The sequence below is a fragment of the Pseudarthrobacter sp. NPDC092424 genome (genome assembly GCF_044754925.1).
Lineage (GTDB): Bacteria > Actinomycetota > Actinomycetes > Actinomycetales > Micrococcaceae > Arthrobacter.
In genome coordinates this window covers 228,451-458,129 of the sequence record NZ_JBIVQC010000002.1, presented here as the reverse complement: position 1 = coordinate 458,129, position 229,679 = coordinate 228,451, and the positions used below count along the sequence as shown (strand labels likewise).

207 protein-coding genes, 1 tRNA gene and 3 pseudogenes (2 of these 211 only partly in view) are annotated in these 229,679 nt (G+C 66.3%); 102 read left to right on the top strand and 109 right to left on the bottom strand.

What is annotated here, in order from left to right; genetic code table 11:
• The first annotated feature begins 114 nt into the window (after positions 1-114).
• From ACIQCN_RS05110 to holA, 8 genes are all read left to right on the top strand, one after another.
• A complete protein-coding gene (locus tag ACIQCN_RS05110; protein WP_400609718.1) occupies positions 115-1,926 on the top strand; it encodes a glycerol-3-phosphate dehydrogenase/oxidase in 1,812 nt (603 codons plus the stop codon).
• Positions 1,927-2,014: 88 nt separating this feature from the next.
• A complete protein-coding gene (locus tag ACIQCN_RS05105; protein ID WP_400603667.1) occupies positions 2,015-2,764 on the top strand; it encodes an MIP/aquaporin family protein in 750 nt (249 codons plus the stop codon).
• 55 nt (positions 2,765-2,819) lie between these two features.
• Positions 2,820-4,334 (top strand): glycerol kinase GlpK, encoded by a 1,515-nt coding sequence (gene glpK, locus ACIQCN_RS05100; RefSeq protein WP_400603669.1) that lies wholly within the window; start codon positions 2,820-2,822, stop codon positions 4,332-4,334.
• A 438-nt stretch (positions 4,335-4,772) separates the two neighbouring features.
• Complete coding sequence (gene leuS, locus ACIQCN_RS05095) at positions 4,773-7,301, top strand: leucine--tRNA ligase (protein ID WP_400609716.1); 2,529 nt, start codon at positions 4,773-4,775, stop codon at positions 7,299-7,301.
• Between the two features lie 31 nt (positions 7,302-7,332).
• Entirely contained in the window at positions 7,333-8,295 is a 963-nt protein-coding gene (locus ACIQCN_RS05090) for a DegV family protein (RefSeq protein WP_400609714.1), read from the top strand.
• A gap of 126 nt (positions 8,296-8,421) precedes the next feature.
• Positions 8,422-9,351: a ComEA family DNA-binding protein gene (locus tag ACIQCN_RS05085; RefSeq protein ID WP_400609712.1), complete on the top strand. Its 930-nt coding sequence runs from the start codon at positions 8,422-8,424 to the stop codon at positions 9,349-9,351.
• Between the two features lie 162 nt (positions 9,352-9,513).
• Positions 9,514-11,469 (top strand): ComEC/Rec2 family competence protein, encoded by a 1,956-nt coding sequence (locus ACIQCN_RS05080; protein WP_400609710.1) that lies wholly within the window; start codon positions 9,514-9,516, stop codon positions 11,467-11,469.
• The gene (holA, locus tag ACIQCN_RS05075; protein WP_400609708.1) at positions 11,418-12,311 is read left to right on the top strand and encodes a DNA polymerase III subunit delta; all 894 of its coding nucleotides are present in this window, start codon (positions 11,418-11,420) and stop codon (positions 12,309-12,311) included. The genes ACIQCN_RS05080 and holA overlap by 52 nt, the downstream gene beginning before the upstream one ends.
• An 86-nt stretch (positions 12,312-12,397) precedes the next feature.
• Here the strand turns inward: holA and rpsT are convergent, their stop codons facing one another.
• Positions 12,398-12,658, bottom strand: coding sequence for a 30S ribosomal protein S20 (gene rpsT / locus ACIQCN_RS05070; RefSeq protein WP_056739236.1), 261 nt, complete (start codon positions 12,656-12,658; stop codon positions 12,398-12,400).
• Positions 12,659-13,083: 425 nt separating this feature from the next.
• On the opposite strand from rpsT, the gene lepA reads away from it, so the two are divergent.
• Both lepA and hemW read left to right on the top strand, forming a co-directional pair.
• A complete protein-coding gene (lepA, locus tag ACIQCN_RS05065; RefSeq protein ID WP_400603680.1) occupies positions 13,084-14,937 on the top strand; it encodes a translation elongation factor 4 in 1,854 nt (617 codons plus the stop codon).
• Positions 14,938-14,973: 36 nt separating this feature from the next.
• Entirely contained in the window at positions 14,974-16,203 is a 1,230-nt protein-coding gene (gene hemW, locus ACIQCN_RS05060; RefSeq protein WP_400609706.1) for a radical SAM family heme chaperone HemW, read from the top strand.
• 82 nt (positions 16,204-16,285) lie between these two features.
• On the opposite strand, the gene ACIQCN_RS05055 is transcribed toward hemW, so the two are convergent.
• Positions 16,286-16,705, bottom strand: coding sequence for a DUF4870 domain-containing protein (locus ACIQCN_RS05055; protein WP_377216159.1), 420 nt, complete (start codon positions 16,703-16,705; stop codon positions 16,286-16,288).
• A 124-nt stretch (positions 16,706-16,829) separates the two neighbouring features.
• Positions 16,830-17,684 carry a DUF3097 domain-containing protein gene (locus ACIQCN_RS05050; RefSeq protein WP_400603684.1) on the bottom strand — a complete coding sequence of 285 codons (855 nt, stop codon included), beginning with the start codon at positions 17,682-17,684 and terminating at the stop codon, positions 16,830-16,832.
• 175 nt (positions 17,685-17,859) lie between these two features.
• Here ACIQCN_RS05050 and hrcA point away from each other — a divergent pair, with 175 nt between their 5' ends.
• The 3 genes from hrcA to ACIQCN_RS05035 are packed head-to-tail and all read left to right on the top strand — an operon-like array spanning position 17,860 to position 20,810.
• A complete protein-coding gene (hrcA, locus tag ACIQCN_RS05045; RefSeq protein WP_400603686.1) occupies positions 17,860-18,873 on the top strand; it encodes a heat-inducible transcriptional repressor HrcA in 1,014 nt (337 codons plus the stop codon).
• A 27-nt stretch (positions 18,874-18,900) separates the two neighbouring features.
• A complete protein-coding gene (gene dnaJ, locus ACIQCN_RS05040; protein WP_400603688.1) occupies positions 18,901-20,028 on the top strand; it encodes a molecular chaperone DnaJ in 1,128 nt (375 codons plus the stop codon).
• Between the two features lie 2 nt (positions 20,029-20,030).
• Positions 20,031-20,810, top strand: coding sequence for a 16S rRNA (uracil(1498)-N(3))-methyltransferase (locus tag ACIQCN_RS05035; RefSeq protein ID WP_400603689.1), 780 nt, complete (start codon positions 20,031-20,033; stop codon positions 20,808-20,810).
• Here ACIQCN_RS05035 and ACIQCN_RS05030 read toward each other — a convergent pair.
• Positions 20,797-21,705, bottom strand: coding sequence for a GerMN domain-containing protein (locus tag ACIQCN_RS05030; RefSeq protein WP_400609704.1), 909 nt, complete (start codon positions 21,703-21,705; stop codon positions 20,797-20,799). The two genes, ACIQCN_RS05035 and ACIQCN_RS05030, sit on opposite strands and share 14 nt — an antisense overlap.
• 405 nt (positions 21,706-22,110) lie before the next feature.
• Between ACIQCN_RS05030 and ACIQCN_RS05025 the strand changes: the two genes are divergently transcribed.
• From ACIQCN_RS05025 to ACIQCN_RS05005, 5 genes are all read left to right on the top strand, one after another.
• Positions 22,111-23,196, top strand: coding sequence for a PhoH family protein (locus tag ACIQCN_RS05025; RefSeq protein ID WP_400603693.1), 1,086 nt, complete (start codon positions 22,111-22,113; stop codon positions 23,194-23,196).
• The gene (ybeY, locus tag ACIQCN_RS05020; RefSeq protein ID WP_400603698.1) at positions 23,193-23,666 is read left to right on the top strand and encodes an rRNA maturation RNase YbeY; all 474 of its coding nucleotides are present in this window, start codon (positions 23,193-23,195) and stop codon (positions 23,664-23,666) included. Before ACIQCN_RS05025 ends, ybeY begins: the two co-directional genes overlap by 4 nt.
• Positions 23,663-24,994, top strand: coding sequence for a hemolysin family protein (locus ACIQCN_RS05015; protein WP_400603701.1), 1,332 nt, complete (start codon positions 23,663-23,665; stop codon positions 24,992-24,994). Before ybeY ends, ACIQCN_RS05015 begins: the two co-directional genes overlap by 4 nt.
• Positions 24,978-25,937 carry a GTPase Era gene (gene era, locus ACIQCN_RS05010; protein WP_400609702.1) on the top strand — a complete coding sequence of 320 codons (960 nt, stop codon included), beginning with the start codon at positions 24,978-24,980 and terminating at the stop codon, positions 25,935-25,937. Before ACIQCN_RS05015 ends, era begins: the two co-directional genes overlap by 17 nt.
• Positions 25,938-26,172: 235 nt before the next feature.
• Entirely contained in the window at positions 26,173-27,618 is a 1,446-nt protein-coding gene (locus ACIQCN_RS05005) for an LCP family protein (RefSeq protein WP_400609700.1), read from the top strand.
• 24 nt (positions 27,619-27,642) lie between these two features.
• Here the strand turns inward: ACIQCN_RS05005 and ACIQCN_RS05000 are convergent, their stop codons facing one another.
• Entirely contained in the window at positions 27,643-29,595 is a 1,953-nt protein-coding gene (locus ACIQCN_RS05000; RefSeq protein WP_400609699.1) for a M13 family metallopeptidase, read from the bottom strand.
• 252 nt (positions 29,596-29,847) lie between these two features.
• Here ACIQCN_RS05000 and leuA point away from each other — a divergent pair, with 252 nt between their 5' ends.
• The 3 genes from leuA (at position 29,848) to ACIQCN_RS04985 (ending at position 33,283) form a co-directional block, all read left to right on the top strand.
• A complete protein-coding gene (leuA, locus tag ACIQCN_RS04995) occupies positions 29,848-31,587 on the top strand; it encodes a 2-isopropylmalate synthase (protein WP_400609697.1) in 1,740 nt (579 codons plus the stop codon).
• A 107-nt stretch (positions 31,588-31,694) separates the two neighbouring features.
• Complete coding sequence (gene recO, locus ACIQCN_RS04990) at positions 31,695-32,447, top strand: DNA repair protein RecO (protein ID WP_400603709.1); 753 nt, start codon at positions 31,695-31,697, stop codon at positions 32,445-32,447.
• A gap of 2 nt (positions 32,448-32,449) precedes the next feature.
• A complete protein-coding gene (locus tag ACIQCN_RS04985) occupies positions 32,450-33,283 on the top strand; it encodes an isoprenyl transferase (RefSeq protein ID WP_400609695.1) in 834 nt (277 codons plus the stop codon).
• Here the strand turns inward: ACIQCN_RS04985 and ACIQCN_RS04980 are convergent.
• Complete coding sequence (locus ACIQCN_RS04980) at positions 33,232-34,254, bottom strand: alpha/beta hydrolase (RefSeq protein ID WP_400609694.1); 1,023 nt, start codon at positions 34,252-34,254, stop codon at positions 33,232-33,234. The two genes, ACIQCN_RS04985 and ACIQCN_RS04980, sit on opposite strands and share 52 nt — an antisense overlap.
• 107 nt (positions 34,255-34,361) lie before the next feature.
• Here ACIQCN_RS04980 and ACIQCN_RS04975 point away from each other — a divergent pair, with 107 nt between their 5' ends.
• The gene (locus tag ACIQCN_RS04975; RefSeq protein ID WP_400603715.1) at positions 34,362-35,465 is read left to right on the top strand and encodes a quinone-dependent dihydroorotate dehydrogenase; all 1,104 of its coding nucleotides are present in this window, start codon (positions 34,362-34,364) and stop codon (positions 35,463-35,465) included.
• Between the two features lie 74 nt (positions 35,466-35,539).
• Here ACIQCN_RS04975 and ACIQCN_RS04970 read toward each other — a convergent pair whose 3' ends face one another.
• Positions 35,540-36,142 (bottom strand): DUF3043 domain-containing protein, encoded by a 603-nt coding sequence (locus ACIQCN_RS04970; RefSeq protein WP_400603717.1) that lies wholly within the window; start codon positions 36,140-36,142, stop codon positions 35,540-35,542.
• Between the two features lie 89 nt (positions 36,143-36,231).
• Here ACIQCN_RS04970 and ACIQCN_RS04965 point away from each other — a divergent pair, with 89 nt between their 5' ends.
• From ACIQCN_RS04965 to ACIQCN_RS04945, 5 genes are all read left to right on the top strand, one after another.
• Positions 36,232-37,668 carry a dipeptidase gene (locus tag ACIQCN_RS04965; protein WP_400609692.1) on the top strand — a complete coding sequence of 479 codons (1,437 nt, stop codon included), beginning with the start codon at positions 36,232-36,234 and terminating at the stop codon, positions 37,666-37,668.
• 108 nt (positions 37,669-37,776) lie between these two features.
• Positions 37,777-38,166: a HesB/IscA family protein gene (locus ACIQCN_RS04960; protein WP_400603720.1), complete on the top strand. Its 390-nt coding sequence runs from the start codon at positions 37,777-37,779 to the stop codon at positions 38,164-38,166.
• A 185-nt stretch (positions 38,167-38,351) separates the two neighbouring features.
• The gene (gene coxB / locus ACIQCN_RS04955; RefSeq protein WP_400609690.1) at positions 38,352-39,224 is read left to right on the top strand and encodes a cytochrome c oxidase subunit II; all 873 of its coding nucleotides are present in this window, start codon (positions 38,352-38,354) and stop codon (positions 39,222-39,224) included.
• A gap of 10 nt (positions 39,225-39,234) precedes the next feature.
• Complete coding sequence (ctaD, locus tag ACIQCN_RS04950) at positions 39,235-40,962, top strand: cytochrome c oxidase subunit I (RefSeq protein ID WP_377216180.1); 1,728 nt, start codon at positions 39,235-39,237, stop codon at positions 40,960-40,962.
• Positions 40,959-41,360, top strand: coding sequence for a cytochrome c oxidase subunit 4 (locus tag ACIQCN_RS04945; RefSeq protein WP_377216181.1), 402 nt, complete (start codon positions 40,959-40,961; stop codon positions 41,358-41,360). Before ctaD ends, ACIQCN_RS04945 begins: the two co-directional genes overlap by 4 nt.
• Before the next feature lie 88 nt (positions 41,361-41,448).
• On the opposite strand, the gene ACIQCN_RS04940 is transcribed toward ACIQCN_RS04945, so the two are convergent.
• On the bottom strand, positions 41,449-41,712 hold the full coding sequence (locus ACIQCN_RS04940) for an HPr family phosphocarrier protein (protein WP_400609850.1): 264 nt from the start codon (positions 41,710-41,712) through the stop codon (positions 41,449-41,451).
• A gap of 204 nt (positions 41,713-41,916) precedes the next feature.
• On the opposite strand from ACIQCN_RS04940, the gene ACIQCN_RS04935 reads away from it, so the two are divergent.
• Positions 41,917-42,687 (top strand): GntR family transcriptional regulator, encoded by a 771-nt coding sequence (locus ACIQCN_RS04935; RefSeq protein WP_400609688.1) that lies wholly within the window; start codon positions 41,917-41,919, stop codon positions 42,685-42,687.
• A 94-nt stretch (positions 42,688-42,781) separates the two neighbouring features.
• Here ACIQCN_RS04935 and ACIQCN_RS04930 read toward each other — a convergent pair whose 3' ends face one another.
• From ACIQCN_RS04930 to ACIQCN_RS04915, 4 genes are all read right to left on the bottom strand, one after another.
• Positions 42,782-44,452, bottom strand: coding sequence for a cytochrome bc complex cytochrome b subunit (locus ACIQCN_RS04930; RefSeq protein ID WP_400609687.1), 1,671 nt, complete (start codon positions 44,450-44,452; stop codon positions 42,782-42,784).
• Positions 44,430-45,500, bottom strand: a complete 1,071-nt coding sequence (locus tag ACIQCN_RS04925; RefSeq protein ID WP_400603730.1) for a Rieske 2Fe-2S domain-containing protein — start codon at positions 45,498-45,500, stop codon at positions 44,430-44,432. Before ACIQCN_RS04925 ends, ACIQCN_RS04930 begins: the two co-directional genes overlap by 23 nt.
• A gap of 100 nt (positions 45,501-45,600) precedes the next feature.
• Complete coding sequence (locus ACIQCN_RS04920; protein ID WP_400603732.1) at positions 45,601-46,389, bottom strand: c-type cytochrome; 789 nt, start codon at positions 46,387-46,389, stop codon at positions 45,601-45,603.
• An 86-nt stretch (positions 46,390-46,475) separates the two neighbouring features.
• The gene (locus ACIQCN_RS04915; protein ID WP_400603733.1) at positions 46,476-47,150 is read right to left on the bottom strand and encodes a heme-copper oxidase subunit III; all 675 of its coding nucleotides are present in this window, start codon (positions 47,148-47,150) and stop codon (positions 46,476-46,478) included.
• A gap of 112 nt (positions 47,151-47,262) precedes the next feature.
• On the opposite strand from ACIQCN_RS04915, the gene trpD reads away from it, so the two are divergent.
• Positions 47,263-48,318 carry an anthranilate phosphoribosyltransferase gene (gene trpD / locus ACIQCN_RS04910; protein ID WP_400609685.1) on the top strand — a complete coding sequence of 352 codons (1,056 nt, stop codon included), beginning with the start codon at positions 47,263-47,265 and terminating at the stop codon, positions 48,316-48,318.
• A gap of 10 nt (positions 48,319-48,328) precedes the next feature.
• On the opposite strand, the gene ACIQCN_RS04905 is transcribed toward trpD, so the two are convergent.
• Both ACIQCN_RS04905 and ACIQCN_RS04900 read right to left on the bottom strand, forming a co-directional pair.
• Positions 48,329-48,610 (bottom strand): Lrp/AsnC family transcriptional regulator, encoded by a 282-nt coding sequence (locus ACIQCN_RS04905; RefSeq protein WP_400609683.1) that lies wholly within the window; start codon positions 48,608-48,610, stop codon positions 48,329-48,331.
• A gap of 71 nt (positions 48,611-48,681) precedes the next feature.
• A complete protein-coding gene (locus tag ACIQCN_RS04900; protein WP_400603737.1) occupies positions 48,682-49,092 on the bottom strand; it encodes a DUF3054 domain-containing protein in 411 nt (136 codons plus the stop codon).
• A gap of 86 nt (positions 49,093-49,178) precedes the next feature.
• Between ACIQCN_RS04900 and ACIQCN_RS04895 the strand changes: the two genes are divergently transcribed.
• From ACIQCN_RS04895 to ACIQCN_RS04885, 3 genes are all read left to right on the top strand, one after another.
• Positions 49,179-49,652 carry a VOC family protein gene (locus tag ACIQCN_RS04895; protein WP_400603739.1) on the top strand — a complete coding sequence of 158 codons (474 nt, stop codon included), beginning with the start codon at positions 49,179-49,181 and terminating at the stop codon, positions 49,650-49,652.
• Between the two features lie 701 nt (positions 49,653-50,353).
• Positions 50,354-52,750: a hypothetical protein gene (locus ACIQCN_RS04890; RefSeq protein ID WP_400609681.1), complete on the top strand. Its 2,397-nt coding sequence runs from the start codon at positions 50,354-50,356 to the stop codon at positions 52,748-52,750.
• A gap of 170 nt (positions 52,751-52,920) precedes the next feature.
• Complete coding sequence (locus ACIQCN_RS04885; RefSeq protein WP_400603743.1) at positions 52,921-53,259, top strand: hypothetical protein; 339 nt, start codon at positions 52,921-52,923, stop codon at positions 53,257-53,259.
• Positions 53,260-53,428: 169 nt separating this feature from the next.
• Here the strand turns inward: ACIQCN_RS04885 and ACIQCN_RS04880 are convergent, their stop codons facing one another.
• A complete protein-coding gene (locus ACIQCN_RS04880) occupies positions 53,429-53,620 on the bottom strand; it encodes a hypothetical protein (protein ID WP_400603744.1) in 192 nt (63 codons plus the stop codon).
• Between the two features lie 391 nt (positions 53,621-54,011).
• Positions 54,012-54,263 (bottom strand): helix-turn-helix domain-containing protein, encoded by a 252-nt coding sequence (locus ACIQCN_RS04875; protein ID WP_400603747.1) that lies wholly within the window; start codon positions 54,261-54,263, stop codon positions 54,012-54,014.
• A 243-nt stretch (positions 54,264-54,506) separates the two neighbouring features.
• On the opposite strand from ACIQCN_RS04875, the gene ACIQCN_RS04870 reads away from it, so the two are divergent.
• The 8 genes from ACIQCN_RS04870 (at position 54,507) to ACIQCN_RS04835 (ending at position 61,422) form a co-directional block, all read left to right on the top strand.
• A complete protein-coding gene (locus ACIQCN_RS04870) occupies positions 54,507-55,733 on the top strand; it encodes a type III polyketide synthase (RefSeq protein WP_400609679.1) in 1,227 nt (408 codons plus the stop codon).
• A gap of 14 nt (positions 55,734-55,747) precedes the next feature.
• Positions 55,748-56,425 (top strand): class I SAM-dependent methyltransferase, encoded by a 678-nt coding sequence (locus ACIQCN_RS04865; protein ID WP_400609677.1) that lies wholly within the window; start codon positions 55,748-55,750, stop codon positions 56,423-56,425.
• Positions 56,418-57,572, top strand: a complete 1,155-nt coding sequence (locus tag ACIQCN_RS04860; RefSeq protein ID WP_400609676.1) for an FAD-dependent oxidoreductase — start codon at positions 56,418-56,420, stop codon at positions 57,570-57,572. The genes ACIQCN_RS04865 and ACIQCN_RS04860 overlap by 8 nt, the downstream gene beginning before the upstream one ends.
• A 55-nt stretch (positions 57,573-57,627) precedes the next feature.
• A complete protein-coding gene (locus ACIQCN_RS04855; RefSeq protein ID WP_400603755.1) occupies positions 57,628-58,326 on the top strand; it encodes a peptide deformylase in 699 nt (232 codons plus the stop codon).
• Complete coding sequence (locus ACIQCN_RS04850; RefSeq protein WP_400609674.1) at positions 58,319-59,179, top strand: putative RNA methyltransferase; 861 nt, start codon at positions 58,319-58,321, stop codon at positions 59,177-59,179. The genes ACIQCN_RS04855 and ACIQCN_RS04850 overlap by 8 nt, the downstream gene beginning before the upstream one ends.
• 159 nt (positions 59,180-59,338) lie before the next feature.
• Entirely contained in the window at positions 59,339-59,806 is a 468-nt protein-coding gene (locus ACIQCN_RS04845; RefSeq protein WP_400603759.1) for an NfeD family protein, read from the top strand.
• Positions 59,807-59,862: 56 nt separating this feature from the next.
• The gene (locus ACIQCN_RS04840) at positions 59,863-60,825 is read left to right on the top strand and encodes an SPFH domain-containing protein (RefSeq protein WP_400609672.1); all 963 of its coding nucleotides are present in this window, start codon (positions 59,863-59,865) and stop codon (positions 60,823-60,825) included.
• Positions 60,826-61,074: 249 nt separating this feature from the next.
• A complete protein-coding gene (locus tag ACIQCN_RS04835; RefSeq protein WP_013600997.1) occupies positions 61,075-61,422 on the top strand; it encodes an RNA polymerase-binding protein RbpA in 348 nt (115 codons plus the stop codon).
• A gap of 92 nt (positions 61,423-61,514) precedes the next feature.
• Here the strand turns inward: ACIQCN_RS04835 and ACIQCN_RS04830 are convergent, their stop codons facing one another.
• The 18 genes from ACIQCN_RS04830 to ACIQCN_RS04745 form a co-directional block, all read right to left on the bottom strand.
• Complete coding sequence (locus tag ACIQCN_RS04830; RefSeq protein ID WP_400609670.1) at positions 61,515-62,255, bottom strand: polyprenol monophosphomannose synthase; 741 nt, start codon at positions 62,253-62,255, stop codon at positions 61,515-61,517.
• 101 nt (positions 62,256-62,356) lie between these two features.
• The gene (locus tag ACIQCN_RS04825) at positions 62,357-64,012 is read right to left on the bottom strand and encodes an amidohydrolase (protein WP_400609668.1); all 1,656 of its coding nucleotides are present in this window, start codon (positions 64,010-64,012) and stop codon (positions 62,357-62,359) included.
• Between the two features lie 43 nt (positions 64,013-64,055).
• Positions 64,056-66,977, bottom strand: coding sequence for a DEAD/DEAH box helicase (locus ACIQCN_RS04820; protein WP_400609666.1), 2,922 nt, complete (start codon positions 66,975-66,977; stop codon positions 64,056-64,058).
• Between the two features lie 20 nt (positions 66,978-66,997).
• Complete coding sequence (tatC, locus tag ACIQCN_RS04815) at positions 66,998-67,792, bottom strand: twin-arginine translocase subunit TatC (protein ID WP_400604287.1); 795 nt, start codon at positions 67,790-67,792, stop codon at positions 66,998-67,000.
• 48 nt (positions 67,793-67,840) lie between these two features.
• The gene (tatA, locus tag ACIQCN_RS04810; protein ID WP_400603768.1) at positions 67,841-68,113 is read right to left on the bottom strand and encodes a Sec-independent protein translocase subunit TatA; all 273 of its coding nucleotides are present in this window, start codon (positions 68,111-68,113) and stop codon (positions 67,841-67,843) included.
• 33 nt (positions 68,114-68,146) lie between these two features.
• A complete protein-coding gene (locus tag ACIQCN_RS04805; RefSeq protein WP_400609665.1) occupies positions 68,147-68,494 on the bottom strand; it encodes a hypothetical protein in 348 nt (115 codons plus the stop codon).
• Positions 68,495-68,504: 10 nt separating this feature from the next.
• On the bottom strand, positions 68,505-70,514 hold the full coding sequence (locus ACIQCN_RS04800; protein ID WP_400609663.1) for a helix-turn-helix transcriptional regulator: 2,010 nt from the start codon (positions 70,512-70,514) through the stop codon (positions 68,505-68,507).
• A 101-nt stretch (positions 70,515-70,615) separates the two neighbouring features.
• A complete protein-coding gene (locus ACIQCN_RS04795) occupies positions 70,616-71,011 on the bottom strand; it encodes an FKBP-type peptidyl-prolyl cis-trans isomerase (protein ID WP_066275847.1) in 396 nt (131 codons plus the stop codon).
• An 89-nt stretch (positions 71,012-71,100) separates the two neighbouring features.
• Positions 71,101-72,027 (bottom strand): FKBP-type peptidyl-prolyl cis-trans isomerase, encoded by a 927-nt coding sequence (locus ACIQCN_RS04790; protein ID WP_400609661.1) that lies wholly within the window; start codon positions 72,025-72,027, stop codon positions 71,101-71,103.
• A gap of 112 nt (positions 72,028-72,139) precedes the next feature.
• Positions 72,140-73,504 carry a Pup--protein ligase gene (gene pafA / locus ACIQCN_RS04785; protein ID WP_400603775.1) on the bottom strand — a complete coding sequence of 455 codons (1,365 nt, stop codon included), beginning with the start codon at positions 73,502-73,504 and terminating at the stop codon, positions 72,140-72,142.
• Complete coding sequence (gene prcA / locus ACIQCN_RS04780; protein WP_400603777.1) at positions 73,504-74,223, bottom strand: proteasome subunit alpha; 720 nt, start codon at positions 74,221-74,223, stop codon at positions 73,504-73,506. The genes pafA and prcA overlap by 1 nt, the downstream gene beginning before the upstream one ends.
• A 1-nt stretch (position 74,224) precedes the next feature.
• Positions 74,225-75,043, bottom strand: a complete 819-nt coding sequence (prcB, locus tag ACIQCN_RS04775) for a proteasome subunit beta (protein ID WP_400603779.1) — start codon at positions 75,041-75,043, stop codon at positions 74,225-74,227.
• Positions 75,044-75,129: 86 nt separating this feature from the next.
• Complete coding sequence (locus ACIQCN_RS04770) at positions 75,130-75,333, bottom strand: ubiquitin-like protein Pup (RefSeq protein ID WP_400603781.1); 204 nt, start codon at positions 75,331-75,333, stop codon at positions 75,130-75,132.
• Between the two features lie 83 nt (positions 75,334-75,416).
• Positions 75,417-77,036, bottom strand: a complete 1,620-nt coding sequence (gene dop, locus ACIQCN_RS04765; RefSeq protein WP_400609848.1) for a depupylase/deamidase Dop — start codon at positions 77,034-77,036, stop codon at positions 75,417-75,419.
• A gap of 50 nt (positions 77,037-77,086) precedes the next feature.
• Entirely contained in the window at positions 77,087-78,838 is a 1,752-nt protein-coding gene (gene arc / locus ACIQCN_RS04760) for a proteasome ATPase (RefSeq protein WP_400603783.1), read from the bottom strand.
• A gap of 84 nt (positions 78,839-78,922) precedes the next feature.
• On the bottom strand, positions 78,923-79,987 hold the full coding sequence (locus tag ACIQCN_RS04755) for a tRNA (adenine-N1)-methyltransferase (RefSeq protein ID WP_400609659.1): 1,065 nt from the start codon (positions 79,985-79,987) through the stop codon (positions 78,923-78,925).
• Positions 79,988-80,086: 99 nt separating this feature from the next.
• A complete protein-coding gene (locus ACIQCN_RS04750; protein ID WP_400609657.1) occupies positions 80,087-81,250 on the bottom strand; it encodes a site-2 protease family protein in 1,164 nt (387 codons plus the stop codon).
• Positions 81,243-81,980, bottom strand: a complete 738-nt coding sequence (locus tag ACIQCN_RS04745) for an HAD family hydrolase (protein WP_400609655.1) — start codon at positions 81,978-81,980, stop codon at positions 81,243-81,245. The genes ACIQCN_RS04750 and ACIQCN_RS04745 overlap by 8 nt, the downstream gene beginning before the upstream one ends.
• 142 nt (positions 81,981-82,122) lie before the next feature.
• On the opposite strand from ACIQCN_RS04745, the gene ACIQCN_RS04740 reads away from it, so the two are divergent.
• Positions 82,123-83,028, top strand: coding sequence for a PAC2 family protein (locus ACIQCN_RS04740; protein WP_400603791.1), 906 nt, complete (start codon positions 82,123-82,125; stop codon positions 83,026-83,028).
• 16 nt (positions 83,029-83,044) lie between these two features.
• On the opposite strand, the gene mshC is transcribed toward ACIQCN_RS04740, so the two are convergent.
• Both mshC and ACIQCN_RS04730 read right to left on the bottom strand, forming a co-directional pair.
• Positions 83,045-84,322, bottom strand: coding sequence for a cysteine--1-D-myo-inosityl 2-amino-2-deoxy-alpha-D-glucopyranoside ligase (mshC, locus tag ACIQCN_RS04735; protein ID WP_400603793.1), 1,278 nt, complete (start codon positions 84,320-84,322; stop codon positions 83,045-83,047).
• Positions 84,323-84,337: 15 nt separating this feature from the next.
• A complete protein-coding gene (locus ACIQCN_RS04730; protein WP_400603795.1) occupies positions 84,338-85,171 on the bottom strand; it encodes an undecaprenyl-diphosphate phosphatase in 834 nt (277 codons plus the stop codon).
• A 52-nt stretch (positions 85,172-85,223) separates the two neighbouring features.
• Here ACIQCN_RS04730 and ACIQCN_RS04725 point away from each other — a divergent pair, with 52 nt between their 5' ends.
• Positions 85,224-86,156: an aldo/keto reductase gene (locus ACIQCN_RS04725; RefSeq protein WP_400603796.1), complete on the top strand. Its 933-nt coding sequence runs from the start codon at positions 85,224-85,226 to the stop codon at positions 86,154-86,156.
• A gap of 15 nt (positions 86,157-86,171) precedes the next feature.
• Here the strand turns inward: ACIQCN_RS04725 and ACIQCN_RS04720 are convergent, their stop codons facing one another.
• Positions 86,172-86,432: a hypothetical protein gene (locus ACIQCN_RS04720; RefSeq protein ID WP_400603798.1), complete on the bottom strand. Its 261-nt coding sequence runs from the start codon at positions 86,430-86,432 to the stop codon at positions 86,172-86,174.
• Between the two features lie 39 nt (positions 86,433-86,471).
• Between ACIQCN_RS04720 and ACIQCN_RS04715 the strand changes: the two genes are divergently transcribed.
• Complete coding sequence (locus ACIQCN_RS04715) at positions 86,472-86,705, top strand: DUF5703 family protein (RefSeq protein WP_400603800.1); 234 nt, start codon at positions 86,472-86,474, stop codon at positions 86,703-86,705.
• A 15-nt stretch (positions 86,706-86,720) separates the two neighbouring features.
• On the opposite strand, the gene ACIQCN_RS04710 is transcribed toward ACIQCN_RS04715, so the two are convergent.
• Positions 86,721-88,025 carry a M20/M25/M40 family metallo-hydrolase gene (locus ACIQCN_RS04710; protein ID WP_400603801.1) on the bottom strand — a complete coding sequence of 435 codons (1,305 nt, stop codon included), beginning with the start codon at positions 88,023-88,025 and terminating at the stop codon, positions 86,721-86,723.
• 163 nt (positions 88,026-88,188) lie between these two features.
• On the opposite strand from ACIQCN_RS04710, the gene ACIQCN_RS04705 reads away from it, so the two are divergent.
• Positions 88,189-88,271 (top strand) — tRNA-Leu (locus ACIQCN_RS04705).
• Between the two features lie 75 nt (positions 88,272-88,346).
• On the opposite strand, the gene ACIQCN_RS04700 is transcribed toward ACIQCN_RS04705, so the two are convergent.
• Positions 88,347-89,321, bottom strand: coding sequence for a glycosyltransferase family 9 protein (locus ACIQCN_RS04700; protein ID WP_400609846.1), 975 nt, complete (start codon positions 89,319-89,321; stop codon positions 88,347-88,349).
• A complete protein-coding gene (locus ACIQCN_RS04695; RefSeq protein WP_400609653.1) occupies positions 89,318-90,460 on the bottom strand; it encodes a glycosyltransferase family 9 protein in 1,143 nt (380 codons plus the stop codon). Before ACIQCN_RS04695 ends, ACIQCN_RS04700 begins: the two co-directional genes overlap by 4 nt.
• A gap of 208 nt (positions 90,461-90,668) precedes the next feature.
• On the opposite strand from ACIQCN_RS04695, the gene ACIQCN_RS04690 reads away from it, so the two are divergent.
• The 4 genes from ACIQCN_RS04690 (at position 90,669) to ACIQCN_RS04675 (ending at position 94,070) form a co-directional block, all read left to right on the top strand.
• Positions 90,669-90,971: a DUF4193 domain-containing protein gene (locus tag ACIQCN_RS04690; RefSeq protein ID WP_377215857.1), complete on the top strand. Its 303-nt coding sequence runs from the start codon at positions 90,669-90,671 to the stop codon at positions 90,969-90,971.
• A gap of 143 nt (positions 90,972-91,114) precedes the next feature.
• Positions 91,115-91,855, top strand: coding sequence for a M50 family metallopeptidase (locus tag ACIQCN_RS04685; RefSeq protein ID WP_400609651.1), 741 nt, complete (start codon positions 91,115-91,117; stop codon positions 91,853-91,855).
• Between the two features lie 9 nt (positions 91,856-91,864).
• Positions 91,865-92,956: a glutathione S-transferase family protein gene (locus ACIQCN_RS04680; RefSeq protein ID WP_400609649.1), complete on the top strand. Its 1,092-nt coding sequence runs from the start codon at positions 91,865-91,867 to the stop codon at positions 92,954-92,956.
• Between the two features lie 43 nt (positions 92,957-92,999).
• Entirely contained in the window at positions 93,000-94,070 is a 1,071-nt protein-coding gene (locus tag ACIQCN_RS04675) for an aromatic acid exporter family protein (RefSeq protein WP_400609844.1), read from the top strand.
• Here the strand turns inward: ACIQCN_RS04675 and ACIQCN_RS04670 are convergent.
• The 3 genes from ACIQCN_RS04670 to ACIQCN_RS04660 are packed head-to-tail and all read right to left on the bottom strand — an operon-like array spanning position 94,067 to position 97,684.
• A complete protein-coding gene (locus ACIQCN_RS04670) occupies positions 94,067-94,978 on the bottom strand; it encodes a MaoC family dehydratase (RefSeq protein ID WP_400609647.1) in 912 nt (303 codons plus the stop codon). The two genes, ACIQCN_RS04675 and ACIQCN_RS04670, sit on opposite strands and share 4 nt — an antisense overlap.
• The gene (locus tag ACIQCN_RS04665; protein WP_400609645.1) at positions 94,975-96,315 is read right to left on the bottom strand and encodes a 3-oxoacyl-ACP reductase; all 1,341 of its coding nucleotides are present in this window, start codon (positions 96,313-96,315) and stop codon (positions 94,975-94,977) included. The genes ACIQCN_RS04670 and ACIQCN_RS04665 overlap by 4 nt, the downstream gene beginning before the upstream one ends.
• A gap of 10 nt (positions 96,316-96,325) precedes the next feature.
• Positions 96,326-97,684: an acetyl-CoA C-acetyltransferase gene (locus tag ACIQCN_RS04660; protein WP_400609643.1), complete on the bottom strand. Its 1,359-nt coding sequence runs from the start codon at positions 97,682-97,684 to the stop codon at positions 96,326-96,328.
• 102 nt (positions 97,685-97,786) lie between these two features.
• Between ACIQCN_RS04660 and ACIQCN_RS04655 the strand changes: the two genes are divergently transcribed.
• Both ACIQCN_RS04655 and ACIQCN_RS04650 read left to right on the top strand, forming a co-directional pair.
• Positions 97,787-98,485 (top strand): TetR family transcriptional regulator, encoded by a 699-nt coding sequence (locus ACIQCN_RS04655; RefSeq protein ID WP_400604295.1) that lies wholly within the window; start codon positions 97,787-97,789, stop codon positions 98,483-98,485.
• Complete coding sequence (locus tag ACIQCN_RS04650) at positions 98,478-100,598, top strand: acyl-CoA dehydrogenase (RefSeq protein WP_400609641.1); 2,121 nt, start codon at positions 98,478-98,480, stop codon at positions 100,596-100,598. The genes ACIQCN_RS04655 and ACIQCN_RS04650 overlap by 8 nt, the downstream gene beginning before the upstream one ends.
• Before the next feature lie 88 nt (positions 100,599-100,686).
• Here the strand turns inward: ACIQCN_RS04650 and glgA are convergent, their stop codons facing one another.
• Complete coding sequence (glgA, locus tag ACIQCN_RS04645; RefSeq protein WP_400603814.1) at positions 100,687-101,886, bottom strand: glycogen synthase; 1,200 nt, start codon at positions 101,884-101,886, stop codon at positions 100,687-100,689.
• Between the two features lie 100 nt (positions 101,887-101,986).
• Here glgA and glgC point away from each other — a divergent pair, with 100 nt between their 5' ends.
• The 3 genes from glgC to ACIQCN_RS04630 all read left to right on the top strand — a co-directional run bounded on the left by glgC (position 101,987) and on the right by ACIQCN_RS04630 (position 105,405).
• A complete protein-coding gene (gene glgC, locus ACIQCN_RS04640) occupies positions 101,987-103,396 on the top strand; it encodes a glucose-1-phosphate adenylyltransferase (RefSeq protein ID WP_400609639.1) in 1,410 nt (469 codons plus the stop codon).
• 71 nt (positions 103,397-103,467) lie between these two features.
• Positions 103,468-104,919: an SDR family NAD(P)-dependent oxidoreductase gene (locus tag ACIQCN_RS04635; RefSeq protein ID WP_400603819.1), complete on the top strand. Its 1,452-nt coding sequence runs from the start codon at positions 103,468-103,470 to the stop codon at positions 104,917-104,919.
• An 18-nt stretch (positions 104,920-104,937) separates the two neighbouring features.
• Positions 104,938-105,405, top strand: a complete 468-nt coding sequence (locus tag ACIQCN_RS04630; protein ID WP_400603821.1) for a pyridoxamine 5'-phosphate oxidase family protein — start codon at positions 104,938-104,940, stop codon at positions 105,403-105,405.
• Positions 105,406-105,411: 6 nt separating this feature from the next.
• Here ACIQCN_RS04630 and ACIQCN_RS04625 read toward each other — a convergent pair whose 3' ends face one another.
• The 3 genes from ACIQCN_RS04625 to ACIQCN_RS04615 all read right to left on the bottom strand — a co-directional run bounded on the left by ACIQCN_RS04625 (position 105,412) and on the right by ACIQCN_RS04615 (position 108,824).
• Positions 105,412-106,263, bottom strand: coding sequence for a transglutaminase N-terminal domain-containing protein (locus ACIQCN_RS04625; RefSeq protein WP_400603823.1), 852 nt, complete (start codon positions 106,261-106,263; stop codon positions 105,412-105,414).
• Positions 106,260-107,186, bottom strand: coding sequence for an alpha-E domain-containing protein (locus ACIQCN_RS04620; RefSeq protein WP_400603825.1), 927 nt, complete (start codon positions 107,184-107,186; stop codon positions 106,260-106,262). The genes ACIQCN_RS04625 and ACIQCN_RS04620 overlap by 4 nt, the downstream gene beginning before the upstream one ends.
• Positions 107,187-107,267: 81 nt before the next feature.
• Positions 107,268-108,824: a circularly permuted type 2 ATP-grasp protein gene (locus ACIQCN_RS04615; RefSeq protein WP_400603827.1), complete on the bottom strand. Its 1,557-nt coding sequence runs from the start codon at positions 108,822-108,824 to the stop codon at positions 107,268-107,270.
• 112 nt (positions 108,825-108,936) lie between these two features.
• Between ACIQCN_RS04615 and ACIQCN_RS04610 the strand changes: the two genes are divergently transcribed.
• Together ACIQCN_RS04610 and pepN are read left to right on the top strand one after the other, a co-directional pair.
• Positions 108,937-109,962: a YeiH family protein gene (locus tag ACIQCN_RS04610; RefSeq protein ID WP_400609637.1), complete on the top strand. Its 1,026-nt coding sequence runs from the start codon at positions 108,937-108,939 to the stop codon at positions 109,960-109,962.
• 19 nt (positions 109,963-109,981) lie between these two features.
• Complete coding sequence (pepN, locus tag ACIQCN_RS04605) at positions 109,982-112,615, top strand: aminopeptidase N (RefSeq protein WP_400609635.1); 2,634 nt, start codon at positions 109,982-109,984, stop codon at positions 112,613-112,615.
• Between the two features lie 165 nt (positions 112,616-112,780).
• Here the strand turns inward: pepN and ACIQCN_RS04600 are convergent, their stop codons facing one another.
• From ACIQCN_RS04600 to ACIQCN_RS04585, 4 genes are all read right to left on the bottom strand, one after another.
• Positions 112,781-113,038 (bottom strand): type B 50S ribosomal protein L31, encoded by a 258-nt coding sequence (locus ACIQCN_RS04600; protein ID WP_159825646.1) that lies wholly within the window; start codon positions 113,036-113,038, stop codon positions 112,781-112,783.
• A gap of 138 nt (positions 113,039-113,176) precedes the next feature.
• Positions 113,177-113,986 (bottom strand): TrmH family RNA methyltransferase, encoded by an 810-nt coding sequence (locus ACIQCN_RS04595; RefSeq protein ID WP_400603834.1) that lies wholly within the window; start codon positions 113,984-113,986, stop codon positions 113,177-113,179.
• 7 nt (positions 113,987-113,993) lie between these two features.
• The gene (locus ACIQCN_RS04590) at positions 113,994-114,779 is read right to left on the bottom strand and encodes a sulfite exporter TauE/SafE family protein (RefSeq protein WP_400609634.1); all 786 of its coding nucleotides are present in this window, start codon (positions 114,777-114,779) and stop codon (positions 113,994-113,996) included.
• 11 nt (positions 114,780-114,790) lie between these two features.
• Entirely contained in the window at positions 114,791-115,576 is a 786-nt protein-coding gene (locus ACIQCN_RS04585) for an ABC transporter ATP-binding protein (protein WP_400603838.1), read from the bottom strand.
• A gap of 155 nt (positions 115,577-115,731) precedes the next feature.
• On the opposite strand from ACIQCN_RS04585, the gene serB reads away from it, so the two are divergent.
• Positions 115,732-116,625, top strand: coding sequence for a phosphoserine phosphatase SerB (serB, locus tag ACIQCN_RS04580; RefSeq protein ID WP_400609632.1), 894 nt, complete (start codon positions 115,732-115,734; stop codon positions 116,623-116,625).
• Between the two features lie 92 nt (positions 116,626-116,717).
• Here the strand turns inward: serB and ACIQCN_RS04575 are convergent, their stop codons facing one another.
• Both ACIQCN_RS04575 and ACIQCN_RS04570 read right to left on the bottom strand, forming a co-directional pair.
• Positions 116,718-117,470: an SDR family oxidoreductase gene (locus ACIQCN_RS04575; RefSeq protein WP_400603843.1), complete on the bottom strand. Its 753-nt coding sequence runs from the start codon at positions 117,468-117,470 to the stop codon at positions 116,718-116,720.
• 129 nt (positions 117,471-117,599) lie between these two features.
• Positions 117,600-118,325, bottom strand: coding sequence for a beta-ketoacyl-ACP reductase (locus ACIQCN_RS04570; RefSeq protein ID WP_400609630.1), 726 nt, complete (start codon positions 118,323-118,325; stop codon positions 117,600-117,602).
• A 154-nt stretch (positions 118,326-118,479) separates the two neighbouring features.
• Here ACIQCN_RS04570 and ACIQCN_RS04565 point away from each other — a divergent pair, with 154 nt between their 5' ends.
• Genes ACIQCN_RS04565 through ACIQCN_RS04550 form a run of 4 tightly spaced genes read left to right on the top strand, consistent with a single transcriptional unit; the run spans position 118,480 to position 120,542 of the window.
• Positions 118,480-118,932 carry a DUF3099 domain-containing protein gene (locus ACIQCN_RS04565; protein ID WP_400603849.1) on the top strand — a complete coding sequence of 151 codons (453 nt, stop codon included), beginning with the start codon at positions 118,480-118,482 and terminating at the stop codon, positions 118,930-118,932.
• The gene (locus ACIQCN_RS04560; RefSeq protein WP_400609628.1) at positions 118,929-119,192 is read left to right on the top strand and encodes a hypothetical protein; all 264 of its coding nucleotides are present in this window, start codon (positions 118,929-118,931) and stop codon (positions 119,190-119,192) included. The genes ACIQCN_RS04565 and ACIQCN_RS04560 overlap by 4 nt, the downstream gene beginning before the upstream one ends.
• Positions 119,193-120,068, top strand: a complete 876-nt coding sequence (locus ACIQCN_RS04555) for an SURF1 family protein (protein ID WP_400609626.1) — start codon at positions 119,193-119,195, stop codon at positions 120,066-120,068.
• A gap of 3 nt (positions 120,069-120,071) precedes the next feature.
• Positions 120,072-120,542: a YbaK/EbsC family protein gene (locus ACIQCN_RS04550; protein WP_400609624.1), complete on the top strand. Its 471-nt coding sequence runs from the start codon at positions 120,072-120,074 to the stop codon at positions 120,540-120,542.
• A 48-nt stretch (positions 120,543-120,590) separates the two neighbouring features.
• On the opposite strand, the gene abc-f is transcribed toward ACIQCN_RS04550, so the two are convergent.
• Positions 120,591-122,189, bottom strand: a complete 1,599-nt coding sequence (gene abc-f / locus ACIQCN_RS04545; RefSeq protein ID WP_400603856.1) for a ribosomal protection-like ABC-F family protein — start codon at positions 122,187-122,189, stop codon at positions 120,591-120,593.
• 608 nt (positions 122,190-122,797) lie between these two features.
• Here abc-f and merA point away from each other — a divergent pair.
• Positions 122,798-124,243 (top strand): mercury(II) reductase, encoded by a 1,446-nt coding sequence (gene merA, locus ACIQCN_RS04540; RefSeq protein ID WP_400609622.1) that lies wholly within the window; start codon positions 122,798-122,800, stop codon positions 124,241-124,243.
• A gap of 145 nt (positions 124,244-124,388) precedes the next feature.
• A complete protein-coding gene (locus ACIQCN_RS04535) occupies positions 124,389-125,063 on the top strand; it encodes a haloacid dehalogenase type II (RefSeq protein WP_400609620.1) in 675 nt (224 codons plus the stop codon).
• A gap of 63 nt (positions 125,064-125,126) precedes the next feature.
• Here ACIQCN_RS04535 and ACIQCN_RS04530 read toward each other — a convergent pair whose 3' ends face one another.
• From ACIQCN_RS04530 to ACIQCN_RS04520, 3 genes are all read right to left on the bottom strand, one after another.
• Positions 125,127-125,789, bottom strand: a complete 663-nt coding sequence (locus ACIQCN_RS04530) for a Crp/Fnr family transcriptional regulator (RefSeq protein ID WP_400609619.1) — start codon at positions 125,787-125,789, stop codon at positions 125,127-125,129.
• Positions 125,790-125,914: 125 nt separating this feature from the next.
• Positions 125,915-126,367 (bottom strand): hypothetical protein, encoded by a 453-nt coding sequence (locus tag ACIQCN_RS04525; RefSeq protein WP_400609617.1) that lies wholly within the window; start codon positions 126,365-126,367, stop codon positions 125,915-125,917.
• A gap of 89 nt (positions 126,368-126,456) precedes the next feature.
• On the bottom strand, positions 126,457-126,741 hold the full coding sequence (locus ACIQCN_RS04520; RefSeq protein WP_400609616.1) for a DUF427 domain-containing protein: 285 nt from the start codon (positions 126,739-126,741) through the stop codon (positions 126,457-126,459).
• A gap of 247 nt (positions 126,742-126,988) precedes the next feature.
• Here ACIQCN_RS04520 and ACIQCN_RS04515 point away from each other — a divergent pair, with 247 nt between their 5' ends.
• The 3 genes from ACIQCN_RS04515 to ACIQCN_RS04505 are packed head-to-tail and all read left to right on the top strand — an operon-like array spanning position 126,989 to position 129,009.
• Positions 126,989-127,630: a biotin transporter BioY gene (locus ACIQCN_RS04515; protein ID WP_400609614.1), complete on the top strand. Its 642-nt coding sequence runs from the start codon at positions 126,989-126,991 to the stop codon at positions 127,628-127,630.
• A 9-nt stretch (positions 127,631-127,639) separates the two neighbouring features.
• Positions 127,640-128,371: an energy-coupling factor ABC transporter ATP-binding protein gene (locus tag ACIQCN_RS04510; protein ID WP_400609612.1), complete on the top strand. Its 732-nt coding sequence runs from the start codon at positions 127,640-127,642 to the stop codon at positions 128,369-128,371.
• A complete protein-coding gene (locus ACIQCN_RS04505) occupies positions 128,368-129,009 on the top strand; it encodes an energy-coupling factor transporter transmembrane component T family protein (protein WP_400609610.1) in 642 nt (213 codons plus the stop codon). The genes ACIQCN_RS04510 and ACIQCN_RS04505 overlap by 4 nt, the downstream gene beginning before the upstream one ends.
• On the opposite strand, the gene ACIQCN_RS04500 is transcribed toward ACIQCN_RS04505, so the two are convergent.
• Complete coding sequence (locus ACIQCN_RS04500) at positions 128,999-130,183, bottom strand: thiolase family protein (protein WP_400609609.1); 1,185 nt, start codon at positions 130,181-130,183, stop codon at positions 128,999-129,001. The genes ACIQCN_RS04505 and ACIQCN_RS04500 overlap by 11 nt on opposite strands.
• Positions 130,173-131,579: a class I adenylate-forming enzyme family protein gene (locus ACIQCN_RS04495; RefSeq protein ID WP_400609607.1), complete on the bottom strand. Its 1,407-nt coding sequence runs from the start codon at positions 131,577-131,579 to the stop codon at positions 130,173-130,175. The genes ACIQCN_RS04500 and ACIQCN_RS04495 overlap by 11 nt, the downstream gene beginning before the upstream one ends.
• Before the next feature lie 60 nt (positions 131,580-131,639).
• Between ACIQCN_RS04495 and ACIQCN_RS04490 the strand changes: the two genes are divergently transcribed.
• Positions 131,640-132,527: a neutral zinc metallopeptidase gene (locus tag ACIQCN_RS04490; RefSeq protein ID WP_400603878.1), complete on the top strand. Its 888-nt coding sequence runs from the start codon at positions 131,640-131,642 to the stop codon at positions 132,525-132,527.
• A 70-nt stretch (positions 132,528-132,597) separates the two neighbouring features.
• Here ACIQCN_RS04490 and ACIQCN_RS04485 read toward each other — a convergent pair whose 3' ends face one another.
• From ACIQCN_RS04485 to ACIQCN_RS04460, 6 genes are all read right to left on the bottom strand, one after another.
• Complete coding sequence (locus ACIQCN_RS04485) at positions 132,598-132,930, bottom strand: metal-sulfur cluster assembly factor (RefSeq protein WP_377215824.1); 333 nt, start codon at positions 132,928-132,930, stop codon at positions 132,598-132,600.
• 9 nt (positions 132,931-132,939) lie between these two features.
• Entirely contained in the window at positions 132,940-133,731 is a 792-nt protein-coding gene (sufC, locus tag ACIQCN_RS04480) for a Fe-S cluster assembly ATPase SufC (protein ID WP_400603879.1), read from the bottom strand.
• A gap of 79 nt (positions 133,732-133,810) precedes the next feature.
• Positions 133,811-134,164, bottom strand: a complete 354-nt coding sequence (locus tag ACIQCN_RS04475) for a non-heme iron oxygenase ferredoxin subunit (protein ID WP_400603881.1) — start codon at positions 134,162-134,164, stop codon at positions 133,811-133,813.
• Between the two features lie 11 nt (positions 134,165-134,175).
• Positions 134,176-135,462, bottom strand: a complete 1,287-nt coding sequence (gene sufD / locus ACIQCN_RS04470; RefSeq protein ID WP_400609605.1) for a Fe-S cluster assembly protein SufD — start codon at positions 135,460-135,462, stop codon at positions 134,176-134,178.
• A gap of 2 nt (positions 135,463-135,464) precedes the next feature.
• A complete protein-coding gene (sufB, locus tag ACIQCN_RS04465) occupies positions 135,465-136,925 on the bottom strand; it encodes a Fe-S cluster assembly protein SufB (protein WP_400603886.1) in 1,461 nt (486 codons plus the stop codon).
• An 11-nt stretch (positions 136,926-136,936) separates the two neighbouring features.
• Positions 136,937-137,710, bottom strand: coding sequence for a helix-turn-helix transcriptional regulator (locus ACIQCN_RS04460; RefSeq protein WP_400609603.1), 774 nt, complete (start codon positions 137,708-137,710; stop codon positions 136,937-136,939).
• A gap of 125 nt (positions 137,711-137,835) precedes the next feature.
• Between ACIQCN_RS04460 and ACIQCN_RS04455 the strand changes: the two genes are divergently transcribed.
• The 3 genes from ACIQCN_RS04455 to ACIQCN_RS04445 are packed head-to-tail and all read left to right on the top strand — an operon-like array spanning position 137,836 to position 140,520.
• Positions 137,836-138,804, top strand: a complete 969-nt coding sequence (locus ACIQCN_RS04455) for an ABC transporter ATP-binding protein (RefSeq protein ID WP_400609602.1) — start codon at positions 137,836-137,838, stop codon at positions 138,802-138,804.
• On the top strand, positions 138,801-139,568 hold the full coding sequence (locus tag ACIQCN_RS04450; RefSeq protein WP_400609600.1) for an ABC transporter permease: 768 nt from the start codon (positions 138,801-138,803) through the stop codon (positions 139,566-139,568). Before ACIQCN_RS04455 ends, ACIQCN_RS04450 begins: the two co-directional genes overlap by 4 nt.
• A gap of 7 nt (positions 139,569-139,575) precedes the next feature.
• Positions 139,576-140,520: a heme A synthase gene (locus ACIQCN_RS04445; RefSeq protein WP_400609598.1), complete on the top strand. Its 945-nt coding sequence runs from the start codon at positions 139,576-139,578 to the stop codon at positions 140,518-140,520.
• 560 nt (positions 140,521-141,080) lie between these two features.
• On the opposite strand, the gene ACIQCN_RS04440 is transcribed toward ACIQCN_RS04445, so the two are convergent.
• Entirely contained in the window at positions 141,081-142,040 is a 960-nt protein-coding gene (locus ACIQCN_RS04440) for a heme o synthase (RefSeq protein ID WP_400603897.1), read from the bottom strand.
• 448 nt (positions 142,041-142,488) lie between these two features.
• Between ACIQCN_RS04440 and tkt the strand changes: the two genes are divergently transcribed.
• From tkt to pgl, 6 genes are read left to right on the top strand one after another with little or no spacing between them, the layout of a single operon-like run.
• A complete protein-coding gene (gene tkt / locus ACIQCN_RS04435) occupies positions 142,489-144,606 on the top strand; it encodes a transketolase (protein ID WP_400609842.1) in 2,118 nt (705 codons plus the stop codon).
• 23 nt (positions 144,607-144,629) lie between these two features.
• Complete coding sequence (tal, locus tag ACIQCN_RS04430) at positions 144,630-145,745, top strand: transaldolase (protein WP_400609596.1); 1,116 nt, start codon at positions 144,630-144,632, stop codon at positions 145,743-145,745.
• Between the two features lie 5 nt (positions 145,746-145,750).
• Positions 145,751-147,382, top strand: coding sequence for a glucose-6-phosphate isomerase (locus tag ACIQCN_RS04425; RefSeq protein WP_400609594.1), 1,632 nt, complete (start codon positions 145,751-145,753; stop codon positions 147,380-147,382).
• A 15-nt stretch (positions 147,383-147,397) separates the two neighbouring features.
• Positions 147,398-148,969, top strand: a complete 1,572-nt coding sequence (gene zwf / locus ACIQCN_RS04420) for a glucose-6-phosphate dehydrogenase (RefSeq protein WP_400603903.1) — start codon at positions 147,398-147,400, stop codon at positions 148,967-148,969.
• A complete protein-coding gene (locus tag ACIQCN_RS04415; protein WP_400603906.1) occupies positions 148,966-149,907 on the top strand; it encodes a glucose-6-phosphate dehydrogenase assembly protein OpcA in 942 nt (313 codons plus the stop codon). The genes zwf and ACIQCN_RS04415 overlap by 4 nt, the downstream gene beginning before the upstream one ends.
• Entirely contained in the window at positions 149,897-150,715 is an 819-nt protein-coding gene (gene pgl / locus ACIQCN_RS04410; RefSeq protein ID WP_400603908.1) for a 6-phosphogluconolactonase, read from the top strand. The genes ACIQCN_RS04415 and pgl overlap by 11 nt, the downstream gene beginning before the upstream one ends.
• Here pgl and ACIQCN_RS04405 read toward each other — a convergent pair.
• The 17 genes from ACIQCN_RS04405 to ACIQCN_RS04325 all read right to left on the bottom strand — a co-directional run bounded on the left by ACIQCN_RS04405 (position 150,668) and on the right by ACIQCN_RS04325 (position 170,074).
• Complete coding sequence (locus ACIQCN_RS04405) at positions 150,668-151,060, bottom strand: RNA polymerase-binding protein RbpA (RefSeq protein WP_400603910.1); 393 nt, start codon at positions 151,058-151,060, stop codon at positions 150,668-150,670. The genes pgl and ACIQCN_RS04405 overlap by 48 nt on opposite strands.
• A 117-nt stretch (positions 151,061-151,177) precedes the next feature.
• The gene (secG, locus tag ACIQCN_RS04400) at positions 151,178-151,435 is read right to left on the bottom strand and encodes a preprotein translocase subunit SecG (RefSeq protein WP_377215808.1); all 258 of its coding nucleotides are present in this window, start codon (positions 151,433-151,435) and stop codon (positions 151,178-151,180) included.
• A gap of 47 nt (positions 151,436-151,482) precedes the next feature.
• Positions 151,483-152,298, bottom strand: coding sequence for a triose-phosphate isomerase (gene tpiA, locus ACIQCN_RS04395; RefSeq protein ID WP_400609592.1), 816 nt, complete (start codon positions 152,296-152,298; stop codon positions 151,483-151,485).
• A 119-nt stretch (positions 152,299-152,417) separates the two neighbouring features.
• A complete protein-coding gene (locus tag ACIQCN_RS04390; protein ID WP_400609590.1) occupies positions 152,418-153,644 on the bottom strand; it encodes a phosphoglycerate kinase in 1,227 nt (408 codons plus the stop codon).
• A 10-nt stretch (positions 153,645-153,654) separates the two neighbouring features.
• Entirely contained in the window at positions 153,655-154,665 is a 1,011-nt protein-coding gene (gap, locus tag ACIQCN_RS04385) for a type I glyceraldehyde-3-phosphate dehydrogenase (RefSeq protein ID WP_400603916.1), read from the bottom strand.
• A gap of 263 nt (positions 154,666-154,928) precedes the next feature.
• Positions 154,929-155,555 (bottom strand): superoxide dismutase, encoded by a 627-nt coding sequence (locus ACIQCN_RS04380; protein ID WP_400603918.1) that lies wholly within the window; start codon positions 155,553-155,555, stop codon positions 154,929-154,931.
• A 100-nt stretch (positions 155,556-155,655) separates the two neighbouring features.
• The gene (gene whiA, locus ACIQCN_RS04375) at positions 155,656-156,636 is read right to left on the bottom strand and encodes a DNA-binding protein WhiA (protein WP_058267256.1); all 981 of its coding nucleotides are present in this window, start codon (positions 156,634-156,636) and stop codon (positions 155,656-155,658) included.
• 9 nt (positions 156,637-156,645) lie between these two features.
• Positions 156,646-157,665, bottom strand: coding sequence for a uridine diphosphate-N-acetylglucosamine-binding protein YvcK (gene yvcK, locus ACIQCN_RS04370; protein ID WP_400609588.1), 1,020 nt, complete (start codon positions 157,663-157,665; stop codon positions 156,646-156,648).
• The gene (rapZ, locus tag ACIQCN_RS04365) at positions 157,665-158,588 is read right to left on the bottom strand and encodes an RNase adapter RapZ (RefSeq protein ID WP_400603922.1); all 924 of its coding nucleotides are present in this window, start codon (positions 158,586-158,588) and stop codon (positions 157,665-157,667) included. The genes yvcK and rapZ overlap by 1 nt, the downstream gene beginning before the upstream one ends.
• 66 nt (positions 158,589-158,654) lie before the next feature.
• Entirely contained in the window at positions 158,655-160,682 is a 2,028-nt protein-coding gene (gene uvrC / locus ACIQCN_RS04360; protein WP_400609587.1) for an excinuclease ABC subunit UvrC, read from the bottom strand.
• 53 nt (positions 160,683-160,735) lie between these two features.
• Positions 160,736-161,404, bottom strand: a complete 669-nt coding sequence (locus ACIQCN_RS04355) for a lysophospholipid acyltransferase family protein (protein ID WP_400609585.1) — start codon at positions 161,402-161,404, stop codon at positions 160,736-160,738.
• The gene (locus ACIQCN_RS04350) at positions 161,391-162,107 is read right to left on the bottom strand and encodes an HAD hydrolase-like protein (RefSeq protein ID WP_400603928.1); all 717 of its coding nucleotides are present in this window, start codon (positions 162,105-162,107) and stop codon (positions 161,391-161,393) included. The genes ACIQCN_RS04355 and ACIQCN_RS04350 overlap by 14 nt, the downstream gene beginning before the upstream one ends.
• 80 nt (positions 162,108-162,187) lie before the next feature.
• The gene (gene uvrA, locus ACIQCN_RS04345) at positions 162,188-165,109 is read right to left on the bottom strand and encodes an excinuclease ABC subunit UvrA (RefSeq protein WP_400609583.1); all 2,922 of its coding nucleotides are present in this window, start codon (positions 165,107-165,109) and stop codon (positions 162,188-162,190) included.
• Positions 165,110-165,183: 74 nt separating this feature from the next.
• A complete protein-coding gene (locus ACIQCN_RS04340; protein ID WP_400609581.1) occupies positions 165,184-165,582 on the bottom strand; it encodes a GntR family transcriptional regulator in 399 nt (132 codons plus the stop codon).
• Positions 165,579-167,297 carry an ABC transporter ATP-binding protein gene (locus tag ACIQCN_RS04335; RefSeq protein WP_400609841.1) on the bottom strand — a complete coding sequence of 573 codons (1,719 nt, stop codon included), beginning with the start codon at positions 167,295-167,297 and terminating at the stop codon, positions 165,579-165,581. Before ACIQCN_RS04335 ends, ACIQCN_RS04340 begins: the two co-directional genes overlap by 4 nt.
• A 101-nt stretch (positions 167,298-167,398) precedes the next feature.
• Complete coding sequence (locus ACIQCN_RS04330) at positions 167,399-169,153, bottom strand: ABC transporter ATP-binding protein (protein WP_400609579.1); 1,755 nt, start codon at positions 169,151-169,153, stop codon at positions 167,399-167,401.
• Positions 169,154-169,249: 96 nt separating this feature from the next.
• Positions 169,250-170,074: a trans-aconitate 2-methyltransferase gene (locus ACIQCN_RS04325; RefSeq protein ID WP_400609577.1), complete on the bottom strand. Its 825-nt coding sequence runs from the start codon at positions 170,072-170,074 to the stop codon at positions 169,250-169,252.
• Positions 170,075-170,170: 96 nt separating this feature from the next.
• Here ACIQCN_RS04325 and ACIQCN_RS04320 point away from each other — a divergent pair, with 96 nt between their 5' ends.
• From ACIQCN_RS04320 to ACIQCN_RS04310, 3 genes are read left to right on the top strand one after another with little or no spacing between them, the layout of a single operon-like run.
• The gene (locus ACIQCN_RS04320; RefSeq protein ID WP_400603937.1) at positions 170,171-172,714 is read left to right on the top strand and encodes a DEAD/DEAH box helicase; all 2,544 of its coding nucleotides are present in this window, start codon (positions 170,171-170,173) and stop codon (positions 172,712-172,714) included.
• Positions 172,715-172,743: 29 nt separating this feature from the next.
• Positions 172,744-173,244, top strand: a complete 501-nt coding sequence (locus ACIQCN_RS04315) for a GNAT family N-acetyltransferase (RefSeq protein WP_400603939.1) — start codon at positions 172,744-172,746, stop codon at positions 173,242-173,244.
• Entirely contained in the window at positions 173,237-174,559 is a 1,323-nt protein-coding gene (locus ACIQCN_RS04310) for an alpha/beta fold hydrolase (RefSeq protein ID WP_400609575.1), read from the top strand. Before ACIQCN_RS04315 ends, ACIQCN_RS04310 begins: the two co-directional genes overlap by 8 nt.
• Here the strand turns inward: ACIQCN_RS04310 and ACIQCN_RS04305 are convergent.
• The 4 genes from ACIQCN_RS04305 to coaE all read right to left on the bottom strand — a co-directional run bounded on the left by ACIQCN_RS04305 (position 174,545) and on the right by coaE (position 180,414).
• Positions 174,545-175,867, bottom strand: coding sequence for an MFS transporter (locus ACIQCN_RS04305; protein WP_400609573.1), 1,323 nt, complete (start codon positions 175,865-175,867; stop codon positions 174,545-174,547). The two genes, ACIQCN_RS04310 and ACIQCN_RS04305, sit on opposite strands and share 15 nt — an antisense overlap.
• Positions 175,868-175,888: 21 nt before the next feature.
• Positions 175,889-176,917: a TerC family protein gene (locus tag ACIQCN_RS04300; RefSeq protein WP_400603943.1), complete on the bottom strand. Its 1,029-nt coding sequence runs from the start codon at positions 176,915-176,917 to the stop codon at positions 175,889-175,891.
• 164 nt (positions 176,918-177,081) lie between these two features.
• Positions 177,082-179,181 carry an excinuclease ABC subunit UvrB gene (gene uvrB, locus ACIQCN_RS04295; protein ID WP_400603945.1) on the bottom strand — a complete coding sequence of 700 codons (2,100 nt, stop codon included), beginning with the start codon at positions 179,179-179,181 and terminating at the stop codon, positions 177,082-177,084.
• Positions 179,182-179,190: 9 nt separating this feature from the next.
• Positions 179,191-180,414 (bottom strand): dephospho-CoA kinase, encoded by a 1,224-nt coding sequence (gene coaE, locus ACIQCN_RS04290; protein WP_400609572.1) that lies wholly within the window; start codon positions 180,412-180,414, stop codon positions 179,191-179,193.
• A gap of 80 nt (positions 180,415-180,494) precedes the next feature.
• Between coaE and ACIQCN_RS04285 the strand changes: the two genes are divergently transcribed.
• Positions 180,495-181,184: an IMPACT family protein gene (locus ACIQCN_RS04285; protein WP_400609570.1), complete on the top strand. Its 690-nt coding sequence runs from the start codon at positions 180,495-180,497 to the stop codon at positions 181,182-181,184.
• Positions 181,168-181,671, top strand: a complete 504-nt coding sequence (locus tag ACIQCN_RS04280) for a GNAT family N-acetyltransferase (protein WP_400609568.1) — start codon at positions 181,168-181,170, stop codon at positions 181,669-181,671. Before ACIQCN_RS04285 ends, ACIQCN_RS04280 begins: the two co-directional genes overlap by 17 nt.
• An 82-nt stretch (positions 181,672-181,753) precedes the next feature.
• Here the strand turns inward: ACIQCN_RS04280 and rpsA are convergent, their stop codons facing one another.
• From rpsA to polA, 3 genes are all read right to left on the bottom strand, one after another.
• A complete protein-coding gene (gene rpsA, locus ACIQCN_RS04275) occupies positions 181,754-183,232 on the bottom strand; it encodes a 30S ribosomal protein S1 (protein ID WP_400603952.1) in 1,479 nt (492 codons plus the stop codon).
• Between the two features lie 198 nt (positions 183,233-183,430).
• Positions 183,431-184,732: a GNAT family N-acetyltransferase gene (locus ACIQCN_RS04270; RefSeq protein ID WP_400609567.1), complete on the bottom strand. Its 1,302-nt coding sequence runs from the start codon at positions 184,730-184,732 to the stop codon at positions 183,431-183,433.
• 43 nt (positions 184,733-184,775) lie between these two features.
• A complete protein-coding gene (gene polA, locus ACIQCN_RS04265; protein ID WP_400609839.1) occupies positions 184,776-187,418 on the bottom strand; it encodes a DNA polymerase I in 2,643 nt (880 codons plus the stop codon).
• Between the two features lie 166 nt (positions 187,419-187,584).
• Between polA and ACIQCN_RS04260 the strand changes: the two genes are divergently transcribed.
• Positions 187,585-188,085, top strand: coding sequence for a hotdog fold thioesterase (locus ACIQCN_RS04260; RefSeq protein WP_400603956.1), 501 nt, complete (start codon positions 187,585-187,587; stop codon positions 188,083-188,085).
• On the opposite strand, the gene ACIQCN_RS04255 is transcribed toward ACIQCN_RS04260, so the two are convergent.
• Together ACIQCN_RS04255 and ACIQCN_RS04250 are read right to left on the bottom strand one after the other, a co-directional pair.
• Entirely contained in the window at positions 188,082-188,627 is a 546-nt protein-coding gene (locus ACIQCN_RS04255; protein WP_400609565.1) for a dihydrofolate reductase family protein, read from the bottom strand. The genes ACIQCN_RS04260 and ACIQCN_RS04255 overlap by 4 nt on opposite strands.
• A 5-nt stretch (positions 188,628-188,632) precedes the next feature.
• Positions 188,633-189,067: a VOC family protein gene (locus tag ACIQCN_RS04250; protein ID WP_400609563.1), complete on the bottom strand. Its 435-nt coding sequence runs from the start codon at positions 189,065-189,067 to the stop codon at positions 188,633-188,635.
• 124 nt (positions 189,068-189,191) lie between these two features.
• Here ACIQCN_RS04250 and ACIQCN_RS04245 point away from each other — a divergent pair, with 124 nt between their 5' ends.
• Positions 189,192-189,812, top strand: a complete 621-nt coding sequence (locus ACIQCN_RS04245; protein WP_400609561.1) for an L-threonylcarbamoyladenylate synthase — start codon at positions 189,192-189,194, stop codon at positions 189,810-189,812.
• A gap of 7 nt (positions 189,813-189,819) precedes the next feature.
• Here the strand turns inward: ACIQCN_RS04245 and ligD are convergent, their stop codons facing one another.
• Positions 189,820-190,842: a non-homologous end-joining DNA ligase gene (ligD, locus tag ACIQCN_RS04240; RefSeq protein ID WP_400603963.1), complete on the bottom strand. Its 1,023-nt coding sequence runs from the start codon at positions 190,840-190,842 to the stop codon at positions 189,820-189,822.
• A 41-nt stretch (positions 190,843-190,883) separates the two neighbouring features.
• Here ligD and ACIQCN_RS04235 point away from each other — a divergent pair, with 41 nt between their 5' ends.
• Positions 190,884-191,561 (top strand): alpha/beta family hydrolase, encoded by a 678-nt coding sequence (locus tag ACIQCN_RS04235; protein ID WP_400603965.1) that lies wholly within the window; start codon positions 190,884-190,886, stop codon positions 191,559-191,561.
• 22 nt (positions 191,562-191,583) lie between these two features.
• Here ACIQCN_RS04235 and ACIQCN_RS04230 read toward each other — a convergent pair whose 3' ends face one another.
• From ACIQCN_RS04230 to ACIQCN_RS04215, 4 genes are all read right to left on the bottom strand, one after another.
• Positions 191,584-191,730, bottom strand: a complete 147-nt coding sequence (locus ACIQCN_RS04230) for a hypothetical protein (RefSeq protein WP_400609559.1) — start codon at positions 191,728-191,730, stop codon at positions 191,584-191,586.
• A 167-nt stretch (positions 191,731-191,897) separates the two neighbouring features.
• Complete coding sequence (gene hrpB / locus ACIQCN_RS04225; protein ID WP_400609557.1) at positions 191,898-194,522, bottom strand: ATP-dependent helicase HrpB; 2,625 nt, start codon at positions 194,520-194,522, stop codon at positions 191,898-191,900.
• Between the two features lie 28 nt (positions 194,523-194,550).
• A complete protein-coding gene (locus ACIQCN_RS04220; protein WP_400609555.1) occupies positions 194,551-195,123 on the bottom strand; it encodes a hypothetical protein in 573 nt (190 codons plus the stop codon).
• A gap of 76 nt (positions 195,124-195,199) precedes the next feature.
• Positions 195,200-196,141 carry a 5'-3' exonuclease H3TH domain-containing protein gene (locus tag ACIQCN_RS04215; protein ID WP_400609553.1) on the bottom strand — a complete coding sequence of 314 codons (942 nt, stop codon included), beginning with the start codon at positions 196,139-196,141 and terminating at the stop codon, positions 195,200-195,202.
• 260 nt (positions 196,142-196,401) lie between these two features.
• Here ACIQCN_RS04215 and ACIQCN_RS04210 point away from each other — a divergent pair, with 260 nt between their 5' ends.
• Positions 196,402-197,016, top strand: coding sequence for a response regulator (locus ACIQCN_RS04210; RefSeq protein WP_400604303.1), 615 nt, complete (start codon positions 196,402-196,404; stop codon positions 197,014-197,016).
• Between the two features lie 19 nt (positions 197,017-197,035).
• On the opposite strand, the gene ACIQCN_RS04205 is transcribed toward ACIQCN_RS04210, so the two are convergent.
• Positions 197,036-198,691, bottom strand: a complete 1,656-nt coding sequence (locus ACIQCN_RS04205) for a GAF domain-containing sensor histidine kinase (RefSeq protein WP_400609551.1) — start codon at positions 198,689-198,691, stop codon at positions 197,036-197,038.
• Between the two features lie 171 nt (positions 198,692-198,862).
• Here ACIQCN_RS04205 and ACIQCN_RS04200 point away from each other — a divergent pair, with 171 nt between their 5' ends.
• The 6 genes from ACIQCN_RS04200 (at position 198,863) to ACIQCN_RS04175 (ending at position 206,015) form a co-directional block, all read left to right on the top strand.
• Complete coding sequence (locus tag ACIQCN_RS04200; RefSeq protein ID WP_400603974.1) at positions 198,863-199,333, top strand: pyridoxamine 5'-phosphate oxidase family protein; 471 nt, start codon at positions 198,863-198,865, stop codon at positions 199,331-199,333.
• A 6-nt stretch (positions 199,334-199,339) separates the two neighbouring features.
• Positions 199,340-199,792, top strand: coding sequence for a universal stress protein (locus ACIQCN_RS04195; RefSeq protein ID WP_400609549.1), 453 nt, complete (start codon positions 199,340-199,342; stop codon positions 199,790-199,792).
• A gap of 66 nt (positions 199,793-199,858) precedes the next feature.
• Positions 199,859-202,579, top strand: coding sequence for an HAD-IC family P-type ATPase (locus ACIQCN_RS04190; RefSeq protein ID WP_400609547.1), 2,721 nt, complete (start codon positions 199,859-199,861; stop codon positions 202,577-202,579).
• 152 nt (positions 202,580-202,731) lie between these two features.
• Entirely contained in the window at positions 202,732-202,983 is a 252-nt protein-coding gene (locus ACIQCN_RS04185; protein ID WP_400603980.1) for an SHOCT domain-containing protein, read from the top strand.
• Positions 202,984-203,408: 425 nt separating this feature from the next.
• Positions 203,409-204,779 (top strand): prealbumin-like fold domain-containing protein, encoded by a 1,371-nt coding sequence (locus ACIQCN_RS04180; protein WP_400603981.1) that lies wholly within the window; start codon positions 203,409-203,411, stop codon positions 204,777-204,779.
• Between the two features lie 138 nt (positions 204,780-204,917).
• A complete protein-coding gene (locus ACIQCN_RS04175; protein ID WP_400609545.1) occupies positions 204,918-206,015 on the top strand; it encodes an alanine racemase in 1,098 nt (365 codons plus the stop codon).
• A gap of 33 nt (positions 206,016-206,048) precedes the next feature.
• Here the strand turns inward: ACIQCN_RS04175 and ACIQCN_RS04170 are convergent, their stop codons facing one another.
• From ACIQCN_RS04170 to ACIQCN_RS04150, 5 genes are all read right to left on the bottom strand, one after another.
• The gene (locus ACIQCN_RS04170; protein ID WP_400603985.1) at positions 206,049-206,516 is read right to left on the bottom strand and encodes a phage tail protein; all 468 of its coding nucleotides are present in this window, start codon (positions 206,514-206,516) and stop codon (positions 206,049-206,051) included.
• A gap of 27 nt (positions 206,517-206,543) precedes the next feature.
• A complete protein-coding gene (locus tag ACIQCN_RS04165; RefSeq protein WP_400609543.1) occupies positions 206,544-208,649 on the bottom strand; it encodes a bifunctional polysaccharide deacetylase/glycosyltransferase family 2 protein in 2,106 nt (701 codons plus the stop codon).
• Between the two features lie 71 nt (positions 208,650-208,720).
• Complete coding sequence (locus ACIQCN_RS04160) at positions 208,721-209,206, bottom strand: hypothetical protein (protein WP_400609541.1); 486 nt, start codon at positions 209,204-209,206, stop codon at positions 208,721-208,723.
• A gap of 80 nt (positions 209,207-209,286) precedes the next feature.
• Positions 209,287-210,078: a TIM barrel protein gene (locus ACIQCN_RS04155; protein ID WP_400603990.1), complete on the bottom strand. Its 792-nt coding sequence runs from the start codon at positions 210,076-210,078 to the stop codon at positions 209,287-209,289.
• Positions 210,075-211,226 carry a Gfo/Idh/MocA family oxidoreductase gene (locus ACIQCN_RS04150; protein WP_400609539.1) on the bottom strand — a complete coding sequence of 384 codons (1,152 nt, stop codon included), beginning with the start codon at positions 211,224-211,226 and terminating at the stop codon, positions 210,075-210,077. Before ACIQCN_RS04150 ends, ACIQCN_RS04155 begins: the two co-directional genes overlap by 4 nt.
• Positions 211,227-211,332: 106 nt before the next feature.
• Between ACIQCN_RS04150 and ACIQCN_RS04145 the strand changes: the two genes are divergently transcribed.
• The 3 genes and pseudogenes from ACIQCN_RS04145 to ACIQCN_RS04135 all read left to right on the top strand — a co-directional run.
• On the top strand, positions 211,333-212,337 hold the full coding sequence (locus tag ACIQCN_RS04145; protein WP_400609537.1) for a LacI family DNA-binding transcriptional regulator: 1,005 nt from the start codon (positions 211,333-211,335) through the stop codon (positions 212,335-212,337).
• Between the two features lie 19 nt (positions 212,338-212,356).
• Positions 212,357-212,602, top strand: a pseudogene (locus tag ACIQCN_RS04140) (PhoD-like phosphatase N-terminal domain-containing protein); the annotation flags it as partial.
• Positions 212,541-213,614, top strand: a pseudogene (locus ACIQCN_RS04135) (alkaline phosphatase D family protein); the annotation flags it as partial. The pseudogenes ACIQCN_RS04140 and ACIQCN_RS04135, both read left to right, overlap by 62 nt.
• Positions 213,615-213,639: 25 nt before the next feature.
• Here the strand turns inward: ACIQCN_RS04135 and ACIQCN_RS04130 are convergent.
• The gene (locus tag ACIQCN_RS04130) at positions 213,640-214,488 is read right to left on the bottom strand and encodes a GntR family transcriptional regulator (RefSeq protein WP_400609535.1); all 849 of its coding nucleotides are present in this window, start codon (positions 214,486-214,488) and stop codon (positions 213,640-213,642) included.
• A gap of 150 nt (positions 214,489-214,638) precedes the next feature.
• On the opposite strand from ACIQCN_RS04130, the gene ACIQCN_RS04125 reads away from it, so the two are divergent.
• The 5 genes from ACIQCN_RS04125 (at position 214,639) to ACIQCN_RS04105 (ending at position 220,549) form a co-directional block, all read left to right on the top strand.
• Entirely contained in the window at positions 214,639-215,649 is a 1,011-nt protein-coding gene (locus ACIQCN_RS04125) for a 2-keto-3-deoxygluconate permease (protein ID WP_400603997.1), read from the top strand.
• A gap of 38 nt (positions 215,650-215,687) precedes the next feature.
• Positions 215,688-216,953 carry a RuBisCO large subunit C-terminal-like domain-containing protein gene (locus tag ACIQCN_RS04120; protein WP_400603999.1) on the top strand — a complete coding sequence of 422 codons (1,266 nt, stop codon included), beginning with the start codon at positions 215,688-215,690 and terminating at the stop codon, positions 216,951-216,953.
• Position 216,954: 1 nt separating this feature from the next.
• Entirely contained in the window at positions 216,955-218,253 is a 1,299-nt protein-coding gene (locus tag ACIQCN_RS04115; protein ID WP_400609533.1) for a four-carbon acid sugar kinase family protein, read from the top strand.
• Between the two features lie 53 nt (positions 218,254-218,306).
• A complete protein-coding gene (locus tag ACIQCN_RS04110; protein ID WP_400609531.1) occupies positions 218,307-219,350 on the top strand; it encodes an alcohol dehydrogenase catalytic domain-containing protein in 1,044 nt (347 codons plus the stop codon).
• A 233-nt stretch (positions 219,351-219,583) separates the two neighbouring features.
• Entirely contained in the window at positions 219,584-220,549 is a 966-nt protein-coding gene (locus ACIQCN_RS04105) for a sugar phosphate isomerase/epimerase family protein (protein ID WP_400609529.1), read from the top strand.
• 345 nt (positions 220,550-220,894) lie between these two features.
• On the opposite strand, the gene ACIQCN_RS04100 is transcribed toward ACIQCN_RS04105, so the two are convergent.
• The 5 genes and pseudogenes from ACIQCN_RS04100 to opgC form a co-directional block, all read right to left on the bottom strand.
• Complete coding sequence (locus ACIQCN_RS04100; RefSeq protein WP_400609527.1) at positions 220,895-222,571, bottom strand: DUF4389 domain-containing protein; 1,677 nt, start codon at positions 222,569-222,571, stop codon at positions 220,895-220,897.
• Between the two features lie 8 nt (positions 222,572-222,579).
• On the bottom strand, positions 222,580-222,900 hold the full coding sequence (locus tag ACIQCN_RS04095) for a hypothetical protein (RefSeq protein ID WP_400609861.1): 321 nt from the start codon (positions 222,898-222,900) through the stop codon (positions 222,580-222,582).
• A gap of 36 nt (positions 222,901-222,936) precedes the next feature.
• Positions 222,937-223,197 (bottom strand): annotated as a pseudogene (locus tag ACIQCN_RS04090) (flavodoxin family protein); the annotation flags it as partial.
• A 196-nt stretch (positions 223,198-223,393) separates the two neighbouring features.
• A complete protein-coding gene (locus ACIQCN_RS04085; RefSeq protein WP_400609525.1) occupies positions 223,394-223,558 on the bottom strand; it encodes a hypothetical protein in 165 nt (54 codons plus the stop codon).
• A gap of 96 nt (positions 223,559-223,654) precedes the next feature.
• Complete coding sequence (opgC, locus tag ACIQCN_RS04080) at positions 223,655-226,138, bottom strand: OpgC domain-containing protein (RefSeq protein ID WP_400609523.1); 2,484 nt, start codon at positions 226,136-226,138, stop codon at positions 223,655-223,657.
• Between the two features lie 145 nt (positions 226,139-226,283).
• Here opgC and ACIQCN_RS04075 point away from each other — a divergent pair, with 145 nt between their 5' ends.
• Complete coding sequence (locus ACIQCN_RS04075; protein ID WP_400609521.1) at positions 226,284-227,399, top strand: PP2C family protein-serine/threonine phosphatase; 1,116 nt, start codon at positions 226,284-226,286, stop codon at positions 227,397-227,399.
• Positions 227,396-229,360: a glycosyltransferase family 2 protein gene (locus ACIQCN_RS04070; RefSeq protein ID WP_400609519.1), complete on the top strand. Its 1,965-nt coding sequence runs from the start codon at positions 227,396-227,398 to the stop codon at positions 229,358-229,360. Before ACIQCN_RS04075 ends, ACIQCN_RS04070 begins: the two co-directional genes overlap by 4 nt.
• Positions 229,350-229,679, top strand: the 5' portion of a protein-coding gene (locus ACIQCN_RS04065; protein WP_400609518.1) for an STAS domain-containing protein. The gene runs 3 nt beyond the window's last position; only the first 330 of its 333 coding nucleotides appear in the window; the start codon lies at positions 229,350-229,352; its stop codon lies off the right edge, out of view. Before ACIQCN_RS04070 ends, ACIQCN_RS04065 begins: the two co-directional genes overlap by 11 nt.
• Positions 229,675-229,679: the start of an ATP-binding protein gene (locus ACIQCN_RS04060; RefSeq protein ID WP_400609516.1), read on the top strand. Its footprint extends 415 nt past the window's final position; 5 of the gene's 420 nt are visible here — the first part of the coding sequence; its start codon is at positions 229,675-229,677; the stop codon falls past the right edge of the window. The genes ACIQCN_RS04065 and ACIQCN_RS04060 overlap by 8 nt, the downstream gene beginning before the upstream one ends.

The window sequence follows — 229,679 nt, the reverse complement described above, 5'->3', positions numbered from 1 at the left end:
AATCTGCACGTTTGTGCATAGTGCTTGACGCCATTTTCCATCGATTCAAAGAATAGTAGGGAACGGCGGCGCACCCAAGGTGGCCGCACCACACCAAAGCCCAAGGGAGTAGTTTTGGGACGCAAGGAATCAGCCGGCTCCGCCGGTGACGCACTGTTCACGCCGGGTGCCGGACGGCCCTCGGTACGCCGGCTTCGCCAGCGCCCCCATGCCCGGGTCCTGGTGGTGGGCGGCGGCATCAACGGCGTGGGAACCTTCCGTGACCTGGCTCTCCAGGGAGTCGACGTGGCGCTCGTCGAGCGCGGCGACTACTGCCAGGGTGCCAGCGGAGCGTCGTCCCATATGATCCACGGCGGCATCCGCTACCTGGAGAACGGGGAGTTCCGGCTGGTCCGGGAATCCGTGGTGGAGCGCAACCGGCTCCTGCGGATAGCTCCGCATTACGTCAAGCCGCTGCAGACCACCATTCCGATCTTCAGCACATTCTCCGGGGTCCTCGCTGCACCGCTGCGGTTCCTGACGCACAAGCAGCAGGGAAGGCCCAAGGAACGCGGCGCCTTCCTGATCAAGCTGGGGCTCAGCATGTACGACTCGTTCTCACGGGACGGAGGCGCTGTTCCCCGGCACCAGTTCCGAGGCCGCAAACGCGCCCTGGCCGAACTGCCGGAGCTCAGGCACGACGTAAAGTACACGGCCACCTACTTTGACGCGTCCGTGCACAATCCCGAGCGGCTCACCCTGGACGTCCTTCAGGACGGCGAAAAGGCCGGGGCAGCGCCTTCCGGCAGACCCGGCACGTCGGCACGCGCCAGCAACTACGTCTCGCTCGTGTCCATGTCCGGCACGCCGAATCCCGGCACCGGCCGCGGCGGAACCGTGCGGCTGCGTGATGAACTGTCCGGCGAAGAGTTCGACTTCACGGCGGATGTCATCGTGAACACCACCGGCGCCTGGGTGGACCTGACCAACGGGGCCATGGGTGCTGCCTCCTCCTTCATGGGAGGCACCAAGGGCTCCCACATCGTCCTGGACCACCCCGGGCTGCTGACTGCCTGCCGCGGCAGGGAAATTTTCTTCGAACACACGGACGGACGCATCGTCCTGATCTACCCGATGGGGGACCGGGTGCTTGTGGGCACCACGGACGTGGATGCGGACATGTCCCAGGATGCGGTCTGCACCGATGCGGAAATCGACTACTTCTTCGACCTGATCGGCCACGTGTTCCCGGACATCGCGGTCACCCGGGATCAGATCGTCTACACCTTCTCTGGCGTCCGTCCGCTGCCACGCCACGATGCCACCCAGCCGGGATTCGTCTCCCGCGACTACCGGATCGAACGGCGTGCCCCCGAAGCCGGCGGCAGCGGCGCCGTCGTGCTCAGCCTGGTGGGCGGCAAGTGGACCACTTTCCGCGCGCTGGCCGAGCACCTGGCCGACGACGTCCTCACTGAACTGGGTATGACGCGGAAGGTCTCCACGGCGCAGCTGCCCATCGGCGGCGGCGCAGGTTTCCCGTCGGACGATGCCGGTATCCAGCGATGGATCAAGGCGCACATGGGTACCGGGCGCGATGCCGACCGGACCGCACTCCTGCTGACCAGGTACGGCACCCGGGCCGAGGCCGTGATGGAGTACCTCGATGCCGGTCCCGACCGCCTCCTGCATTCCACGAGGGAACTGAGCGTCCGCGAACTGGAATTCATGGCTTCCCACGAACAGGTGGGCCACCTGGTGGACGTGCTTATCCGGCGCACCTCCCTGGCTTTTCGCGGCCTGGTCACCGGTGAGCTCCTCAATGAGGCGGCGGACATCCTGTCCCGCAGCCTCGGCTGGGACACCGCACAACGCTCGGCTGAGATCGCCCATGCACACGATGTGCTGCGGCGGTTCCACCGCGTGGAAACACCCAGCCTGGTCTCCTAGGACCCGCTGCCGGCCGGGCCAGCGTGCCCGGCCACCACCCGGCCTGCCAACCCGCCGCGGGCCGGCAACCTCTACAAAGGAGTCAAAGATGTCTCTTGGAATTGTTTTCCTCTCCGAAGTATTCGGAACGGCGATGCTCACCCTGCTGGGTTGCGGCGTGGTTGCCAATGTCGCCCTACGGGGGACCAAGGGCAACAGCGGCGGGTTCCTGATGGTCACCTGGGGCTGGGGCATTGCCGTGTTCTCCGGTGTGTTCGTCGCCGCCAAATCCGGCGCCCACCTGAACCCGGCCGTGACGCTCGGGCTGCTGGTCAACGGCAAGGGCGAGTATGCGCCGGAAGTCCCGGTGACCCTCGCGTCCACCCTCACCTACTTCGGCGGCGAACTCCTCGGCGCCGCACTCGGGGCAGCGTTCTGCTGGCTCGCCTACAAGCAGCACTTCGATGAGGAGCCGGAGGCAGCCAGCAAACTCGCAGTGTTCTCCACGGGTCCGGCAATCCGTTCCACCCCCTGGAACCTCGTGACGGAAATCATCGGCACGTTCGTCCTGGTGTTCGTCATCCTCACCTTTGGCGGAACGCCCTCGGGTCTTGGTCCCTTGGCCGTCGCGCTGCTCGTGGTGGGCATCGGCGTCTCCCTCGGCGGACCGACGGGCTATGCCATCAACCCTGCCCGCGACCTTGGACCCCGCATCGCCCACGCACTCCTGCCCATCAAGGGGAAGGGCTCCAGCGACTGGGGTTATTCCTGGATTCCGGTGGTGGGACCCCTTGTGGGCGGATCCCTGGGCGGTATCGTCGCCAAGATAGCGCCCATCATTATCATCGCAGCCGCCTGACCCGCAGGACCCGGCTTCGACAGTTTCAAACCTTCACACAGACAAGGACGTCACCATGAACCAGTACGTAATCGCCATCGACCAGGGAACCACCAGCACCCGTGCCATCGTTTTCGACCACAGCGGCAGTATCGTTTCCAGCGGCCAGATGGAGCACGAACAGATCTTTCCGCAGGCCGGATGGGTGGAGCATGACCCCGCCGAAATCTGGAACAACACCCGGGAGGTCATCGGTTCGGCGCTCTCGAAGGCGAACCTCACGCGGCACGATATAGCCGCCGTCGGCATCACCAACCAGCGCGAAACCGCCGTCGTGTGGGACAAAACAACCGGTGAGCCGGTGTACAACGCAATCGTGTGGCAGGACACGCGCACGCAGGCGATCGTGGACGAACTGGCGGCGGACGGCGGCCCCGACCGGTTCAAACAGAAGGTGGGCCTGCCGCTGGCCACCTACTTCTCCGGCACCAAGATCAAGTGGATCCTGGACAACGTCGAAGGCGCGCGCGCAAAGGCCGAAGCCGGCGACCTGGTCTTCGGCAACACCGATTCGTGGGTCCTGTGGAACCTGACCGGCGGCGTTGACGGCGGCGTCCACGTCACCGACGTCACCAACGCATCCCGGACGCTGTTCATGGACCTGGAAACGCTCCAGTGGGACGACGGGATCCTGGGGATCTTTGGGGTTCCGCGGAGCATGATGCCCGAAATCCGGTCCTCCTCCGAAACCTACGGCACCGTGCACACCTCTCAGCTCCTGCGGGAAGTTCCCGTTGCCGGCATCCTGGGCGACCAGCAGGCGGCCACGTTCGGCCAGGCAGCCTTCGAGGCCGGCGAGGCGAAGAACACGTACGGCACGGGCTGCTTCCTGATCTTCAACACCGGCGAGGAGATCGTCCATTCCAAGAACGGGCTGCTGACGACTGTCGGCTACAAGCTCGGCGATGCTGCCCCGCATTACGCCCTGGAAGGCTCCATCGCCGTCACCGGCTCGCTCATCCAGTGGCTGCGGGACAACCTGGGAATGATCAGCAGCGCCCCGGAAGTGGAAACGCTCGCCGCATCGGTGAAGGACAACGGCGGCGTCTACATCGTGCCCGCTTTCTCCGGCCTCTTCGCGCCTTACTGGCGCTCCGATGCCCGTGGCGCGATTGTCGGGCTGACCCGGTTCGTGAACAGGAACCACATCGCCCGTGCTGCGCTGGAGGCCACCGCCTTCCAGACCCGCGAGGTGCTGGACGCCGTGAACGCAGACTCGGGCGTTCCGCTCAGCGAGCTGAAGGTCGACGGCGGCATGGTGGCCAATGATGCACTGATGCAGTTCCAGGCGGACATCCTGGGCGTTCCCGTCATCCGGCCGAAGGTCGTCGAAACCACCGCCCTTGGTGCGGCCTACGCGGCCGGCCTCGCCGTTGGCTTCTGGAAGGACCTGGGGGAGTGCTCTGCCAACTGGTCCGAGGACAAGCGCTGGGAACCGCAGATGGACCAGGCCGAGCAGGAACGGCAGATGCGGCTCTGGAAGAAGGCCGTCACGAAGTCCATGGACTGGGTCGACGAGGACGTGAAGTAGGAGACTCGGCACGAACTTCCGGTGTGGCGGGACAGCCGCCTCACCACGCAAGGAAGGCGGCCGTTGCCCCGTCCGTCCCCTGCTGCTCCCTCCGCTCGCAAGCCCGCGGTGGGGCCTTCGCAGCAGGGGGCCCATCGCGGTGCACGGCACACCCGGGCGGGCGGCCGCCTTCCTTGCTTGCGCTCCCGGTCCGACCGCCTGCATTTTCTGTCCCATCAGCCGGTCGTTTGCGACTGGGGCTGGTTGGGTGCGCTAAAGTGGGTGTATGCGTGCGATCCTTCTGCTTAGTTAGCCGCCGGCTTCCGGATAGCGGACAGCCGAGCGGCAGCCCCTCCATGGTGAGGGGCTTTTGTGTGTCCGGGAGCATTTCCGGTGGCAGCAGGAGGATCAGGCCGTTATGGCAGCACAGATGCCGTAACAGAACAGAAGAGGGCAGCAGTGGGCGTTCAGCCGGAGACAGAGACCGGAACAGCAGCAACAGTGTCAGCGGACGTGCCCGAGGAGGGCACCTACAGCTTCACGGCGATGGAGGCCAAATGGCCGCAGGTGTGGGAGGACCTCAAGGTCTTCACACCCGTCGACGATGGGTCGCGGGAGCGCCGCTACGTGCTGGACATGTTCCCGTACCCCTCCGGTGACCTGCACATGGGCCACGCGGAAGCGTTCGCCATGGGCGACGTGGTGGCCCGCTACCTGCGCCAGAAGGGCTATGACGTCCTGCACCCGATCGGCTGGGACTCCTTTGGCCTGCCCGCCGAAAACGCCGCCATCAAGCGCAACGCCCATCCCAGCGAGTGGACCTACGCCAACATCGACACCCAGGCGGCGTCCTTCAAGCGGTATGCCATCTCCGCGGACTGGTCCCGGCGGCTGCACACCTCGGACCCGGAGTACTACCGCTGGACCCAGTGGCTGTTCAAGCGCTTCTACGAGCGCGGCCTGGCGTACCGGAAGAATTCGCCCGTCAACTGGTGCCCCAAGGACCAGACCGTCCTGGCCAACGAACAGGTTGTCAACGGCGCCTGCGAGCGCTGCGGCACCACTGTCACCAAGAAGTCCCTGAACCAGTGGTACTTCAAGATCACCGAGTACGCGGACCGGCTGCTCGATGACATGGAGCAGCTGCGCGGCCATTGGCCCGAGCGCGTACTGGCCATGCAGAAGAACTGGATCGGCAGATCCGAGGGTGCGCACGTCAACTTCGTGATCGAGGCCGACGGCGGCAGGCCCGCCAGGGAGGTCACGGTCTTCACCACCCGCCCGGACACTTTGTACGGCGCAACGTTCTTTGTGGTGGCCGCAGACGCTCCGCTCGCCGTCGAACTCGTTACGGACGAGCACGCCGCCGCCCTGGACGACTACCGCGAACAGGTCAAGGCGCTTTCCGAGATTGAGCGCCAGTCCACCGAACGCGAAAAGACCGGCGTCTTCACGGGCCGGTACGCCATCAACCCGCTGAACGGCGAGAAGCTGCCGGTATGGGCGGCCGACTACGTCCTGGCCGACTACGGCACCGGAGCCATCATGGCCGTGCCCGCCCACGACCAGCGCGACCTGGATTTCGCCCGCACCTTCGACCTTCCCGTGCGCGCGGTCCTGGACACCGGAGAGGAAGACCCTTCCGTGTCCGGAACCGCAACTGCGGGCGAAGGAACGCTGATCAACTCCGGCGAACTCAACGGGCTGCCCAAGGCGGAGGCCATCCCTGCCGCCATTGCCATCCTGGAACGCCAGGGCACCGGCGAGAAGTTTGTGAACTTCCGGCTGCGGGACTGGCTGCTGAGCCGCCAGCGGTTCTGGGGTACTCCCATCCCGATCATCCATTGCCCGTCCTGCGGCGAAGTTCCGGTGCCGGATGAGCAGCTGCCCGTTACGCTGCCCTCCGACCTGCGCGGCGAGGACCTGTCACCGAAGGGCACCTCGCCCCTGGCTGCGGCCGAGGCCTGGGTGAACGTCGAGTGCCCCACCTGCCATGGGCCGGCCAAGCGGGACACGGACACGATGGACACGTTCGTTGACTCCTCCTGGTACTTCCTGCGCTTCGTCTCGCCGCAGTACACCGAGGGCCCGTTCGACCCGAAGAAGATCAACGACTGGATGCCGGTGGGGCAGTACGTCGGCGGTGTGGAGCACGCGATCCTGCACCTGCTGTACGCCCGGTTCTTCACCAAGGTCATCAACGACCTCGGCCTGATCAAAGCCAACGAGCCCTTCACCGCACTGCTCAACCAGGGCCAGGTCCTCAACGGCGGCAAGGCGATGAGCAAGTCGCTGGGCAACGGTGTGGACCTCGGGGAGCAGCTGGACAAGTACGGCGTGGACGCGGTGCGCCTGACCATGATCTTCGCCTCCCCACCGGAGGACGACGTGGACTGGGCGGACGTCTCCCCGTCCGGCTCCGCCAAGTTCCTGGCCCGCGCCTGGCGCCTGGCGCAGGACGTGGCCAGCGAGCCCGGTGTCGACGTGACCAGCGGTGACCGCGCCCTGCGTTCCGTCACGCACCGGACCATCGCAGATGCCGCCGAACTCCTGGACGCCAACAAGTTCAACGTCGTGGTGGCCAAGCTGATGGAACTGGTCAACGCAACCAGGAAGGCCATCGATTCAGGCGCGGGCGGTACTGACCCGGCAGTCCGTGAGGCGGCCGAGGCGGTTGCCGTGATCCTGAGCCTGTTCGCCCCGTACACGGCTGAGGACATGTGGAACGTGCTGGGGCACCCTGCCTCGGTGGCCAATGCGGGCTGGCCGGCGCACGACGAGTCCCTGCTGGTGCAGGACACCGTCACCGCCGTGGTGCAGGTGCAGGGTAAGGTCCGGGACCGGCTTGAGGTTTCGCCGGATGTCTCCGAGGACACCCTGCGCGAGCTCGCGCTGGCATCGGAGAACGTGCAGCGTGCCCTGGACGGCCGCGGTATCCGTACCGTGATTGTCAGGGCCCCTAAACTGGTGAACATCGTCCCGGCCTAGCCGGAGGACACCTACACCGGGGGAGGCCCGCTTGCCGGACCGAAATGCTGCTGCCTGGCCGTGGCTGAGGGCACGCCTTGCCGGGCTGCGCGCGGCACCCGCGCCGGGGCCAGGCGGAACCCGGCCCGCCGCCGTCGTACGCACTGCCGTGGTGACCGATTCCGCGGCCGCCCTTCCGGCGGAGTGGGCGGCGGGGCAAGGCAGCCTGGACGTGGTTCCCATGCCCGTCATGGTGGGCGATGAGATTTACGGCGAAGGCGAAGACGACATCCTGGAGACCGTTGCCCTTGCCCTGGCCGCGGGCACGCCGGTCAAAACGTCGCGGCCATCGCCCGGGCAGTTTGAACTGGCCTACCGGTCGGCCAGGGACCGCGGTTTTGAGTCCGTAGTGTCCGTGCATATTTCAGGTGAGCTGTCCGGCACCGCGGACGCGGCCCGGCTGGCTGCCTCACGGGTCGACATTCCGGTTGAAGTGGTGGACTCCAGGACCGCGGGCATGGCACAGGGCATGGCCGTCCAGGCGGCCATGGAGGCCGCCGCGCAAGGCCTTCCAGCGAACGAAGTAGCCCAGGCCGCTGCCCGCCAGGCCGGGCGCACCCGGGTCTATTTCTACGTACCCAGCCTTGAGCAGCTCCGCCGGGGCGGCCGGATCGGGGCCGCGGCCTCGTTTCTCGGTACCATGCTGGCCATCAAGCCCATCCTTGCCATGGAAGACGGACGGATTGTTCCGCTCGAGAAAGTCCGCTCGGCCGCGCGCGCCGTGGCGCGCCTTGAGGAGATTGTCGTTGAGGACGCCGCTGCGCGGTCCGGGGAGGTCCGGCTGGCGGTCCACCACTTCGGCAACCGGGAGGAAGCCGGGACCCTCGCCGTCCGGTTGGGAGCTGCCCTGCCTGACTGCCCGCCCGCGCAGATCAGCTCGCTGCCGGCGGTCCTGGCAGCGCATGCCGGCCTGGGCGTGCTGGCGGTCATCGTGGGGGAGGGCAGCCCGGGTTAGCTTCTGGTCGGGACCGGCGGGTTCCACACACAGAAGGTGACACCGAGCAGGTAGCTGCACACGGCGCTATCCACATACGGCGCCGCCCCGTTGTTCCGGTTCATGGCCGGACCATAGGTTGGAGCCATGTCACGCCGGGAGCAAGGAGCATGCCGCCAGGGGCGCCATGCCCGGGACCGGCTGCAGGCCACCCTCGGCGGCCAGCAGGGCGCCTCCCTCCTGCACGGAGGGGAGGGTGCAGAAGCGTTCCAGTACCACGGGGCGGCAGGCGATTCCGGCAGTCGCGGGACCAAGGCGGCCACAACGGGGGAAGTCCGGTCCCGCGGGCTGGCCGAACCGCCGGCGGGCGCAGGTCCACGGCCTGTCCGGCTGCGCTGGCGGATGGGGCTGCGCGTGGCACTTCTCGTGGCCATCCTCGCCCTCTGCGCCGCTGCCGGCTTTTGGTGGCAGGCGGCGGCGGAGCGGCCGGAAGTGTTGCCGCTCAGTGACGTCGTGTCCGAAGAGCCGCCGGGTGACAACTCCGGCACGGCCGGGGGGCCGCCTGACCACGCCGGTGCTGCGGAGGTTACGGCCGAAGAGCCGGCAGGCAGGGTAGTTGTCCATGTGGCCGGGGCGGTGGCAAAGCCCGGGGTTGTCCAGCTTCCGGCCGGCAGCCGTGTGCACCAGGCCATAGCAGCGGCCGGAGGCGCCGGACGCGGCGCGGACCTCAACCGTCTGAACCTCGCCCTTGTGCTTGCCGACGGCTCCAAGATCCAGGTCCCGCGAAAGGGTGAAGTCCTGCACTCCGGCGATGCACCCGGGGACTCCGCAGCAACGGGCACGGCGGGAGAAGATAACGGAAGCGGTGCCGGCGGGACGGACGGCCCCAAGGTCAACCTGAACACGGCCACCCTCGAAGAGCTGGACGCCTTACCCAAGGTAGGCCCTGTCCTTGCGCAGCGCATCCTGGACTGGAGGAAGGACCACGGATCCTTCAAGAGCGCGGAAGACCTGGACGCCGTGGACGGGGTGGGCCCCAGGATGCTTGAAACACTGCTGCCGCTGGTGACTGTATGAGGCGGTTGGATGACGACGAGCCGTAGAAACCCCGCAGTCCGGCATGCCAGCCCGTGGAGCAGGTTTGTGGACTCCGCTGTCCGGGGCGGGAATCCGGGTCCGCCGGCGGGCCAGAGGACATGCGCCACGGCCACACTTCCGTCGGAACAGGCACGCCCGTCGGTGCGTGCCACCGACGCTGTCCGCCGGTGGACACGGAAAGACTCCTCCGGGAGAACGTCCGATGGCGCCCCCAGGGCTCCCCGCCGGCGCACCGACGTGCGGCTCGCCGTTCCCGCTGTGACGGTCTGGTGCGCGTCCGTCGCCGGGCTGTGGCTGATACCTGCTGCACTGGCGGTACTCTGCGCCTTGCTGGCCGGAGCCGCGGCCTGCATGCTCTGCTTCCTGCGCGGACGTGGACCACGCGGCCGGAGCTTCCTTGCCACGGGTGCCGTGGCGCTGCTCCTCGCGGTGGCGGCCGCCGCACATTCGTCTGCAGCGGCCGGGCAGCGTTTCGACGGTCCGGTTGCCGACGCGGTGGCAGCCAAGCGCACGGCCGTGGCCCTGGTCGAAATCGCCGGGCCGCCCAGGGCACTGGTCAATCCGGGAGCGGCCGCGGACCGGGCCGGGGAAGCAGCGGCTGAAGCCGGCCCGGCCGCGTATTCGGAGACCGTGACGCCTGGCCGTTGGGCCGTGCCGGTGTGGACCCGGGAACTGACCGCCGGCAGCACCCTGATCAGGACGCGTGCCCGGCTCGTCGTGATCGGCGGGGGAGGGTGGGGTGCCGTGGTTCCCGGACAGGTCTTCCGGGTGGCCGGTACGCTGCGGCCGGCGGAACCCGGACAGGTGGAAGCGGGCATCCTGGCCGCGTCCGCCGTGATGCCCCCGGCAGGTGCGGGGACGGGGCTTCAGGGCGCGGCCAGGGACCTGAGGACCCGCTTCGTCGCGGCCGCGGCTTTTCTTGCGCCGGACCCCCGGGGACTGCTGCCGGGTATGGTCACAGGCGACACCACAGCGCTGGACAGCGGACTCGAAAGCGCCATGCAAATGGTGGGCATGACCCATCTGACCGCTGTCAGCGGTGCCAACTGCAGCCTGGTCCTGGGCGCGCTCCTCTTCGCCTGCAGGGGGGCGAGGCTGCCGCGGGTTCCGGCCGCGGCGGGCGCCCTGGCGGGGCTTGGACTGTTCGTGGTCCTGGTGGGGCCTGACGCAAGCGTGCTGCGGGCGGCATTGATGGGAGCTGTGGCGGTGGCGGCACTTGCCGGCGGACGGACCGGCCGCGGCCTGAGTTTCCTCTGCGTGGCGGTTATCGGCCTGCTTCTGTCCGACCCCGCCCTGGGCAGCAGCGTCGGCTTCCTCCTGTCCGTCCTGGCAACCTTGGGCATCATCGTGCTCGGCCGCAGGATCATCGAGGCCACGCCACACTGGGTTCCGCGGTGGGCAGCGGCCCTGGTGGCGGTTCCCCTGTCCGCGCAACTTCTTTGCGGGCCCGTGATCGTCCTGCTTGAGCCACAGTTCGCCACCTACTCGCTGCCCGCCAACGTGGTGGCGGCGCCGCTGGTGGCTCCCGTCACGCTCCTCGGGACTGCTGCGGTACCGCTCGTTGCCCTGGCCCCTTGGCTTGCGGCCGCGCTCATTGGGGTGTCGGGAACTTTTTGCGGCGGGGTTGCCGCAGTGGCCAGGGGCGCCGCACGGCTTCCCGGTGCCGCACTGCCGTGGCCGGAGGGACCTGCAGGAATGGCGACCATGGTCCTGCTGTCGGCGCTCACCTACAGCCTCCTGGCCGCCGCATTCCGACCCGCTGCTGCGGCGAGGCTCGTGGTGCGGGCGCACCGGAGGACTGAACGCCTGCTCGAAAACCTGGAGCACACTGTTGCCTCCATAGGCGGTCCGCGCGGCTTGGACGCGGCGCGCGGACATGGCAGGCTTGACTACTCAACAGCACTTTCCGGAAGGAACCCCCGATGGCCGCTGCGCAAAAGCGTGCAACCCGTCCGCCGGCGTCGAACGCGTCTGCCTGGCGGGACGCTGCCCCGGCCGCCGTCGTCCTGGTCAGCGGCCCGGAAGACTACCTGGCCGCCAGGGCGGTGGACAGCATCCGCGCCCAAGTCAGGGCCGCGGACCCGGAGGTGGAGGTAACCCGCATCAACGCTTCCGGCTACGAGGCCGGCACGCTTGCCATGCAGGTCAGTCCCTCCCTTTTTGGCGAAAGCAAGCTCATCGAGGTTGAGGCCGTTGAGGCCATGAATGACGCGTTCCTGACGGACGCCCTGGCGTATCTGGGCCACCCCGGTGATGACGCCGTCCTGGTGCTGCGCCATGCGGGCGGCAACCGGGGGAAGAAGCTGCTGGACGCCATTAAGAAGGCCGGCTGGCCAGTGGTGGACTGCCAGCCGCTCAAGAAGGACGCGGACAAGGCAGCCTTCGTGGCCACCGAGTTCAAAGCCGCTGGCCGCCGGATCGACCAGGAAGCCGTACATGCGCTGGTCAATGCGGTGGGAGCCAATTTGTCCGAGCTCGCCGCGGCCTGCAGCCAACTGATCGCGGACGCGGCCTCGGCGGTGACGGTGGAAGTAGTGGACCGCTATTACGGCGGCCGGATCGAAGCCACCGCCTTCAAAGTGGCTGATGCCGCAATGGCCGGCAACGGCCCTTTGGCGTTGTCCACCCTGCGGCACGCGTTGGCTACCGGCGCCGACCCGGTGCCCCTTGTGGCGGCACTCGCGGCGAAGCTGCGGACTGTTGCCCGGGTTGCCGGCGCCTCCGGATCGGCGGCGCAGGTCGCCGCGGAACTCGGGATGCAGCCATGGCTGGTGGAGCAGGCGCAGCGTGATGTCCGCCGCTGGACCCCGGATGGATTGGTCCGCTCGATCCAGGCCACCGCCGAGGCTGACGCTCAGGTGAAGGGGCTCTCGCGCGACCCCGTTTATGCGGTGGAACATGCCGTCCGTATCATCGCCACGTCGGTCAAGGGCAGGTAGCTCCGCTGAAGCATGCGGCTTAAAGAGGTGTGGCCGGTACCCGAGGGGTACCGGCCACAGCCATCAGTTCAAACGAACTGGAAACCTTACAGTGCGTTGACCTTCTTGGAGATCGCCGACTTGCGGTTCGCTGCGTTGTTCTTGTGCAGAACACCCTTGCTGACAGCCTTGTCCAGCTTGCGGCTGGCAGTAACCAGGGCAGCAGCAGCTGCATCCTTGTCCGTGGACTCAACGGCGGTGTTGACGGCGCGGATGGCCGTCTTCAGCTCGGACTTGACTGCGTTGTTGCGCAGACGGGCCTTCTCGTTGGTGAGGATGCGCTTCTTCTGGGACTTGATATTCGCCACGTGTGAACTCTCTTTTTAATGCGGAAATGGTCTAGAGGGCTTTCAGATTGGCCATTGACTGAGCGGCGTGGGGATACCTATGGCGGCCAACCATCAGTGGCCGTCGACCTGCACGGACACACAGCTATAAAGAATAGCAGGTCAGCGCCCGGGCTGGCCATTTTCAGAACGACCGTGTCCGCTGCGGGACGGCCTCCTCGCCCGCCCGCCAGCGCGGAGCACCGAACCGGCCGGGCTTTGCCACGGCCACGGTCCTGCCCTCCCGGCCCCGGCGGGCCGTGCAGCGGCGGCGGCAATCCGCGCCGGAATGCGGCGGCACGCCCCGGGACGTGGGACACTGGAGGCTGAAGATGTGCGGCCCTCCGAAGGTAACGGTGAACGTTCCTGCCGGCCGGCCGCGGAAAAGCCAACAGTAAGGACCCTGCGTGTCTCCCATGGCCCGCACCGCCCCGGTGCCCGCCGCGACAGATCCGGCCATCATTCGGAACTTCTGCATCATCGCGCACATTGACCACGGCAAGTCCACCCTGGCAGACCGCATGCTGCAGTCCACGGGCGTGGTGCAGGCACGCGACATGAAGGCACAGTACCTGGACCGGATGGACATCGAGCGCGAGCGCGGCATCACCATCAAGTCCCAGGCGGTCCGCATGCCATGGGAAGTCGATGGCGTCAGCTATGCCCTGAACATGATCGACACCCCCGGCCACGTGGACTTTACCTACGAGGTCTCCCGGTCCCTCGCAGCATGCGAAGGCGCTGTGCTGCTGGTTGACGCCGCCCAGGGCATCGAAGCCCAGACCCTGGCCAACCTGTACCTGGCGATGGAAAATAACCTCACCATCATCCCGGTGCTGAACAAGATCGACCTCCCTGCCGCCCAGCCCGAGAAGTACGCCGCCGAACTGGCGAGCCTGATCGGCGGCGAGCCCGAAGATGTGCTGCGGGTGTCGGGCAAAACGGGCGTGGGCGTGGAAGCACTGCTGGACAAGATCGTCATGGACCTGCCCGCCCCCGTAGGGAACGCGGACGCTCCGGCCCGTGCCATGATCTTTGACTCCGTTTACGACACCTACCGTGGCGTGGTCACGTACGTGCGGGTGGTCGATGGCATGCTGCACCCCCGTGAGCGCATCCAGATGATGTCCACCAAGGCCTCGCACGAGCTGCTCGAGATCGGCGTCAGCTCCCCGGAGCCCACACCTTCCAAGGGCCTGGGCGTCGGCGAGGTGGGCTACCTGATCACCGGTGTGAAGGACGTCCGCCAATCCAAGGTCGGTGACACTGTCACAAACCTGGCCAAACCGGCGTCGGAATCCCTCAGCGGTTACGCCGACCCCAAGCCGATGGTGTTCTCCGGCCTTTACCCCCTGGACGGCACCGACTACCCGGTATTGCGCGATGCCCTGGACAAGCTCAAGCTCAACGACGCCGCCCTGATCTACGAACCGGAAACGTCCGCGGCCCTTGGCTTCGGCTTCCGCGTGGGTTTCCTGGGCCTGCTCCATCTGGAGATTGTGCGCGAACGCCTGGAGCGGGAGTTCAACCTGGACCTCATTTCCACCGCACCCAACGTGGTTTACGAAGTGACGATGGAGGACAAGAGCGTCCTCACCGTGACCAACCCCAGCGAGTTCCCCTCCGGCAAGATCCGCGAGGTCCGCGAGCCCATGGTCGCCGCCACCATCCTGGCGCCCAATGAGTTCGTGGGGGCCATCATGGAGCTGTGCCAGGGACGCCGCGGCCAGATGAAGGGCATGGACTACCTCTCCGAGGACCGGGTGGAGCTGCGTTACTGGATTCCGCTGGCCGAGATCGTCTTCGATTTCTTCGACATCCTGAAGTCCAAGACGCGCGGCTACGCATCGTTGGACTGGAAGGCCGACGGCGAGCAGGTCGCCGACCTGGTCAAGGTGGACATCCTGCTCCAGGGCGAACAGGTGGACGCCTTCAGTGCCATCACCCACAAGGACAAGGCTTATGCCTACGGCGTGATGATGACCGGCAAGCTCCGTGAACTCATTCCCAGGCAGCAGTTCGAGGTGCCCATCCAGGCTGCCATCGGATCCCGGATCATCGCCCGCGAAAGCATCCGGGCCATCCGCAAGGACGTCCTGGCCAAGTGCTACGGCGGTGACATCTCCCGAAAGCGCAAGCTCCTCGAAAAGCAGAAAGAGGGCAAGAAGCGCATGAAGATGGTCGGCCGCGTGGAGGTTCCGCAGGAAGCCTTCATTGCCGCGCTGACCACCGACGAGTCCAAGGACAAGGCGAAGAAGTAGTGGTTACCGTGGCCGGACTTTCCCAGGGCCGCAGCAATGCCTAGCGTTCTTCCCCTGGGCGACCCCGCGCCGTCGGACGGCCTCCTGCCTGGCCAGGCAGCGGAAGGCGCGGCGGGTCGCGGCTTCGGGCTGTACATCCATATTCCGTTTTGCGCCGTGCGCTGCGGCTACTGCGACTTCAACACCTACACGGCCACCGAGCTGGGCGGCGGGGCATCGCAGGACGCCTACGCCGGCACCGCCGCTACCGAGGTGGAGTTCGCGGGCCGGGTGCTGTCCGCGTCCGGCGTGCCGGAACGTCCGCTCAGCACCGTGTTCTTCGGTGGCGGCACGCCCACGCTCCTGCCTGCCGCGGACCTTGCCCTGGTCCTGCGCGCCGCCGTTGACCGGTGGGGAATCGAGGACGGCGCCGAGGTCACCACTGAGGCCAACCCGGATTCCGTCACGCCGGAATCGCTTGCCGTCCTGAAGGAGGCGGGGTTCACCCGGGTTTCCTTCGGCATGCAGTCCGCGGTCCCGCACGTGCTCAAGGTCCTGGACCGGACGCATTCGCCGGCACGGGTGCCGCAGGTGGTCCGGTGGGCCCGCGAGGCCGGCCTGGACGTGAGCCTGGACCTGATCTACGGGACACCGGGGGAGTCGCTGGATGACTGGCGCTTCTCGCTCGAAACGGCGCTGTCCTACGGCCCGGACCACATCAGCGCCTACGCGCTGATCGTTGAGGACGGAACCAAGCTTGCGGGGCAGATCCGCAGGGGCCAGGTACCGGAAATTGACGACGACGATCACGCCACCAAGTATGAACTCGCCGACCAGCTCATCACCGAAGCAGGGCTCGGCTGGTACGAGGTCAGCAACTGGGCCCGGACGCCGCGCCACGCCTGCCGACACAACCTCGCCTATTGGCGCGGGGATGACTGGTGGGGCATCGGTCCGGGCGCGCATTCCCACGTGGGCGGCGTGCGCTGGTGGAACGTCAAGCACCCCACCGCCTATGCCGGCCGGCTGGGCCAGGGGCTCTCACCGGCAGCCGGCAGGGAAACCCTGGACCTGGAGACCCGTGCCGTGGAGCACGTGATGCTGGAGACCCGACTCTCCACGGGGCTGGACGTTGCCTCGCTGAAACCGGCGGGCCGCCACGAAGTGGCCGGACTCATAGCCGACGGCCTGGTGGAACCGGCCGCCGCCTTCCGCGGCCGCCTGGTCCTGACCCTCAAAGGCCGGCTCCTGGCTGACGCCGTGGTCCGCCGCCTGCTGCCGGACTAGTTGCGTGAACTGAACGCGGGGTCACTCCGGTCCCCATAACGTGCCGATATGAGGCGAAAAGTGACCCCGCGTTGCAGTGGGCTTACTTGATCCAGCGCAGGTTGTACTGGTAACGGTGCGGCTGGCCCTTGTTCACGTGGATACCGGCGGAGACCGAGAAGCACGTGAGGGCGATCCAGATGAGGGTCGCGATCACGGCGAAGATGTTGCCCACCACCGGGACGAACACCAGGATATTGGCGATGACGGCCGCGATGGTGGGTGGCAGGCTGAAGTTCAGTGCTTCCTTGGACTCCTGCGCGGTAAACGGCCCGCGGTCCCGGAAGATCAGGTAGATCAGGAGAGACGGCACACAGCCAAGGATGCCGCCAAAGTGCGCCAGCGTGGCCCACTGCCGGTCCTCGCTGGCCGTCAGCGGCAGCGCATTCGCCGGAACGCCGTGGTATTCGGAGCGGCCCGGGCCGTCCTGGCGGTTCCTGTGATCACGTGCGTTTTCTGCCACGGTCTGATTCCTTCTGGAGTGCTATTGGTGCCGGCGGGTACATGGTGCCCTGTGCTGCCGGTCCGCCGGGAATTGGCGAACCTGCACTAATAAGAATACTGTCTGCCAGGCATGGCTCCGCCTTTTAGGGGACGGTGAGGAAATCGATCACTTCTTCCACGCGTCCCAGCAGCGACGCCTCCAGGTCTGCGTAGGTCCGGACGGCGCCCAGCAGTTTCTGCCAGCCCAGGCCGATGTCCTCCTTCGTTTCATGCGGCCAGCCGAAGGCGGCCAGTATGCCGGTCTTCCAGTCCTGCCCGCGGGGCACCACCGGCCACTGTTCGATGCCCAGCACGGACGGGCGGATTGCCTGCCACACGTCCACGTACGGGTGACCGACAATAAGGACGTTGCCGGCCGCGCCCGGTGAGGACATCACGGCCTCCGCAATGCGGGATTCCTTGGAGTCGGGAACGAGGTGGTCCACCAGGACACCAAGCCGCCGTCCGGGGCCGGGGCGGAATTCCGCCACCGCCGCGGCGAGGTCGTCAATGCCGTGGAGGGGTTCGACGACGATGCCCTCCACCCGGAGGTCGTCTCCCCATACCTTCTCCACCAGTTCGGCGTCGTGCTTGCCTTCCACCCAGATGCGGCTCGCCTTGGCCACCTGTGCGCGCTGGCCGGGGACCCGCACGGAACCAGACGCGGTACGGCCAGGTCCGCCTGCCTGTCCTGCGGCGGTGCGTGGGGCCGGCGGCAGCAGCCGGATCGGCCGGCCCTCGAGGAGGAAGCCGAAGCCCAGTTTGAAGGAGCGGGACTTTCCGCGCCGGTCCTCCAGCGCGACCACATGCATGCCGCCGGACTTCTCTACCCGGGTGACCGCACCCACCCATCCCGACTGGACGTCCTCAAGGACCATGCCGCGCTCCACCGGCACCTCGGGCAGCGCGGTCCTGGCAGGAGCCGACATATCCCGGGGGCCCCAGTTCTGGTAATCCATGGATTCATTCCGCCTAGTGATAGATCAGTTGCCCCGTTCCCCCGGAGCGGTACCAATGCTAACAACGGGGCGAGTCATAATAGACTGTTAGCACTAAGGCATGTCGAGTGCTAACAGTCATGGTGGCGCTGACCGGGCCGGCGAGGCCGCCCCGGACCCTGGATGGAGGTGGAGTGTGAGCGAACCGCGCAAGCTGGAAGTGCTGCGGGCCATCGTTGAGGACTATGTCCACTCCCGCGAGCCGGTCGGTTCCAAGGCCCTCGTGGAGCGGCACCATCTCGGCGTCTCCAGTGCGACCATCCGCAATGACATGGCGGCGCTGGAGGATGAGGGGCTCATTACCGCGCCCCATACCAGTGCGGGCCGGATTCCCACGGACAAGGGCTACCGCCTGTTCGTGGACCAGATCTCGGCTGTGAAGCCCCTTTCCCAGGCGGAGCGCCGCGCCATCCAGTCGCTGCTGGAGGGCGCGGACGATCTCGACGACGTCCTGGACCGGACCGTGCGCCTGCTGTCGCAGCTCACCAACCAGGTTGCCGTGGTGCAGTATCCACACCTCAGCCGGGCGCTGGTCCGCCACATCGAATTCGTCCTGCTTGCCCCGCGCAAGGTGTTGGTGGTGCTGATCGCCAACAGCGGCAAGGTGGACCAGCGGGTGGTCGACGTCGGGCAGGACCTGGGAGACGACGCACTTGCCGCGCTGCGGACCCGGTTCCTGGGATCGCTGGGCGGTACGGCGCTCAGCCAGTTGGCCCAGTCCCTGCCGGCGGTGGTTTCCGCGGTGGGCCCCGGCCAGCGGCAGGCGGCCCAGGCTCTGGCGCATGGCCTGGAAGGACTGGCGCACACCAGCCGGGAAGACCGCATGGTCATGGCCGGCACCGCCAACCTGGCCCGTTCCAACGTGGACTTTCCACTCAGCATCGGGCCGGTCCTGGAAGCACTGGAGGAGCAAGTGGTCATGCTGCGGCTCCTGGGCGAAATGGCGCAGGACCACCGCGGCGTGGCCGTGAGCATCGGACGGGAAAACCCGTACGACGGCCTGGCGGAAGCTTCCGTGGTGGCTACGGGCTACGGTCCGGACAGTGCAGCGAAAATCGGAGTACTCGGACCCACGCGGATGGACTACCCCACCACCATGGCCGCCGTGCGCGCCGTGGCACGGTACCTGTCCCGGATCCTGGGACCCTGACGTTACAACAAGGAAGAGAAACCAACTTTGAGCAGCCACTATGACGTCCTTGGAGTCTCGCCGGAGGCTACGGGGGAAGAGATCAAGAAGGCCTACCGCAAGCTGGCCCGCACGCTCCACCCCGACGTCAACCCCGGCCAGGATGCCTCGGACCGCTTTAAGGCAGTGACCCACGCCTACGAGGTCCTCTCGGATCCGCAGAAGCGCCGCGTCTACGACACCACGGGCAACGAGAACGGCACGGACAACGGGTTCGGCGGCGGTGGATATGCCGGCCAGGGCTTCGCCTTCCAGGACATCTTCGACACATTCTTCGGAGCCGGAGGCACCACCGGCCCGGCGTCGCGTGTCCGCCGCGGGCAGGACGCCCTGATCAGCGTGCGCATTGAACTGCGCGACGCCGTCTTTGGCGTCAACAAGAAGCTTGAGGTCGATACCGCCGTCACCTGCCCCACATGCGAGGGCTCCTGCTGCCAGCCGGGATCGCACCCTGAGCGCTGTGACATCTGCGGCGGCAGCGGCCAGGTCCAGCGGGCAGTCCGTTCCATTCTTGGACAGGTCATGACCGCCGCACCCTGCGGTACGTGTGAGGGCTTCGGCACCGTCATCAAGGATCCGTGCAACGAGTGCAGCGGCCAGGGCCGCATCCGCAGCCGCCGGTCACTCACCATCAAGGTTCCTGCCGGCGTTGCCACCGGAACCCGGATCCAGCTCTCGGGACAGGGGGAGGCCGGTCCCGCGGGCGGGCCGTCAGGCGACCTCTACGTGGAAATCCGGGTCAACAACGATCCCACGTACGTCCGTGACGGCGATGACCTGCACGCCACCTTGAACATCCCCATGACGGCGGCAGCGCTGGGCACGGATGTCAGCCTGGAAACCTTCGACGGCGTCCAGGAAATCGACGTCAAGCCCGGCACCCAGTCGGGCGAAATCATCACCCTCCGCGGACTGGGCGTGACCCACCTGCGCGGATACGGCCGGGGGGACCTGAAGGTCCACCTCCAGGTGGAAACCCCCGCCCGGCTGGACGCTGCGCAGGAAGACCTCCTGCGGCAGTTGGCCAAGCTCCGCGGCGAACAGATCACCGAGGGCAAGCTCGCCGCCAGCGGCGGCATGTTCGCAAAGCTTCGGGACCGGCTGGGTAACCTGTAGCGGTGAGCAACCCCGTCTTTTTCACCTCTGCCGGCGGCCTCGACGGGACCGGTCCTGGTGACACGTTTGTCCTGGAAGGACCCGAAGCCCGGCATGCGGTCGCGGTCAAACGCCTCGCGCAGGGTGAACCCGTGGACATCGTCGACGGTGCCGGCCGGCGCCTGACCGGAACGGTGGCGTCGGCCGGCCCGTCCGGCCTGGAAGTCGAGTGCCTCTCCCTTACTGACGAGGCCCGGCCGGACGTCCGGCTGGTGCTGGTCCAGGCCCTCGCCAAGGGCGACCGCGACGAACTGGCCATCGAGACGGCGACGGAACTCGGAATCGATGCGGTGGTCCCATGGCAGTCGGAACGTTCCATCGTGCGCTGGAAGGGTGACCGGGCCGCAAAAGCGCACGCCAAGTGGCAGTCCGTCGTTGCAGCTGCGGCAAAGCAGGCGCGGCGCGCCTGGGTGCCGGAGGTGCGTCCCGCCGTCGACACCTCCGCCCTTGCCGCGGCCGTCGAAGCCGCGGACCTGGCAGTGATCCTCCATGAGGACGCCGTCCGCCCGCTGCGGAGCGTTCTTGAATCATGGCAGGGACGCGATGGGGCGGGCGTTCGGGAGGTGCTGCTGATCGTGGGGCCGGAAGGCGGCATCAGCCCGCGCGAGGTGACGCGGCTCTGCGATAAGGGGGCGGTGACCGCGTTGCTCGGCAGCCACGTCCTGCGCTCCTCCACGGCCGGGCCGGCCGCCGTCGTCCTCGCCAGCGATGTGCTGGGACGCTGGGGCACTACCGGACGCTGAACGTCCTGGTGTCCGCATTCAGGTCCGGGCCGTCGCCGGTTCCCGCCTGGGCAACCTTCAGCTCGTAGTCCCCGGCGGGAAGCTTGGGGGCCAGCGTGAAGATGCCCGACTGTCCGGCCTCTGCGGCGGCGGTGGTTTCGCCCGTGAGGTACGGCATCTTCACGGCGCCCTCCGTGCCTTTCAGGATCTGCCAGCGCAGCCTGCTTCCGGCCTTGGTGCTGCGCCCGGTGATCTTGACGCTGCCGGCACCCATCTCCACGCCCTCCTGCGGGTCGATAATCCACACCGGGGCCACCATGCCCGGGGCGCGGGACATCAGGTCGCCCAGCCGGATGTGTTTGAAGGCAGGGTAGTCAGTATGGCCGTCCACCAGGATCCGTACCCTGATCTGCTGGCCGGAGTCGATCAGGCCTGAACTCGCAGCGGCGGCCGTTGCCGTGTACACGAGCTGCTGGACGGCACGGGCAGCCATGTCCGCGTCCAGGTTGCTGTTGAATGCGTCCTCGGAGACGTCCACGTTGATGACATCCTTGCCCGAGATGGACGTGGCAAGGCTGCTGGGATTCTGCCATGGCGTGAAGAAATCAGGATCCAGCGGTTGCTCGGACATCATGGCCCGCAGTGCCCGGGTGACCGGATTTTCCTGCTCCGGCACATCGCGGAACTCGCGGTAAAGAAAGACGTTCTGGCCGCTGCGGCCAATCCAATACACCGGGGCCTTGTTGGAGGACTGCGTCGTTTCAAGCGGGGCGCTGGTGGCAGGGACCCCGGGGGTTCCTCCCCCGGCAGTGGTGCCCGGCCCAAGCGGTCCGGAAGGCGCCGGGACAGGTTCGACGACGCAGCCGGTCAGCAGCAGGGGCACAGCCAGGAAACCCGCCACGACCGCGGCACGCACACGGCGGCCCGTCCGTGCACCCCTAGGGGGAGCGGTGGTTTCCGGCACGATAATGGCCCTGTCCTTTCTGGGTGGTGGGCCGGTCCCCGGACGGCTCCTTCCAACGGAAGCTGGATTTCAAGCATGGCACAGCAAGGGGCTCTGGAAACCCGGATCAGGCCCTCCCGCGCGAACTGCAACGGGAACGATATCCGGCTGATATGAACTTGAGACATAACCGCCCGGCGCCGGCGGCCGGCTCTCCTCCGGGCGCGCTTCCCGGAGCGGACAGGCGCCGCCGCAGGGGCCTCCTGGCGTAAGATGTAAGGACCCGTTGGGAAAAACGACGCCGGCACCGGCCTTGCGCTTCCCGGCGGCAAACGTTTCTCAGACTTGAAGGGGATCACGGGCCCGCGGGCCAGCACTATGACTGAATCAGCGAACGGAAAGCGCCGGCTCACCGGAGAGGGCGCCGCAGCAGAGTTCCCCCATTCCCTTCCGGGAGTCCGGACGGAGGTGGTCCTCTTCGATAACTCCGACCAGATGGTTCAGTCCCTGGGCAGCCATGATGAAGCGCTGCGCTTTATCGAAGAGCAGTTCCCCAACGTCAGTTTCCACGTCCGCGGCAACGAGCTGACCATCAGCGGGCCGCCCGCCGAGGTGCCGCGGATCATGCGCCTCCTCGACGAGGTCCGTGGGCTCGTGTCGAAAGGGACCGTCATCACCCCGGCAGTGCTCCAGCAGCTTGCCGTCCTCCTGCGCAGCCAGTCCCTGCAGAATCCCGTAGACGTCCTTACCCACGACATCCTCTCCAGCCGGGGCCGCACCATCCGGCCCAAAACGCTGAACCAGAAAAACTACGTTGACGCCATCGACGACAACACGGTGATCTTCGGCATCGGCCCTGCGGGTACCGGAAAGACCTACCTCGCGATGGCCAAGGCCGTCCAGGCGCTCCAGCAAAAGGAAGTCAGCCGGATCATTCTCACCCGTCCTGCGGTTGAAGCGGGCGAGCGGCTGGGTTTCCTGCCAGGCACACTCAGCGACAAGATCGACCCCTACCTGCGCCCGCTTTACGATGCGCTGCACGACATGATGGACCCCGAGTCCATTCCCCGCCTGATGGCTGCCGGGACCATCGAGGTGGCACCGCTGGCGTACATGCGCGGCCGCACCCTCAACGACGCGTTCATCATCCTGGACGAGGCCCAGAATACGACTCCGGAGCAGATGAAGATGTTCCTGACCAGGCTTGGTTTCGGTTCCAAGATGGTGGTGACCGGCGACGTAACCCAGGTGGACCTGCCGTTCGGCACGCGCTCCGGGCTCCGCATCGTGGAGGAGATCCTGCGCGGCATCGAGGGCGTCAACTTCTCTGTCCTGGACGCAGCGGATGTAGTGCGGCACCGGCTGGTAGGCGACATCGTCAACGCCTACAGCATCTGGGACGACGCGCAGCGCAGCCGCGTGAAACATTCGGCCGTACGGGAAAAGCGGGGGGAACACGCGTGAGCATCGAGGTCAACAACGAATCCGGCGTCCAGGTGGACGAAGCCGCGCTTGTGGCACTGGCGAGGTACATCTTCGGACAGCTCTTTATCCATCCGCAGGCTGAACTTTCCATCATGCTGGTCGATGAGCCGGCAATGGAAAAGCTGCACATCGAGCTGATGGACGAGCCCGGGGCCACGGACGTGCTGTCCGTTCCCATGGACGAGCTGACTCCGGGGACGCCGGACCGCCCCACGCCGCAGGGCATGCTGGGCGACATTGCCATCTGCCCCCAGGTCGCCGAAATCCAGGCCCGGAACGCCGGGCATGGCCTCGAGGACGAGATGCTGCTCCTTACTACCCACGGAATCCTGCACCTGCTGGGCTATGACCACGCAGAACCCGAGGAGAAAGCCGAGATGTTTGGGCTCCAGCGGGAACTCCTTTCCGGGTTCACCGGCAAAGAAGCGCCTGCCGAGACCACCCAGTGACCGAATCGCTCCTGGTCGTCATGTCCCTGGTGTTCCTGGGCACGGCGGCTGTACTGACGGCGGCCGAGGCCGCATTCAACTTCCTTCCCCGGCACGAGGCAGAAGACGCCCTGGACCGGAACCCCGCGGGCGCCATGCGCAAAATCCTGGCCCATCCCGTAGCCCACATCCGGGCCCTGCGGTTCTGGCGCATCTGGTTCGAGATGGCCTCGGCGGTGGCAGTCGCGGTGCTGCTCTACAGCCTGCTCGATAACGTCTGGCTGGCCGGCCTCGCTGCCACCGGCATCATGGCAATTCTCGGTTTCGTCATTGTCGGCGTATCGCCCCGCCAGTTCGGCCGGCTGCACTCAACCGCCGTGGTCCGGTTCACTGCGCCCATGATCCGCTTCCTGACCTGGGTCCTTGGACCGATCCCCGGCTGGCTTGTGGCACTCGGCAGCTCAGCAGCCCCTGGCGCGCCTGTCGGTGACGAGGCGTTCTTCAGCGAACAGGAGTTCCGCGAGCTGGTGGAGCGGGCCAGCGAATCGGACATGATCGAGGACACCGAAGCGGAAATGATCCAGTCAGTCTTCGACTTCGGGGACACGTTGGTGCGCGCCGTGATGGTCCCGCGGACGGACATCCTGAGCATAGACGCCGGTTCCACCCTCCGGCAGGCCATGTCACTCTTCCTGCGCTCCGGCTACTCCCGGGTGCCGGTGATCCGCGAGGACGCGGACCACATCCTCGGAATCGTCTATCTCAAGGACGTCGCCGCCGTCCTGCACGGGCTGGCCCCGGGCGAGGAGCCGCCGCCGGTGGAAACACTGGCCCGGGAAGTGCGCTACGTGCCCGAGTCCAAGCCGGTCAGCGACCTGCTCCGCGAGCTCCAGAAGGAATCCACGCATGTGGCGATCGTGATCGACGAATACGGGGGCACGGCCGGGCTGGTCACACTCGAAGACCTTATTGAGGAAATTGTCGGCGAAATCGTCGACGAATACGACACCGAAAGCGCCGAGGCCGTCGAACTGGGGGACGGTTCCTACCGGGTCAGCGCGCGGATGAGCATCGACGATCTCGGCGAACTTTTTGACATTGAGCTCGACGACGACGAGGTGGACACCGTGGGCGGGCTCCTCGCCAAAGCGCTGGGCCGCGTCCCCATCGTGGGCAGCGCCGTGCACGTGCACGGGTTGGCTTTACGAGCCGACCGCCTCGAAGGCCGCCGCAACCGTGTCAGCCACATCATTGCGGCACGGGTGACAAAAGAAGACACTGACCTTGAAGACCTCCTCGACGAGGCGGAAGCAACCCAGCAGGGAGTTCCACGTGAGCAAGAAAAATAAGGCAGCCGGCGAGGAAGAATTCGGTGGTTTCAGGGCAGGGTTTTCGGTGCTGGTGGGCCGGCCCAATGCCGGTAAGTCCACTCTCACCAATGCGCTGGTGGGCAAGAAGGTGGCCATCACCTCCGCGAAACCGCAAACGACCCGGCACACCATCCGTGGAATCGTGCACCGCGGGGATGCGCAGCTGATCCTGGTGGACACCCCGGGTCTGCACCGGCCCCGCACTCTCCTGGGCAAGCGCCTGAACGACCTTGTGGCGGACACGTTGGCCGAGGTCGATGCGATCGGTTTCTGCCTTCCGGCCAATGAGAAAATCGGCCCCGGCGACAAGTTCATCGCAGCCCAATTGGCCGCGGTGGGACGGAAGCCGGTCATCGCGATAGTGACCAAGGCGGACCTGGTGGACCGCCAGGCACTGACGGAGCAGCTGCTCGCGGTTGCTGCGCTGGGCCGGGAGGTTCTCGGGGCGGAAGGCTGGAAGGACATCGTGCCCGTTTCCGCCAGCGACGGCTTCCAGGTGGACACCGTGGCTGACGTACTGATCAGCCACATGCCGCCGTCGCCTCCGCTGTATCCGGACGGTGAGCTCACGGACGAACCCGAAGCCGTTATGGTGGCCGAGCTCATCCGCGAGGCCGCCCTCGAGGGCGTCCGCGACGAACTGCCGCACTCACTGGCTGTCGTCGTGGAGGAGATCGTTCCGCGGGAGGACCGGCCAGAGGACAACCCGTTGCTGGACGTACGCGTGAACCTTTACGTCGAGCGGCCCTCGCAGAAGGCCATCATCATCGGCAAGGGTGGAAGCAGGCTGCGCGAAGTGGGCACGAACGCCCGCAAGGGGATTGAAGCGCTGCTCGGAACCAGGATCTACCTGGACCTCCATGTGAAGGTGGCCAAGGACTGGCAGCGTGACCCGAAGCAGTTGGTTAAACTCGGGTTCTGACCGGCCAACGCCCGGGCCTAGCCCGGGCAGTCCGGCGCGCTGCCCGGCAAGTTCCCAGACTGGACCACTAAAATGGACCGGATTTTGATTTTTTTAGAGGAAGGTTCAGGACGTGGGTCGAGGCCGTGACATGCGCGGGAACGGAGCGGATGCCTCCGGAGGGCCGGCGCCGGTATCCCGCCACGCCGGCACCGGTCCTGCCGGAGCCGCGCGCCATATGGGCCCTCCGCACGGCATGCCCCTTTGGCTAAAGATCGTCACAGGAATCCTCGCGGTGGCCCTGGCAGGAGCCCTCGCCTTTGCCGGTTTCTGGTTCCTGCGGCTGCAGAACAACATCTCCAAGGCGCCCCTGAATGCCGGCGGCGGCGGAAGCGAAGTCCCCGACGACGCCAAAGGGCGGCTGCAGATCCTGATTCTGGGCTCGGACACGCGGGACGGCAAGAACTCAAAATACGGTGCCGCGGAGGATTCGACCGGCTACGGCAACTCGGACGTCATGATGCTGATGGACATTTCCGAGGACAACAAGCGTGTCAGCGTGATCAGCTTCCCCCGCGACCTGCTGGTGGACATTCCTGAGTGCCGGGACCCCGGCTCGGGCCGGACGTTCCCGGCCCGGTCCGGCGTCATGATCAATGAGGCCATGGCGGAGGCCGGCATCGGCTGCGCCGTCGATACGGTCAACGAAATCACCGGCCTTGAGGTGGACCACTTCATGATGGCCGATTTCAACGCCGTCAAAGAGCTTTCCAACGCGGTGGGCGGCGTGGAGGTGTGCATCAGCGACGCTGTCTACGATCCCGATTCGCGGTTGCGCCTCCCCGCCGGAACCTCTTCCGTCCAAGGCGAGATGGCACTGGCGTTCCTCCGCACCCGCCACGCTTTTGCCGACGGCGGCGACCTGGGCCGGATCAAGGCCCAGCAGGGCTTCCTTTCCTCCCTCACCCGCAAAATCAAGGACGAAGGCACCCTGTCCGATCCGCCCCGAATGCTCAAGATCGCGGACGTGGTCACGCAGAACCTGACCGTAGATGAGGGCCTGGCCTCCGTGCCCACCCTGCTGACCATCGGCACCAGGCTCAAGGACATCGACGTCAGCAAGGTCGCCTTCGTCGCGGTGCCCACCAGGCCCGCCGAAAGCGACCCCAACCGGCTGGAGATCGCAGAACCGGCAGGGTCACAGCTCTTCGCCGCCATGCGCAAGGACGTGGACCTTACCGACCCTTCGGCCCCGGCCACGCCGTCGCCCGGCGCCACGCCCAAGCCAACCGCCCCCAAGCCCACCACTCCGCCTGCGTCGCCGTATGACAAGAGCCTGCAGCCCGTGGCGGTAGCCAACGGAACCGGAGAGCCCGGCCGCGCGCAGGAGATCGTCGAAGCCGTGATCGCGGCAGGGTTTACCCAGGCCAGCCAGTACGAGGCTCCTGCGGTGGAACAGTCTGTGGTGTACTACGGCCCCGACTTCGCGGACGTGGCACCGGACGTGGCTAAGATTTTCGGAATTCCGGCGGCGCAGATCCTCCCCGCGGACGGCGTGTACGGCGTCCAGGTCTACCTGGGAACCGATTTCCCTTCAGGGGTGAAGTATGGCGGGGTCGCGCTGCCGAAGGACATTGTCAACCAGACCGCCAAGGACAGCACCTGCCAGCAGGCCAATCCTGCCCTGATCGTGCAGGAGTAGCGCAGGCCGGCAGGTGCGGAACGGCTACCAGATACTGACGCGTTCCTCCGGAGCCATCCACATGGCGTCCTGGTCGGTGACGGCAAAGGCGTCATGGAAAGCGTCCAGGTTCCGGGCGATTGCGTTGGTGCGGAATTCGTTGGGGGAGTGCGGGTCCGTGGCCAGCCGCCGGATTGCTTCCTCCTGCCTGATCACCTGGCGCCAGCCGGCGGCCCATGAGGCAAAGAACCTCTGCCGGCCGGTCAAGCCGTCCAGGACTTCCGGCTCCTTGCCGTCCAGGCTGATCAGGTAGGCCTTATACGCAATGGCCAGGCCGGCCAGGTCCCCGATGTTCTCGCCCAGGGTGAGCCGCCCGTTGACGTTGTGGCCGGGTGCCGCATACGGCGAGAGTGCATCGTACTGGGCAATGAGCCTGGCGGTCAGGGATTCGAACGCCTTGCGGTCCTCCTCGGTCCACCAGTTCCGCAGCGCGCCGCCGCCGTCGAACTGGGATCCCTGGTCGTCGAAGCCGTGCCCGATTTCGTGGCCAATAACGGCGCCGATGCCCCCGTAGTTGACGGCATCGTCAGCGTCTGCCGTGAAGAACGGCGGCTGCAGGATAGCGGCGGGGAACACGATCTCGTTCATCATCGGGTGGTAGTAGGCGTTGACCGTCTGCGGCGTCATCAGCCACTTGTCCCGGTCCACCGGCTTGCCCACCTCGTCGAGATGGCGTTCGACGTCGGCATTGTGGGCACGCTCCACGTTGCCAAGGAGGTCCTGCGGGTCGATCTCCACGGCTGAGTAGTCGATCCACTTTTCCGGGTAGCCGATCTTTGCGCGGAAGGCTTCCAGCTTGCGCAGCGCTTCGGCGATGGTTGTCCCGCCCATCCAGCTCACCGAGGTGATGCTCCGGCGGTACGCCTCGATGAGGTTGTCCACCAGTGCCTGCATGCGGGCTTTATGGGCTTCCGGGAAGTGCCGCTGCACATATATCTGCCCTACGGCTTCACCGAGGGCAGCCTCCACGACGGCGACGCCCCGCTTCCAGCGGGCCTTGTTCTGCGGCGTGCCGCTCAGGGCCGTGCCGTAGAAGTCGAAGTTGGCGTCCACGAACGCGGAAGGCAAATAGGGGGCGGCAGCACTGATGACCCGCATGGCCAGCCACTCCTGCCAGGTGGAGAGCGGCACCTCGTCCAGAAGTCCTGCCGCGCCCTCGAAGAATCCCGGGGTGCTGACGACCAGTTCGGCGCGCTTGTCCGCGTCGATGCCGGCCGCCTCGCACCACGCGGTGAGGTGGGGGAAGAGCGCGGCGGCCTCGCCGGCGGTCTTCAGGTTGTACGTCTTCCGGGGGTCGCGGAGCGTGACGTTGTCCCAGTGGTGTGCAGCAAGCCGGGTTTCGAGCTCCACCACCCGCGCGGCGGCCGCTGCAGGGTCCGGCAGTCCAGCCAGGGCGAACATGCGTTCCACGTGGCCGGTGTATTCGGCCACCAGCGGTGCGAACTTGTCTTCGCGGTAATACGACTCGTCCGGAAGACCCAGGCCGCCCTGGCCGATGTAGAGCAGGATCCGGTCAGGGTTCCCGGCATCCGGAGCCGGGTAGATGTAGAAGAGTCCGCCCACGTCGGCCCGGAACAGGCGGCCCGTGAGGGAGACCAGGTCGGCCGCCGACGCCGTGGCGTGGACATCCGCCAGCCGCTGCCTTATGGGCTCCATGCCTTTGGCCTCCACTCCGGCCTCATCCATGAAGCTGTTGTAAAGGTCGCCGATCTTCCGCTCGATGCCGTTCGCTGCGGCCCCCTTGCCGGCGGCCTCTTCGATGATGGCCCGCACTGCCAGCTCGGAACCGTCGCGCAGGGCAGTGAACGTACCTTCCAGCGGCCGGTCCTCAGGGATCTGCGTGGCTTTCAGCCATGCCCCGTTAACGTGCCGGTACAGGTCATCCTGCGGCCTGACGGTGTGGTCGAAGGTGGACAGGTCGATGCCGGAATTGGGCACTGAAACTCCTTTTGCCGCGGGCCCGGTTCCGGTGTCGAACGGCCAGGCGTCTGCATGGTGGACTTTACGGACGGTAGCGCCCTTTCATCTTACGCACCCGTGTTACCCTCAAATGGTGCGTGCAGAACTGCTCCTTCTTAGCTGCCGCGGCGAGGTCTCAGACGCGATCTAGCGCAAGGCCCACCCTCGCTGCGGAGTTTGTGTTGCCCGGCCACCTTTCAACGAAGAACCCCAGAAAAGGCCCCGATAGTAATGCGAAACGCACAGAAGCCCTCAGGAATGCCTGCCCACCGCTACACCCCGTTCCAGGACGTTATCAAGGTGGAGCTGCCTGACCGCACCTGGCCGGACAAGGTCATCACCAAGGCTCCGCGCTGGTGCGCGGTCGACCTGCGGGACGGCAACCAGGCGCTGATCGACCCCATGAGCCCCGCCCGCAAGATGAAGATGTTCGACCTGCTGGTGCGCATGGGCTACAAGGAGATCGAGGTCGGGTTCCCGTCGGCGTCACAGACGGACTTCGATTTTGTCCGCCAGCTCATCGAGGGCAACCACATTCCGGATGACGTCACCATCCAGGTCCTCACCCAGGCCCGCGAGCACCTGATCGAACGGACCTACGAATCCCTGGTCGGCGCCAAGCAGGCCATCGTCCACCTGTACAACTCCACCTCGGTGCTTCAGCGCCGGGTGGTTTTCAACCAGGATGAAGACGGTATCCTCGACATCGCCCTGCAGGGTGCGCGGCTGTGCAAGAAGTACGAGGAAACCCTCGTGGACACGCACGTCACCTACGAATACTCCCCGGAGTCCTTTACCGGCACCGAACTGGAGTACGCAGCCCGGGTGTGCAACGCCGTTGCCGATGTGTTCGAAGCTTCTGCGGACCGCCAGGTGATCATCAACCTGCCCGCGACTGTGGAGATGGCCACGCCCAACGTCTACGCCGATTCGATCGAGTGGATGAGCCGGCACCTGCACCCCCGTGAGGGCATCATCCTCTCGCTGCACCCGCATAATGACCGGGGAACCGGCGTGGCTGCTGCCGAGCTGGGCTACATGGCCGGGGCGGACCGCATCGAAGGCTGCCTCTTCGGCAACGGTGAACGCACGGGCAACGTGGACCTGGTCACGCTGGGCCTGAACATGTTCGTGCAGGGCATTGACCCGATGATCGATTTCTCCAACATCGACGACGTCCGCCGGACCGTCGAATACTGCAACCAGCTGCCGGTTCCCGAGCGTTCCCCGTACGGCGGCGATCTTGTGTTCACGGCCTTCTCCGGCTCGCATCAGGACGCCATCAAAAAGGGCCTGGAAGCGCTCGAGCGTGATGCCGCCACAGCCGGCCAGGAGATTGCGGACTTCAAGTGGGAGGTGCCTTACCTGCCCGTGGATCCCAAAGACCTGGGCCGCAGCTACGAGGCCGTGATTCGGGTGAACTCCCAGTCCGGCAAGGGCGGGGTTGCCTACCTGCTTAAGAACGAGCACAGCCTGGACCTTCCCCGCCGCGCGCAGATCGAGTTCTCCGGCGTGATCCAGCGCCGCACGGACACCGTTGGCGGGGAAGTCAGCGGCGCTCAGCTGTGGCAGATCTTCCAGGACGAATACCTGCCCTCGGGCGAGGAAGTCGGCCAGTGGGGCCGTTACTCCCTGGGTGCGGTGAAGACGGAAACGGACGACGACGGCGGCATGACGCTGCATGCAGCGCTCACCGTTGACGGAGTACAGGTGAGCCGCACAGGCACCGGGAACGGCCCCATCGCCGCACTGCTGAGCATCCTGCGCGAAGACGGCGTGGACGTGCGGGTGCTGGACTACAGCGAGCACGCCCTCTCCGAGGGCGGCAACGCCATGGCCGCCGCGTACGTGGAATGCGCGGTGGGGGAGCGGGTCCTGTGGGGTGTCGGCATCGATGCCAACACCAGCATGTCCTCCCTGAAGGCCGTCATCTCGGCCGTCAACCGGGCCATCCGGGACGCGCAGGCCTGACCCTTCGTCCAAAGTGCCGCCGGAGGTTCCGGCGGCACTTTGTCGTTTTTCGAACTGCGCGGTGCGGCAGCGGAGCATTGCCGCCGCCGGGGATGGGAAGATAAAGCGTGGCCCAACAGTCTTTCGCTTCCCGCGCGTACCGGGACGACGCCGTCGTGCTCCGTACCCACAAACTCGGCGAAGCGGACCGTATCATCACCCTGCTCACCAAGCACCACGGCCAGGTCAGGGCGGTGGCGAAGGGCGTGCGCCGCACCAGCAGCCGCTTCGGCGCCCGCCTGGAACCCTTCATGGTGGCCGACCTGCAGCTCGTTTCGGGGCGGACCCTCGACATCGTCACGCAGGCCGTGGCCAAGGGCGCCTATGGCGGCAGCATCGCCGCGGACTACGGCAGGTACACCGTTGCGGCGGCAATGACGGAGACCGCGGAGAAGCTGACAGACGTGGACGGTGAAGCCGGCACCGCCCAGTACAACCTGCTGGTGGGCGCCCTCGCGGCGCTTAGCCGGGATGACCATGCAGCCGGGCTGATCCTGGACTCCTACCTGCTGCGTGCCCTGGCAACCGGTGGATGGGCGCCCAGCTTCACGGACTGCGCCCGATGCGGCCGCACCGGCCCCCACTCGGCCTTCGCGGCTCCCCTCGGCGGCATGGTGTGCGGGGACTGCCGGCCACCGGGTTCACCCGCGCCGGCAGCGGAGACCGTGGTGCTGCTGGCCGCACTGCTGACGGGGGACTGGGCCACCGCCGATGCTTCCCTGCCCGTCCACCGCAAGGAAGCCGCGGGCCTGGTGGCGGCCTACCTCCAGTGGCACCTGGAACGAGTACTGAAATCCCTCAAGCATGTGGAGCGTAGCTGACTGTGGCCCTCGGAAAAAAGAAGAACCCCGCCCGGCGCACCCGCCCGGTCACTGCACCGTACCCGCACCCCTCAGGAGCGGTGGCACCATCCATCCCGCAGGAGTTCATCCCCCGGCACGTGGCCATCGTGATGGACGGCAACGGTCGGTGGGCCAACCAACGGGGCCTTCCGCGCATCGAAGGACACAAGGCCGGGGAACCGGCGCTCTTGGATGTCATGGCCGGTGCCATTGAACTGGGCATCGAGTACGTGAGCGTGTATGCATTTTCCACGGAAAACTGGCGCCGCTCCCCGGAGGAAGTCCGCTTCCTGATGGGATTTAACAAGGACGTGCTACGCCGCCAGAGGAACCAGCTGGACGAATGGGGCGTCCGGGTCCGCTGGGCCGGCCGCAGGCCGCGGCTCTGGGGATCGGTGATCCGGGAACTGGAGGAGGCGGAAGACTTCACGGCCGGGAACAGCACCTGCACGTTGACCATGTGCGTCAATTACGGCGGCCGGGCGGAGATTACTGACGCGGTCTCCGCCATTGCCGGGGATGTCGCTGCCGGCAGGCTCAAGCCCGGCGCCATCACCGAGCGCACCATCCAGAAGTACCTGGACGAACCGGACCTGCCGGACGTGGACCTGTTCCTGCGCAGTTCCGGCGAGCAGCGCCTTTCCAATTTCCTGCTCTGGCAGTCGGCCTACGCCGAGTTCGTGTTCATGGACACTCTTTGGCCGGACGTGGACCGCAGAACGTTGTGGGCTGCCGTGGAAGAGTACGCACGGCGTGACCGGCGTTATGGCGGTGCCGTGGATGCAGCTCCTCCGGCGCGCCCTTCAGCTCCATAGGCGGTTAGCCAGCGGCCAAGCCGGGCATACGCGTCGCGCCGGACTTCCGGAGGTGAGAGGAAAACGTCATGGAGCCCGCCCTCGATCCTTTCCACTGTCACCGTCCGGCCCAGCGTCAGGGCCCGGGCTGCGATGATGCCCACGTCAAGGACTGCATCAGCCCGCCGCATCTCGTCTGACCATGAGAGTCCCGTGGCGCTGGCCCGGGAGAGCAGCACCAGAACCGGAATGTCCAGGCCGAGCCCCCGGGCCACCCGCGCGTGGCCTGCCAGCACGGCGTTCAGCCAGCCCGCGCGGACGGGAAAGGCCATGGGCGGCCGGTACCGGTCGTCCAGGTCCCATTCGCCTTCCGCTGCGCTGCTGATGGTCCGCCAGTAGTAGCCACGCTCCGGCAGGCGGAGCACCGCTTCAGGGCGGAAGCGTGCGACGGGGCCAACCACCCCCGCCGCTGCCCGACGGACCAGTGCGCTGCCGTGCATTTCCAGCCAAGGGCTGTTGAGTACCAGTGCGGCGAGGCCTTCGGGGTGCCGGCTGGCCCAGAGGGCAGCGACCAAGCCGCCCGTGGAGTGTCCCATTAACGTCAAGGGCGCGCCGGCCTCGTTGCGGATCAGGCTGATGGCCACGGCCAGTTCGGCGTCATAGTCGGCGAGGTCTGCCACGAAGCCGCCCGGCAGCCCGGGGCGGATGCTGCGCCCGTGGTTATGCATGTCCAGGGCGTAGAACGCGTAACCGCGGTTTGTCCAGAAGCGGGCAAGGTCGGTGTTGAAGAAGTAATCGCTCCATCCGTGCAGGAACAGTACGGCACCCCCTGGCGCCCTGCCCGCAGGGGATTTCCTTGGCGGTTGATCCGCGGTCCCCGGCCCCGGGCGGAGCCGCACCAGGGTGGCGGTGCGTTCCACGCCGTCCACCCCGGAGGCAACGAACGCCAATGACTGGAACCCGCCGCCCAGGATGTCCTGCTGCCACTGCATGGGCCCATGTTAACCGCCCGGCCAGGAACTGCCACCCGGCTAACCGATCTGCGGGGCACGGCAGGGCGCGGTTTGGTCTGGGCCTCGGAAGACGGAAAACTAGAGGCATGCGCGTTTACCCCACTTTCTTCAGGCTGGCCTTTTCATGGATGGACGCCGAGCGCGCCCACACCCTCGGATTCAAGGGGATCCGGCTGGCGCACCGGACGGGCGCCGGGAAGGTCCTGCAGAAGCTGACAGCCCCGGCCGCATCGCTCCGGACCCCGGCGTTCGGCCTGACATTTCCCTCTCCTTTCGGGCTCGCCGCGGGGTTTGACAAGGAGGGCCACGGTATCGAGGCGCTGACCGAGCTCGGCTTTGGCCATGTGGAGGTGGGTACCATCACCGGACAGGCCCAGCCGGGCAATGAAAAGCCCCGGCTTTTCCGGCTGGTCCAGGACCGCGCGGTCATAAACCGCATGGGGTTCAATAACGACGGCGCCGCGGCAGTTGCGCCCCGCCTGAAGGCTGCGCGGGCTGCCCTCCAGCGCAGGCACCCGGCGGTCCGGCCCATCATCGGCGTGAACATTGGCAAGACCAAGGCCGTTGAGCTCGGGGATGCCGTGGCGGACTACCTTGTCAGTGCCAGGAGCCTCGCCCCGGCGGCCGACTACCTGGTGGTCAATGTCAGTTCTCCCAACACCCCCGGCCTTCGGCTGCTGCAGGACGTCGAAACGCTGCGTCCGCTCCTCCTGGCGGTGGGGGAGGAGGCGGACCGGGCGGCCGGGCGGCACGTTCCCCTTCTCGTCAAAATCGCGCCGGACCTCAGCGACGAGGATATCGACGACGTTGCCCGGCTTGCGCTGGAGCTGAAGCTTGACGGCATCATCGCCACGAACACCACCATCGGGCGGAGCGGCCTGGCCACACCTGCCGACCAAGTGGAGCGCTGCGGCGCCGGCGGGCTCTCCGGCGCACCGCTTAAGCAGCGGTCCCTTGAAGTCCTGCGGCGGCTCAAGGACGCCGTCGGTGACCAGCTCACCCTCGTTGCAGTGGGAGGCGTGGAGACGGCCCGGGACGTGCAGGACCGGCTGGATGCGGGTGCCACCCTGGTGCAGGGGTATACGGCCTTCCTCTATGAGGGTCCGTTCTGGGCGGCCCGCATTAACAAGGGGCTGGCGCGGAACCGCCGCCAGGCAGGCCAGCCGCCCGAAGCAGTTCCATTTTCTTAAAGAACGAACCCCGGCGGACTGCTCCGCCGGGGTTCTGTGCTGCCGTCCTAAACGGCGATGCGATGATGATGCCGTCAGGCCGGGTACTGCCCGCGCTTGACCTGCGGCTTGGGAAGCCGAAGCTTACGGAACTGGAGTGAACGCATGGAGCCGTACCAGACGGTGCCGCGTTCCACCTCGCCGAACTTGGCGGTGAGCGCCTTGCGGAGCTTGCGTGACAGGATGAACACGTCCACGAAGACGGCCAGGAACATCAGCCAGAAGCCGCCCAGCACGTAGACCATCAGGTCGCTGGAAGCAGGAACCACCAGGGAAACCAGCACGAAGACCAGTGCGCCGAACATCAAGTACTCGCCCAGGCTGAACCGTGCGTCCACGAAGTCACGGGCAAAGCGCTTCTGCGGGCCCTTGTCGCGCAGGGGCAGGAACCTCTCGTCCCCGGTGTCCAGGGCCTGCCGCATTTTCAGGCGCTGCTCCTGCACTGCCTGGCGTTCGGCTGCCTTGGATGCCTTGCGGTCCTCCGGCACCAACGGCCGCTTGCGGGCCGCTTCCTGGGCCTTGCGGGTAGGGGTGGGGGCGCCCTTGCCGGACACTCCGCCCTGGCGCGCCGCGGCTTCTGCCGCCTGCTGGTCTACTGTTTCCTGCGCCGAGGGCGCTTCCTTTTTACGTCCGAACACCCGTACAGAATACCTTGCGCGGGGGCTGCCGGTTCCTTCCCGGCCGGGGCGTGGAAAGCGGCGGATGTGACGGCGGTAATGTTTTCTGCATGACCTCCACCCCTGCCGAAAGCAGCCTGACGGAAGACCTCCGCGCAGCAATCGATAACAGTTTCCACGACACCCTTGCCAGGCTTAAGGAACTGGTGGCCATCCCGGGGATCGCGTGGCCCAGTTTCGACCGCGCCCCGCTGGACCGGAGCGCGGACGCCACCGCCGCCCTGCTGCGGGCCGCCGGCCTGGCCGAGGTCAGCGTGCTGGGCTGCGACAAGGAGGACGGAACGCCAGGGGGACCGGCCGTCGTCGCCCGCCGTCCTGCAAGAGAAGGCAAGCCGACCATCCTGCTCTACGCCCACCATGACGTCCAGCCGGCCGGTGATGAGGCCCTGTGGGAGACCCGGCCGTTCGTCGCCGTCGAAAAGGAAGGCAGGCTCTACGGCCGCGGCGCGGCGGACGACAAAGCCGGAATCATGGCCCACATTGCCGCCTACGCCGCGGCGGCGGAGGTTCTGGGCGATTCCTTCGGCCTGGGCGTGACGTTCTTCTTCGAGGGCGAGGAGGAAGCCGGGTCGCCGACTTTCCGCAGGTTCCTGGAAACGCACCGGGAGCTGCTCCGGGCTGATGTCATCGTGGTTGCCGACTCCAGCAACTGGAAGGTGGGCACGCCGGCGCTGACCACCAGCCTGCGCGGCCTTGTAGACGGCACCATCGAGGTCCAGGTCCTCAGCCATGCGGTGCACTCGGGCATGTTCGGCGGTCCGGTGCTGGATGCTCCCACGCTGCTGTCCCGCCTGATTGCGACGCTCCATGACGATGACGGGAATGTGGCGGTGCGCGGGCTCGTGGCCACGGACACGGCGGTAGTTGACCTGCCGGAGGCGGACTACAGGGCGGATGCGTCCGTGCTTGACGGGGTGCGCCTGGCCGGGACGGGAAGTATCGCCTCGCGCCTCTGGACCAAGCCTGCGCTGTCGATCATCGGTATTGATGCGCCGGCAGTGGATGTCGCGTCGAATACGCTGCTGCCCCGCGCCCGGGCAAAGTTCAGCCTGCGCCTGGCCCCGGGGCAGGACCCCGCCGAGGCCATGGCGGCCATGCGCCGGCATGTCGAAGAGAACGCACCCTTCGGCGCCAAAGTCATTTTCACCCCGGGCGAGAGCGGCAACCCCTTTTCCACCGATACGTCCTCGCCCGCGGCCGCGCTGGCCATGTGGGCGTTGGGCGAAGCATGGGGAGTGCCGGCCGTCGAGACGGGCATAGGCGGCTCCATCCCCTTCATCGCGGACCTCACCGAGATGTATCCCGACGTGCAGATCCTGGTGACCGGGGTGGAGGACCCGGACTCACGGGCGCACAGCGCCAACGAGTCACTGCACCTTGGCGATTTCCGCAACGCGGTCCTGGCCGAAGCGCTCATGCTGGTCCGGCTGAATAATGATGGCCTCGGGGAACAAGGGCAGGCCGGGCATGGTTACGCAGGGAGTTAGAGCTACACGCCTGTCCGACGTAGCATGTAGCTATAGCCCATACCGAATCCGTAAGGGCAGGCACTGCCACGGCAGTGCCGCCAGGACCGCTCAAAGAAGGTAGGCCACATGAGCACCGCAACCAATGAGAACAGCACTGAAACCACCGCCGCGGCCAGTGACGAACTGCCCGTCCACGAGGTTAACCTCACCGACGTCGCCGCAGGCAAGGTGCGCAGCCTTCTCGAACAGGAAGGCCGCACGGACCTGCGCCTTCGGGTTGCCGTGCAGCCCGGCGGCTGCTCAGGGCTGATCTACCAGCTCTACTTCGACGAAAGGCTGCTGGACGGGGACGCCGTCCGTGACTTCGACGGCGTGGAAGTTGTCGTAGACAAGATGAGCGTTCCGTACCTCACCGGCGCCAGCATTGACTTCGAGGACACCATCTCCAAGCAGGGCTTCACCATCGACAACCCCAACGCCGGTGGCTCCTGCGCCTGTGGAGATTCCTTCCACTAGCCCGGTCCTTTCGCCCGATGCCGGCGCCGGACGCCCCGCGAGCAGAACAGTGGGGAGCCACGGCGCCGACATGTGGGCGAAACGCCCGGCGGAGCGGTAAGCTCTACACCGAGTAGTAAAACTTTTAGTGTGCCCGGAGCGCCAATGGCTGCCCGGGCAACAGCATCAAGTAGGAAGGGCCGTCTGTGAGTTCGCAGAACCGAACCGGCAGCCGACGCAAAACGATCACCACGATCACAGGCTTGGCAGTTGCCGGCGCGTTGGTTTTGACCGGATGTTCGCCAGAGGTAGAGAAGGGGTGGCTGCCCACCGAGCGTGGCACCACCAGCAACACCGACCGCATCATGGACCTCTGGGTCAACTCATGGATTGCTGCCCTCGTGGTGGGTGTCATTACCTGGGGCCTGATCATCTGGTGCCTGGTGGCCTACCGCCGGCGCAAGGGGACCGTGGGTTTCCCGCGGCAGACCAGCTTCAACCTGCCGCTGGAAGTCTTCTACCTGACCATCCCCATCTTCATGGTCCTGGTGTTCTTCTACTTCACCGACCGCGACCAGCAGGCCATTGACGACCGGTCGCAGCCTGCGGACGTCGTTGTGGATGTCCGCGGCAAGCAGTGGGCCTGGGACTTCAACTACAAGGCCGGGGACGTCATTGAAGAAGACGTCCACGAGGCCGGCGTCCAGGCGCACCTGACAGGCAACACAATCAACAAGGAACTGCTGCCCACGCTGTACCTGCCGGTGAACAAGTCTGTTGACCTCGAGCTTAACGCCCGCGACGTTATCCACTCTTTCTGGGTTCCTGCCTTCCTGCAGAAGCGCGACATGATCCCCGGCAAGACCAACTACATCCGGTTCACTCCCACCAAGGAGGGAACCTATGACGGCAAGTGCGCCGAACTCTGCGGTGAGTACCACTCCGAAATGCTGTTCCGAGTCAAGGTGGTGTCCGAAGCTGAATTCCAGGCACACCTGGATGAACTGAAGGCGGCCGGAAACACGGGCCTCATCGGCAACGAGTACGACCGCAACCCGAACGTGAACGAAATCAAGTAAGGGCAGCGACGTGGCTACATACACCCAACCCGCACCCACCGGAGCCCTGGCTGCTCCCGTGGTCCCCAAATCCAAGGGACGCATCGTCGTCAACTGGATCACCTCCACCGACCACAAGACCATCGGGTACATGTACCTGATCGCGTCCTTCGTGTTCTTCTGCTTCGGCGGCGTCATGGCGCTGCTTATCCGTGCCGAACTCTTCGAGCCGGGCATGCAGATCCTGCAGACCAAGGAACAGTACAACCAGCTGTTCACCATGCACGGCACGGTCATGCTGCTCATGTTCGCGACTCCGCTTTTCGCCGGGTTCGCGAACGTCATCATGCCGCTCCAGATCGGGGCGCCTGACGTTGCCTTCCCGCGGCTGAACGCCCTGGCGTTCTGGTTCTTCCTGTTCGGCTCCACGATTGCTGTGTCCGGCTTCATCACCCCGCAGGGCGCGGCCTCCTTCGGCTGGTTCGCTTACGCGCCGCTGTCCAACACCACGTTCAGCCCGGGCGTCGGCGGTGACCTGTGGGTCTTCGGCCTGGCGCTGTCCGGCTTCGGTACGATCCTCGGTGCGGTCAACTTCATCACCACCATCATCTGCATGCGCGCCCCGGGCATGACCATGTGGCGCATGCCGATCTTCACCTGGAACACGCTTATCACCGCGATCCTGGTACTGATGGCCTTCCCGCCGCTGGCAGCAGCCCTGTTTGCGCTCGGCGCGGACCGCCGCTTCGGTGCTCACATCTTCGACCCGGAAAACGGCGGCGCAGTCCTCTGGCAGCACCTGTTCTGGTTCTTCGGCCATCCCGAGGTGTACATTATCGCCCTGCCCTTCTTCGGCATCGTTTCCGAGATCTTCCCGGTGTTCAGCCGCAAGCCGATCTTTGGTTACAAGGGTCTTGTCTACGCGACGATTGCGATCGCTGCCCTTTCCGTTACGGTCTGGGCCCACCACATGTACGTCACCGGCTCTGTTCTGCTGCCGTTCTTCGCGTTCATGACCATGCTCATCGCGGTGCCCACCGGCGTGAAGTTCTTCAACTGGATCGGCACCATGTGGCGGGGGTCGCTGACCTTCGAGACCCCCATGCTGTGGAGCATCGGCTTCATCATTACGTTCCTCTTCGGTGGCCTGACCGGCATCATCCTGGCCTCACCCCCGCTTGACTTCCACGTTTCGGACTCCTACTTCGTGGTGGCGCACTTCCACTACGTGGTCTTCGGCACGGTTGTCTTCGCCATGTTCGCAGGCTTCTACTTCTGGTGGCCCAAGTGGACCGGCAAGATGCTGAACGAGCGCCTGGGCAAGATCCACTTCTGGCTGCTGTTCCTCGGCTTCCACGGCACGTTCCTCATCCAGCACTGGCTGGGTGTTGAGGGCATGCCGCGCCGTTACGCCGACTACCTGGTGGAGGACAACTTCACCTGGATGAACCAATTCTCCACCGTGGCTTCATTCGTCCTGGGCGCCTCGCTGATCCCGTTCTTCTGGAACGTTTACATCACCTGGCGCAGCAACGACCGCGTCACCGTGGACGACCCGTGGGGCTTCGGTGCGTCGCTGGAGTGGGCAACCTCCTGCCCGCCGCCGCGCCACAACTTCACGTCCCTGCCCCGGATCCGTTCGGAGCGTCCCGCCCTGGACCTGCACCACCCCGAGCTTCGCCAGGTGCACACCGTTGAGTCGCCCGCTCCCGTTGCACAGGCACTAGGCAACGCTGACCAGAAGGACACCGCCCAGTGAAAATCGAATCTTGGATCTTTGGAGCCGGAGTCTTCTTCTTCGTTCCCGTTTCGATCGTTTATGGGTTCCTGACCGACTGGAGCGAATGGGTCGGCATCCTGGGGGTCCTCCTGGTCGGCGGACTCGCAGGCATGATTGGTGCTTACCTGGGCTTCACCGCGAAGCGCGTGGGCCTGCGCCCCGAGGACCGCAGCGACGCCGAAATCCACGAAGGCGCCGGCGAGCAGGGACACTTCAGCCCCTGGAGCTGGTGGCCGCTGGTACTCGGCCTCGCCTGCGCGGGCGGATTCCTGGGCCTGGCCGTGGGCTGGTGGATTGTCTTCGTAGCTGCCGGCCTGGCGGTAGTAGCCCTGGTCGGCTGGGTCTACGAGTACAGCCGCGGAGATCACGCGCACTAGCGCAGACTACATAAGTAACGACGACGGGCCCCACCACCGGTGGGGCCCGTCGTCGTTTTGTGTCCCGCAAGTAGGCCGCCCTTCCGCGTCAGTGGACGCTTCCCTGGGACTCGAGGAGGGCCGCAAGGGATGCAAGAATCCGTTCGGTGTCCCCGGCGCCGTGCGCTTCCGGTACCGCACCTGCGTCGACCTCCAGGCGAACTTCGCAGCCGTGCTGGAAGTCCGCTGCCATAACCTGCAGCAACGAGCGGGCATCGGCGCCGGCCGTTCCGTCCTTCCTGATCACGACAGGAAGCCCGGACTCATTAACGGCACGGACGAATTCAGCGGCGGGTCGGGCGTGCAGGCCCACTAGGGCCCTGACTACGGCCTTGCGTGATGGCAAAAGTACTCCTCGGTTCGGCTCCTCCGGGAAGCCGCTGTGCAATTTCCCATCAAATATATCCGCATCGTCTGCGTGCCCGGGGCACGTACTTGCCACATTGCGTCAGGCGATACGGCGGTCTAGACCTGTCATAAAATGGATGCTGCACCCAACGGCAGGGAGAACAAAACCATGGCAGGCAGCGCTGCGGCCGTCACAGGAACCATTGACCGCGAAAGCGGCATCGCCATTTACGTCCAGCTCCGGGAAATTTTGCGGACCTACATCTCGGAGTCGTGTCCTCCAGGCTCTGCCCTGCCGTCCGAGCGGGATCTCGCCGAGCGTTTCGGCCTGGCCCGGATGACCGTACGGCAGGCGATCGATGCTCTGGTAGGGGAGGAGGTCATCGAACGCGTGGTGGGGCTGGGGACCTTCGTGCGCAAGCCGAAAGTGGACCTGCAGGTGAAACTGACATCGTACAGCGAAGAGATGCAGCGACGCGGCATGGTACCCGCCGCGAAGGTCCTGAGCTTTGAACAGATCGGCGCCAGTGCCTTCCTTGCCCGCGAGCTGCAGGTGGAGGAGGGGACACCCCTGATCCGCTTCCGGCGCCTCCTGCTGGCCGATGGGGAGCCGATGAGCGTCGATGAGAACTTCATCCCGGCCCACCGTGTGCCCGGCCTGCTGGACCAGGAGCCGCCCACGTCGCTCTACAACGTCCTCAGTGAGCAGTTCGGGCTTGTGATGGAGTGGGGCGAGGACATGATCGAAGCGACCGCCGCCTCACCGTCCACGGCGAGGCTGCTGAATGTGGAAGTGGGTTCGCCCCTGCTGAAGATCCAGAGGCATGCCTTCGTGGCCCGCGCCATGGTGGATTACTCCGTCTCCTATTACCGGGCCGACCGCTATAAACTGTGGGTTCCGCTGCAGCGGCCCGGGGCGCGGCGGGCACGAAACCACTGAGTCCGCGTGCCCTGCCTTGGTCGCCATGGAAGTCAGGCAGATACAAGAAGGCCCGGTCCGCACGGACCGGGCCTTCTTGTATAACGAGCGGAGCCTAGTGGCTCAGGCTCCTGGACTCGTCGGCTGCTTCAACGGCCGCGTGTCCGTGGCCGTGGGCGGCCTCGAGCTCCGCAGGGGTCGCCGGGGCAACGCGGTCTTCGAAGAACCACTGTGAGAGGAACGCGCGGCGCTTCTCCTTGCGCGTGACGACGCCGTGTGCGTTCGGCTGGGCCGGAATCACCGTGGGTGACTCGAAGCCCACGAGCTTGTAGCGCTTGTACTCATCCAGCGGTGCGTGAACTTCAATGAACTCGCCATGCGGCAGGCGCACGATACGGCCGGTCTCCCGGCCATGGAGCGCGATTTCACGGTCTTTGCGCTGGAGGGCAAGTGCCACGCGCTTGGTGACGATGAAGGCGATGACCGGACCGATGAAGAACAGCGCCCTCAGCCAGTAGGTCACGTCGTTCAGGGAAACGTGGAAATGCGTGGCGATGAGGTCGGAACCTGCAGCAGCCCACATCACGCAATACCAGACAAAGCCTGCCATGCCGATCGCGGTACGGGTGGGAGCGTTGCGTGGACGGTCCAGGACGTGGTGCTCGCGGGTGTCCTTGGTGATCCAGCTTTCGATCCACGGGTACATGAACATGACCGTGAAGAGGATGCCCGCCGGCACCAAAGCCGGGAGCAGCACGTTCAGGGTGAGTGTGTAACCGAAGATCACGTACTCGAAGTGGAAGTCCCCGATAACGCCCGGCATGAGCCGCAGCGCGCCGTCAACGAAACCGATGTACCAGTCCGGCTGGGTGCCGGCCGAAACAGGGGAGGGGTCGTACGGGCCGTAGTTCCAAATCGGGTTGATGGTAAAGAACGCTGCCATCAGCGCCAGGACACCGAACACAATGAAGAAGAAGCCGCCGGCCTTTGCTGCGTAGACAGGACCCAGCGGGTAGCCCACCACGTTGTTGTCGTTACGTCCGGGGCCGGGGTACTGGGTGTGCTTGTGGACCACAACCATGAAGAGGTGCAGCACGATCATCAGCAGGATCAGGGCCGGCACCAGCAGGATGTGCAGGACATACAGCCGGCCAATGACTGCTGTGCCAGGGAACTCGCCGCCGAAGAGGAAGAACGAGATGTAGGTACCGATGACCGGAATGGACTTGATGACGCCGTCGATGATGCGGAGGCCGTTGCCGGACAGCAGGTCATCGGGGAGCGAGTAGCCGGTGAAGCCTGCAGCCATAGCCAGGATGAGCAGGACGCCGCCCACCACCCAGTTCATCTCGCGGGGCTTCCGGAAGGCGCCCGTAAAGAACACGCGCAGCATGTGGACTGCAATGGAGGCAACGAAGAGCAGTGCAGCCCAGTGGTGCACCTGGCGCATAAAGAGGCCGCCGCGGATGTCAAACGAGATGTCCAGTGACGAGCTGTAAGCCACCGACATCTCGACGCCCTTCAACGGCACATAGGAGCCGTCGTAGTGCGTTTCAGCCATGGAGGGATCAAAGAAAAACGTCAGGAACGTGCCCGAGAGCAGCAGCACCACGAAGGAGTACAGTGCCACTTCACCGAACATGAAGGACCAGTGGTCCGGGAAAACCTTGCGGCCGAATTCACGGAGGATACCGGAACCGCCAACGCGTGCGTCAACAAAGTCGGTGATCCGGCCTGTCTTGGTTTTGGCGACGAAAGCGGGCTCAGCTGTTGATGCTGCGCTCATGCATATCACGCTCCCAGTAACTCGGTCCTACAGGTTCTTTGAAGTCGCTGGTAGCGACCAGGTAGCCCTCGTCGTCGACTGCGATGGGCAGCTGGGGCAGCGGGCGGCTGGCCGGTCCGAAGATCACCTTGCACTCTTGAGTGAGGTCGAAGGTGGACTGGTGGCACGGGCACAGCAGGTGGTGGGTCTGCTGCTCGTAAAGGGCAACAGGGCATCCCACGTGGGTGCAGATCTTGGAGTACGCAACAATACCGTTGTAGCCCCAGTCTTCACGGCCCTCGGAAGGGTTGAGCGACGCGGGATCCAGACGCATGAGCAGGACGACGGCCTTGGCCTTCTCGTTCAGCTTGCCTTCGTGGAGCTCGTTGAGGCCCTCCGGAATGACGTGGAAGGCAGAACCGATCGTGACGTCGGAGGCCTTGATGGGAGTACCGTCGGGGTCGCGGGTCAGCCGTTTGAGCTTGCCCTCCTGCGGTGCCCACATGGTGTGCGCCAGCTTGTTATCCGGACGCGGTCCCAGATCGCCGAAGATGGCGACGGCGGGCAGGGGTGCCAGTGCGACAGCACCCAGGAGGGTGTTCCGGATCAGCGGGCGGCGCTTGATGCCGGTTTCCTCAACGATGTCGTCAACGATGCGGACGGCCGCCTGGCGGTCCTCTTCGTAGCGGATCGCGTGGCGCTCTTCCGAGACTTCATGGTCGGGCATCAAGGCCTTGGCCCAGTGCACGATGCCGGTTCCGATACCCAGCATGGCAAAGGCAGTGCCCAGGCCAAGCAGTGCGTTCTGGAGCCGGATGGTGGCAATGCCGGAATCCTCGCTCAGGTCGATGGCGAAGTACGCCACCAGGAAGATCAGGGTTCCAACAACAGAGATGCCAAATAGTAAGGCGACCTGCCGTTCTGCCCGCTTTGCGGCCTTCGGGTCCGTGTCAGCCAGGCGCAAACGGTGCGGGGGAATTCCAGGGTCCTGGAACTTCTCCACCTCATTCTGACCAGCCGTAGCTACGGTGCCCGAGTGGTTCGGACTGCCGTCACTATGGTTGCCCATAATTCGCCTCATCCTTCTCTCGTCCCGGCGGGTGCCGGGTTAGTTTCTAATTTCAAGCTGCTGTTGACCAGCAGAAGTCGATGCCCATGCGGGCGGGTGCCTAGGACGTGCGTGACGTGAGCCAGATGGTGAAGGCGATGATGACGCCCAGGCCGGCGACCCAAACGAACAGACCTTCAGCGACCGGACCCAGGGAGCCCAGGTCGGCGCCACCGGGCGAACCGGTGGTCTCAATCTGCTTCAGGAAGGTGATGATGTCGCGCTTGCCTTCAGGGGAGATGTTTGAGTCGCTGAAGACGGGCATGTTCTGCGGGCCGGTGACCATGGCCTCGTAGATGTGCTTGCCGGACACGTCTGCCAGGGCGGGCGCGAACTTGCCCCTGGTCAGCGCGCCGCCGGCGGCTGCAGCGTTGTGGCACATGGCGCAGTTAACCCGGAACAGCTCGCCGCCTTCTGCTGCGTCGCCGCCTTCGTCGAGCAGTTCTTCACCGGGGATTGCCGGACCGGCGCCCAGGGAAGCAACGTACGCTGCAAGCTGCTGGGTCTGTTCGTCGTTGAACTGGACGGGCTTCTTCAACGCCTGCGGACCGTTCATCTGCATCGGCATGCGGCCCGTTCCCACCTGGAAGTCCACGGATGCTGCGCCGACGCCCACGAGGGACGGACCATCCTGGGTGCCGCTTGCACCCATGCCGTGGCAGGTGGCGCAGTTTGCGGCGAACAGCTTGCCGCCCTCTTCAACGTCCTCGGAGCTGTAGCTCGTGCTGGAGGCCTTCGCCTCGTTAACGGAGGTGGCCGCAGCGTAGATTCCACCCGTGAGGAGGAGGCCCATCAGAAGCAGCGCTAGTGCTGCAAGTGGGTGACGCCGCTTTTGTGAGAGTGCCTTCACGTGGTGGTTCCTTTATTCGTTCGTGCGCCGGCTCCGGGAGCCGCTACCTGAAATTCTGCCTCTTGTAGAAAAAGAATCAAAGCTGGCTACTGCAGTACGTAGATGACCAGGAAGAGGCCGATCCACACCACGTCAACGAAGTGCCAGTAGTAAGACGTGACAATCGCTGAAGTTGCCTCGAAGTGGCCAAACTTCTTGGCCGCGAAGGAGCGGCCCATGATCAGCAGGAAGGCCACGAGGCCGCCGATGACGTGCAGGCCGTGGAAGCCGGTGGTCATGTAGAAGGCCGAGCCGTACGCATTGGAGGAGAGCGAAACGTGCTCAGAGACGAGCATCGCGTATTCGGTGGCCTGGCCGGCGACGAAGAACGCGCCCATCAGGAACGTGAGGGTGAACCATTCGTTCATTCCCCAGCGACCGAACTGGAAGACACCACCGGCGCGGCGGGGCTGGAGGCGCTCAGCGGCGAAGACGCCCATCTGGCAGGTGAAGGAACTTGCCACGAGGACGATGGTGTTGGCGAGCGCAAACGGGAAGTTCAGTTTGGCGGTCTCTTCCGCCCACATCTCACCACTGGTGGAGCGGAGCGTGAAGTACATGGCAAAGAGGCCGGCAAAGAACATCAACTCGCTGGAGAGCCACACTACGGTTCCAACGGAAACCATATTGGGGCGGTTCAGCGTGGGGTGCGCCGGGGTACTGGGGGCATGGGTCGCAGATGTCACATAGACATTATGTCTGTAAAAGTCCGTGCTGCCCAACGCAAACCGCCTTTTGGAAAGACTTTTTCTACAAAGACGCGAAATCGCGGTGAAAAGTTCCCCGGGGCCGTTCACATTGGTCACCCGCTGGTGTGATCGATAGCATCAGGACGTGACTTCTCAGGCATCCGCGGCGCCGGCCAACTCCTGGCCCCGCCTCATCTCGGCGTTGATTAAGGGTACGGACCTCACTGCGGACGACACCTCCTGGGCGATGGACAGGATCATGTCCGGAGAAGCAACACCTGCCCAGATTGCGGGTTTCCTTGTGGCCCTCAGCGCCAAGGGGGAGACGGTAGAGGAACTGTCCGGCCTGGTGGAGACGATGCTGCTGCACGCCAAGCCCATCTCCATTGCAGGTGAGAAACTGGACATCGTCGGCACCGGCGGCGACCAGCTCAACACGGTGAATATTTCCAGCATGGCCGCCCTGGTGGCCGCCGGGGCAGGCGCAAGGGTCGTCAAGCACGGAAACCGGGCGTCGTCGTCGTCCTCGGGCTCCGCCGACGTGCTCGAAGCGCTCGGTGTTCGCCTGGACCTTCCCATCGAAGGTGTGGCGAGGAACGCCGAAGAGGCGGGCATCACTTTCTGCTTCGCCCAGGTCTTCCATCCGTCCTTCCGGCACACCGCTGTGCCGCGCCGGGAACTTGCCATCCCCACAGCGTTCAACTTCCTGGGCCCACTGACGAACCCGGCACGGGTGCAGGCGTCGGCCGTCGGCGTCGCCAACGCCCGGATGGCGCCGCTGGTGGCAGGGGTGCTGGCCCGGCGGGGGAGCAGGGGCCTGGTGTTCCGCGGCGATGACGGACTGGACGAGCTGACCACCACCGGACCCTCCACCGTGTGGGAGATCCGGGACGGTGCAGTGACGGAAGTGGGCTTTTCGCCCGAAGACCTGGGCATCAGGCTGGCGACGGTTGAACAGCTTCGTGGCGGAGACGCGCAGGCCAACGCCCAGGTGGTCCGGGACGTCCTGGCAGGAAAAGCCGGCCCGGCCCGTGATGCGGTGCTCGTTAACGCGGCGGCCGGGCTGGTGGCGCTCGACACAAGTGCTGATGGGACGTTCCTCGAACGGATGCGGAACGCCTATGTCCGGGCCGAAGAGTCGATTGATTCCGGCGCTGCGGCAGCCATCCTTGAAAAATGGGTAACGCTGACCCGGCCCTGATCCGTACTGCCTACTGCTCGAATCCGAGGGCGAAGGCGGCGTCGAGGTCGTGCTGTGAGTAGGCCCGGAAGGCAATGTGCGTGTTGGTGTGAACTACCGCGGGCACCTTGGAAAGCTTGTCCGCAATGACGTCGGCAAGGTCTTCGTGCCTGGCCACCCGCGCCACGGCGATCAGGTCCCATTCGCCAGTGACCGAGTAAACTTCGCTGATGCCTTCGATGGCTGAGATCTCTTCAGCCGTTTCCGGGATGCGGGCGGCGTCGGTCTTGATCAGAACGAATGCGGTGATCACAGTGAATCCTTTCGGATCAGTTGCGCCGTAGCAGGGCCCGGCAGGCTTTTCGGTGCTGCCAGCCTATTACATCAGCGCGCTGTTCCCTTCGCTGTGGAACGCGCAGCCACTGCAGCCAGCATCCTATAGCCGAGCAGCAACACGCCAAGGCTCAGGAACGCGACGATCACGAAGGGGAGCACGACGGCTTGTCCTGTCAGAAGCCGCAGGAGCATTCCGACCGCGAGGCTGCAAAGCCAAATCACGACGCCGGCCCTGCGCACCGACAGCGGTGAGCGCCACGCCCTGGACGCAAGCCAGCCCACGGCAGCACCCGCCAGGAACGGCCAGGCAGTCAGCAGGACGCCCGTCACGACGTCTCCGCGTTCGTGGGCTCCGCGGCCCACGGCGGCGAACAGCATAATCAGGAGGGCGTCAGCAAATGCCGCGGCGGTCACGGACGAGGCGGCCGGAGGGACGCGGCGGTGATGCAAAAAAGGCATGCTTTGAGCCTAGCGTCCGGAGGCTGCGCCTTCGGCCGTTGTGCGCGTCACATGGTGGGGCTAGGCTCGGGGCGAAAGGGGGCACCATGCCGCGGAACATTGGAACCTGCCTGTGGTTCACAGACCAGGCGGAGCAGGCAGCAGAGTTTTACACATCTGTCTTTGACGAAAGCCGGATTCTGAATGTGTCGCGGTTTGGCGACGGCGGACCGGGAGGTTCGGCTCACGCTGCCGCCGTGGAGTTCGAGATTGAGGGGCGACGGTTCATGGCGCTCAACGGCTCCCGGGGAGCCCCGTTTACGGAGGCTGTCTCGCTGGTGGTCGACTGCGAGGACCAGGAAACGATCGACAGGTACTGGAATGCGCTGACCGAAGGCGGCTCCGGGGGGCGCTGCGGATGGCTTACGGACCGGTTCGGTCTGACCTGGCAAATCATACCCACCGGACTGCCCGCGCTGATCGGCGGCCCGGATGCCGCCGGGTCGCGCCGGGCCATGGACGCAATGCTGGGAATGGGCAAGCTGGACATCGAAGCACTCCAGAGGGCCTACGGGGGCTGAGTGGTTTGTGGGCAGGGGAGCGGCATACTTTGCGAACGGCCGGCGATGAATAAGGCGTTGTGGATCTGTTCACTGGTCGGTGCGGCCGTGGGTATCACGCTCGGACTGGCTGTCTTTGACAATCCGGTGCTGGGTTTCGCGCTGGGGCTCGGCCTGGGGGCACTTGTCGGTGCGTCCATCAGGCGGAGTGCGTAGTTGCACGACTGCTGGAGTGGCCCAGGCCTGTTGTGGAAACTCATAGAGAGAACGTCATTGGGGGATGCAAAGGTTGAAGACTACTGGCACCTCTGCGTATCAACTATGGGTGTATTCGCTCAGGGAGGACATGGAACGCAGGACAAGCGTGGTGGCCGAGTCGGCGGCAGCAGGGGGCTCGAGGGCGCGCTTGTCTCCAGTCGATGGCCAACAAGACCGGCATGGACGTAGTCCTGTCCCTTAGGACAGGGATCAGATTGCAGGCTCCATCGCGTGCGGCAAGGCCGTCATACTGTCGCCGGTCAGGAAGTTCCTGTGGCCCGGGCACGCCAATCTCATTCGCCTCAGCGCGTCACCGAGCGCAAGCGTGCTCCGGACAGGAAAGTGGATGCCGAATGGAGAGACCTCCAGCTCGGCGCGCCTCCGATTGTCGTCGGCGCGTTTTATGCTCGTAACCCCGAGATCAGGAGTGTGGCATGTCTACCTTTCACCCGCTGGGAAGGGTAATGGGTGATTTCGATCCAGAGTCGTTTGATGACTCGCTGAATGAACTCCTACCCTTCCGCAACTGCAGGACCCCTTCGGATGCACGCGCGATCCTGCGCGAGAACATCGAGAAGGATGTCGCAGCAATCCTCGATCTGGTCGCAGACGCCGACGCCTTTGATGTCATCGAGTTGATGCGGATGCGGGAGTTCTCCATCGTCCCCGACCCCCGGCTCGCACCGCCTGGCGGCGCATCACTGCCGGTGGAGATCGTCGCAGCCATCCTACTGGCGAGGCCATCTCGCAAGCCAGATCCCATCCCACGGGGGGACACTCGGCCGCACGAGGTGATCTCGGGCTTGCACGAGCGCTGCGTCAGGCTGGCCAGAATAGCTAGCTATCGTCAGCTGGTAGAGGGCCAACTCCGCCGTGAACCGCTCGGTCGGCTGGCTAGCGAGTACCAGGGCGCTGTACTGAACATTCGGAACTTGCAATACGACCACATCCGCGACGGACACGACGGCAGGTTGTTCGAGACGGCAGTCTCGAGCGAACTCATGCGGACGCACCTCGGCTACGGGTACTCCGACGTAGTGGCAGTGCGATCGGCGATGAATGAAATCTCTGCTGAACGGATGACCCGCCTCCGCGACGAGACCGGTGATCTCTTGATGGCGCACCAGCACCTCGACCCCAAGGACGTTCCTCGCGAGGTCATAGAGCAGTTCATGTCCGGGATGATCCCGTTCATGTTCCTCCCCGCCGACCGGTCCATCATCACGTCGTCCGACGTCGCAATCGCGTCGGGATTGGACGTCGCAACAGCGAGGAGGGTCCTCACTTCGTTCGCGCAGCAGTTCGACGACTCGAGAAGCCCGGGCGAGCGAGTCTTCGATCTACTGATGGGCAATAATCCGTTCCTAGTGCGACCGTTGATGTCCGACGGAGACGACAATTTTGCGCTGACATCCAATGAGATCGGCCTGGACGTGCTCCGGCGGATTTTCGAGCGCGCGCTTCCTCCCAATTCCCCCGATGTGCGCAGGTATGACCAAAAGGCCAGGCAACCGGTCAGTGAGGAACTCGCCAAGAGCTACCTGGAGACTGTTCTCGGGGCTAGGACCTTTCGCGAGAGTTACCACTACCTTGCTCCCAAGGCGGGTGTCTCCGCAGACGAGCTCGGGCCCGACAGTACGACCCATCGTCAATCCGCCGACGATGTTGAAGGCGACGCACTCTTCGTAATTGATGATGTCGCGGTCGTCGTAGAAGTGAAGGGGAAGTCGATCGCCGACCAGGCTCGACGCGGCGATGTGCGACGCCTGACGAACGACCTCAAGGCGACCCTAGGGGACGGCGCGCGCCAAGCCACCCGCCTTCGCGAGCTCATCGAAACCAATCACGGCATCTGGGAGAGCCCCACCACCTGGCTGGACCTATCAAGCATTCGTGAGGTACGGACTCTTGTCGTGGTGCTCGACGACATCGGTCCGCTCGGCACTAACCTCGCCGATCTCCAGCACGCGGGGATCCTACCCAAAGACCGGCCGCCGCTGATTCTATCGCTGCACGATCTCGCTGTCATAGCGGAGATCGGCGAACGTCCGTCAGAGTTTTTGCTCTACCTGAGGCGGCGCACCGACAGCCCCGTGACCACCTACTACCGCGCTCTCGACGAGCTCGATCTCTACATGCTGTTCCTCGCTGCCGATCTCTATGTCGAAGCGGACCCAGATGAGGTCAAGGCCACACATCCGACGTTGCCACCGGTCACGAAGGCGGCACGCCGTCGTTACCAACGTTCAGCCGTGGGCACTATGGTCAGCGACAATTGTGTTGAGCTGACAGCCTGGATGAACCGCGACAAGCTCCCGCAGGATGAGCACCCCGCCAAGCCAACCATGAACGCGCCGGCCGAGATGCTCGAATTGATCGACCAACTTACCGCGGCAGGCAAACCCGGCTGGTTCCGCTGCGGAGCGGACCTTCTCGCGCTATCCGGCGAAGGGCAGATGCGCCTCTTGTCAATGATCAAGACTTGCGCCCGAGCTACTCGCAAGGACGGCATGTACCACGACGCCATGACCGCAAATGCGGGCATGTGGGGTTTCTCGACGGTGTTTATGGCTACATGCCCCTCTGGCACCCCGATCATCGAGGTCAAGGAACGGCTGCAGCTCTACGCGAAGGTCAAGCATTACCAGTTGCAAGCAGATCGCGCCTACGGCTGGATTTTCGACGAGAACGGCTCCCTGGAGGACACCTTCTATTTCAACTCGGTCCCACAGAGTGATTCCGTGCTCGGCGGGCTTATCGCGGAAATGAAGCTCCAGCCAGTAGGTCGGAGAATCCCGCCTATTCCGCCTTCGGCGCGTCGGGCAATAAAGCGGATGAAGAATAAGGGCAAGCGACGCTGACAACCTGAACGAAGGGCCACACGTAGAGCGGCAACGATGTTCGCAAAGATGAAATTCGCAGAGCAACCTCTGGCACCCCTGGGTATCAAGTTTGGAGCGTAATCTGATCTCTTCGGCCGATGAGCCTTTACCAAGGAGTGGCATGACCGACAACTGCAGTCGGAGGAAAAGTGTGGGTTGACGAGCAAGGCGTGTGCCACACAGTTGCGTTGCCGGAACCGACGGAACTGATGTCGGATGTCTTCCGTCGGAGTCTCGATCAGTTGGTAGCCCGGGGTCGGGAAGACGTGGCTGGGGCCATGTTCGACGACCAGATACGCCTCTATGAGGAACGGACAAAGTTGTTAGTGCCGGACTCCAATGAAGCTGAGTTCGTTGGTCTTGCACCTCCCGTAGACCTTCTGGCTGCACCATTTGAAACACTCGCAGAACTGCGACATCTCCTATATGAAGTTGATGATCGATGGCGACTGGATGCATTAGCTGCCATCGAGGATTACCTCTCGTAGGCGCCGGAGGCAGTGTTAGGGCGCATCCAAAAGGCGAGATCAATGCGCCGGGTGGCTTCCTTGCTAGTCATAGATGGGAGGAGCCGAATCGTGGCCGCTGCCGAGGGAATCCACGGCGTGGCCTGGGGTGAGAGTCCTGGTTTCCGGATGAAGCCGGACCCCCTCTAGGTCAAGTCCGCCGGTCGACATATCTGGACCACGGTTCACCTGCGGCGTCGGCGTGGAGGAAGGCGACCTGGTAGCTGTAGCCGAGTGCGTCCGCGACCAGTGGTGCCGGTGTGACGGCCAGGTGGTCGTCCAGGGAGCGTTTCCAAGTGATGATGCTTTCCGGTCGATCGGCTTGGCAAAGGACTTCGACCATGCGGTTCGCAATTGTCGGATCCGCCGGATTGGTGAGCAGTAGGGCGGTGAGGTCGTCCCGGAGTGCGCAGCGGGCGCATATGCCGCGGCGGTAGAACTCACCCTCTTGGTTGCAGCGGGCGCCGTGGAAGTTATGGAGGATACCGGCGCAGGGTGCGCACCGTGGTCCTCCATCCTGTGCGGCTGGGCCGGGGAGTAGCCTGTGCTGCCCGCAGTCGGGGCAGGTGCCGTGGGTTCGGGTTGCAATGGTGAAGCAGGGACCGCATATCTTGCCTTCTGGCCAGCTCGCCCTGGTCCTGCCGGCGTTGCGGCCGCAGCGCGCGCACTGGACGCAGCCGGTCGTGCGGGGCCGCCCGCGGACGGTGTTGCGCGGCGTGAGTCCTTCCGGGAGTTCAGTGGTCATCGTCGATGATGCGGGCCCGGCGCGGGCGGACGGTGCGGTTCAGGTCCACGACATTGGGGGAGTTGCCGGTACCGGTCTTGCGTGCCCGGACGTCAGCGGCGGTGATGGTGATGAGGTCTTCGGGGCCGCAGGCAAAGATGTTGCAGATAGCTGCGATAACCTGCAGAGCGACCCGCTCCGGCTTCTGGTTGACGATGCGGTAGACCTGCGGCCGGGACAGGATGATGCCGCGCTCGGCCACGTTTGGAGTCGGGTAAAACCCCTGAATGGCGCGGCGGAAGCCGCCCTGAACGCGTGGTTCGGAATTCCGCGGGAGAGGGGTGACGATGATTCATCTGATGAGATACGCAGAGTACAACTTGACATAATGTAGATTATCGGCGCTCGGGGCCCTGACGGGAAGCAGTGCTGCACAGCCCTTTTCGGCAGCAAACAGGCAGGTCAGGCCATTGTCTAATTCTGCAGGCTCACTAAGAATGTGTTGATGACGGTCTACGTGCAAGCACTCGAAACTGCAGTTCCACGGACGAAGCTCATCCAGTCCGAGGCCCGGGACGTGTTTGCCGCACAGCCCGGCCTCACCAGGCTCGGCTCGAGGCTGGTCAGTACGTGCTTCGATTCCGCTGCCATTGATACGCGGTATACGGCCGTCGATGAGCTGACCCGGGAGCACCGCGCCGAAGATCCGCAGTTCTTTGACGCCGCCACCGGCCTCCTTCTGAACCCGAGCACGAAGATCCGCAACGAGATTTTCGGCCGCGAGGCCACAAAGCTCTTCGTCGAGGCAGCGCGGGCAGCGGTGGATGCGTGCCCGGATTTGGACTTACTTGACATAACTCATCTGGTCACCGTCTCCTGCACCGGCTTCTTCAACCCCGGTCCGGACTACAAAATTGTCAGGGAACTTGGCCTCAATCCGGCCGTGCAGCGCTATCACCTGGGGTTCATGGGTTGCTATGCGGCCTTTCCCGCCCTCCGCGCGGCGAAACATTTCTGCGAGGCAGACCCCGACGCTGTGGTCCTGGTGGTCTGCGCGGAACTCTGCTCCCTGCACGTCCGCACCTCCAACGACCCGGACACTATCATGGGGTCCGCCCTCTTTGCCGACGGTGCCGCAGCGGCAGTGATCACCGCCCGTCCCGGGGCGCGGGGGTCAGCCCTGCTCCAGCTGGACCACTTCGAAACAGTCCTGACCCCCGTCGGCGAGGATTCCATGGCCTGGAACATCGGCGACCACGGATTCGAGATGATCCTGGGAAACTATGTGCCGCACATCATCGATGACCACATCATCGGCGCCCTCCAGCCCCTGCTGGCACGGGATCCGGAGCTCGAGCCACTCCCCTACGCCTCCATCCCCCACTGGGCCATCCACCCGGGCGGCCGGAGCATCCTGGACAAGGTCCAGTCCCGTCTGGGGCTCACGGATGCGCAGCTCGTCCCGGCGCGCGAAACCCTCCGCGACTACGGCAACATGAGCAGTGCGACGGTCCTCTTTGTTCTCAAGCACATCCTCGCACAGCCGCCCGTAACGGACACCGGACAGGGGCGGTACAGCGGACAGGAACGGGACGCCGGCGAAAGGATCTGCTCCATGGCATTCGGACCTGGATTGACCGTGGAGACTGGTCTCTTCACCAAGCTGCGGCAGCAACCGGGCGCCACCACAAGTGTGGCGGATCATGACCGGGCGGAAGCGCCGGTGGGCTGAGCGTGCCCCTCCTGATGCGCCACAGGGCGGCAGCGGCGGAAGAGCTCATGGACCAGCCGGACTGCGACCCTGTGCGGCTGGAAAACACCTACCGCCAGTTCGGCGTCGTGAACCGGCTGCTGTCCGGGTGGCGCAGGCTCTACACCCGCGAAATACGTCCGCTCGCCGCCGCCTCCGGTACGGGCACGCTGCTCGATGTCGGCTCCGGCGCTGGAGATCTCGCCGTGACCCTGCGTCTCTGGGGCTGGCGGGACGGCCTGGACCTGCGGATCACCGGCATCGATCCCGACCCCCGGGCCACTTCCTTTGCGCTCCGCCGGCCTCCGGTGCCGGGGGTGGAATTCCGCCAGGCACACAGCTCCGACCTGGTTGCGGAAGGGAGGCGTTACGACGTTGTCATCTCCAACCACGTCCTCCACCATCTGAGCGCGGGCGGGCTCAGCCAGTTGCTGCACGACTCGGAAACCCTCGCCACCCGTGCCTGCCTCCACAACGACCTGCGCCGCAGCCCGGCGGCCTACGCGCTGTTCAGCGTTGCCGCACTCCCCTTTCGGCAGTCGTTCATCCGGGCGGACGGACTGACATCCATCCGCCGCAGCTATACGCCGGCGGAACTGTCCGCCGCCGCGCCTCCAGGCTGGGCCGTCGCCCGCACCGCCGCGTTCCACCACGCCCTTGTGCGGCATGGCTGAACCGGGGCCGGACGTCGCCATTGCCGGCGCCGGTCCCGTGGGCCTGTACCTCGCCGCCCTGCTGCTGCAGCAAGGCCTCAGCGTCCGGGTGTACGAACAACGGCATACGCGCGAGCGCCACTCGCGGGCCATCGGCGTCCATCCGCCGGCACTGCGCGCCCTGGACCGGGCCGGGGCCGCTTCGGCGATGGTCCGGGACGGGGCGCCGATCCGTTCCGGAGCGGCCATGAGCCGGGGGCGGGAGGTGGGCATCATGGACTTCGGCCGGGTCGCGGAGGATTTCCCCTTCATCCTGGCGCTTCCGCAGTTCAGGACAGAGGAGATCCTGGAGGAGCGGGTCCTTGCCCTCGATCCCGAGGCCATCGTGCGTGGAACGGAAGTTACACACTTAACGGACGACGGCGGCGCGGTCACCTTCTCGGTCCGCCGTGCCGCAGGCGGGACGCCCCGGGCCGCACTCACCGCGGGCGTCCTGGTCGCCGCGGACGGAGCCCGGTCCGGGCTGCGGGAGTACTTCGGTTCGCACGTGGCCAGGAGAAGCTACCCGGACCACTACCTGATGGGTGATTTTTCGGCCGGGGACCTGGACCCGGAACGGGCCCTGCTTTTTCTGGAGCCTGAGGGGATCGTGGAATCCTTTCCCCTGCCCGGCGGTCTGCGGCGCTGGGTGGTGCGGCTGTCAGCCCCTGCCGGGGACGCCGATGCTTCGGACTTGGCCCGGCTCGTGAGCCAGAGAACCGGAATCAGTCCGGCTCCTGCCACGAACACCATGCTGAGCGCTTTTAGTGTCCGCTCCGCCATTGCCCGCGAAACGGTGCGTGGCCGGGCCATCCTGCTGGGCGACGCAGCGCATGAGATCAGCCCCATCGGCGGCCAGGGCATGAACCTCGGCTGGCTGGACGCCGCCAGCGTTGCACCCCTCGTCCGGCGCATCCTGACCGGGCCCTGGCCGGAACGGCAAATCCGGGCCTACCGGCATGCCCGGCGGCGGGCAGCAACCGTGGCCAGGCGCCAGGCGGAAATCAACATGATGCTGGGCCGCCCCCTCCCCGCTCCCCTGCTCACCGTCCGCAATGCGGCCGTCGGCACGGCTGCAGCAGTTCCCGCCGTCAACAGATGGGTGGCCCGCCGTTTCACCATGCAGTAGGGCATCAGCGGGACGAAGTACCAGCCTGACGCGGTCCGGCCGATAGGCTGGGGCCATGAAGCACACCCCTCCGGTGACGCCGCTGGGCGCCGCTGAAATCAGCGGGCTCGTGGACAGCATCCTCGAGGCCGGAACCCTGCCTTCTATCGTGCAGGCGGGCCATCCGGCCCTGCGCCAGCGGTCCGCGGTCTTCGACGGGCAGTTGTCACGGGACCGGTTGGACCGGCTCATCGCACTTATGCGGCAGGTGATGCACGAAGCCCCCGGTGTCGGGCTGGCGGCACCCCAGCTGGGCATTCCCCTGCAGCTTGCGGTGCTCGAGGACCAGTTCGACGTCGATCCGGAGGCAGCTGCCCTGCGGCGCCGAAGCCCCCTGGAGTTCCTGGCCATCCTGAACCCGCGCTACAGCCCCGCCGGATCGGCCACTGCGTCCTTCTATGAAGGTTGCCTCTCGCTCAATGGCCTCCAGGCGGTGGTGGCGCGCCCCGAGTCGGTTCTGCTGGAGTTCCAGACGCCCGACGGCGTGGCGCAGCGGCGGGAGTTTTCCGGCTGGCAGGCCCGCATCGTGCAGCACGAGACGGATCATCTGAACGGAGTTCTCTACGTTGACCGGGCGCAGCTCCGTTCCCTGAGCACCAATGCCGAGTATGCCGCGCACTGGGCCGAGGCCGGAATCAGCAAGGCACAGGAGGGACTCGGCTTTGAAGCCGCACCGGCCGGAATCAGCAGTTCCCGGGAAGACTTCCGTGCCTGACCTTGGCCTGCCTCTGCTGTGCCCGGTGTGCTCCGGGCCCCTCAGCCCCGATCGGGACGGGACCGCTCCGCGCAGTCTCTCCTGCGCGTCCGGCCACAGCTTCGATGCCGCTCGCCAAGGCTACTTCAACTTTCTGGTGGGCAAGGGCACACCCTTTGAACCCGACTCCGCCGCGATGGTGGAGGCGCGCGTGAACTTCCTGTCCCGCGGGCACTATGATCCGTTGGCAGAAGCCGTGGCGGCCGCCGTCGTTCCTTCCCTTGGTGAACACCCGGCAGTCCTGGACTCCGGGACGGGAACCGGCCACTACCTGAGGGCCGTCTTGGATGCTGCTGCGGCAACGGGCCGGCCGGTCGCCGCGCTGGGCCTGGACATCTCGAAGTTTGGGCTTCGCCGCGCCGCGCGCCTGAACCCCGAAGCCCTGAATGTGGTGTGGGATGTGTGGCGGCCGCTGCCCTTGGCGGACAGTTCAGTGGACGCCGTTACGGTCATTTTCGCGCCGCGCAACCCCGCCGAATTCGCCCGCGTCCTACGGCCGGGCGGCCGGCTCGTGGTGGTTACTCCGCGTCGCGGGCACCTCGCCGCCATCGCGGCGCTGACCGGCATGCTCGGGATCGAGGAAAGCAAGGAGGACCGCCTGGGCCTGGCAATGGCGGAATACTTTGACATCCAGGGTTCGACCGCTGTGGATATTCCGCTGCAGCTCTCCCGCCAGGACGCCGCCCACCTGGCACTCATGGGTCCGGCAGGGCACCATCTGGACAGGAACAGCGTTGAAGCGCGCCTCGCCGCCGTGGCGGAACCCCTGGCAGCCGACGCACGGTTCCAGGTGTCGGTTTTCACGCTCCGCTGACACGCCTCGTGAGCACGGAACGGCAGCCTTGCGGTAACGACTTGGCCACGGTGAAGCTCCTGGCCTTATGATCCTGCCCACATTGCGGCGGCCGCGCCTACGATGGGAAGAAAGGCACGGGCGGCACACACGGCAGACGCGCTGCAAAGGGGGCACGAATTGTTCGAGTGGTTGGGCGAAAACTGGTGGGCATTGTGGCTCACCGCTTTCCTGACCTTTGCCGTGGTCGAGATGATCACCCTGGACCTCTTCTTCATCATGCTCGGCGGCGGCGCTCTGGCAGCACTCATCGCCGACTTCGCGGGGGCGGACCTCTGGCTCCAGATCGTGGCCTTTTGCGTGGTGTCGCTGTTGATGATCGGTTTCGTCCGCCCTGTTGCCCTGGCGCACCTTAAAAGCGGGCCGGCGGCCCAGCGGAGCAACATCGACCGGCTGATCGGTGAGCAAGCCGTGGTGATGGAACCCATAACGTCCGACGGCGGCCTGGTCAAGATCGGAGGCGACATCTGGACTGCGCGTTCCACCTCGGGCGTCCTGCCTGCCGGGCAGCGCGTGGTCGTTTCCGCCATCGAGGGAGCCACCGCCGTGGTATCCGCAGTGGAACCGCCGCCGCCTCCGGGTACCTGACCGCCCCGGCATAGCCGGTACCGCCACAGCCACAATGGATTGGGAAGAAGGAATGCATGGGTAACGCCGGAGGTGCCGCGCTGACCATAGTGCTCGCGGTCCTGATCGTCTTTGTGATTATCGTCCTGGTCCGTTCGGTACGGATCATTCCGCAGGCCAGGGCAGGGGTGGTGGAAAGGCTGGGCAAATACCAGCGCACGCTGAACCCGGGGCTGACCATCCTCATCCCGTTCGTGGACCGGTTGCTTCCCCTCCTGGACTTGCGGGAGCAGGTTGTCTCCTTCCCGCCTCAGCCGGTGATCACCGAGGACAACCTCGTGGTGTCCATCGACACCGTGGTCTACTTCCAGGTCACCGATGCACGTTCGGCCACCTATGAGATCGCGAACTACATCCAGGCCGTGGAGCAGCTCACCACAACCACGCTTCGAAACGTGGTGGGTGGCCTGAACCTCGAGCAGGCGCTTACCTCACGCGACCAGATCAACGGTCAGCTGCGGGGTGTCCTCGACGAGGCCACAGGCCGCTGGGGCATCCGGGTCTCCCGTGTGGAGCTGAAGGCCATCGATCCGCCGCACTCCATCCAGGACTCGATGGAAAAGCAGATGCGCGCCGAGCGCGACCGCCGGGCAGCCATCCTCACCGCCGAAGGCACCAAACAGTCGGCCATCCTCACGGCGGAAGGGCAGCGCCAGGCCTCAATCCTCGCCGCCGAAGGCGACGCCAAGGCGGCCATCCTTCGGGCGGACGGTGAAGCGCAGGCCATCCAGAAGGTCTTCGATGCCATTCACCGCGGCAATCCCGACCAGAAGCTCCTGGCGTACCAGTACCTGCAGACCCTGCCCAAACTGGCCGAAGGTTCGGCCAACAAGCTGTGGATCATTCCCAGCGAAGTGGGCGAGGCATTGAAGGGAATCGGGAACGCGCTGGGCGGGACCAGCTCCGGCGCATCAGGGGGACTGTTCGATGAGGTGGGCGACAAGCCGGCGGATCCCGTGGTGGACCGGGCCGAACCTTAAGCGCGCCGCGGGCAAGGGCCGGCGGAACCGGAAGGTATCCGAATTGCCGGCCCCCTGTTTTTGCCGCACAGCCATATACGCCCGTATAATGGGGTATTTGTCCGGCCGGTGCAAATCCGCTGGAACAAGAGAGCTTGGCGATGCGTTGAATCCTATGATGCAGCAAAGCGCAAACGATAGTCCGGTGGCGCCCCGGCGCCGCCGGCTGCCGCGGAGTCCTGCTCCGCGAACCGACCAGAGGGAGAAATCATGAGCGATCGCAGCCTGCGGGGCATGCGCCTTGGTGCGCAGAGCATGGAGACCGAGTCCGGAGTTGAGCCGGCTCCGCGCCAGCGCGTTGAATACCGTTGCGAGGACGGCGAGCAGGTGTTTGTCACCTTCTCCTCCGAGGCAGAGATTCCCCCGGTATGGGTTTCCAAGACCGGCAAGGAAGCCCTTCTGGTTGACGGCGAACGCCCTGACACAAGCAACGACAAAGCTGTCCGGACGCACTGGGACATGCTGCTGGAACGCCGCTCCCTGCCTGAGCTTGAGCAGATCCTCGAGGACCGGCTGACCATCCTGCGGGAACGCCGCGGCGAACGGCGTAGCGCCTAGGAACCAGGCTCCGTCACCGGAACATATGCCTAACGCAAAAAGGGGCGGCCGCTGCAGATGCAGCGGCCGCCCCTTGCGCGTGGCAGGAACCCCTACCGGCGGGCGGCCTTCCCCCGGGTCAGGGTGTTCCAGCGGGCCAGCAGGCCCCACTTGGTGACATTGATCATTGCCTCCACGACGATGTTTCCACTCATCTTGGAAGCACCCAGCTCCCGCTCAACGAAGGTGATGGGCCGCTCTTCGATCCGCAGGCCCAGCTTGGCCACGCGCCAGGCGAGGTCCACCTGGAAGCCGTAGCCGACAGAGTCCACCTGGTCGAGGTTGAGCTTTTCCAGCGTGGTGCGCCGGAACGCGCGGTAACCGCCCGTGACGTCCTTGATCTTCAGGCCCAGCATCAGGCGCGCATAGGTGCTGCCAACGCGGGAAATGGCCTGACGGTAGAGCGGCCAGTTCACCACGCTGCCGCCGGGTACCCAGCGGGACCCCATGGCCAAATCCGCCCCCTGCCCGATGGCGTCGAGGAGCTGCGGCAGCTGTTCCGGCTGGTGGGAGCCGTCCGCGTCCATTTCAACGAGAACGTCGTATCCGGCGTCAAGGCCCCATTTGAAACCTGCGATGTAGGCAGCCCCGAGCCCTTCCTTGCCCTTGCGGTGCAGTACATGGACCTGGGCGTCCTGCGCGGCAAACGTGTCCGCCAGCTTGCCGGTACCGTCAGGGCTGTTGTCGTCAACCACCAGGACATCCGACGCCGGCACTGCGTCCCGAAGACGCTTAAGGGTCTTGGGCAGCGATTCCAGCTCGTTGTAGGTGGGGATGATGGTAAGGACGCGCACTGAGGGCCTTTCCGGGTGGGAGCGGTCGGGGCGCCTGGCCGTCAGGGGATGAGCGGCAGGCGCAACTATCCATTATAGGGCGGGCGACGGCTGATCCGTTGTCAGGAACGGAGCGCCGGGCTGGCGAACAGCTCCGCTCCGTCCCGGACAGTCTGGAGGCAGACCGGATCCGCCCCCGTGTCCAGTGCGGGCAGGAGCGGCGTGCGCGCCCGCGGATCCGTGCTCCAGGACTGCACCCGGCCGTCGGCCACCTGGACCATCAATTCCTCAACATCCCACACGGCGAAACTCGCCGGGGCGCCCGGGACAAGTTGTCCCGCCATGGGGTTGCTGTACCTCGCTGCCCGCCAGCCGGCCCGGGTGTGTCCCAGGAACGCCGCGCGGGCGGATATGCGTTCCGCGTCAGTGTTGTGCTCAAGGCAGGCGCGGACACTGGCCCAGGGCCGCAGCGGGGTCACCGGGCTGTCGCTGCCAAAGCAGACGGGGACGCCGGCCGCGTAGAGCGTGGCGAACGGGTTCATGCCGTGGCTCCGCTCCCCCAGCCGCTTCCCGTACAGACCGCCCGGGTTGCCCCACGCCGCATCGAAGGCCGGCTGTGCGCTGACGGTCACGGAATAGTGGGCCAGCTTCTTCACGGCGGCCGCATCGATCATCTCAACGTGTTCAAACCGGTGTCCCGCCGCGCGGATCCGTTGCCCGCCCACCTCGGCGGCCGCCAGGTCCAGTGCCTCCAGCGCAGTATCGAGGCCTGCGTCACCGATGATGTGGAAGCCGCCCTGAAGCCCCGCCAGCGAGCATGCAGCCAGATGAGCCGCAGCCTCCTCCGCCGACAGGTACAGGCTGCCCCGTTCGCCCGGCGCGTCGGCGTACCCGTCCCGCAGTGCGGCGGTGCGCGAACCGATGGATCCGTCGACGTTCAGGTCTCCGGCGAGTCCGCGTACGGTGCCGCCGAACTGGGCGGCAAGGTGCCGGGCATGGTCTTCGGACACGGCAAGCTCGCCCCAATAAAGGAGCACCTCGGGGAATGGTCCGGGACCGGCGGCAGGGCCAGTCCCGTCCCAGTCGGCAGCGACGCGCAGGTCGGCCTCACCGCCGATGTGCGGTGCACCCATTTCAGCCACCGCCACGTATCCATTGGCGGCGGCTTCGGCCAGTGCACGCGACTGGTGGCGGCGCAGCTCGTGCTCCGGCAGTCTCCGTGTGGCCTGGCGCGCGGCCGCGTGCGCCGCGCGCGATACCCGCGCGCCGCCGTCGTACCCGGCCTGCCCGGCCAGCCCCGCAGCGTCGGCGAGGGACGCTGACACCAGCGCCGAGTGGACATCCACACGGGCCAGGTAAACGTGCCTGCCGCGGGCGGCGCGCTCCAGTTCCGCGGCGTCCGGGAGAACAGCGTCGCCCCAGGTTGTCTCGTCCCACCCGTGCCCCAGGACAGGGCCTTCACCGGGGGCGGACGCGACGGCGTCCAGCAGCTCGCGCGCTGAACGCACCGTCCCGAGCTGGAGGGAATCCAGGGCAAGCCCCGTCTCCGTCAGGTGCACGTGGGAGTCGACGAATCCCGGAGCAACGAGGGCTCCCCGCAGGTCGATGACATCCATGGAGCTGTCTGCAATGGAGGACGCGGCCTGCTCGGAGCCGACCCAGGCGACGGTGTCGCCGTCCACCAGCATCGCTGTGGCGAATGGGTCAGCGGCAGTGTAAACCGAGCCGTTCCGGTAGAGGACCGGGGCGCGGCGGGTAGCGGACGTGGATTGGGTCATAGGAAAGGCTCCTGGGTGCGCGCCGGCCAACGAGGCCGGCGGGTTAGAGAACAGACGAATAAGCTACGACGCCGCGGCGGACCAGGGCGATGGCGTCACCGCACAGCCGGGCAAGTCGGGGATCCAGGCCGGGGATCTTGGCCAGCTGGTCCAGGAGGTCCACCACCTGCTTCACCCAGCGGACAAAGTCGCCGGCTGCGAGGTCGGTGCCGCTCAGGACGTCCTGGAGATGGCGGCCGCGGGCCCATTTGTAGAGTGGCCACACGAGCCCGAGCTCCGGCTCCCCCGTGAGCGGAAGCTTATGGTCTTCCTCCACGTCCTCAAGCGCAGACCATTCCCTGACCACGATATCCACCGACGTCTCCAGCGATACGCTGGGCATCCGCGGGCGCAGGCCCCGGTCCTCGCGCTTGGCCTGGTACACCAGCACGCTGGCAAGGGCAGCAACCTCTGCGGCGTCGAGGTCATCAAAAGCGCCCAGCCGGAGGGACTGCGAAATCAGCAGGTCCTTCTCTCCGTAGATCCGGCGCAGCCGCTGGCCGTCGGGGCTGATCGCCAGCCCGCCGTCGCCGGCCGCCTCCAGGTATCCGTAGGCGGCCAAAACGTCACACACGCGGTCGAATGTCTTGGCAATGGTATTGGTACGGCCCTGGATCTGGCGAACCAGCCCGTCCGTCTCGCGCCGGAGCTTCCACCACCGTTCCGCCCATCGGGCGTGGTCCTCCCGTTCGCTGCACCCATGGCAGGGGTGCGCACGCAGGGCGCGGCGCAGCTCGGTGATGCGCTTCTCCTGGTTGGGTGATCCCGCCGCGCGTCCAAAGTCGTTGCTCCGGTTGTTCCCGGGCGACGGCGGCCTGTTCTCCCGCAGGGCGTTCCGTGCGGACGAGGCCAGGTCCCTGCGGGATTTCGGAACCTTGGCGTTGAAGGCTTTGGGGATGCGGATGCGCGTCACCGGGGTGATGGGACCTTCGAGATCATCGGTGCCGATCCTGCGCAGCTGGCTGTCCAGGGTCAGGATGGCCGGACGGGGATCCCGGCTGCCGTGGTCGGCACTGAGGACGACGGCCGGTCCCGGCGCCCTGCCGCCGGGAATGTTGACCACGTCGCCGGGAAGCAGGCGGGCCAGGGAATCAGCGCTGAGGGACTTCCGCGCGCGGGACATGGACCGGGAGCCGGCGTTTTCCGCGTCGGAGAGTTCGCGGCGCAGGCGCGCGTACTCGGTGAAGTCCCCCAGGTGGCAGGTCATCGATTTGGCGTAGCCGGCCAGGGACTCCTCGCGGCTCCGGACCTGGCGGGCAAGTCCCACCACTGAACGGTCCGCCTGGAACTGGGCGAACGAGGATTCGAGGATCTCACGCGCCCGGGCCCGCCCGAACTGGGCCAGCAGGTTGATGCTCATGTTGTAGGTGGGACGGAAACTGGAGTTCAGCGGATACGTCCGCCGGGAGGCGAGCCCGGCCACCGCGGTGGGATCGGTTCCCGGCTGCCACAGGACCACGGCATGGCCTTCTATGTCGATGCCCCGCCGCCCGGCCCGGCCCGTGAGCTGTGTGTATTCCCCTGCCGTGATGTCCACGTGGGATTCGCCGTTAAACTTGTCCAGCTTCTCCAGGACCACGGAGCGGGCCGGCATGTTCACGCCCAGAGCAAGCGTTTCGGTCGCGAAGACAGCTTTGACCAGGCCGTCCACGAAGAGCTTTTCCACGACTTCCTTGAAGGTGGGCAGCATGCCGGCGTGGTGGGCAGCGAATCCGCGGAGCAGGCCGTCCCGCCAGCTCCAGAAGCCGAGGACGTCCAGATCATCGGATGGGATTTCCAGGGCCGCCTCGTCCACCCGTTGGGCGATGATGCGCTGCTCCTTTTCGGTGGTCAGCCACAGGCCCGAAGCCACGCACTGCGCTACGGCGGCATCGCAGCCGGCCCGGGAGAAGATGAATGTGATGGCCGGCAACAGGTCCATCCGGTCCAGGCTGGCGATGACCTGCGGACGGCTGGCCCGCCGTACTGCTGACCCGTCCTGGCCGCGGGGGGCGGGACGCTCGTTGCCGCGGCGGCCGCGCTGGTCCCGCCGCCCGGGCCTGCTCCGGAAACCCTGCCGGACCTCGCTGCGGGCCACCGCCAGCAGGTCCGGGTTGACGTCGAAGCCGCGCCCCGGCTGCACTTCCCTGTCGGATCCGGCGCGCTCCCCGTCGACCGGCGGTGCGATTTCGTCGAAGGTGGTTTCACCGGCGAACAGGTCAATGATCCGGCGGCCGACCATAACGTGCTGCCACAGCGGCACCGGACGGTGTTCGGAGACGATGATGTCCGTGTCGCCCCGCACCGTGTCCAGCCAGGCGCCGAACTCCTCGGCGTTGGAGACTGTGGCGCTGAGCGAAACCACCTGCACTTCACTGGGAAGGTGGATGATGACCTCCTCCCAGACGGCGCCACGGAACCGGTCCGCGAGGTAGTGCACCTCGTCCATCACCACGTAGCCAAGGTCGAACAGCGTTTCCGAGTCCGCGTAGAGCATGTTGCGCAGGACTTCGGTGGTCATGACGACTACCGGGGCATCCCCGTTGATGCTGGTGTCGCCGGTGAGGAGTCCCACATTTTCTGCGCCGTATTTTTCGCCCAGTTCGCTGAACTTCTGGTTGCTCAGCGCCTTGATGGGCGTGGTGTAAAACGCCTTGAGGCCGCGCTGCAGTGCAAGGTAGATGGCGAACTCGCCCACGATGGTTTTTCCGGCTCCGGTGGGCGCAGCCACGAGGACTCCCCTGCCCTCCTGCAGGGAACGGCACGCCTGGCGCTGGAAGTCGTCGAGCTCAAAGTCCAGTGTCCGGATAAAGGAACCCAGGTAGGTGGCCGCCTCCGCCCTGCGCTCGGCGCTGGCACGGTACCTTTCGGCCGGGGAAAGTTCTTCGGGATCGCTGGGACCGCGGGGCGGGGGCCCGGAAGAAATCGGCCCGGTATTGGAGGACATACCCCAAGCCTAATAGGAGCTCAGAGGTTCTTGAGCTCGCTGCCTGGCGTGGCGATGTTGGCCGAGGCTTCCGTCTCCTCTGCGCGTTTTGCCGTGCGCCGGTCCCGCCGTTTGTCGTTCATCAGGCACAGGACCACGGCAAGGAAGAACAGGGCCAGCATGGGGACCGCCAGGTAGAACATGCTCATGGCGTCCGCGCCCGGCGCCGCCATGGCAGCGAACAGGCAGACCAGGAAGACTGTAATGCGCCAGCTTTTCACCAGCTGGGCCCCGCGCAGGAGGCCTGCCACGTTGAGCCCGAAGAGGACTACGGGCAGGAGGAAGGCGATGCCGAAGGCCAGCATCAGCCGGGTCACGAAAGACAGGTACACCTGGGCTGTGATGAAGTTGGACGCACCGGCGGGAGTGAAGTCCGTCAGCACCCGCACCGCGTTGGGCAGGACCAGCCACGCCAGCACCACGCCGCCGACGAACAGGGGAACGGCGGCTGCCACGAAGCCCAGGGCCATACGCCGTTCTTTTTTGTGGAGCCCGGGAACGATGAACGCCCAGAGCTGGTAGAGCCAAACCGGGCTGGCCAAAATGAGACCCATGAACACCGAAATCTGAACCATCAGGTCGAAGGAGCTAGCAACCCCGTCGAAGTTCAGGCTCGCCAGTCGACCCTCTTTTTCATTGAGGTCCGTAATCGGCCTGATCAGGGCCGCAAGCATGGGCTGGTAGAGGATGAATCCCGCGACCGTTCCCAGGACGACGCCGATGGCGGACTTGAACAGCCTGTTCCGCAGTTCCCGAAGGTGGTCCACCAGCGGCATGCGGCCCTCGGGGTTTGCCTGCCGCCCCATCGCTATGGCCACGTGGTGTCAGGCGCGGGATGAAGGCGGAACGTCAGTGCCGTCCGCGGGACCGCCGGCGTTCGACTGGGGGTGGTTGACAACCCTGCCCTCCACCGGTCCGGGACCCGTTTGTCCGGAGGTGTCCTCCGTTTTGCCCTCTTTTTTCATTTCGCGCACTTCGGATTTGAAGATGCGCATGGACTGCCCCAGGCTCCGCGCCATTCCGGGCAGTTTCGGCGCTGCAAACAGCACAAGCGCCAAAACGATAATGATGATCAGGTGCCAGCCCTCAAGCCTCATGTCTAAATCCTTTCGTCTGCATACATCCTACCTCTAGGCGAGGTCCAGATCTTTTAGCCGTTGCGGCTGGCCGCGGTCAGCTTTGCGCTGCACCCGGCGCCGGCGCCGTTCATCGCTGCGGACCGCCTTGGATGCCTCGTAATCATGCCGCATCGCCGCGGGCGGGGCAAAAACAGCAGACCCCGGAACCGCCTGGCCGGTGCCTGCCACCTCCGCCCCGGGGTCGAGGGGCCCAAGCCTGCCCAGCCGTTCCCCTGCCGCACTGAGGTCCGCCATGGTAGCCATGAACTGCCGGAACAGGCGGATGCCCAGGAGGACATAGAACAGCAGGGCAAGTGCCACGAGAGACACCCAGATCAGGATCCACGACCACCAAGGCATGCTGAAAAGTCTAGCCGTCGTATTTGGCCAGCGCGTCGGCGATCCAGTGCCGGGCGGCATCACCGAGTTCGTCCGGCGCCAGGATCCTGGCCGTACCGCCGTGCTGGGCGACGAACATCGGCAGCCACGCCGTGTTGCCGAACCGGATGTCCACAACCATCCCGCCGTCGGGCAATTCCGCCACCCGCTCGGCGTAGTAATCCTCCGCCAGCCCGCGGCCCTGCCGGGTGAGCTGCACCGTTACGGTGGTGTCGCCGTTGTTCGGCGTGAAAAGCCTGTCTGGTGATCCCCCCGCGGCAGGGACCGTGGCGGAGACCTCGCGGCCGTTGGGCTCCAGTTCCTGAACCCGGTCCAGCCGAAAATTCCGGGTCCCCTGCACCAGGTGGCAATACGCTTCGAAGTACCAGACGTCGTCCTGGGAATAGAGGCGTACCGGATCAACGTCGCGGACGGTCAGGCTGTCCCGCTGAGGTGAAAGATAAGTAAGCCGCAACTGACGGCCGCCGGCGATGGCGTCGCGGACGGTGCCGTGCATATCCGCGGCTGCCGGGGTGACCGGGGTGACCGGGGGGCCGGACAGGGCGGCCGCGCGGCGTCCCTCCTCGCCGGCAGCGGCGCTGAGCTTTAGGGCAACCGCCTCCAGCGCCCCTCCCCCGGCCACTCCCGGCAGCCCGCGCAGGGTCTCCACCCCGGTCAGCAGCGCCGATGCCTCTTCTACCGTGAACCGCACCGGCCGGGTGAGGTCCAGGTCCTGGCTGATATAGACGCGCCCGTCCTCCCACTGGATATCCAGCAGGTCATCCGGGTAACCGCCGGGAAGGCCCGAGCAGATGAGGATGTGAAGGTCGCTCTCCAGCTGGCGCCGGCTGATCCCGAAGTGCGAGGCCACCTCCTCGATGCGGAGGCCCTGGTTATGGACGAGGAACGGCACCAGCTGGAGCATCCGCTGCAACTGGTCTTCCGAAGTCCCCTTGCCGGTGCTGCGGGCACCGGCGCCGGCGCCGGGAAATTCGTAGCGCGGCTTCGGGGAAGCGCTGAACTCCGCTGCAGCGCGCAGCCGCCGCCGGACGGCGGCAACAAGCTCCCCGGGTGCCACCGCAACAGCGTCCGGACCGTAGGATGCGATTTCCTCGGCGAGCACCTCGGGGTCCCGGAACGGAAGGCCCAAAGTGTCGTAGCCGCCGTCGTCTGTTTCCTCCGCTGGAGCGGGCGGGACGCCCTTGCCATCCGCGGCGCGTCGGCGGAGTGCCAGCAGGCGGCCTTTCCTGACGCGTACGACGGCGGTGCGGAGCGGCAATTCGGGGAGGGTGTCCAGTTCTTCGCGGATGTTGAAACCGGGAGGCGGGGTGTAGGTGTCCTTGTCCAGCGTGGTGACCGCGCTGGTGAACCGCGACAGCCGGAAATGGCGGGGCGCCTGCCGGGCCCGGTCATAACCCATGAGATACCACTGGCCGAACCGGCTGCCCAGCCCCCAGGGCTCGATGGTGCGGAGTTCTTCCCTGCCGGTGCTTCCGGCCAGGTAAGTGAAGGCGACCGGGTGGCGGGCATGCATGGCGGCGACGAGGTCGTCGAACGCCTGGCCGGCGGGTTTGATGCGTGGCTGGACGCCTGCGGGCAGCTCAACGGCAGCCAGGCTTCCGGACGACTGGAGTTTCCGGACGGCGCTGCGGGCGGCAGTGCCCAGCGCCGCGCGCTCCCAAAGCTGGGATGCCAGAAGGAGGACCGTCCATTCCTCGGGTCCGAACTGGACTTCCGGGAGCCGGTTCGAATCCTTGCCGATCCGGTAGCGCGTGGTGGTGCTGTCATCTTCTGCCCAGCCGGTGTCGGTGAGGGTCTCCACCTCGAAGCCCATCCGGCGGAGGTCGTTTTTGTCCCGTTCGAACATCCGGCCAAATGCCACGTCATTGCCGGACGTGTCGTGGTAGACCTTCTCGCGCAAGTCACCGCGCCCCAGGCCATAGCGGGTATTGAGGAGCGCTATCAGCAGGTTCAGGAGACGTTCGGTACGCGATACAGGCACGCTCGCTACGTTACTAAACCTGGCCCTGGAACGCAGGAAGCGCGGCAGCACCGGGCGACAATGTCGCCTGGAGCTGCCGCGCTTGCCGGACGGGAGGGCGTTTAGCGCACGCCCACCAGGTCCACCACGAAGATCAGGGCTTCGTTGGGCGCAATGGCTCCACCGGCGCCCCGGGAGCCGTAGGCCAGTTCGGACGGGATTTCCAGCCGGCGGCGGCCGCCGACCTTCATGCCCAGGAGCCCCTGGTCCCAGCCCTGGATGACCTGGCCAACGCCTACGCGGAAGTCCAGCGGTGCGCCGCGGCCCCACGAAGCGTCAAACTCTTCGCCGGTGGACCATGCGACACCCACATAATGCGTGGACACGGTGTCTCCGGCCTTGGCTTCGCGCCCGTCGCCTTCGATCAGGTCCGTGATGACGAGTTCCGTGGGGACGTCACCTTCCGGAAAATCGATCTCAGGCTTCTGGCGGTCGAATTCGCGCTGTCCAAATGACATGGTTGCTCCTTTGTTCTGGTGCTGTGCTTGTGGGGTCCTTGTTGCGGGTGCCTGGCTTCGCTGCACGGGCCGCGCTGCACCCAGTCTGGCTACTTGGTGCCGAGGATGTCCACTACGAACACCAGGTCACCCTTTGCTTTGCCCTGGCCGGCGTCGCCGTACGCCAGGTCCTTGGGGACCACCAGGAGGACGCGGGATCCGACAGTCTTGCCGGCCAGTCCCTGGGTCCAGCCCTTGATGACCTGGTTCAGCGCGAAGGAGGCAGGTTCGCCGCGGTCGAAGCTCGAATCGAACTTGTCACCGCCCTCGAGGTTCACGCCCACGTAGTTCACGGTCAGGGTGTCGGTGGCCTTGACCACGGCCCCCTTGCCCTTGATCAGGTCCTGTGCCACGAGCTTCTTTGGAGCGGAAGCACCCTTTACCGAGATTTCTGGGACGCCGTCCTTTTCGGTGACAGTGGGCAGGCCGGTAGGCGGAGTTACAGCCTCACCTTCGGGCTTCTCGAGGGCAGGCGTGACATCCTTTGCGGACACGACCTTGATGACGAGCAGCTGCGTGGGCTGCGCCTGGGCTCCTTCAGCACCGGCCTGGCCGGGCACGGCGAGGGCCAGGCTGGAGCCGACTTTGGCACCTACAAAGGCGTTGTAGATCACGGCGCTGCCGGTCTTGAGCTCCTCGTTCAGCTCCAGCGGTTCCGGATCATTCGGGAAGGTGTCCTCCAGGGTGCTGCCGTCGGTTCCGTTCAGCGCAAGGATGGAGATGTTTGCCACCTGGTTCGCCTTGAGGGGTTCACCGCTGCCTTCGGCGACCACCTTGACGGTGGGCTCTGCGACCTCCAGGGGCTTGTCGAACTCGACGCCGGGGGCTTTCTTATCCCCGTTGTCCGTCAGTTTGAGGGAGTCGAACTTTGCAGTCTCCCCGGCCGATTGGCTGGTGGGCTCCGGCTCTGATGCCGTACCGCTGCAGGCGGTGAGCATCAGGAGGCCGGGGAGAAGGATTGCTAGTAGTCGGCGCACGTAAGAAAACTTTCGTTGGGGCAGGATGGATGCGACGGGTCCGCAGGACGCGGCCGGCGTCGCCAGGGGCCGGGAAAACGGCCCTGTCCAGAATAGCCCCTAAAGCTGGGAGTCAGCCCATAGTCTCCAGGAGCGCATCCACGCGTTCATCCACGCTCCGGAAGGGATCCTTGCACAGGATGGTCTGGTGTGCCCGGTCGTTGAGCTTCAGGTGCACCCAGTCCACGGTGTAGTCCCGGCCCAGTTCCTGGGCACGGCGGACGAAGTCGCCGCGCAGTTTGGCCCGTGTGGTCTGCGGCGGGGCGTCGACGGCGTCCTTGATGACGGTGTCGTCCACGATCCGCCGGACGGCGCCCCGCGACTGCAGAAGGTAGTAGAGGCCGCGGGAACGGGAAATGTCGTGGTACGTGAGGTCGAGCTGGGCGATGCGCGGTGCATCCAGGCCAAGGCCGTGGCGTTCCCGGTAGGAGTCCATCAGCTTCTTCTTGATGGCCCAGTCGATTTCGGTTTCGATGCCGCGGGTGTCGCCGGATTCAATGGCCTTCAACGTCCGTTCCCAGAGGTCCAGGATCAGGGGCACATGCGGGTTGTGCGCGCCGTGGTCGTGGACGAAGGCTGTGACTTTGGACAAGTACTCCTGCTGGATTTCGAGTGCGGTCAGCTGTCGGCCGTTGGCGAGCCGCACCAGCGCCCTGCCGCTGAGGTCGTGGGAGATCTCGCGGATGCTCCGGATGGGGTTTTCCATCCGCATGTCCCGCATGATGACCCCGGCCTCGATCATGCGCAACACCAGGTCCACCGTGCCCACCTTCATCAGGGCCGTGGTCTCAGACATGTTGGAGTCCCCTACGATGACGTGCAGGCGCCGGTAGAACTCGGCATCCGCATGGGGTTCGTCACGGGTGTTGATGATCGGGCGGGACCGGGTGGTGGCGGAAGAGACGCCTTCCCAGATGTGGTCCGCGCGCTGGGAGAACGCATAGGTGGCCCCGTGCGGGGTCTTGAGGATTTTGCCGGCGCCGGCAATAAGCTGGCGCGTTACCAGGAACGGAATCAGGATCTCGGCAAGCCTGGAAAACTCGCCGCGCCTGGGGATCAGGTAGTTCTCATGGCTGCCATAGGAGTTGCCCGCCGAATCCGTGTTGTTCTTGAAAAGGTAGACGGTGCCGTTGAAACCCTCGGCCGCCAGCCGCGCCTGGGCCTCATCCACCAGGTCGTCCAGGATCAGTTCGCCGGCACGGTCATGGGCAATCAGCTGTGCGAGGTCGTCGCATTCCGCCGTGGCATATTCGGGGTGCGAGCCGACGTCGAGGTACAGGCGCGACCCGTTGGTGAGGAACACATTGGAGGAGCGTCCCCAGCTGACCACTTTGCGGAACAGGTACCGCGCCACTTCCTCCGGGGCGAGGGGCCGGGAATCCGGGCTCGAATAGGAGATCCCGAATTCGGTTTCGATGCCAAAAATCCGTTTGTCCATCAGTCCTCCCGGGCCAGCACTGCAGTAATGTCCGCGTCATTGAGCCGCCGGAACGCGCGACGGGTGCCGCGCGTGGTTTCCGAGAGCCTGTCCAGGACGGCAACCTCAAGGGCGCGGGAGGGAACGGGGACGGCCGGCCCTTCGGACTCCGTTGCGGCGGCCAGGCCGGACATGGCCAGGCGCACGGCGTCGGCAAAGCCAAGCGTCGCCTGCCAGCCGCCCTCGATGGCGGCGGAGACCTTCTCAGCCTGCCCGCCCATGACCACGAAGCTGTGTTCGTCGGCAATGGAACCGTCAAACGTCAACCGGTAAAGGTGGTCCTCGGCCTGGGTCCGGCCTACCTCGGCGACGGCCAACTCCACCTCGAAGGGCTTCTGTTCGGCAGTGAAGACGGCTCCGAGGCTCTGGGCGTAGACACTTGCCAGCCCACGCGCGGTGACGTCTTCACGGTCGTAGGAGTAGCCCCGGACGTCAGCGTAGCGCACGCCCGCCTGGCGGAGGCTTTCGAATTCGTTGTACTTTCCCACCGCGGCGAACGCGATCTTGTCGTAGATCTCCCCGATCTTATGCAGGGATGGAGAAGGGTTCTCGGCCACGAGCGCTATGCCGTCCGCACAGCTGATGACCACCACGGACCGTCCGCGGGCAATTCCCTTCCGGGCAAAATCCGCCCGGTCCTTCATGAGCTGTTCAGGCGAGACGTAGAACTGCTGCGTCATCCTAGGCCTCCCGTCCGGCGATGGTCCGCGCTTCGATCACGTTCCGGGCCGCCGCGGCAAGCCGCTCCTCGGAGACGCGCCGTGCGCCGGAGGCATCCACCGTGTACACCACTGGCCAGAGCTGGCGGACGGTGTCCGGACCGCCCGTGGCGGAATCGTCGTCGGCTGCGTCGTAAAGGGACTCCACCGCTATGGCCACGGCTTCCTCTTCGCTGAGGTTGGGCCGCCACAGTTTCTTCAGGGCGCCGCGGGCGAAGACTGAGCCGGAGCCGACCGTGTGGTGCTCGCGTTCCTCATACCGGCCCCCGGTGACATCGTACGAGAACAGCCGTCCCACGCCCGCGCCGGTGTCGAACCCGGCGAAGAGCGGTACCACCGCCAGGCCCTGAAGGGCCATGGGCAGGTTCCCGCGGATCATGGCGCCAAGCCGGTTCGCTTTACCTTCGAGGCTCAGCTGTGTGCCTTCGATTTTTTCGTAGTGTTCCAGCTCCACCTGGAAGAGCCTGGTCAGGTCGATGGCGATGCCGGCAGTTCCCGCGATGCCCAGGACCGAGTAGTGGTCTGCAGGAAAGACCTTTTCGATGTGCCGGCTCGCGATGATGTTGCCCATGGTGGCGCGCCGGTCTCCTGCCATCAGCACGCCGCCCCCGTAGCTCATCGCCACGATGGTGGTGGCGTGCGGCGCCTGCAGCGGCGCAGTTGGAGCACCGTGCTGGACATGCCGGTTGTAGGGCAGAAGGTCAGGACGGTCCCGCTGCAGGTGTTCAGTGAAGGACGAGGTGGCGTTGGCAGCTACTTGGTTGGCGGATGATTCCTGCACTCATGCACTCCTAGAACGTGGTGGTTCAACTCAGCGTCGGTCCAGCCCCCGGCAGTCTGCGGCTTCCGCCACCTCCGGGCTGCCTTCTACTGGCCGCCTTTTTGGACGAACGCCCGGACGAATTCTTCGGCATTGGATTCCAAGACACCATCGATCTCGTCGAGGAGGTCATCGACACCTTCCGTGGACGCCGAGGCCTGGGCCTCGGGCGGGGCGGGAGGGGCTTCGGGGAGCTCCTCTTCCACCTGACTGTCCCGCGGTTGCGGCTGCTGCTGCTCCTGGCCTGCCATTTCTACCCTCTTTTCTTCCCAGCCGGACCCTGTGGATCCGGCGATAAGCCCATCCTGCCACGGTGGCGCCCCTCCGGAAGGGTTTACGCCGCAGGCGGAGAAGATTTGTGCCCCAGCAGTTCCGCAAGGAACGGGCCGGCTTCACGGTGGCGCTGGAATAACGGGCCGGTGAGCGCTTTGGTTCCCCGCAGGGGCTCCCTGGTGGGCACGCGCTGGAGGCGTCCGGATCCCGGCACATCGAAGATGACCGAGTCCCAACTGGCGCCTACCACGTTCTTGCCGAAGCTGCTCACGCACCTCCCCCGGAAAAAGGCGCGCGTATCCGGTGGCGGCTCGGATACTGCAGCCGCGATGCCGGCGTCGTCCACGATCCTTTGCATACGGCCGCGGGCAAGGAGCCGGTAGTAGAGACCCTTCTCCGGCCGGAGATCAGCCCACTGGAGATCCACTAGGCCAAGCCGGGCATCGTTCCACTCCAGTCCGTCGCGGTCCCGGTAGCCGTTCAGGAGGGAAAGCTTGGCCACCCACTCCACCGAACCTGCTGCTGCCGCACGGTCCATGTCCAGCTGGGTGAGGACTGTTGCCCAGCGGTCCAGGACGTCATGGGTGTGGCCGTCACCGTAGGCGGCATCGCCCACCCCGGTGTCCTGGGCAAGCTTCGCCGCTGCCTCGTGGTACATCCACTGCAGATCCAGCGCCGTGACGCGTCTGCCGTCCAGCAGGCGGACCTTTGTGGTGAGCAGGGTGTCATGGCTGATCGCCTGCAGCGCCGCGACCGGTTCGTGGACCTCGATCCTGGGGGCGAGCCCGGCCTCGATCAGGCTCAGCACCATGGCGGTGGTGCCAAACTTCAGGTAATTGGAAACCTGGCTCAGGTTGGCGTCGCCGATGATCACGTGCAGCCGCCGGTATTTATCAGCGGTGGCGTGCGGTTCGTCGCGGGTATTGATGATGGGCCTGCGGATGGTGGTTTCAAGCCCTACTTCAGCCTCGAAGAAGTCCGCCCGCTGGCTGATTTGGTAGCCCGGAGTGGAGCTGTCCTGCCCGATGCCCACCCTGCCGGAACCGCAGATCACCTGCCGGCTGACGAAGAAGGGGGTCAGGCCACGCACTATCTCGCCAAAGGGCACCGAGCGGGGCATCAGGTAGTTCTCGTGCGACCCGTAAGAGACCGATTTGTTGTCCGTGTTGTTCTTGTAGAGGTTCACCGGCGGCAGGTCCGGGTCGGCCGCCAGGCGGCGTACAGCCGCAAGCCCCACAAGGTCCCCGGCGGCATCCCAGGCGACGGCGTCACGGGGGTTGGTGACTTCCGGGCTGGAATATTCGGGATGGGCGTGGTCCACGTACAGGCGTGCGCCGTTACCCAGGACCATATTCATCAGCAGGGTACCGGACTCGTCCTCCCCGTCGAGTTCCAGGTCCTCCTGGCCGTAGGCAAGGGCCACGGCTTCGGCGTCGAGCACCGGCGGCTGGTCCGTCAGCTGGCTGGGATGGGCAGCGGACCTCTCGAGGGTCCAGCCGCGGGCATCGTGGAGGGGTTCTTCGTCCGTGTAGTCCCAGCGGGTCTCCGCTCCCCCGGCGGCACGCTGGCGGGTTACCTGCGCGTACGCCTGCACTACCCGGGCGCTCATCATGGTGGCGTTGGCAGAGGGCGCCGACGGTGCGTGGATGCCGTACTCGGTCTCCGCCCCCATCACGCGCATGGCCCCGCCGGCGGGGAGCGCTTCCCCGCCGGCGGGCTCAGCTGCAGGCGTCACAGATACTGTCCGGTGGTCGGCATGGTTTCGATGGACTTCCCGGGCTCCTGGCCGGCCTTGCCCTGGACGATGGTGCGGATGTACGTGATCCGTTCGCCCTTCTTGCCGGAGATCCTTGCCCAGTCATCCGGGTTCGTGGTGTTCGGCATGTCCTCGTGCTCGCGGAACTCGTCAACCACCGCCCGCAGCAGGTGCTCGATGCGCAGGCCTTTCTGGTTGGTGGTGAGCAGGTCCTTGATGGCGTACTTCTTGGCCCGGTCTACCACGTTCTGGACCACAGCACCGGAGTTGAAATCCTTGAAGTACAGCATTTCAGTATCGCCGTTGGCGTAGGTGACCTCCAGGAACTCATTGGACTTGTCGGTGGAGTACATGGCCTCCACCGTGCGCTGGACCATGGCGTCCACCGTCGCCTGGACATCTCCGTGATGCTCCGCCAGGTCGGACTCATGGAACGGCAGGTCCGTGGTGATGTATTTGTTGAAGATGTCCGCGGCGGCCTCCGCGTCGGGGCGCTGGATCTTGACCTTCACGTCCAGGCGGCCGGGCCGCAGGATCGCGGGGTCGATCATATCCTCCCGGTTGGACGCGCCGATGACAATGACGTTGTCCAGGCGCTCCACGCCGTCGATCTCGCTCAGGAGCTGGGGCACGATGGTGGTCTCGACGTCGGATGAGATGCCTGTGCCACGGGTCCGGAACAGGGAGTCCATCTCATCGAAGAACACCACTACGGGGCTGCCGTCAGATGCCTTCTCACGGGCGCGGGAGAAAATCAGCCGGATGTGGCGTTCCGTCTCGCCAACGTACTTATCCAGCAGTTCCGGGCCCTTGATGTTCAGGAAGTAGCTCTTCAGGTCCACGTTTCCCGACCGCTCCGCGGCACGGGCGGCCAGCGAATTGGCGACGGCCTTGGCAATCAGCGTCTTACCGCAACCCGGAGGCCCGTAGAGCAGGATGCCCTTCGGCGCCTTGAGCCCGTGCTCCCGGTAGAGGCCGGGGTGCAGGAAAGGCAGCTCCACAGCGTCCCTGATCTGCTCAATCTGCGGTCCCAGGCCGCCGATGTCCTCATACGTAATATCCGGGACTTCTTCCAGCACCAGGTTCTCGACTTCCGAACGCGGCACCTTTTCCAGTGCGTAGCCTGTGCGGGAGTCGACCGAAAGCGCATCCCCCACCCGAAGCTGCTCGGCCATGAGGGCCCCGGAGAGGCGCACTACCCGTTCCTCGTCGGCACGGCCCACCACCAGGGCCCGGTCGGACCCGAGCATCTCCTTCAGTGTGGCCAGCTCGCCGGCACGTTCATAGCCCAGGCCCGCCACGATCAGGAGTGCCTCGTTCAGCAGCACCTCCTGCCCGACGGCAAGCTGGTTCATGTTCACCAGCGGGCTGATTCCCACGCGCATTTTCCGGCCGGCGTTGAAGATGTCAACGGACTCTTCGGTGGCCGCCTGGCCGCTGGCGCCGGGCGAGGGCTGGCGGCGCGGGTTCAGCTGCAGGACGGTGCCAAAGCTGTAGGGCGGCTGCCCTTCCTGGTCCAGGGCGTTCTTGAGCCGGAGGATTTCGGCCTTCGCCGTCTCAAGCATGTTGACCAGCTTGGAGTTGTTCTGCGTTGCCGCCGCCAGCTGGCGGTCAATGTGCCTGAGCTTGTCCCGGAGGATGTTGACCTGGCGGTCGGCGACCGAGAGGTCATTGGCGGCAGACTCCTCTGCCGGTGTACGTCCGGAGTCCTGGTTCGGCGTCTCCATGATGTATCAGCCCCTTCCTGCGCTTCTCTTTAAGACATTAGTCCCAAGAAGGCAGGTAGGACGGGGAGACTCCCGAAATGTGGACTAGTTCGTAACCTCGGGTGCGTCCTTGACGTTGGTGCCGGCAATGGCGTCCCGGGCTGCGCGGCGCAGTTTCTTGTCCGACACGGCACGCTCGCCCACCGCGCCGGGCGTCCAGGCGTTGACGTCCTCTTCGTTGAACTCCGTCTTGGAAGGCCGGCGCTTGACGGAGATGCCCGTGACGCCGTCGGCCAGCCGGCGGGTCACGAGCAGGAAACCGGTGTGGGCCACCATTCGGTGGTCCGGGCGGACAGCGAGTCCCTCCAGGTGCCAGCCGCGGACCATCGACTCCCACGCGTCCGGCTCCGTGAAGCGGCCGTCGGCGCGGATTGCCTCTGCGGTGCGGGACAGCTGGGTAACGGTAGCCACGTAGTTGATCCAGACGCCGCCAGGCGCCAGCACGGTAGCCACTGCGTCCAGACATTCCCAGGGCGCCAGCATGTCCAGCACTACGCGGTCCACTGAACCCGGTGCTTCGCTGCGGACCACTTCTTCCTGGAAGTCGCCCAGGGAGATCTGCCACGCGGGGTGCGGGCCGCCGAAGATGGTTTCCACGTTGCCGCGTGCGATGTCAGCGAATTCTTCCCGACGCTCAAAGGAGTGGAGGTAGCCGTTGTCCCCCACGGCCCGCAGCAGCGAGATGGACAGTGCGCCGGAGCCGACACCGGCCTCAACCACCCGCGCGCCTGGGAAAATGTCCGCCATGGTCACGATCTGGCCGGCGTCCTTCGGGTAGACGACGGCGGCACCGCGCGGCATGGACAGCACAAAATCGGACAGCAACGGTCGCAGGGTCTGGTACTGCTGGCCCACGTTGTTGACCACAACGGAGCCGTCCACTTTGCCGATGATGTCATCGTGGTTCAGGAAACCCCGGTGGGTGTGGAAGGCTCCGCCGCGCTCCAGGGTGATCGTGTTCATCCGGCCGCGCTCATCGGTGAGCTGGACGCGCTCACCTTCCCGGAACGGGCCTCGGCGGCGGGCAGCGCCCACCGGCTGCGAGCCTCCGGCGGCAGCACCGGCCCGGGCTGCTCCGTGGGCGTCGTTGACGGCAGTTTCGCTGCTCATGATGTTTCCTCGCTCCTGTAAACCTTTTATGCCTGTGCAGGCCGGCACCCGGATGATGGTGTGGCGGCTGCTGCGGCAATGCACGACCGGCAGGTAACTCTACCCGTTCCGGCCCTTAGCGCGCCTGTCTGCTGCCTGCCGCCTGCCCGTGATGGCAGCGACCACCGCTTCCTGGGACAGGAGACCGGTCACGATGCCGTTGTGATCCACCACGGCATACTGGCGGCCCTCCACCTGGGAAAGGAACTGCACCAGCTCCTGGCCCCTGGACCACTCGGGGACGTAGGCGCCGGGCGCCAGCGCGTACGAAACCGCAGTGACCGGCGTCGAGGGCGACACAGCAGCCGGAACGGCAGCCAGCGCCGCGGGGTCAACCACACCCTGCGGCCGGCCGTCCGGTCCGCAGACCACCACGGCGCCCGCCTGCCCGGCGTACCGGCGCGCCTCGTCAACGGAAGCTGTCGCAGGCAGGCCAAGCGCCGGCGTCGACAGGCCCGCCGCAGTGACCAGGGGCAGGCGGCCGCGGAGCGTGCCCTGCTGGATCGCCGCAGAGGCACCCACCCACAGGAAGCCGCCTACAAGCAGCGAAATCATCAGCAACGAGAAATCCGGTGGGCTGCCCGCGAGCACCGGCCTGCCAATGAACCAGTAGCCGATGGCGACCACGATTACGCGCCCCGCCCAGCCGGCAGCGACGGTGCCCCTGGCCTGGCTGCCGGTGACCTTCCACACGGCGGATTCCACCAGGCGTCCCCCGTCCAGCGGCAGTCCCGGCAGTACGTTGAAAATGCCGATCAGGAAGTTGGCCCACATAAAGATATTGGTGAGGATTTCGGCGACACTGGCCAGGTTCGCGGTGCTCAACACGACCCAGGCACCGCCCGCCAGAAGCAGGTTGGCGGCCGGCCCGGCCAGCGCCACCAGGACAGACCTGCCCGGGGTGGCCGTGAAGCTCTCGAACTGCGTATGCCCGCCCCACAGGTTCAAGACGATTTTCTGCGTGGGCCAGCCATAAATCCGGGCGGTCAGGGCGTGGGCCAGCTCATGGACCAGCACCGAAACCAGGAGCAGCAGGGCGTAGGCGAAGGCCACAAGGTATGCGCTGAAGCCAAGCGCCGGGTTGTTCCTGAGCAGCATGGGGCCATAGATGATCACGGTGAAGGCCGCAATGATGAACCACGAGTAGGCCAGGATGACGGGTACGCCGGCGATCCGTCCCAGCGGAATGCCCTCGCGGCGCCCAGCCGGCTGGGGATCAGCCATGGGCGGTCCCAAGCGAAGCCGCCTCAGCGTCCGTTTCGCTGCTGCCGGCAGCGGACAGCAGTTTCCGGAGGTCTGCGACGGACCGTCCGGCCAGCGAATCCCACAGTGTATAGGCGTCGTGTTCGGGGAGCGGCACGATGTGCGGAATGGCGGCGGTGGCGACGCCGGAAGCCACGGCTGCCGCGACCCCCGGTGCCGAATCTTCCAGTGCCACGCAGTGCCTGATTTCCAGGGGGGCGTCGATTTCCCGTAGCAGGTCGACGGCGGTCAGGTACGCCTCGGGGTGCGGCTTGCCCCGGGTGACGGTGTCTCCGGTGACCACGACGTCGAAGTAGGGCCGGGGCAGGCTGGCCACCACCTGGCGGGCCAGCGGCCCCTCGGACATGGTCACGAGTGCACACCGGATGCCGGCGTGGTGCAGTTCCTCGAGGAGTTCGCGGGCCCCGGGACGCCAAGGCACCTGCTCTTTGACCCTGCCGACCACCGCTTCCGTGAGGGTATCGATGATTTCCCGGATCTCCAGCGCCACACCGGCCTTCTGGAGCACCCCGGCAGAGTAGCTCAGCGACTGCCCCACCAGCTGCATTGCCTGCTCATGGCTCCAGGTTCCACCATGGGCTTCCACCAGGGCATGCTCGGCCGCGATCCAGTATGGCTCGGTGTCCACGATGGTTCCATCCATGTCCCACAGGACGGCTTTGAGTGGGGCGTGGGCGGGTGTGGGTTCCATGGGTCAAGTCTACGGTGGGAGCCAGAGGGCTTTCCGGCAGGTACGCCATGGGCGTACCGCCGCAGGGCCGCCCATGGCGCGCAGAGGGTCGGGCGCGCTGCAATCCCTGCGCAAGGGCGCGTCTTGGACGTAGGGTGAAGAAATGAATAGCTTCGAGGAAGACACCAGCGGGCAAGGTGCCGAACCCGGGCGGGAGCGGTTCCTGCAGCCGGCGGCTGAGGGCCAGCGCGTAACCGTGATGCTTGCGGCGTTCGAGGGCTGGAATGACGCAGGGGAAGCCGCCAGCGATTCACTGCGCTACCTGAACAGGGCCTGGGGCGGCAAGAAGGTCGCATCCATCGATGCCGATGAGTACTACGATTTTCAGTTCACCCGGCCCACGGTGCGCCGCAACGCAGCCGGCGAACGCAAGATCAAATGGCCTTCCACCCGGATTTTCAAGGCCAGCGTCCCGAACTCAAACGTAGACGTGATCTTCGTCCAGGGGATCGAACCGTCCTATAAATGGCGGGCTTATACGGCCGAACTGCTGGTGCATGCCGAGGCCCTGCACGTCGAATACCTGGTGCTGGTGGGAGCGCTCCTCGCGGATGTGCCGCACAGCCGGCCCATTCCGGTCAGCACTTCCTCGGACGACGCCGCACTCCGTGAGCGCATGAACCTGGAAGCCTCGCAGTACGAGGGACCCGTGGGCATCGTTGGCGTGATGGCCGAGGTTGCGCTGCTCGCGGGAATTCCCACCGTTTCGCTGTGGGCGGCCGTGCCGCACTACGTGGCGCAGGCTCCGTCACCTAAGGCCCAGCTGGCGCTGCTGCACAGGATTGAGGAACTGCTCCAGGTTCCGCTGGACACCCACGAGCTCGCTGAGGAAGCGGCCGCCTGGGAACGCGGCGTGGATGAGCTCGCAACGGAAGACCCGGAGATTGCCGCTTACGTGCGGCAACTGGAAGAGGCCAAGGATACGGCGGATCTCCCCGAGGCCACCGGCGAATCCATCGCCCGCGAGTTCGAGCGGTACCTGAAGCGGCGCGGCCAGGACCGGCCCTAGCCGGACGTCCTAAAACTCAGAGCCTGATTCCCAGGAGTGCGTCCACCGCATCTGCCACCAGGTCGCGGTCGGTCCCGCTGGCGGGCCCGGCATTGTCCATTGCCTCACGAGCCCACCGCGAAACGGCGGCGATGGCGGCAGGTGCGTTCAGATCTTGGGCCAGCGCGGTGCGCATGGCGGCAAGAAGCGGCACGGCAGATCCCTGCGGGGCGTGCTCCAGGGCGCGCCGCCATACCTCGAGGTCCCGCTTGGCTGCGGCGAACCCCTCGTCGGTCCAGGACCAGTCGGAGCGGTAGTGGTGGGCCAGGATGGCCAGGCGGATTGCCGCCGGATCCTCACCGGCTGCCCGTAGCTTTGAGACCAGGACCAGGTTGCCCTTCGACTTGCTCATTTTTTCGCCGTCCAGTCCCACCATGCCTGCGTGGGCGTAGTGCCGGGCCAGCGGCACGCCGGCCAGGGAATACGCATGTCCCGCGCCCATCTCGTGGTGCGGGAAGATCAGGTCCGATCCGCCGCCCTGCACTGTGAAGGGTGCCGGGAGATAACGCTGAGCGATGACGGTGCACTCAATATGCCATCCCGGGCGTCCGGCACCGAGGGATCCTCCGGGCCAACTGGGCTCGCCCTCGCGCTCCACCCGCCACAGCAGCGGGTCAAGGGCCTGGCGTTTGCCGGCGCGGCCGGGATCGCCGCCCCGTTCGGCGAAGAGTTCGAGCATTTCACTTTCGCTGAGGCCTGAGACGGAGCCCAGGGTCCAGGCGTCCGGCGCCACGGACTGTTTGCCGGCCGCCTCGACGTCGTAATAAACATCCCCGTCCGGCTCCCCGCCGGTGCCGGCAACCCGGTAGGCCAGGCCCATGTCCAGCAGCCGTTCAACCTCGGGCACAATCAGGCCGATCGATTCGACGGCGCCTATGTATCGGTCCGGCGCCAGGACGTTGAGCGCCTCCATGTCGGTCTGGAACAGCTCGATCTGGCTGGCGGCGAGGTCGCGCCAGTCCACACCGGTGGCAGTTGCCCGTTCCAGGAGGGGGTCATCCACGTCCGTCACGTTCTGCACGTAGGCCACCTGGCTGCCTGCGTCCCGCCAGGCCCGGTTCAGGAGATCAAAGGCAACGTAGCTGGCGGCATGCCCCATGTGCGTGGCGTCATACGGCGTGATTCCGCAGACATACATGGACGGTTCTGCGCCTCCGTCGAGTTCCACTTCGCGGCCCGCGACAGTGTCGAACAGCCGGATGGAAGGCATGGCGCCGGGCAGGCCAGGGACGGGGCGGGAAGTCCAGGATTTCACATGCCAAGCCTAGTGCTACGCGCTGATGACGCCGAAACCGAGCAGCAGATACACGGCGAGTCCCAGGCCGATGCGGTACCAGACAAACAGCCGGTAGCTGCGCGTGGAGACGAACTTCAGGAACCAGCCAATGATGACGTAGCCCACCACGAAGGCAATCACGGTAGCCAGCGCAGTCTCCGGCAGTCCGAAGGGGCCGCTTACGCCGTCCTTGGACACCACCTTGTAGAGCTGGAAGAGCCCGCTGCCGAACACCGCCGGAATGGCCAGGAGGAACGAGTAGCGGGCAGCGGCCTCACGCGTGTACCCCATGAGCAGGCCGGCCGTGATGGTTCCGCCGGACCGTGAAACCCCGGGGATCAGAGCCAGGGCCTGGGCAAAGCCAAAAAGAATGCCGTGCCTGTACGTCAGGCGGCTGAGCTCCCGTTCCTGCCGGCCTACGGCGTCAGCCACAGCGAGGATCAAACCGAAGACGATCAGCATCGTGGCGACGATCCATAAACTGCGCAGCACCGATTCGATCTGGTCCTGGAAAAGGAGCCCCAGGACCACGATGGGAAGGCTGCCCAGGATCACCAGCCAGCCCATCCGGGCATCCGGATCCTGGCGGGAGACCTTCCCGGCCAGCGAGCCCGCCCAGGCCTTCACGATGCGGACGATGTCACGCCAGAAATAGACGAGAACGGCGGTCTCCGTGCCCAGTTGGGTAATGGCGGTGAAGGCGGCGCCGGGATCGGCAGCGTTGGGGAGGAACTGCCCGACGATCCTCAGGTGGGCGCTGGACGAAATGGGTAGGAATTCGGTCAGTCCCTGCACAAGGCCCAACAGGGCCGCCTCAAACCAGTTCACGCTACGACACTACGTCATGGCCGCCAGGGATTCTGGCCGTAAGCTTGCTGCTATGCAGCAGCGTTACGTAGGCAACAGCGGATTGCGGGTCTCCGCCCTCTCACTCGGCACCATGTCCTGGGGCGCCGAAACGGATGAACAGGATGCCTCCGAGCTGCTGCAGACGTTCCTCAACGGCGGCGGCCGGCACATCGATACCTCGGCTTCCTACGGCGACGGCGCGGCCGAGGCCCTGATCGGGTCGCTGCTCGGCGACGTGGTTGCACGGACCGAAGTGTCCATCAGCACCAAGGCAGGAATGACGACGGCGGGGGGCCGCCGAAGGATCGATACCTCCCGCGGCGCCCTGCTCAACGGACTCGACGCAAGCCTTGCGCGGTTGGGGACGGACTACGTTGACGTCTGGCTTGCCGAGGCGTGGGACGGCAACGTTCCCCTCGACGAGACGCTTTCGGCCATGGAATTCGCGGTGCGGACGGGCCGGGCGCGGTACGCGGGCATTGCCAATTTCGCAGGCTGGCAGGCGGCCAAGGCGGCGGCCCTGGCCCGGTTCCCCCTCGTGGCGGCCCAGGCCGAGTACTCACTCCTGAACCGCGCTCCGGAGCCGGAGCTGATACCGGCCGTCGAAGACGCGGGCCTTGGGCTGATGGCGTGGGGACCTCTTGGGCGCGGCGTGCTGACAGCCAAGTACCGTGGGGGGATTCCGTCCGGGTCGCGTGCTGCTTCGGCCACCGAGGCCTCCTACGTGGAACGGTACCTCGGCGAGGCGCCGACCCGGACGGTGGATGCGGTCTGCATGGCTGCCAAGGGGCTCGGGCGTACCCCCCTGGACGTTTCACTCAGCTGGCTGCTGGCACAGCCCGGCGTGGCAACTGCGGTGGTGGGCGCCAGGACCCCGGCCCAGCTCAAGGAAGTGCTTGACGCCCAGCTCGTTCCCCTGCCTCCGGAAATCTCCCTGGCACTTGAGGACGTTTCGGCCGCCTAGGGCTGCGCACACAGGCTACTCGTCGACGATCTCCAGATCCTCGTCGTCGTCCACGTCCATTTCTTCATCGTCCTCGTCGTCGAAGACCTGAAGCGGAGTCACCTCGTTGTAGGCCTCATAGAGGGCGTCTTCGTAGACTTCGAAGGCGTCCGCCACGGCGAAAAACGCTGCTTCCACGGACGGATCACCGTCCCCGCGGCGGTTGGATGCTGCTATAAGGTGTTCTTCCAAAGCGGTGGTCAGGGACTGAAGCGCGACACGCGGATCGATGCTCATGACTTCACGTTAGCCGGAAAAGGACGAAAATGGAGGGCAATGAAGGAACAATTTCTCACCAGCTCGGTCCGGCGGGAACGGGACTATTTGAGGCAGTACGAGTACCTCGTACTGACGGTCAGCCCCGTCGATTCCCTGCATGAAGCCCGGCGCCGCCTGGTGGAGCACTCCGAATACGGCAAGTGGGAACTGGAGCGCAGCAAGCTGTACATGGGCGGCGGCCGTCGCTTCTGGCTCCGCCGCAGGGTGATGCAGGTCCAGCGGACCGTTTAGCTCCCGCCCGTGCCGTCAGTAGTTCGTCAGCAGCGTGTTCAGTACCCGTGCGCCGAACTTCAGGCTGTCGGCCGGTACGCGCTCATCCACGCCGTGGAACATGCCGGTGAAATCCAGGTCGTCCGGCAGCATCAGCGGTGCGAAGCCATAACCCGTGATGCCCAGGCGGCTTAATGACTTGTTGTCCGTACCGCCGGAGAGCGTGTACGGCAGCACCTTCGCGCCGGGGTCCTCGGAGTGAAGGGCATCGATCATGGCGTCGACCAGGTTGCCTGCAAACGGCACTTCAAGCGACACGTCCTGGTGCACATAGCTGACGTCCACTCCGGCACCGGCCAGGGTACGCACAATCTCCAACACCTGTTCCTGCTGGCCCGGGAGGGTGCGGCAGTCGATCAGCGCCTCAGCCGACTCCGGAATGACGTTGTGCTTGTAGCCGCCCTTTAGAAGCGTGGGGTTGGTGGTGTTCTGCAAGGTGGCTCCGACGAACCTGGCCACCGTACCCAGCTGGTCCAGCAGGAGGTCCGGATTACCGGCGTCGAACTCCACTCCCGTGAGTTCCGTCACCCCGTCCAGGAACTGCCGCGTGGTGGGAGTCAGTTCGATGGGCCACTGATACTCGCCGATGCGGGTGACCGCCGCCGCGAGCCGGGTAACGGCGTTGTCCGTGCTGATCTGGGAGCCATGCCCAGCCCGGCCATGGGCTACGAGGCGCAGCCAGGAAATGCCCTTCTCGGCCGTCTGCAGGAGATAGGTCCGCTGGCCTCCGATGGTGGCGGAGAAACCGCCGACCTCCGAGATCGCTTCGGTGGCACCGTCGAAGAGTTCGGGGCGCTTCTCCACGGCGTAGCGCGCGCCATAAGCGCCGCCGGCTTCCTCATCCGCGAAGAACGCAAAGATGATGTCCCGCTTCGGCTTTGTGCCGGACCGGACGAAACTGCGCAGGACGGAGAGGATCATCGCATCCATGTCCTTCATGTCCACGGCGCCGCGGCCCCAGATCAGGCCGTCCTTGAGTTCCGCGCCGAACGGATCGACGGACCACTGGTCACGCAACGCGGGGACAACGTCGAGATGGCCGTGCACCACCAGGGCGCTGGCGGAAGGATCCTGCCCTTCCAGCCTGGTGACAACATTGGCCCGGCCGGGTGCCGATTCGAAGATCTCGGCCTCCATGCCGACCTCCGCGATCAGCCCGGCCGTATATTCGGCAGCCGCCCGCTCCCCCGGACCCGAGCCGTCTCCATAGTTGGAAGTGTCGATCCGGATGAGTTCCTGGCAAATCCGGACGACCTCGTCCTCGGGCAGGATGTCAGGCATGCGAACTCCTTTTGATGGGCAACGTCACCGGCTGGATTGCTGCCCCCAGACTACCCAAGAGGGCCGATTCCATGTTTCCGGAAAGTTCGTGTTAGAGTTTTTCTCGCTGCTTCGGAGAGGCGCGAAACGCTGAAAAGCGGGAACGCTTCCCGAAATACCACCTGCGCGGGTGGCGGAATGGCAGACGCGCTAGCTTGAGGTGCTAGTCCTCGAAAGGGGGTGGGGGTTCAAGTCCCCCTCCGCGCACAAAGGATGAATGATTCATCAGGGAACACCCCGGTCTTTGGACCGGGGTGTTCGGCTTTTAACGACCATTGCCTCTCAGAGTACGCTGAGTCCCCGCAGCGCTGCCAGCACGTCGGAGACCTGGACGCCCAGCAAGGCAGGGTCAGGGTCGGCAGCAAAAGCATCACCGCGCCGAAGCTCCGGGCGCGTGAGTACCACGTGGGGGCCCGGCGGAGGTCCCCAGATTTCCGGCCGCGCCGGCCCGAACAGGACCACGGACGGCGTCCCGTACGCCGAAGCCAGGTGTGCGGCACCCGTATCAGCGGAGACGACGACCGAGGCTTCCGCCACAGCCGCGGCAAAGGCGGCAAGCCCCAGCCGTCCGGCCAGCACGGCTTCGGCCGGAAGCCCGGCCAGCCGGCACACCTCCACCGCCCGCGCCGCTTCTGCCGATCCTCCGGTAAAGACCACCCGGTGGCCCGCAGCGGCGAGCACCGATGCCACCTCCGCGAACCTTCCGGCGGGCCACAGCCGGCTCCCATATGCCGCGCCGACGTGCAGGACGGCTGCGCCCGGAGCCGGACCGGCTTCCTGGGGACGGGCGATTCCCACGTCCGCAGGATCGGCAGCAATTCCGTGCCACTCGAGCAACCGTACCCAGCGTTCGCGCTCGTGCAGATCGTCCCGCCACGGAGGTCCTTCATGCTTGGGGCCCGCATGAGCGATGGTGCGCTTCGCCTTTAGGGCGTCGATCCTCGCCCGGCTCTCCGGTCCGCCGCCATGCAGGTTGACGGCAACATCCACGGCGCCGGGTTCCTTGGCCAAGGGCTGGTCCAGCCCGTGCGTAGGCAGCAGTTCATAGCCGCCCACCAGGTCCAGTGCCTCCGCAAGCCATCCCTGCGCGGCGTACAAAAGCCGGTGTTCGGGGAAGGCCCGCCGGAGTCCTTTCAGGGCCGGCACGGCCACCAGCAGATCCCCCAGCTTCAATGCCCGAAGCACGAGCAGTTCCGGCCGGTGGCCGGACAAAGCCGCAACACCCGCTGCTGCGGTTCCCGCCCCGGCGGCGGTCAAGCCTGCCACCCGGTTCCGCCAGTCGCGGCAAGGCTGCGGACATCATCGAGGACACCTTCCACCGGTATCCCGGCCACGAGGGATTCATCGTGCGGGCAACGCGGTGCCGTCCATCCCACCTGCGTGACGTCGATGCCGCAGACGGGGCAGACAGTCACCCAGGACGCATGCAGCCGGTGCAGGCTTCGTCCGAGCGCACCCGCGTTGATGATGTTGCCTGCCCAGTAGATGCCCACCGTCGGAACACCAAGGGCCTGGGCGAGATGCCGTGGGCCGCTGTCATTGCCAACAACCACCGAAGCCGAGGACAGTAAAACGACGAGCTGCTCCATGTCCAGGGATCCCGCCACGGACCGGACGCCGCTGGATCCGGCTCCCGCGACGATGTCCTCCGCCAGGGACTGTTCGCTGCGGTCCCCCACCACATCAACCCGGAAGCCCTCGGCCGCGCACGCGCGCGCGAGGTCAGCAAACCGCGAGGCCGGCCAGCGGCGCCGGGGATCCGTTGCTCCCGGATGAATTACCACCAGGGGTGCGCTGGCGCCGTCGTCGGATGGAAGGTTGTCCGCCTTTTGGCCCGCGGGCGCCAGCCGGGCCTCGAGGTCGCAGGGATAGGCGCCGGCGAACCCTGCCACCTCAAGGGCGCGCAGCGGTTCGTGCTGGTAGTAGAGGTACGGAACACTGCGCTCCAGGTGCGCCGCATCCGGGGTCCTCGTGCCCACGGTGTGCCGCGCGCCCAGCTGGAGCAGAAAGGGGTTCGAGTAACGTCCCCCGCCATGCAGCTGTACAGCAAGGTCCAGGTCCAAGCCCGCCATCCGCCTGAAGAAAGCTTCCACGGCTGCCGGGTCCTCCTCGCCCGGCCGCACTCCCACGGCATACGGCAGGACCTCTACCCCGGTCACGGGGCTGTCCGTTACGGCCAGCACCTCCTGGTGGATGGGGGTGCCGAGTAATGTGATTTCCGCCTCAGGGTAGGCCGCCGCCAGGGCACTTACCGCAGGCAGGGCGTACATCAGGTCGCCCAGTCCCCCGCCCCGCAGGACTGCAATCCTCCGAACGCCGCTGAACTTCTCCAAAACCGGCCCAACGCCCGTGCCTACGCGGCGCGCGCCGCCAAATTCCGCCGTGAGCTGGTTCAAGAGGCTCCCCCCAGGTGCATGGGAGGCCCGGGCGGTGCCCCGGTCTCCACTTACGATGGACGGCGCTCGGACGCTCCGCCGCCGTCGTGCTTCTCTTGCCTCCCTACCCATACCGGGGACGAATATGCTGCGCCTCTTGGGGAATACCAGCTTGATGCTGTACGTTTCATACGCGACAGACGAACCAAAGAAAAGAGAAGCACCCACAGTGGCAACCGATTATGATGAGCTGCGTTCCGACGTCAAGGAATCGCAGGACAACTCCCTCGAGCAGCTCCAGTCTGCCAACGCTCCGGATGCCCGCAGCGTTGTCCTGGAACTCGATGAGGCGGACGGACTGGACGGTGCCGGCGTTCCCGGCGGCGAATTCGTTGCCGAAGAGCTTGTAGTACAGGTCATCCCGCAGGCCGAGGACGAGTTCACCTGCTACTCCTGCTTCCTGGTACGCCACCGCTCCCAGATCGCCAAGCAGAAGAACGGCCACAGCTACTGCACCGAGTGCGAAGGCTGACGTTCTGAACCTGGCGGGCATTTGCCCGCCGCTTGCCGCCCGTTTCGGGTAAAGGCACGCCCGCCTTGCGGCGTGCCTTTCGGCTTTAACCGTCACGTTTGGACCATGCCCGTGAGTTACTCCGGTCCTGGCGAAAGGCTCCAGTGAACGATTACGGCAATCTTTTAGCTCAGGGGGCGGACCTGCTGTCCCGGACCGAACCTCCAGCTGTCAGCCTGATCCAGCTGCTGATGGTTGTGGCCGCGGCGGCCGGCCTGGCGGTCCCCCGGCGTTCGTGGCGCTATTTCGGCCTCCTCGCCACGGTTACGCATGAGCTGGGACATGCGTTTGCGGCGCTTACCTCGGGCCAGCGGCTGTCCGGCATACGTTTGCGCCTGGACCACTCCGGGACCACGACCACCTACAGCCGCAGCAGGATTGCGGCCGCATGGTCGTGTTTCTGGGGCTACCCGGTGCCGGCCGTCGCGGGCGCGGCCCTGGTCTGGGCGGGACTGAATGGATGGGCTCCCGCTGCGGTCGCCGTTTCGGCGCTGCTGCTGGCGGCCTCTCTCGTTTTCCTGCGCAACCTGGCCGGGTTCCTCATCACCGCTGGCGCCATTGCCACCTGCGCGGGGCTGGTCACGCTGGTGCCGGCACCGTTTCAGGGCCACATAGTGGTTGTCCTTGGCCTGGCGCTGCTGGTTGCAGCCGTCAGGGACCTCGCCAAGCTGGTGCACGTACACCTCCGCCGGCGGGACAGGCTGGCCACTTCGGACGCCTACCTGCTCTTTCGCGCCACGGCCATCCCGTCCTTTATCTGGATTCTCCTGTTCAGCGGCGTGGTGGCCGCTGCCTGGCTGACAGTCTGGCAGCAGGTATCGCTGATCGTGCCGGGCGGCACATAGGCTGGGGGCATGAACCAGCAGAGCGAAATTACCCGGCAGGAAACCGCAGCATCACCAGGGGAATACAGCACGCGTGGAGCCTATGTCACCGGCGGTGCAGAGTTCACCCGGGACACCAATTACATAGAGGACCGGATCACCCGTGACGGCAGGCCCGGCGATAACGGCGAACCCGGCTGGCCGGTGGAAGCAGGCCGTTACCGGCTGGTGGCTGCGCGGGCTTGCCCCTGGGCCAACCGCGCCGTCATTGTCCGCCGCCTGTTGGGACTCGAAAACGCCATCTCGCTGGGCCAGCCCGGGCCCACCCACGATGCCCGGTCCTGGACTTTCGACCTTGACCCCGGCGGAGTGGATCCGGTCCTGCGCATCGAACGCCTTCAAGACGCATACTTCCGGCGTTTCCCGGGCTATCCGCGGGGTATCACCGTTCCCGCCATCGTGGATGTCCCCAGCGGAGCCGTGGTCACCAACAACTTCCCCCGGATCACCCTGGATTTCGCTACGGAGTGGACGGAGTTCCACCGGCCGGGCGCCCCGGACCTCTACCCGGCACACCTCAGGGAGGAGATCGACCAGGTCAACCGGCGGGTTTTCACGGAGGTCAACAACGGCGTGTACCGTTGCGGATTCGCCGGCTCGCAGGAGGCTTACGACGCCGCCTACGCCCGTCTCTGGACCGCGCTTGACTGGCTCGAGGACCGCCTGTCCCGGCAGCGGTACCTTGTAGGCGACACCATCACGGAAGCGGACGTTCGGCTGTTCACCACGCTGGCCAGGTTCGACGCCGTCTACCACGGCCATTTCAAGTGCAACCGGCAGAAGATTGCCGAGATGCCTGCTCTTTGGGCCTACGCCCGCGACCTGTTCCAGACCCCGGGCTTTGGGGACACCATCGATTTTGTGCAGATCAAGCAGCACTATTACATCGTCCACGAGGACATCAACCCCACCGGGATCGTGCCCGCGGGGCCTGACCTGTCCGGCTGGCTCGAGGACCACGGACGCGAGTCGCTGGGCGGGCGTCCTTTCGGCAACGGAACTCCGCCGGGACCGGTCTGGCCGGGCGAAGAAGTGGCAGCAGGCCACGGTGCCGCAGCCTGATGCGCACCGGGAGGCCCGGACTGCCTGGCTCCTGAAAAAGTCGCTGGCCGGGCTTTCGGCGGCTTTTGCCGCCCAGCGCCTTCAGCTTGCTGCCAAGGCTGCCATAGCGGCGGGCATCGCGTTTGCCGTAGCGCCGTTCATGCCGGGCTCGGCTGCCGAATACCCGTACTACGCCCCCCTGGGCGCCCTTGTGGCGATGTACCACAACGTCGCGGGCTCGGTCCGGCAGGGCGTACAAACTCTGGTGGGCCTGTCCATGGGCATTGGCCTTGCCTTCCTGCTGGTGAACATCACCGATCCGTCCCCGTTAACCGTGGCGGTTTTCATGGGCGTCGGGGTACTCCTTGGAGGCCTGCCGAAGATCGGCTCCGGCAGCGACTGGATTCCGACGGCGGCGCTTCTGGTTTTGCTGGTCGGCGGCAACAATGCCGACGACTACTCGTTCGGCTACCTCGTGCAGATGGGCGTAGGGGTGGTGGTTGGAATCGCCGTCAACTTCCTGATCTTCCCCCCGCTCCACCTCGAGGCTGCCGCCGCGAGCATCGAAGAGCTGCGCGTTGCCCTTGGGACCCAGCTGACGGATATGGCGGAGGCCGTCAAGGAAAAATGGCCGCCGGAACATGAGGACTGGTCCCGCCGCTCGGACGATCTTTCCGCCGCCGCAAGGTCCGTGCGGCACCTGGTCAAAGAGGCGGACGCCAGCCGCAGGGCCAATCCGCGCCGAAAGCTGCACCCGCGCGACATCGACCGTGACTACCGCAACCTTCGCGAGCTGGAGCGGGTCACCTTCCACATCCAGGACATCACTGACGTCCTCTCGGACGTGATTTGGGAAAGTGATGTTCCATACGTCCTGCCGCAGCAGGACACTGATCCCCTGGCCCACGCCATGTCCGCCACCGGCGAACTGCTTAAGGCCTACAACGAACCGGACGGGCAGATGCACCGCGAGTCCTACAAGACCGCATTGGCGGCGGTGGAAGCCTGCGTGGCTGCCACCGCCGAGCGCGCGCCGGATGAACGTGGGGTACCGGCCTCCGAATCGATCATCCTGAGCCTGCACCGCATCCTGCGCGCGCTGCAGGCCCCGGATGAGGCCCAGTCTGCCGCTTAGAGCGCTGCCACGGATCCGCTAAAGTGCCTTCGGCCGGACCGCGGGTTCCAGGCCACGAAGTCCGACCGCTCCCAGCTCCCGGTACTGCCTTGTGCGGTGTTGATTTCCAACGCCACCCGGCCCGGCAGGAAGACGGGGGCGTCAAATGTGACGTCCCACACGAAAGATTCGCCGCGCGCCGGGCCGACATCTGCCAGCGCCCTGGAGGCAAGGTACATGCCGTGGGCAATGGAACGCCGCATGCCCAGCGCCTTCGCTGAAAGGGAACTGAGGTGGATGGGATTGAAATCCCCGGACACCGCGGCGTAGGCGCGGCCGGTGTCCACCCCGAGCTGCCACACTGCCGTAGGGTCCGGCGCCGAAAAGTCCTGCCGTGGTACATGAACCGTTGGTTTGTCGATGCCCGGCAGGAACACCCCTTTGGCAAGGTAGGTGGAGACGCCCCGCCAGCAGGGCTCGGCTGTTCCGGCCAGCCTCACCTCGGCGACGACATCCACTTGGGTTCCGGCCCGGTGGCCCCGAAGGTGGGACACCGACGCCGCAATATCCAGGACGTCGGTGAACAGCACCGAAGAGCGCTGCTCGACCGTATTGCGCAGGTGAATCATGCCCAGAAGCGGCAGCGGGAAGTCATCGCGGTTCATCACGCTCATGGCCACCGGGAACGCCAGGGCGTGGATGAAGCCGGCGGGAAGGACGTCGCTCGCCGTCTCGCCCACCAGGTGCTGGTAGGCGGTGAGGGTGGCAACATCCACCGTGACGTCCCGCACCTCGTGGCCGGCGCCGGGAAGGTCGGCGGAATCGTGGGTCCCCAGCAGGCGCCGACGCGCGGCCTGGGCTGCAGCATTGACATAAAGTTTGGACAGCGAGGGCATCTCGCCCAAAATCACCGGCTGCGGCGCGGTCATGCGCCCACCAGATTCTGTCCGCACACCCGCAGTACCTGGCCGTTGATGCCGCTGGCCGCGTCGCTGGACAGGAATGCGATTGCTTCTGCCACGTCCACCGGCAGGCCACCCTGCTGCAGCGAGTTCAGGCGCCGGGCTACTTCCCGGACGGCGAAGGGAATCCGGGCCGTCATGTCGGTTTCGATGAAGCCCGGGGCCACGGCGTTCACCCCGCCCCCTGCCGCTGCCGCCAGCGGCGCGGTGGCCCTCACCATCCCCACGACGCCTGCCTTGGACGCCGCATAGTTCGTTTGTCCGCGGTTTCCGGCGATGCCGCTGGTGGACGCCACAGAGACGATCCGGGGCGCCTTACCGAGCCGGTCATCGGCGAGAATGGCATCGTTGATGCGCAGCTGGGACGCAATGTTGATGTTGATCACGGAACTCCAGCGGGCGTGGTCCATGTTGGCCAGGAGCTTGTCCCGGGTGATGCCGGCGTTATGCACCATGATGTCCAGGCTTCCGCGGCGCTGCAGGGCGTGGCTGATGATCCGTTGCCCGGCGTCCTCAATGCTGATGTCCAGCTGCAGCGCGGTTCCACGGACCTCGTTGGCCACAGCGGCGAGATGGTCGCCGGCGGCGGGGACGTCCACCAGGACCAGGTTCGCGCCGTCCCGGTGCAGCGTCCGGGCAATTGCAGCGCCGATGCCCCGCGCGGCTCCGGTGACCACGGCGGTCTTTCCGGCGAGCGGTTTGTCGAAATTTCCAGGGACCGCGCCGTCGCCGGTGCTGACGGTCAGGAGCTGGCCGTCGACAAAGGCAGATCTGCCGGAAAGAAAGAACCGCAGGGCAGCCAGTGCACCTGGACTGGCTGGAGCAACGTCTCCCGCCAGGAGGACCCCGTTGCCGGTGGCACCTGCCCGGAGTTCCTTGGCCAGGGACCGGAGCAGTCCCTCCACGCCCTGGCGCGCGGCAGCGGCGGCCGGCAATACACCGTCCGACGCCGGCCGGGAGACTGTGATGACGCGGCCGCCGGGCGCGAGGTCCCGCAATGAAGCCGCTGCCGCCAGAACCGGCGCTTCAAGATCCTCCGGGCTGGAAATGGTATCCAGGACCAGGACGATTGCGGCGAGCTTCTCCCGCGGCACCGCATGGCGCCGGACGTCCAGGTCCCAGCCGAGCAGGGCCGCGGCAAGTTCGTCGGCACCGGATGAGCTGCCCTGCACCAGCACGGGGCCGGTGAGCAGCGGCTGCCCGGGCTCGTAGCGGCGAAGGGCGGCCGGCTGCGGAAGGCCCAGCTTCCGGGCGATCTTTTTCGCCGGGCCCTTGCTGACCAGTTGTGCGTAGGTGTCCGTCATGGCTGCCTCCCTAGAGTGATTCGAGGATAGCGGCCACGCCCTGGCCGCCCGCGGCGCAAACTGACACCAGGCCGCGGACGGGACGGCCGCCGTCGGACGCTTTGGCGTGCAGCGTCTTGGCCAGAGATCCGACGATCCTTCCGCCGGTGGCTGCGAAGGGGTGGCCGGCGGCCAGGGAGGAGCCGTTCACGTTCAGGCGGCTCCTGTCGATGCTGCCGAGGGCGCCGTCCAGTCCCAGGCGGGTGCGGCAGAACTCATCGTCCTCCCAGGCTGCCAGGGTGCTGAGTACAGTGGCGGCGAAGGCCTCGTGGATTTCGAAGTAGTCGATGTCGTCCAGCGTGAGCCCGTGGCGGGCCAGAAGACGGGGTACGGCGAAGACGGGCGCCATGAGGAGGCCGTCCTTGCCATGCACGAAGTCCACTGCTGCGGCTTCCGCGTCCACCACCGCCGCGAGCTTGGGCAGGTCGTGGGAGTCGGCCCATTCCTCGGAGCCCAGCAGGACAGCGGACGCACCGTCTGTCAGCGGAGTTGAATTTCCTGCCGTCATGGTGGCATCCATGCCGAGGTTCCGGCCGAAGACGGGTTTGAGGGTGGCCAGTTTCTCCAGGGACGTGTCTGCGCGCAGGTTGCCGTCCCTGGCCAGGCCGCGATACGGCGTGATGAGGTCGTCAAAGAAACCCGATTCATAGGCCGCGGCCAGGTTGCGGTGGCTGTTGTAGGCCAGTTCGTCCTGGGCCTCCCGCGTGATCTTCCACTGCGCCGTGGTCAGGGCCTGGTGCTCGCCCATGGAGAGGCCGGTACGGGGCTCTGCCGTGCCGGGGGCCAGCGGAGCAAGGTCCTTGGGACGCAGCCGGCTAATGGCCTGCAATCGCTGGCCAAGCGTCTTGGCACGGCTCAGGTCCAGGACTACCTCCCGGAGTCCCTCGCTCACCACGATGGGAGCGTCGGAGGCTGAGTCCACGCCGCCGGCAATGGCCGAATCGATCTGGCCCAGCTTGATCTTGTTGGAGAGGCCTACCACTGTTTCCAGTCCGGTGGCGCACGCCTGCTGGAGGTCGTATGCGGGGGTTTCGGGAGACAGTGCCGAAACCAGGACTGCCTCGCGGGTGAGGTTGAAGTCCCTGGAGTGCTTGAGCACGGCGCCGGCGGCAACCTCCCCGATCCGCTCGTCCTGCAGGCCAAACCGGGCAATGAGACCGTCCAGTGCCGCGGTGAGCATGTCCAGGTTGGATGATTTGGCGTATGCGCCGCCGGACCGCGCGAACGGGATGCGGTTGGCTCCGATGACCACCGCTTTCCGGGCGGAAGGGGCAACGGGCCGGGCGTCCGGCGCAGCGGCTTCGGCGGTGGGCTGTCCTTCAACGGGCATTGGATCTCCTCTGATCAACGATTACCGATACCCAGCGTACCTGATACGCTGGGTATCGTGAACATCCAGGATCCAGCAATTTCCCGCTCCTCCGGCGCGGCCATGGACGGGCGGTCCTCCCGCTGGCAGACGCACCGTGAGGAGCGGCGGCGCGAGCTGATCAAGTCCGCACGCCGGGCCGTCCACGCTTTGGGCAGCGACGCATCCATGGAGGAAATCGCGGGCGCGGCGGGAACGTCAAAGTCCGTGTTTTACCGGTATTTCGGCGATAAGGCCGGTCTCCAGCAGGCGGTGGGCGAGGTTGTCCTGGACCAGATGCAACGCCGGATCCGGGAGGCAGCACAGACCGCACAGACACCGCGTGAAGGCCTGCTGGCCATGGTGGGCGCCTACCTCCAGATGGCCGCCACCAGTCCCAGCGTCTATACGTTCGTCACCCGCCAGGGGACCCCCGAAGCGGACGGATCCTCCGCCTCCGCAACGGACTCCGGCGCCTTGGGGCACTTCTTCGAGGCCGTGGCGGAAATGATCGCCACCCCGATGCGCTCGCACCTGGGAGGCGGCAACGAAACTGTCATCGGTTACTGGCCCAAGGCAGCGATCGGGCTGGTCCGCAACGCCGGTGAACAATGGCTGAACACACCGGACTCGCCCGCCAAGCCGGGCCAGGAAGTCATGGCGCGGCATATTACGGCGTGGCTGTGCGTAGGGATCGCTCCTGAACTCAGCCAGTCCGGCACAAGGCAACTTTCCAGCACCAAACAATCTGTCAGCACCAACGAAGGACATGGACATGACTGAACTCGCGGACCGCGCCGCGCGCGGGAACCAGCGCCGTGACCAGGCGACGCTGCCCGGGCCAGCCGCAGGAGGACGCGGCGAACAGGCCGCCGTCAACGTGGAAGCCCTGGGCAGGCAGCTTCTGGGCCGTTGGGCGGACGTCCGCCTGCAGGCCCGCAGCCTGGCCGCACGCCCGGAACTGCGGAAAATCGAGGGCCTGACACACACGGATCACCGGAAACGCGTGACCGGGCAGCTGATGTACCTGGTGGACAACAACGCCGTCCACCGCGCCTTCCCGGCGGAGTTCGGCGGCACCGATGACCACGGCGGCAACGTTGCCGGCTTCGAGGAGCTGGTGGTGGCGGACCCGTCCCTGCAGATCAAAGCGGGTGTGCAGTGGGGCCTGTTCGGGTCGGCAGTCCTGCATCTGGGAACGGCTGAACACCACGCCAAGTGGCTGCCGGGCATCATGGCCATGGAGATCCCCGGGTGCTTTGCCATGACCGAGACCGGGCATGGTTCCGACGTGGCCAGCATTGCCACCACCGCTACATATGACCAGGACACCAAAGAGTTCGAAATCCATACCCCGTTCCGCGCCGCGTGGAAGGACTATATCGGCAACGCAGCCGTGGACGGCCTGGCCGCCGTGGTTTTTGCCCAGCTGGTGACCAAGGAAGTGAACCACGGTGTGCATGCCTTCTACGTGGACCTCCGGGATCCGCAGACCCGGGCCTTCCTGCCGGGCATTGGCGGCGAGGACGACGGCATCAAGGGTGGACTCAACGGCATCGACAACGGCCGGCTGCACTTCACCCGTGTCCGTATCCCGCGGACCAACCTGCTCAACCGGTACGGGGACGTCGCCCCGGACGGCACGTACAGCTCGCCGATTGCCAGTCCCGGACGCAGGTTCTTCACCATGCTGGGAACACTGGTCCAGGGACGGGTCTCACTGGACGGCGCCGCAGTGGCCGCCTCCAAAGTGGCGCTTAAGGCGGCCATCCAGTATGGCAGCGAGCGTCGCCAGTTCAACGCTTCGTCCGCCACGGACGAGGAAGTCCTGCTGGACTACCAGCGGCACCAGCGGCGCCTGCTGACCCGCCTCGCCACCACCTATGCGGCCGGGTTCGCACACGAACAGCTCCTGGCAAAGTTCGACGACGTCTTTTCCGGAGCCCACGACACTGACGAGGACCGCCAGGACCTGGAGACCCTGGCCGCCGCCCTCAAGCCACTAAGCACCTGGCATGCCCTGGACACGCTGCAGGAATGCCGCGAGGCCTGCGGCGGGGCCGGCTTCCTGATCGAGAACCGCTTCGCCTCCCTGCGTGCCGACCTGGACATCTATGCCACCTTTGAGGGCGACAACACCATCCTGCTCCAGCTGGTGGCCAAGCGGTTGCTGGCGGATTACGCCAAGGAGTTCCGCAATGTGGACTTCGGAGTGCTGGCCCGCTACGTGGTGGGACAGGCCACAGGTGCGGCACTGCACCGCACGGGCCTGCGCCAGGTGGCACAGTTCATGGCCGACACCGGATCGGTGCAGAGGGCAGCGATCGCGCTGCGGGACGAGGAAGGCCAGCGCGCACTCCTGACGGACCGCGTCCAGACCATGGTGGCAGAGGTTGCCTCGGAGCTGAAGGGTGCAGCCCGGCTTTCCCAGCCGGAAGGCGCCGCAGTGTTCAACCGGCACCAGAACGAGCTCATCGAAGCGGCCCAGGCGCATGCGGAACTGCTGCAGTGGGAAGCCTTCACGGAAGCGCTTCGCGAGGTGGACGACGCCGGCACAAAAGTTGTCCTGACCTGGCTGCGGGACCTGTTCGGCCTCTCACTCATCGAAAAGAACCTGGCCTGGTACCTCATGAACGGCAGGCTCTCCATGCAGCGCGCCCGGACGGTGGGCGGCTACATCAACCGGCTCCTGGCCCGGATCCGGCCGCATGCCCTGGACCTGGTGGACGCTTTCGGTTACGAGGACGAGCACGTGCGGTCCGCCGTCGCCACGGGAGCGGAGAAGCAGCGGCAGGACGAAGCCCGCGCCTATTTCCGGGCCCGCCGGGCCAGCGGCACGTCGCCGGTGGAGGAGAAGTTCCTGCAGCCCGCCGCGGACCGGGCCCGGCGCGGTTAGGGCGCCATCCGCAATACAGCACGACGGCGCCGCTCCAGCACGTGGGGAGCGGCGCCGTCGTGCGTGGCCGCCGTGGCGGGGCTGATGGTCAGCCGGGGAGCACCGACCGGTATACCTCAAGGGTGGTCTGCGTGATGGACTCCCAGGAGAAATGCTCTTCGGCGCGGCGGCGGCCGGCCTCGCCCATGGCGCGTGCGCGTTCCGGATCCGAGACGACTTCCGTCAGCGCTGCCGCGAACTCGGAAACAAACTTCTCCGGGTCCAGCGGGGTGCCGGTGCCGTCCGTGACCTGCTCCAGGTCCACGAGCAGGCCTGTGCGGCCGTGTTCCACCACTTCCGGAATACCACCGGTGGCGCTTGCCACCACCGCCGCACCGCAGGCCATGGCCTCGAGGTTGACGATGCCGAGCGGTTCATAGATAGAAGGGCACGCGAACGCCGTGGCATGGCTGAGCACCCGGATCAATTCCTGCCGCGGCAGCATCCGCTCGATCAGCACCACGCCGGTGCGTTCACGCTGCAGGTCTTCGATGAGGCGGGCTGTTTCGGCCGCGAGCTCGGGGGTGTCAGCGGCGCCCAGGCAGAGGACGAGCTGGACGTCGGCCGGCAGCTTTGCTGCCGCGCGGAGCAGGTAGGGGACTCCCTTTTGCCGCGTGTTCCTGCCCACAAAGACAACGCTGGGCCTGGCGGGGTCGATGCCGAGGGCGCGGACGGCGTCGTCATTCTCATCCCGCTTCCACAACTCCACGTCGATGCCGTTGTGGACAACCCGGACTTTCTGCGGATCAACGGCCGGGTAGCTCCGCAGAATGTCCTGGCGCATGCCCTCCGAAACGGCGATGATCGCGGCGGCCGCTTCGTAGGCCGTCTTCTCTACCCATGAGGACAAGGCGTAGCCGCCGCCCAGCTGCTCGGCCTTCCAGGGCCGAAGCGGCTCCAGGCTGTGGGCGCTGAGCACGTGCGGGATGCCGTGCAGGAGGGAGGCCAGGTGTCCGGCCATGTTCGCGTACCAGGTGTGCGAGTGGACCAGGTCGGCGCCTGCGACGTCCGGAACGATGCGCAGGTCCACGCCAAGCGTCTGCACGGCCGCATTGGCCGCACCAAGGTCTTCCGGGACGGAATAGGACGTCACCGCCGCACCGTGGTAATCGGCGTCCCGTGGCGCACCAAAGGCCCGAACCTGCAGGTCAACATGCTTACTAAGCACCCTGCTCAATTCGGCGACGTGCACCCCGGCTCCCCCGTAGATCTCCGGCGGGAATTCTTTAGTCACAATGTCTATTCGCACAAGACCCAAGGTAGTCCTTCACGCTGAACTGTTCTACTGTGAAGAAGTCCGGGCAGACCGGACTGTTGGGGAGTTACGAAGGCGTACAGGAGCGACCACTATGCCGTTGAACAAGAAAGTCCTGGCCATTGTCCTCGCAGGCGGCGAGGGAAACAGGCTGATGCCGCTGACGGCAGACCGGGCCAAGCCAGCCGTGCCTTTCGCCGGCAGCTACCGCCTGATCGACTTTGCGCTGTCCAACCTGGTGAACTCCCGCTACCTGCAGATCGTGGTGCTCACGCAGTACAAGTCGCACAGCCTTGACCGGCACATTTCGGAAACGTGGCGGATGTCCACCCAGCTGGGCAACTACATCGCCTCCGTGCCGGCCCAGCAGCGGGTGGGCAAGAGCTGGTTTCTGGGCAGCGCCAACGCCATCTACCAGTCCCTGAACCTGATCCAGGACGCCAGCCCGGACATCGTGGTGGTGGTGGGCGCGGACCACGTGTACCGAATGGACTTCGCGCAGATGGTGGCCCAGCACGTCAGCAGCGGAGCGAAGGCCACCGTGGCTGCTGTCCGCCAGCCGCTGCACATGGCCAACCAGTTCGGCGTCATCGAAGTGGACCGGAACGACCCCCAGAAGATCGCGGCCTTCGTGGAAAAGCCGGCCAGCACGCCGGGCCTGGCAGCGGATCCCTCCCAGTTCCTGGCCTCCATGGGCAACTACGTGTTCGACGCCGACGCCTTGGTGGCGGCCCTGCACGTTGACGCCGAGCGGCTGGACACCAAGCACGACATGGGCGGGGACATCATTCCCTACTTCGTGAACCAGGGCGAGGCCGGCGTCTACGACTTCACCCTCAATGACATTCCCGGATCCACCGAGCGCGACCGGACCTACTGGCGCGACGTGGGCACCATCGACTCGTTCTACGACGCCCACATGGACCTCATCTCGCCGCTGCCGGTCTTCAACCTGTACAACTCCGAGTGGCCCATCTACACCCGGCAGAGCATCTCACCGCCGGCCAAATTCGTCCGGGGCCAGAAGAACACCGTCGGAACCGCGCTGGATTCCATCGTGTCCAGCGGAGTGGTCATTTCCGGCGGTGTCGTGGAAGGCTCGGTGCTGTCCAATGACATCTTCGTCGGGACCAGCAGCCGCGTCATCGATTCGGTCCTGATGGACAAGGTGTACGTGGGCGAAGGGGCTGTCATCAACCGCGCCATCCTGGACAAGAACGTCAGGGTTCCCGCAGGGGCCGCCATCGGAATGGATCCGGAACTGGACCGTGCCCGCGGCTTCAAGGTCACCGAGTCCGGCATCACCGTCCTGGCGAAGGGGCAGCAGGTTCCCGAACCCAGCGAACAGGAACGGCAGCTTGCGGCCAACAACCTGCATCTGGTTCCCAACGCGGTAAAAGCGGCAACTGCTGACTACCCGGACGTGCGTGAATCGGTGGAACGGGCAGCGGGGGCCCATGCATCGGCGGCGGCCGAAGCCGTGCCCGGCGTGCATAGGTCCTAGCGGCTGTCCGGCAGTACCAAGGGACCGGTCCCGGCCGGGGTCAGGCGGCGGAAGGCTGTAAAATCAGTCCAATGAGCTCCCCCGACCTGACCCCTGAGGAAATCCAGGCCTGCCTCAAGGTCCTGAACACCATCCACGCGTACGACGAGGAGCACCCCGACTACATTTCGGTGCGCCGTGCCACGGGGAAGATGTTCAAGGCCGTCAAGCGCCACCGCAGGGTCACCAAGCGGGACCTCATCTCCGAAGCGGACCGGGCGGTCATCGCGCAGACGGCCACCGCCGCGCCGGACCGGATCGATGACGAAACCCGGGGCAACAAGCTGGCTCCCTCGGCCACCGGCAAGGTGGCCGGACACCTGATCCGGTCCCGGCCGTGCTACATCTGCAAGCAGCACTACACCCAGGTGGACGCGTTCTACCACCAGCTGTGTCCCGACTGCGCTGCATTCAGCCACAGCAAGCGCGACGCCCGCACCGACCTGACCGGCAGGCGTGCACTCCTGACCGGCGGCCGCGCCAAGATCGGCATGTACATCGCGCTGCGACTGCTGCGGGACGGCGCCCACACCACCATCACCACCCGGTTTCCCAAGGACGCCGCACGCCGGTTCGCGGCCATGGAGGACAGCGCAGAGTGGCTGCACCGGCTCCGCATTGTGGGTATCGACCTCCGCGACCCCGCGCAGGTCATGGCCCTCACCGACTCCCTCAACGAGGCCGGGCCCCTGGACATCATCATCAACAACGCGGCGCAGACCGTCCGCCGCTCCGGCAACGCCTACAAGCCGCTGGTCGATGCCGAGGACGAGCCCCTGCCCGCGGCGCTGGAGCGGGCCAACGGCGGTCCGGAGCTGCTGACCTTCGGCCACGCGCACGACAAGCACCCCCTTGCCCTGGCAGGCAGCGTCACGGAACATCCGGTGCTGGCCGGTGACGCCATCACATCGCTGGCACTCTCCACCGGCTCGGCGTCATTGGAACGCATCGCGTCCGGAACGGCGATTGACGCCGGCGGGCTGGTGCCGGACCTCGCCACAATCAACAGCTGGACGCAGGTGGTGGACGAGGTGGATCCGCTGGAGATGCTCGAAGTGCAGCTCTGCAACGTCACGGCCCCGTTCCTGCTGGTCAGCCGGCTGCGGGAGGCCATGAAACGCTCAACCGCCCGCCGAAAGTACATCGTCAACGTCTCCGCCATGGAGGGCCAGTTCTCCCGTGCCTACAAAGGCCCGGGCCACCCGCATACCAACATGGCCAAGGCAGCGCTGAACATGATGACGCGGACCAGTGCACAGGAAATGCTGGAGACGGACGGCATCCTGATGACGGCCGTGGACACCGGCTGGATCACGGATGAGCGCCCGCACTACACGAAGGTCCGCCTCATGGAGGAAGGCTTCCACGCTCCCCTGGACCTGGTGGACGGCGCAGCCCGGGTTTACGATCCGATCGTCATGGGCGAGGCGGGCGAGGACCAGTACGGTGTTTTCCTGAAGGACTACAAGCCCAGCCCCTGGTGATGGGCGTATGCTCACGGCATGAGCAAAGAGTCAGCCCCCGACGTTGAAAACCTCGAACACCACGACTGCTGGGCACTGCTGCGGACGGTCTCCGTGGGCCGGCTGGCTGTCCTGGCGGATGGCCACCCGGATATCTTCCCGATCAACTACACCGTGGACAGCGGGACCCTGGTGTTCCGTACCGGCGAAGGCACCAAGCTCGCAGCCGCCTCAGGCGGCGCGCAGGTAGCCGTCGAAGCCGACGGCGTGGATGCACAGACCGGCCTGGCCTGGAGCGTGGTGGCCAAGGGCACCGCGGAGGTAGTGACGGGCACCGAGCATGTCCTGGACACCGCCGCGCTGTACCTTTTCCCATGGCAGGCCGGCCACAAGGACACATTCATCAGGATCACACCCAGCACGCTGACAGGGCGCCGGTTCAAGGTAACAGCACCGCTGACCTGGTGGACCCAGCTGAGCGGCGCCGTCAAGAGTCCCCAGGAGTAAAGCCGCTCAGGCGAGCTGCGTGATTTCCACGCTGACGCTAAGGGCCGACCCTCCCCCGCCGGAGAGGATGCCCTTCAGCGGCGGCACGTCACGGTAGTCCCGTCCGCGGGCCACCGTGACGTGGAAGTCTCCGGCGGGCTTGTGGTTGGTGGGATCCCAGCTGCGCCAGTCTCCGTCCCACCATTCCAGCCAGGCGTGCGACTGCCCGGCTACCGTTTCCCCGATGCCGGCGCTGGAACGCGGATGCAGGTATCCGGAGACGTAGCGGGCCGGGATCCCGCAGCTGCGCAGCGCACCGATGGCGAGGTGGGCCAGGTCCTGGCACACGCCCTGGCGCTGCCCCCATGCCTCCTCCGCGTTGGTAGTAACGGCGGTGGAGCCGGACATGTACGTCATTTCCCCACGCATCCACTCGAAGATGGCCATGGCCGCCTCGTGCGGATTCTTGCCCGCCACCACCCCCGGAATGATGCCCAGGACCTCGTCCCCGGGGCCGCTCAGCCTCGACTGGGGCAGCCAGTCGCTGAACGCGCTCAGTGTCTCCGGAGCGGCAAGGATGTCCCAGCCGACGATGTCCGCCCCGGAGGGGATCTTTTCCGTGCGATGCACCTCCACCAGGATGGTGGAGAGCACTTCGAGGTGGTCATGCGGCATCTGCATGTCAAAGGCCGTCACCCTTGTGCCCCAGTAGTCGCGGTAAGTGCTGACCGCCGCCTGGGACGGGGACACCTTGACCACGGACTCGAGGACCACCTGCTGGGAGTCGGTCAGCGGCGTCATCCGGGCCTCGTTGTAGGACAGGGTGACGCGCTTGTTGTACTTGTACGCCGTGCGGTGGTTGATGCTCAGCCGGGTCATGAAACTTCTCCCACCCAGGCCAGTTCGTCCGCCTGATTGAAGTACTTACGGGAAATGGCGTCGGATGCCTGGGCAACGGCTTTCTGCACGCGCTCCATGTGCTCGGGCAGTTCCGACATGAGGTCGTCTGTCCGGTGGAACTCCAGGAAGGTGCGGGCCTGGCCCACGATGCGCCGGGCGTCATTGATGAAGCCCACGCGCTGCGCGGAGGGGTCCAGCTTGGCCAGGCACTCGTCTGCATCCCGGAGGGCGTAGACGATGGAGCGCGGAAACAGCCGGTCCAGCAGCAGGAACTCAGCGGCGTGCTGGTCCCCGAACGCAGCGCGGCGGGTCCTGAGGAACGACTCGTAGGCACCCGCGCAGCGAAGCATGTTGACCCAGGACATGCCCGCGGACAGGACGTCCCGGGTGGACAGCATGCGGGCGGTCATGTCGGCCCGTTCGAGGGAGCGGCCCAGGACGAGGAAGAGCCAGCTTTCATCATGGCTGACCGTAGTGTCCGCGAGGCCGCTGACCATGGCGGTGCGCTCAAGCGTCCAGTTGCAGAACCGGTAGGTGCCCACCACATCCTTTCGGTGCTGGCTGAGCCCGTAGTAGGTGGTGTTCAGGCTTTCCCACAGTCCGGAGGACACGGTCTCCCGCGCCCGCCGGGCGTTCTCGCGGGCGGCGCCGAGGGAGCCGGCGATGGACGTGGCGCTGGTCTTATCGTAGGCCAGTGCATGCAGCAGTTCGGGCAGCCCGAAGTCCTCGCTCTGCGGCCGGGCGCCCATGACCGCCAGCAGTTCCTGGGCCACGCTCCTGCGTTCTTCCATGGGCAGGTGGTTCAGCCGTTCCAGGTGAACGTCAAGGATGCGGGCCGTGCCGTCGGCACGCTCCACATAGCGGCCAATCCAGAATAGGGATTCGGCGATGCGGCTAAGCATGTGCGGCTACCTCCTGCACGCGGGACGGAACGGGAAAGGGCAAGCCCACGGCAAGGCACAAGGGCACGACGGCGGCGCGGCTCACTGCTGCTGCTCCGGCTGGCGGTCGCGCCAGTTGCTTTCCACCGGCCACACCGAGACCCGCTCGCGGACGGTGATGGAGGGGCGGGGAACCGTCTCCACCGGCATCTGCGGCGAGTCGGCCAGCACCCAGGTGTCCTTGGAGCCACCGCCCTGGCTGGAGTTGACGATCAGCGAGCCCTCCTTGAGAGCCACACGCGTCAGGCCGCCCGGGAGCACCCAGACGTTGTCGCCGTCGTTCACCGCGAAGGGGCGAAGATCGACGTGCCGGGGTCCGAACTTGTCGCCGCTGAGGGTGGGGACCGTGGAAAGCTGCAGCACCGGCTGGGCGATCCAGCCCCGGGGGTCGGCGATGATCCGCCCCCGCAGGGCCTCCAGCTCCTCCGGCGAAGCGTCAGGGCCAATCACCAGGCCCTTGCCCCCGGAACCGTCCACGGGCTTCACCACAAGCTCCGAAAGGTTGTCCAGGGTGTACTCGCGGGCTTCCTTCTCTTCGAGGCGGTACGTGTCCACATTCGCGATCACGGGCTCCTCGTTGAGGTAGTAGCGGATCAGGTCAGGAACGTAACTGTAGACCAGTTTGTCGTCCGCGACGCCGTTGCCCACCGCGTTGGCGATGGTGACTCCGCCTGCGCGGGCGGCGTTGACCAGGCCGGGGCACCCCAGCATGGAGTCGGAGCGGAACTGGAGCGGATCAAGGAAGTCGTCATCGATGCGCTTGTAGATGACGTCCACGCGCTGTTCGCCGGCCGTGGTGCGCATGTAGACGCGGTTTCCACGGCAGATCAGGTCGCGGCCTTCCACCAGTTCCACGCCCATCAGGCCTGCGAGCAGCGTGTGCTCGAAATAGGCGCTGTTGAAGACGCCCGGGGTCAGGACCACCACCGTGGGATCGTCCACGCCTGCCGGTGCCGTCTTGCGCAGGGCGGAGAGCAGGCGGCGCGGGTATTCCTCCACGGGCCGGATGAGCTGCTGGCCGAACGCTTCGGGCAGGCCCTTAGCCATGGCGCGGCGGTTTTCCAGCACGTAGCTGACGCCGGACGGGACCCGGACGTTGTCCTCAAGGACGCGGAAAGTCCCGGCGGCGTCCCGGACCACGTCGATCCCGGAAATGTGCACGCGCACCCCGCCGGCCGGCTCGAATCCGTGGACCTGGCGGTGGAAGTGGGCACTGGTGGTCACCAGCTGGCGGGGGATCACGCCGTCGGCCACTACCGTCATCTTGTCGTAAACGTCGTTGAGGAAGGCTTCCAGGGCACGCACGCGCTGCGCAACGCCCCGCTCCAGGACCTCCCATTCCGACGCCGGGATCACACGCGGCACGATGTCCAGGGGGAAGGGCCGCTCCTCCCCTGCGAAATCGAACGTCACTCCGCGGTCCAGGAAGGTGCGCGCCATCGAATCGGCCCGGGCGGTGACGTCCGCCAGTGAGAGTTTGCTCAGGGCGTCCGCAACCTGCCCGTAGGAGTCCCGCGGTTGCTGCCCGGGCGCAAACATCTCGTCGTAGGCGCCGGTCCTGCCGGCGGCCTCGGAGTAATCCTGGAATAGGTCTGACATGCGCAATAGCCAACCATCTTTTGGGTTCGATTTCATACTGCCCTCCACAATGGCGTGTTGGCGGCCGGGCAGCGGTTCGTGTTTTAGGGACCTTATCCGGCACAGTAGTCAGGTGCCACTCAGCAGACGCTTACCGGCAGCCGGGCCGGTGCTTCCCGGCCTTGGCTTCGCCGCTGCCGCCGTAGCCGCGGCCTTCCTGGTCCATGGCCTGCTGCCTGCGCTTCCTGCAATGACCGCAGCGGTGGTCCTTGGCGTACTCGCGGCGAACTTTCCCGGCTCCGCCGCATGGATGGCGGGAAGGGCGCGCCGCGGCCTGGATTTCGCGGGTAAGCACCTCATGCGGGCCGGCATCGTACTGCTCGGCCTGAAGGTCAGCGTCATGGACGTCCTGGGGCTGGGCTGGCTGGCGCTGGTCCTGATCGCGGCCGTGGTGGCTGCCGGGTTCGGCGGAACGTACCTCATCTCACGGCTGTTCCGGCTTCCACCGGAGACGTCCCTCCTGGTGGCCGCCGGTTTCTCCATTTGCGGGGCGTCGGCCATCGGGGCCGTGGCTGCAGTACGGCGGATCCGGCATACGGACACGGTGCTGCCGGTGGCGCTCGTGACGCTGTGCGGCACGCTGGCCATCGGCGTGCTGCCGCTGCTGGTGCACCCTCTGGGGCTCAGCGCCACGGTGTTCGGTGCCTGGGCCGGAGCATCCGTCCACGACGTAGGGCAGGTGGTGGCCACTGCGCAAACGGCGGGAACGGCGGCGCTGGGGATCGCCGTCGTCGTCAAGCTCACGCGGGTGCTGCTCCTGGCCCCCGTGGCCGCGATCGCCGGGGCGCACCACCGGTTTAGCACTGTACCCGGGGCCGCGGCCGCGGGGACCCGGCTGCCGCCCGTGCTGCCACTGTTCGTTGTTGGGTTCGTGGCCATGGTGGCCCTGCGCTCCACCGGCTGGCTGCCGGAAAACTGGCTGGCCGGCGGTGCCCTGGCGCAGGACTTGCTCCTGGCTGCGGCACTCTTTGGGCTGGGCTCCGCCGTGCGCATCCGTACGCTCCTGCTGACGGGAGGACGGGCCCTGCTGGCAGCCCTGGCGTCATGGCTGCTGATCGCCGCCCTTGGGCTGGCGGCCGCGGTGCTGATCACCGCCTGACCTGTGATTGGATGGCGGAGTGTCTCTTGAGAATCTGGGCCGCAATGAAGCGGCGGAACGTTCAGCCATGATCACCACCGCCAGCTACGACGTATGGCTCGACGTGCGGCAAGCCGCCGACCCGGGCTCCACCGGCTACCCGAGCCGCAGCACCATCGTCTTCAGTGCCGCCCAGCCGGGCACCACCACGTTCCTGGACTTCATCCACGGGGGCGTGCACAGCGTCATCCTGAACGGCGAGTCCCTCCGGGTCGACGACGTGGTGGACGGGCCCCGGATCCGGCTGGAAAACCTGCAGCGGAATAACGAGGTGACAGTGACCGGCATCGCCCTGTACAGCCGCTCCGGTGAAGGCATGCACCGTTTCGTCGATCCCGCGGACGGACAGTGCTACCTCTACACCCAGTATGAACCTGCAGACGCCAGGCGCGTCTTCGCCAACTTTGAGCAGCCGGACCTCAAGGCGTCCTTCACGTTCCATGTCACGGCGCCGGCCGGCTGGGAAGTGGCGTCCAACGCTGAACAGACCGCCAGGACAGCCCTGTCCGACGACCCCGCCGCCGCCCGGTGGGACTTCGCGCCCACGCTTCCCATGTCCACGTACATCACCACCGTGCTTGCCGGGCCCTACTTCAAGGCCCAGGACCGGTGGCTGGCCACGCTGGACGACGGCACGGCGATGGATGTGCCGCTGGCCCTCTATTGCCGGGCGTCCATGGCCGCGTCTTTCGACACGGATGAGCTGTTCCGGCTCACGAAGAACGGCCTGGAGTTCTTCAACCGGCTCTTCGACTTCCCGTACCCCTGGGGAAAATACGACCAGGCATTCGTGCCCGAGTACAACCTGGGCGCCATGGAAAACCCCGGCCTCGTCACCTTCACCGAAAGCTACGTCTTCACCTCCCGCGCCACCGACGCCCAGTACCAGGGCCGCGCGAACACCCTTCTGCACGAGATGGCGCATATGTGGTTTGGCGACCTCGTGACCATGCAGTGGTGGGACGACCTGTGGCTCAAGGAATCCTTTGCGGATTACATGGGCACCCTGGGCGTGGACCGGGCCACAGACTGGGCCACTGCCTGGGTGAACTTCGCCAACAAACGCAAGGCGTGGGCCTACGTGCAGGACCAACTGCCCACCACGCATCCCATCGTGGCGGACATTCCGGACCTCGAGGCCGCGAAGCAGAACTTCGACGGCATCACCTACGCCAAGGGCGCCTCGGTCCTCAAGCAACTGGTGGCGTACGTGGGCTTTGACGCTTTCATCGCAGGCTCGCGGGAGTACTTCCGCAAGCACGCCTACTCCAACACCACCCTGGCTGACCTCCTGGAGGCACTCAGTGCCGCCTCCGGCCGGGACCTGTCCGGCTGGGCGCGGCAGTGGCTTCAAACCGCGGGCATCTCCACCCTCGCCCTGGAGATCACGCCGGACGCAACGGACGACGCCGCCATCGGCGGTGCGGCCATCGTCCAGCAGGCAACGGACCCCGTCACGGGAAGGGACGAGCCCCGGCCGCACCGGCTCCGGGTGGGGCTGTACGATTTCGACGCCTCCGGCGCCCTGGTCCGCACCGGAAGCGTGGAAACCGACGTCGACGGCTCCTCCACGCCCGTTCCGGACCTGGCGGGCAAGCCGCGGCCAGCGCTGCTGCTCCTCAACGACGACGACCTGACCTACGCCAAGGTCCGGCTTGATCCGGTCTCCCTGGACACTGTCCTGGAGTCACTGGACAGGATCACCGACCCCATGGCGCGGGCCCTGTGCTGGACGGCGCTGTGGAACTCGGCCCGGGACGGGGAAAGCCCGGCGGCACGCTACTTGGATGCGGTGGCAGCGTTCGGTCCGGCGGAAACCGGGATCGGGGTCCTGCTGAACATCCTCGAGAACGCCTGCACCGCCGTCGAACGCTACACTCCCCCGGCCGGACGCGACGGTGTGCGGTCCCCGTTCCTGGCGGCCGTCGCTGCCGAGCTGGACCGTGCCGTTCCCGGGTCCGACCACCAGTTGGCGTGGGCCAGGACGGTGGGCACGCTCAGCAGGCACGACGCCGCCCTGCTCCCCCGCCTGCGCGGACTGCTGGACGGTTCGGCACCCGTCGGGGGCCTGGCGGTGGACGCCGAGCTCCGCTGGCACTTCTGGCATGCCCTGGCGGCGAACGGCCAGGCCACCCTTGCCGAACTCGATGCCGAACTGGCGCGCGACACCACCGCATCCGGGCGCGCCGGCCACGCCACAGCCGTTGCGGCGCGGCCGGACCCCGCCGTCAAGGCCGCCGCGTGGCAGGAAGCCGTCCACGGCACCGCACTCTCCAACCAGCAGCTCAGCGCCACCATCAGCGGCTTCACCACTGCCCCGGCCGGCCTCCTGGATCCGTACGTGGAACCCTACTTTGAGTGCCTGCGGGACGTGTGGGACGGGCGGAGCATCGAAATCGCCAGCAGGATTGTCCGCGGGCTGTTCCCCCTGAACCAGGACCTAGCGGAAGGCATGGCACCTGCGGACCACCCTGTACTCCGCAGGACCGATGACTGGCTGGCCGCACACGCCGACGCCCCCCGCGCGCTGCGCCGCATCATCCTGGAGCAGCGCAGCCACCTGTTGCGCGCGCTCACGGCGCAGGCCGCCGTCGTGCAAGCAACTGCCCGGTAGCCGCCGCGGCTGCTCCGTACCCGTCCTGCGCAGTGATGAGGGCCCGGTGCACAGGGACAGTCCCTGCGCACCGTGGCCCGGCGTCAAGGCGCACTTGGCCCCTGGAAACGCGAAAGGCCCGCACCGTTGCCGGTGCGGGCCTTCAGGAAGCTCGGTGGAAGTGGATTACTTCTTGCCGCCGAAGCCCTTGAAGCGAGCGTTGAAGCGCTCGACGCGGCCTGCGGAGTCCATGATGCGCTGCTTGCCCGTGTAGAACGGGTGGGACTCGGAGGAGATTTCGACGTCGATGACCGGGTAGGTGTTGCCGTCTTCCCACTCGATGGTCTTCGAGGAAGACACGGTGGACTTGGTCAGGAACTTGACGCCGGAAGCCAGGTCGTTGAAAACAACAGCTTCGTACTTCGGGTGGATCTCAGACTTCATAATGGGACCTTTGTTCGCACAACTGGATTTTGCCAGCTGCCAGGTATGAATGGGATAGCTGTCCCCGCGTCAGCCGGGCTTCGGCGGCAGGACAACCAGCTATCCATCATAGCGGATGCACGCGGCGGGCGCGAACAATCAGCGCCGGGACCGCAACTCCCAAAACGCCACAGCGGAAGCCGCAGCGACATTGAGCGAATCCACGCCGTTGCGCATGGGGATCTTCACGGCGAGGTCGACGGCGGCAAGGGTGCCTGCGCTCATTCCGGCGCCTTCGGTGCCGAGCACCAACGCCAGCCTGTCCGGGTCTTCTGCCGCAACGGCGTCCACGTCCTGGGCATCCTCGGTCAGTTCGAGCGCGGCGACTGTGAACCCGTGGTCCTTGAGCACCTGGAGGTCCTCCGGCCAGTTTTCCAGGCGGGCCCAGGGGACCTGGAAAACCGTTCCCATGCTGACCCGGACGCTCCTGCGGTACAGCGGATCCCCGCAGCGCGGCGAGACCAGAACGGCGTCGATATCCAGGGCGGCGGCGGACCGGAAGATGGCGCCGACGTTGGTGTGGTCCACGATGTCCTCCAGCACGGCGACGCGCCGGGCACCTTCGAGGAGCTCCGGCAGCGGGACCGGGGACGGCCGCTCCATGGCCGCCATCGCGCCGCGGTGCAGGTGGAAACCGGTGATCTCCTCGAGCAGGCCGGCACTGCCGACGAACACCGGCACATCCGGGTGTGCGGCGAAGACGTCCTGCAGGTCGGCCAGCCACTTTTCGGCGAGGAAGAATGAGCGCGGCCGATGACCCGCGGCGAGGGCGCGGCGGAGCACCCGGGAGGATTCGGCGATGTACATGCCCTCCGCCGGCTCGCGGAGCTTGCGGAGGTGGACGTCGGTGAGGCGGGTATAGTCCGCCACGCGCGGATCGTCCGCGGACTCAAGATAGTGGATTGTCACCGGGTGATTATTTCAGCAGATTGGCGGTCATGACGCCCAGGGCCACCAGCCCCAGGGCGAAGATCACGGCACGCAGCACTGTCGGCGAGAGCCGGCGGCCGATTTTCGCGCCCAGAACGCCGCCAACGGCCGAACTGAAGGCAATGAGCAGCACCACCGTCCAGTTGATCCGGTCGAAGGCAAACAGGAGGTATGACACCGCGGCCACCACGTTCACGCCAAGCACCAGGATATTCTTCATGGCGTTGGCGTTCTGCATGGTGCCGGTCAGGAAGACACCCAGGATGCCCACCAGCAGAATCCCCTGGGCCGCCACGAAGTAGCCGCCATAGACACCTGCCAGGTACACCAAAACCACCAGCAGCACGCCGTGGCGCTTGTCGCGGACGGCGTGTTCGGGGTTCTCCTCCCGGTTCCGGACCCAGGCCTGCAGCCGCGGCTGGAAAACAACCATGAGCAGCGCCAGGACGATCAGGAACGGTGCCACGTAGTGGAACACCGCTTCCGGCAGGTGCAGCAGCAGCCAGGCACCCGAAATGCCGCCCAAAAGGGATGCCGGCAGGAGCCGCAGCAACTGCCGGCCGCGCCCCTTGAGCTCGCGTCGGTAGCCCACCGCTCCCGAAACGCCGCCGGCCACCAGGCCCATGGCATTGCTCATGGAAGCGACCACGGGGGTGATGCCGAGGGCGATCAGCACGGGAAAGGTGACCAGCGTACCGGAGCCCACCACGGCGTTGATGGTGCCGGCCCACAGGCCGGCGATGGACACCAGGGTGCCGCTGAACAGATCCACCGTGGCTACTGCTAGCGGCGTGCGACAGCCGTGTAGCGGCCTCCGTTGACCGTCACGTCCAGCTCAAGGCCGAAAGTCCGGCCCAGGTTCTCCGCGGTCAGCACCTCGGCGATGGGCCCGGTGGCCACCACGCCTGCGTCGCGGAGCAGCATGGCGTGCGTGAAGCCCGGCGGCACTTCTTCGAGGTGATGGGTGACAAGGACCATGGCCGGCGCAGCTTCATCCATGGCCAGTTCGCTCAGGCGGCTGACCAGGTCCTCGCGGCCGGCCAGGTCAAGGCCGGCACCCGGCTCATCCAGCAGCAGCAGTTCAGGGTCCGTCATGAGGGCGCGGGCGATCTGCACCCGCTTGCGTTCCCCTTCGGAGAGCGAGGCGAACGAGCGGTTCAGCAGTGGCCCCATGCCCCAATCGTTCAGCAGGCGGAAGGCTCGGCGTTCGTCGTCGCGCTCGTATCCCTCACGCCAGCGGCCGGTGACGCCGTAGGCGGCAGTAACCACCACGTTCAGGACCGTCTCGTGTTCGGGGATTTGGGTAGCCAGTGCGGCCGAGGAGAGCCCGATGCGCGGCCGGAGTTCGAAGACGTCCACCCGGCCGAGCGTCTCGTCGAGGATTCCCGCGGTTCCACTGCTCGGGTGCAGCCGTGCCGCAGCGATCTGGAGGAGGGTGGTCTTGCCGGCGCCGTTCGGACCCAGGATGACCCAGCGTTCGCCCTCGTTAACCTGCCAGTCCACCTTGTCCAGCAGCGTTTTTTTGCCTCGGACAACACTGACGGAGGCCAATTCCAGAACATCACTCATAGGAGTAGACACTAGGACAAAAAGGAGGACGACTGATAACCGGTGAGGGACGCTCCGGCGTGGGCGCGTGCCGGCCGTCACGGCCAGGGTCCGGGCGCCTGCTTCCGGCGCAATGAATTCAGGGCACAGCTGCCCCGCTGGCTAAGATTGCAGGCATGACTTCGAACGTGACTGCGGTCAGCTACGGCCAAAATATGACTCCATACGGGCTGGAGCAGCTGCGTTCCGTCCTGGCCGCCGCCGGCGCCGAGGTGCTGCGGGAAGATTCCCTGGGTGACGAACGCTACCGCGTTCAGGTGGCGGAACTCGCCCTTCCGGATGCCACCGCCGCCGGCCTCGCCGCCCTCCGGCGGGCCGTAGCCGAAGCCGGCATCGACGGACAGGACACCGCCCTTGTTCCTGACGGCCTGCGGTCCGCCCCCCGCAAGCTCCTGATCATGGATGTGGATTCCACCCTGATCCAGCAGGAGGTCATCGAACTCCTTGCCGCCTATGCGGGCAAATTCGAAGAGGTGGCCTCCGTCACCGAAGCAGCCATGCGCGGCGAACTGGATTTCACCCAGAGCCTGCACGCCCGGGTGGCCGTACTCGCGGGGCTGCCCGCCGGCGTCGTGCATTCCGTCCGTGAAGAAGTGAAGCTCAGCGAAGGGGCCGCCGACCTCGTGGCCGCGTTCAAGGCTGCCGGCCATGTGGTGGCCGTGGTGTCGGGCGGCTTCAACCAGATCCTGCGGCCGGTCGCCGAGGAACTGGGCCTGGACTATTGGCAGGCGAACGAGCTGGAAATCGTTGACGGCGTGCTGACCGGCAAGGTGCTGGGCGCCGTGGTGGACCGCGCCGCCAAGGAGAAGTACCTGCGCGAGTGGGCCGCCGCCGAGGGCATACCGTTGGAGCACACCATCGCGGTGGGCGACGGCGCCAACGACCTGGACATGCTGGGCGCCGCCGGCATCGGCGTGGCCTTCAACGCCAAGCCGGCCGTGCGGGCTGTGGCCGACGCCGCCCTGAACATGCCGTACCTGGACGCCGTCCGGCACATCGCCGGAGTCTGAACACCTTTAACCGCGAGATGACACTTCGCGGCAGTGTCCGGGAGGAACATTGCCGCGAAGTGTCATCTCGCGGTTGGGGTGGAAGCTGAGACCTACTGCGCGCCCTTGCCGAAGTAGTCTGCGCCGCCGGCGTATTCCGTGTGGCCGGACTCAACGTCTGCGGTAACCATGCCGGCCACCACCTGGGCGAACTCCTCCACGGAGTAGAGCTTGCCGGCTTCGGCGCGGCGCGCCTCGATGGCACCCGGGGCTGAACGGTCCAGCAGGGTGGCGGTCACCGTGCCTTCGATCATGTCGCCGGACACTACCACCAGCGAGATGCCCTTTTCCGCCAGGTTGGGGATAAGCTCACGCAGCGCGTCCTCGCCGGCGCGCTTGCTGCGGGCCACCGGTTCATAGGCGTCCATGGTGGGCACGGTGTTGATGAAGTGGGCCTGGTGGCTGGTCACGAAGACCACCCGCGAGCCTTCCTTCATCAGCGGCACGGCGGCGTTGAGCATGTTCACCTGGGCGTCGCGGTTGAGCTTGAGCGCGTAGTCCTCGCCCATGCCGGTCTCCATGCCGCCGGAGGCGTTGAGGACCAGGATGTCCAGGGAACCGAAGTTCTCCATTGCTGCGCTGGCCAGCGCCTGGACGCCTTCCTGGGTGGTCAGGTCCGCGCCGACCGCCACGGCACGGCCGCCGTCGGCCTCGATGCCCTGGACCACCTTGTTGGCGCGGGGCGCCTTCTGGCGGTAGTTGACGACGACGGACGCGCCCTCGCCTGCGAGGATTTTAGCCACCTCGGCGCCTATCCCGCGTGAGGATCCGGTGACGATGGCGGTCTTGTTATCCAGCAGTCCCATACGTACTTCCTTTGTTCGAAACGTCTAATTCGCTGTTGGTCTGCAGACCATCATGCCAGCGCACAGCGGCGATTCCCTTGTCCGGGTCCAACAAAGAAGCCCGGCCGCACTAGTTCCCGCAAGGGCCTCCTAGTGACCCATGCCCAGGCCGCCGTCCACCGGGATGACCGCGCCGGAGATGTAGGCGGCCTCGTCGCTGGAGATCCAGCGGACCACGTTGGCCACCTCGGAGGCTTCAGCGAAACGGCCGGCTGGGATGCTGGCCAGGTAGTCCTTCTGGGTGGCTTCGGGGAGCTCGGCGGTCATGTCGGTGTTGATGAAGCCGGGGGCCACCACGTTGGCGGTGATGCCGCGGGACCCCAGCTCGCGGGTCAGGGAGCGGGCCATGCCCACCAGGCCTGCCTTGGAGGCGGAGTAGTTGATCTGGCCGGGGGCGCCGTAGAGGCCGGAGACGGACGAGATGAGGACAACACGGCCCTTGCGGAGCCGGATCATGCCCTTGGAGGCGCGCTTGATCACGCGGAAAGCACCGGTGAGGTTGGTGTCGATGACCGACGTGAAGTCGTCCTCGCTCATGCGCAGCAGCAGCGTGTCCTTGGTGATGCCGGCGTTGGCAACCAGGACCTCCACGGGACCGTGCGCGGCTTCGACCTCCTTGAAGGCGGCATCCACTGACGCCTCATCGGTCACGTCCGCCTTGACGCCCAGGATGCCCTCGGGCAGCCGGGTTTCGCTGCGGTAGGTGACGGCCACCTTGTCACCGTTGGCCAGGAAGGCTTCCGCGATGGCCAGGCCGATGCCGCGGTTGCCGCCGGTGATCAGGACGCTGCGGGGGGCGGAAACTGCTTCAGTCATTGACGGACTCCGGTTCTCTGCGGCATGCGGCGCCGCGGTAGCAAGGTGGTGTTTGGGACTGCCTCCGATCTTAGCGAACGGCCCGGGCCGGGTTTGGGTGCCACTGCCGATGGTGAGAGAATTAACCCAAGCCTTTGGAGCGTGATCAACCACCGTGACCCTTGAAAACCATGCAGGACAGTCCGCGCCCGGAGAACCCGGCCGGTTCTCGGGTGACGCAGAAGTCCACAGCATTACGGATGCCGCCGCAGCCCACTCGGTGGACATGCATAAGCGCATGGTCAAGTACGCCCTGGCCATGGGCATCCGCATGGTGTGCCTGATCCTGATCTTCGTGGTTGACGGCTGGTTCAAGCTGATTCCCGTGGCCGGGGCGGTGTTCCTGCCCTGGATCGCAGTTATCATCGCAAACGGAAGCGACCTCGCCGAAGGCCACAGCGACCTGTTGCTGGACTCCGCGCCGCTTGCCGAACTTGAGGCGCCCGCGCTCCCGGGCAGCGGTGATGAGCCGGGCAGTGCGCTGCTCCAGGGTGAACTGGTCGATGACACGGACCCGGGCGGCCGAACAGACAACCCCAACGCCGGGGAGGAGCGGCGGGCATCATGAGTATTTTCGATTTCGCCGCGGGTTCTGATCCCGCGTTCCCGGAGGATGCAGCAGTCTGCTCGCGCAAGGCCTGCCGTGCCGGAGCCTCCTGGCAGCTCCTCTGGAACAACCCCAAGATCCATACGCCTGAACGCCGCAAGACCTGGCTTGCCTGCGGGGAACACCGGGAGTGGCTCGAGGACTACCTGCAGACCCGTGGCCTGTGGAAGGAGACCCTTCCCCTGGACGCTGCGGACGGCGCCCGGGAGCAGGACAGCTGAATGTACCGGTTCCTCTTTTCCAGCAAATGGCTGGGCTATCTTCTGCTGGCCGTGATCTTCGCCTCCGCCTGCGTTTTCCTGGGCCGCTGGCAGATGGACCGCCGGGCCGAAACGCTTGCTGAGATCAACCGTGTGGTCAGCAACTATTCGGCTGCCCCGGTGCCGTTTGCGCAGGCCCGGGACCAGTTCCGGGCGCTGGACCCTGAGAGAGAATGGGCGCAGGTTGAGCTGAAGGGCTCCTATGACCCCAGCGGGCAGCGCATTGTCCGCAACCGCCCGCTCAACGGCCAGCCCGGCTACGAGGTGCTGGTCCCCTTCCGCCTGGACTCGGGCGAGACCGTCATCATCGACCGCGGCTGGCTGCCCATCGGCAATAAGAACCCGGGCAGCCCTGATTCGGTGCCCGCTCCCCCGGCCGGCGAGGTCACCGCCGTCGTCCGTTTGAAGCACCCCGAGCCGGAACTGCAGCGGGGCGCCCCGGAAGGCCAGCTGGCCTCCATCGACCTGAACGCCTACGCCGCCCAACTGCCATATCCGGTGCTCACCGGCGCTTACGGCCAGCTGGCCTCGGAAACCCCGCCGGCGGCGGGGATGCCCTATCCGTTCCCCAAGCCGTCCGTCGAGGAGGGCACCCACCTGTCCTACTCGCTGCAGTGGTTCGCATTTGGCGTGCTCATGTTTGTGGGCTTCGGCTACGCGGCGCGGCAGCAGGCGCGCAACGCGGCGATCGACGCGGAGGACGACGGCGAGCCGGACGCGTCCGGAACCGTGCACTCCGCCGTCCCCGCGCGCCGTCGTCCGGCCCCGCCCCGGAGACGGAAGCGGCCAACGGCCGAAGAAGAGGAAGACGCACTCCTGGACGCGCAAGGGTACTGACCGATGGTGAACGACGGCGGTCCCGTTGCCCGGGTGCGCTCCGCGCTGGTCGCCGCCGGCGTCGGCGACACGGTCCGGCACTTCCCTGCAGGTGTCCCCACCGCCGCCGCGGCCGAGGCGCTGGGGTGCGACATCTCGGCGATTACCAACAGCCTGGTGTTCGACCTGGCAGGCGAGCCCCTGCTGATCCTCGCCAGCGGCGCCGCACGGGTAGACACGGCATTGGTGGCCCGCCAGCTGGGATCGGAAAAGATCCGCCGCGCCTCACCCCACTTCGTATTGGAACATACCGGCCAGGAGGTAGGCGGAGTAGCCCCTGTAGGCCACCCCCAAAGAATCCGAACCCTCCTGGACGACTCCCTGAAAACCAAGGACCTCCTCTGGGCAGGAGCAGGAGACCACACCACAATGTTCAGCATCACCTACAAGGAGTTGCGGAGAATCACCGGAGCGCTGGAGTTGCCGGTGCGCTGAAGCGGCCTGCGCCGCGCAGCAAAACCTGTCACGGCGCCCCGGAGAACGCTACGCGAGCGTGATCAGGTCCAGGTAGTCTTCGTTCCAGTGGTCTTCCACGCCGTCCGGCAGCAGTACGACGCGCTCGGGGTTGAGGGCTTCGACGGCACCTTCATCGTGGCTGACAAGGACGACGGCGCCGGAGTAGTTCCGCAGTGCGCCAAGGATTTCGGCGCGGCTGGCCGGGTCGAGGTTGTTGGTGGGTTCGTCGAGGAGCAGGACGTTGGCGCTGGAGGCGACGATCGTGGCAAGGGCCAGACGCGTCTTTTCCCCGCCGGAGAGTACGCCGGCGGGCTTGTCCACATCGTCGCCGGAGAACAGGAATGAGCCCAGGATGCCGCGGACTTCCGCGTCCTTCATGTCCGGGGCGGCGGAGCGCATGTTCTCAAGGACTGTCCTGTTGACGTCCAGGGTTTCGTGTTCCTGGGCGTAGTAGCCAACCTTGACACCGTGGCCCGGGATGACCTCGCCGGTGTCCGGCTGGTCCACCCCCGCGAGCATCCGCAGAAGGGTGGTCTTGCCCGCACCGTTCAGGCCAAGGATGACCACCTTGGAACCGCGGTCGATGGCCAGGTCGACATCGGTGAAGATTTCCAGCGAACCATAGGACTTGCTCAGCCCATCGGCGGTGAGCGGCGTTTTTCCGCAAGGTGCAGGGTCCGGGAAGCGCAGCGCTGCCACCCGGTCCTGCTCACGGACGGCTTCCAGGCCGCTGAGCAGCCGCTCGGCGCGCTTGGCCATGTTCTGGGCGGCTACAGCCTTGGTGGCCTTGGCGCGCATCTTGTTTGCCTGGTCCATGAGGACCTGGGCCTTCTTTTCGGCGTTGGCGCGTTCCCGCTTGCGGGCGCGCTCGTCCGTTTCGCGCTGCTGCAGGTACCGCTTCCAGTCCATGTTGTAGAAGTCGATCTGCGCACGGTTCGCGTCCAGCAGGAACACCTTGTTGACTGTGGCTTCGAGCAGTTCGGTGTCGTGGCTGATCACGATCAGGCCGCCCTGGTGGTTCTTGAGGAAGTCCCGCAGCCACGCGATGGAGTCGGCATCGAGGTGGTTGGTGGGTTCGTCCAGGAGCATGGTCTCCGCATCTGAATAGAGGATGCGGGCCAGCTCGACGCGGCGCCGCTGGCCGCCGGAAAGTGTCTTGAGCGGCTGGTTCAGCAGACGGTCCGGCAGTGCCAGGTTTGAGCAGATCGAGGCCGCTTCCGCCTCTGCGGCGTACCCGCCGGCAGAAAGAAACTCCGCCTCAAGCCGGTCATACCGGTTCATGGCCTTGCGCTGGACCTGAGCGTCGTCGCTGGCCATCTCCTCCTGGGCCTTCCGCAGCTTACCCACCACGATGTCCAGGCCCCGGGCCGAGAGGATCCGGTCCCGGGCCAGCTGCTCCATGTCCGGGGTGCGGGGGTCCTGCGGCAGGTACCCGATCTCGCCGCTGCGGGTCACTTTGCCGGCAGCCGGAAGGCCTTCGCCGGCGAGGACGCGGGTGAGGGTGGTCTTGCCTGCACCGTTTCGGCCCACCAGCCCGATCTTGTCTCCCCTGTCAATGCGGAAGCTCACCTGGTCCATGAGGAGCCGGGCGCCAGCGCGCAGTTCAAGATCCTGGACGGTAATCACAGCAGGTAAGGCCTTTCACAACAGGGAACGCCGCAGCTGCGCACAGATATTGCAGGACAGCTGGGGAGAATGGCCGGAGAACGGCCTTTTCAAGTCTACCGGGTGCGGTTGGTGGCAGGAACCGCGAATACGCACCTCGCCCCGGCTTTGGCGTCATGTGACTCCGCTCCTGCGGGACCGGGCGCTGTGCCGGGAGATGCGGGGTTACGGGCATAGCATCGTGGAGGGTAGGAATTCGGATACCAGCCTGGCCGCCCAAGCGGATTATCTGTTGTCCTGGACAGCAGCCTTGGAACTACCCCCGCCCTGTACTGTCCCGGCTGCCGCCGACGTTGATGTATCCGTCCTTCGTGCAGTTGCTTCACCAGGGCCATGACGACCGGCAGCGGGCAGGCATTTCACCCCCGTCGAAGCGGACCGCCCTGGTGGTCACGCCCACCGTCGCGGCGGCCTGGCCAATCAACATCTGACACCTCTCCTTGCCGGGTAGTGCACTCCTTCGGGCTGCCGCAGGCCCGTGAATGATCCTCCTTCAAGCATGCCTTGACCTTCCCCTATCGGGACGGGTGAAGAGTAGGGTGGCCGAGACCACTCCCGAAGGGAGCGCCATGAGCGCCAAACCAGACATTGATGTAGACCTTGCGATTATCGGCTCCGGCGGCGGAGCCTTCGCAGCCGCCATTCGGGCAACAAAATTTGGCAAGTCGGTGTTAATGGTGGACCGATCAACCACGGGTGGGACGTGCGTGAACACGGGTTGTGTCCCATCTAAGGCATTGCTTGCAGCTGCTGAAGCGCGTCACGTGGCGCTGGACGCCGGTTCGAGATTCCGCGGCATAGACGCCTCCGCAGGCCCGGTGGACATGCACGGCCTGATTGCCGGAAAGCGTTCCCTGATAGCGGAAATGCGGACCGGGAAGTATGTTGACCTGATCACTCACTACGGCTGGGACTTCAGAAACGGAGACGCCTCATTCACCGGCACGCCGGAGGACCCCGCCCTGGAGATCACCGCCACGGACGGCGAAAAGGTATCAGTAGCCGCGGCCCACTACCTGGTGGCCACCGGGTCAGCGCCATGGGTCCCGGAAGTTCCCGGACTCCGGGAGACGCAGTACCTTACCTCCACCACGGCCATGGAACTGGAAGAGGTTCCCGAGTCCATGCTGGTGGTCGGCGGGGGGTACGTGGCGATCGAGCAGGCCCAGCTGTTCTCGCGGCTGGGAACCAAAGTGACCATGCTGGTCCGCTCCCGTCTGGCCTCGGCCGAGGAACCGGAGGCCGCGCGGGCCCTGATGAGCGTCTTCAGTGACGAGGGGATCCGTGTAGTCCGCCGTGCCACCATAAAGTCAGTAGGCCCGGACGCGGCAACGGGAGGAATCCGGGCAATTGCGGATGTCGCCGGAGCGAAGGAAGAATTCAGGGCCAGCCGCCTGCTTATGGCCACCGGACGGCGTCCTGCCACCCACGGGCTGAACCTGCACGGCGTGGGAGTGCAAACCGGAGACACCGGTGAAATAGTCGTTAAGGCCACGATGGCCAGCACCAATCCGCGCATCTGGGCCGCCGGTGACGTCACCGGTCACAGGAACTTTGTTTATGTGGCATCCGCGCACGGTGCACTTGTTGCTGAAAACGCCTTCACTGGCGCCGGGCGCAAAGTGGACTACCGGCACCTGCCACGTGTGGCGTTCACCAGCCCCGCAATGGCAGCCGTTGGTATGACCGACAGGGAAGCCCGAAGTAGCGGCATCAGTTGTGAATGCCGTGTTCTCCCGCTGGAATACGTACCCAGGGCACTGGTAAACCGGGATACGCGCGGCTTCATCAAGCTCATGGCCGAGACCGGGACCGGCCGGATTCTCGGGCTCACCGCGGTCGGCAAGGAGGCTGGAGATATTGCGGCAGCAGGCGTGTATATCCTGGCGGCCGGAATGACTGTCGACCAGGTGGCGAACCTGTGGAGTCCTTACCTGACAATGGCCGAAGGGATCAAGATCGCCGCGCAGTCCTACACCATGGACATCTCCCGGCTTTCCTGCTGCGCAACATGAGCCTGCTCCAGACGCATCACCGCGGCGGACTTGCCCCTGCTTCGCCGGGGAATGGCTCCATCACGCCTTCCTCGACAAATTCAAGTACCGCAAGGAAAACTGGTCCCGGCAGCGAATCACATGCGAACAAAAAGGAGATCCACGGTTGAAACCTTCGGTCATCGTTTTTGACGTCAACGAGACACTGTCCGACATGTCCCCCATGGGCCAGCGGTTCGTCGAGGTCGGTGCACCCGCTCAGCTGGCAAAATTGTGGTTTGCCACGCTGCTGCGGGACGGTTTTGCCCTGACGGCCTCCGGTGACAACAGAAGCTTCGCCGCCATCGGCGCCGAAGCACTGCACGGCCTGTTTGCGGGCACCGAATTGAACCAGGATGCCGACTCGGCCGTGAAGCACGTCATGGCCGGCTTCTCCGGCCTTCGAGTGCACACGGACGTCCCCGACGGCGTGACAGCCCTCGGCGCAGCAGGTTACCGGCTCGTCACGCTCACCAACGGGTCAACGCAAGTGGCCGAGAAGCTCTTTGCCGATGCCGGGATCCGGGACAGGTTCGAACGGCTGCTCTCCGTCGAGGACGCTCCGGCCTGGAAACCGAACCCGGCCTCCTACGAATACGCTGCATCGGTCTGCGGGGCCACCCCTGACCAGATGTTGCTCGTGGCCGTGCACCCTTGGGACATCCACGGCGCTGCCCGCGCAGGACTCGCCACGGCCTGGCTTAACCGGTCCGGCGGCCCATACCCCGACTACTTCCGGGCGCCCGACTACACCGCGGCCACGCTCCCTGAGCTGGCATCCTCGCTGGCGACAGCCACATGAACAACGGTTGATGGCGCCTGCGGTTCAGCGTGGTCATTACGTGGTGAAGATGGCTTTGTGGGCCTACCCGGCGGAGCTGCGGGCGATTCTGTTCAATAGCGCGCGGTCGTGGATGATAATCCGGCCGCGCCCCTGCCGGACGGCCCGTCGAGCCGCAAGGTCGCTCATGATTTTGCTTGTCGCTTCCCGTGAAGCACCGAGCAGCCCGGCGAGCTGTTCGTGCGTCAGGTGGATGGTCGGTCCCTGTCCGAACCGTCCTGGGGAGGCGGTATCACCCAATTTCAGCAGGGTGGAGGCAACCTGTGCTGCCAGCGGCCGAAGCGCAAGGTCCGTGAGCCGCTCCTCCAGCCGGGCAACCTGCTCACCGAGCAGTCGGGAGATGCGCACCGCGATCCTCGGGTCGGCGAGCAGGTAGCGTTCCACTTCTTCAACGCTGAGCTGGCAAACAGCCGAGTCCTCAATGGCCTCGGCGTAATTGTCATACATACGCTGGCCGATCAGCACCATCTCGCCAAAAACGGCTCCTGGTTCAAGGATGGCCATGGTCAGTGCCTTGCCGTCCTCGGTCACGCGGAATACCCGGACCCGTCCGCTCTTGAGGATAAACAACGCTGTTAGTGGCTGACTCCGGCTATACAGCAGCTCTCCCCGGCGGAATCTGCGTGCGGGGGCCATGAGCTCCATGGCCCCCATCTCCTCTGGCGTGAGGTCGGCGAAGAGATCCACCTCGGTCAGGCAAGCAAATGCGTCGGCTGGTCCTGCTGTCAGGGGATTGGCCTCTCGTTGTCGGGGGGACCATGGTCGCAGGTCTCCTGATACGGCAGCTGCCACGTCCGCACGGCAAATATCGGTCATACCTGGCCTTTGAGGATCCGGACCGCCACCAGTCCCAGAATAACGCCGTATACCAGATGGCCCATGAGGCTGAACATGGCCATCGCGTCAATGGCGAAGAGAGGCATTCCGAGCATGGCCGGCATGATGGCCAAGGGGCCCAGAACCCACCACATCGCACCATAGGCGAGGCCGATTACTGCGCCCTTGGCATACGAGGTGGAGAGCATGCCCCCCAAGGGTATGACGAGGCCCCAGCCGATGAGCACGGAAATCACCATGTGCACGCCAAAACCGACGGCAGCAGAGTCGGAGCCGACCATGGATGCGACCATCGGGAGCATGCCCATGAGGGACATGAGCATGCCGAACACCAGCCCGCCTGCGAGGCCGCCGGCCGCACCGGCTACGATCTTTCGGCCGAGCTGGGTAGCCGTGGGGTGGTGTGGTAGTGCTGAAGCGGAAGCCATGATGATTCCTTTCCTCGAAGTTGTGCTTACCAGTTCAGCCTTGCCGGTCCCCTGGAGCGGTTCAGTGAACTGGGCTACACAGCAGCCCGCTAATCCTCGATGGTCACACCGCGCCAAAACGCGACGCGGTCCTTGATGGGCTGGGCGCGGGATTTTGGGTCGGCGTAATACCATGCTGCGTCCACATTCCGCTGACCGTTGACTTCCAGCGTGTGATAGCTGGCTTGTCCCTTCCAGGGGCAGAAGGAAGACATGTCGCTGTCCTGGAGGTAGCTCGGATTGACGTCCTTCCGGGGAAAGTAGTGGTTTCCTTCCACAACCACTGTGTCGTCGGATTCGGCGATAACCGCGCCGTTCCAGATGGCCTTGACCATGATCGTGTTCCTTTCGCAATTGGCCCGAGGGTTAGGGCAGGTGTCCACCCTAAGGCGCCCGACTCCTCGGGTTCTGTAGCACAGCACACAGTCGGCCGGACGATGAGTGGCCAAGGCCATCGATTTGTGAACAGCGCTCAGCAGCGTGCCATCCACTTAGTAGGTCCCCCACAAAACTGCACTGCCAATGCCCCGGTAACGTCGGGAGCACATCACATTTTCCTTGTACACCAGCGACAGGACCACCATGGGCAACACACGCACCTCCGCAGAACCCAAGCCAGCGCTGCGCCGCACCTGGAACGCCACTGATCTCGGCCTGATCGCCGTATTCGCGGCGCTCGTGGCCGGCTCCGCGCTCGTTCCGGGGCTCGCCGTCAACGGGTTCGGCGTCCCCATCACCTTCCAAACCCTCGCCGTCATGCTGACAGGCCTGGTGCTCGGCCCGGGCCGCGGCTTCGCCGCCGTCGGCCTTTACGTCCTGCTCGGCCTGGCAGGGCTCCCGATCTTCAGCCAGGGCCGCAGCGGCCTGGGCATCCTGGCCGGCCCCTCGGTGGGCTACATCATCGCATTCCCCATTGCCGCAGGCGTGGTGGGATGGCTGGCCACCGTCGTCATCCGCCGCACCGCCAAGGTCCGTGCCCTCTGGTTCTTCCTCGCCGCCACTGTCACCAGCGTGGTGGTAGTCCACTCACTGGGCATTCTCGGCATCGCAATGAACACGAAGGCAACCATCGGCCAGGCATTCCTCAGCGACCTCATCTTCTACCCCGGAGACCTGGTCAAGAATGTCCTCGCAGGACTCATCGCCGTTGCCCTGCACCGCGCCTTCCCGGACATCCTGGTGCGGCGCACCCTCCGTACGGCTCCCATGCAGATCCGGGACTAGGTTTCCACCATGCCCGCAGTGAGCTTCGACGAGGTGACGGTGTCCGTCCCGGTGGAGCACTCCCCCGTCCCGAAGGTGCTGCTGGACGACATCACCCTGCGGCTCACCGACCAACGGATCGGAGTCATAGGCGCCAACGGTTCCGGCAAGTCCACCCTGCTGCGCCTGGTGAACGGCCTGGTCCAGCCCACGTCCGGCAGCGTAACGGTGGACGGCGCGGACACCGTCGGCGCCGTCCGCGCCGTCCGGCGCACGGTTGGCTTCGTCTTCACGGATCCGTTGTCCCAGCTGGTGATGCCCACAGGCCGGGAGGACGTGGAACTGTCCCTGCGCCGCTCGGTCCGGAACGGTGCAGAGCGGCGCAGGCAGGCAGAGGCCGCAATGGACCGGCTGGGCCTGCTTCACCTCGCGGACCAGAGCATTTACGAGCTCTCCGGCGGCGAACGCCAGCTGATGGCGCTCGCCGCCGTCCTCGCCGTCGAACCCGGTGTCCTCGTCCTCGATGAACCGTCCACCCTGTTGGACCTGCGCAACCGGGAACTGCTGCGCCTCACCCTGGCAGGCCTGGACCAGCAAATCATCATGTCCACCCATGACCTTGACCTCGCACTCGAGATGGACAGGGTCCTGGTGATCGAAGCGGGCCGCGTTCACTTTGACGGCCCGCCGGCCGCTGCCGTTGCGGCCTACAGGGAATTGTGCCTGCACACCACTGCCGGCCCCGGAACAGGTACCCGATGAGGGGCCACGGCTTCCTTCTGGCCAACTACGTTCCCGGCAACTCAGTGCTCCACCGGGCGCCGGCCGGACTGAAATTCGTGCTCGTGTTCACCACGGGGCTAGCATCGTTCATCGTGGTGGACTGGAGGGTTTCCGGTGCCGGCCTGGCAGCCCTGTGTGTTCTGTTCCTCAGCACGGGAGCCGGTCCCAAGCGGCTCTGGGCGGCGGTGGGTCCGCTGGTGCCCGTGCTGCTGGTCATCGGCGCTTTCCAGTGGTGGCAGCTGGGCGGCCCGGCGTCCGCACGCATTGTGCTGAACATCCTGATCTGCGTGGTGGCCGCATCGCTGTTGTCCGCCACCACGCCTGTCCAGCAGATCCTTGACGCGGTAGTAAAGGCAGCCGGACCGTTCAAGCGGTTTGGCGCCGATCCCGAACGCTTTGCCCTCACCATTGGCGTCATGCTGCGCAGCATCCCCTACATCGCCGGAACCTTCGCGGACGTCCGCGATTCGGCCCGGGCCAGGGGCCTGGAACGGAATCCGCGGGCACTGGTCCTGCCCGTTTTCATCACCTCGGTGGCGTTTGCCCGCCAGACCGGCGAAGCACTGGCCGCCCGCGGCCTGGGCGAGCCCGACGAGGGGGCCGAAGTCAGTCCCTGAGCTTCACGTACTGCATCAGCGCCGCCGTGCCCATCCCGCCCGCAATACTGATCATGGCCAACGCCAGCAGTCCCGGCCGGTCCGCCTCCCGGGCCTGGGCAAGAAGCCGGGTGACCAGGACGGCGCCGGACGCCCCATAGGCGTGGCCCAGGGCGAGGGCGCCGCCGTCGAGGTTGGCCGCTGCAGGATCGATTCCCAGCAGGTCCAGGCTGGCCAGCGCCTGTGCGGCAAACGCTTCATTGAACTCCACCAGGTCAAGCCGGCCGGGCTTTACTTCTGCCGCTGCCAGCACTTTGCGCGCCGCCGCGGCCGCGCCCACGCCCAGGAGCTGCGGTTCCACGCCCGACGTCGCTGTGCCCACGACCAGCAGGCCGTCTGAAGCGCCCAGTTCCCTGGCGCGCTGCAGGGAAGTAATAACGACGGCGGACGCGGCGTCAGCGTCGAAGCACGAGTTTCCGGCCGTGACGCTTCCTCCTTCCACAAAGGCGGCGGGGAACCTCGCCATTACGGCCGGGCTGAGACCGCGGCGGGGACCGTCATCGGCGGCCACTGTTCCCCCGGGACCGGCCAGGGGCACTGTCTCGGCTGCAAAACGGCCTGCAGCGGCCGCCGCAAGGGCCCGCTGGTGGCTCCGTAATGCGAACCCGTCCTGCCGCTCCCGGCCGACGCCGAATCGCTTGGCGACGTTTTCCGCCGCGACTCCCATATCCGGGTCGCCGAAGTCTGCCGGAACAAACCGGGCGCGCGCAAAAAACTCAGGAACGCCGTCGTCGTCCTGGTAGGCGCGAAGGGGCGCCGTGCTGGTGCTTTCCACTCCTCCGGCAAGATAGAGGGGGTTGCCGCCGGCGGCAACCAGGCCGCCGGCCAGCACGATGGCATCCAGTCCCGAGCCGCACTGACGGTCGACGGTGAGCCCCGGCACGCCTACCGGGAATCCGGCTTCCAGCAAGGCGTAGCGCGCCACGTTCCCGCCGCCGCCCACGGCGTTGCCGACCACCACGTCCGTCACGGCGGAGGCGTCGACACCCGCGTCCGTCACCAACTCCCGCAGGACCGGCGCGAGCAGCGCATGGGGCCGCAGGCCACGCAGAGCACCGTTCGTGCGGCACACGGGAGTGCGGCGGGCGGCGATGATGACCGGCTGCCGGCCGGGCGGGAGGAGATCAGGTGCCAAGGCTTCGGACCCGCGCATCCCGCGCGTCGATCCAATCGAGGAGCAGGCTGCGGCTGACCTTGCCGCGGTCCGTCACCGGCAGCTCCGCCAGGGCATAGAACTGCAGGGGCCGCTTGTCCCTTGCCAGGATGTCCGCAAGTCCGGCACGAAGCTGGGTGGCCGTGACGCCACCGTGGGACGGTACTACGCCGGCCACTACCCGCTGGCCGCGCAGATCGTCCGGCATGCCCGCTGCAACGGCAGCAGCCACGCCGGGAACGGCCCCCAGTGCCAACTCAACCTCGTGCGGGTAGACGTTCTTGCCTGAAGTAAGGATCATGTCCGAACGCCGGCCCAGGATGTGCAATTCGCCGGCGTCAAGGTATCCCTGGTCCCCTACGGTGAACCAGCCGTCGAATGAGCGAAGCGCCTCGCCGTCGTCGCCCCACAGATAGCCGTTGCTGACCATGGCGCTCCGGACACAGATATTGCCGGGCTGGCCGTCGGGAAGCGGGGACCCGCCGTCGTCCATGATTTGCACCGCCACGCCCGGGAAAGGCCGCCCGATCCCGGTGCCGCCCAGGGCCGGCGCCGCGCCGGCCGGGAGCCCCGCGCCGGAAACGAAGCTGAGTTCGGAGGCGCCGTAGTACTCGTAGATGGTGGCGTTCGGCGCCCAGCGGCGGGCCGCCTCCAGGGTGCGCGCATCCAACTTGGAACCCGCGCAAATGATGGTCCGCACTCCGGAGGCATCCACGCAACCGGTCAGCCCCCGTTCGCTGAGCATGCGGAGCATCGTGGGCACCAGCACCAGGCGGGTGACGCGGTCGTGGGTGATGGCCGAGTGCACGTTCCCGACGTCGAAAGTTTCGAGGGTCTGGAATTCGGATCCCGCGTAGAGGCACTCGGCCAGGGCATACAGGTTCAGGCTCGCAGCCAGCGGCCCAGGCGCCAGCGTGACGTCATCCTGGCGAAGGCCAAAGAACTCGATGGAGGCCTCAAACGACTCCTTCCAGGACCGTCTCGACCGGGTAAAGGCCTTCGGGACCGCCGTGGTGCCGGAGGTAAGGCCGATCAGGAACGGGGAGTCCCCCGGGCCGTCCTCCAGCGCATCATCGGTCGCGACGGCCACAGCCTGCGCAGCGGCGTGGACCCGGTGCACGATCTCCTCCTGCAGGAGGACGGGCCAGGCGGGATCGAGCACTGCGCACTGCCGGCCGCCTGCAACTGCGGCGGCGAATTTCACTGCGAAGCCGATCGAGTTGGGCTCGCACAGGGCCGCCACGGATTTGGTTTCCGCGACCAGGGAGGCCGCTTCATCCCGGAACTGCGCCCAGTCCAGGCGGCGGCCCGCGATCACGACGGCGGTGTCGTGGGGCCGTTCTGCGGCCCAGCGCTGAAGCTTGTTGAGAAAAGGCATCGGATCAACTTTACCGGCCGGGCCCCTTCCCCACGGAGGGCCAGCGGCTATTGTGACCTTATGAGTTTCAATGACAACGTGCAGCTGGATCCATCGCAGGTCCAGGACCGGCGCGGCATGGGCCGCGGTGTGAAGGTGGGCGGCGGCATCGGCGGCGGGCTCATCCTCCTTATCGCAGCCCTCCTCGGCGTCAATCCCCAGCTTTTGGAAGGGCTGGCCGGGGCCGGCCAGGCTCCCCCTGGGCAGGAGCAGGGAACAGCGCCGGCCTGCAGCACCGGCGCGGACGCCGACCAGCGGGTGGATTGCCGGATCACCGGCACCGTCAACAGCCTGAACGAGTTCTGGCCGGAATACCTTGCGCAATACAACGTGAAATACCCGCAGCCGGAGACCGTGATCTTCACCGGCGGGACCAACACCGGCTGCGGCTCCGCCACCAGCGCAGTGGGACCCTTCTACTGCCCGGCCGACACCACGGCCTACTTCGACCCTGATTTCTTCCAGGAACTCGTGAACCGCTTCGGTTCATCCGGCGGACCGCTGGCGCAGGAATACGTAGTGGCGCACGAATTCGGTCACCACGTGCAGAACGTCCTGGGCGACATCAACCGGGCGCAGCAGGATCCGCAGGGGCCGGAGTCCGGCGCCGTGCGCGTTGAGCTCCAGGCGGACTGCTACGCGGGACTTTGGGCCAAGCACGCCACCACAGTGCCGGATCCGTCCACGGGCCAGCCGTTCCTTGAGCCGCTCACGCAGCAGGATCTGAACGACGCCCTGTCCGCCGCCTCCGCCGTGGGCGACGACCGGATCCAGGAGTCCACCACGGGGCAGGTTAATCCCGAGGCCTGGACGCACGGTTCCAGTGAGCAGCGCCAGCGCTGGTTCAGCCGTGGCTATGAGTCCGGCGACATCAGGCAGTGCGACACGTTCGCGGCCCGCACGCTCTGAATATCCTTCTAACGGGAGCGGCCGGTCACCTTCGCAGTGAAGGTGACCGGCCGCCGTCGTACGTGCCTGATCAGATGTTGAAGCCGAGGGCCCGCATCTGGTCCTTGCCGTCATCGGTGATCCGCTCGGGACCCCACGGCGGCATCCAGACCCAGTTGAGGCGCCAGTCGTCCACGACGCCGTCCAGTGCCTTGCCCACCTGCTCCTCGAGCACATCGGTGAGCGGGCACGCTGCGGTGGTCAGCGTCATGTCGATCAGCAGCGCGCCGTCGTCGTCCGAGTACTTCAGGCCGTAAAGCAACCCAAGGTCCACGATGTTCACGCCCAGCTCGGGATCGATGACATCCTTGAGTGCCTCTTCGACATCCTCCAGGGCCGTCTGGCCCGGCGTGATTTCGGTCATGGCTGGTCCTTACTGGGCCGGAGCGGCAGCGGTCACGGAAGCAGCGCCGGCACCCTTGACGTAGCGGTCGTAGCCTTCTTCTTCCAGGCGGTCGGCCAGCTCGGGGCCGCCCTCCTCGACAACCTGGCCATCAACGAACACGTGCACGAAGTCCGGCTTGATGTAGCGCAGGATGCGGGTGTAGTGGGTAATGAGCAGCGTGCCCATGTTGCCTTCGGCGTGCGCCCGGTTGACGCCTTCGGAGACGACCTTCAGCGCGTCAACGTCCAGGCCCGAGTCGGTCTCGTCCAGGACGGCGAACTTGGGCTTGAACAGCTCGAGCTGCAGGATTTCCACGCGCTTCTTTTCACCGCCGGAGAAGCCTTCGTTGACGTTGCGCTGGGCGAAGTCGGCGTCGATGCGCAGCTTCTGCATGGCATCTTTGACATCCTTGGTCCAGGTGCGCAGCTTGGGGGCTTCGCCGTCGATGGCGGTCTTGGCCGTGCGCAGGAAGTTGGTCATGCTCACGCCGGGAACCTCAACGGGGTACTGCATGGCGAGGAAGACGCCGGCGCGGGCGCGCTCGTCCACGCTCATTTCCAGCACGTCTTCGCCGTCGAGCGTGATGGAACCGCTGGTGACGTTGTAGCGGGGGTGACCGGCGATGGTGGAAGCAAGGGTAGACTTGCCCGAACCGTTGGGGCCCATGATCGCGTGGGTTTCGCCCGTGCGGATGGTCAGGCTGACGCCCTTCAGGATTTCCTTGGTGCCCTGCTCCGTCTCAATGCTGACGTGCAGGTCCTTGATCTCAAGAGTAGACATGTGTCCGTGTTCTCCTCTGCACCGTGCCTCCCGGCGCGGTGCGGTCTTTTATCTGGAAGTAGTTTCGTAAATCTGGGTGCTAGCCGGTGACGGAGGCGCCATTGAGGACGTTGGTGACGTCCACGTACACCTCGTCGCCATGGATCTCAACGGCGAAGACCGGAACGGGGTCATAAGCAGGCAGCTGCAGCGGCTGGCCGCTGCGCAGGTCGAACTGGGAACCGTGGCCCCAGCACTCGATGGCGCAGCCTTCAACGTCGCCTTCGGAGAGCGAAATATCAGCATGCGAGCAGGTGTCCCCGATCGCATGGATTTCGCCCATGGAATCCTTGACCACGGCGACCGGGTAGTCGTCGATCAGGATCCGCAGCGCCTGCTTGGGCTTGATCTCATCCGCCTTGCAGACGAGCTCACCCTTTGGCTGGTTGCTCATGACCCCGTACCTCAGTTGTCCGTCAGCGCGAGTTCGCGCTCCACAGCGTCGGTGAGCCGCTCCTCGATGGAGGGAACCTTGATCTGCTGGATGATCTCGTTCAGGAAGCCGCGGACCACCAGGCGGCGGGCAACGTCCTCGGGGATGCCGCGTGCCATCAGGTAGAACAGGTGCTCGTCATCCATGCGGCCGGTGGCGCTGGCGTGGCCGGCACCCTCGATCAGGCCGGTCTCGATTTCGAGGTTGGGCACGGAGTCGGCGCGGGCACCGTCCGTCAGCAGCAGGTTGCGGTTGGCCTCGTAGGTATCGGTGCCTTCGGCTTCCTTGCGGATCAGGACATCGCCAACCCACACGGCGTGGGCGTTCCGGCCCTGAAGCGCGCCCTTGTACAGCACGTTGGACTTGCAGTTGGCCACGGCGTGGTCAACGAACAGGCGCTGCTCCAGGTGCTGGCCGGCGTCGGCGAAGTACAGGCCGAACATCTCGGCTTCGCCGCCGGGGGCAGTGAAGCGGGCAGACGGGGTAACACGGACCAGGTCGCCTCCGAGGCTCACCATGATGTGCTTGAACTTGGCGTCGCGCCCGATCTTCGCCTGCTGGGAGGAAGCGTGCACCGCATCGTCGTTCCATTCCTGGAGCGTGATGACAGTGAGGGTTGCGCCGTCCTCGACAACGATTTCCACGTTCTGCGAAAGCACGGCGGAACCGCGGTGGTTAAGGACGACGACGGACTTGGAGAATTTCTCCGCGACGATCACCAGGTGCTGTGCGGCGGCTTCGCCGGCGGAACCTTCGATGTCAACGCTCACTTCGGTGAGCGCCTCGAATTCCGACGGGACGGTGACAACGGTGGCCTGGCCGAAGTTCTCCCATGCGTTGGCCGACACGCGGTCCTCGGGGATCCCGGCCGTGCCGATGCGGCGGTCGTCGCGGCCCACGGTTTCAACACGTACCTGCTCCGGACCGCTGACCGTGACTGCGGGGGCGGTACCGGACAGGATTTCGCTGTGCAGGCCACGGAGGCGCTTGAGCGGGGTGAAGCGCCAGTCCTCCTCCATGCCGGTCAGCGGCTTGAAGTCTGCAAGCGTGTAGGAGGTGAGGCGGCCGGCGCGGGAACTGTCAGGGATGCCCACACCGCCGCCGTGGGAGTGGCTCTTGGCAGAGGCTCCGGCCAGGGGCGCCTTGGCATCCGCGGCGTTGATGGGCGAAAGGCTCTCGCCTTCCTCCGTGAAGCCGTTGATGAACGGCTGGGCTGAAGGCGCGCCGATGCGTGCCTTTTCAGTAGTGATTTCAGTCATCGTTATCCGACGGACCCTTCCATCTGCAGTTCAATGAGGCGGTTCAGCTCGAGTGCGTACTCCATGGGGAGCTCACGGGCGATGGGCTCGATGAAGCCGCGGACGATCATCGCCATGGCCTCGTCTTCGCGCATGCCGCGGGACATCAGGTAGAAGAGCTGCTCTTCGCTGACCCGGGAAACGGTTGCCTCGTGGCCCATCACGACGTCATCCTCGCGGATGTCGATGTACGGGTAGGTGTCCGAGCGGCTGATGGTGTCCACCAGCAGCGCATCGCAGCGCACGGTGTTGGCCGAGTGCTTGGCGCCTTCGCGGACCTGGACCAGGCCGCGGTAGGCTGCACGGCCGCCGCCGCGGGCCACGGACTTGGAAATGATGGAACTCTTCGTGTTCGGTGCGATGTGCACCATTTTGGAACCGGTGTCCTGGTGCTGGCCCTCGCCGGCGAACGCGATGGACAGGGTCTCGCCCTTGGCGTGCTCGCCCACCAGGTAGACGGCCGGGTACTTCATGGTGACCTTGGAGCCGATGTTGCCGTCGACCCATTCCATGGTGGCGCCCTCTTCGCAGACGGCGCGCTTGGTCACCAGGTTGTACACGTTGTTGGACCAGTTCTGGATCGTGGTGTAGCGGACGCGGGCGCCCTTCTTCACGATGATTTCCACCACGGCCGAGTGCAGCGAGTCCGACGTGTAGATCGGGGCGGTGCAGCCTTCGATGTAGTGCACGTAGGAGTCTTCGTCCGCGATGATCAGGGTCCGCTCGAACTGGCCCATGTTCTCGGTGTTGATGCGGAAGTAGGCCTGCAGCGGGATGTCCACGTGGACGCCCTTGGGAACGTAGACGAAAGATCCGCCGGACCACACCGCCGTGTTCAGCGAAGCGAACTTGTTGTCGCCCACGGGGATGACGGTGCCGAAGTACTCCTGGAAGATCTCCGGGTGTTCCTTCAGCGCGGTATCAGTGTCCAGGAAGATGACGCCCTGGGCCTCGAGGTCCTCGCGGATCTGGTGGTAGACCACCTCGGATTCGTACTGCGCGGCAACGCCGGAGACCAGGCGGCTGCGCTCGGCTTCCGGGATGCCCAGCTTCTCGTACGTGTTGCGGATGTCTTCGGGCAGGTCTTCCCAAGTGGCTGCCTGCTTTTCCGTGGAGCGTACGAAGTACTTGATGTTGTCGAAGTCGATCCCCGACAGGTCCGCACCCCAGGTGGGCATGGGCTTGCGGTCAAAGTACTTCAGGCCCTTGAGGCGCAGGTCCAGCATCCACTCCGGCTCGCTCTTCTTCGCCGAAATGTCGCGGACAACCTCTTCGTCAAGCCCACGGCGGGCATTGGCGCCGACATCATTCTTGTCGGCCCAGCCGTACTCGTAGGTGCCGATGCCGTGGAGCTCCGGATTCTTTTCCAGAATCTCGGAGATCACAGTGTTTTCGGCTGCCTTCTCTGATAGTTGGTCCGTCATCACGGCCTTTCTTACTGATGGTTGGATTCGTCGTCCAGGCGGGCGGGGACTGCTGAGGAGCCTGCAGGCTCCCGCACAGGCAGCCTGCCTGTAGGTATGTGGGTGGTGCAGACATGGCCGCCGCGGGCCAGCGTGGACAGGCGGCGTACGTCAACGCCCACCAGCCGGGAGAAAACTTCCGTCTCGACGTCGCAGAACACGGGGAACCGGGCGGCGAGCTGCTGGATGGGGCAGTGGCCCTGGCACAGCTGCACGCTGGAAAGGGCTGCGGGAAGGGGCGCCTTGGCCTCGATGGAGGCAGCAGAGGCCACGAAATTGTCGCGGCTGAGGGCTGCCGCCAGCGCCTTGGCCCGGTCTGCGATTTCCGGGCCTGCGGCCTCCACCTCAGGGGCGTAGCGCGCCTCCATTTCGGCGAAGCGTTCGACGGCGAATGCCCGTACCGCGTCCGGCCCACCGATCGACTGGAGTTCCTTTAGGGCCAGCGCGGCGATATCCAGGTAGTCATTGCCAAGGGTGGACTGGCCCTGGGAGCTGAGCACATACCGGCGGGCCGGGCGCCCGGCACCGCCGCCTGCACGGGCTACGCGCTTGACTTCGATGACGCCGGCGCGGAAAAGGTGGTCCAGGTGGCGGCGCACGGCAGCGGGGGTAAAGCCCAGAAGCTCGCCAAGCTCAGCGGCACTGACCGGGCCGTGTTCCAGGACGGCGGAGAGGACCCGGTCCCGGGTCCGCTCGTCGGCGTCGGCCGCCGACCCGGCCAAGGGCACGGCGGAAGCAGTAGTCATGGAATACACAACACAATCATGTCGTAATTTAGTCCGTGTCTCCAGTAAGGGGAGGCTGGCCTGACCTGCCCGGCGGCCTGTGCGCCCAATACTGCGAAGAATACTACGTCCCGTAGAATACTCGGGTGCGATCCCCCATCTCCCCCGTCCTGTCCATCCATGGGCTGATTAAGGACGTCGGCCCGCTGGCCGCGCTGGACGGCAAAATGCTGCGCGTGGTCAGTGGCGTCTCCCTCCACGCCGAGCCCGGCCAGGTGACGGCCCTGCTGGGGGCTAACGGAGCCGGCAAGACCACCACCCTCGAATGTGCCCAGGGCCTGCAGAGGCGCAGTGGCGGCATCATCTCGCTGCTGGGCCAGGATCCGGCCTCGGCAGGGGCGGCCCTGCGCGCCCGCGTCGGTGTGATGCTTCAGGATGGCGGGCTCCCGCCGTCGGCCCGTCCCCTTCCCCTGCTCCGGCACATTGCCGGCCTTTACGCCAGTCCATGGCCCGTGGACGAGCTCGCGGACCGGCTGGGCATCGGGGCGTTCGCCCGGACCACCGTGCGGCGCCTGTCCGGCGGGCAGCGGCAGCGCCTGGCACTGGCGGCCGCCCTGGTAGGCCGGCCGGAGGTGCTGTTCCTTGACGAACCCAGCGCCGGCCTGGACCCGCAGTCCCGCCAGCTGGTCTTCGACCTCATCGCTGAACTGCGCGACGGCGGCATGGGCATCGTCCTCACCACGCACCTGATGGATGACGCACAGCGCCTTGCGGACTACGTGTACATCATCGACGGCGGGCGGAACGTTGCCGAAGGAACCGTTCAGCAACTGCTCCAGCGCAGTCCCGAGGTGGAAGAAGGCGCCGAGCATGTACGGACGCTGGTGTTCGACGCAGCCCCTGGACTGGACCTGGCCGGCGTACTGCCGGCCGACGTCGAAATCTCCGAGCCGCGGGCCGGCAGCTACAGCGTGACCGGAGCCTTGGCGCCCCGCCACCTGGCCGCCCTGGCGGCCTGGTGGGAAGCCCACGACATCATGCCCGCCGCCATGAGCCTGCAGGCCCGCAGCCTGGAAGACGTCTTCCTTGACATCTCCGGAAAGGACATCCGATGACCGCCACCCCGGCCGCCGTTCCCGCCGCGCCGGCATCGCTGGGCCGCCGGATCCTGCTGCAGGGCCGCTACGAAGCCCTGGCCATGCTCCGCAACGGCGAACAGCTCATCCTGGCCCTCGTCCTGCCGCTGCTGGCACTCATAGGCCTGACTGTCACTCCATTCCTGGACGGTTTTGGCGCGAGCCGCATCGACGTCGCCGTGCCGGGAATCCTGGCCCTCTGCGCCATGTCCACGGCGTTCACCGGGCAAGGCATCGCCACCGGATTCGACCGGCGGTACGGCGTGCTGAGGTTCCTGTCCACCACTCCCCTGGGCCGCGGCGGGCTGCTGGCCGGCAAGGCGCTCTCCGTACTGGCAGTGCTCGTCCTGCAGACCGTGGCGGTGACCGCCGTGGCGTTCGCGCTCGGCTGGCGGCCGCTCGCGGCCGGCTGGCTTCCCGGCCTGGCACTGCTGGTCCTGGGAGCCGCCGCATTCACCGCGCTGGGCCTGCTGGTGGCGGGCACCGTCCGCCCCGAAGCCACCCTCGCCATCACCAATCTGCTGTGGATACTCCTTGCCGCGCTGGGCGGGATCATGATGCCGGCGGAGCGCCTGCCGGGGGCGGCTGCGGGCGTAGTCACGCTGCTGCCGTCCGGCGCCCTGGGCGAAGCCCTGCGCGAGGCTTTCCTCAGCGGCTCCCTTAATACCGGGGCCGCCCTCATACTGGTGCTCTGGACGGTTCTGGCCGGAGCGGCAGCCATCCGTTGGTTCAAGTGGAATTGAGATAACCGTGAGTACGGCTTCACGCCTCCCCCAGTTCGCCGGCCGCTTCGTGTCGCGGCTGCCCCGCACCGTTGACAAGCGGGTCCGCGGACTTGCCGTCGCTTCCCTCGTGGGCCAGACGATACTCGTCGTGACCGGAGGCGCCGTCCGGCTCACCTCCTCCGGCCTGGGCTGCCCTACCTGGCCCCGATGCACCGACACCTCCCTGGTCAACACACCGGAAATGGGGATCCACGGCTTCATCGAGTTCGGCAACCGCCTCCTGACGTTCGCCCTGGCGGCCGTTGCGGCCCTGATGCTCGTCTACCTGTGGAATCTCCGCAAGGAACGCCGCGACCTGTTCCTCCTGGCCCTCGGCCTGCTGGCCAGCATCCCGGCACAGGCCATCATCGGCGGGATCACGGTTCTTACCGGGCTGAACCCATGGGTGGTTGGACTGCACTTCCTGGTCTCCATGGCCCTGGTTGTCTTCGCCACGCTGCTGGTGAACCGCGCCTTCGGCCGGACCGGCAGGTTCCAGACGCTGGCGCTGCCCGCTCTGCCCGGAATGATGCGGCCGGTGACTGCCGCCGTCGCGATTCTTGCTTCCCTTGCCGTCGTGCTGGGCGTCGCCGTGACGGGCGCGGGGCCGCATGCCGGTGACGCTGAGGCGCCGCGCAATGGCCTCGACTGGGACCTGTTCTCCCACATCCACGCAGTACCGGCCTATTTGGTGACCGCGGGAACAGCCGTGGCGCTGGCCGTGGTCATGATGCGCCGCATCCGCGGGCCCTTCCGTGCCGCAGTCCTGGGACTCCTTGCCGTCACGGTGCTGCAGGCCGTCATCGGGTTCACGCAGTACTACAACGGCATCCCGGCTCTGCTCGTGGGGACCCACATGCTTGGCGCCGCACTGTTGATGGCCGCGGCCACCAACACCTGGGACCTGGCCCGCTGGAGCCCGGTCAAGTAGCCGCGGCTTTCGACGCGCACCTTGGTTTTCGACGCGCACCTTGGTTTTCGACGCGCCCGTGCGGTTTCGCGCCTCGTATATGGGATGCGCCAGCGGATGGGCGGGTCGAAAACACGTATGCGCGTCGAAATCGGAGGTGTCCGTGCCACATCCGGGAACGCAACACCCCCGGCCCCAAGACCAGGCCCGCGCGAGAGCTGACCAGACTCACCCCTCCCGCCGGCAACCCTCTCTCAGATCCTGCCGGTTTCCGGGCAACCCTCTCTCAGATCCTGCCCGTTTCCGGGCAACCCTCTCTCAGATCCTGCCGGTTTCCGGGCAACCCTCTCTCAGATAAGGTGCTGCGGCAAACGCTAACTGAGAGAGGATCCGTGGAAAGCCTGCATCAGGTGAGAGAGGGTCCGCCCAAGTAACGCATCAGGTGAGAGAGGGTCCGCCCAAGTAACGCATTAAGTGAGAGAGGGTCGACGCAGGGCCTGCATCAGGTGAGAGAGGGTCGACGCAGGGCCTGCATCAGGTGAGAGAGGGGCGACGCAGGGCCCGCATTAAGTGAGAGAGGGTCAGCCGGCCATCACAGCGGGGCCGACGAACGGATCCACGGCCAGCGCCAGGAACAGCAGTGTCAGATAGCTGATGGAGCCGTGGAAGACCTTCATTGCGCGCTTGTCCGGGATGTCCTCGCGCTGTGCGCGGTTGTACAGGGCATGGGATTCGTAGAGGAACCAGGCGCCTGCCAGCACGGCGGTGACGGTGTAGACCCAGCCGGCGCCCCCGGCGGGAACCATGAGCAGCGAGCACGCCACCATGGCCCAGGCGTAGAGCACTACTTGCACGGAGACCACCTTCGCGCCGGCAATGGCGCCAAGCATGGGCACCTTGGCGTTTCGATAGTCCTCGCCGTACCGCATGGACAGGGGCCAGTAGTGCGGCGGGGTCCACAGGAAAATGACCATGAACAGGATGATGGCGGGCCATTCCACCGAGTTGGTGACGGCCGCCCAGGCGATGAGCACCGGGAAGCAGCCGGCCGCGCCGCCCCAGACGATGTTCTGTGCGGTGCGGCGCTTGAGGATGATCGTGTAGATGACCACGTAGAAGAAGATCGCACCGAGGCCGAGCCATGCGGACAGCGGGTTTGCCCCGAACCACAGGATGATGATGGCAGCCGCTCCCAGCAGCCAGGAAAACACCAGCGCTTCGCGGGGTGTGACCTCGCCGGTCACCAGCGGGCGGTTCTCGGTGCGGTGCATCAGTTTATCGATGTCCCGGTCGATATAGCAGTTGAACGCTCCGGCACTGCCCGCGGCGAAGGCGCCGCCCACCAGGGTGGCCAGGATCAGGCCGATGGACGGAAAGCCCCGCTCCGCGTAGATCATGGTGGGCAGGGTGCTGACCAAGAGGAGTTCGATGACGCGCGGCTTGGTGAGGGCGAGATACGCCTTTGCCTTACGTGCAAACCCGGCACGTGGTGCCCGGGAAGCGTTTAGCGGCGTATCTGTTGTGCTCACGGTGGCAGTCACCCGTTCTGTGTGGCAGTTCTGTGCGGCATAGGGAAATGCCGTGGCGCCTGAGAAAGGCGCGCGTTCCGGCGGAGGCCTCCAAATATCATACCGCGCCGGCACCCTTCCGGCCGCCCGCCGATAGCCTCTGGTGATCGTGCGCGCAGCGTTTCGAGCAGATTAACTCAGCCGCACTTAAACCTCATTCACAAAAGGGGAAATTGCGTCCAGAACGTGAGATTTGCGCGGCCCACAAGGTGGAATAGAGCTAAGCTGTCACCAGATCAGCACGCAGCCGGGAACAGCTTTAAAGCGCGTCCCGGGCTGGCCGGTGGCTGAGTGATAGATCAACGTTTCGATGGTGAACGGCTGGTACACACCGCAGCAGGCGCCATGCAACGTGCCTTCACACGGACCCGGTGTGCCGCCTGCCATCAGCACAGAGAGGGGCCCGGTTTTCGTGCCACATTTGGAAGAGCAAGAACTGTCATGGACCACCTTGGACCAGCGCGCCGTGGACACCGTCCGCGTCCTCGCTGCCGATGCCGTAGAGAAGGTGGGCAACGGCCACCCCGGCACGGCAATGAGCCTCGCTCCGGCCGCGTACCTGCTCTTCCAGAAGCTGATGCGCCACGACCCCCGGAACCCCGAGTGGATCGGCCGTGACCGGTTCATCCTCTCCCCCGGCCACACGTCGCTGACGCTGTACATCCAGCTGTTCCTTTCCGGCTACGGACTGGAACTGAAGGACCTCGAGTCGCTGCGCACCTGGGGTTCGCTCACGCCCGGCCACCCCGAATACAAGCACACGGCGGGCGTGGAAATCACCACCGGCCCCCTGGGCCAGGGCCTGGCCTCCTCGGTGGGCTTCGCGTACTCCCAGCGCCGCCAGCGCGGCCTGTTCGACGCCGACGCCGCTCCCGGCACCAGCCCGTTCGACCACACCATCTGGGTCATAGCATCCGACGGCGACCTCCAGGAAGGCGTCACGGCTGAGGCTTCCTCGCTGGCCGGCCACCAGGAGCTGGGCAACCTTGTTGTCGTTTACGACGAGAACCACATCTCCATCGAGGACGACACCGACATCGCTTTCACCGAAGATGTCCTCAAGCGCTACGAAGCTTACGGCTGGCACGTCCAGCGCGTGGACTGGACCAAGACCGGCGAGTACGTCGAAGACGTACAGGAGCTGTACTCGGCCCTGCTGGCCGCGAAGGCGGAGACCAGCAAGCCGTCCATCGTTTCCCTGCGCACCATCATCGGCTACCCGGCGCCGAAGAAGCAGAACACCGGCAAGATCCACGGTTCCGCCCTTGGCGCCGAGGAAGTGGCCGCGCTGAAGGAGGTCCTGGGCTTCGACCCGGCGAAATCCTTCGAGGTGGACCAGGAAGTCCTGGCCCACGCCCGCTCCGTCGTGGAGCGCGGTGCCGCTGCCCGCAAGGAATGGGAAGAGTCCTTCAACGCATGGCAGGCGGCGAACCCCGAAGGCGCCGAACTCCTGCAGCGGATCGAAGCCAAGGAGTTGCCCGCCGGCATCGACGGGGCCCTGCCTGTGTTCCCCGCCGGCAAGGACGTCTCCACCCGCGCCGCGTCAGGCAAAGTGCTGAACGCACTCGGCCCGGTCATGCCGGAACTGTGGGGCGGCTCAGCCGACCTCGCCGAGTCCAACAACACCACGATCGAAGGTTCGCCGTCGTTCGTCCCCGCCTCCAAGCAGACCGATGCCTGGTCCGGTAACCCGTACGGCCGCGTCCTGCACTTCGGCATCCGCGAGCACGCAGCCGCCTCGATCGTGAACGGCATCAGCCTCCACGGCCGGACCCGCGCGTTCTCCGGCACGTTCCTGATCTTCTCCGACTACCAGCGCCCGGCCATCCGCCTCGGCGCCCTGATGGGCGTCCCGTCCCTCTACGTGTGGACCCACGACTCGATCGGCCTCGGCGAAGATGGCCCCACCCACCAACCCGTAGAGCAGCTCGCCTCGCTGCGCGCCATCGTCGGCCTGGACGTGGTCCGCCCCGGCGACGCCAACGAGGTGGCCGCCGCATGGAAGACCATGCTGGAGAACCACAGCAACCCGGCCGGCATCGTGCTCACCCGGCAGAACATCCCCACCTGGGAACGCGGAACGGGCGACGCCGACGGCGACACCTTCGCTTCCACCGCAGGTGTGGCGAAGGGCGGCTACGTCCTGGCCGAGGCGTCGAAGGACGGCGCCACCGTGCCGGCCGATGCCATCCTGATCGCCACCGGTTCCGAGGTGCAGCTGGCTGTCCGGGCCCGCGAAACGCTGCAGGCCGAAGGCATCGCCACCCGCGTGGTCTCCATGCCCTGCGTCGAGTGGTTCAACAAGCAGGACGCCGCCTACCGCGAATCCGTCCTCCCGGCCGCCGTCAAGGCGCGCGTGTCCGTCGAGGCCGGTCTGGCCCTGGGCTGGAGGGAATTCGTCGGCGACGCCGGCCGCTCCATCAGCCTGGAACACTACGGCGCCTCCGCCGACTACAAGCGGCTCTTCCAGGAGTTCGGCATCACGGCCGAGGCCGTGGCCGCCGCCGCCAAGGACTCCCTCGCAGGCCTCCAGGCCTAACCCGATCTCCAGGAGACAAGAACATGACTACTCCCACCCAGCAGCTGTCCGACGCCGGCGTTTCCATCTGGCTCGATGACCTCTCCCGCGGCCGCCTCGAAACGGGCACGCTCCGCAAGCTCATCGAGGAGAAGAACGTGGTCGGCGTGACCACCAACCCGTCCATCTTCCACGCCGCCATCACGGCCGGCACGGACTACGACGCCACCATCGCGGCGCAGGCCGCAGCAGGCGCTTCCATCGAAGAGACCATCTTCGAAATCACCACCACGGACGTGGCCGATGCCTGCGACCTGTTCGCCCCGGTAGCCGCAGCCACGAACGGCGTGGACGGCCGCGTCTCCATCGAGGTGGACCCCCGCCTCGCCTGGGACACCGCCGGAACCATCGCCGAGGCCAAACACCTCTACAAGAAGGTCAACAAGGACAACGTCCTGATCAAGATCCCCGCCACCCTAGAGGGCCTGGAAGCCATCACGGCCACCCTCGCCGAAGGCATCAGCGTCAACGTGACGCTGATCTTCTCCCTCGAGCGGTACCGCGCCGTCATCAACGCCTTCCAGTCCGGCCTGGAGCAGGCCCGGGGAAACGGCCACGACCTGTCGAAGATCCACTCCGTGGCGTCCTTCTTCGTATCCCGCGTGGACACCGAGATCGACAAGCGCCTCGACGCCATCGGCACCGAGGAAGCCAAGGCACTCAAGGGCAAGGCCGGCGTCGCGAACGCCCGCCTGGCCTACCAGGTCTACGAGGAGCTCTTCGCCACGGAGCGCTGGGCACTGCTCGCCGAAGCGGGCGCACGCCCCCAGCGGCCGCTGTGGGCTTCTACCGGCGTCAAGGACCCGGCCTACCCCGACACCCTCTACGTGACCGGACTGGTTGCCGCCGGCGTGGTCAACACCATGCCTGAGAAGACCCTGGACGCGACTTTCGACCACGGCGTCGTCACGGGCGACACCATCACCGGCACCTACGCGGAAGCAAACGCCACCCTCGATGCCCTCGAGAAACTCGGCGTCTCCTACAACGACGTCGTCGCCATCCTGGAATCCGAAGGCCTGGATAAGTTCGTGGCCAGCTGGAAGGAACTCCTGGCCGACGTCGAAGGCGCCCTCGCCGCTGCACGGAAGGCCTCCTAGCCCCTATGAGCACTCTCAGCTACGACGCCACCGGCGCCGCCCAGAGGGCCGTTGAACAGCACCTTCCCGCTTTGGTGGCGGACCGTGTAGCCACACGGATCTTCGCCAAGGACCACACCCTGTGGGGGCCCGACGCCGAAGCGGAGTCCGCGATCCGGCTCGGCTGGGTGGATGCGGCCACCGTCTCGCAGCCGTTGGTGCCGCAGATCCTGGAACTCCGCGACGACCTGCGGGCGGAGGGAATCACGCGCATCGTCCTCTGCGGCATGGGCGGCTCCTCGCTCGCCCCGGAAGTGATCGCCGGCACGGCGGGCGTTGAGCTGACTGTGCTGGACAGCACGGACCCGGACCAGGTCCGTGCTGCCCTGGCGGACCGGCTGGAACAGACCGCCGTCGTGGTCTCGTCCAAGTCCGGTTCAACCCTGGAAACCGACTCGCAGCGCAGGATCTTCGAGCACGCGTTCAACGAAGCCGGGATCGATGCCAGGAGCCGCATCATCATCGTGACGGATCCCGGTTCCCCGCTGGACAAGGCATCGCGTGAAGCGGGCTACCGTGCCGTGTTCAACGCGGACCCGAACGTCGGCGGGCGCTACTCCGCCCTCACTGCCTTTGGACTGGTTCCATCCGGCCTGGCCGGCGTGGACATCCAAGCGTTCCTGGACGAGGCCGAGGAGGCCGCGGAAATCCTCAACGAGGACGCCCCGGAAAACATCGGCCTCGCCCTGGGTGCGGTCCTCGGCGGCACCAGCCCGCTGCGGGACAAGATCGTTATTGCCGAAGACGGTTCCGGCATCGTGGGCTTCGCCGACTGGGCGGAACAGCTCATCGCGGAATCCACCGGCAAGCTGGGGACCGGAGTCCTCCCGGTGGTTGCCGGTCCCGCCTCCCCCGAGGTGGGCGCAGGCGCCCCCGACGTCCTGGTGGTGCGGCTGGTAGCCGCGGACGCCGACGTCGAACCCGGCGAAAACCAGGTGGCAATCGCCGGCGGGCTGCCAACGCAGATGATGGTGTGGGAGTTCGCCACCGCCGTGGCGGGCCGGCTGCTGGGGATCAACCCCTTCGACCAGCCCGACGTCGAGGCGGCCAAGGTTGCCGCGCGCGGCCTGTTGGACGCGCAGCCTGAGCCCACCCCGGCCGCGTTCGTGGACGGCGCCATCGAGGTGCGCGGCGGCGACTGGCTGGGTGACGCCGCCACCGCCGAAGGGGCGGTCACCGCCCTCCTGGGCACGCTGGACAACGAGAGCTACCTCAGCGTCCAGGCCTACTTCGACCGGCTGGCCTTCGCTCCACTTGAGGGCATCCGCGACGGCCTGGCCGCCGTGACGGGGCGCCCCGTGACGTTCGGCTGGGGCCCGAGGTTCCTGCATTCCACCGGGCAGTTCCACAAGGGCGGGCCGGCCGTGGGTGTGTTCCTCCAGGTGACGGCCCAGGCCGCTGAGGACCTCGCAATTCCGGACCGGCCGTTCACCTTCGGTGAACTGATCGCAGCCCAGGCGGCCGGTGACGCCCAGGTCCTGGAGCAGCACGGCAGGCCCGTCCTGCGCCTGCACCTCACGGACCGCGCCGCAGGTGTGGCACAGTTGCAGGACATCATCCTTGCCCTCACCGCACGGGCATCCGCTACCGAAAGCTAAGGCACCGAAGGAACCATGCCAGAAACTGAATACGGCAGAACAACCGGGGCGCGTCCCGGGAAACCGCTGCGGAATCCGCTCCGGGATCCGCGGGACCGCCGTTTGAACCGGATTGCCGGTCCGTCCTCGCTGGTGCTCTTCGGCGTCACCGGTGACCTTGCCCGCAAGAAGCTCATGCCCGCGGTGTATGACCTGGCCAACCGTGGCCTGTTGCCGCCCAGCTTCGCGCTGGTGGGCTTCGGCCGGCGGGACTGGAGCGACGAGGACTTCGCGGGCCAGGTGAGGACTTCCGTGGAGGCCTACGCGCGGACCCCGTTTGACGAGGCGGTCTGGAACCAGCTGTCTGAGGGCATCCGCTTTGTGCAGGGCGAGTTCGACGACGATGATGCCTTTGAGCGGTTGGGGAACGTCATCGATGAACTGGATTCGGTGCGCGGTACCCGCGGGAACCATGCCTTCTACCTGTCCATCCCGCCGAAGGCGTTCGAGCAGGTCTGCCGCCAGCTGTCCAAGCACGGCCTGGCGCAGGCCGACGGCGACAAGTGGCGCCGTGTGGTCATCGAGAAGCCGTTCGGGCACGACCTTGAGTCGGCCCGGCAGCTGAATGACATCGTCGAATCCGTGTTTCCGCCGGATGCGGTGTTCCGGATCGACCACTACCTGGGCAAGGAAACGGTCCAGAACATCCTGGCCCTGCGCTTTGCGAACCAGCTGTTCGAGCCGCTGTGGAATGCCAACTACGTGGACCACGTCCAGATCACCATGGCCGAGGACATCGGCACCGGCGGCCGGGCGGGCTATTACGACGGCGTGGGCGCGGCCCGCGACGTCATCCAGAACCACCTGCTGCAGCTGCTCGCCCTGACCGCGATGGAGGAGCCTATTTCCTTTAACGCCGATGACCTGCGCGCCGAAAAAGAAAAGGTTCTGGCCGCCGTCAAGCTTCCGGATGACCTTTCCGCGCATTCGGCCCGCGGCCAGTTCACCGGCGGCTGGCAGGGCGGCGAGCAGGTCCAGGGCTATCTGGAGGAGGACGGCATCCCGGCAGATTCCACCACCGAGACTTTCGCCGCGATCCGGGTGGACATCCATACCCGCCGCTGGGCGGGTGTGCCGTTCTACCTTCGCGCCGGTAAGCGCCTGGGCCGCCGCGTCACCGAGATCGCCGTAGTGTTCAAGCGCGCCCCCAACCTGCTCTTCCGCGACCACAGCGAGGACGACTTCGGCCAGAACGCGGTGGTGATCCGCGTCCAGCCCGACGAGGGCGTGACCATCCGTTTCGGGTCCAAGGTGCCCGGCACGCAGATGGAAGTCCGCGACGTGACCATGGACTTCGGCTACGGCCACTCCTTCACCGAGTCCAGCCCCGAAGCGTATGAGCGGCTCATCCTGGACGTGCTGCTGGGCGAACCGCCGCTGTTCCCGCGGCATGAGGAAGTGGAACTGTCCTGGAAGATCCTCGACCCGTTCGAGGAGTACTGGGCGGAGCTGAACGAACAGCCCGAGCCGTATGCGCCCGGCAGCTGGGGACCGCCATCGGCTGACGAACTGCTGGCACGCGACGGACGAACCTGGAGAAGGCCATGATTGTAGACCTGCCGGACACCACCACCTCAAAGGTTTCCAAGAAGATCATGGCCCTGCGCGAGCAGGGCGGCGTGATCGCCCTGGGCCGGGTCCTGACCCTGGTGGTGGTCACCAAGTCAGGCCAGGAGGAAGACGCCATCGAGGCCGCCAACGAGGCCAGCCGGGAGCACCCCTGCCGCATCATCGTCCTCGCCGATGCCGGCAAGGAGCACGCGGACCGCCTCGACGCGCAGATCCGTGTCGGCGGCGACGCCGGAGCCTCCGAGGTCATCGTCCTCCGCGGCTATGGCGAACTCGCCCACGAGAGCGAGTCCCTGGTAGCGGCACTGCTCCTGCCCGACGCACCGATCGTGGCCTGGTGGCCGCACGGCGCACCGGAAAACGCGTGCGAGACCTCCATCGGCCGGATCGCCCACCGCCGCATCACCGATTCGGCCAACGAGGCGGATCCGTACGCGGCGCTGGAAAACATCCGGAGCACCTATAAGGCCGGGGACACGGACCTCGCCTGGACGCGCCTGACCAACTGGCGGATCCAGCTGGCCGCCGTCCTGGACCAGGCGGATCCCTCCCCCGTGACCGCCGTGGCGGTCGAAGGCGCCTCGGATTCGCCGAGCACCATCCTGCTGGCCGCGTGGCTCACCCTGACCCTGGAGGCACCCGTCACCATCGTGGCGGATCCGGCGGGGACGGGCATCCGCCGGGTGCGGCTCACCCGTCCCGGCGGCGACGTCCAGCTCTTCCGCCCGGGCCTGTCCGTGGCGGAGCTGACCCAGCCAGGCCAGCCCGCACAGCGGATCTCGCTGCCGCGCCGGAGCCTCCGCGACTGCCTTGCGGAGGAACTCCGCCGGCTCGACCCGGACGAAGTGTTCGGCGAAGTGATTACTATTGGACTGCCACGTACCAATCTAAGGAGCGTCCGACCCAGTGAGCGTTGAGCCACGAGTAAGCATCCACCCTGATTCGTCCGTACTGATGGCGGCCATCGCGGCCCGCCTGATCACCAAGCTTGTCGACGTGCAGGACAAACACGGTGAAGCCACCGTGGTCCTGACCGGGGGCACTGTCGGCATCGGCACGCTGAAGGCTGTTGCCGATTCCCCGGCCGCTCCTGCCGTGGACTGGGCCAAGGTCAACTTCTGGTGGGGCGACGAGCGGTTCGTCGCGGCCGACGACGCCGACCGCAACACCAGGCAGGCCTTTGACGCCCTGCTGTCCCACATTCCGGTGGACCCGGACCGCGTGCATCAGCCGGGATCGTCGGACGACTTTGCCACCCCCGAGGAAGCTGCCGAGGACTACGCCCGGCAACTTCGGGACGCAGCCGCCGCCGAGCACGCTGCGGACATGTCGGACGACAGGCCTGAGAACCCTGGGAGCCTGCCAAGGCTGGACGTTGTCCTGCTGGGCGTGGGTCCGGACGCGCACGTCGCCTCGCTCTTCCCGGAGCAGGCAGGCATCCGCGAAAAGGAACTCACGGTAGTGGGGGTTCGCAACTCCCCCAAGCCGCCGCCGCTTCGCGTATCGCTGACGCTGCCCACCATCAACACCGCTGCCGAAGTATGGATGGTGGTGGCCGGCGAAGACAAGGCCGGCGCCGTGGGGCTCGCCCTTGCCGGGGCCAATCCCGTCCAGGTGCCGGCAGCAGGGCCACGCGGCACGTCCCGGACGCTGTGGCTTATCGACGAGAATGCTGCCTCACGTGTCCCGCAGCAGCTCGTCCGGAAGGACGCCGCGGGCGCGTAGCCTCTCCAGCGCTCCGGCCAGGACAGCTTCGGCGTCCTCGCCGGAGCGCCGTTCCTTAACGTATTCCAGGTGGGTCTTGTAGCCTTCTTCGGATGTAGCGTGAGCGTCCGGCGGCAGCCCGTCTCTGGTGGCCGGCCCCCCGCACCGGCGGCATTCCCACTCCGCCGGGATCTGGTCCTCCGGAAGTTCGCAGAATACCGGCTGGGTGAGATGTCCGCTGGCGCACGTGTAGGTTACACGCATCCTCGGGACGGACTTGCCGGGGTCCCCGTTCTCCAGGCTCGACCCTGTGCCTTCGGTAACGCCGGCCCTGGTACCACGGAAACCGGAAGACGGATGCAGCATCGGGTTCTCCTGCCTCGTTAAACAAAACTGTGGCTGTCGGTATCCGACAGCCACAGTTTAGTTGGCTTCGCCGCACGGCGGCAGAGCCGTGCGGTTAGTGTGCGGTGCAGTGCGGGATCAGGAGTCGCCTGCTCCCGCGAACCGCATCATCAGGCCGAGCGCGATGATAACGAGGCCCCAGGTGACGCCAAGGATGACGGTGAACCTGTTCAGGTTGCGCTCGGCCACTCCGGAGGAGCTCAGTCCGGAGCTCATGCCGCCGCCGAACATATCCGAGAGTCCCCCGCCCCGTCCCTTGTGCAGGAGGATGAGCAGCGTCAGCAGGAGGCTGGTGATGCCCAGGAGGATCTGGAGGATGACTTGAAGAACGTCCACGACGGCCTTTCAGGAGTTGGGATGCGGGAGCGTTTACCGGGTCCGGACTAGTCCGTGACCAGGTGGCTCTCGAACCTGACAATATTAGCAAACTCGGCCGGGTCCAGGCTGGCGCCGCCCACGAGCAGTCCGTCCACGTCGCGCTCACGGAGGATGGCGGCAGCGTTGGCAGCCTTGACCGAACCGCCGTACAGCAGCCGCGTCCTGGCTGCCACGTCGGGGCCGAAGGTGGAATCAAGCTCGGCGCGGATGGCTTGGCACATCTCCTGGGCGTCCTCCGGCCCTGCCACCTCTCCGGTGCCAATGGCCCAGACGGGCTCGTAGGCGACGACGAGTTCGGCGGCCTGGTCGTTGGTGAGTCCCTCGACGCCGGCACGGAGCTGGTCCAGGGTGTGCTGCACGTGGGTGCCTGCCTGGCGGATCTCCAGGCCCTCACCGAGGCAGAGCACCGGCGTAACGCCGTGGCGGAAGGCCGCCTTTACCTTGGCGTTGAGGACCTCGTCCGTCTCCTGGTGGATGGTGCGGCGTTCGCTGTGGCCAACCAGCACGTAGCTGCAGCCGAGCTTTGCAAGGAACTGGCCGGAGATGTCGCCGGTGTAGGCGCCGGAGTCGAACTGGGACAGGTCCTGGCCGCCGTAGGCGATGTCCAGGTCGTCGCCTTGAACCAGGGTCTGTACGCCGCGAAGATCTGTGAACGGCGGGAAGACAGCCACCTCAACCCGGCCGTAGTCGTGCTTGGCGTCCGAGAGGGTCCATGCGAGCTTCTGCAGCAGCGTGATGCCCTGGACGTGGTCCATGTTCATTTTCCAGTTGCCCGCGATGAAGGGCTTGCGGTCGAAGGCGCCGTTGGTTGACGTAGTCACGTTTGCTCCGTAAATGTCTTGGGTATGGGACCGGCCGGCCGGCTGCCGAGGCAACCGGCCGGCCGAAAGGTGATGCACTCCCGGCATCGTGTGCCGGGCGGACTGTTACCGGACGTCCGTTAGCGGTCGAGGACGCTCAGTCCCGGCAGTTCCTTGCCTTCAAGGTATTCCAGGCTTGCCCCGCCTCCGGTGGAGATGTGGCCGAACTGGTCATCGGCGAAGCCGAGGGTACGGACGGCCGCTGCGGAGTCGCCGCCGCCAACCACCGTGAACGCGCCGGTTTCGGTCAGGGCCTGGGCAATGGCCCGGGTCCCGTGGGCGAAGGCCTCGAATTCGAAGACACCCATGGGTCCGTTCCAGAACACGGTCTTGGCGCCCTTGATCCGCTCCGCGAAGGAGGCCGCGGAATCCGGTCCGATATCAAGGCCGATTCCGTTGGCTCCGAAGCTGCTGGACTCGATGGCGTCCGCGGCGACCGTTTCATGCGCGGCGTCGGCGGCGAACTTCTCTGCCACCACCACGTCCGTAGGCACGACGAACTCCGTGCCGGCGTCGGCTGCGCGCTTCAGGTAGTCCTGGACCACGGCGATCTGGTCTTCCTCGAGCAGGCTGCCGGCAACCTTGTGGCCGGCAGCCGCCAGGAACGTGAACAGCATGCCGCCGCCCACCAGGATAGTGTCCGCCTTGCCGATCAGGTTGTCGATGACGGCCAGCTTGTCAGAAACCTTCGAACCGCCCAGCACCACGACATAGGGGCGCCGGGAGTCGGCGGTGAGCTTGCGCAGGACCTCGACTTCGGTGTGTACCAGGTCGCCCAGGTACGACGGAAGGCGGGTGGCGACGTCGTACACGGATGCGTGCTTGCGGTGGACGGCACCGAACGCGTCGTCCACGAAGGCGCCGTTGTCACCGGTGAGCGCTACCAGCTCGTCGGCAAAGGCACCCCGCTCGGCGTCATCCTTGCTGGTTTCGCGGGCGTCAAAGCGCACGTTTTCCAGCACGAGGGCTTCGCCGTCCTGCAGCCTTGCTGCGGCTTCGCGGGCTGAGCTGCCCACCGTGTCACCGGCGAGGGTGACCTTGAAGCCGGCCAGTTCGGCCAGCCGGGCCACGGCAGGCTTGAGCGAGAACTTTTCGTCCGGCGCACCCTTGGGGCGGCCGAGGTGGGCTGTTACCAGCACGCGGGCACCGGCGTCCGTGAGCTTTGACAGCACTGGAAGGGAGGCCTTGATGCGGCCGTCGTCAGTGACTGTAGAGCCGTCGAGCGGCACATTAAGGTCACTTCGAACCAGAATGTACCGCCCGCGGACACCTTCAGCGAGTAGTTCGTTGAGGGTGTGAGATGTCATGTGTCTAACCCTAGCCCAGCTTGGATGCGACAAGCTCCGTGAGGTCAACGAGCCGGTTCGAGTAACCCCATTCGTTGTCATACCAGGAAACAACCTTGACCTGGTTGCCGATTACCTTGGTGAGGCCGGCGTCGAAGATGGAGGACGCGGGGTCGCCCACGATGTCCGAGGAAACGATCGGCTCGTCCGTGTAGGTCAGGAAGCCCTGCAGTTCCTCGGACTCCGCGGCGCGCTTCAGCGCGGCGTTGACTTCCTCAACGGTGGTCTCGCGGGACACGGTGACCGTGAGGTCCGTGGCGGAGCCGGTGGGAACGGGAACGCGGATGGCGTAGCCGTCCAGCTTGCCCTTCAGTTCGGGCAGGACCAGGCCGATGGCCTTGGCTGCGCCGGTGGAAGTGGGGACCATGTTGATGGCTGCGGCGCGGGCGCGGCGCAGGTCGTTGTGCGGGCCGTCCTGGAGGTTCTGGTCTGCGGTGTAGGCGTGAACGGTGGTCATCAGGCCACGCTCGATGCCGAACTCGTCGTTGACCACCTTGGCCAGCGGGCCGAGGCAGTTGGTGGTGCAGGAGGCGTTGGAGATGATGTGGTGCGTTGCGTTGTCATAGAGGTTGTGGTTCACGCCCATGACGATCGTGATGTCTTCATCCGATGCGGGTGCGGAGATGAGGACCTTCTTGGCGCCGGCGTCGATGTGCTTCTGTGCAGCCGCGGCCTTGGTGAAGAAGCCGGTGGATTCGATGACGATGTCCACGCCCAGCTCGCCCCAGGGCAGGTTGGCGGGGTCGCGCTCGGCCAGGACCTTGACGACGTTGCCGTTGACGACGATGTTGCCGTCCTTGACCTCGATGGTTTCCTTCAGGCGGCCGCCCACGGAGTCGTACTTGAAGAGGTGCGCGAGGGCTTCGGGGCTGGTGAGGTCGTTGACGGCAACGATCTCGAGGTCCGCGCCCTGTGCGAGTGCTGCGCGGAAGTAGTTGCGGCCAATGCGGCCAAAGCCGTTGATACCAATACGGGTCGTCACTTTTTCAGTCTCCTTGGTGCTTTCGAAAAGCACTACTAGTTGAGCGGGCGATGAAGCCTACTAACAGATCCCGCACGCCATTGGGCAGAGATAATTTACATACCGGAGGACGACCAGCCTCATTGCTGAAGGCTGACCGCCTTCCGTGACCCATCTTACGTTTAACTGGGTCCGCCCCCGCAACTGCGGGGGCGGACGGTCCACATCGCGGCTGTTTTAAGTCCGAATGTGAAGTTTGTTACACGCTGGTGTCGCCGGTGTCACTACGGAAGGGTGATCAGTCCCGTGGCGTTGGTGCGTGCTGCCTCGAAGCGCTTGGCGACATCTGCCCAGTTGACGATGTTCCAGAATGCCTTGACGTAGTCAGCCTTGACGTTCACGTAGTCCAGGTAGAAGGCGTGCTCCCACATGTCCAGCATGAGCAGCGGCGTCGTGCCGAGCGCCACGTTGCCCTGCTGGTCGTAAAGCTGTTCGATGACGAGGTTGCCGCCGATGGGCTCGTAGGCCAGGAAGCCCCACCCGGAACCCTGCAGGCCGAGGGCCGCAGCGGAGAACTGGGCACGGAAGGCGTCGAAGGAGCCGAACGCATCGTCGATGGCCGCCGCCAGCTCACCTTCGGGCTTGTCGCCGCCGTCCGGGGAGAGGTTGTTCCAGAACACGGAGTGGTTCACGTGGCCGCCGGTGTGGAAGGCGAGGTCCTTCGACAGGCGGTTGATGTTGGCAAAGTCGCCCTTCTCGCGCGCTTCGGCCAGCTGGGCCAGGGCGTTGTTGGCGCCGGTGACGTAGGCGGCGTGGTGCTTGCTGTGGTGCAGCTCCATGATCCGCGCGGAGATGTGCGGTTCAAGGGCGGCGTAGTCGTAGCTGAGTTCGGGCAAAACGTACTCGGTCACAAAATCCTCCAATATCGTGGACCTCTCGGTCCGGTTGGTCTCTCTCGGATTGTGCATCCGGACGTCAGGCGCCCGGAATTATTTCGATTCTATGGGCCCGCTACTCGTCCAGCATTTCGGGCGTCACATTGGCATCCGTGCCGGGAATCCCGAGGTCAACGGCGCGTTTGTCCGCCATGGCCAGCAGGCGCCGGATCCTTCCGGCGATGGCGTCCTTGGTCATCACGGGGTCCGCCAGGCGGCCCAATTCGTCCAGGCTGGCCTGTTTGTGTGCCACGCGCAGTTCACCGGCGTACTTCAGGTGGTCAGGGACGTCGTCGCCGAGGATTTCCAGCGCCCGCTCCACGCGTGCTCCCGCCGCGACGGCTGCCTGGGCGGAGCGGCGGAGGTTGGCGTCGTCGAAATTCGCCAGCCGGTTGGCCGTGGCGCGGACCTCCTTACGCATACGGCGTTCCTCCCAGACCATCAGCGCGTCGTGGGCGCCCATCCGGGTCAGCAGGGCGGCAATGGTGTCCCCGTCGCGGATGACCACGCGGTCCACTCCCCTGACCTCGCGGGCCTTGGCCTGGATGTCCAGCCGGCGGGCAGCACCCACCAGGGCAAGCGCCGACTCCGGACCGGGGCAGGTGACCTCAAGCGAGGACGAGCGGCCGGGCTCCGTGAGCGAGCCGTGCGCCAGGAAGGCGCCGCGCCACACTGCTTCGGCGTCCGCCGCCGATCCGTTGACGACGGCGGAGGGCAGCCCCCGGACGGGGCGTCCCCTGCCGTCAAGCAGGCCGGTCTGCCGCGCCAGCGCTTCACCGTCGCGCACCACCCGAACCACGTACCGGCTGGCGCGGCGCAGGCCCCCGGCCGAAACCACGATGATTTCGCTCTGATGCCCGTAGACCTCGGCAATGGCGGCGCGGAGCCGGCGCGCGGTGGACGCCAGGTCCACTTCCGCCTCGATGACGATTCGGCCGGAGATGATGTGGAGGCCGCCGGCGAACCGGAGCATGGCCGAGACCTCGGCCTTGCGGACGGAGGATTTCTTGATGTCCAGCCGGGACAGTTCTTCCTTGACTGATGCTGTCAGTGCCATGGCACCTTCCTAACTGTTCCCGAATATGTCCTGGTACGCCGTTGCCAGACGCAGGGGGTCATGGACGGGCCGGCGACCCGACGCCCCTACTTTACCCAAGACAACCTCCGCACCGATCATCCCCGCGGCCCTTTCGAACTCCAGCCGGTCCGGCACGGAGGCCGGATCGGCCAGCACCACGTCCACTCCGAAGCCGGGGGCGTAGCGGCGGAGCGCGTGCAGGTGGTCCGCAGCGGACATGCCCATGGTTTCCTTGGTGTCCGTGGCCAGGTTCATGGTGAGGCACCTTTTGGCCGGTGTGCTGCAGAGCGCCTCGCGCATTTCTGGCAGCAACAGGTGCGGCAGGACCGAGGTGTACCAGGACCCCGGGCCCAGGATGACCCAGTCCGCCAGTTCAATGGCGCTCAGCGCCTCGACGCAGGCCGGCGCATCCTCGGGCAGCAGCCTGACGTGCTCCAGCGATCCGGCCACCGCACACTTTGCCTGGCCGCGCACCGTCTGCAGGACGGAGCTGCCGTCCGGGCCGGTGGCGCGCACCTCTCCCTCGATGGTCAGGGGCACCGTGGACATCGGCAGGACCTGGCCGCGGGCTCCCAGCAGCGCGCCGGCCCACTTGAGCCCGCCCACCGCGTCGCCCAGCAGCTCCCAGAGCGTAACGATCAGCAGATTTCCCATGGCGTGCTCGTCCAGCGATCCGCCCGGGCCCTTGCCCGGCTGGAACCGGTGCTGCATGACGTCCCGCCAGGTGCGGCCCCAGTCCGTGTCATCGCACAGGGCGGAAAGTGCCATCCGGAGATCCCCCGGCGGGAGGACGCCGTACTCTTCCCGCAAGCGCCCGGAAGAGCCGCCGTCGTCCGCTACCGTGACGATCGCCGTGAGCTCCGAGGTGAGCAGGCGCAGCGCCGACAGGGAGGCCGACAGGCCGTGGCCGCCGCCAAGCGCAACGACATTGGGGCCCTTGTCCTGCTGGCCGCCGAAACCGCCGGCCGGCGCCGGCACCAGGGGCAGGGCTCCCGTAAACAGCCCCATTATTCCCGGCCCAGGTCCCGATGCGTGGTGGTCACGGTGACCCGTGGGAACTGCGCCAGCTTCTTCGAAATTTCCATGGCCACGGCCACGGAGCGGTGCTTGCCGCCGGTGCAGCCGACAGCAATGGTGGCGTAGTGCTTATTCTCCCTGCGGTAGCCGTCCAGCACCGGTTCCAGCGCCATCACGTAGCGGTCTACGAAGCTCTTGACCCCCTCGGCCTCGAGGACGTAGTCGCTGACGTCCTTGTCCAGGCCGGTGTGCGGGCGCAGCTGCGGCACCCAGTGCGGGTTGGGAATGAACCGGACGTCGGCCACGTAGTTGGCGTCCACGGGCAGGCCGTACTTGAAGCCGAAGCTCATCACGTTGATCCGCAACGCAACGGGACCGGACTCGCTGAACAGCTCGGTGATGGCGGTTGCCAGTCCGTGGACGTTGTAGCTGGAGGTGTCAATTACGACGTCGGAGCTGTCGCGGAGTTCCTGGAGCAGCTCGCGTTCGGCGGCGATGCCGTCCAGGATCCTGCCGCCACCCTGCAGCGGATGCGGCCGGCGGCCCTGTTCGAAGCGGCGGACCAGGACGTTGTCGCTGGCATCGAGGAAGAGCACCCGGAATGTGATGCCGCTGGCCTCGAGGGCGCCCAGGGCGGCCCGGATGTCAGCGAACAAACCCTTGCTGCGCACATCCACCACCACCGCAAGCCGCGGAATGGACTGGGGCGCATGGGACACGAGTTCAGCGAGGGTGCCGAGCATCTGCGGGGGCAGGTTTTCCACGACATACCAGCCGTGGTCCTCCAGCGCATCCGCGGCAGTGCTCCGGCCCGCCCCGGACATCCCGGTGACCACCAGCAGCTCCGCCTCCAGTGGCTTGACGGGTTCCATCCCGTCCTGCCCTGCGCCGGATTCCGCCGTTGTGCCTGCCATCAAGTCCCCGTTTCCGTTCGTCTTACTGCCGGTGGCCGCACCGGCAGTCCCCCGCCTTTACCCTAGCTAAGTTTCGATGATTTCGCCGGTGGTCATGTTGATGGCGGGCGCAGCCGGCGCGGCCCCGGCGGCCGCGAAGTGGCTGACGATCGCTCCGGCCAGCGCCGGCCCGATTCCCTTGGCCGTGGCAAGCTCCTCGGCTGTGGCAGCCTTGATGCCCTTGACGGACCCGAAGTGCGCCAGGAGGGCCCTGCGCTTGGCCGCGCCCAGGCCGGGCACGCTGTCCAGCGCGGACACGGTCATGGCCTTGCCGCGCTTCTGCCGGTGGAACGAGATCGCGAACCGGTGGGCTTCGTCGCGGATGCGCTGCAAAAGGTAGAGGCCTTGGGATGACCGGGGCAGGATGACCGGGAAGTCGCTCTCCGGCAGCCACACCTCCTCCAGCCGCTTGGCCAGCCCCACCACGTAGACGTCGTCGATGCCCAGGTCCGCCAGGGCCCTGGCGGCCGCGTTCACCTGCGGCTTGCCGCCGTCCACAACCACCAGGTTGGGCGGGTAGGCGAACTTTGCCTTGGGGGCGGGGGTGGTGGTGTCCAGGACGGCATCGGGGGCACCGGACGCCGGGCCATCCTGCGCCGTCCCGTCCACCTGCGCCGTCCCGTCCACCTGCGCCGTCCCGTCCACCTGCGCCGTCTTGTCCTGCAGATAGTGCCGGAACCGGCGCGTCAGGACGTCCCGCATGGCGGCGGTGTCATCCGCAGCGGCGGCCCCGGTGATGGAGAACTTGCGGTAATCCGCCTTCTTGGGGAGCCCGTCCTCCACCACCACCATGGAAGCCACCACGTTGGTTCCCTGCACGTGCGAGACGTCGAAGCATTCGATCCGCAGCAGGGCCACCGGCAGGTCCAGGGCCTCCTGGAGTTCCTGCAGGGCCTGCGACCTGACGGTGAGATCACCGGCGCGGCGCGTCTTGTGCAGTTTCAGGGCATGTTCGGCGTTCTCGCGCACCGTTCCCATGAGCGCGGCCTTGTCGCCGCGGCGGGGGACCCGGATATCGACTTTCGCGCCGCGCAGCCCACCGAGCCACCGGGCCAGTTCCGCGGCATTGCTCGGTTCCACCGGAACCAGGACTTCACGGGGAAGCCGGCCCTGCGTGTCACCGTCTTCGCCGTACACCTGCTGGAGCAGGTGCTCCACGAGGTCCGGAGTGGTGGAGTCCTCCACCTTTTCCACCACCCAGCCGCGCTGGCCGCGGACGCGTCCGCCGCGGACGTGGAACACCTGCACGGCGGCCTCGAGCTCATCCTCGTGCAGGGCGAAGATGTCCGCATCGGTATCCTCCGCGAGGACCACGGCGTTGCGTTCAAAGACCTTGCGCATGGCAGTGATGTCATCACGGAGCCGCGCGGCGCGTTCATAGTCCAGGCGCGCCACGGCCTCGGCCATTTGCTTCTCCAGCTTGGCAATGAATCGCTTGGCTTCACCGCCCATGAAGGCGCAAAAATCATCGGCCAGGGCCCGGTGGTCCTCCGGCGAGATCCGTCCTACGCACGGGGCGGAGCATTTGTCGATGTAGCCGAGCAGGCAGGGCCGGCCGCTGGCCTCGGCCCGTTTGAAGACGCCGGCGCTGCAGCTGCGGACAGGGAAGACGCGCAGGAGGGTGTCCATGGTCTCCCGGATGGCTCCGGCCGTGTAGGGACCGAAATACCGGGTGCCCTTCCGGCGGTCGCCGCGCATTACCTGGACGCGGGGGTATTTCTCGCCCATCGTCACTGCCAGGTAGGGATACGTCTTGTCGTCCCGGAACACCACGTTGAAGCGCGGCTTGAATTCCTTGATCCAGGTATATTCAAGCTGCAGCGATTCCAGTTCGCTGCCCACCACGGTCCACTCCACGCTGCTCGCGGCATGCACCATGGCATAGGTCTTGGGCATCAGGCCCGCTGGGTTGGCGAAGTAGGAGCTCAGCCGCGAGCGGAGGCTCTTGGCCTTGCCCACGTAGATGACGCGGCCGTGCGCGTCCCTGAACCGGTAGACCCCCGGGTTGGTGGGAATTTCACCGGTCCGGGGCCGGTAACTTGCTGGATTTGCCACTTATCCATTCTACTGAGCCGGCAGGCCGTGCCTTGCCGCCGTTCGCCGCGGGCCTACCCGGCGGATTTGCTCTGGTTGTAGCTGGTGGACCGCTCCTGGCCGCTGAGGGCCGCAATGGCGTCCATGATCCGGTCCGTCACTTCACGGCGTGCCGGCAGTGAGTGGTCCGGTCCTGTCCTGTCGAAATAGAGCGGCTCCCCCACCTTCATGGTGAAGTGCTGCGGCCGCACGCCCTTCTCACCGGCACGCTGGAGGTTCTCGGTACCGATGAGACCCACCGGAATCACGGGCGCTCCGGTGGTCAGGGCGAGCCAGCCGACGCCGGTCCGGCCGCGGTACAGTATGCCGTCCCTGGACCGGGTCCCCTCCGGGTAGATACCGATGCCCTTGCCCGCCTCCAGGATGTCCAGGAGCGTCTTCAGGGCCTGGACGCTGGCGGCCTGCTCACCGCGCTCCACCGGGATGGAGCCGACGGATTCGAAGAACGCCTTCATCGCCTTCCCCTTGAGGCCGCCGGTGGTGAAGTACTCTGCCTTGGCGAAGAAGGCGACGGGCCGGGGCATGAGGGCCTGCACGATCACGCTGTCGAAGAAGGACAGGTGGTTGGGCGCGACAATAAACGGACCGTCTGCCGGGACGTTTTCGAGTCCTACGACGGTGGGACGGCAGGTGCCGGCGATCAGGTTTCGCGTGGTCCAGCGAACGGCATCAAACATTTCCATCGTTGGTCACCCCGCTCATGGCCGCGGTGTGGATGGCCTGGAGGCGGCCCACAGCCTCCAGCAGGGCTGCAGGGGTATGGACGACGGCGACGGCACCGGCGCTTTCAAGCTCACCCTCGGCGGCGAAGCCCCAGGCGACGCCTACGCAGTCGAGTCCGTTCGCCACCGCGCCGTCCACATCCTGGGCCCGGTCCCCCACCATGACCGCGTGCCGGGTGTCCAGGTCCCTGAGGGCGGCGGCGATCATTGCCGACTTCCCGACGGGAACGCCATCGAAGGAAACCTCCTCGTCCGGCGCCCCGTGGATGCCGCGGAAGAATCCGTCGATGCGGTGAAGGGCCAGCAGTTTCCGTGCCATACCCTGGGGTTTCTGGGTGGCGACCGCCAGGGGCCGTCCGGACGCCGCGAAGGATTCCAGCACGTCGCGGATCCCGGGGTAGAGCCGGCTTTGAGCCATTCCGCTGACCATGTAGTGCCCGCGGTAACGGCGCACCACGTCCTCCAGCTTGTCCGCCGGGACCTTGGCGATATTCAACAGTGAGTCACTGAGCCTGGGGCCGATCATGGTCTCCAGGAGTTCCGGTGCGGGAACGGGAAGCCCGGTTTCGGCGAGGGCCGCGGAAATTCCCCCTGTTATCCCACCGGCCGGATCGACAAGAGTGCCGTCCAGGTCAAAGATCACGGGCACTGTTGTTTGAGTCACCGGGCTAGTTTCTCACGAGAGCACACAAGCCTGAAACTCGCATTCCCCTTAAGGAATATTCCAGTGTCCGGGCCGGCGGGCTAGCCCAGGATTTCCGCGAGGAACCTGGCCGTGTGGCTGGTGGTGGACTTTGCGACCTGTTCCGGGGTCCCCGACGCCACTATCTGCCCGCCTCCTGAGCCCCCGTCCGGGCCCAGGTCCACGATCCAGTCCGCACTCTTGATGACGTCCAGGTTGTGTTCAATGGTGATCACCGTGTTGCCCTTGTCCACCAGGCCCTGGAGCACCAGGAGGAGCTTGCGGATGTCCTCGAAGTGCAGGCCGGTGGTGGGCTCATCCAGAACATAGATGCTGCGGCCGTTGGAACGCTTTTGCAGCTCCGAGGCCAGCTTGACGCGCTGCGCTTCACCGCCGGAGAGGGTGGTGGCGGGCTGGCCGAGGCGGACGTAGCCCAGTCCCACGTCCACCAGGGTCCGCAGGTGCCTGGCGATGGGTGTGAACGCAGCGAAGAACTCTGCGGCCTCCTCGATGGGCATGTTGAGGACATCGGCAATGGTCTTGCCCTTGTAGTGCACCTCGAGCGTCTCGCGGTTGTAACGGGCACCGTGGCACACCTCGCACGGGACATAGACGTCCGGCAGGAAGTTCATTTCGATCTTCAGCGTTCCGTCACCCGAGCAGGCCTCGCAGCGGCCGCCCTTGACGTTGAACGAGAAGCGTCCGGGAAGATAGCCGCGCACCTTGGCCTCAGTGGTTTCCGCGAAAAGCTTGCGGATGTTGTCGAAAACCCCGGTGTAGGTGGCCGGGTTGGAGCGCGGCGTACGGCCAATGGGGCTCTGGTCCACGTGGACCACCTTGTCCAGGTGTTCCAGCCCCTGGACCGTCTTGTGCCGTCCGGCCACCTGCTTGGCGCCGTTGAGCTTGTTGGCCAGTACTTTGTAGAGGATTTCGTTGACCAGTGTGGACTTGCCGGAGCCGCTGACGCCGGTTACCGCGGTGAAGAGCCCCAGCGGGAAGGCGGCGTCCACGTTCAGCAGGTTGTTTTCCCTGGCGCCGACCACCTTGATCTCGCGCTTCTTGTCGTACTTGCGGCGCTTGGCCGGCACGTCGATTTTCTTCCGGCCGGCAAGGTAGTCGCCCGTCATCGAAGCCTTGTTCTCCAGCAGGGCCGGGTAAGAACCTGAGTGGACCACCTGGCCGCCGTGCTCCCCCGCGCCCGGTCCGATGTCCACGATCCAGTCGGCAACCTGGATGGTGTCCTCGTCATGCTCCACGACGATGAGGGTGTTGCCCATGTCCCGCAGCCGGGTGAGGGTGTCGATGAGGCGCCGGTTGTCGCGCTGGTGGAGCCCGATGGAGGGCTCGTCCAGCACGTAGAGCACGCCCACCAGACCGGAGCCGATCTGGGTGGCAAGCCGGATGCGCTGGGCTTCGCCACCGGAAAGGGTAGCGGAGGGCCGCTCCAGGTTCAGGTATTCCAGTCCTACGTCCAGCAGGAAGGTGAGCCGCGCCTGGATCTCCTTCAGCACCTGGTGCGCGATCTGGGCCTCACGGCCGGTCAGGACGAGGTTGTTCAGGAAAGCGGCACATTCCCGCATGGGGAGCGCAGCCACATCCGCGATGGACTTGCCATTGATGAGCACTGAGAGCGACGCCGGGTTCAGGCGGGCGCCGTTGCAGGCCGGGCAGGGGACCTGCCGCATGTATTCCTCGTAGCGGTCGCGGGCCCAGTCCGAGTCCGTTTCGCCATGCTTGCGGTGGACGTACTGGATGGCACCTTCGAATCCGGTGCTGTACTTGCGTTCGCGGCCGAAGCGGTTGCGGTACTGCACCACGACCTTGTGGTCCTTGCCATGAAGGACGGTCTGGCGCACGTCCTTGCCCAGCTTCTCCCAGGGGGTGGTCATGGAGAAGCCCACTTCCTTGGCCAGGCCTTCCAGGAGCCGGTTCCAATACTCGGTGGTGGCGGTGCCCAGTGACCAGGGGGCAATGGCGCCCTCGGACAGTGAAAGCTCCGGGTTGGGAACGATGAGTTCCTCATCCACTTCGAGGCGCGTGCCGATGCCGCTGCAGGCCGCGCAGGCACCGAAGGGGTTGTTGAAGGAGAAGGACCGGGGTTCGATTTCGTCAATCGCGAGGGGATGCTCGTTGGGGCACGCCAGGTTCTCCGAGAATGCCCTGATCCTGCCGGGGGCGTCTGCTTCCAGGTCGACGAAGTCGGCCAGCACCCGGCCTTCGGCGAGCCCCAGGGCGGTCTCGATGGAATCGGTCAGCCGCTGCCTGATGCCTTCCTTGACCACAAGGCGGTCAACCACCACTTCGATGGTGTGCTTGAACTGCTTGCCCAGCTTGGGCGGCTCGCTGAGCTGGACCAGTTCGCCGTCCACCCTGGCACGCGAGTAGCCCTTGGCCGTGAGTTCCTTGAACAGGTCCACGAACTCGCCCTTGCGGCCGCGGACGACGGGAGCCAGGACCTGGAAGCGGGTTCCTTCGTCCAGTTCGAGGAGCTGGTCCACGATCTGCTGGGGTGTCTGCTTGGTGACCGGCTCGCCGCACTCGGGGCAGTGGGGACGTCCCACACGGGCCCAGAGCAGGCGCATGTAGTCGTAGATCTCGGTAATGGTGCCCACGGTGGACCGGGGGTTCTTGCTGGTGGACTTCTGGTCGATGGACACTGCCGGGGACAGTCCCTCGATGAAGTCGACGTCAGGCTTGTCCACCTGTCCGAGGAACTGGCGCGCGTAGGCGGAAAGCGATTCGACATAGCGGCGCTGGCCCTCGGCGAAGATGGTGTCGAAGGCCAGGGAGGACTTTCCGGAACCTGACAGCCCGGTGAACACGATCATGGCATCGCGCGGCAGGTCCAGGTCCACGTTGCGGAGGTTGTGTTCGCGTGCTCCCTTGACGACCAGCCGGGAGAGGTCCGGCCGGTGCGGTACAACATCCGAACCGGCGGAAAGTACGGAAGGGGAGGCGGTTTCTTCAGCTACGGCTTTAGGCACTCCATCATGCTAATCGAAAACTTCTTCGAACCTCCACGCAGGATGGCCTCAGCTCCCTCCTGGCCGGCGTCTCCCTACTGGCCGGCGTCGTATGCCGCGGCCAGTAGCTGGACGGCCTCGGCGAACGTGGCGCCCTGTGCCTTGGCAGCTGCGGCGTAGGCGGCGGCGGCCGAGGACAGTCCGCCAAGCCGTTCGTCCCGGGCGCAGACGACGGTGCCGTTCCTTCCGCGGGTTGCCACGATCCCGGCGGCTTCCAGTTCCTTGTAGGCCCGGGCAACGGTGTGCGGTGCAACATCCAGCTCCGCCGCCAGGGCACGGACCGCCGGCAGCCGGGTGCCGGCGGGCAGGTTTGAATTGTCCACGAGATGGATGATCTGGAGGCGAAGCTGCTCAAACAAGGCCACGGTGCTGGTGGGGTTGGGCTTCCAGGTGCCGGGGAAGCCCTGGGCAGCGGTCCTGGCGGCGGCGCTCAAGAGCCGGCCTCCAGCGCCGCGGTGCGGTCCTTCCCGGGCGTGAACTGCGCGTTGTAGAGCCTGGTGTAGTAGCCGTTGGCGGCAAGCAGGTTCCGGTGTGTGCCCTGTTCAACGATGCGTCCGTGGTCCATGACGAGAATTAGATCAGCGTTGCGCACCGTGGACAAACGGTGGGCGATCACCAGGCTGGTCCTGCCGTGGAGCAGCCGCTCCATCGCCTGCCGGATCAGGAGTTCGGTCCGGGAGTCGACGGAGCTTGTCGCCTCGTCCAGGACCAGGATGTCGCGCCGGGCCAGGTGGGCCCGGGCAATACTGATCAGCTGCCGCTGTCCCTGGCTCAAGGGATCGCCGCCGTTCTCCAGCACGGTGGCATAGCCGGCCGGAAGGGAACGCACAAAGCGGTCCACATGGCTGGCCTCGGCGGCCGCGACAATGGCCTCTTCCGGAGCGTCCGGATTCCCGTAGGCGATGTTTTCGCGGATGGTTCCGTCAAACAGCCAGGCGTCCTGGAGGACCACGCCAAACCGGGCCCGCAGCCGGTCCCGGGCGATCGCCCCCAGTTCCACGCCGCCAAGGGTTATCCGGCCGGAGTCCGGCTCACAGAAGCGCAGCAGGAGGTTCACAACCGTGGATTTGCCGGCACCGGTATGGCCCACGATCGCCACAGTCTGTCCCGGCTCTGCAGTAAAGGAGAGGTTCCTGACGGCGGGGCCGGCGCCGGGATAGCCAAACGTCACGTCCTCGAACACGATCCGCCCGTCCGCCGGAACGGCTGCCTCGGCCTGGCCCTCCGCCGGATCTTCAACGGCGTCCAGCAGTGCGAATACCCGCGCCGCGGATGCCACGCAGGACTGGATGAGGGTCAGCATGCCACCAATCTGGCCGACAGGCTGGGTAAAAAGCCGGCTGAACTGGATGAAGGCCTGGATCCCGCCGATGGTCATGGCGCCGGCAATGACCTGGAAGGCCCCCACCACGGCAACCGCAATGTAGTTCAAGTTGGACACCAGCACCATCAGGGGCTGGACCATCCCGGCGGAGAACTGTGCCCGGGCAGCCGCCCGCGCCAGCCGGTCGTTGCTGCGCGCAAACACAGCGGCTGCCCGCTCCTGTTGGCCGAAGGCCTTGATGACCTCGTGTCCGGAAATGAACTCCTCCACGTGGGAGTTGAGCTCGCCGGTCTCCGTCCATTGCCGGGCGTAGTTCGCCTGGGACCTGCGCGTCACCAGCACGGTGATCAGGGTGGAGACCGGAACGGTCGCAAGGGCGATGGCGGCCAGCAGCGGTGAGATCCAGAGCATCATGGCCAGCGAACCGCAGAGCATCAGCACCGACATGATGAGCTGCGTCAGCAACTGGTTAAGGGCCTGGGCGATGTTGTCCACGTCGTTCGTGGCCCGGCTCAGCACGTCCCCGCGGGACCTTCCCTGGAAGTACGCCGATGGGAGGCGGTGCAGTTTCTCCTCCAGGGCGCCGCGGACTCCGTGCATGAGGCCCTGGACGGACCGGGCGGTGAGGATGCCCTGCACCCAGTTGAACAGGGACGCGAGAATGTACATCGACGCAACGAGTGCCAGCAGCAGCCCCAGCCTTCGCTCGTCCAGGCCTCCCCTCAGGACGCCGTCAACGACGACGTCGGTCGCGTCTCCCAGGTATTTCGGCGCGGCCACGTTCAGTCCGGAGAAGGCGCAGGTCGCAGCTACGGCCCCGACCATTGAACGCCGGTATGGTGCGAGCAGCCCCAGGAGCCTGGCCGCGGTGGGCCAGAAGTTGACGGCCGTATCCAGGGTGGCGGCCTGCTTCGCGGGCCGGCGCTTCACGGCTGGCCGTCCAGGGCGAGTTGTGAGTCCGCGATCTCGCGGTAGGCGGGCGACGTGTCCAGCAACTCCAGGTGGGTGCCCTGCGCCACGAGCCGCCCGTCGTCGAGCACCAGGATCAGGTCGGCATGCCGGACCGCCGAAATGCGTTCGGCGACCACCACGACGGCAGCGGGAGCGAGCACGCCTCCCAGCGCTCCACGGAGCCTGGTGTCAGTGTCATAGTCCAGTGCGGAAAAGCTGTCGTCGAAGAGGAAGAGGGGCACGCTGCGAAGGAGTGCGCGGGCAATGCAAAGACGCTGGCGCTGGCCTCCCGAGAGGTTGGTGCCGCCCTGGCCGACCGGCGTGTCCAGGCCGAGCGGCAGGTGCGCCATGAAACGCATTGTCTGGGCAGTTTCGAGGGCCTGCCACAGCTCGTCCTCGGTGGCCTCTGGAGCCGCCATCCTCAGGTTGTCCGCAATCGTGCCGGTAAAGAGGTGCGCATGCTGCGGAACCAGCGACATTGACGCCCGGAGCGTGTCCAGCGGCAGTTCCCGTATGTCGGTTCCATCAAGCGAGATCCGGCCGTGGGTGGCGTCCAGGAAGCGCGGAACCAGATTCAACAGGGTGGATTTTCCGCTGCCGGTGGAACCGACGATCGCTGTGGTGGTTCCCGGTACGGCGGTGAAACTGATGTCCGCCAGCACGGGCTCCTCGGCACCGGGATACGAGAAGCCCACACCGCGGAACTCGAGGAGCCCGCCGGGGCCGGCCGCCGGTGCGCCGCCGGCCGGCCGGTCGCTGGCATGCGGGACGTCCCGGACGGACGGCTCGGCCGCCAGGACCGCCCCAATGCGCTCAGCGCTGACAGACGCCCGCGGTGCTGTCATGAGCACGTACATGGACATCATGATGGCCAGCAGGATCTGCAGGATATAGGAGATGAAGGCAGTGAGCGCCCCAAGGTTCATCTCCCCCGACTGGATCCGGTGGCCGCCGAACCACACGACGGCAACCGAAGACAGGTTGACCACCAGCATGATCAGCGGAAGCATGCCTGCCACCAGCAGCGCGGACTGCAGGTTGTTCGCAGTGAGGCTGCTGTTGGTCCGCCCGAAACGGCGGATTTCGTGGCCCTGGCGGACAAAGGCCCGAATGGCCTGGGCGCCGATGATCTGCTCCCGGAGGATTCCGCCTGCCCGGTCCAGCAGTTCCTGCCCCTCGCGGTACAGCGGAACAAGGCGGCGCACGATCCGGTACATCACCAGCATGAGGACCGGCACGACGGCGATGACCACTCCCGACAGCGCCACGTCCTGTTGCAGTGCCAGTATGATGCCGCCTACGCCCATGGCGGGACCCGCCACCAGCATGGTGAAGGCGAGTACGGCAAACGCCTGGATCTGTTGCGCATCGTTTGTAGCCCGCGTAGCGAGGCTGTGGGTGCCGAAGGCAGCGATGTCCTGGGTGGATAGCGTCTGTATGCGGGCAAATGTCTCTGCCCGCAGGCGCTGTCCGATCCGCATGGCCACCACGGCCGCGAGGTAACCCGCGGCTATGGCGGCTGCTGCCTGTAGTGCCGCGACGGCGGCCATGGCCAGGCCAAGCCCGGAAATCACAGCGGTGTTGCCGGCAACAATGCCGTCATCGATGATGGCTGCATTGACCGTGGGCAGCAGGAGGTTGGCGGCGGCCTGCACCAGCTGCAGCAGAACAATGGCGGCAACAGGGATCTTTTGGCCCTTGAGCATCCGCCCCATCAACCCGATCAGCAAGCTGCCTCCACTGGGGGACGGTGGCCGCCGGGCCGGGCGTCGGCCCCCTGGAACGCCCATACCGTGATTGTTGGCCGGGTTAAGTTCGGCCGGCTGTCACACCACATTACTCGGGCCGTCAACATCATCCAACGAATGGACCCACCCCTCTTTGTGGCCAACCGCGAAGACCCGGCGGAAGGGGAACACGGTCCCGTACCTGGTGGGAGGGTACGCCTTCCTCAGCGCAGCCGCGTACTCGTCCTCGAACCTGGCAGCTTCTTTGGCAGACAGCGCAGCGAGGACTGGCCGCAGGGCTGTTCCGCGCACCCACTCCAGCACCGGGTCCGGCCCTGGCAGGACCTGGTGGTAGGTGGTCTCCCAGGCATCGGCGGTGAAGCCGGCATCCAGCAGGACTGCCAGATAGTCGGCGGCACTGCCCGCGGACTCGCCTCCCGTCAATACTCCATCCAGGCGGGAAGCCCAAGCGGGCGACGCCGCCAGCTCACGCATCAGCACATGGGACGGGGCGCCGAAGTTGCCCGGCACCTGGAGGGCGAACCACGATCCCGGGGCCAGGTCGGCCAGCCAGCGGCGCATCAGGTCCCTATGGCCGGGGACCCACTGCAGCGCAGCGTTGCTGACCACCACGTCCGTTCCGGGCGCGGGTTCCCAGGCGGTAATGTCGCGCAGTTCAAAACGCAGGGAGGGGAACTGCCTGGACAGTGGCGCGGCACGGTCCAGCATCTCCGCCGACGAGTCCACACCCACGATGTCCGCCTCCGGCCAGCGCCCGGCCAGGGAGGCGGTGAGGTTTCCGGGACCGCAGCCGAGATCCACCACCCTGCGGGGCTGCCCGGCCCCGATCCTGGCAACGAGGTCGAAGAAGGGCCGGTCGCGGTGGCCGCCAAACTGGACGTACTTGGCTGGATCCCATTTCACGGCTGTCTCCACGGTGGTCGATGCGTAGGCTACGGCGTAGCCTAGCGTGGCCGGGCGCGGATTCTGCGCTGCGGCAGGGCACTAAGCTGGAAACCAATGAAACTCGTTGACCAGCTGCCCCGACTGTCCGCCCTGAACCCGTCCGCCGCCGTCGACCCCGACCTCCTCTACACGGGATTCGTCGAATGGACCGAAAGCCGCGGAATCGCCCTCTATCCGGCGCAGGATGAAGCCATCATGGAGCTGGCCACCGGGGCGAACGTCATTCTCGCAACACCCACGGGATCGGGTAAATCTCTGGTTGCCATCGCAGCGCACTTCCAGGCCCTGGCACGCGGTGAGCGGAGCTACTACACCGCGCCGATCAAGGCGCTGGTTTCCGAGAAGTTCTTTGCCCTGTGCGAAATTTTCGGCGCCGAGAACGTGGGGATGATCACCGGCGATTCCGGGGTGAACCAGGACGCGCCGATCATCTGCTGCACCGCGGAAATCCTGGCAAACGTCGCCTTGCGCGAAGGCGCGGCCGCCAGCCTTGGCGCCGTCATCATGGACGAGTTCCATTTCTACTCGGACCCGCAGCGCGGCTGGGCCTGGCAGGTTCCGCTGCTGGAGCTCCCCCAGGCGCAGTTCCTCCTGATGTCCGCCACGCTGGGCGACGTCAGCAGGTTCGAGGAAGGCCTCACGGCGCTGACGGGCCGCGCCACCACCACAGTGAGCTCCGCGGAGCGGCCCATTCCGCTGCACTACTACTACCACGAGACCCCCGTCCACGAGACGCTGGAGGAGCTGCTCTCCACCAGGCAGGTGCCGGTCTACGTGGTGCACTTCAGCCAGATCGAGGCGATTGACCGCGCCCAGACCCTGATGAGCATCAACGTCTGCACCCGTGAGGAAAAGGACAAGATCGCAGAGTTGATTGCCAACTTCCGGTTCGCGGCCGGTTTCGGCAAGACCCTGAACCGGCTGGTCCGCCACGGGATTGGCGTGCACCACGCGGGCATGCTGCCGAAATACCGGCGGCTGGTGGAGCAACTGGCCCAGGCCGGACTGCTCAAGGTTATCTGCGGTACGGACACGCTTGGCGTGGGCATCAACGTGCCCATCCGCACCGTCCTCCTCACTGCCCTCAGCAAGTACGACGGCGTACGCACCCGGCTGCTTAACTCCCGTGAGTTCCACCAGATTGCCGGGCGGGCCGGCAGGGCTGGATACGACACGGCGGGGACGGTGGTGGTCCAGGCGCCGGAGCACGTCACCGAGAATGTCCGGGCCATGGCCAAGGCAGTGGCCAAGTTCGGGGATGACCAGAAGAAGCTGCGCCAGGTGGTGAAGAAGAAGCCGCCGGAGGGCTTTGTCTCCTGGGGCGAACCCACGTTCAAACGGCTGGTGGAGTCCGTCCCGGACCCTCTGGCCTCCAGCTTCACCGTGACGCACGCCATGCTCATGAACCTGATGGAGCGCCCCGGCGACCCGTTCGCCGCCGCTCGGCGGCTGCTGACGGAAAACCACGAAAGCAGGCCTGCCCAGCTTCGGTTGATGAAGAAGGCCCTGGGCATCTACCGCGAACTGCTGGCAGCTGAAGTGGTGGAACGGATCCCGGCGGGCGAGCAGGGCCCGGACGGCCGGACCGTCCGGCTGACTGTCCACCTCCAGCCGAACTTTGCACTCAACCAACCGCTGTCCCCCTTCGCACTGGCTGCACTTGAACTCCTGGACCCGGAGTCGCCGTCGTACGCCCTGGACGTAGTGTCCGTGATTGAGGCGACCCTGGAGAAGCCGCGCCAGATCCTGTCCGCCCAGCAAAAGAAGGCCCGCGGCGAAGCCGTGGCCGCCATGAAGGCGGACGGCATCGAGTACGACCAGCGCATGGCCATGCTGGATGAGGTGACGTACCCGCAGCCGCTTGCGGAAATGCTGGGCGAGGCGTTCGAGGTATACCGGAAGGCCGCGCCGTGGGTGGGCGACTTCGAGCTCGCACCCAAGTCGGTGGTCCGTGACATGTACGAGCGCGCCATGAACTTCGGGGAGTTCGTGCAGTTCTACGGGCTGGCCCGCTCCGAGGGCATTGTGCTGCGGTACCTGGCGGATGCGTTCCGGGCGCTGCGGCAGACGGTTCCCCAGGACATGCTGCGCGAAGACCTTGAGGATCTCACGGCCTGGCTGGGAGAGCTGGTCCGCCAGGTGGATTCCAGCCTCCTGGATGAGTGGGAGGAACTGGCCTCCGGAGCGGCACCCACGCCGCATGACGCGCCGCCGCCTCCCCCGCCGTCGCTCACGTCCAACATCCGGGCGTTCCGTGTGATGGTCCGCAACGAGATGTTCCGCCGCGTGGAACTCTTCGCGGACGAGGACGCCGGGGCCCTGGGAGAACTGGACGGCGCCGCAGGCTGGGATGCCGGCCGCTGGGAGGACGCCCTGGACGACTACTTCGATGACCACGATGACATCGGCACCGGACCGGCCGCACGCGGGCCGGGCCTGCTCATCATCACAGAGGAACCGGGCGTCTGGAAGGTGCGGCAGATCTTCGACGACCCCGCCGCGGACCACGACTGGGGAATCTCCGCAGAGGTGGACCTCGCGGCCTCCGATGAGACGGGCACCGCGGTGGTCCGGGTGACGGACGTCAACCGGCTCTGAGGGGACAGTCCCGTTGGTAAGCTCAGGGAATGAGTGCCATCCGACCCGCAACGCCCCATGATGTCCCCGCCATTCTTCGCATGATCCACGAGCTGGCGCATTACGAGAAGGAGCCGGACGCAGTCCGGAACACTCCCGAAATGCTGCACGGGGTGCTCTTCGGGGACAACCCCCGCGTCTTCGCCACCATGGCGGAAAACGCCGAGGGCGAGGTTCAAGGCTTCGCCCTCTGGTTCCTGAACTATTCCACCTGGGAAGGCGTGCACGGGATCTACCTGGAAGACCTCTACGTGAGCCCGGCAGCACGCGGCGAGGGCCACGGCAAGGCCCTGCTGCAGCATTTGGCTGCCACCGCTGTCCGGAACGGCTATGCCCGGGTGGAATGGAGCGTCCTGGACTGGAACGAACCGTCCATCAACTTCTACCGCAGCCTGGGCGCACGGCCCATGGACGGGTGGTCGACGTTCCGGCTGGCCGGGGACGCCCTGGCGCAGTTCGGCAGCCCCGTTGCCGCCGGGTCGCATGGCTGACACCGGCCACCGGGTCCGGGCGCGGCACGCGTTCCGCGGTACGCGGACCGTTGAGCACGAATTCCGGGTACCCCTTGACCACTTTGCGGTTGGCACCGCGGGCGGCGAAACCATCACGGTCTTCGCCCGCGAATACGTGTCCGAAGAGCACAGCCGTGCGGAAGCGGAGCGGTTGCCGTGGCTGCTCTACCTGCAGGGAGGACCCGGCGGGCGCGGGAACCGCTGGGGTTCGCTCGGCGGCTGGGCAAAGGCCGCTGCGCGGGAGTTCCGCATCCTCATGCTGGACCAGCGGGGAACCGGCCTGTCCACCCCTTGCGACCGGCACACGCTGCCGCTGCGCGGCGGGGATGAAGAGCAGGCGGCCTACCTTGAACACTTCCGGGCAGATTCCATCGTGGCGGACGCGGAACACATCCGTAAGGCCCTCGGGGCCGGCCCGTGGACCGTTTACGGCCAGAGCTATGGCGGGTTCTGTGCCTTGACGTACCTCTCGTTCGCGCCGGAGGGACTGAAGGAGGTCCTGGTGACCGGGGGCCTGGCGCCCCTCACAGGACCGGCCGACGACGTCTACCGGGCCACCTTCCAGCGCGTCGCCGCCCGGAACGCCGAGTATTTCGGCTGGTACCCGGAGGACCGGGCCATCGTTGAGCGCATCGCCCAGCATCTCCGCGGCACCCTTGAAGTCCTGCCCGACGGCGGCCCGCTCACCGTAGAGCGGTTCCAGATGGTCGGTGCGCTGCTGGGCGGCAACACCAGGGTGGACAGCCTCCATTGCCTCCTGGAGGACGCCTTCACCCGTTCGCTGGCCGGGCCGAGGCTTTCGGACACGTTCCTGGACCAGGTCCAGGGCCTGGTGTCGCGGCGGTCCAACCCCCTGTACGCGCTCATGCACGAATCGATTTACGGCCAGGGCCAGGCCACGGGGTGGGCCGCCTGGCGGGTGCTGGACGAATTCCCGGAATTCCGGCCGGAGGCCGAGCCGCTCCTGCTCACCGGCGAAATGGTGTACCCGTGGTACTTCCGCCAGGATCCGGCGCTGGCACCGCTTGCCGGCGTCGCCCGGTTGCTGGCGGCGAAGCAGGACTGGAAGAACCTTTACGACCTGGACCGGCTGGCGGCCAACAGTGTGCCCGTGGCGGCTGCCGTCTACGCCGACGATATTTATGTGGACCGGAAACTTTCGCTGGAGACGGCTGCCCGGGTCAAGGGCCTGCAGGTCTGGGAGACCGGGGACTTCCACCACGACGGCATTGCCGATGACGGTGAAGGCATCTTTGCCAGGCTGCTGGGCATGGCCCGCTCAGCCGGCAGCTGACGCCTGGTTGGCTCCACCCCGCAACGCGAGGGCGGTGGCCACCAGGACTGCCGCGGCCAGGGCGGCAGCGCCGGCGTTCAGCCCGGTATAGCCTGCCCAGCTCAGGAGCAGGCCGGAAATCCCGGCGCCCAGGGCACCGGCCCCGCTCATCAGCGTGTCCGAGACGCCCTGGACCAGTACGCGGTCTCCGGTGGCGACGCTTTCCGCAAGAAGCGTGGACCCGGCGATGGTCGCCGCCGACCAGCCGAGCCCCAGCAACACCAGCCCTGTGGTGACCAGTCCAGGACGGCCCGCTCCGAGCCCGGCCGTGATTGCCGCCGCCAGGATCAGTCCGTGGCCCAGCATGAGCGTGGGGAGCCGTCCTGCCCGGTCCGTGAGCCAGCCCATCACCGGGGACAGCGCGTACATCCCGGCGATGTGCAGCGAGATGGTGAACCCGATGAGCACGAACACGTCCGTCCCGGTTTCGTGGGCATGGACCTGCCCGGCCGCAGGCGGTCCTTCCATCAGCAACTGGAGGTGCAGCGGCGTCATCGACATGACGGCGGCCATGGCGGCGTGCGCGGTCACCACGGCGAGCAGGGCCAGCCTGGCGGACGGTGAGGACCTGGCAGCAGCGAGGCCGCGCTGCAGCACGCCCCTCTGGCGGCCGGGCGGACGGGCCTCTTCGCCGCGCAGTTCCAGGGCGTGCAGAAGGGGATCCGGCCGCAGGCCCACGAGCAGGAGGAGTGCGGCGAGGCCCAGCCCTGCTGCGGAGAAAATGAACGGCCCGGCAATGCCCGGAAGGCCCATGGCCTCCCCCACCAGGGCGCCCGGACGGATAAGGTTCGGACCCGCTACAGCCCCGGCTGTCACTGCCCATACAACGACGGCGAGTGACCGGCCACGCTTATCCGGTTCCGCGAGATCCACCGCGGCAAAGCGTGCCTGCAGGTTGGCGGCGGTGGCCAGCCCCAGGAGCGCCGCTCCGGCCAGCAGCAGGACGAACAGGCCGGTTACGGTGGCGGCGATGACCAGGATGGCTCCGGCCATTCCGGACAGGACTCCGGTGGCGAGCCCTGCCCGGCGGCCCCGGCGTTCTGCCAGGCCGGCCAGCGGCATGGCGGCCACTGCCGTGGCGAGTGTCATCACGGTGGTGACGGCGCCGGCCCAGGCGTTCGAGCCGGAGAGCTGGACGGCCAGGAGGGATCCGACGGATAGGCTGGCCCCGTTCCCGATCCCGCTCAGGAGCTGGGCGGCGCTGAGGATTAAAACGGTACGGCGCTGGACCCTGCGGGGGTCCAGCGCCGTAGCGGTATTGATGTTCACGCTCTGAGCATAGCCAACCGGCTAGTCGACGTCGCTGTGGCTCTTCCGGGCATCTTCCTCAAGCCGCGGGTCAATGTGGGCCGCAGCGGCCTTGGAGCTGATCAGGCTGGCGATAACGGCGATGATGATGGTGCCGACGATGACAGCCAGGGAGACGAAGGTGGGAATCTCCGGGGCCCATTCTATGTGCTGGCCGCCGTTGATGAAGGGCAGCTCGTTGACGTGCATCGCGTGCAGGACCAGCTTCACGCCGATGAAGGCGAGGATGAAGGACAGTGCGTGCTTCAGGTAGACCAGGCGGTTCATGAGGCCGCCGAGCAGGAAGTACAGCTGGCGCAGCCCCATCAGGGCGAACAGGTTGGCGGTGAACACGATGAACGGGCTCTGGGTCAGGCCGAAGATGGCCGGGATGGAGTCCACTGCGAACAGCAGGTCCGTGAGGCCGATGGTGATGAACACGATCAGCATGGGGGTGAAGACCTTCTTGCCGTCCACCGTGGTGCGGAGCTTGTTGCCGTCAAACTTCTCCGACATGGGGATCACCTTGCGGATGGCGGCGATCATGGGGTTCTCGCGGTCCTCCTCGTCTTCACCCTCATCCTGGGCCTGCTTCCAGGCGGTCCAGAGGAGGAATGCGCCGAAGATGTAGAAGACCCAGCTGAACTGCTCGATCACGATGGCGCCGAGCATGATGAAGATGCCGCGCAGGATCAGGGCGATGATGATGCCCACCATCAGCACTTCCTGCTGGTACTTCCGGGGTACCGAGAAGCGGGCCATGATAATGATGAAGACGAAGAGGTTGTCGATGCTGAGGCTGTATTCGGTGACCCAGCCTGCCACGAACTGGCCGCCGTATTCGGGGCCGGTAAAGAAGAACATGGCGCCGGCGAAGATCAGTGCAAGGCTGACGTAGAACGCCACCCACAGGCCGGCTTCCTTCATGGAGGGTTCGTGCGGACGGCGGACCACCAGGAGAAGGTCAATCAGGAGGATCAGTCCGAGGACGGCAAACGAGCCAACCTCGAACCACACGGGTAATTCAAGCACAGGGCAGCCTTTCGCAGGGTACAGAGATGCGGTGTAAGTCTCTCCGGCCTGCCGGCGCACTTAGTGCTGAATTGGCGGCCCGCTACGCCCGGCGGGGCAACCATGCCCTGCGTGTTGACGATCGTAGCGCTCGGGATACTCCCCTACGTGGCCTTAACTCTACCTCAGGCGTGCCCGGCGGCCTGCATCTGCCGCAGTTCCTTCTTCAGTTCGCTGACCTCGTCGCGGATCCTGGCGGCCACTTCGAACTGCAACTCGGCGGCCGCGCCGTGCATCTGCTCGGTGAGCTGTTCGATCAGGCCCACCAGGTCCTCGGCGGGCGCCGCGGCCAGTCCGTCGGAACGGACCTTGGCTGCACCCTTGGCTGCGGACCTGGTCCTCTTGGCGCCCTTGGCCAGGCGGTTGTTGTTGAGCAGCTCCTGGGTGTCGGCGTCTTCCTTGGCCAGCTGGTCCGTGATGTCAGCGATCTTCTTCCGCAGCGGCTGCGGGTCGATGCCGTTTTCGGTGTTGTACGCCACCTGGATGGCACGGCGCCGGTTGGTTTCGTCGATGGCATGCGCCATGGAATCCGTGATGCGGTCCGCGTACATGTGGACCTGGCCGGAGACGTTTCGGGCGGCGCGACCGATGGTCTGGATCAGCGAGGTGGAGGAGCGCAGGAATCCTTCCTTGTCCGCGTCGAGGATGCTGACAAGGGAGACTTCCGGCAGGTCAAGGCCTTCCCGGAGCAGGTTGATGCCCACGAGTACGTCGAAGGTGCCCATCCGCAGCTCGCGCAGCAACTCCACCCGGCGTAGCGTGTCGACGTCCGAGTGCAGGTACTCCACCTTGACGCCGTGGCCCAGGAGATAGTTGGTGAGGTCCTCGGCCATCCGCTTGGTGAGGGTGGTGACCAGGACGCGTTCGTTCCGCTCCGTCCTTTCCTTGATCTCTCCCAGGAGGTCATCGATTTGGCCCTTGGTGGGCTTGACCACCACTTCCGGGTCGATGAGCCCGGTGGGCCGGATGATCTGCTGCACGAAGCCGTCCGCCTTGCCGAGTTCGTACTTGCCGGGCGTGGCGGACAGGTAGACGGTCTGGCCCACGCGCTCCAGGAATTCATCCCATTTCAGCGGGCGGTTGTCCATGGCCGATGGCAGTCGGAAGCCGAAGTCCACGAGGTTCCGCTTGCGGGACATGTCGCCTTCGTACATGGCGCCGATTTGCGGGACGGTGACGTGGGATTCGTCAATGACCAGCAGGAAATCGTCCGGGAAGTAATCCAGGAGGCAGTGCGGCGCGGAGCCCGGCTCGCGGCCGTCAATGTGCACCGAGTAGTTCTCGATGCCGTTGCAGAAGCCCATCTGCTGCATCATTTCGAGGTCGTACGTGGTGCGCATCCGGAGCCGCTGGGCCTCGACGAGCTTGTTTTGGCTTTCGAGCACCTTGAGCCGGTCCGCCAGTTCGTCTTCGATCCGCTTGATGGCCCTGGCCATGCGTTCGGGACCGGCGACGTAGTGCGACGCAGGGAAAACGTACATTTCTTCTTCGTCCCGGATCACCTGACCGGTGACGGGGTGGAGCGTCTGGATGTTTTCGATCTCGTCGCCGAAGAACTCGATCCGGATGGCCAGTTCCTCATACATGGGGATGATCTCCACCGTGTCGCCCCGCACGCGGAAGGTGCCGCGGTGGAAGTCGATGTCGTTGCGGGCATACTGCATCGCGACGAACTTCCGGAGGAGATGGTCACGATTCATCTCGTCGCCCTTGCGGAGCGTCACCATCCCGGCGATGTACTCCTCGGGGGTGCCCAGGCCATAGATGCAGGACACGGTGGCCACCACCACCACATCGCGGCGGGTGAGCAGCGCGTTGGTGGCAGAGTGCCGGAGCCGCTCCACTTCCTCGTTGATGGAGGAGTCCTTCTCGATGAAGGTATCGGTCTGCGCCACGTACGCTTCGGGCTGGTAGTAGTCGTAGTAGGAGACGAAATATTCCACCGCGTTGTTGGGCAGGAGTTCCCGGAACTCGTTGGCGAGCTGTGCGGCGAGGGTCTTGTTCTGCACCATGACCAGGGTGGGCCGCTGTACCTGCTCGATCAGCCAGGCCGTGGTGGCGCTCTTGCCGGTTCCGGTGGCGCCCAGCAGCACCACATCCTTCTCGCCGTTCCTGATGCGTTCGGTGAGTTCGGCGATGGCGGCGGGCTGGTCACCGGCCGGCTTGAAGTCGCTGATGACCTCGAAGGGCGCTACAACACGGTTGATATCCTGCGCAAGGCTCATGAATCTAATCTACAGCCGGGCGGGAGGGTACGACGGCGGCTCCCACCCGGTCGCCGCGGCCCAGGCGGACATCCGGGGCCAGGCGACCCCGGCGAACCACGGTTCCTTGGCCGCGGCATAGGCTTCGGTATCCGCGGCGCCGGCGAAGCGCTCGGCCAGCCCCGCTTTAAGTTTCGCGTAGAGGGTGAGGGCGGCCGCGTCGGACCGCAGCCAGTCCCGGAACATGAGGGCGAAGCGCCAGCCGGCAGAGCCGGCAGGCCGGACGTGGAGGTTGACCGGCCGGCCGGGGTCGGCGTTGGCGTGGAACCTCTTCTGCCACAGGGCGGGATCGGACTGCGATGGTTTGGGGGCGTCCTGCCCGATGCCCGGCACCAACGGGAAACCGGCGGCCGCCAGCGCCGGTGCGAGGGTGTCCGCGTCGGCCAGGTCCCGCACTGCCACCTGCAGGTCGATGACGTCCTTCGCGGCCAGGCCCGGCACCGAAGTGGAGCCGATATGGTCCACGGCCAGGATGAGTTCCGGGGCCGCTGCGCGCAGTCGAGCCGCCGTCCGGGCTGCCTGCCGGGCCCACTCCGGACGGTGCGGTGCCAGGACGGGTCCGCCGGTCCGGGGCGCGCGGCGGCCGGCGGCCAGGTTGCGGGCAAACGGCACCAGCCTGTCATCCCACAGTGCGTCCACCTGTTCCAGCAGCCCGTCGACGCTGCCGCCGTTGTCCAGCACGACGTCCGCCGCCGCGATCCGGTCCTCCCGAGTGGCCTGGGCGGCCATCCGCGAACGGGCCTCGTCCTCGGTCATCCCGCGGTGCTCCCGCATTCGTTGCACCCGCACGTCATCCGGCGCATCAACCACCACCACCAGATGGAAATCATCCCCCTGGCCGGTTTCCACCAGGAGCGGAATGTCCTGGACCACCACGCCGTCCTCCGGTGCGGCAGCCGTGATCGCCGCAGCGCGGGCCCGGACCAGGGGGTGCACGATGGCGTTCAACGCCGCGAGCCGGCCGGGATCGCCGAAGACCGCCGCGCCGAGCCGGGCACGGTCCAGCCGGCCGTCGCCGCCAATCATGCCGCTGCCGAACTCACGCACGATTCGGTCCAGGCCCTCGGTCCCGGGCTCAACCACTTCGCGGGCCAGCGCGTCGGCGTCCACCAGCTCGGCGCCGCGTTCCCGCAGCCGGGCGGCTACCACCGATTTCCCCGAAGCGATCCCGCCCGTCAGTCCAATTTTTAACACGCCGCCAGCCTACTAGCCGGACCGTCCGCAGGTCCCGGCCGGATGCAGCGCCGGTGGGTGGGGGGCCTAGACTGGGGCGGATGCATGCGCAAGAGAGCAGGACCACGTCCTACACCACGCTGGCAGCGGGTCCGGATTTCCGGCAGGAGATCGAGGTCAAGCGCTCCCGGTTCATCACGGTCCTGCGCCGCGCCGGCACCGAGGAAGAGGCCCGGGAGCTGGTGGCCGGACTCCGGCGTGAATTCCACGACGCGCGGCACCACTGTTCCGCCTTCATCCTCGGCCCTGACCGTGACGTCCAGCGCTCCAGCGACGACGGCGAACCGTCCGGAACCGCAGGAATCCCGATGCTCGACGCCCTGGCCAAAAGGGAGACCGCACCCGGGGTGGCTGACCTCAGCGACGTGAGTGCCGTCGTCGTCCGTTATTTCGGCGGAATCCTGCTCGGCGCCGGCGGGCTGGTCCGCGCCTACTCGGAATCGGTCTCCTCTGCGCTCTCACTGGTGCCCCTGGTGCGGCGCAGCCGGCTGCGCATCTGTTCCGCGGCGGTACCCCACGCGGCAGCAGGCAGGCTGGAAAACGACCTCCGGGCCGCCGGCTTCGTGATGGCAGGGACCAGCTACGGCGCCGGGGAGACGGTCCTGCGCCTGGCTGTAGCCGATAACGCCGAAGCCATCGCCGCTGCCGCGGAACGGCTGCAGGTGCTGACAGCCGGCAGCGTTGAGCTGGCCCCGGAGGGAACGGAGTGGGTGGATGCCGCACTTGCCTGACGTGTCCCTGGTGGACGTGGACGACGCCGTCATGGAGTCGCTGCTGGCCCTCGCGAAGCGGGACGCGTCCCCGGACGAGGTGGCTCCCCCGCTGGGCGGGCCCGGCTGGAACGCCGAACGCACCGCCTGGTTCCGCGCCCACCACCGCGCTGCCGCGGACGGGCTCGACGGTCGGGCCGGCGAAAAGACCTGGGCCGTTCTGTGCTGCGGCGAGGTGGCCGGTTCCGTGCGGCTCAAACGCACGGAGGCTACGGGCAGGGGGCCCGCCGGCGAGGCAGGGATCTGGCTGGGCAGGAGTTTCCGTTCCCGCGGTGTCGGAGGTGCGGCCCTGACGCTGCTGCTGGCAGAGGCGCGGAAGGCGGGGCTGGCACAGGTGCTGGCCCGGACCCTTGCCGGTAACCTGGCCGCACAGCAGCTCCTGTCCGGGCTGGGGGCCACGCTGGCCGGGGAAGATGACGGAACCGTCCTGGCCACGGTAGGGCTTTGACCGCCTGCAGCCCTTAAACGCAGCGGACCCCCTGCCGGTGGGCAGGGGGTCCGCTGCGTTGGCCCGGAAGGGCCGGTGGCAATTAGTTGCCGGTCAGCTTCTCGCGCAGCGCGGCGAGGGCCTCGTCGGATGCAAGCGTGCCTGCACCGGCGTTGGACTCGGCAGCGGGCTCCGAAGAGTAGCTGGTGGCGCCGGAGTCGCTGTCACCGGAGGTGGCAGCAGCGGCGTCGTCAGCAGCGTGCTGGGCAACCTGCTTCTTGTGGGCTTCCCAACGGGTCTGGGCGTCAGCGTACTGCTGCTCCCAGGCGGCGCGCTGGTTCTCGTAGCCTTCAAGCCACTCGTTGGACTCGGGATCGAAGCCCTCGGGGTACTTGTAGTTGCCCTCTTCGTCGTACTCTGCGGCCATGCCGTACAGAGCAGGATCGAATTCGGTGCTGTCGGCGTCGACGCCCTCGTTGGCCTGCTTGAGGGACAGCGAGATGCGGCGGCGTTCCAGGTCGATGTCGATGACCTTGACGAACAGCTCGTCGCCAACGGAGACAACCTGCTCGGCCAGCTCCACGTGGCGGACAGCCAGCTCGGAGATGTGCACGAGGCCTTCGATGCCGTCCTCGACACGGACGAACGCACCGAACGGAACCAGCTTGGTGACCTTACCCGGAACAACCTGGCCGAGGGCGTGGGTGCGGGCGAAGGTCTGCCACGGGTCTTCCTGCGTAGCCTTGAGCGACAGGGAGACACGCTCGCGGTCCAGGTCGACCTCGAGAACCTCGACGGTGACTTCCTGGCCAACTTCGACAACCTCGGACGGGTGGTCGATGTGCTTCCAGGACAGCTCGGAAACGTGGACGAGGCCGTCTACGCCGCCCAGGTCCACGAAGGCACCGAAGTTGACGATGGAGGAAACAACGCCGGGACGGACCTGGCCCTTTTCCAGCTTGTTGAGGAAGGTGGAGCGGACCTCGGACTGGGTCTGCTCGAGCCATGCACGGCGGGACAGAACAACGTTGTTGCGGTTCTTGTCCAGCTCGATGATCTTGGCTTCGATCTGCTGGCCGATGTACGGAGCCAGGTCGCGCACACGGCGCATCTCGACGAGGGATGCGGGCAGGAAGCCGCGCAGGCCGATGTCGAGGATAAGACCACCCTTGACAACCTCGATGACGGTACCGGTGACGACGCCGTCTTCTTCCTTGACCTTCTCGATGTCGCCCCAGGCACGCTCGTACTGAGCACGCTTCTTGGAGAGGATCAGGCGGCCTTCTTTGTCTTCCTTGGTGAGCACCAGGGCCTCGACCTGATCGCCGACGGAGACAACGTCTCCGGGGTCAACGTCGTGCTTGATGGAAAGCTCGCGGGAGGGGATGACACCTTCGGTCTTGTAACCGATGTCGAGCAGGACTTCATCGCGGTCGACCTTGACGACGGTGCCTTCAACGAGGTCTCCGTCGTTGAAGTACTTGATGGTGGCGTCGACAGCTGCGAGGAAGTCCTCAGCGGTACCGATGTCGTTGATCGCGACTACGGGGGTACCGGGCTTCTCGGTGGAGGTGATGGTCATGTAGTAGGGGCTCCGTTGTGGATAGTTAGTCGGTCAGGCAAACCGGCGCGCCCGCGTCATGGAACGCAGGCGCGATTCGCGGTGAATCCGACGGATCCTCCGGGTCATCCTGATTTTGTGGATTTTACAAAGAGCGCGCGTAGTGCACGCCCGTTCATTCTAGTCGCTGCGCACAACACGGGTCAAAAGCGAAAGGGCTCAGAAGTGCGTCAGGCAGTGGGCCGGGCGTTCGACGGCGAACATGGCGGCGGCGCGGGCGGCGGCTCCGGGTGCGCCTTCCCGGATCCGCCCGGCGGCCGTGAGTGTCACCGGGTGCACGGCGCCGAGGTAGACCGACGAGAGCGCGGAGATATCCAACTCAAGGTCGGCTTCGTGACCGGGTGAAACGCGTTCGACGGTGGCTTCCCCGCCCTGGACGTTCAGCTCGAACGTTCCGTCGTCGAGGCCAAGAGGGTCGGCCACCTTGAGCAGGAGGCGGCCGTCTGCGGAAAATTTCCGGGCTTCGAGGGCTTTCCCCACGTCCAGGATGCGCAGCCACAGCATGTCCCTGGGCGTTGAGGCATCCACGCAGCGGGAATCCGCCAGCGCCCAGGGCAGGGGGTCGTCCACCGGCGCCTCCTCCCACGTGATCCGCTCCACGAGGTCAATCGCGGCAAGGTACTGCCACAATTCCAGGTAAGCGTCCCGGGTTGCAGCCACCAGGTCCACGATTTCCATGGTGTAGGGCTCCTTGTCCCAGCCGCAGAACCGGTAGGACACATAGCCGTCCACTCCGCCGTCGGGCCCGTAATGCAAGGCAGCCCGGACCTTCGGGTCCCCGTCTTCGCCTTCCCGGCGGACGGAGCCGGAGACAAACTGGCGGTAAAACTCGTGCCGCCCGATGGAACCCGGGGTCAGGCGGTGAACACGCTCAAATATCTGCGGCGCGAGCTCCAGCAGCACTTTGGGGTCGGCTACTTCCACGGTGCCCATCGGCGCGTGGTCGAGGGCGAACCGGGCACTGGTGTCCACCTTGATGGACTGCTCGGACGTGGCCGCGCCGAACCCGAAGCGCCCGTAGATGGAGGCCTCGGACGCGGTGAGGGCCGCCATGGCCAGCCCCTGTTCCTGGGCCAGCGCCAGTTCCCCGATCATCATGCGGCGCAGCAGGCCACGGCGGCGGTGCGGTGTCCGCACGGTCACGGCCGTTACCAGGCGGGTTTCGAGGAGCCTGCCGAAGCCCACGTTGAGCGTCTTGTCCATGGTGCCGAAGGTGGCCACGGGCACGTCCGGCCCCAGGGCATGGGCCGGCGCCGGCCCTGTCCGGTAAGCACCCGTGAGAATCCGCCGGTCCACAAGATGCATCTCCAGGCCCCGGTCCACGCGGGCGTCCGTACGGCGCTCGTCATGGAAACCGAACGCGACAGCCTGCATCCACGCAGCCGCGGCGGCATAGCCGGGACTGCCCTTGGTTGCCGGTTCGAACCGCCGGATTTCGTAGTCCACCCCTGGATCTCCCACGCCCCGAGCCTAGCCACGGATCCGCGGAAGGGCCAGCGTCGGGTCAGTGGCCGGCGTCGTACCAGCTGGGACCGACGCCGATCTGCACCTCGAGCGGTACCCGCAGGTCCGCCGCCGCAGCCATCTGTTCCGAGACCAGCCGCTCCACGGCATCCCGTTCGCCGGGGGCCACTTCCAGCACCAGTTCGTCATGGACCTGCAGCAGCATCCGGGACTTGAGCCCCTGCGCGTGCAGTTCGGCGTGGACGCCCAGCATGGCGCGTTTGATGATGTCCGCCGCGGATCCCTGGATGGGACTGTTCAGGGCGATGCGCTCGGCGTTCTCCCGCAGCTGGCGGTCCGTGCTGGTCAGGTCAGGGAGGTAGCGGCGGCGGCCTTCGATGGTGGCCGTGTATCCGTCGATCCGCGCCTGGTCCACCACGCCGCGCAGGTAATCGCGGACGGCGCCAAACCGGTCGAAGTAGTCCTTCATGAGGGTGCGGGCCTCGTCCACCGAGATTTCCAGCTGCTTGGACAGGCCGAAAGACGTCAGCCCGTATGCCAGTCCGTAGGACATCGCCTTGACCTTCGAGCGCATGGCGCTGGTGACCTGGTCCGTGGGCACGTGGAAGATGTTGGAGCCGACGAACCGGTGCAGGTCCTCGCCGTCCCTGTACGCCTGGATCAGCCCTTCGTCCCCTGACAGATGGGCCATGATCCGCATTTCGATCTGTGAGTAGTCCGCGGAGAGCAGGCACTCATAACCCTCGCTGACCACGAAGATGCCGCGGACCCGCCTGCCCTCCTCGCTGCGGATGGGGATGTTCTGCAGGTTGGGGTTGTTGGAGGAGATCCGGCCGGTGGCGGCCACGTTCTGGGCGTAGGTGGTGTGGATCCGACCGTCCTCGGCCACGGACTTCTTCAGCGACTCCACCATCTGGCGCAGCTTGGCGGCCTCGCGGTGCGCCATGAGCTGGACCAGGAACTCGTGCCCGGTCTTTTCCAGGAGGTTCTTCAGGGAGGCGGCGTCCGTGGTGTAGCCGGACTTGATCTTTTTGGTCTTGGGCAGCTGGAGTTCGTCGAACAGGACGGCCTGCAGCTGCTTGGGCGAACCCAGGTTCACCTCGTGGCCGATCGCGGCGAACGCCTGTTCCTGGGCATGGTCGATCACCCGCGACAGGTCAGCGAGCTGTTCGTCCATCCGGGCCATGTCGATGCCGATACCCGCCAGCTCCATGTCCGCCAGCACGCGGCTGACCGGCAGTTCCAGCGTGGAGAGCAGTTCCTCGGCGCGCCGTTCCTTCAGTTCCGCTTCGAAGTAGCGGCTCAGCGAGAGTACGACGGCGGCTGCCTGGACCAGCGCGTCCGCGGCGGCGGCATCGTCCCCGTCAAAGGACAGTTCCAGCTGGCCCGCCTTTGCCGTTGCGGACGGGATGCCGACGTTCAGGTGGTGCTGGGCAAGTTCCGCGAGCTCGTACGTCCGGCGGTCCGGCTGGATCAGGTATCCGGAGATGGAGGTGTCATCCACAACGCCTTCGAGTTCCAGGCCGCGGGCAGTAAGTGCCTTCAGTGCGGCCTTGAATCCGTGCATGACCTTGGGAGCCTCCGGATCCCGGAGCCAGGCTGCCAGCACACTTTCGGTCTCCGCGTCCTGGGCCGCCAGGTCCAGGTACACCGCCGCGTCGGGGCGGACGATGGCCACTGCGGCGGCGTCCTCGCCGATCCGGCCGGGGACCAGGTCAACGGCCAGGGCTGAGCGTTGCCCTGTGCCCGCCGCCAGGAATGCCTGAAGCTCAGCGGCGGAAGCCGGGGTGGCGTACGCGGGCGTGTCGATGGATTCGCGCTCAGCCGCAGGCGCGGTGTCGTCGCCGTAAAGGGCGAAAAGCCTGCTGCGGATCGTCTTGAATTCCAGCTGATCGAACAGGTCTTCCAGGGCTGCCTGGTCCGGGCGGGGCTGGTAAAGGTCTTCGAGGGTGACCGGCAGTTCAAGGTCCGTGTGCAGCTGGTTCAGCCGGCGGTTGCGCTTGACGTTCTCCACGTTCTCGCGGAGGGCATCGCCCACTTTCCCGCCAATGGCGTCGAGGTTTTCCAGCACCCCTTCCAGCCCGCCGTAAAGATTGATCCATTTGGCGGCGGTCTTGGGGCCCACGCCGGGCACGCCGGGGAGGTTGTCCGCCGTCTCCCCCACCAGGGCGGCAAGGTCCGAGTAGTGGTTGGGTCCCACAAAGTATTTGGCGTGGATGGCGGCGGCGTCCATGCGCGGAATGTCGCTGACGCCCTTCTTGGGGTACAGCACGAACACTTTGTCGGTGATCAGCTGGAAGGCGTCCCGGTCGCCGGAGACCAGCAACACTTCGAAGCCGGCCTTTTCACCCATTGCCGCGAGGGTGGCCAGGATGTCGTCCGCCTCGTAGCCCGGCATTTTGATGGTCTTGATGCCCCAGGCCTCCATGACCTGGGCGATGAGGTCGATCTGCCCGCTCATCTCGCGCGGGGTTTCGTTCCGGCCGCCCTTGTACTCGCTGTAGTCGGCCTTGCGGTGCGTAGTCTCATCCGAGACGTCGAATGCCACCGCGATGTGGGTGGGCTGCTGTTCCTTGATCAGGTTGATCAGCATCGAGGTGAAACCGTGGATGGCGTTGGTGTGCTGGCCGTTCGAGGTGGAGAACTTGTCTGCCGGAAGGGCGAAGAATGCCCGGAACGCCATGGAGTGGCCGTCCAGGACCAGGAGCCGCGGCTGGCCCGTCATCGGGACCACGGGGGCGTCGGTCGCTGAAACCGGAGTTCCCTGCGAAGCAGGCTCTTCCTGAAGGGTCTGGGAGGGGAAGGGGGCCGGTTTGGTTGTTTCACTCACAGGTGCCAGCCTAGTTGCCATGATGGACAATTTCACGCCCGGCCCCTTCGCGGCAGAGCTGGCCGCCGCCGGCGTTCCCGAGCACCTGCACGGCTGGCTGGGACGCTACGGCATCGGCCCGCTGGTGGTGAAGATGGGTATCCGCTTCGTGGAAATGGACCCCGAACTTTCCGTGGCCACCATGCCGGTAGAGGGCAACACCCAGGTGGCAGGAATCCTGCACGGCGGCGCCCACGTGGTGCTGGCCGAAACGCTCGGTTCCTTCGCCTCCGCCATGCACGCCGGTCCGGACCGCCACGCCGTCGGCATCGAGGTCAACGCAACGCACCACCGCTCCATCTCCACGGGCACCGTCACCGGCACGTGCAGGGCCATCCACCTGGGCCGCACCCTGGCCACGCACGAGATAGTGGTGACGGACAGCGCCGGCAGGCGGCTCTCGACGGCGCGGATCACCAACCTGCTGCGGGACAATCCAACGGGTGAACGTAGGCCCACCGGTCAGCGACCGGCCGGTTAGCCCGCCCGCAGGCGGTACCGCAACTCCACCACGCCCCTGCCCATGGTGCGTGAGGCAGCCAGCTCAAGCGGCGGCGTCGGGCCCGCCATGGGCAGGAGGCGCTTGCCCTCGCCCAGTACCACGGGAACCAGGGACACGATCAGCTCATCAAGCAGGCCGGCGTCGGCAAACTGCGCAGCGAGGTTCCCGCCGCCCATGACCCACACGTTCCGCCCGCGTGCGTCCTGCTTCAGGTCATCCACGAATTCGCGGACGTCACCGCGCACGAAGGTGATGTTCGAATCCGGCGGGGCGGCATGCTCGTGCCGGGTGAAGACGTAGCAGGGAATGCCGGGATACGGCCAAACCTCCGGGCCGTGCTTCCGCAGCCAGGTATAGGTGCTCCGCCCCATGGCGAGGCAGCCGACGCCGGCCTTGAAGGAGTCGTAACTTTCCTGGCCGCCGTCGAATCCGTCGAACTGCAGGAGCCAGTCCAGCCCGTCGTCGGGCGTGGCGATGAACCCGTCGAGGGATGCGCCCACGAAGTACTGGATGGTTGTCACGGGGGTCAGGACGCGCCCGCGGAGGCCTGCCCGTTGTTGACATTGACCAGCCACGCGATGCCGAACCGGTCCGTGCACATGCCGAAAATGTCGCCCCAGGGGGCGCGCTCCATGGGGACCGTGACCGAGCCGCCGTCCGCGCAGAGTTTCTCGTAGTAGCCGCGCAGTTCCACTTCGTCGTCGCCGCTGAGCGAGATGGAAATTGCTGACCCCGGCGTGTGTTCCATGCTGTTGGGCGTGTCAGCGCCCATCAGCACCATGCCCTGGGTGGTGGTCAGCATGCTGTGCATCACCTTGTCCGCCTCGGCCGGGTCCTCGCTGGCCTGGAAATCCGCAAAGGTACTCACCGTCAGCTCTCCGCCGAACACGGACTGGTAAAACGTCATCGCCTCCCGCGCGTTGTCGCGAAAGCCGAGGTAAGGGTTCAGTGTGGTGGGCATGCGGATCTCCTTGATCTGGAAACGGGTGCTGCACTGATGGAACCAGACAACATCCTGCCCCATCATGCACGCGGTGGGTAGGGGCGGGCTGCGCTTCAGGGGGCGGGAGACGTAGGCTCTGTCCATGGCCAGATACTTTGACGTTCACCCCCAGGACCCGCAGCCTCGCGCCATCGCGCAGGCCGTCCAGATAGTGCGCGACGGCGGACTGATCGCCTACCCCACGGATTCCTGCTATGCGCTGGGCGCACAAATGGGCAACAAGGATGCGCTGGACCGCATCCGGGCCATCCGGCAACTGGATGACAAGCACCACTTCACACTTGTGTGCCGGGATTTCGCACAGCTGGGCCAGTTCGTCAACATCGGCAACGACGTGTTCCGCAGCATCAAGTCCGTCACCCCGGGCAGCTACACCTTCATCCTGCCGGCCACCCGCGAAGTGCCCAAGCGGCTGCTGCATCCGAAGAAGAAGACGGTGGGCGTCCGGATTCCTGACAACCGGGTGGTGCAGACGCTGCTGGCCGAACTGGGCGAACCGCTGCTCTCCAGCACCCTGCTGCTGCCGGACGAGGAGGATCCACTGACGCAGGGCTGGGAAATCAAGGAACGCCTGGACCACGTGGTGGACGCCGTCATCGACGCCGGCGACTGCGGAGCCGAACCCACCACGGTGGTGGACTTCTCCAGCGGTGTGGCAGATGTGGTGCGCCGTGGCACGGGAGATCCGTCCAGGTTCGAGTGAGGTCCTGCTAGTCCTGCTTCCTGGCCCGGCTGGGCTGGACCCGGGGCGGCTCCCCGGGCATCTTGGGATAGTCCGGCGGGAAAGGCAGTTCGCCCAGCCCGCTGCTGCTGTCGCGTTCCCACCATTCGAGCAGCGTGTCGATCCTGCCCGGTTTATCGCCGAAGCCGGCCCAGGGGTCCCCCACGGTCCTTAGCCGCCCGGGGACGGTCTGCACCGTGAAATCGCGGGGGTCCGCGTCCGGCAGTTCCTCCCACGTAATTGGGCAGGACACCGGAGCGTGCGGCAGGGCACGGGGACTGTAGGCGCCGGCAATGGTGCGGTCACGGTTCGCCTGGTTGTAGTCCAGGAACACCTTGGTGCCGCGTTCTTCCTTCCACCAGGCCGTGGTGACCTTCTCCGGCATCCGCCGCTCCACTTCGCGGGCAGCGGCGATGACGGCGTGCCGGACGTCCAGGAACTCCCGGTCGGGCCGGATGGGCGCGTAGACGTGCAGGCCGCGGTTCCCTGAGGTCTTGATGAAAGCGGTGAGCCCGGCCTCCGCCAGGACATCCTTCAGGACCAGGGCTGCGGGGACTGCCTCTTCGAATCCGGTGCCGGGCTGGGGATCGAGGTCGATCCGCAGCTGGTCCGGATTGTCCGTGTTGTCGGCGCGGGACGGCCACGGATGGAACACGATGGTGTTCATCTGGACAGCCCAGACCGCGGCGGCCGGTTCGTCCATGACCAGCTGCGGATGCGACCGGCCGCTGGGGTACACCACCTTGACCGACCGGATGAACTCCGGTGCACCCTTGGGCGGGTTCTTGGAAAAGAACTGCTCGCCGTCCACATTGTCGGAGAACCGCTGCAGCGAGACCGGCCGGCCGCCGTTGGCCGCGATGAAGGCTTCGCCGACGTCACTTACGTACCGGGCCAGGTCAAGCTTGGTGATGCCAAGCTCCGGCCAGAGGACCCGGGCCGGGCTTGAAATGCGTACCTCGCGCTCCCCATTGGGGCCCGGAACGGTGATGGTGGTCTGTTCGCTCGCCATGGGGACAACGTACACCCCGCCCCGTCCGGCATGATGGACGCATGCCCCTGACCGAACTGCACATCCCGCTGCCGGCGGGCGAGGCAACAGTGTCCGTTGCCTACGAGCGCCCCGCGGCGCCGACGGCCACCCTCGTTGTGGCCCACGGTGCCGGAGCCGGCATGGACCATCCTTTCCTGGCCGGATTCACGGCAGGGCTCAACGATCTGGGCCTGGCAACCCTGCGGTTCAACTTTCCGTACCGCGAAGCAGGGCGGCGCTTCCCGGACCGCCCGCCCGCAGCCGTTGCAACCTGGCGTGCGGTGATGGCCGCGGCGGCGAAGGAGGCAGAGCAGCATGGCGACACCGGACCGGTGTGGGCAGCAGGCAAATCCTTCGGCGGGCGGATGGCCTCCATGGCGGTGGCCGAAGGGATGCCCGCCGCGGGGCTGGTGTATCTGGGTTACCCGCTGCACGCCCCCGGCAAGCCCGGGAAGCTGCGGGACGAACACCTGTACGGGCTCACGCTGCCCATGCTCTTCCTCCAGGGCACCCGGGATACCTTTGCCACCCCGCAGATCCTCGAGGACGTTGTCTCACGGATCGGGACCAGCGCCGTCCTGCAGTGGATCGACGGCGGCGACCACTCCTTTGCGGCAGCCGGCCGGAAACGGCCGGCCGAAGAAATTGGCGCGTCCCTGGCTGCGCCGGTGGCGGAGTTCATCGCCCGTCCAGCCTGAGCCGGGCGCACCGTGCCAGGGGTCAGGCTGCGCCGTCGTACCACCAGCCTTCCCAGGCGGCCGAGGTGATCCGCCCTTCGGCAGAGCCGGCCTGTCCACTGCCGGCCGGCTGATCGTCCTGCCCTGCCCCGGCGTCCGTCAGGAAGTTGCTGCTGTTCAAGAGAAACATTCCGTTGTCCTTCCATGTTGGGTCCGGACGGCAACGTCCGGGTGCCAACGAGCGTAACGGGGGCATGTTTCAACGCATCGATTGCAGGTTTCGGCTGTGTATCGAAGATTTCACCCCGCCCTGGCCGGCGGGACAGGAGGCACCCGTGGGCGGGGAGGAGGACCAGGCTATCTCCGCCGGTTTGTCCGGGCCGTTGCGGGCGCGGACCACGGATCCTCGGGCCACGGATGCCGCGGATAGCGCCCCCGCATCTCGGCGCGGACCTGGGCGTAGGGGCCGGACCAGAACGACGGCAGGTCGTCGGTGACCGCCAGCGGCCGCCGCGCGGGCGACAGGAGATGGAACAGGACAGGCACCTTCCCTCCCGCGACCCTCGGCGTCTCCGCCAGGCCAAAGCATTCCTGCAGCTTGACGGCCACCACGGGACGGGCGTCCAGGTCCCCCGCCTCGGGGTAGTCCACGCGGATCCGTGAGCCGCTGGGGACGGTGAGCCACTCGGGGGCGAGCTGGTCCAACGCGGCGGCCTCAGGCCACGGCAGCAGCCGGCGGAGCGCGTCAGTCAGGTCAACGGATCCGAAAGCCGCACCGCCGCCCAGTGCTTCGAGTTCCGGCCCCAGCCAGGCATCGGGATCCGCCAGCAGGGCCTCGTCCGAGACGTCCGGCCACGGCTTCCCCAGTTCGCGGCGCAGCAAGGCGAGCCGGCGGCGAAGGGCCGCTGCCGCCGTCGACCATTCCAGTGACCCCAGGCCGTCCCGCATCAGCAGCCGGGCCACTGCGGCACGCCCCTGCTCCGGCGAGGGGCGGACCGGCGTGGACGCCAGCACGATGGCGCCAAGGCGCCTGATTCGGCGGGCGGCAACCTTGCCCTGGACCACTTCCGCTTCCACCTCTTCGGACAACAGATGCGCAGCGCAGGACTCGGCGGCATCCGCACCGAGGGGTGCCGCCGCGCGGATCACGGCGCCTGTACCCGCCGCGTCCCGTCCCTCTGCCCGGGCTACCTCTGCAACGGCCAGCCACTCGTGCCCGGCAAGGCTGCTGCCGGCCGGCAGCCCCGCGCGCGTGCCGGAGGACAGCAGGTACCGTTCGGGCCCGTCGCCCGGCGCCCGGCGCGCGACGCGGTCCGGGTAGGCAAGCGCGACGACGGCACCCACCAGGGCGGCGGTGTCACCGGAGGCTCCGGTCCCCCGACGCTCCCCCGCCCGCCGCGCCACTTCGCGGAGGCGGCGCGCTTCATCTGCCCACCTGCGGCCTTCTGGTCCGTTGTCGGAACGAAGCCGGCTCAGCAGCCTGACCAGGTCGGCCCCGGGCGCCCTGTGGTCCCCGGCCACGACAGCAACAACCTCCGCTGCCAGGGCACCTGCCACGGGCGTGCCATCCAAGAGGGCACGGGCGAGTCTGGGGTCGGCAGGGATGCCGGCCAGGAGCCTGCCGTGGGCGGTGGCATGCCCGCCGGCGTCCACGGCGCCGAGTTCCCGGAGCAGCTCCATGGCCTCGTCCATCGCGGGTCCCGGCGGCGGATCCGGCAGCGCGAGTCCGTCACCGCGCGGGGAGCCCCAGCATGCCAGCACGAGGGCGGCCCCCGCCAGGTCCGCAGTCGCGATTTCGGGCGTGACGTGGGCGGGAGCCGCGCCGAACGCCTGGTCGCTGTAGCAGCGCACCACGGTGCCCGGACCCTGCCGCGCCGCACGGCCGGCCCGTTGCACTGCGGATGCCTGCGAGCAGGAGACGGTCACCAGCCCGCTCATGCCGCGGGCCGCATCCCGGCGGGGCTCGCGGGTGAGGCCGGAGTCCACCACCAGCCGGACTCCGGGGACGGTCAGCGAGGATTCCGCCAGGTCCGTGGACACGATGATCCGGGGCCGGCCGCCGGGCGTCCGGCCGGAAACCGCCCGGTCCTGTTCTGCGGCGCCCGCCTGCCCGTGGAGTTCCAGGATGTCCGTGGTGCCGCCCGTTCTTCCGCGGAGCGCCGAGGCCACGTGTGCCACCTCCCGCGCGCCGGGCAGGAAGACCAGCGCGTCGGTGCTGCCGTCGGCCGCCAGCGCCTGCGCGTGGGCGTCCGCGGCGGTGGCGGCCAGGTGGTCCAGGAACGCGCGCGCCACGCCGCGGCCGTCCAGCCGTGGACCGGGTGCAGGACGCCAGCGGGTTTCCAGGTGGTGCAGGACGGAAGGGCAGCCGACGACTGGGACCGGGGCGCCGCCGTCGTGCCCTGCCAGGAGCGCGGCGAACCGGCCGGCGTCCAGGGTGGCGGACATGGCGACGACGGCGAGGTCGCCGCGGAGGGCGCGGACCTCGGCCACCATGCCGATCAGGAGATCAGTGTCCAGGCCGCGTTCGTGGACTTCATCCAGGACCACGGCACCTACGCCGTCCAGGCCGGGATCCGCCAGGAGCCGGCGAAGCAGGATGCCGGGGGTGATGAACTCGACCCGGGTTTGGTGACCTGCATTGCGCTCGCCGCGCACCGCGTAGCCGACTCGGCTGCCGAGGGTACTGCCGTCCAGGGCGGCGAGCCGCCGGGCCGCCGACCGTGCTGCCACGCGCCGCGGTTGGGTGACCACCACCCGCGTGTCCGGCGACAGGTTAGCCAGGAGCGGCGGGATCAGGGTGGTCTTTCCGGTCCCGGGCGGGGCCTGGACCACAGCGGCGGCACCGGTTCCGTCCCCCTCTCCCGCCGCCAGCGCGGAAGCCAGCGCAGGCAGGGAACCGGCGAAGGCGAGTCCCGAGCCGATGGTGTCGAGGTCAAAGGGAGCCGCGCCCCTGGCTGGGCTGTCCTGGCGCACGGGAGTCATCCGTCCATTCTGCCTGCCCGGGACGCAGTCAGGGCTTTCCGGCGCCCTTCGCCTTGCCCTTGGGTTCCTGGGCATCGGCAGGGGGCCCCGGCTTGGCTGCCGGGTTCGGTGCCGGTTCCTGCACCACTACCGGCTGTTCAGGAACCGGAGCCGGTGCCGGGGGTGCTGTGGCGGGCGTCGGAGCGGGGGTGGGAGACACGGCTGCGACGGCGGCCTTGGCGGCGGCAGCTCCGGCGTCGGCCTCCCGCATCAGGTCCGCCCGAACAGCCTCAAGCGCCGCGTCGATGCCCTTGAAGCGGGCATCCGAAATGAGCCCTGAACTGGCGGCCTCGTCAAGGTCGCGCTCGAGCGCAGCCAGGGCGTCCAGGGCGCCGTCTATCCGGTTCTCGGCGGCTGCCTGGGTGAGGGCAAGGACGCGGATCTGAAGCCCGCGAAGAGCCGTATCGTTCGGTTCAGCGTTGCGCAGCGCCGGAATGGCTGCCATGGCGATGGCGGCCGCTGCGAGAAGGGCGAGAAAGGCGAGGGCGGCCTGCCGGCCGCCCGGCGCCAACACCCGGCCGGCAGGCCGTGGCACAACTGCAGGAGCGCTGTCCTGGTCCATGGGCGTCCCCCTGCGTCCGTAAGTTTCCCCGTGCCGGCCACTCAGCCACCACGGTATTGATCAGCAAGCTTACTACCTATTGCTCCAACCGCGACAGGGCTGCAATCAGGCGCCCCGCCGAACCGCCCAGGTTCCATTCTCCAGCAAGGCGTTCAAGTTCCCGCAGGCGGTCCGCCGGAAGGGGCTTGAGTGCCGCGCCGGCGTCCTCCAGGCCGGGCAGTGGCACGTCCCGGGCCAGCCGGACGACGGCGGGTGCCGCCTTCAGGTACCCGGCCGCGGCAGCCAGCCGGGCCCGCACGGGAGCCGCAACCGGACTTGCCGGCGCGGCGGCCGCTTCCAACAGCCGCTCGACCGTGCCGTAGCGAAGCAGCAGCGACGCCGCGGTTTTCTCGCCGATTCCGGCCACGCCGGGCAGCCCGTCCGAGGCGTCGCCGCGCAGGGTAGCGAAGTCGGCATACTGGCGGGGCAGCACCCGGTACTTTTCCACGACGGACAGCTCGGTCATGACCTCCAGGTTCTTCATGCCGCGCGCCGTGTAAAGGACGCGGACCTGCCGCTCGTCATCGCAAAGCTGAAACAGGTCGCGGTCCCCCGTGACCACGTCCACCGGCATTTCCGCGTGGCTGGCATAGGTGCCGGCGACGTCGTCCGCCTCGAACCCGGGCGCGCCCACAACGGCGATTCCTGCCGCGCCAAGCACGGTGCGGATCATGGGCAGCTGCTGTTCCAGCTGCGCCGGGACAATTTCAAGATCCGGCTCATTTGGCCGGGCCTGGGCCACCCGGTGGGCCTTGTAGGACGGGATCAGGTTGACGCGCCACTGCGGTCTCCAGTCGTCATCCCAGCACGCCACCAGGTGGTTTGGCCGGAAATCGGCCACCAGCCGGGCGATCATGTCGAGGAGGCCCCGGACGGCGTTCACGGGAGTTCCATCGGAGCGCCGCAGCGTGTCCGGCAGGCCATGGAAGGCACGGAAGTACAGTGACGCGGTGTCCAGAAGCATCAGGCGGTCAGGCATACCTGATCCTGCCACGGATCAGACTCGGAAAGAGCGCACCGTGAAGCCGGTTGCAGGAGCCGCAGCCCGCCTGGCAGCCTGGACACGCAGGTGCGGTCTTTGGTCCCTACCGGGAGCCCGTTCCGAAGGGAAGAATGGACTGCATGCCCATCAGGGCCGTGCACACGGTGTGCATGGACCGGCAGGAAGAACGGGAGCACCACGTGCACAGGCAGGATGCGGGACAGGCCGGACCGGCAGGACAGCAAGGGGGCATCCGGGTGTTCATCCTCGATGACCACGAGCTCGTCCGGCAGGGACTGAAGGACCTCCTCGAAGGGGAGGAATTCACTGTGATAGGCGAAAGCGGTTCCGCCGCCGAAGCCACGCGCCGCATCCCGGCCCTCCAGCCCGACATCGCGGTCCTTGACGGGCGCCTGCCGGACGGCACCGGCATCGAGGTCTGCCGCGATGTCCGGTCCCTGGATCCAAGTCTCCGCTGCCTGATCCTGACCAGTTACGACGACGAACAGGCCCTCCGCGGCGCGGTCCTGGCCGGTGCATCCGGCTACATCCTCAAACAGATCCGGAGCGACGCGCTCCTGGACGGCATCCGGCGGGCAGCCGCCGGCGAATCGCTCTTCGCCCCGGGCGTCGAGCAGCAGATTATCGACGGGCTCACCGAGGCTCCATCCGACCCACGGCTCGAGGCCCTCAGCGCCCAGGAAAAGAAGGTGCTGGCGCTCATCGGCCGCGGACTGACCAACCGCCAGATCGGCGAAGAGCTGTTCCTTGCCGAAAAAACCGTCAAGAACTATGTGTCCTCCATCCTGGCCAAGCTCGGCTTCGAGCGCCGCACCCAGGCGGCCGTTTACGTCACCAGGACCAGCGGATAGGGCAGGACCGGACCGCAGGTCAGCTGACGGGAGCGGACCAACGGATCCGCGTCCCGGCTCCGGGCGTGCTGTCGATGGTGCATGATCCCCCCAGCAGCGCCGCCCGGCTGCGCATGTTGGCCAGGCCGCTTTCGCCTTCCGGCGGGTCGAAGCCCTTTCCGTTATCTTCCACCACCAGGTCCACGCCGCCGCCGCCGGCGGTGAGCGAAACGGAGATTGCATCCGCCTCGGAGTGCCGCAGTGCGTTGCTGAGCCCTTCCGAGAGCACGGACAGAAGATGGCCGGCCACGTCCTCCGGCACTGAGCTGTCCACCGGACCGGCGAAGGCCACCTGGGGCCGGACGGCTTGCCCGCGCGAGCCCTCCTGGACAACGCGGAGGACGCGGCGGGTCAGGGGCTCCCGCTCCACCTCACCGGTGCGCAGCGAATAGATGGTGTCGCGGAGTTCCCGGATGGTGTCATCAAGTTCGCCGGTGACGGCGGCGATCCGTTCATGCGCCACCGGATCGGCGGTGTAGCGGCGCAGGCTCTGGATGCTCAGCCCGGCCGCAAACAGCCGCTGGATCACCAGGTCGTGAAGATCCCGGGCAATGCGTTCCCGGTCCGTGAACAGGAGGTTCTGCTCGCGGAGCGCATTCACATGAGCCAGGTCAAGGGCAACACCGATCCTGCTGCCGAAAAGGGAACTGGAGTCGATGTCCGCCTGGTTGAAGCTGGCGGCGCCTTTGGACCGGGCCAGGAGCAGCACCCCGTTGTTTGTTCCCCGGTGGCCCAGACCACAGACCAGCACGGGCCCCAGCTTTTCCGCGGCACCCTCGCCGAAAACCATGCGGGGATCCCGGACCAGCCGCGACTCCCCCGTCGCCATGACGGTTTCCACTACATCCGGGGATCCGATTTCCTGCCCGGACTGCATCCCCTGCTCGCCGAGCGCGGAGCGGCAGCGAAGTACGCCGTCGGACCCGGCGACGGCGATCACCGCAAGTGCCGAGGCTGAGACCTTCAGGGCCGCTTCCGCCACCTGGTCCAGCGTGCGTGCGTCTGCCGGGGCGCCGGCGGTGATCAGCCGGTTGCTGAGCTCCATGCCCGCTTCCAGCCACCGCTGCCGCCGGCCACTGTCTTCGAAGAGCCGGGCATTCTGGATGGCCACGCCGGCGGCAGCTGCGAGCGCCACGGCAAGGTCCTCGTCCTCGGGGCTGAAATCCTGCCCGCCGCTCTTCTCCGTGAGGTAGAGGTTGCCGAACACGGCGTCCCGTACCCGCACCGGGACACCCAGGAACGAATTCATGGGCGGGTGGTTGGCCGGGAAGCCCGAAGCCATGGGATGGGCCCCGAGGTCATGAAGCCGGAGGGGCCGGGGTTCGCGGATCAGATGGCCCAGGACACCGTGTCCTGTAGGGAAGTCCCCGATGGAACGGATACCGTCCTCGTCGATGCCGACGGTGATGAAGTGGCTGAGCTTCCGGTCCTCCCCGATCACGCCCAACGCACCGTACTTGGCGCCCACCAGCACACAGGCGGACTGGACCACGCGGTCCAGCACCGCCTCCAGGCTGAGGTCCTCGGCCAGCGAAACCACGGCGGCGAGCAGGCCGTTGATCCGTTCCTGGGAATCCAGGAGCTCATCTGCCCTGGCCACGAATTCGCGCAGGAGGTCTTCGGCCTTCCTGGTCATGGGAGAACTCCATGGCAGTTCGTTGCCCACACCTGACCTCCTGTTGCCGCCATCCAGCGGAGCCCGAACGATCCTCTCTGATGAGTCTAGGAGAGACGCAGCCGCCCGGCATACTGCCATGCGGGTCTTTGGGCCCTGTTTCCGGACAGCGCTCCCCCGTAGGCTCGCGGCATGAGCAATAAGAACTTGGTTCCCGAAGCGGAAATCCTGGACCCGGACGAGTGCTGGAAACTCTTGGCGGAAGCCAAGGTTGGCCGCCTGGCGGTGCTTGCCGATGGACATCCGGACGTCTTTCCCGTGAACTTCACAGTGGACGGCCGCACGCTCGTGTTCCGTACCGGCGCCGGCACCAAGCAGCAGGCCTTAACCGCGGACAGCGTGGTGGCACTGGAGGCGGACGCCCTCAGCGCCGAATTTGGGCTCGCGTGGAGCGTTGTGGTCAAGGGCAGGGCGGAAGACACCCTCTCCACCGGCGAGGAACTCAACCAGATCCGCCGCGGGCTGTTCCCCTGGCAGGGTGTGGGCCAGGAGCACTTGATCCGCATCACCCCCGATTCAATCACCGGACGGCGTTTCAACCTGACCGCCCCGATGGCCTGGCACACATCGCTCGATGACGTGACCCGGGCCGGATTCGAATAGGCCGCCATGGGTAGCGGACAGCCGTTCCAGCGCATCCTGGTGGGCGTGGACGGATCTGATGCCTCCCTTGAGGCCTTGCGGCAGGGCCACATGCTGGCTGCCGCCTTGCAGGCGGAGGTGGACGCCACCGCATACTGGGACTACCCGCAGGCGTACGCCGGCTACGTAGCCGTGGGCTTCGAAGAATTCGAGGAGGAGGCGCGGGCTGTCCTCCGGAAGGCGATGGCCGCTGCGTTTGACGGGGACACGCCGTCGAATGTTCATCCGCACCTGGTGCGTGGGCACCCGCGCGACGCATTGATCGAAGCGAGCCGCCACGCAGACCTGGTGGTAGTGGGCAAGCGGGGCCACGGCGGCTTTGGCGGCATGCTGCTGGGTTCGGTCACATCTGCCCTGGTGGCGCACGCCCACTGCCCGGTGCTGGTGGTCCATACCCCGGAAACAAACCCGCACGGGTAGGCCCGCATCTGCCGACGCCCTGAAGGCGGCTAAGGAGGACGCAGGGATGGAACCGGAGTTCTGCGGTTGAGCGACTTCAATGGCAACGAGGCGGCCCACCACGGCCTGCCGGCGCACGAAGTACTGCTGTTGCTGGAGACCGATGCCGAAAGCGGACTGGACCACGCAGCGGTCACCGCCCGGCGGGCCCGGTTCGGCGCCAACGTGCTGCCTCCGGTGGACGATGGCGGGCTGCTGCGGAAAATCCTCCGCCAGTTCAATAACCCGCTCATCTACGTCCTGCTGGCAGCAGCCGCGGTCACGATGGTCCTGGGCGAGTACCTGGATTCGGGCGTCATCCTGGCCGTGGTGCTCATCAATACCCTGGTGGGACTGGTCCAGGAGGTCCGGGCGGAAGCCGCCCTCGAGGCCCTGGCGTCCCTGGTCCACACGCCGGCCACCGTCATCCGGTCCGGGGACCGAATGGAAGTCCCCTCCGGGGACCTGGTACCCGGTGACCTGGTGCTGGTGGAGGCGGGCGACAAGATCCCGGCGGACCTGAGGCTGGTGCGGCTGGCGGGGCTGAAGGTGGACGAATCCGCCCTTACCGGGGAATCCGAACCCGTGGCCAAGGATCCTGTGACCCTGCCGCCCGGCACCCCGGTGGCTGACCGCCGGAATATGGCCTACAGCGGCACCCTGGTCACGGCCGGTACCGGCGCGGGCGTTGCCGTGGCCACCGGAGGGGAGACGGAGCTCGGCGAAATCCACCGGCTCATGGGTTCGGTGAAGTCCCTGGCCACGCCCCTGACCCAAAAACTCGCCCGGTTCAGCATGACCCTCACGGTCGCAATCCTGGCGCTCGCCGCCGTCGCGTTCATCGCCGGCGTGGCGCGGGGGCAGCCTGCCGCACTCACGTTCACGGCCGCCGTCGCGCTCGCCGTGGGCGCCATCCCGGAAGGCCTGCCGGCCGCAGTGACTGTAACCCTGGCCATCGGAGTACGGCGCATGGCCCGGCGCCGCGCCGTGGTGCGGCGCCTTCCCGTCGTTGAAACGCTGGGCAGCACCACGGTGATCTGCTCGGACAAGACCGGAACCTTCACCGAAAACCAGATGACAGTCCGGCGGCTGTGGACCCCGGCCGGAAGCTATGAGGTCACCGGCTCCGGCTACGGACCCGAGGGCGCGGTGTGTCCCGCCGCCGGGCCGGACGACGCTGCACAGCGTGGGGTGCGTGACGAGGCACTGCGCTGGTCCCTGCTGGCCGGTGCCGTATGCAACGATTCCGCCGTGGTGCGCGAGGATGGCGCCTGGGCTGCCAAGGGCGACCCCACGGAGGCCGCCATGCTCGTGGCCGCGGGCAAGGGCGGCGTGGACGGCCCGGCGTTCCTGGCGGAGGCACCGCGGACAGCGACGCTGGCATTCACCTCCGAGCGGCAGTACATGGCCACTGTCCACTGCGGAGCGCCGGACGGCGGAGCCACCGTCCTGGCCAAGGGCTCACTGGAAAGGATCCTGGACTTATGCGGCAGCCAGCTGGACGCAGGCGGCCGGCAGGTAGCCCTCCAGCGCACGGAGGTCCTTGCCGAGGCCCACCGGCTCGCCGGGACCGGACTAAGGGTCCTGGCTACCGCGGCGGCGCTGCTGCCGGACGGCCCACCCGGCCCGCTGACGGATGGACATCTTCGGGGGCGGCTGTCCCTGACCGGGCTGCAGGCCATGCACGACCCGCCGCGCCAGGCGGCCGCCACTGCAGTGGCCGCCTGCCACCAGGCCGGCATCGCGGTGAAGATGATTACCGGCGACCATCTGCGCACGGCGGTGTCCGTCGCCGCAGCCGTAGGCCTGACAGCCTCCCGCGACGACGGCACCGCCCTCACCGGCGCCGACATCGAGTCGCTGTCCCCCGCAGCGCTCCCTGCAGCGGTTGAAAAGGCCAGCGTGTTCGCCCGCGTCTCGCCGGAGCAAAAGCTACGGCTGATCGGGGCGCTGCAGGGGCGCGGCCATGTGGCCGCCATGACGGGCGACGGCGTCAATGACGCTCCCGCGCTCCGGCAGGCCGACGTGGGAATCGCCATGGGACGATCCGGGACGGAGGTGGCGAAGGAGGCGGCCGACATCGTCCTGACCGATGACGACTTCGCCACCATCGAAGCGGCGGTGGAAGAGGGGCGCAACGTCTTCGACAACCTCACCAAGTTCATCATCTGGACGCTGCCCACGAACATGGGCGAAGGCCTGGTGATCCTGGCAGCGATCCTCCTGGGCTCCACCCTGCCGATCCTGCCCACACAGATTCTGTGGATTAACATGACCACCGCCGTGGCCCTGGGCCTGATGCTCGCTTTCGAGCCGAAGGAACCCGGGCTGATGTCCAGGCCGCCGCGGAACCCGGCCAGGCCGCTCCTGACATGGGCGCTGACCCTCCGCGTCCTGCTGGTCTCTGCCTTGCTGGTGGGCGGCACCTGGTGGATCTTCGGGCTGGAGGTGGCCGCCGGGGCTTCCGTGGCCGAGGCCCGGACTGCCGCCGTCAACCTCTTCGTCGCGGTTGAGTTGTTCTACCTGTTCAGCTGCCGTTCCTTCACCCGGTCCGCCTGGCGCATCGGTTTCTTCAGCAACCGCTGGATCGTCCTGGGCGTCCTGGCCCAGGCCGCCGGGCAGGTCGCCATTACCTATTCGCCCGCGATGAACGGTCTCTTCCACACGGCGCCCATCAGCGCTGAGTCGTGGCTGCGGATCCTGGGCATTGCCGTGCTGGCGTCCGTAGTGGTCGGGGTGGAGAAGCTGCTCCGGCGCAACCGCTTTTAGCAGGCATTTGGCTTCGCCCCCTGCCCGCAGGTTCCCCCGGACGCCTGCGGATCCGCGGGACCTTTGCCCCTGCCCGGCCGCCCCCCTGACGGCAATAGTGGAAGTACACACGGCGGGCAGCGGGCCCGTCCCCGATGGGCGGAGGTCCCGAAATGATGTACGGCTGGAGCGGCGATATGGGCATATGGGGCTATGTCATGATGACCATCAGCATGCTCATCTTCTGGGGTGCGATCATCGCCGGCGTTGTCCTGCTGGCACGCTCACTGCGCTCGCCGGGCCACCAGAACTACCAGGCCCCGCCGTCACGCAGCGCCGAGGACCTGCTGGCGGAACGCTTCGCGCGCGGCGAGATCGACGAGTCCGAGTACCACACCCGGCTGGCGGTGCTGCGCGGCCGGTAGCTGTGCCCAGGCAATAGGTTGGTTGCGCCTGCTGGTGGGCGGTGTGCCTCCGGGGCGGCGGCACTCCCGCCCGGCGCGGGATGGCAATAAGAGGGGCTTCAGATAGTGCTTGTTGTCCGGCCCGGCCGGGGCTACGATATGCGCGGGGGTTGACTGTTCCTCGCCACGGATTTCACTCAGAGCGGTCCGCGGGACCCGGCCACAGGCCGGGCCGGCGCCTATGCGCGCCATAACGTGCAGGCGCACCTGTTGCGTTTGCGCCCGGACCCCGTCCCCGGCCGATCCACATCCCTGATGCCGATTCGCTCCGCGGCACCCGCTTCCTGGCGCACCGTACACACTTGCACCTATTGCGCTGGCTGGGCAGTATCCGCCGGACACTGGGGGTCCGATGAAAAGCTCCTCCCGGACTCTGGAAGTGAACCATGCAAACAAAAATTCGGGCACAGATCGGCGTGGCCGTGGCTGTCCTCGCACTTGCCCTCAGCGGCGCCCCCGCCTCCCAGGCGAACCTGGCCGGGAGCGGCTTCGACACCGGTGATGGAAACCTCGTGGTCAATGACGAGGCCATGGACTGGGCCAACGCCGGCATTGACTGTTCCACCACCACCGGCGGCTGTGGCATCGACCTGCCCACCGGGCAGGGCGACAATTCGTTCGGCAACGGCACGAAAGAGGACGATCCGGTACCCACCGTGGTGAACGGTTCCATCCCCAACAATAAGAGCGACCTGCTCCGGTTCTACACCAAGATGACCCAGGAAAACTCAAAGGATTTCCTGTACCTTGCCTGGGAGCGCGTCCAGGAACCCAACGGCACCACCAACATGGACTTCGAGTTCAACCAGTCGAAGGTGACATCGGGCAACGGCGTCACCCCTGTCCGGACGGCCGGTGACATCCTGGTCAAGTACGACCTCTCCCAGGGCGGCGTCAATCCCGACCTCGGCTATCACGAGTGGATCACCGCGGGGGACCCCCGCACGGACTGCGAGGCTTCGAACACCCTCCCCTGCTGGGGCACGGTGAATGCGCTGGGCGGATACTTTGAGGGATCCATCAACACGGTCGAGGTGGTGGACCCGATCGCTCCGAACGAACCGCGGACCTTGAGCGTGCGCACGTTCGGTGAAGCTGCCATCAACCTGACGGATTCAGGCATCATTCCCGCCAACACGTGCCTCCCGTTCGCGTCCGCGTACCTGAAGAGCCGTTCCTCCGATTCGTTCACGTCTGCGGTCAAGGACTTCATCGCCCCCATCAGCGCCGGGGCGTCCCGCTGCGGAACCATCAACGTCACCAAGGTGGATGACGACAGTCCCGTCTCCGCACTCCAGGGAGCAGTCTTCACGCTCTTCAAGGACGCCGCGCCTGTAGGGACAGCGATGGGTGCCGAAGACACGGCGGTGACTCCGGCCACCACCTGCACCACCAGCGCCGCGGGCACCTGCTCCTTCACCAATGTCCCCATCGGCAATTACTGGGTAGTGGAAACCACCACGCCTGCGGGCCATGACACGGCCGCACCCCAGCAGGCTGTGGTCGGGGCCGGCGGGACGGTTGCGCTGACCTTCGTCAACCCCCGGGACTTCAAGGTGATCGTGCTTGTCTGCAGCGAAGCCACGAACTCGCTCTATCCGAGCCAGGTCACACTGGACGGCAGCACACCGGCGAAGACCTCGCTGGGCGCTGCGCCGACCGGCATGACCGCAGCGCAGCTCTGCGGCCTGGGCGGGGCGGCGTTCGATGACCAGAGCCACGGCAGCCACACCGCCGGGGTGACCATCCCGCAGTAGGCGGGCAGGTTCCAGCAGCCCTGACACAGCGGAGCGTACGACGGCGGGACCTCCCGCCGTCGTACGCTTGCTTCTGCACTTTGCCCGCCTCTGCAGTGGCACTGAACCCTGCGAAACCGCCTCCGGGAGGAGCCCGCCATGACCGTCCCCGCGGACATCGAGACGCCCGAAATCCTCATCGACCGGGACGTGCTGGCCCGCAACATCGTCCGGATGGCGGAGGCGGTGGGCGGGAAGGGCCTGCAGCTTCGGCCGCACGCCAAGACCCATAAGATGCTCGAAATCGCCCGGCTGCAGCTGGGTGCGGGTGCCGTGGGCCTGACGGTGGCGACCCTGGGCGAAGCGGAAGTGTTCGCCGCGGACGGCGTGCAGGACATCTTCATCGCCTATCCCCTGTGGATCCGGCCGGCCCAGGCGGAGCGGCTGCGGCGGCTGGCGGCCTCAGCCAGGATCTCGGTAGGGGTCGACTCCGCCGAGGGGGCAGCGGCCATGGGCGCGGCGCTTGGCGATGCGGCCGGCTTGGTGGAGGTGATGCTGGAAATCGACAGCGGCCACCACCGCAGCGGCCTGCTGCCGGAGGGCGCCGTGTCCGCGGCCCGGGCAGCGGCGGCCGCCGGGCTCCGCGTGGCCGGAGTTTTCACGTTCCCCGGCCACAGCTATGCCCCGGGGATGGCTCCCGCCGCGGCGGAACAGGAAGCGTCCGCCCTCGCCCGCGCCGCCGCCCTGCTGGAGGCCGCCGGCTTCCGGATCTCCCGCCGCAGCGGCGGATCCACTCCCACTGCGATGCTGACCGGCCGCGCCGAGGCGACCGAAGTACGGCCCGGTGTCTACGTCTTTGGCGACGCCCAGCAGCTGGAACTGGGGCGCTGCACACCCGAGGACATCGCCCTGACCGTGGCCGCCACCGTCGTCAGCCGGCACGACGGCGGAGGGGCAGCGCCGCGCCGGATCATCCTGGACTCCGGCAGCAAGATCCTGGGCGGGGACCGTCCCGCCTGGGCCACGGGCTTCGGGCGGATCCTCGACTGCCCGGATGCCCGCATTACCGCGCTCTCAGAGCATCACGCAACGGTGCAGTGGCCGGCAGAAGTGGAGCTGCCTGCCCTGGGCGAAAGGCTCCGGGTGGTTCCCAACCATGTCTGCGTGGCCGTGAACCTGGTGGACGGGGTGGCCGTGGTCCGCGGCGGAACTGTGGTGGACCGCTGGCGGGTCGCCGCCCGGGGGCTCAACAGGTAGCGCCCGGGCGGGGCAGCCGTACGCCTTGTCCGGTCAGTACCCGCCCTTGATCACAAAGTATGAACCGCGGATCACTCCGGCGAGCCTGGACTTCTGCCGGGCGAACTTGAAACCGGCAGCGGCCAGCTCTTCAGGGACCTCCATGCCCTCGGAGAGCTTGAATCCCACTGCCCGCTTCCCGCCCTCAGTGATGCTGTACATGACGTTGATGGACAGCCCGGACTCATAGAACACGTAGTCCATCCGCAGGCCGTCCACTTCGAAGGTGCTGGCTTCCAGGGGCCGGGAGCTGATGGCGATGTCCCGCTCCTCCCTGAGGATCCGTGCCACCCGCTCCACCGTCCCGGGAACCTCGGCCGCGGGGCTGACGGCGAAGTCGTGGTTGTACTTGTTCTTGTAGTAGCGGGACTCGTTGGCGCGCAGCCCGGCGAGGGCGTCCGCCACCGGCGATGACTCCAGCCCGGTGGTGGAAACGTCCCTGAAGTCGACAACGTACGGCATGGGTCCTCCCGGATGGATGTGTCTGGACTAAACCATAGCGCGGCCGGGGGTGCTCTCGGAGGGAGGTACTTTCAGGCTGCCGTACCGTTCCATCCGGTGCCAGCGCAGGTGCACCCCCGCCAGGGCCGTGACCACGGACTGGATGACCACCAGGTACATGACCTGGCGGTAGACGAACTGCTGGAGCGGCAGCGTCCAGAGGGGCCGGAACGGCTCGTTGTCCAGCCGGAACGCGTAGGCGGCCATGAGCAGCTGGACACCCAGGAAGACGAGCCAAAGCACGGCAATCCTGGCCGGGTCGAGGAAGATCAGCCCGTAGAGCGCGAAGACATCCACCACAGGGGCGAACAGCGGCAGCAGGACCTGGAGGATCAGCAGGTAGCCCAGGCCGCGCCGGCCGAGCTTCCCGGCCGCGCCGCGCTGGAAGACGGCGCCGCGGTGCTTCCACATGGCCTGCAGCGTGCCGTAGCACCAGCGGTACCGCTGCTTCCAGAGCGCCCCGAGGCTGGCGGGCGCTTCCGTCCAGGCGCGGGCATCGTCCTGGTAGACAACGCGCCAGCCGTCGCGGCAGAGGGCCATGGTCAGGTCCGTGTCCTCGGCCAGGGTGTCGTCGCTGACGCCGCCGACGGCGAGCAGGGCGTCGCGGCGGAATGCCCCGATGGCGCCGGGAACAGTCGGCATGCACTCCGCAACGTCGAACAGCCTGCGGTCCAGGTTGAACCCGACCACATACTCGATGTGCTGCCAGGCGCCGAGGATTCCGCCCCGGTTGGCCACCTTCGTGTTGCCGGAGATGGCGCCCACTTCCGGTTCCGCGAAGGGCTGGATCAGTGCGCGGACGGTGTCCGGTTCGAACACGGTGTCGCCGTCCACCATCACCAGGATCCTGTGGCTGGCCGCGGCGATTCCGGCGTTCAGGGCGGAGGGTTTGCCGCCGTTTTCCTTCCGGATCACGGTGACGCCGGGCAGGGCCATGGCGTCCACGAGGTCGGCCGTCCCGTCCGTTGAGCCGTCGTCCACCACTATGATCTCCACCGGGTGGGTGGACGCGGCGATGGACCGCACCGCGGCCTCGATGCCGGCCGACTCGTTGTAGGCCGGCACGATGACCGTGACCGGTTCGGTGACCTCCCGCCGGACCACCACGTCCGTCCGGCGCCGGCCGCGGGCGGAGGCACGGAGGCGGCGGCCGGCCCGGTTGTGCCGCGCGGCGACGCCCACCACCAGGACAGCCCGGATGAAGGTCACTGCGCCGGCGGCCACCAGCCCCCAGGAGATCAGGGTGATGACGATGTCGCTGAGCCGGATCCCCCACCACAGTGCCGTGCCGCTGATCCGGTCCTCCGCGGAGGCCTCGCGCATGCTGGAGATGCCGACGGAGTCGCCCACGGAGGTGACCCGGAAACCCTGCGCGGCGAACTGCGCCAGGGATGAATCGAGGGCCGCGACGGTCTGGCTGCGGTCGCCGCCGCCGTCGTGCATCAACAGCACCTGGCCGCCCGGCCCGGATGGGGCGATGTTGCGTCCGATCGCGTCGGCGCCGGGACGCTGCCAGTCTTTGCTGTCCTTGGTGGAGAGCACCGTGAGGTAGCCCTGGTCCGCAGCGGCCCGGACCGCCTCCCAGGTGCCGTCCGAAACGGTCGCGTTGGCGGAACTGAACGGGGGCCGCAGCAGGGTGGCGGTGCGCCCGGTGATGGCGGCGATGGCCTGCTGGTCCGCCTGGATTTCGAGCTGCTGCCGCCACTCCGGTACGCTGCCGAGGTCGGCGTGGGTGAGCGTGTGGACGCCGATCTCGTGCCCTTCGGCGGCGATGCGCCGCAGCAGGTCGGGGTGCTCGATGGCCGCGGAACCGACCACGAAGAACGTGGCCTGGACGTCGTGTTTCCGCAGGACGTCCAATATCCGGGGCGTCCAGACCGGGTCAGGACCGTCGTCGAAGGTGAGCGCGAGGGTGCGGTCCGAAGGGCTGACAGTGCGCACCGCGCCGCCCCGGGCGTCGAGGACCGGACCGCCCTGGAGCACGTCCTTGGGTACGGAGGTGGCCGGCCCCGCTATGGGCGCGGCCGGGTGGCCGACGCCGGCGAGGTGGTGCATATAGCCCTGCACCGTGAGAGCCAGCGCCAGGCCGCCCATAACGGCCAGGAGGATGAACCAGTGGGCCCTGAGGGGGCGGGGAGCGCCGGGTTTGTTCCGTCGGCGGTACATCACCGGCGGGCCGGCTGCGTTGGCTTGGTTGCCTGCCCGGGAGCCGCCCCGCTCATTCCAGGATCGACCGGATCCGTTCCCTGCGCGGCAGCCGCCGCACCCGGCAAGGCGGGCGCAGGCTCTGCTTCGGCAAGCGTGGAGGGCGCCGGGGCGGGCGCGGCCGACGCCGGTGCCTCCCCTGCCGGGTCGGGCGCCGGGTCAGCCGGTGCAGCGACCGGTCCAGCCGGCAACGGGGCTCCCCCGGCGGTGGCTGCCGTCGACGGCGCCGGCTTGGGCGCGGAGGCCGGAGCATCGATGGCTGCTTGTCCGGCCGGCCGCGGCAGGTAGGGCGCGCCGACGTTGGGGCCGCCCGCCAGGGCAACCACCAGCAGGACCGCATATCCGGCCACGAGCGCCAGCGCAGCCAGGCCAAGAAGCCTGATCCGGCGCAGCCTGCGCCCGGAGGCGTCGACGAAGATCGGCCCGCCCGGGGCGGAAACCGGCATGTGGAGAGACTCTTCAGGAGCTGGCATCGAGCATCCATCTTAGGCGATCGACCCGCGCTCCCTTAAACCTGCTGTCCGCGTCAGGCTTCGAAAGCAGCCCTGAACGCAGCAAGCGCGGCGTCTCCGGCCGCCAGCCCCTGGCCTCCGGCGGCCCCGGCTTCGAGGCCGACAACGCCGTTGTATCCCGCCGCGCGCAAGGCGTCCGCCACGGCACGGTAGTTGATTTCACCGGTACCGGGTTCGAACCTGCCGGGCACGTCAGCCACCTGGATTTCCCCGACGAATGGCAGGGCGGTCCCCACCAGTTGTATCAGGTTCCCTTCGCCGATCTGCGCGTGATACAGGTCAAGCATCATCCTGACGTTGGGGTGGTTTACGGCCTCAACCAGTGCCATGGTGTCCTTGGCCCGGGCCAGCGGGATGCCAGGATGGTCCACGATGGTGTTCAGGTTTTCCAGCGCGAATGTCACCCCATGCCTGGCGCCCAGCTCAGCCAGGCGCTCCAGCGTCCGCAGGCCCGTGAGCCACATTCCGCCGGTGGATCGGTGGACGGGATTGACCGCCCTGCCGCCCTCCCCGAGTTCGGCCGGATGGACCACCATCCGCTCGACTCCCAGCTCAAGGGCCACCGGAATGAGTTTCTCCGCAGAGGCCACCACTTCGTCGGCGCTGGCGGAATCGGTGAGGCTGCCGCCGAAGTAGCCGCTCATGGAGGAGAAACGCGCGCCCGTGGCCGCGAGGGCGGCGATATCGCGTCCGCGGGTGTCCCAGAGTTCAACGTCGAAGCCTTGCTCGTGGATACGGTTGACGCGGTCGATCAGGGAAAGTTCGCCGTAGACCATCTCGGCGCATACCGCCAGGCGCATGCTCATGAGTCTCCTCCCGCCGGCTGCAGTTCCGGCTCCGCCGGGCGGAGTTCCGCCACGGAAGCGACATCCACCGGAAGCCCGGATTCAGCGGACCGGACGGCTGCCAGCGCCAGTGCCAGGGCATTGCGGGCATCAGTACCGCCGGGACGCGCAGGGGTGCCGGCTATGCCAAGGGAAGCGGGGCTGTCCAAGGCACCGCTGCCGTCGCGGCGTTCCCTGACCGCCTCGACGAAGTGGGCGACTTCGGCGGTGTAGGCGTCGTGAAAGAGGTCGACGTTGAGCCGGACCGTGTCCATGCCGATGCCGGCGGCGGTGTAGCTGGTGGCGCTGGACGCCTGGGGTCCGCCCGCCGTCACCATCCCGGCCGAGCCGAACACTTCACCGCGCACGTCATAGCCATAAAGGGCGTTGAAATTGGCTTCGGCCACGGCAATAGCCCCATTGCTGTAGGTGATGGTGACGACGGCCGTGTCCAGCAGCCCCGTGGCCTTGGCTGCGGGGGCCACCAGGGCGTCGGCGACAGCGTGCACGCGAACGGGAACCGTGCCGGGGTTAAGCCAGTTCAGCGTGTCGAAGTCGTGGATCAGTGTTTCCAGGAAAATCGTGCCCGGCGGAATCCGTTCAGGGTTGGCGATGCCCTGTGTGGTGCCGGGATCCCGGGTCAGTGACCGCAACAGCTGCGGCTTGCCCACCACACCGTCGTCGATCAATGCGCGGGCTGCGGCGAAATCCTTGGCATAGCGCCGGTTGAAGCCGAACTGGACCAGCACTCCGGACGTATCGGCGGCATCCAGGGCTGCGTCCAGTTCTTCGATGGTGCGCCCGCCGGGCTTCTCGCAGAACACATGCTTTCCGGCCCGGGCTGCCTCAGCGATAAGCCCGGCGTGGAACCGCGCGGGGGCGGCAACCAGGATGGCGTCCACCTCCGGGTCGGCGATGACGTCGGCAGGGTCAGTGCTGATTTTGGCCACCCCCAGCCGTCCGGCCAGCGCCTCGAGGGCAGGCAGCGCGGGATCGGCAATAGCTTCCAGGCGGGCGCCGGGAATGCGCCGGGCGACGGATTCGGCATGGAAGTTGCCGATCCAGCCGGCCCCGACCAGTCCGATCCGGACCGGCCTGTCGGCGCTGACAGGATGCTCAACATAGGGCATTGCGTACTCCTTGCAGAATTCTAGATCGTTCTAGTCAGCTCACTATGACATGCCTGAGCGGACGTGTCTAGATCGTTCTATAGACTGTTCTCAAGGAGGAGGAAATATGACCGAGCAGCACCGCCGCGCCACACTCATGGACGTCGCCAGGGCGGCCGGGGTGTCCCGGGCGCTGGTGTCCATCGTCATGCGCGGAGCCCCCGGCGCATCGGAGACCACACGCCAAAAAGTTCTGGCGGCCGCCCGGGACCTCGGGTACCGGCCGGACTCGCGCGCCCGGCTGCTGCGCAGCAGCCGGACACGGCTCCTTGGCCTGAGCTTTTCGAGTTCCCAGCCGTTCCATGCCGAAATCGTGGATGCCGCCTACGCGGAGGCATCGGCCAAAGGGTACGAGATCGCCTTAAGTGCCGTGGCCAGCGGACGCACGGAGACGCGCGCCGCAGAGGCGCTGCTCGACGTCGGGGCGGAGGCACTCATCCTGGTCTCCCCCACCCTGGGCGACCAGGAACTGGCCCGGCTTGCTGCCCAGGTGCCCGTGGTCAGCCTGCTGCGTGACGACGTCGGACGTTCAGTTGATTCGGTGAGCAGCGACGACCACGCCGGAATCCGGGAGGCTGTTGACCACCTCGCGGGCCTGGGGCACCGCCATATCGTCCATGTGGACGGCGGGACGGCCGTGTCCGCGGACAAGCGCCGCGAGGCCTTCAGCGCGGAGATGCTGCGCCGGGGCCTGGAGCCCCTGACCGTACCCGGCGGCCCCACCGAAGAGGACGGCATCAGCGCCGGGCGCTTCATCCCTACGAACCTGACGACGGCGGTCATCGCCTTCAACGACCGGTGCGCCCTGGGCGTCATGGAGAGCCTTCGGGCTGCCGGGCTGGGCGTTCCGTCCGACGTCTCAGTGCTGGGGTACGACGACAGCCAGTTCGCCAGGCTGAGCTACGTACAGCTGTCCTCCGTCAGTCAGGACGCGCAGCTGCTGGCGGCCGCAGCGGTGGACCGCGCCGTCGCCCGGATCGAAGGGACGGTCCCGCCGGAACACGTGGTCCGGACCCCTCACCTGGTGGCCCGGCGGACGACGGCGGCTCCGCGGCAGGCCGGGGCCGCCTGACCCCGCCCCCACCCCCGACGGCATCGTGCTGTGGACGCGGCTGGCGCCCGAACCGCAGGCGCCGGATGGCATGGGCTGGATGCCCCCGTACAAGATCCAGGTGACCTGGCAGGTGGCCACCGACGAGGGCTTCCAAAACGTGGTCAGGGCAGGCAGCGAGCAGGCAGCGCCGGAACTTGCCCACTCGGTGCACGCCGAAGTCAGTGGCCTGCTGCCGTCCCGGGACTACTGGTACCGCTTCCTCGTGGGCACCGAGGAAAGCCCGGTGGGACACGCGCACCGCACCGGCTGCCGGCACGGACCCCGGCCGGCTGACTTTCGCCCCCGCATCCTGCCAGTCCTGGGCCGGCGGCCGCTGCGCCGCCTACCGGACCATGGCCCAGGAGGACCTCGACCTGGTAGTCCACGTCGGCGACTACATCTACGAGGGCAGGAACCATGAGACCCTGGCCGACTTCCGCAACAACCATGCCAAATACAAGGACTCTGTGGACCTGCAGGCCGCACATGCGAATTTCCCCTTTGTGGTGACGTTCGATGACCACGAGGTGGAGAACAACTGGGCCGACGGCGTGTCCCAGCCGGACAACGAGGCATCAAACGATCCTGAGCGTTTCCTCCAGCTGCGGGCAAACGCGTTCCAGGCATACTACGAACACCTTCCGCTCCGCCTGCCGCAACGGCCCACCGGCCCGGATATGGTGCTGCACCGCGGACTGGACTACGGCAACCTGGCCCGCTTCCACGTGCTGGACACCAGGCAGTACCGGTCGGACCAACTCACGGAGAACTTCCCCGGCGGACCGCAGCACCCCGACGTGTACGATCCCTCCCGCACCTTGATGGGCGACGAGCAGGAGCAGTGGCTGTTCGACCGGCTGGCCTCTTCGCCCGCCCGCTGGAACGTCATCGCCCAGCAGACCATGATGGCCCAGTACGACTACGACCCCGGTGAGACTCTTTCAGTCAACCATGACCAGTGGGACGGCTACGTGGTCTCACGCAACCGCCCTACCAACTTCATTGCGCAACAGCGTCCGGCAAACCCTGTGATTCTCACCGGCGACTGGCACGCCGCTTTCGTCAACGACGTCCTGCGAGACCACGCCGATCCTGCCTCGCAGGTTGTGGCCATGGAATTCGTTGGTACGTCCATCAGCTCGGGCTGCGGCTGGGCGCAGGCCATCAAGGACGGCTTCCCGGCAAACCCGCACACCCGCTACATCAACCCCGACAAGCGCGGCTGGACGCGCTGCACCGTGACGCGTGAAGAGTTCCGCAGCGATTACCTCGTTGCGCTCATCATTCAAGAGCAGCCAGTTCGGATTCAAGCTGTTGCGCCAGGTTCCGCAGGCGCCGGATGTGTTCTTCGGATACGCGTCCCGGTTGCGATGTCACCTGCGCGTCCACGTCGAAGACGGTATTGGGGCTGTGCCAGACGTTGAACCATTCCAGGCCGTGGCCCAGGGCATCTCGGGTCACGCCTTGCAGCAGGAGCAGGGGTTCGCGGACGCTCGAGCTGAGTTTGTGAGCCAGGTCCGCATCTGCGGCCACCGCCTGGACCTGCCTGGGCCCGCCCGCCGGATGGTAGCCGTGCTCGCGCATGAGGCCAAGCAGTGAGGCGTTCTCCAGCAGCTCCTCGGTGAAGTGCGGGAAAAGGTCGCGTGGCACCCAGGTCCTCATGAATGCCACCGGGACGTCCTCCAGGTAGCGGATGCGTTCGATCTTCCAGGTGTTCGCGGTGTTCAGGGCGTTCACCGCCGGGTCGGGCGGGGCCGCGTGTTCGACGGAAAGGACGTGGGTCCGCAGGCGCTGGCCATGCGCGGCGGCCTGTTCGTCCAGCCCGCCGGCCCGCTGCAGATGCCGGCGGAGGACCGGGGCTGCGGCCACGACGCTGCCGCGGCCGCGCTGGCGGCGGATCAGTCCAAGGTCGGACAGTCCGGACAACGCCTGGCGTACAACGCTGCGGGAGACACCAAACTGTTTCTGGAGTTCCTCTTCGGTGGGAAGGGGCGACCCGGGCAGCAGGGGCCGTTCCACGATCTGCCGATGCAGGATGTCCCGAATCTGCGCATGGAGGGGCGGCCCCTCCTCCCGGTTCAGGCCATTGGCCCGCTCCCGGGGCTCTGCCGCAGTTGATTGCACGCTCACGCTGACTCCTTTGCCGTTCGAGCACATCTTAGCCCCCGCCCTCGGCAACTCCCGCTTGACGGGTGATTCAAACCACATGTAATGTACGTACTAATTGTACGGACTTGATCCGGCGACTGGAACATACAATGACGTAGAAAGGTCGAGTAAATGACACAGATGCACTTGAGGACCGGGCGCTCACGCTTCCCAATGTTTGCCTTCCTCCAGAAGGTCCCCGCAGGAATGATGCTGATCCCGCTCATACTCGGCGTACTGATGAACACCTTCGCGCCCGAAGCCCTGAAAATAGGCGGCTTCACCACCGCGCTGTTCAAGGAGGGCGCCCTGACGCTGATCGCCGTGCTGATCCTCGCCACCGGCGCACAGATCACCGGAAGCCACAGCGGCAAGGCCGCCGCCTCCACCACCACCGTGGTGCTGGTCTGCAAGACCCTGATCCCGGCCACGATTGCCGTGATCCTGGGCCTGATGGTTGGCATCGACGGCATCGCAGGCGTATCGATCCTGGCGATGCTGGCAATCTTCGGCAACAGCAACGGCGCCCTGTGGCTGGCGTTCGCCGGCCAGTACGGCGACGAACGGGACGAGGGCGCCTACGTCGCCAGCGCCTTTGATGACGGACCGTTCCTGGCCCTGATCTTCCTGGGCGCATCCGGGCTGGGCGACATCCCGGTACTCGCCTTCGCCGCGGCACTGATCCCGTTCATCATCGGCCTGATCATCGGCGCCGTGGACCGCGAGTGGACGAAGGCCCTGGACCACGTGCCGAACATCGTGATCCCGTTCATGTCCTTCGCCGTTGGCACCGGCATCAACCTCAAGACCGTGCTCACCGGCGGTTTCGCCGGGATCTTCCTCGGCCTGATCGTCGTGGTGTTCACCGGAGGCCTGACCTATCTCGGGTACCGGTTCATCCTGCGGCGCGGCTCCAAGAGCGGCATCGGTTTCGCCGCCGGCACCACGGCCGGCAACGCTGTCGCCGTCCCTGCGGTGGTCGCCGTCGCGGACCCGAGGTTCGAACCCTTCGTCGCCTCCGCCTCGGCCCAGGCCGCCACCGCCGTCCTCGTGACAGCGTTGCTCGCCCCGATCGTCGCGTCCTGGGCCCTGAAGCGGGCCGGGGGCCTGCAGCCGGCCGACCCGGTCACCGCCGCAGTCTGAACCTTCCCTTGCATATCCCCTTTACGGACGGAGAAACCATGCGCGACCCGCGCTCGGTGCGCTGCACCTACTACCTGGAGTCCGAAATCGACCCCGAAAAGGCCGCGGCCATCATGGCCGGCGAGCAGTCCAGCGGCACGTTCCTGCCGGTACCGGGCGAGTCAGCCCGGATCCGTGAGCGGCACGCCGCACGCATCGCGAATGTGCAGGAGCTCGGTTTTTGCCGACCCTCCCTGCCATCCCGTTCAACCCCGGAAAAAGTCCGGGCTGCCCTTGTCACCGTCGATTTCCCCATGGAGAACGTCGGCACGGACCTGGCTACCCTGCAGACCGCCATCGCCGGCAACCTCTTCGAACTGGGCGATCTCTACGCCTGCCGGCTCCAGGACATGCGGCTGCCCGAGGAGTTCGTCGCGGCCCACCCCGGGCCGGCATTCGGCATCGAAGGGACCCGCAAACTCATCAGCGACGTCCAGGGCGTCATGGTCGGCACCATCGTCAAGCCCAACGTCGGGCTCTCCGAAGAGGAATTCCGGCTCGTGGTCCGCGACCTGGCGATGGCCTCCATCGACCTGATCAAAGACGACGAACTGATGACCGACCCCGCGTACCTGCCCCTGGAACGCCGGGTCGCCGTCGCCACCGAAGAGATCCGCGCCGCCGAGCAGGTCACCGGCCACGCCACCATGTACGCCTTCAACATCACCGGCGACCTGGCCGGCCTGCGCAAACGCCACGACACGGTGGTCGAAGCCGGCGGCCGCTGCGTGATGCTGAACATCCCGGTCATGGGCCTGCCCGCCCTGGCCATGCTGCGCAGCTTCGCCGAAGTTCCGATCCACGGCCACCGCGCCGGCCTCGCGGCCTCGATGCGGTCCAAGGCCCTGGGCATGGACTACCGGGTCTGGCAGCAGATGGCCCGCCTCGCCGGCGCCGACCACCTGCACGCCAGCGGACTGGGCAGCAAGTTCTACGAACTCGACGAAGAGGTCGCCGCGAATATCCGGCGCCTGCTCGAACCCCTGGGTGAGACCATCGCACCGCTGCCGGTCCTGTCCTCCGGACAGAACGTCACCACCCCCGGACCCACGTTCGAGGCCGTGGGCTCCACGGACCTGATGATGCTCGCCGGCGGCGGTGTCGCCGCGCACCCTGACGGTCCCGGGGCCGGGGTGCGCAGCCTGCGCCAGGCATGGGAAGCTGCAGTGGACGGTGTGCCGTTGCAGTCCGCCGCCGACAAACTCGCCTCAACCGGGGACGATGCGCTCCTGCACGCAGTCCAAGCCTTCGCGAAAGGTGCCTGACATGCCCGCTTTCGGTTTCGTCGCCGACGACCTCACCGGAGCAGCCGACGTCCTGGCCCAGTCCCACCGCTACGGCCTCGAAGCTGTCCTCGTTATCGGCGATGCGCCACTGCCCGCCGATGCTGACGTCGTCGGAATCGCCGGGCCCTCCAGGTCCCTGGCCGGGGAAGCCTTCGACACACTGGTCCGCAGGGACCTGGCAGGCATCGCACCACTGAACCTCGAGGTGGTGCTCTACAAGGTCTGCTCCACCTTCGACAGCTCCACCACCGTCGGCAGCATCGGCCGCGGGATCCAGCTTCTCCATGAGCAGTTCCCCCTCCACGGTCCAATCCCCGTGGTCCCGGCCCAGCCGGGGTTCGGACGGTACACCGCCTTCAGCAACCACTACGCGACCTACGCCGGAAAGACCTACCGGCTGGACCGCCACCCCGTCATGTCCCGGCACCCCTCCACCCCCATGGCCGAAGCCGACCTGCGCCAGGTCCTCGCCGAACAACTCGGCAGCAGCCAGGAACCTGACGCGATCCACCTGCCCGCCTACGACGACGGCACCTTCAAGGACGCCTGGGCGGACCGCCGGCGGGACCTTGGCGCGCAGGCCTTCGTCGTCGATGCCGTGGACGAACACCACATGGACGCCGTCGCCGAAGCACTGACACGCGAAGAGCACGGCCACGGGCCCTCCGTCGTCGTAGGATCAGGCGGCATCATGGCCGCCCTGGCACGCACTGTCTCCGACCACGCCCCACGCACCCCCGGACCGCAGCGGCCCTCGGGACCCGTGCTGGCCGTCAGCGCCTCAGCGTCCAGCACCACAGCAGAGCAGATCAACGATGCCCTCACCCACGGCTGGGAAGATGTCCCCGTCCCTGCCGACTTGCTGCAGCGCCACGACCCGGCGGCCGTGGCAGCCCTGGATGAGCAAGTCTCCGCTGCCCTCCGGGCTGGGAGAAACGTCGTCGTCCATACCACCCGCGGCGCTGCGGACCCACGCTACGGAACTGCCGCACCCTTGGACGCCGGCTACGTGGGCGCGCTGATCGGCGGCGTCGCGGCACGGATGGCCGGCGCCGGGCTCACCCGCGACATCGCCGTCTGTGGCGGCGATACCTCCAGCCACGCACTCATCGCCATGGGTGTCCGCGAACTCCGGGTCTCCGACCAGTTCGTCACCGCAGGGCCGATCCTGCAGCCCGATGGCGCCTCTGCCGTCGCCGGCTGCCGGCTCGTCCTCAAGGGCGGCCAGGTGGGCCCCACCGACATCCTGCGCCGCTTCGCCGGCCAAACCGCCGGGTAACACCCCAAGCAATTGCTCCACGCATCACCAGAACCAAGGAAAGGCGGCCCCCAATGCGGGCAGTAGTAAAAAACGCGGCCGAGCGAGGCGTTAAGTACGTCACCGACGCCGGAGACCCCAAGGCCACAGAAGGATCGGTCGTCATCCAGGTAGGAGCCGCGTCCCTCTGCGGCACCGACCGGGAACTCTACGAATGGACCCCCTCCGCCCAGGCCTTCAACCTCAACCTCCCCGTCATCCTCGGCCACGAAGGCGCAGGCACCGTCGTCGAAGTCGGCGCGGGCGTTACGGGGCTCAAGGTGGGCGACCAGGTCGCCCTCGAAAGCCACCTGACCTGCGGACAATGCTTCCCCTGCCGCACGGGAGATGCCCACACCTGCGAACGGACCGGCATCCTCGGCATGCACATCGACGGTGTCTTCGCCGAATACGCAGCAGTCCCCCAGGACATCTGCGTCAAACTCCCCACCGGCCTGTCCCTGGAATCCGGCGCCCTGCTCGAAGCCGCCGGCGTCGCCGTCCACGCCGTCCAGCGGGCTGATTACTCCGTCGCAGGACGCGCCGTGCTCGTCAGCGGCGCAGGACCGGTCGGCCTCGTCGTCGTGAACTTGGCGCTGCTCATGGGAGCCTCCCACGTCATCGCCGTCGACCCCAACCCCTACCGCCGCGCCCAGGCCGAAAAGCTCGGCGCCATCGCACTGCACCCCAACGACGGCATCGTCGAACGCTGCCGCGAACTCACCGGCCGCCGCGGCGGCTTCGACGTCGGCTTCGAATGCTCCGGCGCCCCCGGCACCCTGGCAACCCTTTTCGAAGCCGTCCGCCGCGAGGCCACCGTCATCACCGTTGGGCACCCCAGCCGCCCGGCGGAAGTCGACATCGCAGCCCACATCAACAAAAAAGGCATCACGCTTCGCGGAATCTTCGGCCGCCGGCTCTGGGAAACCTGGGAACAAAGCCTGCTGCTGCTCGACTCCGGGAAACTGGAACTCGACTGGCTCATCACCCACCGAATGAAGCTCAGCCAGATTGACGAAGCTGTAGAACTCCTCACCGGGGACGCCTGCAAAGTCCTGCTGGTCCCTGGCCTCGACTGAGCGGAGCCACACCGCACGGAACTTCAATGAGTACCGAGCCGGGACGTTGAGGGCGGCCGTCCGATTGCCCAGGCGGCCAGAGATGGGCATATCCCTGGACGGTCGCCCATTCAGCGACAGTCAGGGCGGACGTGACGCGCTTGTCATGTAAGGACATTAAGACTAACTTGGATCCAAGGCTCTAAGCCGGGAATTGTGGGCCCGCGCGCAGTCGCCTATGAAAGGAACCAATAATGCAGCTTGGACTCATCACTGATTCGCTGGGAGCCCATCCCCTTGAGCGAGTTCTCGACACTGCCGCCGAACTTGGCATGGAGACTGTGGAGATTGCCACCGGAAACTGGTCCGAATCCCCGCACGTGAATCTCGAGGAGCTCCTAAGCAGCGCTACGGCACGTAACGTTCTCGCTGGATCAATCAGCTCCCGTGGACTCACCTTGAGCGCCCTGAATGCGAATGGCAACCAGCTCCACCCCGTGACCGGCCCTGCCCACGACGGGGTCGTGCGGGACACAATCAGGGTGGCTTCCGAGATGGGGGTGCCCACGGTTGTCTTAATGTCCGGATTACCCGGCGCGCGGGGAGACAAGGTGCCGAATTGGATCACTACTTCATGGCCGCCGGAGACACTTGAGGTCCTTGAGTACCAGTGGACCGAGGTTGCAGAGCCCTATTGGGTGGGTCTTGCTGAATTCGCCCGGGCCCATAATGTCCGCCTGGCTGTTGAAATGCATGGCCGTCAGCTTGTCTTCAATGTGGCGACGATGAAGCGGCTGCAGGGCATGGTGGGTGACGATGTTGTCGGAGCGAACCTGGATCCGTCTCATCTCATGTGGATGGGCGCAGACATCCTTGCGGTCATTCGGGAGCTGGGATCGTCGATTTTCCACGTACATGCCAAGGACGCCCGCATCGACAGGCCCAACGCGGCCATCAACGGCATCCTTGATACGTTGCCCCCGGCCCGCGCGGCGGACCGTTCCTGGAACTACGTGACCCTCGGCCTGGGGCATCCGGGAGGCGCTGCTTTTTGGGCTGACTTCGTTTACGCGCTGCGGTCGGTTGGTTATGACGGCCCACTGAATATCGAGCACGAGGATGTCATTGTGAACTCCGGCGAAGGTGTCCGCAAATCTGCCGAGCTCCTGCGTTCCGTAGTGCTGCGAGACGCCCCGGATTGGGTGCCCGCACGCATCTAAGGGCTCACTCGAACCATTCTGGAGTTTCTCGACTTCCCAGCCCTGCCCAGCAGGCTGGCGACCGATGGAGTGGCCGACGCCTTCCCCGCCAGCTGCGGAGAGGCCACACTTCATTTCGGCGGTGTCTAGGGACTGCCCAGGCACCAGATGTCCGGATGGAACCGGGCGACCGACTCAGAGTGCATCCTCCCGCACTGGGCCGGATCGCTTGGTATCGTCGCCGGAGCCCCCGGATTCGTGAGTGAGGCCCCGGTCTCCTCGCGTTCGGCAATGGCGATCCAGCGCTCCAACGTCGAGCACAGGCACGCCAGATCGAGGGGCCAACAAATAGCGGGGGCAGTCCCGTCAGGCTGGAGGCGGGCCCGGGTCAACTCCGTCTGCGCCGCGCCGCTCCTGTTCCGTTGGGCCCTGATCCAGGCGGAAGGGTGGGTACTCGTCACGCAGGAGTGCGGTGTAGGTGATGGTCCGGTAGATCCAGCGGTTGAGACCGAGAATGAGGTCGAACAAGGAGTGAACGTAACGGCCGGTGAACAGGAGAGTCACGCCGGCGATGAGTACCAGCACTCCTAGCAAGGAAAGTCCTGTTCCGGTTTCATACCTCAGACCCGGGGTTTCCGGGTTGGTCCACCGGATGGTACTTGACCCCGTGATTGCCGCCACGATCAGCAGGTGCGGAATTGACAGAAGCCACCATTTTACCAATACCAGACCTCTGGAAAGCTGCTCGGGATACTCTGCGTCGAAGTCGGCCGGATAGTCCGTCTTGGCCAGGGTAAAGGGCGGATACCTGTCCGTTCCCAGAGCAGCGTAGGCGTAATATGCGACGCGCCAGTTCCAGCGAAGGACCCCGACGTTAAAGTAAAAAAGGGAGCGCGGGTACCGGCCGGTAAACACGATCGCGAACCCGGCCGTGATCGTGACAACGACGAACGCGAACCAAAGGAAGAACAGCACGATGAAATGCGGAATCGCCAGGAACCATTTGACCAACCACTTCCACCGGGAAAGGACGGGATCCAGTTCACCCCGCAGCATGGAAGGGTAGCCGCCCGGTCCCAGGCGATGCAGGCTGTAACCGGACCGGGCAGGTGGTGATCCGCCGCCGGCTCGGGCATCCATCGACTCACCCCCGGCCGGGTCGAACTCTGGGAGTGCTGGACCCAGTACCGCAGGCGCCGGCACGCCAGGTCCCTGCGAAGGCAGTCCTTGTCCTGGAGATTGAGGTGGCACCATCCTGGAGGCAGGCCCGGTTGATGGGGTAGCCTGCTGCCGTCCGAGCCCTATTGCCCCGAAAATCAGGAGCGGAACGCCGCTGACCAGGAGCAAGGTACCCCCGATCAGCAACCCGACAGCGATCGGACCCAGCAGTTCTGAGCTGAATCCGGCCTGCAGATCCACCGCAAGTCCCGGGGTGGCGTCGCCGTTCATCAGCACCACTGACCAATTCCCGGGCTGAATGTTCCAGTCAATGTCCTGTTGGCCCGAACCTGATGCTGAAGCCACCCAAAAGCCTTGTTCCATGGGCAGTCCCGGTTGGGCGGATCCCTCCACTTCCTCATACTCGGCACGGAACGGGCGATGGTTCACTTCCAGCAGTTCGGAGTAGTTTGAGCCGGACAGGTACCGCTCTACCTCACCTTGTGGGGCTATTCCAATAAAAATTGCCTTCCCTTCTCCAACGGACTCGGCGCGGATCCTGACGTTGCCGACATCGAACGGCAAGGGTCCCGGCACGTCTTCGCTCCGCAGGCCTTCGACCCTGCCGAAAGTGATTGCACGCGAATCGACCGCAAATCTTTCCGCGGGTGAACTGATGTATCCATCGTCGTCCTGTACGGCGTATGCTCCTATCCCGCCGAGGACCAAGCCCGCGCCGATCAGTGAAAACAGAACGCCCGCGATAAGCATTGCAAGGAAACGGGCCTTCACCGCGGTCCTCCCGGCAGCAATGCAATGGTAAAGATGACGACAGTAAAAATCTTCGTAGAGTACGTCATGCCCGTTCTCCTGGTTTGCCGGCACCTGCTCCGTTAGCTGGAGGGCCGATGCTCGTCCTTCACAGTTGAGGCGAGCATCTGGCCCCAAGCCCGTGCCCGGTCCAGTTCTCCGGGAAGGAGTCCACTGTCGCCACTGACCAGGAAACTCTCCGGAGCCGCCACTAGCTCGAAACCGTGGCTTCTCAGTTTCTTTCCAATACCTTTGGACGCATGCCCCGTCAATAATGCCGGCATGTCCACCCGAGTATCAAAGGCTGCTGCCTTGCCAGAGCCCGGCCCGAGAGAGTCGAGCCAATCACGCAGGCCTAAGCCTTTGGCCGAGGGATCCACGGTCAGCCCTTTGTTCCTGCTCATGGAGTCACTTACGGCTGCATGACGTGTCTGTGCCCGCGTTATGCCGTGCGCGTGTGTGGGGCCGCCTACGACCAGCAAATCAAGGCCACTGAGATCCGTTTGGGCTGCCTCTTCCGCGGAGACCACATCCGCGGCCCCTGCGGATCCCAGTCCTTCTGCTATTGCCCGGGCGATGCTGTGGGTATTGCCGTACATCGATTCGTAAACAACTGTTGCTTTCAATTTCCCGCATCCAATCTGGACTTTGTCCGAACGCCTACCCCGAGAAGACACCGTCGGGCCAGCCCCACCGCCCATATGCAAAGACCTACAGGTGTCCCTACGCCTGTGCATAGGGTCTTCCGGCCCTCTTTGAGGCTGGAAGACCCCTTGATACTTTTGACTGGGACTGTAAGCTTCGCCGGCAGCGTCGCGATCTGGTGGTGTTACTTCCAAAGCCTCGAGCGTGAGATATTGGAAAGTGTTTATTCGACGGGTTCTGGGCCACCGCCGACTATCCGATCTCGGCGGCATCGTAGCCCTGGCGGTCCTGGCGGGCTTGAGCTTCCTCCTCCCGGCCTTCGTTGCCGCTGTGGGCGCAGTTCTTCCCCTCGTGGGCGTAGCAGTTTCCGACGCTGCGAAGCGCCGCCGCCGGACGTAGCAGGGAGCCGGCATTCATGCAGCCCAAAGAAGTGCCGAGGCTCTGAGGAGACCGTCTACCGAGGACGCGCACCGTGGGCATGTTCTCCTCGACGGCGCGACTGCTTTGACTCGTTCAACGCGGGATCAGGCGGAACAGGAAGCGCGCCCTGACCATGGTCCAGAGCAGTCCGAGAAGCAGGATGTAGGCGGCGGTGTTCAACCACACGTTCCCTTGCCGCAAGGCCGGGATGTTGGCTGTGACCATGATGACAAAGACGTGCATGATGAACACGTAGAGCGTTGCCTGCCCGAGCGGAATCAGGAACCACCCCAGTGCCCGGTCGAGGGGCTTCCAGTAGGCGGTGATGAAGGCATAAAACGCGATGCCCACCACCAGTACGTTGACCAGGCGGCCGGGTCCAAGGTAAGTCCGGTCAAAGAAGCCGTCGTAGAGCAGGCCGAATGACTGCTCGGATAACAGGTCAAGTCGCACATCCAGGTCATTTGTCAGGTACGGGCCAGTCCAGGAGAAGACGGCGCAACCAGCCGCCATCAGCAGGCACGTCCCCAGAAACACCCGCTGCCGTGGATGCGAGAACCATTCCACCAGCGGGTGGCGGTAATAGCCAGCTATAGTGCCCAAGACGAACAACACCTGCCAAACCAGAAGCGGGAACGAGTCTTCGAATTGTGAGGGCAGCAACCGAAAATGGAATATTGACCCCAGCGCGTAGAGTACGGCGCTCACGGTAAGGACCAACCATGCGAATCCGCGTGTGAGTGCGGCAAGTATGAGCGGGCTGGCCAGCAGGAGGATGACATACAGTCCGATGACGTTGAACTGCCAAGGGCCAACCTGCAGGAGCAGCAGGGCCGGAATCAGCCCCTGTGGGACGGGGAATTGCAGCAGTCCTTCCATCCCGGCGTACAGGTCGTACGTCGTGCCCATAGCCCCCGTCACGCCGACGTCGCTCTGGTCTGTGAAGGTGGTGACTGCGGTCGCGTTGACGAATGGCAGCAGGCTGAGCGCGTAGATGGCCAGTGCGACCGTGAGCGCCGTCGCGTAGAGCCTGCCTGCGCGTTTGCTGGTCCGATCCACCACTTCGCCCAGGTCCTTGCGGGCGCGGGGACCATAAACCATCCCTACGACCACCCCGGAGAGCAGTACGAAGAGCTCCGCACCGGACACGACGCCAATTGTTTCCTGAGTGAGGAGCTGGAACGCCGATGTGATTCCAACGTGGTTGACCACCACGAACACGATGGCGACGCCCCTCATCAGGTCGATGCGCGCGTCCCGGTCATCGAACGACCCGTCGTACGCCCAGGCGCGGGCCATTGCCCGCCTGGAAACTGCCCAGAGAAGGACCACCGCCAAAAGGGCCGCGCCAGCAGCAGCCCAGGCAGCCCAGCCGGTGAGAACAGTGCCCGCAATTTCCCTGGGGGCTTCGACGGCGGGAACCACCTTCTGTGCCCGATCCGTAACCGGACCCACCGTCAGGCTGGAAGTTTCAATCATGGCCTGGAAGGCGGCGGCCAGCCCCGCGGCGTGTCCCACGCGCCAGTCAATGGTGATGCCGCCTTCCCGTGCTTCTACGGTCTCGTTCCACACCATCGCCCGCAGCGCCGGTCGTTTTCCGTCCGTCATTGCGGTAATTACTTGGTCCGACCACCGGTTCTTGATGTCCGCCTCGGCTTCTCCGGACGATCCCGGAGAGTAGTAGGCACCAGTTTCGACCATGAGCGGCTTGCCGCGGGCTTCGCCGTAGGTCCGGTAGAAGTTGTTCTCACCGGGTCCGCTGGCCGCGGGATCAAGCTCAGCGGCAAATCCACCCTCCACCGGCAACTCGTTCTTGGCCGGTCCCCCGTTTGTTGGATCGTGATAGATCGAGAGGCCCGCCCAGTCTGTGAACTCATCGCCGGGATAGTAGGGAGCGTAGGCGTCATCGTCGCCATTCCAGACTCCGTCTCCGCTGGTGTCCAGTGAACGCATGGAAGCACCGCCGGGAGGTTCCGTCGTTGCCTCCCGGAAGGGGTAGTCCCCTCCAGCGGCAGGCGCCCAGACCATCGCCGCGTTGTTTACCGCGGGACGTACGGCCGAAGCCACTGCGGCAAATGCGGCACGGTACGCTGCTGGCTGCTGACCCCAGGCAACCCAGGGGGCGTTCATCTCCGGCGCGAACCGTAGATAAATGGCGCCGCTGAATCCTGCGGAGGCGTCTGCGACCTGACGGGCGAAAGTTGCTGCGGCCGCCGCATCCAGTTCCACGAGCGGTTGGCGAGGCTCGACCGTCACCAGCGCATGGGCGCCCTCAGCGGCAATCTGGGAGAAGTAGGCCTTCAAGTAGACCTGCTCCTGGCTGTTCATCGGCATCGGTACGGACTGGCCGTAGAGCGCCGCGGATATGCCTGTGCGCTTCGCATATCCGGCGGCCGAATCGCTGCCCCAGTTCAGTAACGCGCCGAAGTAGGCCCGCTCGGGAACCAAAGGGTCCCTTAGTGGGACGCTGGCACTTGCCCCGGCCGCGGGAACGCAGAAGGTCAGGATCAACACCACGAGGGCGGTCAGTTCCGCGAGCCGACGGGTACACGAACTCAGCAAGAATCCCCGCTTCACGGTAAGTTTCCTCCCAGCCGGACCACGGCAGAAACAGCCGTGCGCAATATCCAAAGTGAAACCCGCGACCGGGAACCGGGGTGGCCAAGTCCAACGCGAGGGGCACTGAACGCCCCACCCCGAAATATACGGTAGAAGTAGACCTATGCATTATGCCCCTCAGGTTCGGCGCGCCGTGGTCATCGAGGATGACCCGGACATTCGCGGACTGCTGATTCGAATCCTGACCAAACAAGGCTTTGACGTAACCCACGCGACAGCAGGCCTATCCGGTGTAGAAGAAGTACGCCGCCGCAAACCGGAACTGGTCACATTGGACCTGAACCTTCCGGACCTCGATGGCCTGGAAGTGTGCAAGCTGCTCCGCGCGTTCTCGGACGCGTTTATCGTGATGCTGACCGCGCGGGCCGGCGAATTGGACAAGCTGACCGGTCTGGATAACGGAGCGGACGAATACCTCAGCAAGCCCTTCAGCCCGCGCGAGCTGCAGGCCCGGATCAACGCCCTGTTCCGCCGCCGCCCCGCCGTTGCCGCCCGGGACGACGCCGCGCGCGACGAGGTGCAGCACGCGATGGAGGTGCAGCAAAGCCTCCTGCCCCAGGAGGACATTTGTCTGGAGGGCTACGACGTGGCGGGCCTGTTCCGCCCGTCCCGCAGCGTGGGTGGCGACTTCTACGACTGGTACCAGACAGCCGACGGGCTGCACCTGACCTTCGCCGACGCCATGGGGAAGGGCATGGGTGCCGCACTCCTCGCCGCCACTGTTCGCGCCGTGATGCGCTCCACCGGGCACCGGCCGGACCTCGACGCTGCCTTTGGATCCGCCAGCAAAGCCATCGAGAGGGACCTCGGTTCCTCCAATTCCTTCGTTACCCTGTTCCATGCCCGACTCGACGCGGCGTCCGGGAAGATCAGCTATGTCGACGCCGGGCACGGCCTTGCGCTGCACGTGCGGGCGGGCGGGACGGCCAGGTGTCTTCCGTCCGGCGGCCCGCCGGTGGGTGCCTGGCCGGGGACGATATGGCCACAGTCCGGGTTTGAGCTCGCGCCGGGCGACTCCTTGGTCGTGGTCAGCGACGGTGTGCTGGACAGATTCGAGTCCGTGGAGCTGTTTACTGCCGCGGTTCTTGAGGCCACAGAAAACCAGCCTTCCGCGCAGGCAGCCAGCAAGGCCATCCTGGCCCTGGCCCCTGCCGAGACCACCGAGGACGACGTTACGGTGGTGGTGGTCCGGCGTGTGCCTCGGGACATTGCGTCGTGACGCGATTCTCGACGCGCCTGGTGGTGGTACTCACCGCCATTACGGGCGTCAACTATATTGCCTGGCGCTGGGCGGCCTCCCTTAACTGGGAAGCATGGTGGATTGCCCTTCCGTTGGTCATGGCCGAGACCTACAGCCTCATCGACGTGATGCTTTTCGGCATGACGGTATGGAAGCTCAAAATACGGACGGGTGCCCCCCTGCCGCCAGCCGACGCCACGGTAGATGTCTTCATCACCACCTACAACGAGGACTTGGACATGGTGATGACAACGGCCCTGGCAGCGCAAAGGATCCGGCATCCGCATAGCACCTGGATCCTGGACGACGGTGCCCGGCCGGAACTTAGAGTGCTCGCAGAAGAGCACGGCCTCGGCTACGTCACCCGTAGTGATGACTGGACTCCAGACGTCCCCCGGCACGCTAAAGCGGGCAACCTGAATAACGCCCTGATGCGAACTTACGGAGAATTTCTCCTCATTCTTGACGCGGACCAGATCCCGGAGCCGGACATTTTGGAAAAGACGCTGGGTTACTTCAACAACCGCCGAGTGGCGCTGGTTCAGACTCCTCAGTACTTCAGTAACGTCCCCGCAGACGATCCGCTCGGCAGTCAGGCCCCCTTGTTTTACGGTCCCATCCAGCAGGGCAAGGACGGTTGGAACGCTGCCTTCTTCTGCGGCTCCAACGCCATTTTGCGCCGTGAAGCGCTGATGCAGCTGGGCCTGGTGGGCTACGTGAGGGAAACCGAAAAGAGCGTCCGGCGGGCCCTGGCCGCCTCGCGCTCGGCCCTCAAGCGGGCACGTAACTCCACCGCCATGGAGTCACCGCTGGTGGCTGATGTGCTGGACGAAGTGGAGGCGGCCACCCGGGAAGCACAAAAGGAACTCGACGCCGGGAAGTCGCTCAGCGAGATCACGTACCGGGTTCGCCGCCGCGTCGACGCCGCCGTGCAGACCCTGGTCCTGGCCGACGTCGAGGCCCTGCAGTCCGACCTCGAAGAGATCGCCGCCATGGAAATCGCCCACGTGGGCGAGGCCGGGGTCCCCGTGGTGGCCGACGACGCCGTGCAGCGAATGTCCCGCCGCGACTGGTCGCCACTGGGCGCACTAGAGTCCGTGCAGGCGGTCATGGACGCGCTCTCCGTGGAGCGCAACGACGAGGCCCAGCCCGTCATGCCGCTGGCTACCATCTCGGTCACTGAAGACATGGCCACCGCCATGCGCATGCACGCCATGGGGTGGCAGAGCGTCTACCACCACGAGGTCCTCGCTTATGGCCTTGCGCCGGAGGATCTCAAGACCATGCTGACCCAGCGTTTACGCTGGGCACAGGGCACCATCCAAGTGTTGTTGAGGGAAAATCCGCTGCTGCAGAGAGGCCTCAAGATCGGCCAGAGGCTGATGTACTTCGCGACCATGTGGACCTACCTGAGCGGATATGCAGCCGTAGTATACTTCGCGGCGCCGATCATCTACCTGCTTCTAGGCATCCTTCCGGTTAGCAGCCTGAGCTGGGAGTTCTTTGTTCGGTTCATTCCTTTCATGCTGGTCAACCAGCTCCTGTTCGTCGTTGCCGGGCGTGGCGTCCCCACTTGGCGGGGGCAGCAGTACAGCCTGGCGCTGTTCCCGGTCTGGATCAAGGCGTGTTCGACGGCGGCCCGTAACGTTTGGTTCGGCCGTCCCCTGGGATTTGCGGTGACCCCCAAAACGCGCCAAAGCGGCGGACCCAGCTGGAGCCTCATCCAGCCCCAAATCGTGGTTTCCGTGCTGCTGGCTGTGGCCGCGGTGGTCGGAATCATCCGCCTGTCCGCCGGGATCGCGGAACCTCTAGGCACGCTGGTGAATGTGGTGTGGGTTATTTTTGACCTGTTGGTCATGAGCGTCCTGGTGCGCGCAGTGCTGTACAAGGGTTACGAACCGGCCGCGGAACCCAGAGAGAGGAATGTCAATGGAATTTAGCCACGAGGTCAAGGATTCGTACGCTGAAGTTACAGCCAGCGGACGGCTCAACATGGTCTCCGCGCCCAAGCTCCGCGAATACGTGGCAGACGTGATCGAGGGCGGTGCGAACCGCGTCGTGGTGAATCTGGAGCGCACCTCGTTCATGGATTCCTCAGGTCTCGGCGCCCTGATCGGCTGCCTGAAGGCGGCTCGCCAGGCCGGAGGCGATCTCCGGATCGCAGCGGTACAACCCCAGGTCCAAATGATCCTGCAACTGACCAGCCTGGATAGGGTCCTCAAGGCCTATCCCACGCCGGCGGAGGCGTTTCTCAATGAC

Excerpts from the sequence above, each read along its gene's own strand:
- ACIQCN_RS05105 (WP_400603667.1), top strand. The coding sequence starts at position 2,015 with ATGTCTCTTGGAATTGTTTTCCTCTCCGAAGTATTCGGAACGGCGATG.
- glpK (WP_400603669.1), top strand. The coding sequence starts at position 2,820 with ATGAACCAGTACGTAATCGCCATCGACCAGGGAACCACCAGCACCCGT.
- ACIQCN_RS05085 (WP_400609712.1), top strand. The coding sequence starts at position 8,422 with ATGTCACGCCGGGAGCAAGGAGCATGCCGCCAGGGGCGCCATGCCCGG.
- hemW (WP_400609706.1), top strand. The coding sequence starts at position 14,974 with ATGCCTAGCGTTCTTCCCCTGGGCGACCCCGCGCCGTCGGACGGCCTC.
- ACIQCN_RS05050 (WP_400603684.1), bottom strand. The coding sequence starts at position 17,684 with ATGGATTACCAGAACTGGGGCCCCCGGGATATGTCGGCTCCTGCCAGG.
- ACIQCN_RS05025 (WP_400603693.1), top strand. The coding sequence starts at position 22,111 with ATGACTGAATCAGCGAACGGAAAGCGCCGGCTCACCGGAGAGGGCGCC.
- ACIQCN_RS05005 (WP_400609700.1), top strand. The coding sequence starts at position 26,173 with ATGCCCCTTTGGCTAAAGATCGTCACAGGAATCCTCGCGGTGGCCCTG.
- leuA (WP_400609697.1), top strand. The coding sequence starts at position 29,848 with ATGCGAAACGCACAGAAGCCCTCAGGAATGCCTGCCCACCGCTACACC.
- ACIQCN_RS04980 (WP_400609694.1), bottom strand. The coding sequence starts at position 34,254 with ATGCAGTGGCAGCAGGACATCCTGGGCGGCGGGTTCCAGTCATTGGCG.
- ACIQCN_RS04975 (WP_400603715.1), top strand. The coding sequence starts at position 34,362 with ATGCGCGTTTACCCCACTTTCTTCAGGCTGGCCTTTTCATGGATGGAC.
- ACIQCN_RS04965 (WP_400609692.1), top strand. The coding sequence starts at position 36,232 with ATGACCTCCACCCCTGCCGAAAGCAGCCTGACGGAAGACCTCCGCGCA.
- ACIQCN_RS04960 (WP_400603720.1), top strand. The coding sequence starts at position 37,777 with ATGAGCACCGCAACCAATGAGAACAGCACTGAAACCACCGCCGCGGCC.
- ACIQCN_RS04935 (WP_400609688.1), top strand. The coding sequence starts at position 41,917 with ATGGCAGGCAGCGCTGCGGCCGTCACAGGAACCATTGACCGCGAAAGC.
- ACIQCN_RS04930 (WP_400609687.1), bottom strand. The coding sequence starts at position 44,452 with ATGAGCGCAGCATCAACAGCTGAGCCCGCTTTCGTCGCCAAAACCAAG.
- ACIQCN_RS04925 (WP_400603730.1), bottom strand. The coding sequence starts at position 45,500 with ATGGGCAACCATAGTGACGGCAGTCCGAACCACTCGGGCACCGTAGCT.
- ACIQCN_RS04900 (WP_400603737.1), bottom strand. The coding sequence starts at position 49,092 with ATGCCTTTTTTGCATCACCGCCGCGTCCCTCCGGCCGCCTCGTCCGTG.
- ACIQCN_RS04895 (WP_400603739.1), top strand. The coding sequence starts at position 49,179 with ATGCCGCGGAACATTGGAACCTGCCTGTGGTTCACAGACCAGGCGGAG.
- ACIQCN_RS04890 (WP_400609681.1), top strand. The coding sequence starts at position 50,354 with ATGGGTGATTTCGATCCAGAGTCGTTTGATGACTCGCTGAATGAACTC.
- ACIQCN_RS04880 (WP_400603744.1), bottom strand. The coding sequence starts at position 53,620 with ATGGTCGAAGTCCTTTGCCAAGCCGATCGACCGGAAAGCATCATCACT.
- ACIQCN_RS04870 (WP_400609679.1), top strand. The coding sequence starts at position 54,507 with ATGACGGTCTACGTGCAAGCACTCGAAACTGCAGTTCCACGGACGAAG.
- ACIQCN_RS04865 (WP_400609677.1), top strand. The coding sequence starts at position 55,748 with ATGCGCCACAGGGCGGCAGCGGCGGAAGAGCTCATGGACCAGCCGGAC.
- ACIQCN_RS04860 (WP_400609676.1), top strand. The coding sequence starts at position 56,418 with ATGGCTGAACCGGGGCCGGACGTCGCCATTGCCGGCGCCGGTCCCGTG.
- ACIQCN_RS04855 (WP_400603755.1), top strand. The coding sequence starts at position 57,628 with ATGAAGCACACCCCTCCGGTGACGCCGCTGGGCGCCGCTGAAATCAGC.
- ACIQCN_RS04840 (WP_400609672.1), top strand. The coding sequence starts at position 59,863 with ATGGGTAACGCCGGAGGTGCCGCGCTGACCATAGTGCTCGCGGTCCTG.
- ACIQCN_RS04835 (WP_013600997.1), top strand. The coding sequence starts at position 61,075 with ATGAGCGATCGCAGCCTGCGGGGCATGCGCCTTGGTGCGCAGAGCATG.
- ACIQCN_RS04825 (WP_400609668.1), bottom strand. The coding sequence starts at position 64,012 with ATGACCCAATCCACGTCCGCTACCCGCCGCGCCCCGGTCCTCTACCGG.
- ACIQCN_RS04820 (WP_400609666.1), bottom strand. The coding sequence starts at position 66,977 with ATGTCCTCCAATACCGGGCCGATTTCTTCCGGGCCCCCGCCCCGCGGT.
- tatC (WP_400604287.1), bottom strand. The coding sequence starts at position 67,792 with ATGCCGCTGGTGGACCACCTTCGGGAACTGCGGAACAGGCTGTTCAAG.
- tatA (WP_400603768.1), bottom strand. The coding sequence starts at position 68,113 with ATGAGGCTTGAGGGCTGGCACCTGATCATCATTATCGTTTTGGCGCTT.
- ACIQCN_RS04805 (WP_400609665.1), bottom strand. The coding sequence starts at position 68,494 with ATGCCTTGGTGGTCGTGGATCCTGATCTGGGTGTCTCTCGTGGCACTT.
- ACIQCN_RS04795 (WP_066275847.1), bottom strand. The coding sequence starts at position 71,011 with ATGTCATTTGGACAGCGCGAATTCGACCGCCAGAAGCCTGAGATCGAT.
- pafA (WP_400603775.1), bottom strand. The coding sequence starts at position 73,504 with ATGGACAAACGGATTTTTGGCATCGAAACCGAATTCGGGATCTCCTAT.
- prcA (WP_400603777.1), bottom strand. The coding sequence starts at position 74,223 with ATGACGCAGCAGTTCTACGTCTCGCCTGAACAGCTCATGAAGGACCGG.
- ACIQCN_RS04770 (WP_400603781.1), bottom strand. The coding sequence starts at position 75,333 with ATGGCAGGCCAGGAGCAGCAGCAGCCGCAACCGCGGGACAGTCAGGTG.
- dop (WP_400609848.1), bottom strand. The coding sequence starts at position 77,036 with ATGCGCGTGATGGGGGCGGAGACCGAGTACGGCATCCACGCACCGTCG.
- arc (WP_400603783.1), bottom strand. The coding sequence starts at position 78,838 with ATGGAGACGCCGAACCAGGACTCCGGACGTACACCGGCAGAGGAGTCT.
- ACIQCN_RS04755 (WP_400609659.1), bottom strand. The coding sequence starts at position 79,987 with ATGAGCAGCGAAACTGCCGTCAACGACGCCCACGGAGCAGCCCGGGCC.
- ACIQCN_RS04750 (WP_400609657.1), bottom strand. The coding sequence starts at position 81,250 with ATGGCTGATCCCCAGCCGGCTGGGCGCCGCGAGGGCATTCCGCTGGGA.
- ACIQCN_RS04745 (WP_400609655.1), bottom strand. The coding sequence starts at position 81,980 with ATGGAACCCACACCCGCCCACGCCCCACTCAAAGCCGTCCTGTGGGAC.
- ACIQCN_RS04740 (WP_400603791.1), top strand. The coding sequence starts at position 82,123 with ATGAATAGCTTCGAGGAAGACACCAGCGGGCAAGGTGCCGAACCCGGG.
- ACIQCN_RS04725 (WP_400603796.1), top strand. The coding sequence starts at position 85,224 with ATGCAGCAGCGTTACGTAGGCAACAGCGGATTGCGGGTCTCCGCCCTC.
- ACIQCN_RS04720 (WP_400603798.1), bottom strand. The coding sequence starts at position 86,432 with ATGAGCATCGATCCGCGTGTCGCGCTTCAGTCCCTGACCACCGCTTTG.
- ACIQCN_RS04715 (WP_400603800.1), top strand. The coding sequence starts at position 86,472 with ATGAAGGAACAATTTCTCACCAGCTCGGTCCGGCGGGAACGGGACTAT.
- ACIQCN_RS04710 (WP_400603801.1), bottom strand. The coding sequence starts at position 88,025 with ATGCCTGACATCCTGCCCGAGGACGAGGTCGTCCGGATTTGCCAGGAA.
- ACIQCN_RS04680 (WP_400609649.1), top strand. The coding sequence starts at position 91,865 with ATGAACCAGCAGAGCGAAATTACCCGGCAGGAAACCGCAGCATCACCA.
- ACIQCN_RS04670 (WP_400609647.1), bottom strand. The coding sequence starts at position 94,978 with ATGACCGCGCCGCAGCCGGTGATTTTGGGCGAGATGCCCTCGCTGTCC.
- ACIQCN_RS04665 (WP_400609645.1), bottom strand. The coding sequence starts at position 96,315 with ATGACGGACACCTACGCACAACTGGTCAGCAAGGGCCCGGCGAAAAAG.
- ACIQCN_RS04660 (WP_400609643.1), bottom strand. The coding sequence starts at position 97,684 with ATGCCCGTTGAAGGACAGCCCACCGCCGAAGCCGCTGCGCCGGACGCC.
- ACIQCN_RS04655 (WP_400604295.1), top strand. The coding sequence starts at position 97,787 with ATGGACGGGCGGTCCTCCCGCTGGCAGACGCACCGTGAGGAGCGGCGG.
- ACIQCN_RS04650 (WP_400609641.1), top strand. The coding sequence starts at position 98,478 with ATGACTGAACTCGCGGACCGCGCCGCGCGCGGGAACCAGCGCCGTGAC.
- glgC (WP_400609639.1), top strand. The coding sequence starts at position 101,987 with ATGCCGTTGAACAAGAAAGTCCTGGCCATTGTCCTCGCAGGCGGCGAG.
- ACIQCN_RS04635 (WP_400603819.1), top strand. The coding sequence starts at position 103,468 with ATGAGCTCCCCCGACCTGACCCCTGAGGAAATCCAGGCCTGCCTCAAG.
- ACIQCN_RS04630 (WP_400603821.1), top strand. The coding sequence starts at position 104,938 with ATGAGCAAAGAGTCAGCCCCCGACGTTGAAAACCTCGAACACCACGAC.
- ACIQCN_RS04625 (WP_400603823.1), bottom strand. The coding sequence starts at position 106,263 with ATGACCCGGCTGAGCATCAACCACCGCACGGCGTACAAGTACAACAAG.
- ACIQCN_RS04620 (WP_400603825.1), bottom strand. The coding sequence starts at position 107,186 with ATGCTTAGCCGCATCGCCGAATCCCTATTCTGGATTGGCCGCTATGTG.
- ACIQCN_RS04615 (WP_400603827.1), bottom strand. The coding sequence starts at position 108,824 with ATGTCAGACCTATTCCAGGATTACTCCGAGGCCGCCGGCAGGACCGGC.
- ACIQCN_RS04600 (WP_159825646.1), bottom strand. The coding sequence starts at position 113,038 with ATGAAGTCTGAGATCCACCCGAAGTACGAAGCTGTTGTTTTCAACGAC.
- ACIQCN_RS04585 (WP_400603838.1), bottom strand. The coding sequence starts at position 115,576 with ATGAGTGATGTTCTGGAATTGGCCTCCGTCAGTGTTGTCCGAGGCAAA.
- serB (WP_400609632.1), top strand. The coding sequence starts at position 115,732 with ATGACTTCGAACGTGACTGCGGTCAGCTACGGCCAAAATATGACTCCA.
- ACIQCN_RS04575 (WP_400603843.1), bottom strand. The coding sequence starts at position 117,470 with ATGGGACTGCTGGATAACAAGACCGCCATCGTCACCGGATCCTCACGC.
- ACIQCN_RS04570 (WP_400609630.1), bottom strand. The coding sequence starts at position 118,325 with ATGACTGAAGCAGTTTCCGCCCCCCGCAGCGTCCTGATCACCGGCGGC.
- ACIQCN_RS04560 (WP_400609628.1), top strand. The coding sequence starts at position 118,929 with ATGAGTATTTTCGATTTCGCCGCGGGTTCTGATCCCGCGTTCCCGGAG.
- ACIQCN_RS04555 (WP_400609626.1), top strand. The coding sequence starts at position 119,193 with ATGTACCGGTTCCTCTTTTCCAGCAAATGGCTGGGCTATCTTCTGCTG.
- ACIQCN_RS04550 (WP_400609624.1), top strand. The coding sequence starts at position 120,072 with ATGGTGAACGACGGCGGTCCCGTTGCCCGGGTGCGCTCCGCGCTGGTC.
- merA (WP_400609622.1), top strand. The coding sequence starts at position 122,798 with ATGAGCGCCAAACCAGACATTGATGTAGACCTTGCGATTATCGGCTCC.
- ACIQCN_RS04525 (WP_400609617.1), bottom strand. The coding sequence starts at position 126,367 with ATGGCTTCCGCTTCAGCACTACCACACCACCCCACGGCTACCCAGCTC.
- ACIQCN_RS04520 (WP_400609616.1), bottom strand. The coding sequence starts at position 126,741 with ATGGTCAAGGCCATCTGGAACGGCGCGGTTATCGCCGAATCCGACGAC.
- ACIQCN_RS04515 (WP_400609614.1), top strand. The coding sequence starts at position 126,989 with ATGGGCAACACACGCACCTCCGCAGAACCCAAGCCAGCGCTGCGCCGC.
- ACIQCN_RS04510 (WP_400609612.1), top strand. The coding sequence starts at position 127,640 with ATGCCCGCAGTGAGCTTCGACGAGGTGACGGTGTCCGTCCCGGTGGAG.
- ACIQCN_RS04505 (WP_400609610.1), top strand. The coding sequence starts at position 128,368 with ATGAGGGGCCACGGCTTCCTTCTGGCCAACTACGTTCCCGGCAACTCA.
- ACIQCN_RS04495 (WP_400609607.1), bottom strand. The coding sequence starts at position 131,579 with ATGCCTTTTCTCAACAAGCTTCAGCGCTGGGCCGCAGAACGGCCCCAC.
- ACIQCN_RS04490 (WP_400603878.1), top strand. The coding sequence starts at position 131,640 with ATGAGTTTCAATGACAACGTGCAGCTGGATCCATCGCAGGTCCAGGAC.
- ACIQCN_RS04485 (WP_377215824.1), bottom strand. The coding sequence starts at position 132,930 with ATGACCGAAATCACGCCGGGCCAGACGGCCCTGGAGGATGTCGAAGAG.
- sufC (WP_400603879.1), bottom strand. The coding sequence starts at position 133,731 with ATGTCTACTCTTGAGATCAAGGACCTGCACGTCAGCATTGAGACGGAG.
- ACIQCN_RS04475 (WP_400603881.1), bottom strand. The coding sequence starts at position 134,164 with ATGAGCAACCAGCCAAAGGGTGAGCTCGTCTGCAAGGCGGATGAGATC.
- sufD (WP_400609605.1), bottom strand. The coding sequence starts at position 135,462 with ATGACTGAAATCACTACTGAAAAGGCACGCATCGGCGCGCCTTCAGCC.
- sufB (WP_400603886.1), bottom strand. The coding sequence starts at position 136,925 with ATGACGGACCAACTATCAGAGAAGGCAGCCGAAAACACTGTGATCTCC.
- ACIQCN_RS04460 (WP_400609603.1), bottom strand. The coding sequence starts at position 137,710 with ATGACTACTGCTTCCGCCGTGCCCTTGGCCGGGTCGGCGGCCGACGCC.
- ACIQCN_RS04450 (WP_400609600.1), top strand. The coding sequence starts at position 138,801 with ATGACCGCCACCCCGGCCGCCGTTCCCGCCGCGCCGGCATCGCTGGGC.
- tal (WP_400609596.1), top strand. The coding sequence starts at position 144,630 with ATGACTACTCCCACCCAGCAGCTGTCCGACGCCGGCGTTTCCATCTGG.
- ACIQCN_RS04425 (WP_400609594.1), top strand. The coding sequence starts at position 145,751 with ATGAGCACTCTCAGCTACGACGCCACCGGCGCCGCCCAGAGGGCCGTT.
- zwf (WP_400603903.1), top strand. The coding sequence starts at position 147,398 with ATGCCAGAAACTGAATACGGCAGAACAACCGGGGCGCGTCCCGGGAAA.
- ACIQCN_RS04415 (WP_400603906.1), top strand. The coding sequence starts at position 148,966 with ATGATTGTAGACCTGCCGGACACCACCACCTCAAAGGTTTCCAAGAAG.
- ACIQCN_RS04405 (WP_400603910.1), bottom strand. The coding sequence starts at position 151,060 with ATGCTGCATCCGTCTTCCGGTTTCCGTGGTACCAGGGCCGGCGTTACC.
- ACIQCN_RS04390 (WP_400609590.1), bottom strand. The coding sequence starts at position 153,644 with ATGACATCTCACACCCTCAACGAACTACTCGCTGAAGGTGTCCGCGGG.
- whiA (WP_058267256.1), bottom strand. The coding sequence starts at position 156,636 with ATGGCACTGACAGCATCAGTCAAGGAAGAACTGTCCCGGCTGGACATC.
- yvcK (WP_400609588.1), bottom strand. The coding sequence starts at position 157,665 with ATGGGGCTGTTTACGGGAGCCCTGCCCCTGGTGCCGGCGCCGGCCGGC.
- rapZ (WP_400603922.1), bottom strand. The coding sequence starts at position 158,588 with ATGGCAGGCACAACGGCGGAATCCGGCGCAGGGCAGGACGGGATGGAA.
- ACIQCN_RS04355 (WP_400609585.1), bottom strand. The coding sequence starts at position 161,404 with ATGGAAATGTTTGATGCCGTTCGCTGGACCACGCGAAACCTGATCGCC.
- ACIQCN_RS04335 (WP_400609841.1), bottom strand. The coding sequence starts at position 167,297 with ATGGTCGGGGCCGTAGCTGCGACCTGCGCCTTCTCCGGACTGAACGTG.
- ACIQCN_RS04320 (WP_400603937.1), top strand. The coding sequence starts at position 170,171 with ATGAAACTCGTTGACCAGCTGCCCCGACTGTCCGCCCTGAACCCGTCC.
- ACIQCN_RS04315 (WP_400603939.1), top strand. The coding sequence starts at position 172,744 with ATGAGTGCCATCCGACCCGCAACGCCCCATGATGTCCCCGCCATTCTT.
- ACIQCN_RS04310 (WP_400609575.1), top strand. The coding sequence starts at position 173,237 with ATGGCTGACACCGGCCACCGGGTCCGGGCGCGGCACGCGTTCCGCGGT.
- uvrB (WP_400603945.1), bottom strand. The coding sequence starts at position 179,181 with ATGAGCCTTGCGCAGGATATCAACCGTGTTGTAGCGCCCTTCGAGGTC.
- ACIQCN_RS04285 (WP_400609570.1), top strand. The coding sequence starts at position 180,495 with ATGCATGCGCAAGAGAGCAGGACCACGTCCTACACCACGCTGGCAGCG.
- ACIQCN_RS04280 (WP_400609568.1), top strand. The coding sequence starts at position 181,168 with ATGCCGCACTTGCCTGACGTGTCCCTGGTGGACGTGGACGACGCCGTC.
- rpsA (WP_400603952.1), bottom strand. The coding sequence starts at position 183,232 with ATGACCATCACCTCCACCGAGAAGCCCGGTACCCCCGTAGTCGCGATC.
- polA (WP_400609839.1), bottom strand. The coding sequence starts at position 187,418 with ATGGCGTTCCGGGCATTCTTCGCCCTTCCGGCAGACAAGTTCTCCACC.
- ACIQCN_RS04260 (WP_400603956.1), top strand. The coding sequence starts at position 187,585 with ATGATGGACAATTTCACGCCCGGCCCCTTCGCGGCAGAGCTGGCCGCC.
- ACIQCN_RS04250 (WP_400609563.1), bottom strand. The coding sequence starts at position 189,067 with ATGCCCACCACACTGAACCCTTACCTCGGCTTTCGCGACAACGCGCGG.
- ACIQCN_RS04245 (WP_400609561.1), top strand. The coding sequence starts at position 189,192 with ATGGCCAGATACTTTGACGTTCACCCCCAGGACCCGCAGCCTCGCGCC.
- ligD (WP_400603963.1), bottom strand. The coding sequence starts at position 190,842 with ATGGCGAGCGAACAGACCACCATCACCGTTCCGGGCCCCAATGGGGAG.
- ACIQCN_RS04235 (WP_400603965.1), top strand. The coding sequence starts at position 190,884 with ATGCCCCTGACCGAACTGCACATCCCGCTGCCGGCGGGCGAGGCAACA.
- ACIQCN_RS04230 (WP_400609559.1), bottom strand. The coding sequence starts at position 191,730 with ATGTTTCTCTTGAACAGCAGCAACTTCCTGACGGACGCCGGGGCAGGG.
- hrpB (WP_400609557.1), bottom strand. The coding sequence starts at position 194,522 with ATGACTCCCGTGCGCCAGGACAGCCCAGCCAGGGGCGCGGCTCCCTTT.
- ACIQCN_RS04220 (WP_400609555.1), bottom strand. The coding sequence starts at position 195,123 with ATGGACCAGGACAGCGCTCCTGCAGTTGTGCCACGGCCTGCCGGCCGG.
- ACIQCN_RS04215 (WP_400609553.1), bottom strand. The coding sequence starts at position 196,141 with ATGCCTGACCGCCTGATGCTTCTGGACACCGCGTCACTGTACTTCCGT.
- ACIQCN_RS04205 (WP_400609551.1), bottom strand. The coding sequence starts at position 198,691 with ATGACCAGGAAGGCCGAAGACCTCCTGCGCGAATTCGTGGCCAGGGCA.
- ACIQCN_RS04200 (WP_400603974.1), top strand. The coding sequence starts at position 198,863 with ATGAGCAATAAGAACTTGGTTCCCGAAGCGGAAATCCTGGACCCGGAC.
- ACIQCN_RS04195 (WP_400609549.1), top strand. The coding sequence starts at position 199,340 with ATGGGTAGCGGACAGCCGTTCCAGCGCATCCTGGTGGGCGTGGACGGA.
- ACIQCN_RS04185 (WP_400603980.1), top strand. The coding sequence starts at position 202,732 with ATGATGTACGGCTGGAGCGGCGATATGGGCATATGGGGCTATGTCATG.
- ACIQCN_RS04180 (WP_400603981.1), top strand. The coding sequence starts at position 203,409 with ATGCAAACAAAAATTCGGGCACAGATCGGCGTGGCCGTGGCTGTCCTC.
- ACIQCN_RS04175 (WP_400609545.1), top strand. The coding sequence starts at position 204,918 with ATGACCGTCCCCGCGGACATCGAGACGCCCGAAATCCTCATCGACCGG.
- ACIQCN_RS04170 (WP_400603985.1), bottom strand. The coding sequence starts at position 206,516 with ATGCCGTACGTTGTCGACTTCAGGGACGTTTCCACCACCGGGCTGGAG.
- ACIQCN_RS04165 (WP_400609543.1), bottom strand. The coding sequence starts at position 208,649 with ATGGGCGGCCTGGCGCTGGCTCTCACGGTGCAGGGCTATATGCACCAC.
- ACIQCN_RS04160 (WP_400609541.1), bottom strand. The coding sequence starts at position 209,206 with ATGCCGGTTTCCGCCCCGGGCGGGCCGATCTTCGTCGACGCCTCCGGG.
- ACIQCN_RS04155 (WP_400603990.1), bottom strand. The coding sequence starts at position 210,078 with ATGAGCATGCGCCTGGCGGTATGCGCCGAGATGGTCTACGGCGAACTT.
- ACIQCN_RS04150 (WP_400609539.1), bottom strand. The coding sequence starts at position 211,226 with ATGCCCTATGTTGAGCATCCTGTCAGCGCCGACAGGCCGGTCCGGATC.
- ACIQCN_RS04145 (WP_400609537.1), top strand. The coding sequence starts at position 211,333 with ATGACCGAGCAGCACCGCCGCGCCACACTCATGGACGTCGCCAGGGCG.
- ACIQCN_RS04125 (WP_400603997.1), top strand. The coding sequence starts at position 214,639 with ATGACACAGATGCACTTGAGGACCGGGCGCTCACGCTTCCCAATGTTT.
- ACIQCN_RS04120 (WP_400603999.1), top strand. The coding sequence starts at position 215,688 with ATGCGCGACCCGCGCTCGGTGCGCTGCACCTACTACCTGGAGTCCGAA.
- ACIQCN_RS04115 (WP_400609533.1), top strand. The coding sequence starts at position 216,955 with ATGCCCGCTTTCGGTTTCGTCGCCGACGACCTCACCGGAGCAGCCGAC.
- ACIQCN_RS04110 (WP_400609531.1), top strand. The coding sequence starts at position 218,307 with ATGCGGGCAGTAGTAAAAAACGCGGCCGAGCGAGGCGTTAAGTACGTC.
- ACIQCN_RS04105 (WP_400609529.1), top strand. The coding sequence starts at position 219,584 with ATGCAGCTTGGACTCATCACTGATTCGCTGGGAGCCCATCCCCTTGAG.
- ACIQCN_RS04095 (WP_400609861.1), bottom strand. The coding sequence starts at position 222,900 with ATGAGCAGGAACAAAGGGCTGACCGTGGATCCCTCGGCCAAAGGCTTA.
- ACIQCN_RS04085 (WP_400609525.1), bottom strand. The coding sequence starts at position 223,558 with ATGAATGCCGGCTCCCTGCTACGTCCGGCGGCGGCGCTTCGCAGCGTC.
- ACIQCN_RS04075 (WP_400609521.1), top strand. The coding sequence starts at position 226,284 with ATGCATTATGCCCCTCAGGTTCGGCGCGCCGTGGTCATCGAGGATGAC.